This window comes from Bradyrhizobium sp. CB2312 (genome assembly GCF_029714425.1).
In the GTDB taxonomy this organism is placed as follows: Bacteria; Pseudomonadota; Alphaproteobacteria; order Rhizobiales; family Xanthobacteraceae; genus Bradyrhizobium.
In genome coordinates, this window is sequence record NZ_CP121668.1 from 2,719,244 (window position 1) to 2,947,035 (window position 227,792).

Below are 227,792 nucleotides of genomic sequence, written 5' to 3' on the forward strand. Positions count from 1 at the left end.
CGATGGCTTCACGCGACGGCGGGGAAGTCGATCTCGGTGTCGTTGATGCGATTGAAGACGTTGGTGAACACAGTGATCGCGAAGGCGAGACTGATGTCGACGAGCTGTGCGTCGCTGTACCCGGCAGCCTTGATCGCCGCGAAATCCTTGTCGCTGACGGTGCCGCTGGTGCGTGCGAGCTTGTCGACGAAAGCGACCAGCGCATCACGCTGGGCATCGCCGGTCGGCTGGCCGTCGCGAATCCGCCTCAGAACCTCAGGTGTGAGGCCGACGAGCTTTCCGAGATGGCTGTGGGCGGCGACACAATAATCACAGCGGGCGGCCTCGCTGATCACGAGCTTGATGATCTCCCTGTCGGACTTCGTCAGGCCTCCAGAGGCGAGCACGGTGTCCGCGGCGAGGATGGCCTTGAGCGCGGCCGGGCCGTGAGCGGCGAGCGCCGCAAAGGTGTTCGGCACACTGCCGATGGCCTTCTTGATCTGGGCATAGACCTGGCCGGACGAGCCGGCATCAGCTTCGAGGTTCGGGACGTGAAGACGGGACATGGTGGCACTCCTTGGTCGGGGTGGTGAACGATTGCGGAGTGACAGTATGGTCCAGGCATGAGATATTGAATGCTCTAAATGCCTCTTATATATGCTCATTCGTCTCATTTCGGAGGGTGCGATGGATTGGTTGAGCCGGCTGTTCGAGATGATGCGGGTGCGCGGTCGTCTGGACCTGCGCTGCTCTTACGGCGCGCCGTGGCGGATCGAGCAGGGGCCGGGCGAGGCCAACGAAATCCCGTACCACGCGGTGCTCGCGGGTTCGGCGATGCTGGACGATCCGGCGGGAGGCCGGCCGCTGCTACTGGAGGCCGGCGACATTCTGCTGCTGCCGCGCAACCCCCGGCACGTCATGCAGGACGGCAGCGGAGCTGTGCCGCTGAAGGCCCGCAACCGCGCGTCGCTCAATTTCACGATCAGCGAAAATCTCGGCTCGGACGCGCGGCTCGATCTGTTGTGCGGACATTTTTCGATCGCCCCGCCGCACGACCGCCTGCTGCGCAATTATCTGCCGCCAGTCCTGATCGTGCGCACCGGCGCGCAGCAGGCAGGCGAACGGGACAGTGCCGGGCAGCTCGGGAGCCTCGTTGCCCTGATGCGTGGCGAGACGGCAGATGATCATCTCGGTGGCCGAGCGATGCTGAACGCGCTGTCGACGGCGATGTTCGCCCTCGTGCTCCGTCTTGCCAGCGAGAGCGGGGATGCGCCGCGCGGGCTGCTTGCGCTCGCAGGTCACCCGCGCCTCGCGCCAGTGGTCGCGGCCATGTTCAACGAGCCTGCGCGTGCCTGGACGCTGCCCGAGCTCGCGCAACTCGCCAACATGTCGCGTGCGACACTCGCCCGTCAATTTCAGGAGAAGGTCGGACGCTCGCCAAGCGAGCTGTTGACCGACATCCGAATGACGCTGGCAACGAATGAATTGAGAAAAGGGTCGATCTCGACCGGGGCGGTCGCGGAAGCGGTCGGCTATCAGTCGGAGGCGGCGTTCCAGCGGGCGTTCAAGGCCCACATCGGCATCACCCCCGCGCAATGGCGAAAGGCCGCGCAGGCTCCAGCGACGATTGACGGGCTGGAGCTGGCGAGCGCAGAGGCGATATCGGGGGACGAAAATGCATAGGCAGCGCCATATGCCGGTCCGACTCGAGGAGCCCGAACTCTGACCTGCGGGTCGCAGATTCCACCGGCTAGCTACCAGCGTCGGGGGTCACCTCGGCGAGGTCAAGATTACGGTCAGGGCCATGCGGAACCACCGATTGGCCGAGCTCGAGACGCATCAGTGTGCCGTCGAGATGGACGGTTACGATGTCTGGTTCGAAGGACACAAAATTGGAGATGCGACGGACCTCGGGATAGGCGTCGGGGTAGGACCAGGCCGCCTGGCGTGCATCTCCAATGGAATAATAGCTGCAGAGACCCTTGTACGGACAGAAGGTCTGAAGCTTCACCGGAGTGAGGGCAGACTCGTCGATATCGGTACGTGGAACGTACCAGCGGGGTGCAAAGCCGGATTCGTAAAGCACCAGCGGCCGCTTCGTATCGGCGATGACCCGACCCTGAAGGTTGACCACGAGGTGGCGGGAGGTCTGGCGGATGTCGATGCGATGATAGGGATCGGCGGCGTGACCCACGATGCGTTCGTCTTCCTCGTAGAAGGCATCCATGGCCCGCCAGGCGAAGGCGATCAGACCGCGCAAATCGCTCGCATGGGCGGGCAGGTCGGTGTGCTGCCAGGCTCCCCGCGCCGCAATGTGTTGCTCGTCGGCTCGAACGCTGTACCAGGACGTCGGCCCGAGATCGGGATGTTGAGTAATGTGCTCAGTAGGTTCCAGCACATCTGGGGAAACATCGGCCTGCGGGAAATAGGCCACAGGATAACGGCCCGGTTCGAACAACAGGCGCACCTTCTCGCTGTCGGCAATCCACCGGCCCCCGAAGTGCACGCGCATGCGGCGGCGCAACGGTTCGACGTATAATAGTCGCTTGGGCAGCGGCTCGGGGACGAGGAAGCGGCCGATTGCTCCCGTTGAAAGCGGGCCTTGTTGCCAGGACAGTCCCAACTGATCTCTCCCTTTAGCCGTCAGCGGATGCCGACCTGTTCCCGCTCATGCTTGGTTTCGCCGACGCGATCCGAGGCTATATTTCGTCTGCAGTCCGGCTTTGGTTACAGGTCATCCCACCATTTCAGTGCTGTGATGACACCGACCGCAATGGTTCAGTCAGCTGCAAATCCTTCGTCGATCGGGACGGTGAACTGGAAGACCGCCCCCCGCGGTTCGTTTGTGGTCACCCAAAGTCTGCCGCCGTGCGCAACGATGATCGAACGGCATATCGACAGTCCTACACCCAGGCCGCCCGGTTTGGTCGTGTAGAAGGGTTCGAACAGCCGCGCGTGCCCCTCCGCAGACAAGCCCGGGCCCGAATCCGCGATCGATACGAGTATGCTGTCGGCATCTGCTCTCGCGGTCTGGATCAATAGCTCGCGCTTGCCCTCCGTGGTCCCGCTCATCGCTTCGATGGCGTTCAGGATCAGGTTGAGCGTCACCTGCTGCAGTTCAACGCGATCGCCGAGGACCTTCGGCAGGCAATCGGCGAAGTCCGCCCGGATCGAGACATCGTTCCGCGCCGCTTCAGCGTGCGTGAGCTCGATGACGTGACCGATCACGTTGTTGAGTGCCAGGGAGTCCCGCTGAGGCGGTGACTTTTTGATGAGGTCGCGGATACGTCCGATGACCTCACTGGAGCGGATACCGTTCTCGATGGTGCGCGTCAGTGCCCTGCGCGCCTGCTCCAGCGCCGGCGGGCGGTGATTGAGCCAGCTCAATGCCGCTTGCGCGCTGGCGATAATCGCGGTGTTCGGCTGATTGACCTCGTGGGCGATCGACGCCGTCAGCTGGCCCATCACCGCGACGCGGTTGGCGTGGGCGAGTTCCATTTGGGCCTCGCGGTAACGCTGCTCACGCTCCTGAAGCTCCCGGTACAGACGCGCATTGTCGAGCGACGTCGCGGCCTCGGACGCGAGAAATTTGAGAAGAGCGACCTTTGCCGGCGTAAATACGGCCTTGGCAAGATTGTTCTCGAGATACAGCAGAGCGACCAGGCTGCCTTGCTTCGTGAGCGGAATGACCAGAATCGACCGTGCGCTCTTGAGCTGGATGTAGCGGTCCCCTCCGAAGGCTCCACTTTCCGCAGCATCGTCGAGAATAACGCGCTCATGCGTGCGGGCCGCGTACAGGACGAGCGACTCCGGGATTTCCATCTGGGAAATCGGTCGATCGCACAGTTCGACATTGATCAGAACTCCCTCGGTCGCCGCTTCCGCGCGGATTCGCAGCTCAGCGTCCCGCTGCAAAATCAGCAATCCTCGTTCTGCACCGGCGTGCTCGATGGTCGTGCGCATCAGAACGTCGATCAGCTTCTCGAGGACGATCTCTCCGGACACAGCCTCCGAGACTTTCAGAGCCGCAGCGAGGTCCAGATGTTCGATCGGTGCACCGATCGTATGGGCCGGGCTAAGCACGGGTGCGTTCTCAGCAAGGTGCGGATACATGTCGTCGATCTGCCGTACCTTGCCGTCGGCTCCCCACCGGGCATACGCGTCGCGTGCGTTACGACGGTATATATCGGCGATATCGGCGAACGCATCATAATCGCGAGCCGCATAGAAGTTCGCAGCCAGCTCGTAGGCAAGGCCCTCTTCCGCAACAAGTCCGTTTGCGCGGGCCGAGCGAACCGCGTGTTCGTAGAGGCGCATTGCATCGGAGTCGCAGCCCGCCAGCCGAGCGATTTCGGCGCCGACCAGCGCCGCGCAATGCTCGAAATTGTCAGGGCAGTTCTCCGCCCAGGCCCGGAGTTGCCGATAATGCGCGGTTACGGCGTCGATGCGTCGGTGCCCGCCGGAGATCGTTTCCGGCAGTGCAGCGATCGAAAGCGCACTATAAAAGTGATACGAAGCGGCCTCTGCTGGAGTCAGAGGGGTCCATCGCCGGCGCTGTAGCTTCGACAGGATGTCGACCGCTGATGCGTGCTCGCCAGCAAAGAAACGCGCCCGAAGCTTGAGGATCCAGTAAATGCACTCGGCGCGCCACAAATTCGGATTGGCGGCGAAATGCTCTTCGATCTGTTGCTCGTCGAACTGCTCGTCGTCGAAGGAGCCAAATCTCGGGGTCAACCCGCGGAGGGTCCGGAACAAACCGCGTTGCGCGGCGATGATATCCTCGATGAACCCGAACCCCATCTTCCGGACGAAGGCGAGGCCAGTCTCGGCCTCGCTCAGAACTTCGACAAGCGGATCGCCTGCCTGGAAGAGATTGCCATTCAGATTGCTGCAACTGTATGCCGCATAGGTCAGGTCGCCGCTCCTGTGAGCGCTCTCGAAAGCGCGGCGAAGGAGATCGCGCGCGGCCCTGAAGTGCCTGGTCCACGGCACAACGTGTGCGCCAAATATCAGATAGGTCGCGGCCTGGTAGCGGGCCATTCCGCGCTGCTCGACCAATTCATAGCCGAGTTCCCCGAAGCGAAAGCCGGATTTGTAGTCGCCGAATTGCAGCCCGGCCACCATTCCGAGCTGCACATAAGCAACGCACGACCCGTCGCTATGACCCCATTCGAGGCCGAGATTGACGGCGCGGCAGATCGTGAGGGACAGCAGGTTCATATCCGTGAAGAGAGCAGGCGGCAGGAGTTTGGTCAGAACATCCATGGTCGCAAGAGAGGCTGGGTCGCTCATCAAGGGCAGCTTGACGAGGTCTTCGATGCTGCGCTCCCCAATTCCCGACCAGATAAGATCATACTCGCGGCGCGCCTCCGCTTCCGTCGGGTTGGGAGACCAGTGCACGCCTAGCTGCCGCAGGTACCCCAGGCCAACATCGACGGCCCGGCTGGACTGGCCGAGCGTCGTATAGACATCCATGCGCAGGCACGCGACGGCAGCCTGTTCGAGCGAATTGGCCGCGCGCGCCGCCAGTGCAGCCAGACGATCGTTCGCGACGGCTGGTTCGCCGGTCAGGAACTCGCATGTGGCCCGGTTCATTTGCAGCGTGAAGGCAAGGTCGTGCCGCCGCGCCCAGCAATCGGCGCTCAAGAGCCCGGTTCCGATGGAAAGATAGGAAAGTGCCGAGCTATAGGCCGAGGATGCCTTGGCGCGCTGGCCGGCAATCAAGTTGAGCTCGGCGATTTGCTCGCGCTCGCCTGGCGAGCCGACGAGGGGAAGACCACGGTTGAGTTGATTGACGATATCGAAGATCGCCGTCTCGCGCTGCTCGGGTGGCGTGCGTGCCACCAGGAGCCGGCCGATTCGCAAGTGCGACGCAGGCCTCTCGGACTCGGGAATAAGTGCGTAGGCGGCTTCTTGCACCCGGTCGTGCACGAACCTGCAGTGCCGGTCCTGAAGCTCGACCAGCTCGAGCCGCACCGCGCCGATGAGATTCAGCTGGACCTGCTGTTCCGATATGCCCAGCATCAATGACAGAGTCGGGATCTCGGCGCTGTTGCCGAGGCATGCAAGCGTCTGCAAGGCCATCCGCGTTTCGTCGGCCAGGCGGCCTAGCTTGCGGATCATCAAGTCGACGACGTTTTCGGTATAGCCTTTGGCATTGATGCGCTCCAGGTCCCACCGCCATTGGCTCATTTCGTGATCGAAGGCCAACAACTCTTCTTCCGAGAGTGCATGCAGGAACTGAATCAGGAAGAATGGATTACCGCCCGTCTTCTCATGGACCAGCTGCGCCAATGGCGCGGCGCGCGCTGCCTCGGAGCGAAGCGCATCCACGATGAAACGCTCGGCGTCGGTGCCATTGAGGGAGGTCAGGCTGAGTGTCCGGACGAGCGCGCCCGAATCGTGAATTGTGGCGAGCTTGTGCCTCAGCGGATGGTCGGCACCGATCTCATTGCTGCGATAGGCGCCGATCAGCAAGAGATGTCGCAGGTCCGATCGGGTCAGCAGCTCCTCAAGCAGATCGAGTGTCGCAGCGTCCAGCCACTGTAAATCGTCGAGGAAGAGCACAAGTGGCCGGTCCGGTCGGGCGAAGACGCCGATGAAGCGCTGCAAAACGAGATGGAATCGTCGCCGAGCGTCTTGCGGCGAAGCCTCCGGGACCGGCGGTTGATCGCCGATGACCAGTTTCAATTCAGGAACCAGATCGACCATCAGCTGGCCGTTGGGTGTCAATGCTTCGCAGATGGTGTCGCGCCACGCTGCGAGTTCGGTGTCGTCCTTCGCAAGGAGGCGACGGACGATGTTTTGAAAGGCCTGCGCGAGCGTCGCATAGGGGATGTCGCGCTTGTACTGATCGAACTTGCCCGAGGCGAAGAGACCGCCGAGCGGCACCAGGGCTCTGTGCAATTCGTGGACGACGGCGGACTTGCCGATACCGGCATAGCCCGAGATTAAGACGAGCTCGGGCGTTCCACTGCGGGCGACGCGGTCGAACGAGGCGAGCAAGGCCTCGATCTCGTGTTCCCTACCGTATAGACGTTCGGGAATCAGGAGGCGGTCCGGTCGGTCCGCTTCGCCCGGCGTGAAGCCGTCGATCCGCCCTCGCGCCTGCCATTCGGCAAGGCAGTGCGCGAGGTCGCTCTTGAGGCCGGCTGCGGTCTGGTAGCGGTCCTCGGTCGTCTTGGCGAGGAGCTTCATGATGATCGCCGACACGGCATCGGGCACATCATCGAGCCGTTCGGCGGGCGGAATGGCTCGTCTCGCGATGTGGCTGTACACCCATTCCATCGGATTGGCCGCGGTGAACGGCAGTGCGCCCGTGAGCATCCGGTAGAACGTCACGCCGAGCGCGTACAGATCGCTGCGGGAATCGACGGACCGGTTCATGCGGCCGGTTTGCTCGGGGGCCATGTAGGCCAGCGTGCCTGCGATGGTCTCCGGTGGTTCGACTTGCTGTCGCTCGCGCGGCAGGCGAGATGCGAGGCCGAATCCGGTGATCCTGATCTCGTCGGCTCCGGTCACCAGAAGATTTGCCGGTTTCAAGTCCTTGTGAATCAGACCCCGCCGATGAAGCTGGTCGACGGCGGTGGTGATGGCGAGAGCCAATCGCAAAAAGCGATCCAGCTTCATCGGCGTGCCGAGCTGCCGCTCGAGCGGCTCGCTGCAGGGATCTTCCAATATCAGAGCGGCTCGACCGCTATCGCGGATCAGCTCCAGTGGCGGTACGGCCCAGGACCGGTCGAGTTCGTCGCGCAAGGCGTATTCATGGGCGAGCCGGTCGAGGAGTGCCGCCGGCGGATGTTCCGCTGCAGCCCTTACAACGAGGACACTGTCGACGGTTCCATCGGGGCCCCGGCGCAATTCGCGGCAAAAAATGCGCTCGCCGTCGTCCCATAGAAGTTCGAGATCGGCATCTCGCGTGGGGATCGGCGAGGACAAATTCATCTGCCGGACTCCGGAGGCGGCCGGCCGCCTCGTGGAGAAGACCCGCCAAGCGTCCAATCGCCCCCTCATCACCCTACTCTCCGGAAAAGTCCCCGACAACGGCAACCACCAGAGCTAACCTGCCAGCTTCACGCTGGTCGCTTTTCTGGTCTCCAATATTCGAGGATGCTGCCGCAAGCGTTACAGGCAGATTTGAATTTGATCGGGAACTCTGAGTGACGAACAACCTGACTGAAGTTCAGGGCCGTCAGCTCGAACGCGGTGGAGTTGGAAATACGTCGAAAGGTGGTTCGGCGTGGACAGCGTCAATGTCTATAAACCCGCGCCGCAAACCTATGCTCACGTCGAGAATGAGCTAGGAGCCCGTCCGTCGCAGCTCTGCATGATCGCCTGCCACGCGCTACTGCATCGCTTCCTGCCGGACAATCCCGTTCTGAGCCGGGGACACTTCGGCCGCTGCCCGGACGATGTCCTGCTTGAGCAGATAGACCGAAGCCGCAAGCAGCACGACGTCCTTCATGAGGAAGAGGAACGGCAACGTGGCCGCGGGAAAGCCGCCTGCCGGCGCAGCCCAGGCATCGGGGAAAAACGGAATGATCGTGACGGTAGCGACATAGGTCGCGCATGAACCCAGTGATCCCAGGATGGCCAGTTTTCGGTTCCAGAAACCGAGCAGAAGAAGCAATCCAAACAGCAATTCCGCAGAGCCCAGGAAGTAGGCCGCGCCGCGCACGCCAAACACCGGATACAGCCAGAAGATCAGAGGCCCGTGGCTGATGAACGGAATCAACGCATGCGCCTCGTAGTCGAACCATTTCTGGCAACTGAAGACGAAGAAGATCACGATCATCGCCACACGTGTGGCATGGTAGTCAAGATCGCCCCTGACAAGATCTAGCTCGGACAGTTTCTTTATGAGATGGTCCATCTGATGTCGTCTCACATGAGATCGCGGATTGGAGTCAGGGGTGGCGTCGTTGTTGATCGTCACCTGAACGGTAGCCGAACTTCGAAGGGCGCGCTGTGCGCGGGTTATCGCGCGTTTCTCAAAATTGCGCTGTTGGCCGCGAGCAACCGGCATCCGCGTGACCTGACCTCGCTTGCGTTCTGTCGTCTGCGAACGACGTCGTGAGACGAAGGGAAGTTTTGCTGCTGCGTGTCCGTGTCGCCCCGGGCTGCTCGTGTTGCCGCCGCGAACCCATACCAAAGTATGGGTTCGTGCATCACAATCGTGAGATTGTAGGGGGCACTTGCCGAACGCATGCTCCGGGCTCATCTGCGCAACCAATCCTGGCGCAGCTACTGGACTTTCCTCATTGGGGGAGACCAAACATGCGCCTCTCGCGAAAAAGCATGGAGCGTTACGGTCGCTTCGTCGGACGGCGTGCGTCCTGCGCGCCGGTCGACCTCGTTGCAATCGCGTTTCGATGATGGTTGCGCCTTGCGAGGGTAAGTCAGGTGAAGGTCCCTTTCGTAGGAGTCGTCGATGACGACGAGGCCCTGTGCCTGTCTTTGGTGGATCTGATGCGATCGATCGGCTACCGCTCCGAGCCGTTTGACAGGGCCGAAGCGCTGCTGAGCTACGTTGATCGGTTCAGCTTCGACTGCATCATCGCCGACGTTCACATGCCCGGAATGGGTGGGCTCAACCTCGTTCGCAAGCTCCAAGAGCAGAAGGTCGGAGCGCCGGTGATTCTCATTACCGCGCTTCCTCACAAGCAGCTGGATGCGGACGCGGCATCGATCGGCGCATTCTGCCTTCTCAGGAAGCCGTTCGAAACAAGCGCGCTGCTTGAGTGTCTCGACAGGAGCCTTCGGCGATGAAAGCGCTCTCGGGAGACGAGACCACGTCCTCCACGGCAACGCAATCCTTTGGCGGAGACGAACTGCAGCGTCCACCCTCACGGGAGGATGGGGCTCCGTCGCGACCCGATCGCGGGAAAACGGCCCGCTGGGAGAGATGGAACGATTGCTCGGAGCGATGGGGCCGGCTCATGCTTGCTGCGCGAGGAGGGGATGAAGCCGCATATGAGCAGTTGCTTCGGGAACTGGATCTCTGGCTTCGTGCCTACTATGCGCGCCGGCTTCCATATCCGGCCGCCGACGATGCGCGGCAAGAGGTGCTTCTGGCCATTCATGCCAAACGCCACACCTTCGCGCCGTCGAAGCCCTTTGGCGCCTGGGTTACGGCTATTGCCCGCTACAAATGGGTCGATCGCGTTCGCGATGCATCGCGCTACAGTGCACTCTCGCTCGACGACGAAATCGCAGTCGAGGATCACGAAGGTGCCGCCATCAGCGCTGCTGCGCTGGACCAGTTGCTCGGTCGGCTCAAGCCTGCACAAGAGAGCGTGATCCGTCTCGTGAAGCTCAATGGTCTTAGCATCGCGCGAGCGTCCGGCGCGACTGGCCAGTCAGCGGCCTTGGTCAAGATCAATATCCACCGCGGGCTGAAGAAATTGGCGATGTTGGTTTCCTGACGTGATTGCGACCGCGGCCCCGAGGCCGTGCAAGACGTCGTTCCGGAGCGAAGACCCGCGCAAGCGGCACCTTGGGTCGCACCGAAGGCGCAGCCGGAAACATTCCGACAATATCGCCTCAATCGGCGCAATCCACGAACAGCGAGGTGCGCGTAGATCCTGCATACTCAGCGTGTCTTCTCGGCAATCAACTGCGTTGAGGCGCGCCCATGCCACTCCGTTCATCCCTCATCTTGAGCTTCGCCGCCATTCCCCTCACTGCCCTGGCGGATCCTCTCCCCACGCCGTCACCGAAGGCGCCGAGCGCCGCTGAAAGCGTGCAAGTGCAGCCGCGTGGCGATGCATTCATGCCGAATTCGCTTGCCGAGGATGCGTTACAGAAGCGCATTACGGACTTCAACCGTAAGCAGGAAGGCCTGGATGCGGATCTCGACAGGAAGCTGAGAATCTGCCGCGGATGCTGATCGAGTCCGGGTTCAGCAAGCAGCAATGGGTCTGCGCATGAAGCACACTGTCGTCGAACCGTTTCGCGGCGGAAGCGGGCGCGCAGGTCGATCTCGACTTCGCGTCCGATGGTCTTGTCTGCCGACTTCTACTCGATCTCGGCCAGACGCCGACCACGCAGGGGGCTGTTAGTCAAAATCGGAAGGATCTACACAATGAGTACATCGACGGGCGTACCGCGGAAATCGTTCGCAAGCACACTGCCGATATCGGAGTTGCTTGCGGGAGATCTGGATTATCACATTGTCCGGTCGTCGATGGTGATCCTGTTCTTCTTCTTCGGGTATCAGAAATGGTGGGCGTACGAGGCGGATCGTCTGGAGCCCTTCATCAGCAACGGTCCCCTGATCTGGTGGCTCTACCCCGCCTTCGGCCATCAAGGTGCCAGTTGGTTTCTCGGTGTCTCCGAATGGACCTTTGGTGCTTTGATATTCGCGGGTTTCTGGAGCAAGCGCCTCGGTATTCTGGGCGCCCTTGGATCTACCGGGACCTTTATCGCGACAGTCACGATCATTCCGTTCATGCCGGATGGTTGGGACGCGTCAGCCGGAGGCTTTCCGGCGATGACGGGCAACGTTCCGTTCCTGATGAAGGATGTCGTACTGCTTGCGGTCTCGTTGTATCTTCTGAAGCAGGACGCGGCGCGTGTCCTGAAGCGACTTGAGGCTTGAGATACACGGCCGGACAGACGCAGATCATGGCCAGCGCGAACATGGGATGCTACAACGAGACGGCCGCCGCGGCGACGAAGCCGAGCAGGGTGGCCAAGAATCCATGCGCATGCGTATCTTCATGCGCGCCTGGCCGGGGATCTCCTCAATCGCCGGCCGTTCGACGACCTCCCGGCACGGCAACAGATAGGTCGCGTTCACCAGGGCGAAATATGACGGCGTAGACGGTGCCGATGCAGACCTGCGTCGCAGCGGTCTCGACGTTCCGATTGGGGCCGAACAGCCGACGATCCGCAGGGCGCAAAGCCGCCCTTCTGCACTTTCGTGGATATTCGGAGCAACGGTCGGATTGGTTACACCTGCTTCGAAAAAAATGTGGTGCGATGATGTGCGGGGAAGTGTCTGTTGCGGGTTCGTGAACCGTGGCTCCCCGCAGCCAAACTTGGCAACGTTCGCAAGTCCCGTTACATGTTGCGGCGTACTGACGCGCTCTCGTCCCAATCCCTCGACGTATAAGCCGCGGGGTGAGCGTCGAGACGTCTGGATATGATGGTCACGACGAGACTTCTCGGTATGAGGCTTGATAACGGGACGCACGAACTGGATCTGGTCGCCAAGGCCTTTCAGGCCATTTCGAGAGAAATCAGCTATCAGGGATTGGCCAAGGCTCTCCTCACGGAGGCGCTGAGTTATTCCGGCGCTAGTCGGGGGGCGATCTTGCTTAGCGGGCAAAGAGAGTTGCTTGCCAAGGCCGATGCGAGCTTCCCGCGCGAGAGGGCGAACTTTCTTGCCTCCTTCCCGCAGAATGCCGAATTTCGCTTGCCGAGCGACCTTGCCGAGGAGGTGCTCGATCGAAAGCAAACGGTCGTGAGGCAAGCCGACGCAGAAAGCTCGGCACTGATCGACCCCGCGAACCCGCCGTTCGGAAAGATAGCCCAGCTGTGCCTGCCGTTGATTCACCAGAACTGGGCGATTGGTGTTCTCTATCTCGAAGCGGATGGAGACGCGGATGTCTTCACGCCGCGGTGCGTCTGGGTGATATCCATGCTTGCCAATCAGGCCGCCGTCTCATTTGAATCCGTCCGCCTGTTCGAGGCGCTGCGCGAGACCAATATGTGGATGGTCAGAGGTCAGCAGATCGGGGGGATGGGCAGCTATCGTTGGAATACGCGGACCATGCTCTCGCGTGGATCGCGAGAATGTTACCGCATTTTTGACATCGACCTGGACGTAAACCCCGTGCCCTTCGAGGTGTTCAGGAGCCGGGTCCACCCCGAGGATTATCCCGCGCTGGAGCAGGCGCTCGCCGAGGCGATCAGCACGAAGTCGCCATTCACCCATGAGTACCGCGTGGTCCATCGGGACGGCAAGAAGTTACATGTCGTGGCCGTCGGACAATTCGATGAGGGGCCCACGGGAGACCTCGAGTTGGAAGGCATCATCACGGATGTCTCGCAACGGAAGGCGGCGGAGCAGGCTCTCGCCGACGCGCGAAATGAGCTGTCGCGGGCGACGGGTCTGACGTCCCTTGGCGAACTTGCCGGCTCGATCATTCACGAGATCGATCAACCGCTGACGGGGATGATCATGAGCGCTGAAGCTTGCCTCCGGTGGCTCACCAGGAATCCCGTTCAAGCCGCGGAAGCCCGGAAGTCGGTCGCGCGCATCATCAAGCAGGCACGTCGCGCCGCGGAGGTTGTGACCGGGGTCAGGTCTCTGGTACGGGGCACGCAGGTTCATTTTGCCGAGTTCGACATCAACGAGGCGGTTGCGGAGGTTCTGCTTCTGTCGAAAAGGGAAATCGAGCGAGCCGGTGTGATCGTCCGTACCGACTTCGATCGATCATCGCCTCGTGTCGAAGCGGACCGTGTTCAGGTCCAGCAGGTCGCTCTCAACCTTGTGCGCAACGCGATTGAGGCCATGGCCGGGGTCGAGGAGGGGAACCGCATTTTGGCCCTCTCTTCCGAGGTCGCCGATGGTATGATTTCCGTGGCAATTGCGGATACGGGGGGTGGCATTAGCCCGGCTGATAGAGAGCGGGTCTTCGAGACGCTGTATACGACAAAGGGGGCGGGGCTCGGACTGGGACTGTCGATCTGCCGCAAGATAGTGAAACTCCACGGAGGACAGCTATGGGTGGAAGAAAACGGGAGGTGCGGAGCGAGGTTCACCTTCGCTCTCCCGCTTCGCCAGGCGGTTCAGATTTCGGAAAGCCGGTAGACATGCCTCCTTCCGGCGTCGTTCATATTGTCGACGACGATCGCGCGGTCCGCGAGTCCCTGGGCGACCTGCTTGAGTCCTTGCACTACAAAGTCGCGTTGTACGGATCCGCTTCGGATTTCTTGAAGGTTGAACTGTCGGATGCCCCTGCGTGTCTGGTGCTCGACGTCAGATTGCCTGGTACGAGTGGCTTGGAGCTGCAGGAGTACCTGACAAAAATCAATGTCGGAATCCCGGTGATCCTGATGACCGCTTTCGGCGACATTCCCATGTCCGTAAGAGGCATGAAGCTGGGGGCGGTCGATTTTCTCACGAAGCCGATACGAGATCAGGATCTTCTCGATGCGATCACTGCCGCGATACGAAAGGACATCGATCGGCGCGACGACAGCGCACACCTCGCGCGGTTGCAGGAGAAGTTTTCGCTCCTGACCGCGCGCGAGCGGCAAGTGATGACGCTGGTGGCATCCGGTCTGATGAACAAGCAGGTCGCCAGCGAGCTCTCGATCAGCGAAGCGACAGTCAAGATGCATCGCGGCAGCGTGATGCGGAAGCTGGGGGCAAAAACCGCAGCAATGCTCGTTCGAATGGCTGAAGCGCTCCAACTCCAGTGCTGATGCTTTGCCTCCGGCAAAAGGCATATGGTGCTGACTCATCTCGGCGCCGTCCCTGCGCGCCACCCATACCTAAGTATGGGCTGAAACAGCACAAGCGTGAGATTGTCCGCCAGCGCGATGAAAAGCATGTTGTCCGTGTGCAGTGCCGCCAGCCGTGTTGGTAGCGTGCGTTGACCGGAGAGGTAACGCCACTTGCAGCTTGCGGCTTCAACGCCTGTATCCATGCGATCAGGGCATCTCTTCCGTGCAGAAATTCGTTGGCGATTGGGCGCGGCCATCCGGAGCGCAGAACAGGGCGACGACGATGGGGATGTACGTACCAAATTCGAGTGAGAGCTTGGCGCGGATGCCGGTCTGCGCTTCGCCAATCCAGCCGGTGCACGAGACGCTGTCTTCCAGGCCGTCCGAGGCGGCGCTTTATCCGACGGTCAGCATAACGCCTTCCGAGCTGGTGAAGCGCCTTGGGACAGGCTGGCATTGGTGGTTTTCGGAGAGCGTTCACCTTCCGGTCGGCAGCAGGATTGAATTTCGGTTTCAGGGATCGAGACATCTCCTTGCGTTGTATAACGAGGGAGCACGTAAAAGGGGCGAGACCTCCATCGATGGCCTCTGCTCGTTGAAGCTGCCGGGTTCTATGCATAGGCTGACATTTGTCCCGGCGGGACGCGCTTATCAGGAATGGCACGAGACTGCCTCGTCTGCGCACGTGACCTTCCTCTACTTCGATCCCGCGGCGCTTCATAAGCCCGACGACGGCGCGACCGGGCTTGCGCCGAGAATATACTTCGACGATCCGCTGGTCTGGGAGACGGCCTCGAAGCTGAAAAAGGCGATTGAGAGCGCGGAGACGAATTGCGTGCCCTACCTCGAGGCGCTCTGCCGCGTGCTCGCCCACGAGCTTTCCAGGTCTGACCACGATCTCGTCCGCGAGCCGGCTCCAGTCATTCGTGGAGGTCTCGCGGGCTGGCAGAAGCGTGTCGTGGTCGAGTACGTCGAGGAGCATCTGGGAGAACAGGTCTGCCTCCTGAAGCTCGCCGAGCTTGCCAGGCTCAGCGTTCATCACTTCTGCCGTGCATTCAAGAAGTCGTTCGGGATCCCGGCCTACCAGTACCAGGTGCAGCGGCGCATGGAGTTCGCCAAGCTGCGACTGGCGGATCGCGCGGTATCGATTACGGACATCGCACTCAGCCTGGGCTATGCGCAAACGAGCTCCTTCAGCTCAGCCTTTCGCAAAGCAACAGGCTGGACGCCTACGGACTATCGCAGGAAGTTCGAATGAACTGATCCCGAGGGACGATAGATCAGTTAGGGAGGCGACCGGCGATCTCGTACCGGCAGAAGCTCTTCGCGACGCCTGATCAGAACCTCGAGCCGCGCGGCCTGATCGTCGATTCGCTGGCCGACGAGCTCCGCACCCGTTGCGGCGGAATATGAGGCGCCCTGTTCGATCAACTCGCGAAGGTTCGCCTCTGCGGCGGCAATCTGGCGCTCGATTTCAGTGACGTGGACGTCTTCACCGTGCATGGCGGGTCTTTGATTTCGGAGCTTGGCGGGCGATCGGGCGCGGCGTTCAGAAGTACAGGTGCCGGGCACTGTGCATTTCAAGGACACACCCCCTCGAAGTTCGCGTCGCCCGCATCAGATTGCTTCCGCAATCGGCGCACTTGACGAGCGCCTCCAGGTGCCCGCCGTCGACGGCCAGAGCGCCAAGGCAGGACACGGTGTTGCATGCCGCGCACCGGACCTTCGTCAGGGTGATGTCGAAGGCAAAGGCTTCTTGAAGCAAGTGCGTGCTGGGATCACCGCCAAGAATGAGGTCGGCGATGTTGTCTGCCATGGCGATCATGCTCCTATTGGACCGAAACGCTCGGTTCTTATGGCGAGAGGGTCGAAGCCGAGCTTCACGAGCATGCTGGAGATGCTTTCGACAAACCCTGTGGGACCGCAAATGAAGAACGTGGGATTCTGCTCGCGCGTGAAGCTGTTCTCTACGAGCAGAACCTCGTTGACCCGCCCCCGATGTCCGTTCCAGTCGCTCGGATGCTCGCGGGTGAGCGCATAAACCAGGTGCAGGTTGCGATCGCCGCGAGCCATCGTATCGAGTTCATCCCGGTAGACGACGTCGGCAAGGCTGCGAGCCGAATAGATCAATGACGCCGGTATGTATGAGTGCGACCTGTTGCGGTGGCGTAACATGGCCATCAGCGGCGTAATTCCGGTGCCGCCCGCGACTAGGCAAATCGGTCCACCGAGAGTTTGGCTCCAGATGAAATGTCGTCCAATGGGGCCGCGAAATTCGAGAGCGTCGCCAACCCGCAATTCGTCGAGTAGATAAGGGGAAACCTCACCGTCCTCGACCCGTTCCACGGTGAGGGTGAGCAGTTGTTCTTCCGGTGGCGATGCGATCGAGTAACTTCGTTCGGCTTGATAGCCGTCCTCGGCGGTGAGCCGTATGTCGACATGCTGGCCGGGCCAGTGTCCGGACCAGCGCGACGGCCACAGGATGATGCTCTTCACGCGGCTGGTTTCGGCCACAATGGCCTGCACGCGACCGATCTGCCACTCGATTTTGGGCTGCCGCAAAGGCGCGTCAGTCGCCGTCATAACGCTGCTCCCGCCAGGGATCGCCATAGTTGTGATAGCCACGCGATTCCCAGAACCCCGGCTCGTCCTTGGGCATGAAGCGGAGCCTTCGCAACCACTTTGCGCTCTTCCAGAAGTAAAGATGCGGCACCAGAAGTCGCGCGGGGCCGCCGTGCGCCGGAGCCAGCGGCAGACCCTCATAGCGGGTCGCGATCATCGCCTTTCCCGCGACCAGGTCGGTCACGGGAAGGTTCGTCGTGTATCCGCCGTCGCAATGAGCCATGACATAGGCGTCCGGCGGTTCGCTCAGCCCGACCACCTTGAGAAGATCGTCGAAGCTGACGCCTTGCCAGACCGTGCTGAGCTTCGTCCATTTGGTGACGCAGTGAATGTCGACCGTGATCGTAGTCTGGGGCAGTGCCTCGAACTCGTCCCAGGTCCATTTCCCCAGCAACGAGCCGCCGAGTTGAAGCGCAATCTTCCAGTTGGCGACATGGATCTCCGGCGTCGGGCCGGCGGATAGCACCGGAAAGTCGGTCGTCAGGTACTGACCCGGCGGCAGCCGGTCGGCTTCGGATGCATGTCGCTTGGACTTGAAGTCGCGAGAAACGGGAGGTCGATCCATGGAAGCGTGCCCTTGTGCGGTGACGCGCAGGATGCCCCAACGCGCGTCGGCTTAACCTGCAGCCCACGTAAGCGCACATGAACCTTGATCGATCCCTTGTCGATGGCCGTCGTGCTGAATGCATCAATATCGCGAAAGACGAAGCAATCGCGGCTGCGCAGGCAGGAACTATTTCAATATCAGATGCGGTTTCGCCCTGAAGTGGTTCAAGCGCGCTCCCGCCGCATTAGTCTCCTGCGCTTCGCATCTGACCGAGCTTCCAATCGGTCTCCATCATCGGCCAGGCATATTTGAGGGCAATGTCGTCTTCCGGGTGTCGCAAGCGTTCTTCGGTGATACGAATGATCACTGAGAACGGCCGGGCTTTCAGGCCCCACCCGCTGATCTCGCACTCTCCCGCTCGTCTCTCTGGCCAGTCCGCGTTGCCGTCACGACGCCGATTGGGCTGTGCGTCTTGCTTTCGAAGCGTGAACCTCTTCACCGATCGCAAGATCGGCACGGAATGTATCAAGATGGCCAAAGCGGAGGCAATCCCCAGCGCGCAAGATCTTCCGCGACTGGCTAAGTCATCTCTCGACAGGTCAATCGTGCCGGCGCCTCGCGCGTTCGGCCGCAGTCGCGGAGAAGACAATGCGTATGAGAGTCCAGGCAACAGCGGCGGTCATCGTAGGCAGTGCGGTCGCAACAATCCTGTTCTTCGGATCGCTCAAGGATAGCAGCGCCCAGAGCAATGCGCGCTACCTGCCGGAATACACCGCGGATGGGCAGTTGCTCCTGCCGAAGAACTTTCACGAATGGGTCTATGTCGGCTCGCCGCTGACGCCGAATGCCCTCAACGGCGGGCAGGCGAATTTCCCGGAGTTTCACAACGTCTATATCGAGCCGGGCTCGTACGCGATCTACAAGAGGACCGGCGAATTCCCCGAGGGGACGATCCTGTTCAAGGAGCTGCAGCTGACGTTGCCGCAGGAGAATGCCGACGGCTCGCGAACGGAAGCGTCGGGGCGCGGCTACTTCCCGGGCAAGTGGAACGGCGCCGACGTGACCGTCAAGGACTCGAAGCGTTTCGCCGATACCAACGGGTGGGGTTATTTCAACTTCAATCACCACGAACCGAAGGCGGCAATGGCCAAGGTGAAGTCGAAGGACGAGTGCGCCTATTGCCATATCGCCAACGCCAAGAAGGACGAGGTCTGGACCCAGTTCTATCCGCTGCTGGACAACAAGGACGCGCGATGACGGCGTAGTCGGCGGGAGATCGGCATGAAGATCCTCAAAGTCGCCTGTGTCGCCGCGGTCGTCGTGATCCTTGGGATCGGGTCCGCGATCAGGCAGTCAGCGCTGCGCGCGGACGCGGCGGATGGTGTCTCGCGCGGTGTGAGTGTCGCCGATCGCGACGGGCATCTGCATGTGCCCGACGACTATCGTACGACCTATCAGCTCCTGGGAAGCTGGGCGATTGCGGCGGAGGACGGCCGCGGCTCGAAAGAGTTTCACGTCGTCTACGCCTCGCCGGGAGCGATCGATGCCTATCGGAAGGACAAGCGCTTTCCGGGCGGCGCGGTGCTGATCAAGGAGGTGTTCAAGGCGGCAACCTCGGAAATGACGACCGGTTCCGTCAGCCGCGCCGACGCCTTGAAGGGTTGGTTCGTCATGGTGAAGGACACCGCAAACAGTCACCCGGAGAGCGCACTGTGGGGCGACGGCTGGGATGGTCCTGGTTCGACGCGGGCGATCGCTCAAAAACGACGACGACGAATTTCAAGGCCCAATGCCAGGCGTGCCACGTGCCGGCACGGGCGTCCGACTGGGTTTACGTCGATGGATACCCTCCGTTGAAGCAATAGCAATGCTGCAGGTCCGGGTCACCGAAAGTCATTCGATTTAACCAAGGCCAATCATCAAAGGAGCGAGAGATGGCTAAAGAGGCGACGATGAGTGAGATGGGAATGTCGAAAGGGCAGGCTGGCCATCTCTATATCCAGACCAACGAGATCGAGAATGCCATTATTCACTACAACCGACAGGCTGACGGCAAGCTGGTGGAGGTTGAACGGATCAAGACGGGCGGTGCCGGCTCCGGCGAGTTCAAGCCGATCAGCGGTCAGGACAGCGCTCCCAATTCCTTCGAAGGCGCCGGGAGCGTCATCATCACATCCGATCGGCGCTTCATGTTTGCCACCAATGGTGGAGACAACTCCGTTTCGAGCTTCCGCCTGGACGGCAACGGCCGCCCAAACCTGCTCGACGTGAAGTCGACCGGGAACCCCGTCGAGGGAAGGAGCGGCACGGCCAAATCGCTTGCCTTCTCTCCGTCGACCCGCACGCTGTTTGTGCTGCACTCGTTCGGGCCGGATCACCTTCGGCTGATGTCGGTCAACGCCGAAGGCATGCTGAAGCCGCGGCCCGAACGATACACGGTGAACACCTCAAGCAAGCGGAACCGTGTCTCCACCATGGTCGTGGTCTCGCCGAACGAGGAGTTGGTCCTCGTCGGTACCACTTTCGATGAGCCGATTGCGCTGACGGGCTTGTATCCGGACGGCTCACCCATTCTCTGGGTCCAGCGGGCCGGCGGTGCGCTGCACTCGATCGCTTCGAATGCGCCGGATCCGGACGGCCTCGCCGTGTTCGCTCTGCAAAAGGACGGCTCGCTCGGCACGGTCAGGTTCTACGATGCGAAAGCCGGCTCTCCATTCTACATCGCCTTCCTGCATCAGCGCCCGAATACGTTCGTGATCGGCTATGCCGTCGGCGACGGCTGCTCCATTTGCACCATCCAGAAGAACGGCTCAATCGAGATTGGCCCGCTCGTCAAGATCGACACCAGCGCAGGTGTGCCCACCGAGCTGTGCTGGCTGGCCATCGCTCCCGATGATCGCACGATCTACGCGACGAATTTCGGCTACAGCAACATCAGCAGCTACCGCATTAATGGTAGCGGCCTCGAGATTGCGTGCGATCCGGCATGTCCGAAGGTTCCTGGCGACGGCACCGCGCGGGGATTGAACGGAACCGTGACGAGCGGTCCCAGCGACAACTGGATCACGCCGGACGGCGCCTATCTCTATCAGATCTACGGCAACGCCTCGAAGCTGGTCAGCTACAGCACCCAGCCGGACGGCTCGTTGAAGGAGATCGGCAGCGTCAAGATTCCGTACAACAGCCCCCAGGGGCTTGCGGGATTCTGATCCCGGTTTCGCGACACAAGGCCGGGGCGTGGTCGGCATTGCCGCTCCGCGCCCGGCCTCTCTCCCGCCGACATGCGCGACACACAAGATCAATCATGAGCCCCGAAACGGATGTTTGAAGCACTTCACGAGCGCTCTCGCGGTACGTCCGCAGCTCATCCCGGCCATCCGGGAGAAAGGCGGGGCGCCACGGAAAAGTTCGATCTGCAGCGCGCTGTCGGGAAAGCTCATGTTGTGTTCTCCGGCGCCGCGAACGGCACGGAGGTCGTTGACGTCTATCAGAAATTTCCGGTGGCCGTTGCCTTCCCGAATGCCGACGAGGGGCGCTGCAAGGAAGCGGTCCTCATCAACAGCTCGGGCGGTGTTGCGGGCGGCGATGAGATCAGGGTCGAGGTGGTCGCTGAAGGGACTGCCTCGGTCGCGGTGACCACGCAGGCTGCGGAGAAGATTTATCGGGCGCTGGATCGGCCTGCCCGAATCCTGACCCGGTTAAGGGCTGACGGAAATGCTCGGCTGGCGTGGCTTCCCCAGGAGACGATCGTCTTCAATCGGGCGCGCATCGTGCGGCAGACCGAGATCGACGTGAGCTCTGGCGCCGAGCTGATTGCACTCGAGTGGCTGGTTCTTGGCCGCATCGAGAGCGGCGAGGAGGTTCTCGGCGGACTTGTCCAGGACAGTTGGCGCATCAGGGTCGACGGCCGTCTGGTGTGGGCGGACGGTTTCCTCGCGTCGGATTCGACGTTCCCGCAGCTTTCGAGGACGGCCCTTCTCTCGAACTGGCGGGCGATCGCGACAATGATCTATTTCGGTCCGCGTCCCGAGGGCCGGCTCGAGAGATTGCGCGAGATCGGCGCCTCCCTGGAATGCGCGTACGGCGTCACGATCGTCGGCGCGATCATCGTGATCCGGGTCGCCGCGATTGCAAGCGTGGATCTCAGGCGAGGTCTGCGCCGCTTCCTCGATCAACTCGGCCATGAACTCGGATCCGGTCCCTTCGGAGTGCCGAAGATGTGGTCCTGTTAGCAGTCCGGCCAAGTGGAGAAAGCATTTTGAATCTGACGGCACGGGAACGAGACAAACTGATGATAGCCCTCGCCGCGATCGTTGCGCGTGGCCGGCTCGCGCGCGGCGTCAAGCTGAATTATCCCGAGAGCATCGCGCTGATTTCGGATGCCATCATGGAAGGCGCTCGCGACGGGCGGTCGGTCGCGGACCTGATGTCCGAGGGCGGCCGCCTTCTGCGCCGCGACCAGGTCATGGAGGGCATCCCCGAAATGATCCGCGAGATCCAGGTGGAGGCGACGTTTCCGGACGGGACCAAGCTGGTGCCGGTGCACAACCCAATCCGATAGGGAGTTGATGATGCGTATCGTCCCGTTTTGCCCCGCTGTGCTGAGCATACTTGCCTCGCCGGCGTTCGCGCATCCTGTCCTTGGCATGGGCGGCTCGTTCGACGCCGGCCTCGTCCATCCGTTCAGCGGCGCGGATCACCTGATTGCGATCACGCTGGTGGGGACGTGGAGCGCGCTCGTGGGCGGATCTGCGAGAGCCGTATGGCCGCTGACCTTTCTGATCGCGATGCTGGGCGGCTTCGTCGCGGCAAGCGCTGGACTTCAGATGGGCTTTGTGGAGGCGGCGATCAGCCTCTCGGTGGTGGCGCTGGGAGCGTTCGTTGCGTTCGAATTCAGGATGCCCGTCATGCTGGGCGCGGCGGCCGTCGGAATGTTCGCATTCTTCCATGGTCACGCACACGGAACCGAAGCTGTCTCGATGCTCGCTCCTTATTTGATCGGCTTCACAACGGCAACCGCCGTTCTTCTCCTCGTTGGCATGGTCGCTGGCCATTGGGGAAGAAGTGCGGCCAGGAGAGGCCTGCTTCGCGCGGCGGGTGTTTGTGCCGGCCTTGTCGGGCTGCTGCTGCTCGGAGGCGTGGCATGATTCCGGGAGAAGTCATTGCGGCTGACGGCGACATCGTCCTGAACGGGGACAGGACGGGTCTATCGATTGCCGTGGCCAACACCGGTGACCGGCCCATCCAGGTGGGCAGCCACTATCACTTCGCCGAAGTGAACGCTGCTCTCACGTTCGATCGATCCGCTGCTCGTGGATGCCGCCTTGATATTCCGGCCGGAACGGCCGTGCGGTTTGAGCCAGGTCAGTCGCGCGAGGTTGCATTGATCCCGTTCGGCGGAACGCGGCGCATCTACGGGTTCAGCGGCAGCGTGATGGGGCCTCTGGAATCAGGAACCGATGCGTCCGGCTTCAACGAATAGGGCGAGGATGACATGTCCCACACGATGAGCCGCAGAGCCTATGCGCAGATGTTCGGCCCCACGGTCGGCGACAGGGTGCGTCTGGCAGACACTGATCTGTTCATCGAGCCCGAGAAGGACCTAACCATCTACGGCGAAGAGGTGAAATTCGGCGGCGGCAAGGTCATTCGCGACGGCATGGGACAATCGCAGCTCACGCGCGCGCAGGGTGCGGTCGATACGGTCATCACCAACGCGCTGATCCTCGATAACTGGGGAATCATTAAGGCCGACATCGCGATCAAGGACGGGCTCATTGCGGCCATCGGCAAGGCGGGTAACCCCGACATTCAGCCGGGTGTTTCGATCATCATCGGGCCGGGCACGGAAATTATCGCGGGCGAGGGCAAGATTATCACCGCCGGCGGAATGGATACGCACATTCATTTCATCTGCCCCCAGCAGATCGAGGAAGCGCTTTTCTCCGGTGTGACAACCATGATGGGCGGTGGCACCGGACCTGCCGCAGGGACGACGGCGACGACTTGTACGCCGGGACCATGGCATATCCATCGGATGCTCGAGGCATTGGACGCGTTCCCGATGAATTTCGGCGTATTCGGCAAGGGCAATGCGAGCGTGCCCGCGGGTCTGGTCGAACAGATCGAAGCTGGTGCATGTGGCCTGAAGCTGCACGAAGACTGGGGCGCAACGCCCGCGGCGATCGACTGCTGCCTCTCTGTCGCCGACGACATGGACGTGCAGGTCATGATCCATACCGATTCCCTGAACGAAGGCGGATTTGTCGAGCGCACAATAGCGGCGTTCAAGGGCAGGACGATCCATGCGGCCCATACCGAAGGGGCTGGTGGCGGACATGCGCCTGATATCATCAAGGTCTGTGGCGAGAGGAATGTCATACCAGCCTCGACAAATCCCACGCGGCCTTACACAGCGAACACGCTCGACGAAGCGCTCGACATGCTGATGGTGACCCACCATCTGGATCGCCGCATTCCGGAGGATGTCGCGTTCGCGGAGAGTCGCATCCGGAAGGAGACGATCGCCGCAGAGGACATCCTGCACGATCTCGGCGCCTTCTCGATCGTATCGTCGGATAGCCAGGCGATGGGGCGGGTCGGCGAGGTGATCACACGGACCTGGCAGACCGCCGACAAGATGAAGAAGCAGTTCGGGCGGTTGCCGGAGGAGACCGGGCAGAACGACAATTTCAGAGCCCGGCGCTACGTCGCGAAATATACGATCAATCCGGCCATCGTGCAGGGAATGTCACGCCATGTTGGTTCGATCGAGGTCGGAAAGCTCGCAGACATCGTCGTCTGGGATCCGGCGTTCTTCGGGATCAAGCCCGACATGGTCCTGAAATCCGGCATGATCGCTGCCGCGATCATGGGAGATCCCAATGCATCGATACCGACGCCTCAGCCGGAATATTACCGGCCGATGTTCGGTGCCTTTGGCCGTTCTCCCGGCAGGAATTCAGTGACCTTCGTCAGTCAGGCTTCGCTCGAAACGACGAGACAGCTGGGCCTCGCAAAGCAACTCCTGCCAGTATCGAACACGCGATCGATCGGCAAGCATTCCATGATCCTCAACAACGCGCTGCCTCTCATGGAGGTCGATCCCGAAACCTACGAGGTGCGGGCCGATGGCCGGCTTCTCACTTGTCCGCCGGTGAATGTGGTCCCGATGGCGCAGCGCTATTTCATGTACTGACGCGTTGCCGGTATGGCGGGTGCGATGACAGACCAGAGTTATGGACATACGGCGCTGGCATTCCTGAGGCTGCAGAGCTGGCTTTCGCCGTCGTTCCCGAACGGGGCCTACAGCTACTCGCACGGGCTGGAATGGGCTGTGGAGGCCGGCTATGTCTCCGACCGGCGCAGCCTGATCGATTGGCTCGAGGCCGACCTTTGCTATGGCTCCGGCCGAAACGAGGCGATCTTTTTCAGCGAAGCCTACCGATGCGTCGCCGAGGGCGCCGAGGACAAACTTCCGGATCTGGCCGAACTCGCGGCCGCTTCCCGCGGCACATCGGAATTCGTGCTCGAATCCGCGCAACAATCGTCGGCGTGCCTTGCGACCCTTCGCAGTGTTTGGCCGGATCGAATTCTGGATATTTTCTCCGACCCGGGATGTTCGCCCGTGCTGGCCGTCCTGCTCGGCGCGCGAGCCGCGCGCGAACGGATAGCGGTCGACATCGCACTTCCAGCATTCCTGCACAGCCACGTCGCCAATCTGGTGAGCGCGGGCGTCCGTTTGGTGCCTCTCGGTCAGACCGATGGTCAGCTCGCTATTGCGGCGCTCGAGCAGGCGATCCTGTCGCGCAGTGAAATGGCGAGCCGCGAGACGGTCGACGATCTTGGTTCGGCGGCCGTGATGGTCGAGCTCGCCTCCATCGCGCACGAACTCCAGTATACGAGGTTGTTTCGGTCATGAACACGATTGAACGCGAGAGCATGTCGCTTCGCACACCTGGCGTCTCGGCAACCAACGGGCCGTTGCGTGTCGGAATCGGCGGTCCCGTCGGCTCCGGAAAGACGGCGCTGGTCGAGGCGCTGTGCAAGCATCTGCGCGATTTCTACGAGATCTATGTGATCACCAACGACATCTACACCAAGGAGGATCAGCTCATTCTGACCCGCGCGCAGGCATTGGCAGCAGAGCGCATCATGGGGGTGGAAACGGGTGGCTGTCCGCATACGGCGATACGGGAGGACGCATCGATGAACCTGGCGGCGATCCATGACATGAACCTGAAGTTTCCGGACGCGGAGCTCTGCTTTGTCGAGTCGGGCGGTGACAATCTCGCCGCAACCTTCAGCCCGGAGCTTGTGGATTTGACCATCTACGTGATCGACGTTGCCGCCGGAGAGAAGATCCCGCGGAAAGGGGGGCCTGGGATCATGCGATCCGACCTGCTGGTGATCAACAAGATCGACCTCGCCCCCCTGGTGGGCGCGAATCTGGAGATCATGGAAGCGGACGCGCGAAGGATGCGTGGCGCGCGACCGTTCGTCTTCTCCAACCTGAAGAATGGCCATGGTGTCGATGAGATCGCGGGCTTCATTCTGCAAAAGGGCGGGTTGTCCGCCGCGTCGCTCTCGGGGACGGCCCATCGATGACGGATCCTCACCAGGAGTTTGCCGGCGATCTGGCCGAACTGCGCCGCAGCATCGACAATCTGGATGCGGCGATGGTGCACCTGCTTGCCGAACGCTTTCGCTGTACTCATGCGATCGGAGAGCTCAAGGCGCGACATGGACTGGCCTCTCGGGATCCCAGACGTGAGGCGGCGCAATTGAAGCGGCTTCGCACGCTCGCCGCCCAGAGCGGGCTCGATCCGGAGTTTACCCAGAAACTCCATGCTCTGGTCGTTCGAGAAGTCGTCAACAATCATGAGGCGATGAAGTTCGAGTCGGGAGCCGGCTAGGGCGATGAATATCATCGCATGCTCCGGCGAAACGAGATCCAGCTGAGAGCCGTCGTCGCTGGGAGCGGCATTTGTCGAGTTGTCTGCACAACTGCGCCGCCGCTCTGGCGATCGCGTCGAGGTCCCTGGATGCGGACGACCCCGGAAACGTCGACTATGCGACGCTGTACAAGGCGATCGGCGATGGGAAGGAATTTCGCATGCTCGTCAACGTGTTCAGCCTGTCAAGTTCACGGCACGAGTGCGGCGGACCTCGCATCAAAGCGAGCGTGCGGTCTGACGGATACATGATCCAGCCGGACGATCGCTTTTGCGACGGCCCATTTTACGGTGAGATCGGACAGGCGATCAGAGAATTCCTGTCGCTCAGGGTGCATGCAAATGGCAAGACCGAAACGCGCACAATGATCCTGGACGGCGTCAAGCTTGCCCGCGAGGCAATGCTGCCGGCAAAGTTTGCCGGCTGCCCTACTCGAAGTGCGTCGCCGCGCAGGATCGCCGACAATTGGATTTTGGGGACCACAGCTTTGCTGGCGGATGCGCGCAAGCGGGCGTTGGCCAAGGTGACTAAGTCGATCTGTGCTGATGCGCGCGCATAGTAGCACCGAACGCGTGCTGAAGAATAAGGACGTCAGAGGGCAGCGGTTGGCGGATCCCGCTGACCAACTATCTGACCAACAATGGATTTTGTAGCAATATCGCTAGCAGGCCAGAGATCAGATCGTAACCTGCAGCGAATGTCGGTATCGGTGGTTGCGCCTCCGGGATTTGAACCTACTCGCCGACGATTTTAGACTAGCCGGCGACGGATTTCGCACGAACGGCGGTTTTTGGCGGACTGTCGAGGCCCGACGTTCCGAATTGGGCTGCTCGCCGATAAGGAAATAGGGCTTCCAAAATAGTGTGGTTCGCGATGTAGCTGACCCGTGACTCGAACCCCCGACGGTAGTGACGAATCTCAAAATGCGGCCGTGAGCCGAGAGTCCTCGCACAGGCTAGGCGGCCCGCCGGATCCCTCGATTCGCATCGAGATTGACTCGCCTGATCCTATTATCTTTGGTCGCTCGTTGGCTCGCTCCACGCCCCAGCCAATCTTGCAAGGCTCGCACGTCGGTAAGGGACGTCCCTAAAGCGGCGAACACGGCGCTGCTGATCGCTTGCTGCTGGCTCCTTAGATGGTTCTCAAGGAGCTTGTGTCGGGTGATATACCCGGCGTTCACGCCCGGGATGGCGTGATTCATCAGGAGCTTTGCGTCAACCTCAGAGACAGCGGCTGATGTCGCGATGGTTCGGAATGTTTGACGAAGGTCATTACCCCACCTGGAGAGCGTATCTCGATCCTCCTTTGTTTCTGCTACGTGGCCTGACTCGCTGTCGGCGGGGAATACCCATTCCCGTGCCTGAGCCGGATACATCGTCCTGCCAAAGCGAATCGCCCGAACGAGACACAGGATCATTTCCCACGACAGCGGAATATCGAAAGCACGTTTCCTGCCGCCTTTGGGTTTGGCGATGTGCAGCGTTCGCCGCCGAAAATCGATGTGGGTGGGCTTGACCTCCTGCAACGCAGTCGGCCTGGATCCAGAAGGCAGCGTGAACAAGTGAAATTCTCGCCGGACTGGATTGTCGAGGGCGGCCAGTTCTGTGAACCATCCTTTAAGATCGCCGGCGCCCATTCCGGTGTCGCGGCGCTCTTCCTGGTTCCAGTCGACAGCATCTGCGGGGTTGTCGGGCGGCAGTGACCTATTGGTCTTGCGGGCGTGATTGTAGATCGCGCGCAGCGTTCGCATGCTCCCGTTCGCCATGTATGGACCATTCGACTTGGTGATCTCGTCGTGTTTCTTTGCCGCTCGCGCGGGATCCAGTCCCAGTTCGCGCAATGGGACATCCAGCCATTCCATGAAGATCCGTTCGACGTGATCGCGATAGCCGCTTATCGTCTTTTCACTCCGACCTTTTCGAATGAGGTGGGCTTCCAGATATCGCTGCCAAGCTTCGCGAAGCGTGATCTCCGCTGCGAGCGGCCTATTCGGGACCTTTCCAGCGGTGTCGGCAGGCTGATCCTCCTTCGCCGCTTTTGGGTGCTTCCCTTGGCTGATCTGCGCCAGGTATTCCTTCGCTGTGGCGCGCGCAGTCCGGGTCGACATCTCGGAAGTATCCCCGATAGAGACCCTGATAGATGAGGCGCGTTTTCCGTCTCGGCGGAGATCGGCTTGAATTGTGAAGGTACGCTTTCGCTTTCCGATGACGACGAAGAAGCCTTTCAGTTCGGCGTCGCGTGCCAAATACCAGCCATCTTTCGGAGTAGGCAATTGGGCGATCGTCTTGTCAGTCAGCAGAATGCGAACGTCAGCCATGATAGATGTCCTGACACACTAAAACGGTTTTCAAACGGTGTTGGTGAATCGAAGTGTTTGAAGGTTTGAGTGCGAAGGACTGCGACGCTATGCGAGAAGGCCCTACAAACAAAGGGCTTCTTAAATGATCGTGGTAGCGTAGCGAGCATTTAGAAACACCAGCGATTTGATCGTGTTGAACTCTTAATCAGCGGGTCCCTGGTGGGCCCATCAAATAAAAATCAATTGCTTGCAGCGATTGAGCACCAGAACGGGCTCTTCGGTTGGACGTTTTCGGCACCTAACTGCACTCAGGGCTGCTCGATCTTGCCAAGCTTTCGCGCTGACGCAACTCGTCATCACGATCGCGCAGGTTTTCAATTTGCAAACGAAGCCCGACTTCATGCCAGCCGACAAACGGATGAAATCCTCAGCGTCTAGAGCGATCTTCCGATCAACGGCTGCGTGATCTCGCTAGTGCCGCCATAGCGAGATCGGACGAATCCGTGCGGATGATTCTCAGTCGGAGGATGGCGGATGGCGCAGCGCAGTCAGCCGACCGTCCGTCAATCTGATTACTCACCTCTTTCCGTACTCCGTGAATACGTAGTCGCGGTTCTGCACCACCGTGTGGCACGCGAACCCGCACTTCGCGTCGTTTTCCTGCGGCGGTTTGGAGGCTGCGGTAGAGGGCTTAAACATATCGGACGCCGCGTCATAGTCGAACGCGCCCCAGCCCCATCCGCCGCTATCCGCGAATCTCTTGCTGTCCTTCACCATGAAATCAACGTCGTGCTGCGTACCTGGCACGGATGGCTGGCCGGGATACGCCTCTTGTTTTTTCGGCATCCAATGAATTTTCGCCATTTTCGCGCCGTCCGGGAAAGGCTTGCCATTGCCGGGCACGCCTTCCTTGTAGGCGCTGATCATTGCCGGATTCCCCACGATCACAGCAATGAGGCCTTCGTTCTCACTGATCGCGATCACCGGCCAGTCCTCGTATCCCCTGAACTCTGAGAACGCGAGCCCATTCGGGACTTGCACAGTGTACTTGTCCTGCGCAGAAATCGCGACACCAGCTGCCAAGACGGCGAGCGACACCGAAATACTTAGACGGATCAGCGTGCTCTTTTTCATTGTCGCATCTCCCTCATTCGATCTAGCGGGGGATAACTCTTTGTCGAAATCGCCTTGTCGTATTGTCTTCTCCGAGGCTCAAGACTGCGCCGACCGTTGGTCAGGTGTTTCCGGCGGACTCAACGGGTCTCCGCATGGCAGGAACGAAGCTGCGAAAAGGTGGCACCTCGGCTCGGCCGTAACGTCAGGACTTGATGAAGGCCAGTAGATCGACGTTGATGGTGGGCGCTTCCGTCGTCGGCATTCCATGCGGAAAACCCCTGTACGTCTTCAGCGTCCCCTTCTTCAGAAGCTCGGCCGAAAGCGGAGCCGAGTCCGCATACGGGACGATCTGATCGTCGTCCCCGTGCATCACCAGGACGGGGATGGTAATCTTCTTGAGGTCATCGGTGAAATCGGTCTGCGAAAATGCGACGATCCCGTCGTAATGTGCCTTGGCGCCGCCCATCATACCCTGGCGCCACCAATTGTCGACGACGGCCTGCGAAGTCTTGGCGCCGGGTCGATTGTAGCCGTAGAACGGCCCCGCCGCGAAATCGCGATAGAATTGTGAACGGTTGCCGGCGACTTGGGCCTGAAGTCCGTGGAAAACCTCCTTCGGAAGGTCGCCCGGATTGGCATCGGTCCTCACCATGAGAGGCGGCACCGACGAGATCATGACAGCCTTTGCGGCTCGCGCTTCCCCATGCCTTGCCAGATAGTGCGCCACCTCGCCGCCGCCGGTGGAATGTCCGATGTGAATTGCATCTTTCAAGTCGAGATGCGCAGTCAGAGCTGCGAGATCGTCGGCATAATGATCCATGTCGTGGCCGTCAGCCGTCTGGCTGGAGCGGCCGTGACCGCGGCGGTCGAGGGCGACGACGCGATAGCCCTGATTGAGGAAGAACAGCATCTGCGTGTCCCAGTCGTCGGCCGACAGCGGCCAACCGTGGCTGAAGACGATCGGCTGGCCCGAGCCCGATGAGCTTCGGCCTGATCGTGCCGAAGCTGATCATCGACTACTTCGCCGACCAGCGCGCCCCGCCAACGAGGACCGCGCGGAACTCGGTAGGCGCCGCAAAAGGCTGTGGTGACCGACCTGTCTTTGGTCTAAGGTCCGGGCCGTTCAGGCAACGAAGCCATGATCACACCGTCGGCGCAGGACAGCGAGGTTCTTTCGTTCGGGCCTTTAGCAAGCTACTGCGACGCCAGCCGCGATGACGTCGAACCACAGTGGTACCGCCAGCCCGGGCGGGTCGATCGGCAGCGTTTCATTCGTCAGGGTGAGCCCCAGCAGCAGTCCGGTCGAGATGGCCAGCACGACGAGCCCGGCGTACATCAGCCGGGCCGCGCCGAGGTGAATGCGGCCCCTGATGAGGTCGATCGCGCCGTTGAGAATATGCGGCCCCGGAACCAGCACCATGCAAGGGCACACGACGACGAGACGGAACGCGGTGCTCAACTGATAGCGCGCCGCCCATCCTCCGATGAGGCCGGCGAGCAACGTTGCGCAGAACGGCTGAACGAAGATGTTTGTGCTGACGCCGCCGAGGGCGCGGCGCAGCAGGCCGCCGGCGCCGGCGCTCGCGAAGATGACGAGCGCAGCAGGCATGTGCTGTATGCCGAAAATGATGGCCAGCGAGACCGCGCCGGCTGCCGCAGCCAGGGCAAAGAGCCACGCGGGTGCCGGCGGCGCTTTGGCGATGACCTCGATGCGCTTGCGCGCCGCTTCCGGCGACAGCCGGTCGGCCTCGATATCCGCCACCGCCTGCATCGCGGAAGCGACGCGATCCATGTCGACCCCGACAGGGTCGGCTGCCGCGTAGGAAATCGACCTGGTCCCGCCGCTCTCCTCATTCAATTGCAATTGGCCCCAGCGCGGCAAGAGCTCTGCCTTGACGCCGAGCTTCTTGCCGAGCCGCTGGATCGCGGCGACGATCTGGTCTGTCGCCTGGCCGTTCACGTAGAGGACCGTCGCGAACGCGAGGATCAGGTTGGAACGCTCCTCACTGGTCATGGCCCTTCTCTTGTCGCTATGCGGGAGATCGGGGACCGCCCGCGACCGGGACGGTCCCCGCCCGAGTACGTCCGTTCTTTAACCGGCGGCCGATGCCGTCGGCGCGGCCGCCACGTAGGGTTTTACCATCTTGGCGGGATCGACCACGCGGTTGAACTCTTCCTCGTTGACGAACCCGAGCTTGAGCGCCGCATCCTTGAGGGTGAGGTCGTTGTCCATCGCATAATGGGCGATCTTCGAGGCCTTATCGTAGCCGATCACGGGCGACAGCGCCGTCACCAACATCAGGGAGCGGTCGACATACTCCTTGATCTTCTTCACGTTCGGCTTGGTCCCTTCCACGAGGAACTTGCGGAAATTCACGCAACCGTCGCTCAGAATGGTGATCGAGTGCGTGATGTTGAAGATCATCAGCGGCTTATAGACGTTCATCTCAAGATAGCCGCCGGCCCCGCCGAAGCCGACCGCGACGTCGTTCGCCATGGTTTGAACTGCGATCATGGCAAGCGCCTCGCACTGGGTAGGATTGACCTTGCCGGGCATGATCGAGGATCCAGGTTCGTTCTCCGGTATCAACAGCTCGGCAAAGCCCGCCCGCGGCCCACAAGACATCAGACGGATGTCGTTGGCGATCTTGTAGAGCGACACCGCAAGCGTGCGGATCGTGCCGGACAATTGCACCAGCGCGTCATGCGCGCCTTGCACGGTGAATTTGTTCGGCGCGGTCTGGAACGGCAGACCGGTAAGCTTGGCGATTTCGGCGGCGGCCGCTTCGGCAAAGCCGGGAGCCGAATTGATGCCGGTGCCGACGGCCGTGCCGCCGAGCGCCAATCGATAGACCCCTTGCAGGGCCGCTTCGATCCGTTCCAGATCGTCCGAAAGCATGCCGGCGTACCCCGACCATTCCTGGCCCAACGTCAGCGGGGTCGCGTCCTGCATGTGGGTACGACCGATTTTGACGATGTCGTCCCACTCCCTCGACTTGGCGGCGATCGCGTCGCGCAGCGCCGTCACCGACGGAGTCAGGCGTTGTTTAACGTTCACTGCGGCGGCGATATTCATAGTCGAGGGGAAGGAATCGTTCGACGATTGCGCCATATTGACGTGATCGTTGGGATGGACAGGCCTATGGCTGCCTAGCGCCGTGCCCGCAAGCTGGCTGCACCGGTTGGAGATTACCTCGTTGACGTTCATGTTGAATTGAGTGCCGCTGCCTGTCATCCAGACATGAAGCGGGAACATATCGTGGTGCTGACCGGCCAGGATTTCGTCGCAGGTCTGGACGATCAGTTTGTACCTCGTGTCGTCCAGCCGCCCACTGTCACGATTGGCGATGGCGGCGGCCTTTTTCAGGATCGCATAGCCCGTAATCATCTCGCGGGGGATCAGATCGGTGCCGATGCTGAAATGCTCGAGTGACCGCTGGGTTTGCGCTCCCCATAATTTGTCAGCGGGTACCTCGACGACGCCCAAACTGTCGGTCTCTTTTCTGACTTCGGTCATGCGTTGTTCCTTCCCTTCGGTTACCTCGCTGCTCACGATGTTGCGGACACAAAGATCATGCGCTCGCCGCGTTTGACTGCGGCGATGGCGTGCCTGCGTTTCGCCCCGATGATACGCGCCAAATCCGGATGATTGCCCGTTGTGAGTTGTTTGAGAACGTTGACTCTTGCGAGTATTCGCGGACGGCCTGCACTCAGGAGGGTGGACCGTTGCTGCCCAGCTTGCGTGCCGCCGCTTGAAACTCTATTTCTGTTGGCCGCAACGAAGGACTGACGTTCTTTCGTAGTGGCAATTGCGGCGACCGCCGGGAACGACGCATGTTCCGGAAATCCATCAGGCAGAAGATCGCTGGCATCGCCGCTGGATTGATCGTGCTTGCCGTGATCGCTTCACTGTTGTCCATGGTGTTGGCAAGCCGGGTCGGCCATCTGCTCGACGAGCTCACCAACCGCTACATCCCCGCCTATGGGCACCTCGCCCGCGTCAACATTCGCTCGCTAGAGCGCTCGCTTGCGCTCCGGCGCATGGTGATGGCGAAGATGCAGGCGCTGCCGGACGAGGTCGCATACTCGGCTGCGCGCAAGGCCTACGAAGATATCGATCCAGTTCTGATCGGAGAAGCGGACGCCGCGCGAAAGCTGATCGATTCGATCATTCAGGATCCCGACACGCCATCGAACAAAGCCGAACTGGGCCGCATCGACGACCGGATCGACAACGCCATCAGCGACCTGCGCCGGCGCCTCGTCGAGGAGAACGCGACGCTACTGCGACAAATGAACGACGGCGATACAGCCGGCGTGAAGCAAACGATGGCTCGCACAGACCAGCTACGCGACGAGTTCCATGCCAGGATCGAATCCATCCGGACCGACATGCTGGCGCAAGTCGCAGCCGCCGCCAATAACGTGATGACTGCACAAAATCGCGCATTCGTCATCTCCGCAATCGTCACCGCCATCGCCGGCGTGCTCGGCTTCGTGTTCGCGATGCTCGTCGGCAGCGGCATCACGCGCCCGGTCATGCGGCTCCTGGAGGGCGCGCGCGAGGTCGAGGCCGGCCGGCTCGACGGCAGCATCACCATCACGACGCAAGACGAGATCGGCCAGCTCTCGGCCGCATTCAACCGCATGATCGAAACGTTGCAGCATAACCAGAGGATCCGCGAAACCTTCGGTCGCTACATCAATCCGCGGATCGCGGAGGGACTGCTCGAGCAGCCGGCGATCGCCGCGACGGAGGGGCAGCGCCGGCTCATGACGGTGATGTTCTGCGACATGAAGGGATTTACCAGCCTGAGCGAGGGCGTGACGCCGCGCGGCCTCGTCAAGATCATGAACCTCTACCTCGCGACCATGTCCGAGCCGATAAATGCCCAGGGCGGCATCATCGACAAGTATATCGGCGACGCGATCATGGCCTATTGGGGCGCCCCCTTCGTCGAGGAGGCCGAGCAGGCCGATCTCGCCGCGCTTGCCGCGCTCGACATGATCGGATGCGTCGCCGGCTTGCGGAAGGAGCTGCCCGAGCTCTTGGGGGTGCGCACGATTCCGACTGACTGCGACGTCCGCATCGGGATCGCGACAGGGGAGGCGCTGGTCGGCAGCATCGGGTCGCGGCTCATGATGAGCTACACCGTGCTGGGAGACACGGTGAACCTCGCTTCCCGCCTGGAGGGCGCCAACAAATTCTACGGCTGCCGCTGCCTGATCTCGGAGGCCACCGCCTCCGCTTGCGCCCATGCAATCGAGCTGCGCGAGATCGATCGCCTTGTGGCAGTCGGCCAGACGCAGTCTCAAGCGGTCTTCGAGATCATGGCGAGGAAGGGCGAGTTCACCTCGCAGCAGACCCTGCTGCGGCAGCAATACTCGGAAGGACTTGCCGCCTACCGCGAGCGCCGCTGGGATGATGCGACGCGAGCTTTCGCGGCGGCCCTCGATGCCGTGCCTGGTGATGGCCCGTCGATGACATTGATGGAGCGGGTAGACGCATACACGAAGACTCCGCCGGCGGCGGGTTGGGACGGAGCGTGGCAGATGGACCTTAAGTAGCGTCAAAGGGCGACCTGCGGATTCCTTTCGCCGCAACCGGTCCGGTCTATTTTGCACGATTGATGGAAGCGGTGGCCGAGAGTTTCTCTACGTACGGGGTAACATTACCGGGATTGCGCACGCCGGGATCCCGTAGGGTCGAAGATATAGGTGCGTCATGTTCGAAGGATGGGATGTAGTCGCGCTCGCCCGCGCACAATTCGCATTCACGATGTCGTTCCACATCGTTTTTCCCGCGTTCTCGATCGGGCTTGCGAGTTACCTTGCGGTCCTGGAAGCGCGGTGGCTTTTGACCGGACGCGAAGTCTTCCTCAACCTGTTCAACTACTGGCTCAAAATCTTTGCGGTCGCCTTCGGAATGGGCGTCGTGTCGGGTATCGTGATGGCCTACCAGTTCGGGACCAACTGGTCGGCTTTCGCCGAGAAGACCGGCCCTGTGATCGGCGCGCTAGTGGCCTATGAGGTGCTTACCGCGCTCTTCCTTGAGGCCGGCTTCCTCGGCGTGATGCTGTTCGGCCTCAAGCTCGTCGGCCCACGGCTGCATTTCCTGGCGACGCTGATGGTCGCGATCTGTACGCTGATCTCGGCGTTCTGGATTCTCTCCTCCAATTCCTGGATGCAGACCCCAACTGGCTATGCGGTGAACGCCGACGGCCAGTTCATTCCGGCCGATTGGTTCAAGGTGATTTTCCGTCCTTTCCATATCGCCTTGTGCACATGGTGCTGGCGGCCTACCTCACCAGATGCGCCGACACCCAGCAATGAAGCGCTCTCCTGGTGGAGATTTCGCTGTAAGCAATTGATCTGTAATGATCGGATTTTGGCTCAGTTGGGACAATTCTTTTGAGAAATCAATGCCAGCAGCGTGTCTCTTCATCAGCGGGTCCCAGGTTCGAGCCCTGGTGCGCCCACCAAATAAAATCAATCACTTATAGCGATTGGGTATCAGAACGGGATTTTCAGTTGGACGATTTCGACGTCCAACCGACTGAGGTCGGCTCGGTTTTGCCAAGCGCATCCGTCGCTTCCTGGCCCGGCAGGGCACGGTGCAAAAAAAGACCGCGCAGGCCCAGCGAGCGGACCGACCGAACGTCGTAAAGCGACGCCAGAAGTGGCTTAACGACCAGCCCCGCTTGATTCCCAAGCGCCTCGTCTTCATCGATGAGACTTGGGCTTCGAGCAATATGGCCCGCTGCGATCACCAGGGTCGGCTGAGGGAAAAGCAGCAACGCTTCCCTGCTACCGCGGGGCCCGACAACTACGATTTCGAGGGCTTAATGGTAGTAGTTTGAGTGGAAGGTTTGTCTCTGAGAGATGGTGCTCTCTGTCCACTTCGACTGAGCTGAATCACACGAGCCGTCAGCTCACGCCGAAAGTGTCGGACCGCAAAGATGTTCAATGACCTTTGAGAGCTCAGGGGCGACTGCCGGGCATGTCTCCCCTGAACCGGCGGCTGTTAACACAGCAACCTTCAGCTCTTCGGCCAAGCGTCCCTCAGCGCATTCCAAGCAGCCTGGTTGGCCTGATCGAACGCTTTGCGGGATTCCGCTAGTGCAGCGCTCAGCACTGACCAGGAATCGCTGCCGGCCTGCTTCAGCTTCTGCAGACGAGCTTCTGCCTCGGAGGCGTCGGCTTTCATCTGCTTTAGGGCGGCGTCGACGTCGCCCGTATGCGACGCGGCCACCTTGCCCGCCGCCTCACGGAACTTGTCCGCGGCCTCGCGCCAGGCCTTTGCCTGTGCGGCGGCGATGTCCTTAAACGTCACCTGCTGCTGCTCGATCTGTTTGCCGGCGCTTTCGAAGTAGGTCTTCATCTGTGCCTCGAAGCCGTTCCATTGTTTCTCGAGCTCCGTCCTGCTGCGTACCCATGCCGCTTCGCCGACTTCGACTTGCGTCTTGAGCTGCGCCTGAAATTCGTCGCGGCGCTTCTTCAGATCGCCGATAATATGCTCGGCTTTGACCTTGGATTCGGCCTTGGCCTCGCCGGCCTTGACCTCGAACGAGGTGAGGGCGGCATCCATCTCGTCGATGCGCTCCTTGGCCCAATTCAGGTAAAAATGCATGCTGCTCTGCTCTGACATGATCGTCTCCATTGGCTAAATTGAATGATCTCCGAGCTCGGCTTTGCTCGTATTGACTTGGGTCAACTGCCTCATCGCTTGCTGCCGCGTCCTCAGGCCGCGAGATAGGGAAAAAGCGCTGCCCTGTCGGCCTTGGTCGTTGGCCGAGTGCGCGGCGGCCCGGAAACAATCGGCGCATAGAAGTCGCTCGGAGCGATCAACTCGGCATCGTGGGGCAGTACATCTGAACTAAAGGTCTCCTCGCGCACGCGCAGGGCGTTGGCCAGCTCGTTTTCTCCCGTAGGATCGAGCTGGAAAGCGCGCCCGGTCTCGTCTCGGTTGGCATCTTTGAGAGAAGACATGATCCAAAGCTCCGTGAATTGGGCGGCTATGCGGCCGTCCAGCCTCCATCCATCGAGAGGTTGGCTCCCGTGATCTGAGCGGCATCGTGGCTGCACAGGAATAGCGCGAGCGAAGCAACCTGCTCGACGGTGACGAATTCCTTGGTCGGCTGCGCGGCGAGTAGGACATCGCTGATGACCTCGTCCCTCCGCATGCGACGAGCCGCCATCGTATTTGGAATCTGCCTTTCCACGAGGGGCGTCCAGACGTAGCCGGGGCTGATGCAATTGCAGGTGATCTTCGAGCGGGCGAGTTCCAGCGCGACCGCTTTGGTAAGGCCCGCGATGCCGTGCTTGGCCGCGACATAGGCCGATTTGAAGGGCGAGGCGACCAGTGAATGCGCCGAAGCCGTGGTGATGATGCGGCCCCAACCCGCGCTTCTTCATGCCTGGTACCGCTGAGCGGATGGCATGAAAGGCGGCGGACAGGTTGACGGCGATGATCGCATTCCACTTCTCGGCGGGGAATTCCTCAATCGGCGAAACGTGCTGGATGCCGGCATTATTGACCAGGATGTCATCGCTGCCGAGCGTCGCTTCGCCGAGAGCGATGAGCTCGGCAACCTCGTTCGGCTTCGTCATGTCCGCGGGCGAGTAGATGGCCCTAACCGCGAAAGCGCGCTCGATCGCAGCGCGTTCATTCTCGATATCGGCGGGGCGCCTATGCCATTCATCACGACATTGGCGCCCGCCCTGGCGAAGGCCTGGGCGCAGGCGAGGCCGATGCCGCTGGTCGAGCCGGTGACGACAGCCGTCTTACCGTTCAGAATTCCCATCTCGTGCACTTTCCTTGTAACATACCAATCAGCGCGGCGCGCATTTTGACTTAGAAGACCAGAGCTCTCTCGCCGGTTCGTATCGAGCCGCGAGCCGGCTGGTGCAGATAGTCGTGCACCACCGTCCCGAGACCGAGCGTGAGGTCGGCGCGGATGTGGACGGCTGAGACGATCTCCAGGACCGGCAGTTCGGCGACCGGCGCCAAGGCGTGTGGCGTCAGGGCCAGGGCCGCCGGTCCGGTCCATGCACCTTTCAGCACGATGTCTTCGAGATGATATTGAACTAGCTCGCAGATGCGTGGGCTGCCGTCGACGTGCGGGATGATCTTGAGCAGGAAGTTCGGCTCGTTGAGCCCAGCCTTGACCTTCGCCAGATCGGCCTCGCGGTGCTTGTAGCCCATTGTCCCCGTGGCGACCCGGAGCGGGCCGTAATCCAGTGTGCCGATCAGCGTATCGATCTCAGTTCGCAATGTCGGCTGCGCAAGCTTCTTCGGAAAGCCCCACAGCTCGCGTCCGCCCGCGATGGGTCCTTCGTCGTTGAGAAACATGCAATGAGTGTAACTGCCCTTGCGCCCGCGGAGCGAGACGGGGATGACCTGTCCGCTTTCCGTATAGTCGCCAAAGCCGTTGGAATCGGGCATCCGGATGAACTCGTATTTGACGATAGCTTCTCGCTCGTCGACCTCGAGCGGCCCCGGAACCACTGCCCGGAGCTTGGCCGGATCGGTGCGATAGGTGATGATCAGGTACTCGCGATCGACGAACCGATACGGCCCGGGCGGATAGGCCGGGCTGGTCAGCGGCATGGCGAAAGCACGTTGTTTCACATCAGTCTCGCGCATTTGCGTTATCTCCAGGCGAAGAGGTTCGGTTACTCGCGGCCGTCATGTTCGAGATCGAAGGTGAAGACCCCGTCAGGACTCGAAGGCCGAGCGAGCACCTCGGGATGGCGCAAGGTGCGCAATGCGTCGTGGTAGCCGGCGCGCCAATGATCCTGCATCGACAGCCGCGAGAACTCGTAGTCCTTGGAATGCCCCTCGTGATTGCGCGCGCGATAGATCAGATGAACGATGCTGTAGACGTTCCGCGAGACCGCCGTACTGAGCAGCTTCACGTTCTCATGCTGACTGAGATCGTCGGGCAGCCTCCCCAGTAGATCCGTGAGTGCGCGCCGCAGGCGCTGCACATGCTTGAACTGGTCGGTGCTGGCGCGCGTGCGGCTCGAATACTGGATTTCCTTGTGCCGCGTGATTACTTCGGCCATGTTGCGGGGAAGTTGACCGCGCGCGCTCCAGAGGTCGACCTGGAATGCGAGCATGTCCTGCGGGGCATCAGATTCGATCACCCATTGCAGCGGCGTATTGGAGACCAGACCGCCGTCCCAATAGTGCTCGCCCTCGATCTCCACCGCCGGAAAGCCCGGAGGCAGCGCGCCGCTCGCCATGATGTGCTCGGGCCGGATCGTATGGGTCGTATTGTCGAAATAGACGAAATTTCCGGTTCGGACGTTGACCGCGCCGGCACTGAAGCGCGTCAGCCCGGCATTGATACGATCGAAGTCAACCAGGCGCTCCAGTGTCGTCTTGAGCGCACGCGTGTCATAGACGCTGGTCGCATCGCTGGCTCCGCCGGGCTGCAGCCAGGGCAGTACGGGACGGGCGGAGAAGAATCCTGTGGCGCCACAGGTGGCCGCCAGACCGGCGCTCATCTGGTTGATGAGGTTGCGCGTATTGTCGCTCCGCGTCCAATCCAGGAAAGGATTGCCGGACCAATCCCAGGGCGCGGTCGAGGTGACCTGGGTCCAAAAATCGCGCAGGCGGTCAACACGGGACTCGGGTGGATTGCCGGCGATGATGGCGGCATTGATGGCTCCGATCGAGATGCCAGCAACCCAGTCGGGATGAATGCTGGCTTCGGCCAGGGCTTCATAGACGCCGGCCTGATAGGCGCCGAGCGCACCGCCGCCTTGCAACAGCAGCGCGATGCAGTCGAAAGGAAGCTGCCGTTGTGCGGATGAGAGCTGTGATCGAGGCTGGAAGTTCATGGCGTATGTGCTCTTTGAGTGCTGATGAATATGCTCGTGTTAATGCCGACTCGCGTCTTGCTTTCCGACATTTGGAGGCTCGAGCAGCACCTCTTTCAAATGGTCCCCGGAGGCGACGACGATCACGAAGTTGAGTTTGCCATCCTGTCGGATCAGTCCGCCGGCCAGCGCGCTGCCGGCCGCCGCTTTCTCGGCGACCTCTACGGCATCCGACAATTCCGGCTTGATCCATTTCAAGGCGACGATGTTGGCGAGGTCTTCCCGATCGAGCTCCTTCAGCGACGACGCCGTCTCTTTGCCCGTGATACTTCCGGTATTTGCGTCGATGGCGTTCTCCCACACGTGCTCATTCCGGATCGTGCGAACGCGGTAAACGGGCGGGCCATCGATCTCGAAGCTGATGTCGGCCGCCTTCGAGCCGTCATGCAGGCGCTCCGCGATCGTCATCGCCCGGCTGAGCGGGACGCGTATGGTACGGAATTCCGAGAGCACGCGTTGGATAGCGGCCTCTTCGGCCTGGCTTTGTGCGCTCGCGCTTCGGCTGTCTGCATCTGCAGATTTTTGAACGTCAGCGACGGCGGCGGTCGCGGTGAGCGTGGCGGACCACATGATCAGGGCAAACAAATGCTGCTTCGACATTGAATTAATCTCGGTCTGGTTGGTCAATCGCCTGCGACGGGCGTGTGAGCGACGACGATCTCCTTGTCGGAGAGCGTGGGCAGCGACTGATTGGTATCGATCACGACGCGCTCCGGCCGCTTCACGTCGGAGTGGATGCGGATCGGAGGCCGCGCAGGATCCGGTTCAGTGAAGCGGCTTGGCAGTTGGGCCGGGAGCATCCAACCGGTCGCCCAAAGCAAGCAGAGCAGGGCGCCTCCGACCGACAGAAAATAGCCGCGCAAGGGAAGGGCGGTGTCGGTCGATCGGCTCGCGCGCATGAGCATGGCGGATCGTCGGCTCATGGCGTGCGGCTCCTGAAAACGGAATCTGTCCGTGTCATCGTCAGATGCTCCAGAGACGCGGACGCCGGCGCGCACGTTCGGCATCGAGATAGCCGCGCTCGTCGAGCCATTCGGTCGGACAATAGGCTGCGGCGTTGGGATCAATCGTGAATCCGTCACGCTGGAGCGCTGCCCGTGTTCCGGTCATACCAGTCCACACGACCTCGCCGCTGGTCGGGTCCACTTCCATTCCATCAAAGACTTCGATGAAGTTCAGCATCTCGGGTCCCAGTCCTGCTTCACGCCGCGTGCGTGAGGCGGTCGATTTCGTCAGGCGCAACGCCTCTGCGCGCGAGTTCGGACTCGATCACGTCGAACACGCATTCGACCGGCGCGATCCAGATGTTGACCCAGTAGATGATGCAGTCGCGGGCGATCAGCAGAGCCGGTGTCATGCGACTGTCCTCCGATCCAGTCGAACGATGCTGGTCTGGCGTGTGGCGAGCGTATGAGCCCACGCGATCATCGCGATCGTGATGCCGAGCAGCAGGCTCAGAGCCACGAGGCACACGGCGACAATCACGTTCAGCGATGCGGCGGCGAGGCCGGGCAACGGATTTTCGCGCATCAACGCGAACAGCACGGTTGACATTCTCCGTCTCCTTAATAAAATACACCGTATAGTTCATATAAATCACGCGCCATGGCCGAAGTCAAGACGAGTGCGTCACAAGCGCGTGTGATCAAGGCGGCGAGGCTCCGCCAGGTTCAACCAGAAGTCTCGAGCAGAGAAGGGATCTGACATGACGAAATTGATGCCGGCGTTGTTCGCAGCGGCTGTGGTAGCGTTTGGCAGCGCAGCAGCTTTTGCCCAGGAGAACCGGGGTACACCGGAGCAGCGGGCGGCCTGCACGGCCGACGCCTTTCGCCTCTGCAGTGCCTACATTCCCGACCCGTCGGGAGTCGAAGCCTGTCTGCGGCTCAGGAAGTCGGATCTGAGCGAAGGTTGTAAAGCGGTCTTCGAGCAGGCATCCACCGGATCGGTCAGGGGCAGATAACGCGCGACGTTGCGGCGTGATGTGACCGGGCGTTGCCCTGAACCACATCCGCACCGCGACAGGAGACAGGAGCGTTCTTATGAGCACGGTGTACATACCGGCCCTGGCTGCCTTCGGCGGCTCTGCGGTCGGCGCGGTCTCGACCATCGTCAGTGGATGGTTTAACGGACGCCGAAGGCGGCGCGAGCTTCATCATGCCCGCTCGTTCTCGAAGCGCGAACAATTGTACCATAGCTTCATAGAGGAGGCATCGCGGCTCTATGCCTACGCCCTGGTCAATGATCACGCCGAAATCCCGCAACTGGTCAGCCTCTATACGCTGGTCGGACGCATGCGGATCTTGTCGAGCAACGAGGTCGTTCAGGCCGCCGAGAGAGCCGGGCACTTGATCATCGAAACCTATCTCTCGCCAAATCGCACATTCGTCGATCTCCCCAAATTCATCGAGGAGATGGATCCCTTGCGTGATTTCGGAGAGGCCTGTCGCCGCGAGCTAATGAACATTCCGGCGCAGTGAGAGGCGGTATGTGCGAGCAGATTGAAGACCGAACGAGGAGCGCCCGCCGCAAGATCGTGCAGGCCGCCATCCATCTCTATGGCGAGGTGGGACACAACAAGACCACCGTCGCCGACATCGCGCGGAGCTTGTCGATGTCCTCAGCCAACGTCTATCGATTCTTTCCCTCAAAACAGGCGATCGAGGAGGCTGTGGTGGAGGAGGTGCTCGAGGAGACGGTCAGTGCGGCGGCTGAGGCGGCCCGTGGCAGTGGGCCAGCGCTGCGGCGCCTTGGCGCAATCCTGAAGGCCATCGCCGACTGCAATGAAGGTCGACCGGCGAAGCATCGACGACTGCAAGACCTGATAACTCTGGCCGTCCGTCAGAACTGGACGGTCGTCCTCACCTATGACGACAGGATCCGAGGCTTGGTGTGCCCGGTCATCGGCAATGGGCAAGCATGTGGGGAACTGCAGGGCGGCAGTCCGATGGCGCTCACCTGCTGCCTGCTGGGAGCCATGGATGTCCATCTCAACCCATCCCGGGGCGGGGCTGCGACGCTGCGGCCAAGCTTCGACGAGATGTTGAGATTTTGTACGGGCGCTTTGCGTCGCCCTGCTCCTACGACCAGTCCGTCTCGCAAGCTGCCAGGAAAAAGCCGACACGCTCGCGCACGAAGCCGGGAAGTTCCTTCTTTAGGTCCTTCTGAGTTTCACCGACGAGCGACCGAAACAGCATCGGTAGCAGAATCAGGTCGAGAAAGATCTGCGCGGTAGCACGGCTTCGCTTGGCGCTGAAAGGGCCCTTCGGGGTGCGAGCGAGCTTCTGCGTGGCGTCGTCCAGCAACTGGGACACTGCGGCCAGGGAGCGATCGCGCGCAGCGTCGTGAACGTTGCGGCTCAATTCGGGAAAGCGCTGCGATTCCGCGATCGTCGCGCGCACCATGCCGAGCGATTCCTCGACCACTCTCTCGACGATGGCCGTCCCGAGGCTCAGCAACTTGTCCTCGATGGTGCGACCCTCGGGCGAGAAGCCCTCGAAGTCCGTCAACCCATCGATGGTGCGGGCCACCACCGCCGCGAACAGCGCTTCCTTGCCGGGGAAGTGGGCGTAGATCGTCGGCTTGCTCGCGGGAGCGAGCTCGGAGATGTCGTCGATGCTGGCGCTGCGGTAGCCCTTCTCCAAAAACAGCTGCTGAGCCGCATCGAGAATTCGCTCCTGTGCGTCGCCGGCAAGATCCTTGGGCGGTCTGCCTCGCTTCGTCTTCTTCATTCTTGAACCTCCGAAATCACGAGTCTGTGCGCGTCGCTTTCCCACTTGACATGGCTCGCAAAGAAAGGCAACAAAAAGAAAATATACGGTATAGTTTATTATTTCGTCAGGCTGCACGTTCCCGAGCTTGGCGAGCGCCCCCAAACGATCGGGGTCGCAAAGGTGAAGCGTTCTACCCCGATCGTCCGAGCCCAATGAGGAGAATGTCGTGACTGTTTTGAGCCCAGCCCCGTCCGGCTTTCAGGAGGGCGTGCTGTTACGCGAGCTGAATCGCAGGGTCACCAACGGTGTCGCCTTCGCTATCGACCTGGTCTCCGCCGCCGCCATCCGGGTCGACGGGACGGAAGCCAAGAGCGCGCTCAGCGATGTCGTCGAGCTGCTGCATGGCTACGCCGACGTGCATCGTGTGCTGGCCATGCCCGCGGGCGACACGCTGACCCACGCCGCGACCTACATTCGCAAACTGGGCTGTGGCATGCGCCGGGCACTCCTGGACCGGATGAACATTCAGCTGGCATTCGCGACCGGGTCCCTCGCGCTTGAGCCGGAGCGCTGCTGGCATCTGGGGCTGATCGTCCATGAGCTCGTGATGCACGCGGCAAGACACGCTTGTTTCGACGCCCGGGCCGGGCAGATCACGATCAAGCTGACGCGTACCGGTGCGCTGGTGAACTGCGTGATCCTGGACAACGGCTCGCGTCCCGCGCGGGAAGCTTCCGACCGTGAATTGCGAATTGCCAGGGATATCGCGCGGGCGCTCGGCGGCCGGATCGAGCAGGGTTTCGGGACCGAATTCACCTCGATTGTCCTCTCGTTCCCGCTGACCGAGCGCGAACGGGGCGCAAACTGGTCAATCGCAACGCGCCAGATGAGGGCTCCGCGCCGCACGAGAGTCCCCGCTTCGAACGTGGCCGCGCTCGGTTCCCGCCGACCCGCCGATGCGCTTGGCAGGCTGTTGACGCTCTCCCTTCCGGTAAACGCGCCATGATGAACCAGCGCTCCAATCGCAATCATCGAGCGCCGCGTGCGACGAAGGTCCTCGTTACAGCGGCCGCGCTCGTCAGCGTCGCGCTGAGCGGCTGCAATGATCACGCGACGCACACGGCCACGCGCGCCGCGCTGGTCCGGACCATGATCGTGCAGCCGCGCGATCGGCAATCCTCCATCACATTGACAGGAGAGGTCCAGGCGCGCTTCCGTGCCGATCTTTCGTTCCGCGCCAGCGGACGCGTGGTTGCTCGCACCGTGGACGTCGGCGCTCACGTCAACAAGGGCGACGTCCTCGCCCGCCTGGATCCGGCCGAGCAGGCGGCCGACGTGGATGCTGCGACGGCGGCCGTGGCCTCCGCCGACGCCCAGCTGCGCGTGGCGAGGGCCACGTTCGAGCGGCAGAAGGCTCTCATCGCAAGCGGCTTCACCACCCGGACCGTTTACGACCAGGCCCAGGAAGGCCTGCGAACCGCAGAGGGCGTGCTGGAAGCGGCCAAGGCGCAGCTTGGCACTTCGCAGGATGCGCTTGGCTACACCGTCCTGCGCGCCGAAGCCGACGGTGTCGTGACCGCACGAAATCTCGAGGTCGGCCAGGTCGTTCCGGCTGCCCAACCCGTGTTCTCGCTTGCTCAGGACGGGGAGCGGGATGCCGTCTTCGAGGTCTATGAATCCGTCTTCCTTGGCCAGCCCGACAGCCGCCGCGTGACGCTGGCGCTGGTCTCCGATCCCACCGTGGCAGCAGCGGGCGAGGTCAGAGAGATTTCTCCGGCCATCGACGCGAAGAGCTCCACGATCCGCGTCAAAGTGTCCATCGAGAACCCACCGGCTGCGATGACGCTGGGCGGCGCCGTCGCGGGAACGGTGAAGGCGAAAGCTCAGAATGAGATCACCTTGCCCTGGAGCGCGCTGATGGCGGCGGGCAGGAAGCCTGCCGTCTGGACAGTCGACCCGAAAACGCAGACGGCGTCGCTGAAGCCGGTCACTGTCGGCGCCTATGAAGCCGGTCAGGTGCTGATCAAGGCAGGGCTCGAGCCCGGCGAGCGCGTCGTCGTCGATGGCGGCAAGCTTTTGAGTGTCGGTCAGTCCGTCACTGAGGAGGGAGGTCAATCATGAAGCGACAGGTCATGATGATCGCTGGCACGCTCGCGGCGGCCTCGTTGCTTACCGGCTGTCAGCAGGAGACGAACGCGCCGGCCCCCGTGCGCCCCGTGCTCTCAATGGTGGCCAAGCCGAACAGCGGTGACAGCACGGCTGCCGTCGGCGTCGTCGAACCGCGCTACAAGACCAACCTTGGCTTTCGCGTACTCGGACGGCTGACTTCGCGCCCGGTCTACGTTGGCGACATCGTCAGCGAAGGACAAATCATCGGGACGATTGATCCCACCGCACTCGATCTCGCCGTTCGCGCGGCCAAAGCTCAGCTTTCGAAGGCCGAGGCGCAGCTTGCGACAGCCAAGGCCACGGAGGGGCGGCAACGCACGCTCATCACCAGCGATGCGACCACCAGGCAGACGCTTGATAATGCCGAGCAGGCTCGCGCCGGCGCCGAAGCAAACGTCGCGCAGGAGCAGGCGAACCTGACGAAGGCGATCGAGCAACTCGGCTATGCCCAGATCAAGGCCGACTTCGGTGGCGTCGTCACCGCTGTCGGCGCGGAAGTAGGCCAGGTGGTTTCGCCCGGTCAAACCGTGGTGACGGTTGCGCGGCCGGACGTTCGCGAGGCAGTCGTCGATATCGGGGAAGATCTGCCTGTGCCGCTCGAAGTCGGTCTCCCGTTTACCGTCGGCCTGCAGCTCCTCCCCACCGTTCAGGTCGAGGGCAGGATCCGCGAAATCGCGCCGCAAGCAGATGCAGTGACGCGGCTGCGACGTGTCCGGATTGCACTCGACAACCCACCCGAAAGCTTCCGCCTCGGCGCGACCGTCACGGCAAAGCTCGGCAAGGACCAGAGCGTGGACTTGCGCCTGCCCGCATCAGCGGTGCTCGCCAAGGATGGCGCCGATTTCGTCTGGGTGGTCGATCAGTCCGCCGGCACCGTCTCGCTGCAGAAGATCGATGGGGTCGTCGAACGGGCGGGCATCCGCGTCACCGGTGGGCTTGCCGCCGGCACCCGCGTCGTCACCGCCGGAATCCACAGCCTCAAGCCGGGACAGCACGTCCGCTTCGAACAGGATCAAGAGCCATGAAGTCGTTCAACCTTTCCGACTGGGCGCTCGGCCATCGCTCGCTCGTCTGGTATTTCATGATCGCCTTCATGGCGGCCGGCCTGTTTGCCTATCTCCAGCTGGGACGACAGGAGGATCCTGACTTCACTATCAAGACCATGGTGGTCCAGGCGCAGTGGCCGGGCGCCTCGCCCGAGGAGATGACGCGTCAGGTCACAGACCGGATAGAGAAGAAGCTGGAGGAGCTGGAATCGCTCGACTACACCAAGAGCGTGACGGTCGCAGGCCAGACTACCGTCTTCGTTTACTTGCGCGATTCGACCAAGGCGGCGGACGTCAAGCCGACCTGGGTGCGCGTCCGCAACATGATCGCAGACATCAGGGGCGATTTCCCGCAAGGCGTGATCGGACCCGGTTTCAACGACCGCTTCGGTGACGTCTTCGGCAACGTCTATGCGTTCACCAGCGACGGCTTGAGCCAGCGACAGCTTCGCGATGAGGTCGAGGACATCCGCGCCAAGGTGCTGACGGTGCCCGATGTCGGCAAAGTCGACATTCTCGGTGCTCAGGACGAGGTCATCTATCTCGAATTCTCCACCCGCAAGATCGCGGCGCTCGGCCTCGACGTCCACGCCATCATGAATTCGCTCCAGGGCCAGAACGCGGTGGCGCCCTCGGGCGTGTTCCAGGAGGGGCCGGAGCGGATCAGTGTCCGCGTGAATGGCCAGTTCACATCGGAGGCGAGCCTCAAAGCCGTCAATCTCCGCATCAACGATCGCTTCTTCCCGCTGACCGATGTTGCGACCATCACGCGAGGTTACGCCGATCCGCCGTCGACGCTGTTCAGATACAACGGTCAGCCCGCCATTGCGCTCGCGATCGGCATGAAGTCCGGTGCCAACCTGCTCCAGTTCGGGGAGGCTCTGAAGGAGGAGATGAGCAGGATCATCGCCGACCTGCCGATTGGCGTCGGCGTGCACCTCGTTGCCGACCAGCCCGTCGTGGTCGAACATGCCGTTTCCGGCTTCACCGAAGCGCTGTTCGAGGCCGTGATCATCGTGCTCGGCATCAGCTTCCTGAGCCTGGGCTTCCGCGCGGGGCTCGTGGTCGCCATCGCTATTCCGCTCGTGCTCGCGATCACCTTCGTCGTGATGGCCTATTGCGGCATCTCGCTGCAACGCATTTCGCTGGGGGCCCTGATCATCGCGCTTGGCCTGCTGGTCGACGACGCCATGATCGCGGTCGAGATGATGGTGGCGCGGCTCGAGATCGGCGATCCCCTCGAAAAGGCGGCAACCCACGTCTATACCTCGACCGCGTTTCCGATGCTGACGGGAACGCTGGTCACCGTGGCCGGCTTCATCCCGATCGGGCTCAACAGCAGCAACGCCGGCGAGTTCACGTTCACCCTGTTCGTGGTGATCGCGGTGTCGTTGATCGTCTCCTGGATCGTGGCCGTCTTGTTCACGCCGCTGCTCGGCGTCACCATTTTGCCGGCCAGGATGAAGGGACATCACGAGCAGAAGGGCCGCGTGGCGCAGACGTTCGCGCGCCTCCTCCTGTTCTGCATGCATCACCGCTGGAGCACCGTCGCCGTGACGGCCGGCGCCTTTCTTCTTGCATTGTTCGGCTTGCAGTTCGTGCAGCAGCAGTTCTTCCCCTCGTCCGACCGTGCCGAGCTCGTCATCGATTGGAACCTGCCGCAGAACGCGTCGATCACTGACACCAACGCTCAGATGACACGCTTCGAGCGCGAGCAGTTGCAGGGCAATGTTTCGGTTGAGCACTGGTCCACCTATGTCGGCACCGGTGCGCCGCGCTTCGTGCTGTCCTTCGACCTGCAGACCGCCAACACCTGGTTCGGCCAGCAGGTGATCGTGACCAAAGGCGGCATCGCCGCGCGCGACAAGCTCAAGTCGCAGTTCGAGGACTATTTGAGGAAGACGTTCCCGGGCACCGACACCTACGTCAAGCTGCTCGAGGTTGGCCCTCCCGTCGGCCGTCCGGTGCAATACCGCCTGAGCGGCCCCGACATTGCTGAGGTCCGCGACCTCTCGCAGAAGCTTGCAGGCGTCATTCGCAGCAGTCCTGACCTCGGCAACGTGGTGTTCGATTGGATGGAGCCGGCGCGCGTCGTCAAGGTCGATGTGCTCCAGGACAAGGCGCGCCAGCTCGGCGTGACCTCGGAAGACATCGCCACAACCCTGAACTCGGTGCTCCAGGGCTCTCCGATCACGCAGGTGCGCGACAGCATCTATCTCGTCAATGTCACGGGACGTGCGACCGCGCCGGAACGCGCCTCGATAGACACGCTGCGTGACCTGCAGATGACCGGGCTCGGCGGCCAATCGGTGCCGCTCGGGGCCGTCGCCAATCTGCGCTACGAGCTCGAGCAGCCGACGATCTGGCGGCGCGCGCGTATTCCGACGGTCACGCTGAAGGCCGGCGTCGTCAGCGACGTTCAGCCAAAGACGATCGTCGACCAACTCGCGCCGAGGGTGGCGGAATTTGCAAAGCAGCTGCCCGCGGGCTACTCGATCAAGACCGGCGGCTCAGTGGAAGAGAGCGCCAAGAGCCAGGGGCCGATCATCGCGGTCGTGCCGTTGATGCTGTTCGTCATGGCGACCGTGCTGATGGTACAGCTGCAGAGCTTTTCGCGCCTGTTCCTGGTGTTCGCGGTGGCGCCGCTCGCGCTGATCGGCGTCGTCATGGCCATGTTGCCGAGTGGCGCGCCGCTGGGCTTCGTCGCCATCCTCGGCGTGCTGGCCCTCATTGGCATCCTGGTCCGAAACTCCGTGATCCTGATCGTGCAGATTGAGGATCTGAAGAAGGAGGGGGTGCCAGCCTGGGAAGCCGTGGTGGAAGCAACCGAGCACCGTATGCGACCGATCCTTCTGACGGCCGCCGCCGCAAGTCTCGCGCTCATTCCAATCGCGCGCGAGATTTTCTGGGGCCCGATGGCCTATGCCATGATGGGTGGCATCATCGTCGGTACGCTCCTGACGCTGCTGTTCCTGCCGGCGCTCTATGTGGCGTGGTTCCGGATCCATCCGGACTATGGGGATGAATCTCCTTCACAAGAACCCGAAGCCGTTGCGAACGAGGCACTGGCCGAACAGAGGCCCGCTCACCACGCCCCGGCGCCTGTGCTCGAGCCCCAGATCTAGAATGGAGTCGACGATGCTCTCGAAGACGTTATCAACCTTTGCCTGCCGGCCCGCCCCCGGTGGCTCAAGCAGGTCCCCCAGCCCTTGCGGGTCCCCCGCAGCCCGGTCCCTCTGTCGCTGGCCCTGGGCCTCGCTTCGGTCCGAGATCTGGGCCGCGCGCTGATCTCGCCGCGCGAGGTGGGACCCGGGTCAACATCGGCAGTGTCGGGGCTTATCGCTATGGTAGTGCGCACGGATATGGCCGGCTGATACACGGCCGGCTCTTACGCCGGCTCTTGTGGTTGGATTTATCGTTGTAAGCCATTGACCTCTAATGATCGGATTTTGGCTCAGTTGGAAAAATTCTCTCGTAAAATCAATGATACTAGCATGTCTCTTAATCAGCGGGTCCCAGGTTCGAGCCCTGGTGCGCCCACCATCCTTAAGAGATTGGCCCGCAAGGGCTTTTTTCATTCCTTCGACAGAACAAACCGAGTGTCATGCGACGCTTTTGGTGGTCGCACGCCGTGCGACGTCTCAGATGTTTGGGGAATTATTCATCGCACCGAGCTCAGACGGTCCTTGTTTGCGCGGAGAGCGATGAAGCGTACGCCTCGCCTTAGGAAGGCGGGAATCGCGGACGGTGATTGCGCGCTACACCGCTCCACCGGATTAACGAAACTCTGCCGCCGTCCGTCCAGCCCTTCATCCCTTCCTTTCGAACCTGCAATTCAAGCCTGTCGATGCCGGAATCGGCACGCGCCCCATTGCGGGCGCGGTTGTGCTTCACGATGGTCTGTTCGCTTCGGTATGAATGTCCAGTGATGTCGCAGATCGTCAGCAAGTCGCAGCCAGCTCGATCGAGCAGCATGACGCAAGTATCACGCAGGTCCTCGTCGTGCTTTTGGTCAAGTTCGCCGGCGCCGTTTACAAACATCAGCGCGGGACAAGGCTTCAGGCGCCATGCTGTTTCATCTCCATTGCTGTCGCGTCCGGTCTGCGCAGCTCGGCGTCGAGAACCGCTGCGTGGTGCCATTCAACTCCTTCAGCGAATTCAACAACGCCGAAGGTGGCGACATCTGGTTCGCGCTCGACGAGACCCGGCCCCTCGCCTGCTTCGCCGGTATCTGGGTCAACGGGACGTCATTGCGAAAGGTCCAAGGAAGGAGAGACCGCCAACGACCTCTATGCGTTCCTCACGACTGAGCCGAACGCCGAAGTCGGCGCCATTCACCCTAAGGCGATGCCGGTGATCCTGACGACCGCGGAAGAGTACGACGTTTGGATGCGAGCGCCTTGGGATGAAGGCTCAGACGCTACGGCGTCCTCTTCCAGACGGCACACTCAAGACAGTGGCCCGGCGTGAAGGAAGATCCCGCACCGCAACCTAGCCTGACGCATCCGTTTCGAAGCTGCGATTTCGCAGCGTGATCCGACGTGGCGGAGCCACTCCGAGGCTCCGTCCTGAGCGAGGTTATCGCTCGGGAAGACGAGGCAAGCGTCGTTTTCCTCAGGCGTAGCCGCGCTCCTGCGCCTTGGTGAGGTAGCGACGGACTTTGTGCTCGAAGGCGCACCACTCGGCCAGGAGCCTCGATCAGCTCGTGTCCCCACCCCAGACTATCCACCAGCCGGCGCCTCGCCTCGTCGAAAATAGCGACCGGCGCCGCGCCGGGCGAGGTAGGAGGAACGGGTCACGCTGGCGTTACCACCTTTCCCCACACTCCAGTTACGCGGTTGGGGCAAGCGTTTCACCGAGCAGGGTACTTAAACGATCGAACTTCCTCCAAGCGGATTCTTGTCGCCAAAGCGCGATCGCGCGCGAAGCCGCATAATCATCGACATCAATATCATCACGTCACCCACGCCTTGTGTGTGACGACGCGGATCCGTTCGATCCTCCCGCGGCCGCCGCGGCGGCGTTCGCTGGCATGGAGGTCCGGTCTATAGCCTCGATCAACTCCCGCTTGCTCAGCACCCGTCCGGCATGAGTCGCGGGCAGCCAGAGCATGTCGATGGACGTCGGCCTGAGCCTGATCGTGTCGGCATCCGGGCCGAACGGTTCGGCACGTTTCAGATCGCGTCATTGGCTTTCAGGGAGGAATATGCGCTGCCCGCTTTTTTCTTCTGTTGATCCAGACCCTTAAAGGGGGCCGGTAGCTCCCCGCTGCTCCTGGGATTGTCACTCTCCGCCGGACTTCAGAAAAATTTTGGAAGACGTCGGCCCGACTCCATGAGATGCATGAGCGAGCACAATGCCGCGCGCGGGGCGGCGATCGACAGGTTCAGGTTTCGGATCGGAGCCGCCGCGCTGCTCGTTTTTCAAAGTGCGATCGAGAAGGCCGTCACGCGCTGTTGGCGGTCCGTGAACCCGGGGGGGACGCTTGGGATCTTTTGCGATTGACGGTTTCGGACCGTCCGCCGGGTTGTCCCGACGCCGATGGTGATGACTGCCGACGATATCCTGGCGCATCCGGCGTTGGAGAGCTGCGTTCGCGGCCAGGCTCAAGCGTTGCTGGCGATACACGATGCCAGCCCGCGAACTTCGTCGCCGTTCGCGACCCAGCAGCGCTGGCTGATGAGTCAGGCGATGCTGGCGGCTTATTTTCGCAACGAGGCACAGCAGATCGATTCCGGAATTCTGCCCGCACGACTGGTCGATCCGATCGTCGCCCACGGACTCGCAAGCCGCAACACTGCGTCAGCCTTCGTCAACGAGATGCTGAAATACGGCATCGTGCGCCATGTCACGGGGAACGAAGGCCGGCGCTATCGGCCGATCGAGCCGTCGCCAATGGCCCTTGCAGTGTTGTCGCATTGGCTGGGGGCGCATCTGACGGCGCTGGACGGGCTCGATGGCGGCAACAGGTCGGTCGAACTGCGTGAGCGGCCGGCTCTGCTCGGCGCGATTCAGCCGCTCATCGCCGATGGCCTGCTGGCGTCGCGCGCGGTTCGGGAGCCGAACGGAACCTTCTCGCTGTTTACCTGGATCGACGATGGCGGCGTCGTGATGGATCGCCTGATCGTCGGGTGTCAGCAGGATTCGATCGCTCTCTCACGCATTCCGACCGATGTGACGTCGGTTTCGTGGTTGGCGCGGGGACTCAATCTGTCGCGGAGCCAACTCGCCCGCAAATTCGCCACCGCCGAGACGATGGGCAGCCTTGGTTGGTCCGGCGTCCGCGGCAAATCCGCGTTGTGGGTATCGGCCGAATTCTGGCGCGAATATCACGCCGCGCAAGCGGTGAAGCTCGCCATCATCGACGCGGCTCTCGAAGCCTGTCGCCCGTATTGCGAGGGCGATCAGGCGCGCGGCGTAGCGGCTACCTGATGATGCCGGTCGTCGCGAAATTCGCGAGGATCAGCCGTGCCAGAACCGATAGTCAAGACCGAAGCGAATCTGGTCGAACCGCTCGCCGCGCGACCAGCTGAAGGTCTGGGTGCTGCCTCTAAATCCGGCCGTCGATACCGAACTGGTGACGTTGCCGAGATCGACATGAAGCCATTCGGCGCGCGCAAACCAGTTGCCGTCGATATTCCATTCGCCGCCGAGGCCAGCCACCCATCCAGACCGCGTCACCGAACTGCTCGACGTTCCCGCGGTCGCTAAGGGCGATACGCCGCAGCCGCCGACAAGACAGCTCTGCGTGGCCGTTGTATCAACGCGTCCCCAAGCGGCGCCGCCGGTGACGTAGATCAGGAATTTGTCCATGGCGATGGTGCCGAAGCGGCCGCGCACCGTCGAAAGCCAAGCGGTCTTGCTGCTCAGCGAATCCGTGCCGAAGCCGGTATCGCCGCAAACACCCGGCACAATGGTCCCACGGCAGAAGCCGTATTTGGCATTGGTGTAATCGCCATCAGCTTCAATGCCGACAAGCCAGCGCTGGGCGAATTGCCAATTGTAGCCTGCTTGCACGCCACCGAGAAATCCGGTCGCGTCATTCCGATTGGCAGCCGGAAATGCGCGATTAGGGAGTGTATCCGTAAAATTCGACGTTCCCGAATTCGAATTGATGACGCCGCCAATGTTGCCACCGATATAAAAGCCGGTCCAGCTGAGCGCCGGCGGTGCGGCGACCACGGGCGCCTTCACGGCCATGTCAGCCGCAAACGCCGGCGTCGCGACGAGAGCCGCAAGGCCAAGAATACTGAGCGCGATTTTGTTCAATGCCCCCTCCAGAAAAACGTTTCGTCGGCACGGACGAATGAAAGCAATTCGTGGTTGACCCTAGCATCCGAAAATAGCGCACACCACTACTATGTGGAAGCCAAGTGGCGTTCGCGGCATTTCAGGAAGCCGACTCAGACGATTCATCCACGCCCGATTCATCCACACCGCGCGGATTTTGCACGGCGCCGATTATTGCGGAGCGTCATTGTGAACGCGCGTTCAGCGGCGTTGTGAACGTGCATTCACGACAAGGTCATGCATCTGCTCATTTTTGGGGTTCGCCCCGCGCATGAGGGCCGAACTGCCTTGCGCTCGAGACTGGCCTAAACGATACGTGATTCAGCCGATGGTAATCGGGAGAGGTGGCGGTGAAGACGAAGGGTAAACTCACGAGCAAATCGTCGGACGGCACGACAGCCAACTTCCGTCCCCTGAGCGCGGACGATCTCGATGGCATCGTTGGCGGAAATATCACGCCGCCTCCCGGTCAATTCAATTCGATTGCGGGCTTCGATACATCCCACCTCAATCTCGATGCCAACTCGATGCTCGCCGGCGTCTCTTCTCAGGAGATCGCGCAGGCCGTCGTCAATCACCAGACCACCGAAACGCAGGCGATGCATTTGATCGAGGCGGTTGCGGCCTACGATCAGACTCACGTCACTCAGGGGCTTGCTGCCTTTGCCGGCGCGATCACGCAGATTTCGGGCCACAGCAATGATGGCTATGTGGTCGGCGCCGAGATCGGCCACCAGATCGCCGCGGGGCAGGTGAGTGCCACGCAGGCGATATCGGACATCGCCGGATCAGTTACTGCGGGGCAGTCGACCGGCCATGTGGCGGTCACCATGCTCGCGGGCATGAGCGGACCGGTTTCCGCGAGCGTTCAGGCCGCGGCTGGAACGGAAATCGCGGCGCTGGTGACCGCGGGTAGCCTCACCGCAACACAGGCGGTAACCGACATCGTCAACGCAAATGGTGCGGCCGGTGCGCTGACCCTCGATCAAGTTATCAATGTCCTGAACGATGCAGCCGGCACGCCAGCCATGCACGCCGCGGTGGCGAGCGAGTACAACAGCCTGATGGCGAGCGGTCTGACCACGGGCAACCACATTACCGCCGATATCGGTGCCGCAGCGGCGCAGTCCTATTCTGGGATCAGCCACGATACGACCGCCGACATGAACATGATCATGGTCGCGAAAACCCTGACCATGGATGCGGTGATCGCTGGCGATTATGGCGCTCTGGCGGGTTTCCAGCCGTTGTTGGCCACGATGCAGAACGCCGTCGCCAACGGCAACGAGTCCGTTCTCGACGATGCGGTGGCCAATAGCGTGCTGTCGCTGGTGAATGCCGGCGACCTCACGCTGACGACGGCCGTTGCCGATCTGGTGCAACAGATCAACAGCCACGTCATCAGCGGCAGTCAAGGTTTCGCGCTGCTGAATTCGCTGGTGAACCTCGCGCCGAACTACTCCAATCTCGCGAACAACGTCGGTAGTCCGCTCTCGGTCGATGCCGTACTCAACCAATTGGCGCCGGCGAGCGCGCAGACGGGGAGTCTTGCCGAGGTCGTCGCCGAAGTGAATTCCGGTCGATTGGCCGTGGGGCAGGCCATCGCCGCATTTGGCGGCCTTGCCGCCGGCTCCACGGTCGCGCAGATCATGGCAGGTGCCGACATCGCCGGATTCATCCAGTCCGGCTATATCACCACCAATGCGGCCATTGCTGACATCGTCAGCTCCAACTGGTCCACCACGGAGACGTTCAATTTCCTGCTCGGCATGGCGAGCAGCGGCAACACCGCGATCGCGGGCGCCGCGATTGCAGAAATGCCGAGCGTAAGCTCGCCGTCGCAGGCCGTCGCCGCCATCAATTCCGCCATTGGCCTGACCGCGATCACGCCGACGCAGGCGCTTGGTGTCCTGGTCGATCTCGCCGGTTCGACCGGTATGCAAGCGGCCGTCGCCGGTGAAATCGATTCCCTGATCTCGAACCACCAGCTGACCACGTCTCAGGTCATGACCGCCATCGGCAGCGCGGTGACCTCATCGATTCTTACCGCGACGGAAGCCCTGACCTTGCTGGCGGACATCGCGGCGCCGGCTTCGACGGCCGTGCAGACCGCCGTCACCGCGGAAATTGCGTCCTTTGTCACCGCCGGCAATCTGACCGCCGATCAGGTGGTCACGGCGCTGGCCGGTCTTGTTGGGGGCGGCGGGGCTGCGATGCGGTCATTCGTTGCCACGGAGATCAGCGCGCTTGTCGCGGCGAACCAGATCACGACGGTGCAAGCATTCGCCGACGTCGCGGCCGCAGGTGCTTCACATGTTCTGAACGCCGGTCAGACCATTGCCTTGCTGGCGTCTTTGGCTTCCAACTCAACGCCTCTGCAATTCACCCTGGGGTCCGACATCGCCGCGATGATCGGAGCGGGCGCGATCACGGCAAGTGCGGCGGTGACCGACATCGCCGGCCTCAACCTGTCGGCGTCGGAGGCATTCAACATACTGCTTGGCCTTGCAACCAACGGCGACACAACGACCGTAAGTGCCGCCACCGCGGGAATGGCGAGCCTGCTGTCGCCAACGCAGCTGGTCAGCGATATCGACTCCGCCATTGCCACTTTCACGATTACCACTTCGCAGGGCGTGGGCCTGCTGATCCGCCTCGCCAGCAGTGCGAACATGATATCGGCGGTCGCCGGCGAAATCGATGCACTGATCGCAAGCAATCAGGTCTCGACCGGCACGGCAATGGCGAGCATCGGCAGCGCCGTGACGTCGTCCGTCCTCACGGCGGCGCAGGCGGTGACCTTGCTGGCCTATGTGGCGGCGCCGGCGTCGACGCCCGTGCAAACCGCCGTGACGGCGGAGATCGCCGCGCTGGTGACGGGCACGACCGTCACGGCGAATCAGGCGGTCAACGCGCTGACGGCGCTCTTCCCCGGCGGCACCACGGCGATGAAGGCGTTCGTGGTCGCGGAGATCAACGCGCTCGTGGGCGCGAACCAGATCACGGCCGTTCAGGCCGTCAGCGACATCGCGGCCGCCGTGACCGCGCATGTCCTGACCGCCGACCAGGCCGTCTCCTTGCTGAACATGCTGTCCAGCGCCGGATCGACCGCCATGCAGGCCGCGGCCGGTGCCGAGATCGCGGCGCTGATCGGCTCGGCCTCGATTTCCACCACCAATGCGGTCGCCGCCATCACACACTCGATCAACATGAGCAGTGTCGCGTCGATCGAACTCGCGATCGTGCAGCTGATGAACGTCGCGGCGAGCGGCAATGCGTCGGTGCGAGCGGAGATCAACGCCGACATCGCCGGGTTGATTTCGGCGACCTTCCCGGCCGATACCGCGGTGACCTTCCTCGCTAGCCTCGCTGCGAGCAACAACGCCGCGCTCGACAATGCGGTCGCCGGCGCGATTCTGTCTTTGGTCGGAGGCGGCGCGTTGTCGATCACCTCCGCGATCGCTGACGTGACGCAGGCGGTCAGCACCCAGGCCATCAGCGCCGACCAGGCCGTGGCGCTGTTCGCGTCGATGCTTGGCGCCGTCGGGAGCAACGCCACCAATCAGGCCGCGATCATCACGGCGCTCGGACAACTGGTCTCGGGTTCGTTCACCCTGTCGGCGGTCATGGCGGACATCGTCACGGCCGTGGGTGGTGGTCAGTTGACCGCGGCGCAGGCCATCTCGGCGTTTATCAGCCTGATTGCCGGCGGGCCCATCAACGCGCAGGTCGCCGCCGGCACCGAGATTGCCGCGCTGATCCAGACCGGCGCGATCACCGCCAGCGCTGCAATTACGGCGATCGGTGGCCTCGCCTCGGCCGAAACCTTCAACATCCTGATCGGCATGGCGGTCAGCGGCAATGCCGCGACCACGAGTGCGGCTGTCGCGGACATCAGCACGCTGGTGTCGCCGGGGCAGGCGCGCCTCGACATCATCGCGGTGCTGAACGCGTCCGCCATCACGGCGCCGCAGGCGCTGCCGATTCTCGTAGACCTCTCCGTCATCCCGTCGTCACCCGGCGACGGGTTTTCCTGGCAAACGATGATGTCCCAGGAAATCTCGACATTGCTGAGCGCTAGCCAGGTCTCGGCGACGCAGATCACCGCTGCGGTCGACGGCGCCGTTAGGGCCTCAGCTATCACCGCAGCCGCGGCCGTGAACCTGCTGACCAATCTCGGCTCGTTGGGGTCGACGAGCACGCAGACCGCGATGTCGGCAGAGATCGTCGCGCTGGTCACCGGGGGCAAGATCACGGCCGTGCGGGCGATCACGGGGCTGACCAGCGTCTTCACCGGGTCTGGTGGCAGCGAAGGCGGCAGTGTGGCGTCGTTCACGACGAACTTCGTGTCGCATACCATCGGCGCGCTGGTTGCGGCCGGGCAGGTCTCCAACACGGCCGCGATCAACGACATCGTCGGGCTGATCTCGTCGAGATTCACGCCGGCGACGGCGGTGGTCGTGCTGGCCGGATTTGCGTCGAACAACAGCCTGACGCTCGATAATGCGGTGGCAGCTGCCATCGTGTCCTTGCTGAACGCCCAGACATTCAGCATGACTCAGGCCGCCCGTGGCGTCTCCACCGCGGTGAGCAACGGCGCGATTACCGCCGACCAAAGCATCACCTTGCTGGCGGCGATGCTCGGCATCACCGGCAACGTCAATCCGAATTCGCCGCTCGGCCCGACCGGAATCTGTCAGGCGCTCGCGGCGCTGGTTCCCTCGCAGATCACCGCGACGGCGGCCGTGGCGGACATCGTCACGGCGGTCGGCAACGGCCAGCTGACGGCGGTGGAAGCGATCAACGCGTTCGCCTATGTGGCGAGCTCCATCACGGCGCAATTCGCCGCGGGCCAGGACATCGCCGCGATGATCCAGTCCGGGGCCATCACCGCCAGCGCCGCCATTGCGCAGGTCGGCGGCCTCGCCCCGGGCACCATCAGTAGCAACGAAGCATTCTATATCCTCGCCGGCATCGCGCTCAATGGCAGCAGCGCGACCGCAAGCGCCGCCGCCGTCGTCATGGCTGGCCTCGGCGTGCCGGGGCAGGCGACCCAATACATTACCACGGCCGTCAACAGCGCGGCGATCACGGTCCCGCAGGCGGTCAGCATCCTGCTCGAGCTCGCAACCGTCACCGGCATGCAAGCGGCGGTCGGCGCCGAACTCGGCACATTCATCTCGAACAACCAGATCACCACGGCGGTGGTGATGACCGATATCGGCAACGCGGTGGCGTCGTCGATTCTGACAGCGACGCAAGCCGTGAACGTGCTGGCTGATCTCGCGGCGCCGGCCTCATTGGCGGTGCAAAACGCTGCCGCAGCGGAAATCACCGCGCTGGTGAGCGGCGGTTACATCACCGGCAATCAGGCGGCCACGGCGCTGATCGGTCTCCTCACCGGCGGCACAGCGGCGATGCAGGTCTTCGCGCTCACCGCCATCAATGCGCTTATCGCCGCGAACCAGGTCGCCACCACACAGGTGGTGGCCGACGTCGTCGCCGCGGGCGCCGCCAATGCGCTGACCACGGACCAGACGATCTCGTTGCTGGCGTATCTGGCCGAGTCTGGGTCCGCAACGGTGCTGGCCACTGTCGGCGCCGATATCGCCGCGATGGTCACGGCCGGCACCGTGACCGCCACCCAGGCGGTCGCGGACATCTTCGGCACCACCGACACCATCACGCCGGCCAGCATCCTGCCCGCCATCCCGGTGATGATGTTCTCGGCCGCAAGCGGCAATGCGAGCTTGCAGAGTGCTGTCATTGCACAATTGTCGTCGCTGGTCGCGCCGATCACCCAACCCCAGATGGCGACAGCGCTCGGAGCGCTCGCCGCCTACAACAACCCGGCGCTCAATGCGCTTGTCGCCAACACCATCTGGTCCATGGTCAGTGGCGGCGAGTTCGTGTCGTTCAATGTCGCGCTGAGCGCTGCCGTCAACAACAACGCCGCGCTCAACGTCACGCAGCAGGCGGCCCTGTTGCTGGTGCTGGCGGCCGACGTACCCAGCGGCGCGAACAGCACCGTCTACCTCAACACCATTGGCAGCGTCTTCGCCACTCTGACAGCCGCCCACGGGCTCCCGCTCACCCAGGTGACAGCCGATATCACTGCCGCGGTCAATTCCCATCAATTGACCGGCGCTCAGGCGGTTCAGCTATTGGTCGGTGCCGGATCCATCAGCATCGGCGCCCAGATCTTGGTCGGCGGCCAGATCGACGCGCTGATCCAGGCCGGCAGTGTCAGCGCGTCCGATGCCGCCGCGCTCGTCGCCGCGGTCGGCGCTGCGTCCGGCGCTGCCAATGCGTCGTTCGGCGTGCTGATCGGCATGCTGGTCAACGGCAACAGCGCGAACATCGGCGTAGTTGCGCAGGAAATGCTGAGCCTCACTCAGATCCAATTCCCCGCCTCGGCCTTCAACGATATCAACACCGCGATCTACGCCGGCGCCATCACGGCGGATCAGGGCCTTGCGGTGCTGGCGGCGTTCGCCGCTGCCGGCAACGCCTCGACCCAGAGTTCAGTCGGTGCGGAGATTGCCGCGCTGATCGGCAACAACACCATCACGTTCACCGGCGCGATCGCCGACATCAACGCGGCCGTCGCGTCGACGGTGCTGAGTGGCGCCCAGGCGGCCAACATCCTGCTCGGTCTCGCGAGCCAGAGCAGCGTAACGACGCAAGTCGCCATCGGCGCCGAATTCGCCGCGCTGGTCTCGTCGGGCGCTCTGACCGCAAATGCGGCGACGGCCGAAATCGCGGCCGCGGTTCCGTCGATCGTCACGGCCAACCAGTCCTTCAACATCCAGATCGGGATGGCGTCGAGTGGCGACCCGGCGCTGCAGACGACCCTGACGCCCGCGCAGGTCATGACCGACATCAACGGCGCGCTGGGCGCGTCGTCGATCACGGTCACTCAGGCGCTCGCCTTGCTGGCGCAGCTCGCGCGCGGCGGCAGCAGCGCCATGCAGTCGGCGGTGGCGGGCGAGATCAATCTGCTGGTCGGCAACGCGACCATCACGGCGGCGACAGCCGATCAGGCGTTCGCCGTGCTGGCGCAGCTCGCACACGTGGGCAACAGCAGCGTCCAATCGGCCGTGATCAGCGACATCAATCTGATGATCGCGGATTCGGTCATCACCACGTCGCAGGCGATGACTGACATCGCGACGGCGGTGCACGGCGCGTCGCTGACCGGCGATCAGGCGGTGGCGCTGCTGGTGGGCATCGCCGCGCAAAGCTCGCTCAGCGTGCAATTCGCAGCCGGCGGATCGATCGTCGCGCTGATCGCGGCCGGCGCGCTTGCCGCCACCAGTGCAGCGACCGACATCGGCAATGCGGTCGCCGCATCGAGCCTCACGTCCGACCAGGCGGTCGCGATCCTGCTCGGCATGGCGATCGGCACCAATGCGGCCGCGGCCTCGGCGGCGGCGCACGAGCTGGAAATCCTCGTCACGCCCGCGCAGCTCATCACCGACCTCAACAACGCGGTGACGGCGTCCCAGCTCACCGCGACCCAGGCCTTGAGCGTGCTGGCCACGCTGGCGGCGACCGGGCCGACCGCGATGCAGACCGCGGCCATTAGCGAGATAAACACCCTGATCGGCGGGCTCACCGTCACGCAGGCGATGACCGAATTGCTCGCCATCGCCGCCAACGGCCCGATCGTGCAGGGCGCGGTGGCGAACGAAATCAACACGCTGATTTCAGGCAACCTCCTCACCGCCGCGCAGGCGGCCGCCGATATCGGCGCCGCGGTGCCGTCGGTGCTGACGGCGGACCAGGCCGTCACGCTGCTGATCAATCTCGCCACCTCGGCGCCGACCGCCGTGCAGACCGCCGTCAGCGCGGAAATCTCCACGCTGATCAGCGGCGGCCATATCACCGCCGACCGGGCGGTCGTCGACTTGGTGGGCGTTGCGGCGACGGGCTCTGCGGCATTGCAGGCGGCTGCCGTCGCCGAAATCAACGCGATGATCGCGGCCGGCCAGATCACAGCGACGCGGGCAATCAGCGATTTCGGTGCTGCCGTCAGCGCAGGCGGTCTCACTGCGGACCAGGCGATCACGCTGATTGCATATCTGGTGGCGCCGGCGTCCGAAGCGATGCTGCAGCAGGCTGGCGCCGTCATTGCGGCTTTCGTCAACAGCGGTCTCACCACCGCCGCGCAAGCCGTCAGCGACGTTACGAGTACGATGTCGCAGGGGGTGACTGCCGCTCAAGCCGTCGCGGTGCTGATCAATGCCGCTGCAGGCGGCAATGCAGGCCTGTACAGCGCGGCTCTCGCCGAAATCGGCACTCTCGCGAGGCAGCCAGACGATGCGGTGTGGGATCTGCTCCCGCAGATCGCTTTCCTTCACCAGGCTGGCCTCGGTCAGACCCAGCTGACGCAAGCGCTTGACCAGATCGCGCAGCAGATCGGTCAACTCATCAGCGTCAACAACCCGAGCGTGTCCGCGGCGATGGCCTATGCCGATCTGCATTTGGCAATCAACGCCGGCGTCATTTCCGTCGGCGACTACTTCGCGATGGCGGCTTATCTTGATGCCAATTACGGCAGCGTCTGGGATCCCGTGCTGACGGCGGGAATCGCAACGCCGACCCAGGGCGCTGATGCCGTCGCAACGCTTGCCTGGCTACTGCCCAGCGCCAACAGCGCTGTGGTGACGGCAATCACCAATGCCGTTCTTCTGATCGTCAATAATCATCAGGTCACCTTCCAGAGCGCGGTCGCCAACATCGTTTCGCATCCGTCGGATCAGGCCGTCGTGGCTCTGACGGCGATGGCGGCGGGTGGCCAGTTCGGGCCGACGGCATTTGGTCAACCGGCCACCATCGGTGGCGTCACCACCAGCGGAATCTGGTCGATTATCCAGAGCGGCCACGTTTCCGCGGCTAGTGCCATGTCGGATGTTGTCACCAGCATGGTGGCCGGGCTGATCTCGGCAGATCAAGCCGCCTATGTCATGATCTACGTGGCAAAGCAGGCCGATGCCTCGACGCAGGTGGCCGTCGGCGCCGGATTGGCCGCGCTGATCGGACAGGCATCGCAGGTTCTGTCCGACCTGGAGAACGGCACCGTCCAGACGTTTGCGGAACTGACGCCCGACCAGATTGTCGCGGTGTTCTCAGGCGCGATCAGCGCGCCGGGCACCAGCGCAACCGTTCAGGCTTCGCTGGCGACCGAGATGGCAGACTTGACTCCCTTCACGTTGAGCGGGCAGCGAGTCGTGACCGACATCGACAATCTCGTCGCCGGCGGCGCATTGACGGCGGCGCAGGCCGCGATCGTCTTCTATCAGCTCGGCGCCAATATCAACGGTGCGACAAACGGGCAGATTGCGTCGCTGCAGACGGCGCTCAACGGCGCGCTGTCGTCGCTTGGCCCGGCCGCGGCCGGTGGTATCGCCACACTCATCTCCGAACACATTATCACTGCGGATCAGGGCGTCGTCCTGATGCTGAGCCTTGTCGGCAACGGCACCGGCTCAAACGGCCTGGTCGCCGGCGAAATAGCGACCCTGGTGCACAACAACGCCACGACCGCCGCGCAGGTGATGACGGACATCATGGCTGCCGTCAGCTCCGGCGGCGCCACCGTCGATCAGGCGGTCACGCTGCTGGCGGTCCTGTCGGTCCAGGGTAATGCGGCGCTGCAATCCGCCGCCGATGCCGAGATTCTCTCGCTCATCACCGGCAATCAGATCCCGGCCGCGCAGGCGATGACAGATATCGGCAACACCATCGCGGCCGGCACGCTGACCGGCGACCAGGCGGTGGCGCTGCTGGCGAGCCTTGCCGGAAGCGGCAACGCGGTGGTGCAGGCCGCGATCGGCAGCGAAATCGCAAGCCTCATCGGCGCCGGCAAGCTGACGGCGAGCCAGGTCAACACCGATCTCGCTGCTGCGATCACCGCCAACGCACTGACCGTCGATCAGGCCGTTGTCGTGGTCGGCAGCGAAGCGCTTGCGGGCAGTGCTGCGGTGCGCACCGCGGCCATCGGCGAGCTCTCGGCACTGGTCAGCGGCAACCAGATCGCCGCCGCCCAGGTCGGCACCGACATTGGCAGCGCGATCGGCACCGGCTTCACCGCCGATCAGGCGGTCGCGCTCCTGGCCAGCATCGCGGCTCAGGGCAATGCGGCTCTGCAGGGCGCCGCCGCGACGGAAATTCTCGCCTTGATCTCCGGCCATCAGGTCACCGCCGCGCAGGCGATGACCGATATCGGCAACGCCATCACCGCCGGCACGCTGACCGGCGACCAGGCCATCGGTGTGTTCGCCCTGCTGGCGAATTCCGGCACCGCGGCCGAACAGGCCGTCATCGGGGCCGAGCTGGCGACGCTGATCGCCGCCGCCACGATCACCGCCACGCAGGCCACGGCCGATATCAACACCGCCATCACCACCAACGCGCTGACGGCCGATCATGCGATTGCCGTGCTCGCTAATCTCGCGGCCGCCAGCAGCGCCACGGTGGCCGGCGTCGCCATGACCGAAATCGCCGCGCTGGTCGGCGCCAACAGGATTTCGGCCGCCGCTGTGGCGACCGACATCGTCGGCACTATCGGTGCGTCTCTCACGGTTGACCAGGCGGTCGCGCTGCTGGCCGGCGTCGGCGGCCAAAGCGGGGCGGCGCTGCAAGCCGCCGCCATCGGCAGCATTCTCACGCTGGTCCAGAACAGCCAGATCACCATCGCGCAGGCGCTCACCGACATCGGCGGCACCGTCGCGGCCGGCACCCTCACGGGCGATCAGGTGGTCGGCCTGCTGGCGGCTCTCGCCAATGCCGGCAGCGCGGCGCAACAGCAGGCAGTTGGTGCCGAAATTGCGGCGCTGATCGCGGCGAACCGCATCACCGCCTCGCGGGCGATGACCGATCTCGACACTGCGATCGGGACGGGTGCGCTCACTGCCGATCGCGGCGTCACCGTGCTGGCCGGCGTCTGGCTTGCCGGCGGCACCGGCGTGCCCGCCACCGCGGTCAGCGAAATCCTGGCGCTGGTCACCGAGAGCAGGCTCAGCGCCGCTCAGGCTGCGACCGATATCGGCGGCATGGTGGGCGGCGTGCTCACCGCCAATCAGGACGTGACGCTGCTGGCGAGCCTGTGGCTGCAGGGCGGCACGACGGTTCGGGGCGCCGTCGCCCAGGAGCTGGTCACGCTCATCACCAACGGCAACGTCGCGGCCGCGCAGTTCGGCGCTGCGATCACGGCGGGCGCGCTGACGGCGGATCAGGTTATCGCCCTGATGGCCGTGGTCGCCAGCGACGGCACCACGCAGATTCAGACCGCCATTGGCGCCGGCATTGCGGCGCTGATCGCCGGCAACCAGATTACCGTCACGGCGACGATCAGCGACATCAACACAGCCATCACCAACGGTGTGCTCACGCCGGACCAGGGCGTCGCGGTCTTGTCCGGCATGTCGGCGAACGGCAGCACGGCAGTGCAGACCGCGGTCGCCGACGAGATCAAGGTCCTGACGGGTCCCGTCATTTCGGCCAGCCAGGCGATGGCCGACATCGCCAATGCGGTCGGCAACGGCATTTCGATCGACCAGGCCATCGCGATGCTGGCGGTGCTGTGGACCGAGAACGACGCAACGCTGCAAGGCGCCGTCGTCAGCGAAATTCTCGCACTGATTTCCGGCGGCCAGGTCACGGCCACGCAGGCGATGACCGATATCGGCAACACGCTCGCTGCCGGCACGCTGACCAACGCCCAGGTCACGGCGCTGTTCAGCGCGCTGTCGAGCGCGGGATCGTCGACCGTGCAGACCGCGGTGGCCACCGAGATCGCGAACCTGCAGGGCGTCGCCGGCATCGATGCGCAGGTCACCAGTCACGGCATCACCGCTGCAGCCGCTATTCCGGCGCTCCTGAACCTGCTCGCCGGCGATCCGTCGCAGCAGTCGGCGATCACGACCGAACTTCTCAAGCTCGCCGGAGAGACGCCCAGCGTTATTCCGTCGATCGCGTCGGACATCGGCGCGGCGATCGGACAGAATTTCAGCGCCGATCAGGCAGTCAACCTGCTCATCAGCGTCGGCGCGCAGGGCAACGCGGCGCTGCAAGCCAGCTGCGGCGCGGAGATCGCGTCGCTGATCACGGGCAACCAGGCCAGCATCGCTCAAGTGATGACGGATGTGCTGACCGCGGTCGATTCGCAGTGGGCCGCGGGTCTCGACCCGTTGGCGCGCACGGGAGCCGACATTCGGACCATATCGGCGGATCAGGCGATTGCGCTGTTGACCGTGATCTCGTCGCATTCGGGAGCCGCCGTCCAGGTCGCGGCCGGCGACACGATCTTCGTGTTCACGCAGTTGAATTGGATTTCGGCCACGCAGGCGGTCGGCGACATCACCGCCGCGGTCACGTCGGGTACGCTCGGCGCCGGACCTGCGGTGGTCATGCTGGCCGCGGGCGCCGAATTCGCCGCCAATATCCTGCAATCGGGCTACTATACGATCTTCAGCAGTAGTATCCCGGCGAACTACGTTGCTCCGACCCAGTCGGTTTTCCTGGGCGGAATCACCACGCTGATTGCCAACAATGCGTTGAGTGCGGCTGCCGCCATGGCGGATGTCGCAATCATCGCGGGCGTCCCAACGCTCGGCTTTGTCGATCAGGCGACCCAGTACTGGATTTATCGCGGCTTCACGACCACCCAGTATCAAGGGCCTGGTTATCTTTACACCTACACCGTCGATAACGTCGGGGTGAATACCACCACCGCGCCCGCCAGCGCCAACCACGTGTTGTCGCTGCTGGTCGGCCTGGCGGAAATCGGCACAACGGCCGTGCAGTCCGCGGCCGGCACCGAAATCTCCACACTGATCGGGCAAAATCAGATCACCGCGACGCAGGCGGCGACTGCCATCGGCGGCGCGATTGGCAACGGGATGACCGCCGACCAGGTCATGGCGATGCTGGCGGGTATCGCCGCCACCGGCGGTTCAACCGCGACCGCGGTCGGTAACGAAATTCTCGCGCTGGTGACCGCCGGCAAGATCACCACCACGCAGGCAATGACCGACATCGACCACGCCGTTGCCAATTCGGCCATGCCGGCCGGCGCCGGACTCGCGGTGCTGAATGCCGTCGCGGCCGGCGGCAATGCCAGCGAGCAGATCGCCGTAATCGGCGAGGTTGGTGCATTGCTCGTCGAAAGCAAGATCACGTTCTCGCAGGCGCTTTCGATGTTGGCGACCGTCGCGGGCGAAGGCTCGACCGCCGTGCAGTCGGCGGCCGTCAGCGAGATCGTAACGCTGATATCGGGCCACCAGCTCACCGTGGCGCAGGCTGTCAACGGCATCGGCAACGCCGCCGGGGCCAGCCTCAGCGGCACCCAGGCGGTGAACTTGCTGATGTCGCTTGCGGTGCAGGACACTGCGGCCCAGAGCGCAGTCACGGGGGAATTCCTCGTCCTGGTCAACGCCAACCAGACCACGCCCGGCGAGGTGGCGAACACGATCGTCAATTCGGTTCTCGCGGGAACGATCGTGCCGACACAGGCGCTCACGATGCTGATCGGGCTTGCCGAAGGCGGCGATATCGCGCTCGCGCTCGCTGTCGGCGCTGCGATGAACCGGTGGACCGGCAACAATTCCCTCGCCGCGGTCACGTCGGCCGTCAACACCCATGCCATGAGCGCCAATCAGGCCGTCGCGATGCTCGTCGCCATGGAGGGGGGCGGCTCGGCGGCGGTCACCAACGGTCTCGTCGCCACCAACGTCATCACGGCTCAACAGGCTGCCACGGCGCTGTTGCTGGTCTGGACGCAGAACGATCCGTCTCAGCACCTGCAAGCAATCGTGTCCGTAGAGCTGACCGCGCTGATGGCCGGGATCGGCTCGGGTGCCCTGATCTCGCCGGCGGCGCTGATGGCGGATATCACGGCGGCCGTCACGTCGAATACGCTGTCCAGCTCACAGGCCGTCATCCTGCTCGGCGCGCTGCTGTGGCAAGCGCCTTCTAGTCTGCCTGCTATCATCACCGAGGTCGGATCGCTGGCCAATCAATTCGGCGCTGCCCAGATCATCTCGCAAATCCAGGCAACGCTGACCTCGAATCAGGCTCTGGCCGTCTTCTCGAATCTCGAAACGTACCCCTGGCGTTTGAACGCCGACGTGGCGAAGTACATGAGCCAGTTGTTGTGCGGCGTTGCCACCGGCAGCGCCGCCAACACGATGCTGACCGGCGCAGCGCTCGCCTCGATGATCGTGCAGCAGCAGCTCTCGTTCTACACGTTCAACATCACGCCGTTGGTCACGAGCGGTGCCTTGACCCAGGCCCAGGGCGTCAATGTGCTCGCGGCGACCATCGCCAACCTCCCGTCATCCGCCATCGAGGCCTCGGGCATCGCCGGGCAGCCGGGCGTCAACGCGATCAGCAACCTCGCCAACTACATCGTCTCGCTGGCGGGTGTCGCGGCGATCGGCGAGATCGACGCCTTTATCGGCGCGTCGTCGGCGTCGATGACCGCCTGTGGTGCGCTCGCCGGTGCGTTCGCCGATCTTCTCACGCGGTTGAACAGCCAGGGTCAGCCCCTCGCCACCGTCGCGCAGATCGTGACGCAGGTGCATAACGACGTCAGCAGCAACGTGCTCGGGGCCGACCAGGCGATCTGGTTGCTCTCGAGCCTCGCGTCGCACGTGACCAGTCCGCTGATCGGCGCCGAAATCGCCACGCTGGTGGCCAGCGGCCGCGTCACCGCCGCGCAGGCGATCGGCGATCTCGGTGCCGCCGTCACGGGCAATCTGTTGTCCGCCAGCCAGGCGATTGCGGTCCTTGGTGGCATTGCGGCGAACGCGCATGGCAACGCCACGCTGCTGACCGGTGTCGCCAACGAAGTCGCGAGCCTCGAAGGCGCCATCATCGGCACCACGCAATTCCAGGCGGCCATCACTTATACGGCGGGTGAGTTCGTCGCGCTGGCCAGCGGCCAGAAGACCGCGGCGCAGGTGATCTCGGATCTTGAAGCCTACACGCCCGCCAGTGTGCCGGCGGATGTGCTGTTGAGCGTCGCGCTGATCGAAAGTCAGGGCGCTGGCCTGACGACGGCTGCCAACGCGCTTGCGACCGAGATCTACAGCCGCATCAACAGCGATGCCGCCGAGAGCGGCCTCGCCCAGCTGGTCTCGGGAGGCATTGTCTCCCTGGCGACGGCCCAACTGATCATCACCGAGGCCTTGACCGCCGCGTGGCCGAATATTCCGACGCCGGTCCTCAACCTGTCGAGCGTGCCGTCGAGCGGTCCCTATTCGGCCAGCGTCACCGGCGGCATCACCGCGCCGATGACCTTGCAGCAGGCGCTCGTCCCCGCAATGGATCTGCTGAACCAGGATCTCATCGCCTATACGGACGCCCCCGCCGTCATCGCCGGAACGATGACCGCCGCGACGGCGATCGCCAACGTCGAAGCCTACAGCGGCGCCTTCCCCTATGTGGTCGACGTGGCGCTGATGCATCTGTCGACGCTGGTGAACGCCGGCGTCGGCCCGGCGCCGAACCTGACGCTTCTGCAGCAGCTGGGCGGTTACACTCCGGCAGATCTCCAGGCCGTCCAGAGCGCCTACAACGCCCTCACCGCGGCGAACGCCGCAATTCTGGTGGCGCTGGGCCATCGCATCGGTACCGGCACCACCGAAACCGGCCTGGTGGGCGCGATCACCAGCGGATACCTGCCGTACACCCAGGCGATGGCGCTCCTGAACAACGAATTGACGGCCGCGCTGGTGAAGGCCTCGTCGAGCGAAAACAGCACGCTGCACAGCGTGGCGTATGCCTGGGTCGATATCGTCGCCCACAACATCGCCAACGGCACCGCGGGCGGGACCGAGGCCATCCCGTCAGGCAGCGGCGTCCATACCGTCACCGTCCCCGGCATCCTCTCGATCCACAACGCCGCGCTGGCGGTGCAGAGCCAGATCGAAAGCGGCGGCCTTGCGACCATCCAGTCGTTGCTGACCGGCGTTGCGACCATCAACGCTGTCGAGAGGAATGCGGCCAATTACTCGGTCGAGACCGATCTCGGTGTTCACCTCAGCCAGATGTGGACTGTCCTGATATTGCCCGCCAATGCGAGCATCACGGACGTGGCCGAGGCGGCCCACACAGCGACAGCCTGGTACCAGGCCGCGTGGACCGCGGCGTGGACCAACTTCCCGCTGGCGCGCATCATCGGCGGCGAGATCGCCGGCAATCCGACCAGCGCGCAAGGGTACATGGATCTGCTGTCAAATCTGCTGGTGGCCGGCCTACCGGTCGGGCAGGGGCCGCTGATGAACGCCCTGGGGCTCGGCAAAAATGTCCAGTCCATGCAGTCGGCGCTGATCAACCAGATCTTCGGCACCACGGGCGAGATTGTCGATCCCGAGGACATGGCCAACGGCTTCGGCGATGTGCTCAAGGACGCGTGGGAAAAGATCAGCTTCGGCTATGGCAAGGGTCTGACCGGAAGCGGCGCCGGCGAGGCGGGAGAATTCGAGGTGACGCTCGACTCCGGCACGCTCGTCGAGTTCAGCCCGGCCATGACATTCACGATGGTTCAGCTGGCCTCGAACGGCATGGTCGCATTGATGACCATGAATACCGTGGCGAGTGCCCTCAGCTCCAATCCGGTCCTTGCGAATATCTCAGGGCCTCTGGTGGGCGCGCTGAAGCTCGTCGCGAACTCTTGCAACCTGGTTACCAACCTCCTGAACACCACGGCGCTCACCTACATCAATCAGGTCTATTCCATCGGCGCCGACATCGTGAGTATTTTCGGCGACGGCAGCAACACCCAGAAGATCGCATCCGATGGGGCGGCGCTGGGCCAGGCGTTGTTCCAATATTCGGTGGGCTTCCAGTTCCCGGCCGTGCAGAACCTCGCCCAGGATGTCGGCGCCGCGTTCCAGGATCTGTTCACCGGGCATCCGCTCAGCCTCGCCAGCGACGTGCTGTCACTCGGCGGCGACGCGATCCAGCTGATCCTGAGCAATCCCTACCTGCAGGCCGCCGCCACCGTGCTCAACACCTACGCCACACAGGTGGAAGACGATCTTGGCCTGAACAAGGTTGCCGACGCGTTCAAGAGCCTGGGCGATTGGCTGTCCGAGGCCAGTGCCCTGCCTCCGAACACCACCGTGCAGCCGCTGGGCCTCAACTCGGCGACGTTCTATCATGGCCTTCAGTCGCTCTTCAGCTGGTGAGGCAAGCGTCAGTTTGGGATCAGGAGCTCACATGTCCGATCAAACCGAAGTGCCGGTGTCCGGCAAGGCCGCCGATCCCGCAGACCCAAAGGGGGCGGAGGCTTTGGGCACGGCGCTGGGCCTCTCCCTCCAGCAACTGGCCGTCGCCAATGACGCACAGCAGATTGCGATCCTGGCGATGACCGCGGTCCTGGCGCTGTCGCCGGGGACCGCCGCCATCGAGACCGACAAGCTCGGGGCCGTGCTGGCGATCCTGACCAAAGGCCAGCCCAACGGCGACGCCTACCGGGCGCGGATCGCCCAGTATGTTGGCCTGATGGTCAATGTCGCCCGCAAGCTGCCTGCGATGGTGGACGAGGCGAAAAAGGCGGCCGCTCAGGCGCCAGCGGGCGCCACCGAGAGCCCGCGAAAGGATAACTAACGGCGTGGGGTCGGGCAGCCGCCGCGGAATTCACCATCCGCGGCAAAAGGCTGAGGCGCCGCAAGGCCATTGGTGTAAATATGGCAGGCCGCCCGGTCAGGACGGGCGCGGCCAGGCGTAGCGAACGGGCATGGCGAACGAGGGCATTTTTCGCGAAGCAGCACTTGAAAGGTTGTCGGCGCCGGAGCGGCTCGACCAGGGGCTCCGTATTGTCGGACGTCCGACCTGGGTCGCGCTGCTGGCGCTGGCGGGTCTCGTCGTCGGCGGCCTGATCTGGAGCATCGTCCTGACGGTGCCGGTCACGGTGCCGGGCCAGGGCATTTTGCTGTCGCCGGGCGGCCTGCTCGACGTCACCGCCGACAATCCGGGGCGCCTGCTGAGCTTCAGCGTGGCGGTCGGCGACAAGATCAAGGCCGGTACGGCGGTGGCCCGGCTCGATCAGCCGGAGATTCGCGAAGACCTGATCAACGCGGAAGCCGAATACCGCGATGCGGTCGGCGAACGCGACCAGATCGTGAAATTCCAGGAGCGCCGCGGGCCGCCGCTCGCCGCCTCGATCGCGCAGCGCCGGCAGGGCTACAAGGACGATATCGCGTTTCTTGAAAAGCAGCTTGGCTGGCTCGACGAGATCGCCAAGGGCGACGCCGTGCTGATGGACAAGCAGATCCTCACACGCAAGAGCGCGCTCGAGACTCGCGTCGAGATCGGCAAGGCGGAGACGCAGCGCGCGCAGGCCCAGGACGGCATTCGCAACCTCGATTTCGAGGCCACCAAGGCGCAGACCGACGACGAGCGCGAGCGCCTCAATGCCGACCTGAAGGTCGCGGCCGCCGAGCGCAAGATCCGCACGTTGCGCGAGAAGCTCGACCGCCAGAGCGTGGTGCTGAGCCCGTACGACGGCACTGTCATCGAACTCAAGGTCAATCCGGGCGAAATCGTCGATCGCAACGCCGCTTTGTTCTCGCTGATTCCCGACAAGGTCGCCGAGGCGCTGCCGAAGGATGTCAGAGATCCGATCGGGCCGCTCTATGCGGTTGTCTATGTGCCGTCGAATGACGGCAAGAAGGTCCGCCCCGGCATGAACGTGCGCCTGTCGCCCTCGACGGTGCGGCGGGAAGAGTTCGGCTTCATCGAAGGCCGCGTCCGCGCCGTAGCGGAGGTGCCGGCGACTGCGGAAGGCATGTACCGCACGCTGAAGAACCGGCAGCTCGGACAGTCGCTCGCCAAGGACGGCGCCCCTTACGAAGTCGTGGTGGATCTGTTCGCCGCCAGGGACACGCCGAGCGGCTATCGCTGGTCGTCGTCGCGCGGCCCCGATCTCAGCATCAATGCCGGCACGACGGTCGGCAGCGACATCGAGACCATGTCGTTGCCGCTCCTGAGCCTGTTGATCCCGCCGCTGCGGCAGGTCCTGGGAAGCGGTTCGTGAGGGCGTTGCTTGCGCTGAAAACCAAAATCGCCGAGGCGACGTCGCGCGCGGCGTTGCTGTTTGCCGGCACGTGGCCAACACTGCGGGCACGCATCGGCGACACTTCGGCGCACAGGACACCTACGATCCTTCAATACGAGGCAGCCGAATGCGGCGTCGCGTGTCTCGCCATCCTGCTCGGTTATTTCGGCCGGTGGGTCCCGATCGAGGAGTTGCGTGAGGTCGCCGGCGTCAACCGGGACGGGACCAATGCAAAAAATCTGCTGCTGACCGCAGAGCGCTACGGACTCGAGGGTGGCGGCTACACGGTCGGTCCAGACGATCTGACCGACGACGTTCTGCCATGCATCGTGTTTTGGGAATTCAATCATTTCGTCGTGGTGGAGCGCCGCACCGGCGAGAAAGTCTGGATCAACGATCCGGCGACCGGTCCCTGTGTTCTCACGACGCAGGATTTCGATCGGGCGTTCACCGGGGTGATACTCGCCCTGAAGCCGGGTCCCGACTTTGCTCCGGGGGGTGAAGCGCCTGATCTGCTGCGCAGCATCCGCCAGACCCTGCCGGGCTTCAAGGCGCCGATCCTGGCCGCCGTGCTCGCCGGCTTCCTGCTGGTGGTGCCGGGCCTGATCATCCCCGGCCTGCAGCGCGCTTTCGTCGACTACTACATGATCGCCGGATTGTCGCGCTGGCTGTGGTGGCTGGTCGGCGGCATCGCCGCGATCGCGCTGGCGAAGGGATTGCTGACCTTCCTGCAACAGCGCACGCTGGCGCGGTTCCAGGTCAAGCTCGGCGTCGATACCAGTGGTCGGGTGTTGTGGCACATCCTTCGCTTGCCGATGGCTTTCTTCGCCCAGCGCAACAGCGGCGAAATCACCAACCGCCTCATGGTCAGCGACCGCCTGACCGGCCTGCTTTCGGGCAATATCGCGGTGACGTTCATCGGCCTGCTGTCGATCGTGATCTACGCGCTCGTCATGCTGGCCTACAACGTGCCGCTGGCGCTGGTGGTGATCGCATTCGCGGTTCTCAACCTGGCGCTGCTGGTTTGGTTGTCGCGCCGGCTGTCGGACGCCAGCCGGCGGATGCTGCAGGATGAAGCCCGCATGCAATCCACCATGATCCACGGCTTCGCCAATCTTGATACTTACCGGGCGAGCGGCGCCGAAAACCTGTTCTTCCGGCGCTGGGCCGGCGAGCACGCCAAAGTCGTCAGCGCCGAGCAGGCCATGGCGTTCTGGCAGCGGCTGCTGGCCGGCCTCCCGATCCTGCTCGGCACGATCGCAGGTGCCTGCATCGTCTTCATCGGCGGCGTGGGCGTGATGCAAGGGACCATCAGCATCGGCATGCTGGTGGCGTTCCAGGCGCTGATGGCCAATTTCAACGCGCCCGTCACCAGCGTGATGGGACTGACCGCGCAATTGCAGCAGGCGCGGGGTCATATCGACCGGCTCGGCGATGTCGGCCGGCAGCGCGTCGATCCAATTCTCGAGGCCCCTGATGAATCGGGCGTAATCCCGGCGCTGCATGGCGCCCTGGATATCCAGGGCCTGACCTTCGGTTACACGACCGTGACGGCGCCGTTCCTGCGCGACATTTCGCTGAAAGTGCCGGCCGGCGGTCGCGTCGCCATCACGGGCGCCACCGGCAGCGGAAAGTCCACGCTCGCCCGGCTGATGGTTGGATTGATGACACCGCGCGACGGTGTGATCCGGATCGATGGCATCGATCTCGCCCGGCTGTCGGCGCCGGTGTTGCGCTCGGCGGTGGCCTATGTGGACCAGACCACCACGCTGTTCGGCGGTACGGTGCGCGAAAACCTGACCATGTGGGATCTGACCATCAGCGAGGATCGCGTGGTGGCGGCGGCCCGGGACGCGATGGTGCACGAAATGATCGCGTCGCGTCCGATGGCCTACGAGACCCGCGTCGATGACAATGGCCGCAATTTCAGTGCGGGCGAACGTCAGCGCCTTGCCATCGCCCGGGCGCTCGCGGTCGATCCGGTGCTTATCGTGTTCGACGAAGCGATGAGTTCGCTGGATTCCATCGCCGAACAGGGAATCATCGACAACATCCGCCGCCGTGGCTGCACTTGCATCCTGATCTCGCACCGCATTTCGACCCTGCGAGATTGCGACGAAATCATCGTTCTGGACGAGGGCCGCATTGTCGAGCGCGGCCGCCACACCGCCCTGATGGCGGCGCATCGCCATTACCAGAAGCAGGTCGAGGTATGATGGCGCCCCGCCCGCCCGTGCTCACCCTGGCGTCGAGTGACGGAATGCTGGCCGCGCCGTTCGCGGCCGCGCCCAGCATCAATCTCGAGCCCGGTGAGGCTCTGGCGCTCAGCGAAACCCAGCAAGGCCACATCATCGCCGCCGGACGGGTCGAGATCTATCTCGTCGTGAAGAGCGGCGACGAGTTGTCGGGACGCATGTTCCTGTGCGAACTCGGCGGCGGCGAGTACATCGCACCGATCGTGGTGGCAGACGATCTATTGGTGACCGCGGTAGCGGTCGAGACCAGCGCGATCGCCGCCATCCGCACCGACACGCTGGCGGTCCAGGCCAAAGGCTCCGAGCAGCAACACAACGCGGTGGCCGCATCCATCGACGGGTGGCTTAGTCATCTCAGCGCCGCCGTGAGCCGTATGGTCGGCCCGGCGCCGCTCGATATCGTCACGTTCGCGCCCGGTGAACAGGCGAAGGCCGCCGGCGAAGCCGCGCTCATGACCCGTGGCGGCGTGGTCTGGTTGACGGCATTGGGCGCCGACCTGTCATGCTGTGGCGGCGTGCCGGTCGCCGGCATAAATCGCCGGCAGGTGGCGGCGGTGGCCGGCGGCATCTGGATCTCGCCGGCGCGGCCCTGCGAGGTTCATGCGGTCGGCACCGCCGATATCCTTCGCCTGTCGGAATGGCAGCGCCTGCTGGAGTTTACCCACGCCACTTTGTTCTTGCTGGTCCGGCGCGCGCACGACACCCGTCAGGACGCGTTGCGCGAGGCAGTCCAAGGCCGGATGGCGCGTACCACGCGCACGGTGAATCGCGCCTTCACGCGGTTCGACGCGGTGCTGGGCAAGGTCGCGCCGCAAGCCGCCGCCGAGCCTGTCGGCGACGAGCCGTTCGTCGCGCCGTTCGTCACCATTGCGAGCAAGCTCGGGCTCGACTTCACCAACCGGCAGCGCGAACAGCTGTCGCGGGCGAGCAATGTCGACGACGCGGCGCGCGCGGTGCGGTTGCGCAACCGCCAGGTGGTGCTGAGCAGCGACTGGTTGCAGCAGGATCTCGGCCCGCTGATCGGTTTCCTCGATGACGCGCGGCACCCGGTGGCGCTGATCCCGACCGACGCGAAGCGCTGGGTGATGATCGAGGCGGAGCACGCCAGGCCGACGCCGGTCGACGCCACGCTGGCGGCCCGGCTGGCGCCGCAGGCGCACATGCTCTATCCGCCGTTCCCGGATCGGCCGATCGGGTTTCGGCAATTCATCGGTTTCGGCTGGCTGCGCAACCGGTGGGATGCGGCGCTCGCTGTCTCCATGGCGCTGGCCTCCGCGCTGCTCGGCCTCGCGACGCCGATGGCGATGCAACTGGCGTTCGATCGCTTCATTCCGGGCCACCAGACGCTGTCGCTGTTAACTCTCGGCATGGGCCTCGTGCTGGCCGCGTTCATCGCCGCCGGCTTTCGTTTCGTGTTCGACATCGCAAGCCTGCGGCTCGATGGGCGCGGGGCGGGCGCCTTGCAGGCCGCCTTCATGGACCGGCTTTTGCGGCTGCCCGACAGCGCGCTGCGCATGAGCCCCGGCAATATCGCCAGTCGCTTCGTCGCGGCGGATCAATTGCGGCGCGGCGCCTATTCGCTGATGCTCGGCTCGATTTCGGCGCTGCTCTTTTTCGTCAGCAACATCGGCCTGATGTTCTACTACTCGCCTGCGGCGGCGGGGGCGGCGATCGGGCTGTTCGCCCTGATCGCCGCGGTTGCGGCGTTCTGCGGCTATCATCAGCTCGATGCGCTGCAGCGCGGGGAGGAGATCCTCTCCGATATCTACGGCATCGTGTTCCAGCTCGTGCATGGCATCACGACTCTGCGTGCCACCGGATCCGAGCAGCGCGGCTTTGCGCGCTGGGCCATGGACTTCGCCGAGCTGCGCTCCCGCATGTACCGGGCGCGGACCTTCGGCACCCTGTTCGAAACCGCGCTTGTGGCCTTCGAGCTGCTGGCGCTGGCGGTCATCCTGTTGATCCTGTCGCAGCTGTCGCGCGACGAACTCTCGACCGGCGCGTTCGTGTCCTTCATAGCCGCGTATGGCGCCTACATGGGCGCCTCGCTGCAACTGGCGCGCAGCGTCGTTGCCGCCTGGAATTCGCAACCCTCCTGGGGGCGTGTGGCGCCCTTGCTGCGCGCTGCGCCTGATGTCGCCGGATCGAAGCGCGATCCGGGCGTGCTGACCGGGAACATCGATGTCACCAACGTCTATTTCCGTTACGGCCCCGATGCGCCGTTCGCGCTCCAGGGCGTCTCGCTGTCGCTGGCACCGGGCGAGCACGTCGCGCTAGTCGGCCCCTCGGGATCCGGCAAGTCGACCCTGATGCGGCTGCTGCTCGGGTTTGAGATGCCGGCGAGCGGCACCGTGCAATATGACCGGCAGGATCTGCGCTATCTCGACATCGAAATGGTGCGGCGGCAGATTGGCGGCGTGTTGCAGAACACCGCGCTGTTTCCCGGCACGCTCTATGAAAACATCATGGGCACCCACGAGGGCACGCTCGACCAGGCGTGGGAGGCTGCGCGACAGGCCAATATCGACCAGGACATCAACGCCATGCCGATGGGCATGCATACGATCGTGACCGAAGCCGCGGCTGCTTTCTCCGGCGGCCAGATCCAGCGTTTAGCGGTCGCCCGCGCACTGGTCGGCAAGCCGCGGATTTTGTTGCTCGACGAGGCCATGAGCGCGGTCGACAACGTGACGCAGGCCCGCCTAACCGAAAGCCTGCACCGGCTGGCGGTGACACGCCTCGTCATCGCGCATCGTCTCACCACCGTGAAGAGCGCCGACCGCATCATCGTTCTCGACCGCGGTAAAGTGGTGCAAACCGGCCGTTACGACGAGCTGATGGCGGTCAAGGGCTTGTTCGCCGATCTGGTCGCGCGGCAGCTTGTTTGAAATTCAACACGGCTTCCTGCCTGCAGGATATTCGGCGGTCGCACATGCAAATGATGAATCGTTGGCCTGGTTGGTGTGGTGACAAAGGAATGGTGGGCCCGGCAGGACTCGAAGCTGCAACCAGACCGTTATGAGCGACGGGATGTCCAGCAGCCTCGTTGGTGTTTTCGCATGCGCGGGTCACGCGATGTCGCGGACCAGTGACCTGAATCCCCGACTGATCGGACGCATCCGGCAACGTGACGCGTTGCCACGCGCCTACCCATACAACGCCGCTCCAGATCTTCGCAGAGGCTTCGGAAGGTTGGCGATCTCGGCCAGCGGATTTTGGGCGGACGCTGCCGATCGGCCAAGGTGAGGGGCCGGCAAGTCGTGCCAGGCTATGGTAGTGCAATATGCACGGCACCACCGAACGTCACGACATCATCCGTCGCCTGTTTGGCGCCACTTTCAAAAGTGCGTGGGAAACCTGCCCAGCAGGCGTGGCATGTTTTCCTGTTATGAATTTCTCGTCGAGCGTGTGGCAAGTGCGGCGACCGCGAGTTCGATTGGAAGCCGGATCGGCAAATTGACGCGCATGGCTATGTGCGAATCTACTGAGATCAACCTGCCAGCTAGGCGTCACTCCTCAAATTTCTTCAGTAGCTCGATGGCATCCATTCGAAAATTGTAAGCGAGCTAGATCGACAGAAGGCCAATGGCGCCGGTGGTCCCGAGAGCGATTGCGAATTCGAGGATCGGAACCGAGGCAAACGTCGCGGTGAGCGCCGTCAGGGGCACAAAGTATCCGCCGAACATAAAGCCCGCGGCAAGGCTGTTGTAGTAAGAAGCGTGTATCTTGCGAGGCTCGTTTCGTGCCGTCTTGGTCGGCGCAGTTGGGCTCCAGTTCATTTTGCTCATCCTGCCACCCCTTGCTTTCGGATTGGCGGTACCTGCTGTTTTCCAAGCCTTTAGCCTGAGGCGTTCATCGTGCATTGCGCGTTTTAGGCGCAGAGCGATCTCGCTCTTGATCAAGCCCACTCATCCTGCCTTCCTACCGTCGGTCTGTCGATCGTGAGTACCCCGAATGGCGCCGTGCGACGAACGCCGATTTTAGCCCCTATAAGCGCAGTCGTTGCGACGACTAAATCATTGAAACAGCTGACATGACGGCTGACTCTTAATCAGCGGGTCCCAGGTTCGAGCCCTGGTGCGCCCACCATATAAATCAAGACCTTAGCGAGAGAAACCGTTTGAGACGGCCGAACTAAAACGGTTTTTCAAACGGTGTTTTTGGCCGTCTCAAAGGCGAAGTTGATGACGAGCTGCGGGCCGGACTATGCGAACCGGGTAGCTATCTCACGCACTCTTCGGACCTGCAGGCTCACGGCCACAGCACGGTGGTCAGTTCAGCGTGCTGTGGCTCCGGCACCCGCACGTAAGTTCAGCTCAAGCAAACGGCGTGTTGATCTTCTCGATATGGATCCGGCCGTCTTGTACTGGCTCAACCTGGCCGGCGAGCTCGAGAAGCTAGCGCGCGACAGTTTCAGGACGGCGTTTGGGGCGGCCGTCGCCTTGTTTCACAAGGAGAACCTTCCGGCACTTGGTTCATTTCCTCGTAGGCAGTTTTGGTCGCGGAGAAAATGCCATGGAAGGCTTTCTAGCTGCGGTTAGCGTCGCCGCCGTTTTTTAATTGCTGTTCCGATTTCTCAAATTTCGATCACAGCAGGAACAACGCGACGGCCGGTGGCACGCGGACAGAAACAAAATGCGCCGATGGTTCAATGGATCGTGGCAGTATCGCGAGATGAACGCCGAAGATCTTAAAGACCAAAATGAGTGGCAAGATCGCGAGAGCATCTGAGCGGAACATCAATAAGGTGAGCCACTCGCATCTCGGATCCAAAGGCACTGGGGTCCAGGCGCGAGAAGGCGCCGGCGAAAGCGCAGGCGGCCCTGTACGCGGCGGGACAGATGGACACGTTTTGGTACGAGGCTGAGAAGCAGCTTCTTGCCGCAGCTTCCGCATTGGTATCCATCGGCGACGTGATGGCGCGGCAGTCCTTGCCCAAAAAATCAGCGCGACACGGTCGTCCTTCTTAGCGACACTCAAGGTCGCGCCAAGCGGCGAGCGAGGCCGGTATGGCAAAGGTTGTCCTGATAAGTCCAAGGGCCTGCCCATGCTGCGATACCGTGCTTGATGGGATCAGGCCGATCGATAGCATGCCTGACCTTGAGACAGTGTCGATAAACTTCACCGTCTGCGACTGCTGCGGCCATTTCATGATGGTGGACCGCAATCTCACGCTCCGCGAACTGACGACAGAGGAGTTCCGCGAAGTGACCAATCATCCCACCGTCGTCGCCGAATGGCGGCGATGGGTGAACTGAGCGCGGGCCGCGGAATGTCCACCCCGGTTCGACGAGACCAGTTTAAGATTGCGCCCAAGGGTATTGTCCACCTGCCAACGGGGGCTGCGTATACTCCGCATCCAGGCGCGCCATACGTTGGAACCATAAATCCAAATCAACTTGGAAACGTACTCCCGAATGGTGAGGACTATCGGCCACATGAAGTGAAGGCGATGATGGAGCAGTTGTGGGCAGAATACGTCACCGCGAATTCCCGTCTCTTCGAAGTGGACGATTAGAAGGGGCCGCGCCGCAGCATTGAGGGGCGCTCATCGGTGCGCCAGTTAACAATTACAATGCTTCTTCCCGGCTCATCGGCGCCTCTCCTCTTATTCGAGGGCGTCCAAGAACGTCACAAGCGCTCGCTTCCCGGCGTATTCGGCGGCCATCTATGATTGAAAGCCAGTTGCGCCAAACCCGCCCCCATCGGAGCGCTGCGCCTGCGCAATTCCCACCGACAAGGGTGCGGGCGCTCTCCTGTGTCGACGACATCAATGTAAAAATCAGGCGTCGTTGCCATCGAGTTAGAATATATCGTAGCGCGTCAAAGGGGAGCTGCCTGCCTCGAAAACGGGCAACCGTGTGGTGTTCGGCGCGGAGGTATTGCGCTAAGAAGCGTTTATCGGCCCGCGCCGGGCGCGACCCCGGGCTGGTCCGAAAACAAAGCGTTGGCCGGTTGTTATTTTCAGGCGCATAAATGGGACATGTCCGAGTCTCATCACCGAACCTGCCAGTGCGGAGCTGTCTACAGCCGCACCGAGGCGATGGCCCCTTCGCGGGAAATCGCGAGCTTCGACTGCTCGGTTTGCGGCGCGACTATGGAATCGTGGAACACCGCTTGGGTACCTACATATCGGTTGATAGCTGGCCCTGTTCGACTGCCTACAAACAGCAACTAGCAACAACGCGTCCGCGTTAGCCAATGATGGCGGAGTCGTTCGGCAATTCGTTCACCATTGTTGAGGTGGCCTCAGACGACGCGCCACCGACGAAGCAGACATGGCTCGCGTTAGCCAAGCCTCGCCAGGCGCTGACGCTGGTACTCGCCGCCGTCCCCGAAGGCTGGACGGCGCAAGTTGTTCCAGTGGTCCTTACGGAAAGCCAGCAAAGGTCATTCGAGGAACTAGACCTCATTCCGGGCGACGTTTACAGGATCGATCCAGAGTAACTCCGTCATCGCTGGCGCCTTCGACATCCAAGGTCAGGCGATCGTTGACGGCGAGGTCGTCGTTATCGCCGAAGCGTGTCCGATCAGAACCATCGTCATGACGGCCTGCGTGAATATCATGCCGACCTCCGTAGCGCGGCGGCCCAAGGTCGCCGCCGCCGCATCGGCACCCCGCCAGGAGGCGGGTCGTCGTCTTCGCCGTCGACCCGCCGCAGCGCGGCGAGGATGTCGGCGAGCCGGATGGCGTGGCTCATGCCAGGTACCTTGCGCAAGGCGGGAAAGGACTCGACTGCGAACATATCGGACGCCCAGGACGATAGGATGACCGTTTCTCCGGCGCGGCGAGCCCCGGATCGTTCAGGACATCTTCCGGAGACGCATAGTGCGCCGCCGGATGGAAGAGGGAATTGAGATTGCCTGCGTTCGTGCCGGCTTTGGTCATGGATGCCTCCTTTTACGCTCCTTCCTCGGAGGGTCTTCGGTGAGTTCGGGCGGCGGCGACCGCCGCCCGAAATGGTCTTTACTGCGACTTGATCGCGATGCGCTTGACGCCCGCGCGCGGATTTTCGGATTTTGGTACCGAGATCGTTAGGACGCCGTCCTTAAACGAGGCCTCGGCCCTGTCCTCCTCGACGTCCTCGAGGGCTATCTGCCGCTGGAAGGAGCCGTAGTAACGATCTGTGAAGTATCTGCCTTCCTCCTTGCGCTCGCTCTTTTTCTCGCCGCGGATGATCAGCATCCCGTTTGCGATTTCGATCTGAACATCCTTCTCCGTCATACCCGGGAGCTCGGCCGAGATCGTCAGCCCCTTGTCGGTCTCGCCGAGCTCGATCTTGGGCCAACTGAATTGCCCCTCCATGAGCGGCGAGAGGCTTTCGCCCCCGAAGCCGCGGAAGACGTCGTCGAAGAGCCGGTTCATTTCGCGGTGAAGCGTCATGAACGGATCGCGGGTGCCGCGCGGCGGCGCGACCTCCTGGTTTCTGGACCAGGGAATGAGATCACGAACTGCCATGGTTTTTCTCCCTCGTTGCATGAGCCAGGGAGCGCGGCCGGGCTTGCGCGCGCCGCGCTCCGCCGTCGAACCTTGGCCGGCCTCAGGCCGCCTTCTGTTCGATGTGTGAGGCAGGAGAGGCGCCACTTCCGATCTGGATCCGGCGCGGCTTCATGGCTTCCGGCACCTCGCGGACCAGATCGATGATCAGTAGTCCGTCGCGGAAGCAGGCATCCTTCACCTGGACGTAGTCGGCCAGGTTGAACACGCGCCGGAACGGTCGCGCGGCGATGCCCTGGTACAGGTACTCGCCGGCTGCCTTCTCGGGCTTCCTGCCCTCGATGGTGAGCGCGTTCTGCTCGGCGGTCACGGCGATGTCGTCGGCACCAAACCCGGCGACGGCGAGCGAGAGCCGGTAGTGGTCCTCACTGGTGCGCTCGATGTTGTACGGGGGATAGTGGTCTTCGCTCGGGCGGCGCAGCGTGCTGTCGACGAGGTCGGCCAAGTGGTCGAAGCCGATGGTGGAGCGCCACAGGGGCGCGAAGTCGAAGGTGGTCCTCATGTCCAAGTCCTCCAAAGAGCAAGCTGGATACAAGGAGCGCAAGGCAGGGTCAGAGCGGATCTGGTACCCGGCCGGCGCCCGCGCCGGACCCATAAAGGCGCCCGGCACACCGCTCTCGCGGCGAAAAACGACTTAGAAAAACGCAAGGGCGATTCAAGGGGGGCCGCCGAATTTTTTTGAGCTCGCGGATTGGTTAACACGCCAGGGCTCAAGTGTGGCGCACTGCACCACTACAATCTTGACAGGGTTTTCGCGCCGAATATTTTTTCGCCGGGAATTCGCTTTCCCATTTCTCGAACCGCAAAAGGGCTTGGAAGACCGTCAGGAGTGGCGATGATGATCGACGAAGATATTGCCCGCATTCGTGCGCACCGCAACAACATCCACCGCTATCGGAGACTTCTGAAGACACGGCTCTCCGACCTCGAGCGCCAGTTCATCGAACGGCGTCTCTCCGAAGAGAGCTCGGCGCTGGAGGCGTTGACGTCCGAAACCTTCCCTATCGCGCTCACCATGCCTAGCCCGGACTTCCCTGCGAACGCGGGGGCGGCGTCATGACCGACGTCAAGGACCTGCTGATCCGCGGCAGCGAGAAGGTCATCGCCCACTATCGGCTGCTGCTTGCCAGCGCGAAAACCGAGAAGGAGCGCGAACTCTACCTGAGCCGAATCGAGCGCGAGCAGCGGCTCTTGGACCAGCTCCAAGGCAGCTTACCGGGACGGATCGCGGCATGAACACTCGAACCGGCGAAGAGAACTATGCGGGATTCGATGTCGGACGCGGTAGATGGAAGTGGGCCGTCTGCACAGCTGGAGGCGACGTCGTGATGTCCGGCTCGGAGTGCAGCCGCGCTGCCGCGAGGTACCAGGCGGAGCGCGCGCTGTTTCTCCTGCTCGGCGCGAGCGCGTCGCGGGTGCTGTCCGTAGGAGAGGCGCGGACCACAGACTCGGGTTTGCCGCGGCGCTCGTGCTAGGAACCTTCAACGTCGCCGGCCGGTTGTCCGCCTCTCGACCCTTGCCGCGGAGGCTATCTTGGAAAGCACGATTATCGGAGATTTTGCGACCCGCCGTGAAGCCGAACTAGCCGTGGAGCATGTCTTCAGGAATGCGGTGTGGCGCGCGGCGACGTCTTCATTCAGCGGCGCGAACTCGGCCGGAGCACGCGCGGCGGGTGCGGACGCCAAGGTCGCCCCAGAACAGGATGGAAGACAGAAGCTGGAGGGCGTGATTGAGGTGTCGGTTGGTTTTTCATGGCGACGATCCGCAGAAGATCGCCGATGCGCTGACAGGAGCCGGAGCCAACACAGTGCGCACCAAGTAGGGCGATACGGCTGCGCCCGTGAAGCTGCATAGCCGCGGGGTCGTTGCCCTACAGCTAACGACCGTAGTGGCGCGAACACCAGGATGGGAGAGGGCGTCAGCGCCTTGCCTCAACTGAACACAGCATGAGCAAGAATGGCGAAGTAGGCGACGATCAGGAAAAAAGCCATCGTCTGGAGCTCTTTTGCGCGCAGCTCGGCGGCTTGATAACTCAATGGCTTTTGCCGACGCTCAGCAGATACAGTCCGCGACAGGCGTAAGGGCCACACCAGATGCTTATCTCCTTTGCGCACCACCGAGCTCGCCGGAAATCCCTGTCGCGTCATCCTTCCAAGCCAGTCGGCCACGGTTTGAGCACTCGTACACAGAGACCCGGCGACCATCGCGAGAGTCGCGGATAACGGATCTAAGGGCCGTGACGATGTGGCAATCTTCGCAATTGGGAGGCCGATCAAAAAACGTCGCCTCAAAGGTTGCTTGTTGCTCGCGCATGTGATTCGTCTCCGTCCCAGATGGGATCAGATCGCGAGTCCGCTATCAACATCATGGATTATGCCGAGACGGTCGGGTAGCATCTGGTTCGTCAAGATCCCCACTTCAATTTGCGCCGAATCACACCGCAACAGAAGCTGTGGCGCAACGGCAGCGCGCCGGCATATGTTGGGGATGGCTTCTGTCGGCCTCTTTGCGGTCGCGAGCCAGGCGTGCACCGTCAATCGCGTGTCCAACGTTCATAGATGGCGGTAGGGAACAGGCCATGCCCCGGAGCACCAACCGTAACCTGCCGAAGTCCGCGGACCTATTGGTCATTAAAGAAGAGCTGATGAGTAGTCGCAGGATCGTTGTTGCTGCTTCGGCCGGGCCGCGCCTGAGTGGTCGGATCGGTATCGTTGTTGGCCAAGGGGCGACCGCGACTCAGGTCAAGGTGCTCCTCGACGGAACCAAGCGCTTCGTGACATTGCACGCGCGCTACGTTGACTTACTCAAAACACGTTCTTAGTCAGAGCTGCTAAGCTCCGGGCGGGCCGCAGCAGGTGCGAGCCCATGATGAAACAGACGGCAAGGAAAGCGCCGCCGGCCCGATTGCGGTCGCACCGCTGGTGCCAGTGGGCGGTCCAAGCGCATCATTGCAACGTGGTTCTATTAGCCGCGAAGAGCAACGCAGCCTGAAAGACCGGTCCTGACGCTGTTCTGACCTCGATGGCAACATCTGGCCGGAGCGCTTGTCCTGGAGCTTCCTCCGCAAAATCGCGCGCCAATTTCGCCAGGGTGTCTAGAGCCTCTGCCTCAGCATCTGCTTGCGAAGGCAATTCCACGCCTTGCTCATCGGGGCAGAAGTCCCACCCGTTCCTGACGTCGAAGAAATATCGCGCCACCATAGCACTCCAAAAAAGTGAGCGCCGAGAGCCGTCTTCCAGGGCCTGAAGGTATTAACCCCGAAATCTGCCAAAGTAGCGGCGATGACCGCGTCCTGTAAGTGCCTAAAAGAGGTAGAACTGGAATCGATGACGGCCTGTCCGTGTGTGTGTGTCAGAACTTGGCTAGCCTTGCGCGGAGCCGAACCCCGTCAACTCGGAGGCGAGACTGTCGCGGCGCCAATATGCATCGGAAAGCGGACGACGGTCCCGACCAGGCAGGGACATGCTGCTGAAGGAGTAGGCCGGGGCCTCGACTGGAGGTGCTTGGTCGGTTGCACCAAGCGGAGGTGAGGCACTATCAGACCGACGGGTGCTCTGTCCGCTTTCGCACTGTTCCCGCCAGGAACATCTGTTGGGCGCTCGAATGTTGTGGCGATTCACATAGGCAAATGCAGGGATTAGTTGACGACGGCGTATTTGGTAGGTGTCGGTGGCTGAGAGACCGAGAGCGCCGCCACCTGCACAAGCGAAAGGGGCGCCGTCATGGCCGACATCAACGCTACTCGCGAGCAGATACACGGACTGCCTTCCGAGATCGCAGAGGAGTGCGCTCGCATTCGGCAGTTGACGGCGAAAGCGGCCGAAAACCCTCAAGTTACCAAAGCCAAATACCTTCCTGGGCCGCAAGACATATGAGCCGTTCCCTGATGAGCCCAAAGAATAAGGCCGCCTCAATTGGCGGCCTCTTTCATCGTATGAGCTGCTTCGCGCTTGAGCCGCACATAGGTCCCGCTCTCGTGCAGCTCGAGCCAGCCGCGATCGGCGCGGGCCTTTCAACTTTGCCCTGTCTTGTGGGTTACCCTTGCACATGGCCGTGACAGACGCAGAACTCTTCCGCAAGGAAGCCGAGGATTGCCTCCACCTGGCGGAGAAGGCGATCAGCGCCTTAGACAAGGAAGAGTGGCAGCGCTTGGCCGCCGAGTGGCTTAAGCTCGCACAGGAAGCCGAGAGTCGTGGAGGTCGATGGTTTCGCACCTGATATGTACGGCATCACGAAGTGCGACCTCTAGTCGTTGCCGGATCGGCTAATGATTGTTCGACGGTGCCAGCGCACGCAGGCTCGCCAGTTCACGTGGTCGTTCATCCCTATTGCCGGATCTCGTATCGCTCGCAGCGAGGATCGCCGCGTTTCACCAGAGTGATCTCTTGGAGGTTGTATTTTGGTTCACAGTGCAATAGCCCATATTCCGACAAATACGGGTATGGTGCGCGCCAACAAAGATTCACGCCCGCCGGAACCTCTTGTGGATACCCGCGTATCGTGTAGGTGCAGACCTCGCGGAAGCTAGGATCTGCCCTTCCGGACGTCTCGGCTCTGCCTTGAGCTGCCTCTTGTGCATGAGCCTGGAATAGCGAAGCCAATGCGAAGAATACCACCAAAAAGGCGCGCATTTTGTTTCCCCTTGGTTTGCGCCTTCAAATTGCGACCACCAAGTTCATCATACGCTCCCGCCCCGTTTGAGCCGCCAGGGCGCTCCGATACTGCACGCGAGAACGGCCCCGGCGCGCGAGGCTGGCGGACACGCCGGGGCCGTTCGTCCCCGTGCGCTCCGCCGCGCGCAAAGCCACTGTACAGGGAAGGAGCGGCAAAGTGAGTTGCGCTCCGGGAGTAACCCATGAGGCCATCTCAATGGCCTTGACGGCGGACTCGTCGTCGGAGTCTGATCTGCGGCCATGGGGCAGCACCGGAACGACATCGACGAGCTCCCGCCCATGGAGCGGCTCTGCCAGCGGCCGGCCTCGAGAGCGATGTGATGCCCGCAATGGCAATGGACTAGGACGCCGCGCAACCCCATCTCGCGCATCTCACCGAAAGTGATCTTGAGCGGCCGACCATCGGCGTGGGTTGGAGCGTGGCGGCGAACAGGGCGAGGCATTACCTGTCAAAGCGGCATCGTGAGTATCTCGCAAATTATCGATTCCTAGCGGCTCAAGGCTCGCGAGCTACTGCCGGTCGTGGGTGTGGAAAAGCAAACGTGACGCAGAGGGCGCGATCAAGAGCGCCGCTTATATCCAAAGGGATACAGACCCGATTGTCGAATCACCCTAGACCTCGGCATGCCTCGGCGGCGCCCCATTACTGTCGAGGTCTCCAACAGCGGCTCCGGCGGGTTGTGCTGGGGCCGTTTTTTTTGACCTGCAAGCTACCGTCACTGGCTATTTCGCTTGGTGGCAAGCTGCGGGTTGTTTCCAGCGGCTGCTACTGAAGGACTTTGGGCAGCACGACTATGACCTCAATCAGCTGTTTCAAGATCTCCGTAGCTAAGTCAGCAATCACCAAAGCGAAGTCATCCTCAATCTCCGAAGCGGTGCTTTCGTCCTTTGCATAGACGTACAAGAGCGGTCCGTCGACTTCAGCGAATCTGACGCCAGCGAACACGCGATAGAAAACAGTCGCGCCTATTACACCGGCTAGCTTTGCCTGTATCGCGTAATCCTGAGTATTGGTGAGATCCATAGCGCGGAGATAAACTCACTTCGCGCGAAAATAAGTCATAAAAAATATTTCAGCAACCTATTGCAAGCGAGTTAGCGGAGACTCTTGTTGTCTGCAGGCGCGGTTCTCATCCGCTTGCTGTTGGAGCGGACGCCATCGCGGTTGGCGGTCCGAATGCGCAGTTATAGCGCAAGGACCATTTGCGCCTAGAGGAGGGAGCAATGTGCAACGCATATCGGACCGGAGAGCGCCGACCGCGGTCGAGCGTGAAGCTCCAAAGGTGTTTCGAGATTCAGGCGCCAGCGTGCCGGCCTCGCAGTATGAGCGCGACCAACAGACATTCCATGCAAACCGGGAGCGCCTGAAGGCGGAGCGGCTGGCTTGCGAGGCGGCCGTCAAGCACAAGCCCAAGACCGGATCGTTGCGTCCTCAGCGAGGCTAGTAATTTTGTCTCCGCTGCAACGAATGTTCGAGAAAGAAACGCAGCATCTCCCTCGTCGCATCCGGTCCGTTTGGATCGGTGTAGGAGCCGGCGGGACTGCCTCCCGACCATGCGTGTCCGGCTCCGTGGATTTCCCAGTGTTCGAGGATTTCGCGCCCGCGCGCGTCGGTGTGGACCGTGCGGGTGTAGGCATGCCCTCCAGGTACCCGCCCGCGATGCACCTTCGCCTTGGTGCGGGATCCGCCGATCGCCTGTCGGACGATCTGAGCCGCGGAGAGGCGAGCCGATCAGGAGGAGGCGTGGTACGAACAGACGCACCGTCTCCGCCGGACTTCCGATGAACTGTCCCAGTTCCGCAATCTGCGTCCACGATTTTCCGGACTGGACCGCTTTCCGGCCCAGGACTTGCGTGTTTGGCCCGGCCGTTACAAAGTATGCAATCTTGGAATGAGCACAACCTAGTTTGCATCCTAATCAGAGGCAGGACGCAATGGTGAGTGAAAGGCCGAGGGCAGGCAGATTTCTTGTTCGAATGGGCGGAGCCGGCTGGATGGTTTACGATCGAGAGCGCAGAGGTCCAGCACTGATCGGCACCGAGTGGGCAGCCAATTTAACCAGAGAGCAGGCGGAAATAGTGCACCGCACTCTCTCCGGTACTTCGGGAGAAGCTGAAAGGCGTTCGACTTGAACGATCCGGGTCGGAACGGCCCCAAGCCCGTCTCTGGGGCTGGTGAGGGACGAGTCGGGGCCGCCCGCGCACGCTAACCCAACGCATGCGCTGGCAGTAATCTCGGCCCGAGATTTCAATTCGTCTGTACGAAATGAGCCGGATTGCAGATTAAATTCGAGGCGGTCGGCTTATAGATGAAAGACGGCTCCGGTTGACCCGGGGGGGACCCGGAGCCGTCCTGCCAACCCTTCATGCCAGCCCGCGTGAAGGCTAATGTGCAGGGAAATTTTCGACGCCTTGCGTCGTTCCTACTACCTTTGGCGGTGTCTTAGCCTCGATTTTGGAGGAACTGGAGCAGCCCTGCTGTAGCGGGCCGCAATTCAGGGTCTTTATTTTCCCGACATCATTAAAGGCCAAGGCGGCCTTCACTATGTTTTTCTCGGTGATGTAGGTGATCATTGCCCCACCGGGCGAGGGCTGAAGATCGTCCAGGTCGGCAGCCCGGTATTCCTGCAGACGAGCAGCCCAGTAGGCTCGCAGGCCTTCTCGGCCAGTGATAACCACGCCTGCACAATCGCAGAACACCACAGCATCTTCGGCATACATTTCCATTATTGCTTCGATATCGCCCGCCCGGTAGGCATCAAGCCAATCGACGGCAGCGGCCATAGGATCGAAATACATACAAGCACCTCCATGCCAGAATTTGGCCTAGAAGCACCCCGCTAAGTCTTTGGCCAATCGACTGTGAATTTTTGCTGTTTCGGTTCTGCCAAGCCCATATGCCGCATGCCATAGGGCGTTACCTTGTCCACTGACGTTCGGTGTCGCCGTCGAGACAAAGCTAGCAAGCTAGCTCGTCAGCCGGTCTTTAGCTTGCGCCAGCAGACGAACGTCGGTGCCGCTCTCGTGGAGTTCGAGCCAGCCCTGCTCGATCGGGTACTTGATGCCCGCGCCGAACTCCGGTCCACTAGCCTTGAACGTGTAGAGAAACGGCGCATTAATCTTCTCGATGTGAATGCGGCCGTCCTGGACGGCCTCGATGCCGCGAGCGATCTCTATCAGCTTGCGGGCCGCACTTCACCTCAAATAGCGGTAGCCGGCATTGAGGGCGTCACCGAGTGTCGCCGCGAAAACTGAGCATGCGGACATTCCAGGCCTGGCAGGCGAGGATGTCCGCGTCCTTTCGGGCGTCGCGGGCGCGTTCGGCCAGAACGCGGACCGTTGTCCCGAACAGGTATTCGCGCGACTTGGTGGTCATGGTGAATTGATTCCGCCGGAAAGAGCCAGAAGCAAGCCGCTAGCGCTAGATGCGCCGCTCCGCGGACGGCCAACCCTTGGTCAAGCGTATTGTGGCAGGCGAGCGGAAAACTTAAGAAGGCTAGGAACATGCTGCGCGCAGCTAGTTTTGCATTTCCATACCAAGAGAAATTGCAATTGCGCTCTGTTCTCTAGCCGCAGCCTGCTTGGTGGCATTCACTTTGGCTGCAATCGTCTCTCCTCACTAGCCAAACGGGAAAGGCCGCTTCATCGGCGGCCTTTCCCGTTGCGGTTTACCGGCGATCGCAACCCAAGTCTCGTTCGCTCACCGCTGTTTCGGCACCTCCGCGTTAATGCGCAGGACAAGGATCGTATTCTCAAATTCATCCGCCACCTCCAACCGCCATTCACGACCGGGCACGAGATTTCCATCGATGCTCTGCAAGGTCTGGCCGGCCACCACCGTGGCCTCCTTCCAAGCAGCGCGATCATCGGGCAACTCTTCACCGACCTCATCGATGATGGTGCGATGGTAAGTCACGTGGAAAAAGTAGCGGGGCATGCGTCCTAGCTTGGGCGAAGGGAAGTGGTCAGCTTGCTGGTCATTTCGATCTGTCGCGCCTTCCGCAACAGCATCTCCCGTCTCCAACTTTCCGACTGAGACTTGGCTTCCTCCCTTAGCTTTTGCGCAGCCGACTGAAGCCTCTCCTCCAACGTTTGGCTTTGCTTGATGCGACGCCGCATCGCTCATCCTGCCCGTTAGCGGCCCGAAACGGACCGAGCGCGGGCAAAACGAACGATGTTGCCGATCGTTCCGTCTTTTGGAACAGCCCCTAGGACGCCTGTAGAAGTTCCGCGATGCAACGTTCGAGTTGTTCGATGGGGAATGGCTTTCTGAGAAGTGGACGTTCGCGAAAGGCTTCTGGGACGGCCTCGGCGCCAAAGCCGCTCGCAAATGCGAACGGGATGTTTCGGTTTGCAAGAGCCACCGCCACAGGCTCCGCGCTGTCGCGACCAAGTGAAACGTCCAGCAGGGCCATATCAAAATCAGAGTCGCGGGCGTGCCGTAATGCAGACGGCAAGTCGTTCGCTTCTGCCTCGACTATGTGGCCAAGCTCTGTCACCATGTCGGCGACCATCATCCTGATGAGGGCTTCATCCTCGACCAAGAATACCGAAGCCATGAAACGCCGCCGCTCAACTACTGCCACGTGATCTTCGTTGCAGTCGCGAAAGCTTGGAGAGCCCCGCTTCGAAGCTCGCCCAAAGTATTTTGGCCTGCCTCGGCGGCCTGCAAAAGCCTTCGGCAATCAGTCGTCGGCTCTCGTGATCTCCACCGTGCGGAAGCTCTCGGCAAGTCTCTCCCAACACTAATTCCATGTTCGACTTCACGCGGTCGGACAGAGTCATCCAACTTTCTCCGGCTCCGATGTCGGTGGTTTGGTAATATGGGACCGGTCCGAAGCGCTCGTCAAGAAGGCGCGCGCCCGCGCTGCATTTTTTGTGTTTTGCGGCTCCGTTTGTAGCACTTCCGAGAAGTTGGGGCTCCCCGGTTTGAGGTCTGCTCCGCCGGGTCAAGCAGACGCGAATCGCTCGCTTTGAGCATGTCGACCCGGAGCGCCTCACTTCCATCGTCAGATCGTGGAGAGCCGGGGGAGCTTGGAACAATGTTCAGGCGATCTAATTGGAGCGTTGACCATCTCAGCTGAGGATGTGCCGTTCGCTGGGAAGCGTCTTGAGGAGGAAGGAGCTACAATGGACGACGAACGAAAAAAATCAGAAGCGGGGGAACGGGCCGCGGAAGGCTTGCGCAAAGCAGCATCCAACGAGGAAGCAAAAAACGAGAGCAAGATGGGGCACGATCTAGCTAAGGCGGCTGATCGTTTCGAAGAGCGCTCTAAGAGCTCCGATGGAAAGAGCGCAGGCGAGAAACAAAAAACCTAAATCTACCCGCACACCGGTCGCGGCTTTCTGACGTAAGGTCTCCGCGTCGATCGTGCGGCCTTTGCACACAGGGAAGGTCTGCTTTCGCTGGTGGTTCGTGCCCTGGAAACGGGCGGCTTCCCCCGTGGAGCGCGCTAAGACACCTGCGGGAGGATGCCGACAGACCCCCGGACCTCCCCGCACTTGGTGTCGGCTTTTGGCTCATTTGCGACATCTGATGGTCCGGTGTTGGGACCGGACATCAACGTCGTCCTTTCAAGCCGGGCAAATGGGGAACCCGCTGAAGACGACCATGGGCGCCGTCCTCTAAGCTGATGGTTCGTCGGATCGCCCCCTGCCCCCGTTCCGCCTAGCCAGAAGTCCAGGTCACGACCCACTGGGCGGCCGGCGTGCTCCCAGAGCTCCTGCGCTCGCATCTTGATCTCTCTATCTCGCGTGGACGGGAATAGCCTCTGCCTCAGCTCGTCGGCAAACCGTCTCAAGCGGCTGGCGGTGCTCTGGTCACGAATGTAGCCTGCCACCTTTGTGGCTAACTCGATCTGGTGCTCCAGCTTCGCCCGTTCGTCCATCTGAGCCGCTCCCGTCCTCCTTTAGTGAAGACGACTCCAACGGCGCACGGTTGTTTCGCCGCCAGGCTCATTTCTACAATGGTCCGACTTAGGGTTCACTTTTGCACACAACGGGCTCTTAACCCCTGGTGAATTCGCCCGAGTCCAATTGTCGAAGAAATGAAAGTGCTCGTCGCGTTGTGTTAGCGACCCGGAACCCCCCACAACGTATGGGTACTTACGTCGTGGTTCTGATCAGCGCTTTTTTGATTGTGGCGGTAGCGAGCTTCGCCTCGCTGAACTGGCCGACTTCCTGATCGCGGTCGAGACCACTCCACCGTAACAGCTTCCCCCACCATTTCCCCAGCGGCTGATGCAACCGGAGGATCAGCGCAGAAGGTCTTCCCTGGAAAGCGGCTATTGAAATGCGAACCCCGCCAGCACCGCGATCGCTGGGATAACGGCCACTCCAAACAGAACAAGCGGTGAGGGAAGGCTTGCTTCGGCTGTCACTGGTCAACTGCCGATACGGCCAGGCACTCGGGGCAGGTATCGCCGACGGAATCCATCGTCTGCGCGCGTCTGCTAGGGCATTCGCCGGGCGGCGCGACGGATGACCCGGGATGGGGCGACCGCCACGTCGAGGCTTTCGCGGAAGGTCGCGGTGATGCCTCCGATGTCAGGAGGCGCTTGCTCAGATCATGCCGGACCGGGCGAAGATCGCAGCTCCGTCCCTGATGTCTTTGCAAGTGTGCATAGCCATTGCATCGAGCTGGCAGCCGGTCGGGCTGCTGAGCGTATGTTGTTGGGCGATGATGATGCGCGGTCTGGCGTCGATGATCACCGGCAGGCGTGTGACTTGGCCTTGCTGATCTGCAAGAGCGAGGAGGCGATCGAAACATTTCTCGCGCACGGCGAAGTTGCTGCGCGCGATTTGCTGATCCCCTATGGTCACGTTGTGATCGCGTTGTCCGTCGTGTTGCGGATCAAGCGCACTCTAGATGGCGCCGAGATCGATGAGATCAACCTGTGCGATCACTCATGAGACCTCCTTCAAGAAAGCTCCGCTGGCACGCTCGTGCATTGCGATGCGACGGTCCTGCTCAGGTGTTCGGCCAAGTGCGCTCCGGTTCAGGGCAGGCGCGCAACCGGATTTAGATGATGCGACGGCATCGCGCGGAGTGATCCCCGCGGGCGGATCGTGCCTGGCAACATCGAGCGCGCGCTCGCGGGCATGCGGGTAGCCCCGTCCTGCGCCCAGCCGTGCTCCTCGCATTCGCGGATAGCGCCCGCCTCCTGAAGCACGCTAACTGCCCAGCCTCTCAGTGTCCGTATGGCACTCCGTTTTTGCGCAGTCATCAGCATCGCGTTGGCTCCTATCGGGGCGAATCCTTACGACCCCTGCTCGTTCCGGGCGGTTAGCACGGGGCAGGGATTCGCAATCGGCAGGGCTAGGGCTTGTCCACCTGTTCCGCACCGTTTGTGCAGAACGCTACGCTTCCAGCGCAGGGTCTTCCTTTTCGCCAGTTGCAAGGCGCCATCGGGGAGGGGCCGCTGCAGTCCCATGGCCCCCGAATCCAGACATCGTACTCCTCGGTCGTGGTCAGGATCACCGGCATGGCCTTCGGATGCACGCGCTTCACCTCGGCGTTGGGTTCGCAGGTCAGGAACCCGAAGACGTCGATGGTGACCTCGCGTTCCTTCGCCTTGCGCACGCTCATCCAGTTCGTCCAGATGCCGGCGAAGGCGGCGAGAGGACGAGAATCGTCAAGCGCGAACCACACAGGGATCTTTTTGCCGTCGATCGCGTCGTACTCGGAAAACGATGTAAGGGGCACGAGACAGCGATTGTCAGGCCTGAGCCAGCGCTTCCAGTGGCTGCTGCTGGTGTTGCGGATATTCGTGGTGCCGCTGTCCGGCTCCCTCCGAAGCAATTCCTTGAAGTCCACAGTCTTGCCCGTGGCCTCGAGCTTCTCCGCGCGTCTCTTCGTTGCGTCCATCAAGGCCTTGGACGACGAAGGCATTCCCCACCGCGCCATCACGATCTCGCGCCCGTCTGCAGCATTGCGGACGATAGGGGCAGGGTTGTCGGGAAAGATGCCCGGCATGCTCGGCAGATTGCCCACGCGGCTGTTCAGTGCTCCAAATAGTTGACGGATCGCATCAACGTCGCTGCGCTCGCCAAGCAAGGCGGCACAGAACAAGAGGCGCGCGCGATGCTCGACAAGGCCATCGCGGCGGTCAAAGCGGATCAAGTCGTGGCCCTCATCAAGTTCACTAAAGGCGAGGATGGATTCCTCTATCGCGATCTTTATCCGTTCTGTTTCCGGATCTCGGATGCGAAGACGCTCGCGACGCTGAAAGCAGTCAAGGCTGGCATTGATGTTCGCTCGCTCAAAGATAATAAGGGCGAAGCCTACGGCGAAGCGCTTTACGCCGTCGCGCAAAAACCGGAAGGCCAAGTCACCGAAATCAGGCCGTATATGTTTCCCAAGCCCGGCACCACGGAGCCGCTGTTTCCAAAACACAGCTTCGTCACGAAAGTTGGCGAGCTGGATGCGGTGTCGGTTACTACAAGTAAAATATCCGACGACGATCACACGCAGCACGAAGCGTTGGTACGCAACGCCAGCAAAGCGACAGGATTGAGCCTGGATCGTGGTCGAGACCTTGGATGCCAACTATCTATCCCCCCGATCCGGCTCTCGCCGAGAGCGCACTGCGAAAGCTTGAAAGAGAAGCGTGACATTTCCCGACGAGGCCCGACTGCCCCCCAAAGGCACTACGATCACACCGAGAGAAAGGCCCGGGAAATCAGAATAGACGGAGTCTGAGCCCACACCAACGGTGCATGAGTCCGGTTATGGCCCATCCGCGAAGTGACGACACCGCTCATTGAGGTCCGCTTAGCCGGACGGAGCGGACTGGATTTGTTCGCGCTGAGTTTTTCGCATTCTGACCCGAACCCACGAGATGGTACGCGAAGCGTTGCGGACAGGGTGGTGTTCATGGACGCTGGCATGATTGTAGAAGAGGGCCTGCCTCACCAGTTCTTCTCGGATCCCAAGCACGAGCGCACTCGTTGCGTTTCTGAAGCAAATCATGCATTAGGGCATGCGGCAGCTGCAATCGCATCGCAGCAAACTGCTCGCAGTGAATCTCAAACAGGCGAATTGCAGGAAGCTTGACACATTGCGGCGGTACGACTTGATGGACTTCCGGTCACCAGTTTCGACCGACGTCCGGTGGCCCGGCCACCGACGGACTGATTAGCGACTTCGATATTCAGTTCGTAGGAGCCGTCCTTGGCCAATTGATTGCGCTCGGCTTCTCCGATCTTGCTCAGAACGCGACGTTCGTATCCGCGACATTCGTGAGTATACTGTTCGGCGCGATCGGGGCCGCGGATCGGTGCGGCCGCAGATTGATGTTCCAGTTCAACCTCGCGGTGTTCGGTCTGGCAACGCTGGCCCGCGCTGTAAGCTTGGCTCGCCTTGGAAGTCAATGGAGCCACCAAGCGGCGAGGGCGCAACCAGGGCAGTGCAAGGGCCAGCCATGGTTTGGTTTCTAAATGATCTGCATCCGCTATCTGCTGCTTCCCCGCGGGTGTCGTTCTTCCCATCCCTCGGGTTCCGCATAGCGGTGATGACTGAACAACTAAATCTCGAAGATTGGGCCTGGCAACGTTCGACCGAGGTGTACCGTCTCAATCTGTATAGCCACCTTACGAGACAAGCAGAGCCGAATCGATCGTCGGTCACCGAAGAAGAGTTGGCCGGAGCTATCCGCGACAGTTTCACGCAAGTGAATGAGGCCGCCTACCGGGAAATGGTCAAGTTGGCGACGGAAGCGGCACTCGAAACCTACGATCGGGTCGTATCGTCCACCATCAAACGGTCGCGCGTCCGGCTACGCAGCTGAAGTCGCGTCTTGCGGTTCGGAAAAATCCCGACTCAACTCCATGGCGCACGCTACGGTGCTGCGTGCCGCGCCGATGGCTTTGTCGCGGCAAGGAAAATTCGCTTAGGAACCAAGTAGCCGGCCGTCCGTTGGGCGCTATTGGCCAGCGGAGACGACGCGCCTTCGCGTCGAGACCGGCTTGATTTCTCGGCTCGGCCTCCGTCGCAGGGAGCAAGACATGTCCCAAGACACGGCCGACGTCACGCATCAGATTCCCGACCGCATTCCGATCAGTCTCATCGTCAACGGAAACAGGCGCACGCTCGACCTCGTGCCCTGGACCTCGCTGCTGGACGCGTTGCGTGACCATCTCGCGCTGACCGGCACCAAGAAGGGCTGCGATCACGGCCAGTGCGGAGCCTGCACCGTGCTTGTGGACGGCCGGCGCGTCAATTCCTGCCTGATGCTCGCCGTCATGACCGACGGCGCGGAGATCACGACCGTCGAAGGTCTTGCCAGCGATGGCGCGCTACATCCCCTGCAACAAGCCTTCATCGACCACGACGCCTTCCAGTGCGGCTATTGCACGCCGGGACAGATTTGCTCGGCCGCCGGCCTGCTGGCCGAAGGCCACGCGGGAGATGCCGACGAGATCCGCGAGCTGATGAGCGGAAATCTCTGCCGCTGCGGCGCCTACCCGAACATCGTTGCTGCCATCCAGCAGGCAATGGGCCTGCCATGATCAACTTCCAGTATTGCCGCGCCACGGACGTCGCCGATGCGATCCTCTTGCTCACCGACCATCCAGGCGCCAAGCTCATTGCCGGCGGCACCAACCTGATCGACCTGATGAAGGAGAATGTCGAGCAGCCTTCCCGGCTGATCGACATCTCCCGTCTTCCGCTCCGCAAGGTCGCGGAGACGGCCGATGGAGGCTTGCGCATCGGCGCCCTGGTGCCGAACTCGGACCTCGGCTACCATCCGCTGGTCGAACAGCGCTATCCGCTGCTTGCCAGCGCCATCCTGGCCGGTGCCTCCGCGCAATTGCGCAACATGGCCACCGTTGGCGGCAACCTGATGCAACGAACGCGTTGCGCCTATTTTTATGACACGGCCACGCCCTGCAATAAGAGAAGTCCCGGCAGCGGCTGCTCGGCGATCGACGGCCTCAACCGCAACCATGCGATCCTCGGCACCAGCGCCTCCTGCATCGCGACCAATCCGTCCGACATGAGCGTGGCGCTGGCGGCGCTCGGCGCACTCGTGCACATCGCAGGTCCATCCGGCGAGCGCACGATGGCGCTGACCGATTTCCATCGGCTGCCCGACGACACGCCGCATGTTGACACCAATCTCGGCACCGGCGAGATCATCACGGGAATTGAACTTCCGCCGCGCGGCTTTGCCCATAACTACAGCTATCTGAAAGTCCGCGACCGCCTGTCTTATGCCTTCGCCCTAGTCTCGGTCGCTGCCGCGCTCGAATTGGACGGCAATGCGATCAGAGAAGCGCGCGTGGCGCTCGGCGGCGTTGCCCACAAGCCCTGGCGCAGCCTTGAAGCCGAAACGGCCTTGCGCGGCCAGGCGGCAACTGAGGATCATTTTTCCCGCGCTGCGCATCTCCTGCTGGAGGGCGCTAGGACCTGCTCGCATAACGGCTTCAAGATCGAGCTCGCCCGCCGAGCCATCGTGCGAACGCTGACGCAGGCCGCGAGCGCCACACCGCAGTCCCAGGCTCACAAGAAGATCGCATGAGGGGCCGATGAACGCCTATGTCGGAACGCCAACGTCCCGCGTCGATGGTCGCGCCAAGGTCACCGGGGCCGCCAAATATGCCGGCGAATTTTCGGCCGATGGACTCGCCCATGGCTTCGTCGTCACGGCCACCATTCCGCGCGGGCGCATTGCGCGTCTCGACACCAGCAAAGCGCTGAAGGTGAAGGGCGTGCTCGACGTGCTCACGCATGCGCATCGGCCGCTGCTCGCCGACAAGGACGAGTCCTGGAAGGATGAAGTGGCGCCGGACGAAGGCTCGCCATTCCGTCCGCTCTACGACGACAGCATCAAGTTCAACGGCCAGCCGATCGCGCTGGTCGTGGCGGACGACTGTGAAATCGCCAAATTCGCCGCGACGTTGGTGCGTGTCGATTATCAGGAGCAGGCGTTTGCGACCGACCTCGAAGCCGAGCGCCGCAAGGCCGCCGAGGTCAAGCAACCGAGCAAGCCCCGCGGCGATGCCGTCGCAGCGCTTGCCGGAGCACCCGTACAGCACGAGGCGGACTACTTCGTTCCGACCGAGCATCACAACCCGATGGAGCTCTATGCAACCACGGCGGTTTGGGACGGCGGCGGCAGGCTCACGGTCTACGACAAGACGCAAGGCGTCCAGAACGTTCACAAGTTACTCTGCAGCGTGTTCGGCAAGAATCCGGAAGATATCCGCGTGCTCTCGCCCTATGTCGGCGGCGCCTTCGGCTCCGGCCTGCGGCCGCAATACCAGGTGGTGCTGGCAACGCTTGCCGCGCTGGCGCTGAAGCGGTCCGTTCGCGTGGTGCTGACGCGGCAGCAGATGTACGGGCTCGGCTACCGGCCGGCGACGATCGAGCACGTCGGGCTCGGCGCCCGGTCCGACGGCGCGCTCGAGGCGGTCACGCACGAGGCCACGGCCGTCACCTCGCGCTATGAGGATTTCGCGCGCAACGACGCCGGCTGGGCGGAACAGCTCTACAAGAGCCCGAACAGCCGCTATTCCCACAAGCTCGCTCGCCTCGATGTCTCCACCCCCTGCGACATGCGCGCGCCGGGTGCAGCTTCAGGCGTCTGCGCGCTTGAATGCGCCATGGACGAATTGGCCGTCGCACTCAAGCTCGACCCCGTCGAGCTGCGGCTGAAGTGCTACTCGGACCGCGACCAGAGTGAAGACCTCCCCTACACCAGCAAGCAGCTGCGCGAATGCTACGCCCGCGGTGCGCAAGCCTTCGGCTGGAGCAGGCGCAATCCCGCGCCGCGCTCGATGCGCGACGGCAAGGAGCTGGTCGGCTGGGGCATGGCGACAGGCGTGTGGGAGGCGCTGCAGATGCCGGTCGCAGCTCGCATCGTGCTGACCGCGAATGGCCATGCCGAAGTCTCCTGCGCGGCGTCCGACATCGGCACCGGCACCTACACCATCGTGGCACAGGTGGCAGCCGATGCGCTCGGGCTGCCGATCGAGAATATCGACGTCAGGCTCGCCGACTCGACCCTGCCGCAGGCCCCCGTCGAGGGTGGCTCGTGGATGGCCGCATCGAGTGCGCATGCGGTGTTGGGAGCGGCCGAGGACATTCGCCAGGAACTCGCGCGTCTTGCCAAGGCGATACCCGCCTCACCGCTGGCTGATGCGGCCAATATTATCCTTGTCGACGGCACGATCGCCAAGGACGGCGACAGGAGCTTTGCGGTCTCGATCGCGGATGCGATGCGCTACGGCAAGCTTGAGCGGATCGAGAAGCAGAAGCTCAACCAATTCGCGGAGGACAAGTCGCACGCACGCAACACGCATTCGGCCGTCTTTGCCGAGGTAAAGGTGGACGAGCAGCTCGGCGTCATCCGCGTCGCGCGCGTCGTAAGCGCCGTCGCGGCCGGGCGGATCCTCAACACCAAGACCGGTCGCAGCCAGATCATGGGCAGCGTGGTCTGGGGGATCGGGATGGCCCTGCACGAGGAGACCGTGACGGATCACCGCTTCGGCCGGATCATGAACGCGAATATCGCCGAGTACCACATCCCCGTGAATGCCGACATTCACGACATCGAGGTGATCTTCGTCGAAGAGCGCGACGACCGCATCAACAGGCTGGGCGTCAAGGGGCTTGGCGAAATCGGCATTGTCGGCGTCCCCGCCGCGATTGCGAACGCCGTGTATCACGCCACGGGAAGGCGCATCCGCCGCCTCCCGATCACACTGGACAAGCTGCTGGCGTGACGCGCAAGTAGCTTACCCTCACGCAAGCTGTATGGATGTTCATCGAATCGTGAAAAACGCGAGCCTGGGCGCGATTTGATACGCTAGCGGGCGGTGCGAGTGCGTCGTGTGCCCGGCGTTTGCCGGATCCGCGCGGGCGCGGCGTCAGGCGTCTGAACCTCTATTCGCCTGCCGCCGGAGCACGGCGTAGAGGGCGATCGAGCCAGAAAATCGGTGCATAGGACACGCCAAAGCGGTATTTCATACAGTAATGTCGGGGCGCGCGAAATGCATCTTCCTGCCGGATAAGGCCTCCGACTCTTGAATATACCAGGCAGTTGCTTGCGCATAACGTGCAGGAATTTCGGTTGCGCAAATCGTGGTCGCAGTACTACCAGGGCGCCGCTCAAAAGCGAGTCTCTGAGAAGCTTGATTGGTCTCCTCGCGGCGCAGATAGCCCTCATATTGGAGGCGCTCGGCGGCTGTGAGCAGCTTGGGATCGATCGTGGTCGCGCCAATCACGGTGCGTATCGGTCGCATCGATTTGCGGACGGCGTCGAGAAAGGCTCGACTGGCGTTCTCCATCAGATGCCAACGATCTGCCACCTGCACCGCGTGCGGCAAGGCCTTTGCTGCGGCTTCGCCATATCCTCCACCACGGTCACGGGCGACGATCGCGATCGTGGGATGCGCAGCGAGCCACGCTTGGGCGGTTGCGGGCTCCCGATCCGGCAGCAGCGTGACAATCCGACGCTTTTCCAGGTTGCAGATGATGCTGGCGTATCGGTGATTGCGCCGCCAGGCCCAATCATCAATGCCGATAACCCTGAGCGGGTCGGCCGGCGGACGGCTACGGCGTCGGACCACGCGCAGGAGCGTGTCTTTGCTCACCGGCAGCATCAGCCGTTTTGCGAAGCCTGCCGCCGGTCGACCACCAAGCGCCAGACCGAGGTGATGGACAATAGAGTCCAGCCTCGCCGTGCGTCGCGCTGATGGAGCCAGTATCCCCTCGGCGAAGCGCTCAGTGAAGATTTGGCGCCCGCACAGGACGGCATCGCAGCGGAAGCGGCGGGCGATTACCAGGAGCTGGACGATCCGCCCCGCGAGTGGAAGATCGGTCACGCGGCGTCGATAGCGGCTATGGACACGTCGCGAAACCGTTCCGCACGATGGGCACAGACCAACGCTTCCGGACGCCCGGACCACAACAACGGCCTTATCACCCTCGTAGTACGCACTCTCTACAACAAACCCACGCGGCACCAGACTGGAGCGGTGGAGTGCTTGCTGCATCGCGCTGATTCTCCCCCAATCAAAGCGCCAGACATCCCCCAAACTGCATCAAAAGTGAGTCAGAGCCAAAATTGGACGCCGATGAGGGGTCAAATTTGGGCTCTGACGCAAGTTTGGTGCAGCGCCGACTATTCTGCGCCGATCAACCTGGCTTGAAGCAGATCGATTTTCCCACGACCGTACATTTGACGTCGAACGAGCTTGAGGCGCGTAATCTGACCTTCGGTCTGTCCGTTCGACCATGGTGAAGCGATTGCCGCCCGTACCGCAGCCTCATCTTTCGCAACGCCGCTGGCGAACGAGGCGACGAGACTGGCGCGGGCGCGCTCGATCCATGGGATGAGCCCCTCCTCAGTTTTGCGCCGGATCATCAAGTGGAATTCAGCGATGATCTCGCGCGCCTCGACCAGGGTTGGTACGCCAGCTTCGATCGCCGCGACCGTGACGGTCTCCGCTTTCGTGAGTACATCCCGCCCGACTGTCATGAGGCGTGCGATCGTTCTGGCTGACGGAATCCGCTGCAGGTTTTCTACGTCGGCCTTTTCAGCCCGTCGTCTACGGGTCGCCCACTCGCTGATGACGCGGAGCGAGCCTCGGAAGCCACGGGCCGCCAGGCGGCGCCAAAGTTCAGCGCCGTTTCGACAGCCGGCCGCCCACTGGTCGTCGAGCCATGGCAGATGCTGATCGAGTGAGCTCTGCCGGGTCCGGAAGACATCATGGCGTTCACCGCGGATGACCTGCCGCACCAGCTTCCTACTATGGCCAGTTCGGCGCACGATCTGCTTGATCGGTATGCCGTTCTTCGACAGAGCCAGGATGGCTGCATTGGTCTCCTCGCGGCGCAGATAGCCCTCATATTGGAGGCGCTCGGCGGCTGTGAGCAGCTTGGGATCGATCGTGGTCGCGCCAATCACGGTGCGTATCGGTCGCATCGATTTGCGGACGGCGTCGAGAAAGGCTCGACTGGCGTTCTCCATCAGATGCCAACGATCTGCCACCTGCACCGCGTGCGGCAAGGCCTTTGCTGCGGCTTCGCCATATCCTCCACCACGGTCACGGGCGACGATCGCGATCGTGGGATGCGCAGCGAGCCACGCTTGGGCGGTTGCGGGCTCCCGATCCGGCAGCAGCGTGACAATCCGACGCTTTTCCAGGTTGCAGATGATGCTGGCGTATCGGTGATTGCGCCGCCAGGCCCAATCATCAATGCCGATAACCCTGAGCGGGTCGGCCGGCGGACGGCTACGGCGTCGGACCACGCGCAGGAGCGTGTCTTTGCTCACCGGCAGCATCAGCCGTTTTGCGAAGCCTGCCGCCGGTCGACCACCAAGCGCCAGACCGAGGTGATGGACAATAGAGTCCAGCCTCGCCGTGCGTCGCGCTGATGGAGCCAGTATCCCCTCGGCGAAGCGCTCAGTGAAGATTTGGCGCCCGCACAGGACGGCATCGCAGCGGAAGCGGCGGGCGATTACCAGGAGCTGGACGATCCGCCCCGCGAGTGGAAGATCGGTCACGCGGCGTCGATAGCGGCTATGGCCACGTCGCGAAACCGTTCCGCACGATGGGCACAGACCAACGCTTCCGGACGCCCGGACCACAACAACGGCCTTATCACCCTCGTAGTACGCACTCTCTACAACAAACCCACGCGGCACCAGACTGGAGCGGTGGAGTGCTTGCTGCATCGCGCTGATTCTCCCCCAATCAAAGCGCCAGACATCCCCCAAACTGCATCAAAAGTGAGTCAGAGCCGAAAATTGACCCCCTGACGACACGAGGAATTGCCCCCCTCGCAACACGGTCAGAACGGGGGTTTTATGCAGCGACTCAGTTCAGGTCCTCTGCGGTTCAAAGATCCGCGGAGGGAGGCCATGCTGGAGCCGGACGAGGTTTCGGCGATACTCCGGCTCAACGAGCTGGGGTGGGGTAGTAAACGGATTGCCCGGGAGCTCGGGATTAGCCGCAACACGGTGAAGGACTACGTGGCGGCCGGCGGCTGGACGCCGTATCGGCAGCCGCACCGCAAAAAGGCACTCGATGGCCAGGAGATCTGGCTCAAGGAGCGCCTACGGCAGCACCACGGCAATGCCGACGTGATCCGCCAGGAGCTGGCAGCCGAGAAAGGCATCATCGTCAGCCTGCGCACGGTCGAGCGGGCCGTCCAGCGCTATCGCCAGGAGCTTGCGGCCGAGGCGCGTGCGACGGTGCGGTTCGAGACACCGCCCGGCAAACAGCTGCAGATCGATTTTGGCGAGCGGCTGGTCGAGATCGGCGGTAGCAAGGTTCGCGCCTACCTGTTCGTCGCCACGTTGGGCTACTCGCGCCGGCACCATGTCAGGGCATTCCGCAACGAACGGCAAGAGAGCTGGTTCGATGGCTTGGAAAGCTCCTTCGTGAAGTTTGGCGGCGTGCCCGAGGAGGTGCTGTTCGACAATGCGCGTGCGCTGGTCGTGGAACACGATGCCGCGACGCGCACCGTCGTGTTTAATGACAAGCTGACCGCGTTTGCCAAGCACTGGGGCTTCCGGCCACGGGCCTGCGCGCCATATCGAGCCCGCACCAAGGGCAAGACCGAGAATGGCGTCGGCTACGTCAAGCGGAATGCGGTCGCCGGCCGCACCTTCCCGAGCTGGGAGGCCTTTGAGGCGCACCTTGAGGCTTGGACGCGGGAGATCGCCGACCTACGCCAGCATGGCACGACGGGCGAAGTACCGATTGAGCGCTTCAGGCGCGCTGAGGCGCCTGCGCTGAAGCCCATCGCCGGGAGGCCGCCCTTCCAGGTCGCACGTGAACTGATCCGTCGCGTGCAGGCCGACTGCGCGGTCGAGATCGATGGCAATGCCTACTCTGTGCCATGGCGGCTGATCGGCGAGACGGTGAGAGCGACGATCGCCGATGGCGTGGTGTGCATCCACCACGGGATCCATGAGGTGGCCGCTCATCCGATCTGTGTCGGCCGTCGCCGTCGCGTCGTCGACCCTAAACACTTTGAGGGCCTGACTGGCTTTAAACCGAGTCGTGCTGGCGATCTCGCGTTATCGCCTGTCGCGCCGCCGTCGCCGACGCTGCTGCGGCCGCTCGGCGAGTACGAAGCGATTGTGGGAGGGGGCTTCTGATGCGAGCCATTGTCCCCGACCGCCTTAGCGATATGCTGACGCGCCTGAAGCTGACGGCTGTCCGCGACCAGCTGGATGGGCTGTTGGATGAGGCCGGCCGGCAAGAGCTGAGCCTACGCGAGACCCTGGTGCTGCTGTGCGAGCGCGAGATCGCCCGCAAGGATGAGCGGCGCGTCGAGATGACGTTCAAACTTGCTCGCTTCCCGTTCGTTCGCGATCTGTCGGGCTTCGACTTCTCGGCCCAGCCCTCGCTGGACCCCAAGCAGATACGCGAGCTTGCGAGCGCCCGCTGGATTGCCAATGGCGAGAACGTGCTGCTGCTTGGGCCACCTGGCGTTGGCAAGACGCATCTTGCGGTCGCTCTTGGTCGCGAAGCGATCCTGGCTGGGCATTCCGTTCAGTTCGTCGCAGCCACGACTGTCGTTGCGCAGCTTGCTAAAGGTCACGGCGAAGGGCGGCTCGAGGAGCGACTCGCGCAATTTGCCAAGCCAAAGCTCTTGATCATCGACGAGCTCGGGTATCTGCCCTTTGAACCCAATGCCGCGCATCTGTTCTTCCAGCTCGTTAGCCGTCGCTATGAGAGAGGCGCGATCCTGCTGACCAGCAACCGCAGTGTCGGCGAGTGGGGCTCGGTCTTCAGCGACCCCGTGGTTGCCACCGCGATCCTTGATCGTCTGCTGCACCACAGTCACGTCATCACGATCCGCGGCGACAGCTATCGCTTGAAGGAGAAGCGCCGCAGCGGACTGCTGCAGAAGCCCGCTGCACCAGAAGCCAAATCGGAGAAGAAGTCGTGAAGCAAGCCGCTCGCTCGCTACAGCGCTATGACGGGCGCGCTTCGCGAGCGGCTTGCTACAGTCCTGCAAACAACAAGGGGGTCACTTCCTCATGTCGCTGCGGGGTCAAATCCGGACGTCGCTTGACAAACGTAACCTTCGTCTCGTTCGCCATCGATGTTTCGCCGACGGGTGTCCCCTGGGAATGAATGCGTCTCTCGGTGGGAAGAACGCGGGCACTATAGTCTGCGAGTCCATTGACCAAGGCGGCGATAAGCCCCTTTCGTCTTTCTCCAACTCAGAAGGAAAGGTAACGAGCGAGACAGTCGCGAGCGCTGGGAAGTACGAGGTCTGGTTATGAACGCCACGGTATAATCATTAGGGCCGTTCCGATGGGGATCAACTTCGCCGCCGCCTCGATTTACCGGCCAAACTAGGGGCACAACGTTTCCATTTGCCGGGGAACGAGCAGTTAGCCCAGCCGTTTCGGCAAGAAGTGATCCGCGGCTCTCGCTCATACGTTTTAAGTGGGAGAAGCCGCTTGTCGAGCAACTATGGTCGCTGCTATCCGAGCTTTAACTGTGCCAATCCCGGCCAAGGCCAGTGCGCCACGCGGGGGTGTCGCGCGGCTGTCGACCGGTGTGAGCAAAGGGCCGAAGGCGAAGGTGAACTGGGCTGATTTGATCGGACGCGTCGCCTCTTCCGGTGACAGAGAGGCATTCAACCGTCTCTTTGAGCATTTCTCGCCTCGCATCAAGGGATTGATGTTGAAGGCCGGGTGCAGTTCCGACGAGGCCGAGGAGATCGCGCAAAGCACCCTGATCGCCGTTTGGCGCAAGGCGAGCCAGTTCGATCCGTCGACGGTCGGGGCCGCGGCCTGGATATTCACGATTGCACGTAACCTGCGGATTGATTTGTTCCGCAGCAAGGCGCGGGCAGACCGCGTGCGGGGCGTTGCCGAGCTGCCGGACACGCCGGATCCCGCCGAACCGGTCGACGCCGTCATTTCACGCGTTCAAGACGCTGCCCGGATCACGTCAGCTGTCGGGAGGCTGTCGGCGGAGCAATCCAGGGTAGTGACGCTGTCGTTCATCGAGGAGAGGCCGCATCCTGAAATTGCAAGCCTGCTCGGAATTCCGCTCGGAACGGTGAAGTCGCGGATCAGACTGGCGATGAACCGCCTGAGAGAGCTATTGGACGAAGAAGCATGACCATCAACCATCATCCTCCGGAAGATCTTTTGGCCGACTTTGCCGCCGGCAGGTTGGAAGAGGCCTATCACCTGGTCGTGGGGGTGCATGTGGCAGAATGCGCCCGGTGCGCCCGGTTCGTGCGCGCGATAGAGCAGCTCGCGGGCTTGGCACTCGAGGATGTCGAGCCGGTGCCGATGGCAGCCGATGCGTTCGAGCGCGTGTTGGCTCGGATCGACGTCGCGCCTGGACCGAGAGCTGCGCCGTCTTCGGCCGACACGTTCGGGATGGTGCGAGATGTTCCACCGGCGCTGCGAGACTACCGGGTTGGCAAATCCAGGCGCGTTGCGCCAGGTCTCAGCATGCGGCCGATCGAGCTTTCCGGCTCGGGCAAGGCGCGGGCCTTCTTGCTGCGGTCGGCGCCGGGCACGCGCATGCTGGAACACACTCACACCGGCACCGAGTTGACGCTCGTGCTCGAAGGCAGCTTCAGCCACGAAGGCGGTCGTTTTGGCCCCGGCGATTTCGACTATGGTGATGACGAGGTTGATCATCGTCCGATTGTTGGCGACGAAGGCCCATGTCTCTGCCTGGTTGCGATGACCGGTGATCTGCGCATGAATGGTCTGCTTGGTCGGCTGATCGGGCTCTTCGTGCGGCTTTGATCCTCTTCACTGCTCTCCAGGCCGGTGATCCGAACGTGAGCCCGAAGCGTTTCAATGCCAAACGCAAGGGAGACGGGACATGGCCTCCTCACGTCCGGGAAGACAGGGACAGAGCGACAGATTGCCCGAACTGCTCGCGCGTGTGTCAGGCGGCGACGCACGAGCTTTCTCGACGCTGCACACACTGACGCGAGGCAGGTTGCGCAGGACGGCGCTCGCTGTTGGAGCACCGTCTCACGACATCGAAGACATCCTGCAAGAGACCTATCTGAAGATCTGGCGCAACGCCTGCCGGTTCGACGTCGATCGCGCTCCAGCGATGGCATGGATGTCCGCGATCGTCCGCAATACCGCAATCGATCATCTGCGGGTCAAAAGACTGCCGACTGATGAATTCGACGAGGCGCTATCGATTGCGGCAAGTGAAGACCCGATCGATGACCTCGATTATGCCCGCACCGAACCCATTGCCTTTGGCGCATTGGCGCGGTTGCCGGAAGATCGCCGGAAGCTGGTGGCGCTCGCCTATCTTGAGGGCGAGAGCCGAGCGAGTCTGTCACGACGCTTCGGCGTGCCCGTGGGAACGATAAAGACCTGGTTGCACCGGGCTATCCTGACTGTGCGCAAGGACTGCCTCGCTGCATCCGGTGCGGCCTGAACGTGAGGGAGCACCGGCCTTGACCGCGGATATCATCGAATTTCCCATGCGCAGGCACGACGACCGCCTGGTGCTTGCGGTCATCAGGCTCGAAGAGATCGTGCGAGAGGTCGAGCGTATTGCGGTCGAGCAGCCTGCGGATGGTCTGCATCGCCTACTGACTGTGATGGAGCACCTGGGAGACGGGCTGGTCGAATCATCATCGCTGTTGCTGGACGACGATGCAAACGGCCGAGTTCAGTCCGCATTCACGTCATTGTCAGAAAAAATCGCGATAACCAGAGAGGCAATGGGTAAGCTTGGGAACGCACGCATTCCTGACTCGCTCCGTGATGCGCCCATTGCCCACGGCATCTGCAATCGGGCTGCAATGCTAGTTGAGCAAAAGCAACGAGAGATTCAGCGACATCGCAAACGCAACCCAGCCGGCGTAGGGAAGGAAAAGCGCCGCCGCCAGCCGGTCTGCGGGCCATTGCCGCCAGACAAATGCGACGATAGCGACGAATAACGCTACGATCACGCCGAGTGCAATGTCCATGCGATGAAGCGAAAAGAAAATGGGCGACCAGACGAAGTTCAGGACCATCTGAACGGTCCATAACCTAATCGCGGCGCCGCGCGGCTCCGCCTCGAAGGTGCGATATCCAGCTACGGCAATGAGCAGGAACAGCACGGTCCAAACCGGAGCGAACACCGCATCCGGCGGATTGAAGGACGGCTTGTTCAGGGCTGCATACCAAGCCCCTGGCCGGTTGAGCACGCCGATCAGAAGCCCCGCGGCGGGAACGAAACAGAGGAACGCGCCACCGCGATACCATTTCCAGCTCTTGCGGGCTTGGTCCATCGGCCGTTCGGTTCCGCCGCGCATGATCAGGGCGCCATTCGTTGAGCGACGACAAAGCCGGCCCAGGCGCTCACACCGGCGAGAAACGACCCCCAGCCGATGTCTGCCACCGACAACCCGGTCGACCAGTTTCGTAGCGTTGCTTGATTGGTCAGATCGTAAGTCGAATAGGTGAAGCATCCGAGCAGCGCACCCGAGGCAAATGCGCGCAGCGCACCGCCTTCGTGCTGCGCGGGTAGCACCGCGAACCAGATCAACCCGGCGGGATACGCCAGGTAGAACAGCGCGGCGGCGGCTAGATTGGGCTCGGACCGCAACATATCACCCAGCACCGGTCGATAGAGCCTTTCCACCATGCTCTTGAGCCAGATCATGTCGAGCCCAACGAAGGTCACCGTGACAGTGAGATATGGGAAGACGATATTCATGTCCGCTTCCACTTCCACCCGTGGGTCGCCAGCTTCGAGATCTGGACGGAAGCTTAACGAGCTGAAAGCCGTATCGGATCACATCCGCCTACTCATGCGCTTTTGCGGCCCGCGACGCAGCCCAAATCACGGCGCATAGGGAGCCCGATCATTGCAGCGGCTGTTTGGGCGGCCACGGAAAGAATGCGTTGGTTCTCGCCTGATACTCTCGATAGCGTTCACCACGCGATCGCAGCATCTGCTCCTCGAGCGGGGGTATGCCGGTCACCTTCACGAGTATCCAGTACATGATGGCTGGCGCCGAGAGGCTGGCCCAGCCCCATAGGTACTGCGGCGACAACGCGATGACCGGGTAAGCCAACCATGCGAGCCATTCGAAGAAGTAATTCGGGTGGCGCGACCAGCGCCACATTCCCGCATCGCAAACGAGGCTGTGGTTGGAGCGCGAAAGCTTGAACCGCCGCAATTGCTCGTCAGCGATCGCCTCGCCGGTGACTGCCGCAAGCATGACGACAGCGCCGGCATAGTCCTGCAGCCCTAGGCCGGGGTCCGGAGCGTGTGCGGCGAGAAAGACCGAAAACGGCAGCGGGACCGACGCTTGAGCCTGCGACTGCAGGAAAAAGAACATCCGACGGGGAGCGTCGGAGCCCCATTCGCGTGCATAGTTCGCATAACGCGGATCGTCGACACCTGCGGCGGCGCGACGCGCAATGTGCGTTCCAAGTCTTGCCGCCCAGCAAAACACCAGCCCTGCCACAAGGGCCCGGCGAGCCGACGAACTGTCTTCGAGAGGCCATAGGGCGGCAACAGCGCCAACGAACCCAACCGAATAGCACCAGATTGCGTCAACCCAACCGGAATTGCCAGTGCGCTGTTGCACCTCCCAAGCGAGCGCCATCAATGCCGAAAGAGCCAGGGCAATGCCGGTTATGGCCTGCAGATTCAGGAAAAGCATCCATTCACCGGGGCTGTTTTCATCGGTACGTCCGCCGTATGCGCCGGTTTCAGAATCAAAGCTCGCATGCGCGAGGTGATCCAGGCCGCCTCGGCGAGCGTTCCTATGCGCCGCCTGCAAAAGGAATGCGAATTGGTGGCTTCGAGCCGGGCGGAAGGGCTTTGCCCGTAGAATCGGACATTTCTCGCTGTCGGTGGCCGGCAGTATCGCAAAATGGGGCAGTTGAAAGATGCGCTTAGCAGTGATTGGGACGGGGATTGCAGGCAATGCTGCGGCCTGGCTCCTTTCGAAGCGCTACGCTGTGACCGTCTACGAGCGTGAGCTGCGACCTGGCGGGCACAGTCATACCGTTCGGATCGACTATGATGGCGAGGCCATAGACGTTGACGTCGGCTTCATCGTGTTCAATGAGCTGAACTACCCCGAGCTATCATCTCTGTTCACGCATCTGGGGGTGAAGACGGTCGAGACGTGCATGAGCTTTGCGATGTCCGCTGATCAAGGCCGCTTTGAATGGCGCGGGGGCGGCGAGGGGATTCTGCAGACTGCCTGCGGACTGTTCGCTCAACCGAGCAACCTGGCGTCGCCGTCATACTTTCGAATGCTGGCCGACGTCCTGCGATTCAACAAGGAGAGCGTGGCCGACTTGCGCGCTGGCCGGCTGGACAAGATGACGCTCGGCGAGTATCTGCAAAAGGGGTCATTCGGTGCGGGCCTGTTCTCTAATTATCTCGGACCAATGGGGGCAGCCATCTGGTCGTCCTCGGCGGCGGCTATTCTCTCATTTCCTGCGGAGAACTTCATCACCTTCTTCGACAATCATAGACTCCTGCACCTGGATCGCCCACGCTGGCGCACCGTGGAGGGTGGCAGCCGATGCTATGTCGACAAGCTCACCGCTATTTTCAAGGATAGTATTCGCCTCGGCCGTGCAGTGACTTCCATCACCCGAGAGGAGCAGGGCGTGACCATCCGCGACAGTCACGGCGATGTGGAGAGCTATGATGCCGTTGTGATGGCCTGCCACAGCGATCAGGCACTGGCGATGCTATCAGATGCCGACGCGCAAGAGCGGTCAATACTAGGCGCCATAAGATACAGCCCGAACGCAGTCTATCTGCACCGCGATCACAATCTTATGCCCAAACGTCGTCAGGCATGGGCATCATGGAACTTCCTGCAGTGGCGGCGACAAACGCTTGTCGAGAACGACGCGGCCGTGACCTATTGGATGAACCGCCTGCAGGGTATTGACGATCGCAAGCCGCTATTCGTCAGCCTCAACCCGCCGCGCGAGCCAGCCCCCGACCTGACGTTTGCAAAATTCAGCTTCGCTCACCCTCTCTACCATTTAGCCGCATTCGCAGCCCAGCGGCGGCTTCCTGCGATTCAAGGTCGTCGCCGAACATGGTTCTGTGGTGCGTGGACGGGCTACGGCTTCCATGAAGACGGTCTGAGGTCCGGCATCCGAGTGGCTGAGGCTATGGGCTGTGCGCCGCCTTGGCGTCAGTCCACCTCGTTGCTGGCGCAAGCAGCCGAGTAAATGCGATGTTCGGGTCGAGACCGCCCAGAGGGAATGATCAGGTCGCACCGGTCGTGCTCTATCGCGGAAAGGTGATGCACGCGCGATGGCAACCTGTGCAGCACAGATTCACCTACGAGGTGATGAGCCTTCTCATCGACCTGGACCGACTGGACGATGCGGATCGACAGTCGCGCTTGTTCGGAGTCAATCGAGCAGCAATCTTCAGCTTCCACGAACGCGACCATGGAAACCGTGCTGGCGCAAAACTGAGCCAGTACGCGCGGAAATTGGCGGTCGAGCGCGGCATCGACTTGTCGGGTGGCCGGGTTCTTCTTCTGTGTTATCCGCGGCTCCTGGGCTACGTGTTCAACCCGCTCTCGATTTACTTCTGCTATCGCGCCTCCGGCGAGCTCGCGCTGTTGATTTATGAGGTGCGAAACACCTTCGGAGAGATGCATTCCTACGTTCTGCCGGTGCTAAAGGCGGCCGGTGCAAGGGCGATCCGGCAAACTCAGGCCAAGGAGTTCTACGTCTCGCCTTTCATGGAAATGAGGATGCAATACCGCTTCAGCATCTCTCCGCCGGCGCGTCATGTGCGGGTCAGAATCCTTCAGACGAACGAACAGGGTGCGATCTTTGCGGCCGCCTTTATCGGACGACGGCGTCGGCTGACCGGCCCTCGACTTGTTGCGGCATTCTTTGGTCTGCCCCTTGTCACCGTTAAGGTAATGATCGCCATCCATTGGGAGGCGTTATGGCTTTGGATCAAAGGTGTTCCGTACGTGACTAGGATGAAACAGGGCGGAATTTGAGATCATGGAGGTCGTAGCCAATCACCAGACTGCCCGATTCGACGATCTGCCGTTCCTCGCCCGGCTCACGCTGCGGCTTGCATCGCGACTCAGGTTCGGTAGCGTGCACGTGCGCCTTCCGGACCACAGGACCACGGTCTTGCGAGGGGTGGAATCAGGCCCGTCGGCCACGATCCAGATCAACGATTATGCGTTTGCCCGTAGTCTGATCCTGGGCGGCGACATCGGTATGGCTGAAGCCTATGTCAGGGGCGACTGGACGACGCCCGATCTCACCCAGCTTCTTTATGTGTTCTGTCTCAACGACGACCTCATCGACAGCGTCTTTACGGGTAACATGCTTGTCCGGCTCTGCCGCAGGATGCTTCACCGACTACGCCACAACACGCGAGAAGGGTCACGGCAAAATATCCGTGCGCATTATGATCTCGGTAACGAGTTCTTCGCTGCATGGCTGGATCGAAGCATGACCTACTCGTCGGCTCTGTTCTCATGCGGGACCGCCGACCTCGCCGCCGCGCAACGGAACAAATACGAGCAACTAGCAAAAGACATCGATTTGCAGGCCGGCCAGACCGTCCTCGAGATCGGATGCGGTTGGGGCGGCTTCGCCGAGTTTGCCGCGAAAACTTGCGGCGTCAGCATATTGGCACTTACCATCAGCAAAGAGCAGCACGAATTTGCGCGCCGGCGGATTCACGAAGCCGGGCTTGCCGAAAAGGTCGAAGTCCGGCTGCAGGATTATCGCGATCAAACAGGTCAATTCGACCGCATTGCCTCGATCGAAATGTTCGAAGCTGTTGGCGAGCAGTTCTGGCCCGCATACTTTGATCAGCTGCATCAAAGGCTCAAGCCGGGCGGGCTGGCAGGTATCCAGACCATCACCGTCCAGGACGAACTCTTCGACAGCTACCGGCGCCGCGTGGACTTCATACAGCGGTACATTTTTCCAGGTGGCATGCTGCCTTCGGCCGCTATCCTGCGCTCGCTCGGCGAACGTTTCGAGATTCCTATGAGGCATGAGCGCGTCTTTGGACAAGATTATGCGAAGACGATTGCAATCTGGCGAGCAAATTTCGGTCTGGCCTGGGCTGACCTGACCTCGCTCGGGTTCGACGAGCAATTCCGACGACTTTGGGAATACTATTTGTCTTACTGTGAGGCGGGGTTCAGGGCTGGAAAGATCGACGTCCGCCAATTGGTCTATGCGCGTCGAGGCTAGAACCTCACGGGCGGTTGATAGCTGTTCTTAGCGATAGTGTTGGCTCACTTTGCGCGGCAATTCTTATCGCTAGCGGATCATCACTCGAGGGAGAGATGGGTTGATTTGTGGACGGCTCCTCCACCGGGACGAGAGTTCCAAGGTATGGGCGCCGTTCTTGCGGCTCCCACGATTCGGAGGAGCAGCCTATGCAGTCAATTTCGACGGTCGGTCTGGATGTTGCGAAGTCGGTCTTTCAAGTGCACGGCGTCGATGCAGCCGGCCAAGTGGTCATACGCCGTCAGCTCAAACGCCGTTTCGTGCTGTCATTCTTTGAGAAGTTGCCGCCGTGCTTAGTGGGGATCGAGGCTTGCGCGTCATCCCATTATTGGTCCGGTGAGTTGCAGGCATTGGGGCATACAGTTCGATTGATGCCTCCGGCCTATGTGAAGCCGTGCGGTGGATTGTGATTTAAAGCTGGCCATTTTCTGAACCTTGTTCCGCACGACATGGGCGCGCTAAGGGTCATTCGCGTCGATTTGGCAAGATCATCACGGCCTCCGGCCTACCCCATTTAGCCGACATTCTCAGGATGGCCCGAGCATGTCTCGCAAGGGCCAATTCCGAACTCGAACGGGCCTGACCCTCATGAGCGAACTGCGCCGGAGTGTTGTGGTGCATGTTCTGGGCAAATGTAACACAGACGCCTAAGCGCTTCGCAGCCGCAATGGATGTGGCCAGTCTCTTTACCGATCCGAACCGCCACTGGAACTCAACTGTGCACCCGAGAGTTCTATTCGCTTAGGGCGGAAGGAAGCGGAAACCTGTGAGGCAAGCCATAGACAAACTTGGTCCCTACCAGTCACTTGCGCTGTTAGCCGCTGTCTGGTTGAGCCTTTGAAGCTCATCGCTGTAGCGGTGGCGGGCGAGGGCCACTGGATCACCGGCACAGCCATGATCATCTCAGCGTATGCCGCCAGCCTGCTCATTGTGGAACGACTGTTCGCGGCGGTGAAGCCAAAGCTGCTGAAGCTTCACTGGTTTGCGGAGCTGTGGGCTTGGCTCATACGATACAAGCTCGCACGTCCGTTTCGGAGCACGTCTGCTTCGTAACGCCTATGTCATTTTTTACGCGCATGACCACGTCGAGCACTGGTGAGGAAAGAGCCGTTAGCGTCCTCCGTGAATTGCACGCTGCCGAGGACGAGTTGATCGGTAAGACTGTCGTCATGAGTGAAGGCTAAGCTGGAACCATTGATCATGTCTATCTCGACGACGTGCACGGACTTCGCATTTCAATAATCCGGCATGACAGTGAATGGCCGATTTTAACCGTCAAGCTCATCCAGAACTGATGGCTGGAGCACCAACTTCACCGACAACGGCCCACGTTGTTTGCGTCGCTAAGGGGGGCACAAGCAGGCATTATGCGGCCCCGCTTAGAGCCAAGGAGGCGAAAAGAGTCGAAGTGGCGCGTTTCGAAGGGCTGCTCGCGCCTCTTGAGCGCGCCGGAGACAATCCAAGGGAAGCGCCAGAGTCCAGTCGAAGCCGTTGCGGCTGACGATACGGCTGTCTTGCTCACTTACACACGCGGGCGCAGATGCACCTAACGCTTTGCCGGCCTACGGCGGAATGGACGCATGATGTCGGTGGTCGTGAAGCTGGTCTCGAACCCGTTTGGCAGCAACGGCATCTCATTGTCGGGACCGACCTTGTTGCAGACGGGCAGGGCGCAACCGCGCCGCCGCGGCCGCAGGCCTCGGTCCTTCACGGGCGCTCAGGGTGGTTCTCGCAAACCCAGTGCGTGCCGTCGCCGCGACCGATCGCATGGGTGACGACGTGTGATGATGCCGGCGCAATCAACGCCGCGCCGTTGAAATGCGATCGGACGCGTGTGCCGGGTGAGCCTCGAACGTTTTTCATCCTTCATGCCACAGCCATTCCGGAATCTTCATCTGCTGCGTCGTGTGGAGAAAGGCGACGCTTTGCGGCGTTTCCTTTCTACTGCGTCGTCGCTCGCCGAAATTGGCGAACGATTCTGGTGACCCCGCAAAAGTGGTGCGACTTGTTCGCCAGATCGTGTGCCGTTAAGACGGGCCTGGCTTGGAAGCGTCGGCGCTCTTCCTTGCGTGCTGACGAGCCGTCGATTGGACCGGCCCCTTCCGCTGTTGGCACTACGGCGGGGAAAGAAGACTTCCGGAAACAAGCAGACGTTCGGTAACCTCTTCTCTGTGGATTGCGCGCGCAAACTTTTAGATTTGCAGCTTTCAGTCGTGCGCACCCAAATCGAAAGGGCTTCTCTGTATTGGGGAGAGAGGCCGATCGATGACCCAGTTCAATTCTGTTTTGGTCGCGGTTGCTCTGGCGCTTACTGCCTACTTTGGCGTAGCCGCTTGGAAAGCCACTGCAGATGATCGCCGCGATCGGACTTCATAGGATGGAACTACCTGCGGCGCTAACGCAACAGTAGCGGAGTAACGTGCATCGGCCATCATTTGTGAGCAGTCAGGGTATCTCAGCCCGGCTAGGATCACAGCGATAGCTAGACGGAAACCGATCTTACCTATCGATGTTTTGCTGATAGTTGCGATCAACGTTGTCGTCGCGGTTTTGGTCTATTACTTGATCGTACTTTGGGGATTTATGGAGGGCTGAGGCAACAATCGGACAGCCGGGTGAGCCTGCGAACCTCATCGAGACTGGCTCACGTGTAGCGCCTTCGCCTCGTCCCAAGGCGCGCGCATCCAGAAATCGCAAGCCTCGACAGCGCGGTGAGAAAGTATTGAGGGTGCCGTTTGTGGCAGCTCCAAGACACTGTTCCGCTCAGCTCTCGAAAGCGGAAAGCGCGGCGCCAAAAGCGGAAGTCAGCTAAGGGCCAAATGCGAAGAACTCAGAGCGAGCAAATCCAGTCCTCTTAGCCGCAAGCAGCGGGCCTCCGCCAGATGAGGCGCAACTTCGCTGATGGGCCAAAACCCGACATGTTCTATATAAATGGTTAGGTCGAGACCAGATGGACGGCGGGATGCATCAGCCGAGCATTCCGACAATGGCGAGGATCGTCAGTCCGAGCGCGATCTCGATAACGCTGTTGCGCGTGAGTTGCCGGAGTGAGTCCGACTGCACTCTGGTGGCGGCAGGGCGAGCCGCGGCATCAGGTAGAATCGGTTAATCGCGGCAACTGCGAGCATGGCGGCGAATATGCCGAGCTTGAGCATCAACACCCGGCCATATTCGGTTGTAAACAGCCCACGAAACGAGCCGACCAGGATCCAGGCGTTGACAATGCCGGTGACGAAAAGCGTGGCCACGCTGACCATGCCCAAGATCGAAAAGCGTTCGGCCGCATCGCCCGCAACCGGTGCCCAGGCGGTCGCCTGATTCCGGGCTGCAGCGAAGAAAAGGACCAGCGACACGAGACCACCGATCCAGGCCGCGGCGGCGATCAAATGCAGTGCATCTGCAGCGAGATGCACGTCGCCGATTGCCCCAAGGGTCGAGCCGGCATGGCCGGTCCAGGCAAGACTGGCGGCGAGGCCGAGCCCCGCCGCGAGCGCAAGCCACTCCGCGAGTGCCGCGCGATCAAACGCGAGGCAGGCCGCCAGAGCGACTGCCAGGCCAGCGCGGACCTCCATGAGTCGCCCGAACTGGGTTTCGTTCAATACCGTTTGCACTCGCGCGTTAACTGCTTTCCATCGCGCTGCCACTGCGAGGTTAAGGCGGCCACTCGGCGAATGCTCGGGTGCAGGTCTGCTATGGGTCCACTCGCGGACGTTGTCCTGAGCGCCGCAAGAGGTCGGCTATGGGCCAATTACAGACCTTGGCAGCGAACAGATGCGCGGATAACCTTTAGGTTGCAGTCCTCTGGCAGCCGATCCTTTGAACAACAGGAATTTGTCATGACGAATAGTGGAATTACTCGCCGCCGCATGCTTCGCAGCGCAACAGCCGGCGGTCTTGCGGCAGCAACGACCTCCAGCGTGGCCGGTGTCGCCCGCGCGCAACCGGCGCGAAAGACTTTCGTCCTCGTCAGCGGGGCGTTTTGCGGCGGCTGGATATGGCGCCGTGTCACGGACCGGCTCGAACAAGGCGGTCACAAGGTATTTGCTCCGTCACTCACGGGTTTGGCTGATCGCTCGCATTTGCTGAGCAAGGACGTCAATCTGGACACCCACATCGCCGACGTCGTCAACCTGGTCAAATGGGAAAGTCTCGAGAACGTCTGCCTCGTGGCGTGGTCCCTTGCAGGTTATGTAGGTTCCGGCGCGCTCGAAAGCATCGGCGACCGCGTCTCGTCAGCTGTGTGGCTTGATGCCTTCATTCCAGCCGACGGACAAAGGGCCGCAGACACCGCAGCCGAGCCGGTTCGCAAAGGCATACAAGCGGCCATCGAAAAGGGCGAGGCTGGTGTTCGTGGGTCGGCGAAGTATCCGCCTGCTGTCGTTGCCGAACGCGATCGCGCGTTCGCCGAGTCCAAAGTGACTCCGCAGCCAGTCGGCACCTATCTTCAGCCGATCAAGGTTACCGGGGCACTCCAAAAGGTGGCGAAGAAGACATATATCCGTCTCCCCAAATTTTCACTGCCGCCCCTTGATAAGGCGCTGGCAGACTGCAAGAGCGAGAAGTCCTGGGCCACGTTCGAACTGCCTGATGTCGGGCACATGGCCATGCTCGATGCACCAGATCGTCTGAGCGAGTTGATACTGCAAGCCGCTTGAGATCGACCCATAGTGTAAGGTGCTGACACTGCACCGAAGTGCGTTGCCGCGCATGGGAGGGCGGACGCTGGTCCGCTTTGGGTCTTGGCCGTGTAAAAACGATCTCAAAGGGCGTCGGTCCCGGAAGCGGGGAGCCGCGTGTGTCTCAGGCCCCGATCGCAGCGATCAGCGGCTTGATCCCGACGATGTTCATGACCCGTGTCAGATTATAGGCCAGCACCGAGAGTGCCATTTCGGCGGCTACTTTTGGAAGCGTTTTGGTGAGGAAGTGTGTCGCTCCCATGCGGGCCTTCATCGTGCCGAACGGATGCTCGACTGTCTCTCGACGCTGGCGCATGGCTTGTGGGTTTGCATCGAGACGCTGCTGCACAGCCTCGAGCAGATGCTCATGCTCCCATCGTGGAATCCGCCGCTCTGGCCCTGTCGTGCACTGCGATTTAAGCGAACAATTTTGACAGGCCGTGGTCCAGTAGCGCCGTAGCCGCTTCCCGTCTTCCTCGCTCGTGAAGCGATAAGGCAGTTGCTCTCCAGCTGGGCAGCGATAGGCGTCCTCTTCAGGCAAATAGACAAAATCCTGCTTGCCGAAGCGCCCATCTGACTTGGCACCCGACGTCTGTGGCTTGGGCAGAGTTACCGTGATGCCGGCCTCGTGGCACGCGAGGATCTCCACGCTGCTGAAGTAGCCGCGATCGGCAACGGCCTCGAGCGCATCGGTCTGGAGCACTTCTTTCGCCTGCTTTGCCATATTGGCCAGTTGAGCCCGATCTGAGCCGCTGTTCGTTACCTCATGGGTCACAATCAGATGGTGCTCGGTATCCACGGCGACCTGCACATTGTAGCCGACGACGCCGGAGCCGCGGCCGCTCGTCGCCATCGAGCGGCTATCGGGATCAGTCAAGGAGATTTGCTGGTCAGGCGATGCAAGCATCTGCTTCTCGTAAGCGGCAAGCTTGCCCATTTCCTCCTTCAGCTTCGTCAGCTTTTCGGTAAGCCTCGTCACCTTCGTGGCCAGGGCCTCCGTCGGCTCCTGCCGGTCGGCCGTGTCAAGTTGGCCTAGATACCGCGCGACGCTCTCCTCCAGCTGGGAGCGTCGCCGCTCCACCTTCGCCCGGGTGAAGTTCCTGTCCCGGTTGTTCACCGCTTTGAACTTGCTGCCGTCGATGGCAACGCTCGCCGTCGTCAGGAGACCCATCCCACGGCAGAGTTCAACGAAGCGCGCACACACCCTGCGCAGCGCCAGGCCATTGTCCTTGCGGAAGTCGGCAATCGTCTTGTGATCGGGAGTGAGCCGACCCAGCAGCCACATCAGTTCGACATTGCGTCCGGCTTCTCGTTCGAGCCGCCGACTCGACTGCACCCGGTTCAGATAGCCATAGATGTAGAGCTTCAAGAGAACCGAGGGATGGTACGATGGCCGACCGGTCGCCGCCGGCTCAACCTCGAAGCTCATCTCGGCCAAATCGAGCGCATCGACAAACGCATCGATCACACGGACAGGATTACTCTCGTCAATGAAATCATCGAGGCATTCCGGCAACAGCGTGCATTGCCCACGATCCGCCTCCTCAACGAAGCGCCTCATCGATTCCCCCAAAAAGAATCACCGGAGAATCATAGCAGCGGCACAGCGTTTTCACACAGCCAGGGTCAAAGGCTGCCCTCGGCGTGTCCACGATGGCTTTCCGCTCAGCCCCCGGAAGCGGACCGTGCGAGGCCAAGAGAGGAAGTCAGCTTCAATAACGCGGTGGAACGCATGGTCGCCAGTCTGGAAAACGTAACCGGCTGCTCAATCCCAAGGAACGTGAGATCGTCGCTTTTCATGAGATGGGCCACGCGCTAGTCGCGCTTTCCTTGCCCGGTGTCGATCCCGTGCATAAGGTCTCGATGATACCCCGTGAGGGTCGGTGCACTCGGCTACACCATTCAGCGGCCGATCGAGGACCGATTTTTGATGACCAAGGAGGAGCTGGAAAACAATATGGCCGTTCTGCTCGGCGGCCGTGCAGCTGAGCTCATCGTGTTTGGCCATCTATCGACGGGAGCTGCCGACGATCTGCGCCGGGTGACCGACGTCGCACGGAGCATGGTGACACGCTATGGTATGTCGGAGAAACTCGGCAGCGTTGCCTATGACCGCGAGCCCGGCAATTTCCTCCCAGGCCCTGACCAGCCCTATCCAGTTCGCGAGCGTGGCTACGCGGAGGAGACCGCCTCAGCCATCGACCGCGAGGTAAAGGATACTGTAGATCAGGTCTTTGAGCGCACCCAAGGCATACTGAACACGCGGCGTCCGATCCTGGACCGCGCGGCAAAGAAGCTCCTTGAGAAGGAGACGCTGGAGCAGAGCGATATTGACCTGCTGATCCGGGAGATGCCGAAGGAAGGCCTCCGGGCGGTCTAACGGCGCGCTCATTTTCGCGCCCCAGATAGAGCTGGTCCACCACCGCGTTGAGAACGCCGGAGCAGGTGAAGAACTCCTGATGCTGGTTTTTGGCTCCGCCAAATCGCTGGCAAGATCGACAGGTCTCATCAACGAGTTACTTGAACTCGCCCCGGACAGTTCTAATTCACTGTATAGCCGAACCGAGGTTCGGCGAAGTGGACCATGACAAGGAGACAAGTGCGCAGAGCGCGTAGTAACTTGAGGGAAACGACATGAGAAAGCTTGCTCTTGCAGTCGTCGCGGCGGCAACGCTCCTCATCGGATCAGTTGCGCCGGCTTCGGCCCATTGGCGTCATCATGGCTGGGGCGGTCCGGGTATCGGTCCCGGGCTTGCTCTCGGATTGTTCGCTGGAACACTAGCGGCCGCCACCGCACCACCGGTCTATTATGGACCGGTCTATGGCCCGCCCTACTACTATGGCCGTCCGTACCGGGTAGTCCGCTATTATCCTCCGGTTTATCCGTACTGGTACTGGTGATGAAAAGAAGGCCCGGTTCCCGCCGGGCGTTCGTTCAGGGCGCGCGACTTGCTCGCTCGCGCTGTCATCAGTTGTGGGACGGAGAAAATGGAGGTCGAGAGAATCAGAATAGCAGAACATCATGGAGTGATGAGCCGGCGAAAGTCTCGGAGTGGTTGCCGTATTTCGCGGAATCGGTGGGGCTGGGCCGCCGCTCCGGCTTCCATCGTGGCTCGGTCTCTTCGTTGCCAGCAAAGCAGCGGTGCAATGGATGAATGAGGGGCGTGGCGCTTCGAACGCCAACGCAAAACGGGAGCTGGACTTGAAGCTCATTTATCCGACCTGGCGCGAGGGCTTCCGTGCCGGATTGGCATCTCCATCGAGGTGAGTGCCGCCTGCCGCAAAGCGTCGCGCTGGAGAGCAGGGCAGGCAGGGCACACGAGTGGTGAAGCACCCTCGCAGGTTCGGCTGCGCTATCGACCGATCGCTAGGCTCCATTTGACGGCTTCTTGATCCCAGGTGTTTGCGCGATCTGTGCCGAGACAAAGTCGGCCAACAAGCGCACTCGGGCGATGCCCAACCGTTCCGGTACGATCAGCATGTTCAGCGGAACGGACGGTGGCGAAAATTCGGGAAGCACCACTTCGAGCTTGTTAGCGGCGAGGAGATCCTGGACGAGCCAGAGATGTGCAGGCGCTATTCCGCGTCCGGCTACGAGGGCCTCTCTTGCTGCAAGTCCATGATCAACGCGCAAGCGACCGCCGAATGGCACCACATGGCGCCCGCCGCGCTGACCATGCAGTACGAGTAGATCGCTGCCGGCGATATTGGACATCCTGACGCCTTCGTGATCTGCCAAGTCCTGCGGGCGCACCGGCTTGCCGCGTTCGGCTAGATAGCTGGGTGCGGCAACGAGCATTCGCCTTGATTGGCCCAGCGCCTTGAGCTTCATCGAGCTATCACCAAGTGGCCCAAGCCGGAGGGCAATATCGACGCCTTCCTGCACGAGGTCGATGCGCTCGTCCGTGAGGCTGAGATCAACCAGGATGTCCGGGTGGCGGTCCTGAAAGGCGAAGATGAAACGACTGACGTGCAGTACTCCGAAGGCCGCGGTGCACGAGATGCGTACCGTACCCGCTGCCGCGCCGCGTGTGCTGCGCGCTTCCTCGCCGGCCAAATCAACCTGGCGGAGGATCTGGACGCAGTGGCGATAGTAGCGCGCGCCCTCTTCAGTCATTGACACCCTGCGCGTGGTTCTGCTGAGGAGCGGCACTCCGACCGCGTCCTCCAGCTCTCGCAAATGGCGCGTCACCGTTGACTGGCCGACTTCCAGCTCGCGCGCGACCGCGGACAGATTGCCCCGCTCGGCGACCCGGACGAAGCTACGCATGCGCTCAAGCGTGACTTCTGATTTATCCATTTTTTGGCATAATCATATCCATTATTTACATCTACTAGATTGCGGCTTTGCGTGCCACCTGATCAACGTCACTCATCAGGAGGTGCTGTCGTGAAAGTATTGATTGTCTTCGCCCATCCGGAGCCGCGCTCGTTGAACGGCGCGCTGCTAGACGTCGCTGTCAGGGAACTCAAGCGGCTCGGGCACGACGTGCAGGTGTCGGATCTCTATGCCCAGGGCTGGAAGTCGGAGGTCGGCAGAGGGGACTTTCCGTCGCTCGGGCAAGGTGAACGGCTCAAGCCGGCCGCGGCCTCCAAGCAGGCTTTCGAGGCGAGCACGTTGACCAGCGACGTGAAAGCCGAGATCGAAAAGCTGTTATGGGCGGATGTCCTGATTCTGCAGTTTCCGCTGTGGTGGTTTTCGACGCCGGCGATCCTCAAGGGCTGGGTCGACCGGGTGTTCGCCTCCGGGTTCGCGTATGGGGTCGGCGAACACAGCGACAAGCGGTGGGGCGATCGCTATGGCGACGGGACTTTGAAGGGCAAGCGCGCGATGCTGGTCGTGACTGCCGGTGGATGGGAGGAGCACTATTCCGATCGCGGCGTCAACGGGCCGATCGACGACCTGCTGTTCCCCATCAATCACGGCATTCTCTACTATCCCGGCTATGAAGTCCTTCCGCCCTTCGTGGTCTATCGCGTGGACCGGCTGGACGACGCCGGTTTTGCACCTATTGCCGAAGAATTGCGTGAGCGGATGCGCGCGCTCGCGACCACCGCGCCCATTCCGTACCGGCGACAGAATGGTGGCGATTACCTGATCCCGAGCATGCAACTCCGCGCCGGGCTGGAGGCTCCCGGCACAAGCGGATTCGCACTTCACCTCGATCGCGGAGGTCATGGCGAGCAGGAGAGTAGGCCCCAAGCGTCGGGCCCGTCCCTCGCCTCATCGGGCCGCGGCAGCTTGGCTTCCGACGAATTGGCTAGCTGATACGGGGAACAACCCATTGGGTTCGCAGTTCTTTTGGCGCCGCCGGCCTGAGTGCCGTTGGGCGCCTCAGGGCCCAGCTAAGCCAGGCGATACGGCGGCTCGTACCATTTTGCTCCATGGAGGATTTGGATATGAAAGCTACCTGTATCGTCGCTTGGCAGTCGATCAGCCCCACTCACCTCGGTGGGTCCCCGCGGCTGCGTCTTCCCTCTGGCCGCTCGTTAGAGCTCAAGAGCGGCGATGGCTTCTGAAGGAGGGCAGGTCATGTCAATCAAGTCAGCCCTTCCTGCCATCCATTCGGAAGCCGGGTTGTCCCGGTATCTGCAGGAGATCCGTAGCTTCCCGCTGCTCGATGCATCCGAAGAAGTGATGTATGCAAGGCGTCTTCGGGATTCCGGGGATCGCGAAGCTGCCTACCGTCTGGTGACGAGCCATCTACGATTGGCCGCCAAGATCGCGCTGAAATATCGGCGCTATGGATTGCCCATCGCCGACCTCATCTCGGAAGCCAACGTCGGATTGATGCTGGCCGTCAAGCGGTTCGACCCTGAGAAGGGATTTCGCCTGGCGACCTATGCCGCCTGGTGGATCAAGGCGTCCGTGCAGGAGTTCGTCCTGAGATCGTGGTCACTCGTCAAGCTCGGCACAACTGCAGCGCAAAAAAAGCTGTTCTTCAACCTTCGAAAGTTGAAGAGACGCCTTGGTGCGCCGGACGATGGCGAGCTTTCGCCGGAGCAGGTGAAGCAGATCTCTGAACATCTTCAGGTTAGGGAAACCGACGTCGTCGAGATGAACGGCCGGATCCGTGGCGACATGACGCTGAGCGTTCAGCTCAGTGACGAAGAAGGCGAGCAATGGCAAGACAGGCTCGCCGATTCATCTCCTGATCCCGAAACCCAGCTTGTGGAGACCGGAGACCGTGAACGGCAGAAGGCCGCACTCTCGGAGGCGCTGAGTGCGCTCTCTCCGCGAGAACGCACCATCGTCGAAGCCCGTTACATGGCAGAAGAGCAAAGCACGCTTGACGATCTGGCTAATTCCTTCGGGATTTCTCGCGAGCGTATCCGCCAGATCGAGCAGCGTGCGTTGAAGCGCATCAAGAGGATGATGTGCGCACACCTTCCGGATCTTGAGGCTGCTTCAGCAGGCGCATCTAGAAGCTGAACACAGAAACTGCTGGCCGGCTGCTGATCGATGGATCAGCAGCCGGTGCAGATATCAGGCACGATGGCTTCCGCTGAGAAATCACTGTCTTTGCGGCCATCGGACCTTGTTCTTGCGGGCTTGCCGCGCGGCTGGTCGCTTTGATTGCTGACAAACTGCTTAACGGCGGCGTCGGAGCTTCGCACTGGTCGCGACGAATCCGCTTCTTTCGCCTGCAGCGAAACCACCATCCCGAGTAGAGCAGCAAGTACCAATAAAGTCCGCATCTCTGGTTATCCTCCTTTCGAAGATGCTCCAATTTGCTGCGCAGAGTTTGCTCTGCCGCCGAGAAAACATCTCGGTTTGATGATCTCAGTTTTCAACGTGCGGCGAACGATTCTGGACGCTGGGAAAGCTCTGCGGGTGCGAGCTGCGAGCGATAGCGACAGCCGGCGGCCTTCGTCGCAAAAATTTTCTTCCTCCCTCTTGAAAGTAGATCCCTCGCTCCTAGGTGCTTTTTCGCCCGGGGGCCGGTTACGGACCCGGATTTTGGACATCGCTGAACCTACCCAAGGAGGATGTGCATGCATTTCCGTCCCTTGCACGATCGCGTGCTCGTGCGACGTCTCGACGCCGAAGAGAAAACCGCGGGCGGCATCATCATTCCAGACACAGCAAAGGAGAAGCCACAGCAGGGCGAGATTATCGCCACTGGCCCCGGCGCCCGCAACGAACAGGGCCAGCTCGTTCAACTCGACGTCAAGCCCGGTGACCATGTTCTGTTCGGAAAGTGGTCTGGTACAGAGGTCAAGATCGACGGCGAGGAATTTCTGATCATGAAGGAAAGCGACCTTCTGAGTGTCATCGACAAGGCAGGCACCGTCAAGAAGGCAGCGTAGCGCGCTGACAGTCATAAGAGGAAAGGAGAGATCAAAATGGCTGCCAAGGATGTGAAGTTCGCAACCGAGGCCCGAGAGCGTATGCTGCGGGGCGTCGACATACTGGCAAACGCGGTGAAGGTCACACTCGGTCCGAAGGGGCGCAACGTCGTGATCGAGAAATCGTTCGGTGCGCCGCGCATCACCAAAGATGGCGTAACCGTCGCCAAGGAGATCGAACTGGAGGACAAGTTCGAGAACATGGGCGCGCAGATGGTGCGCGAGGTCGCCTCGAAGACGAGCGATGCCGCCGGTGACGGCACCACAACGGCCACCGTGCTTGCCCAGGCCATCTTCAAGGAAGGCAGCAAGTCCGTCGCCGCCGGCATGAATCCGATGGACCTGAAGCGGGGCATCGATCTGGCGGTCGACGCCGTCGTTGCCAACCTGAAATCACACGCCAAGAAAATCACCTCGAACGACGAAATCGCCCAGGTAGGCACAATCTCGGCCAATGGTGATAGCGAGATCGGCCGCTTCCTGGCCGACGCCATGAACAAGGTCGGTAATGAGGGCGTGATTACCGTCGAGGAGGCCAAAAGTCTGCACACCGAGCTCGAAGTGGTCGAGGGTATGCAGTTTGACCGCGGCTACATCTCGCCATACTTCGTCACGAACCCCGAGAAGATGCGCGTCGAACTCGAGGATCCCTACGTTCTGATTCACGAGAAGAAGCTGTCCGGCTTGCAGACCATGCTGCCGCTGTTGGAGCAGGTCGTTCAGTCCGGTAAGCCGCTCCTGATCATCGCAGAGGACATCGAAGGTGAAGCGCTCGCGACATTGGTCGTCAACAGACTGCGCGGCGGATTGAAGGTCGCGGCCGTCAAGGCGCCTGGCTTCGGCGATCGTCGCAAGGCCATGCTGGAGGACATCGCGATCTTGACCGGCGGCAATGTCATCAGCGAGGACCTCGGCATCAAGCTGGAAAAGGTCACAGTGAAGATGCTCGGGCGCGCCAAGAAGGTGGTCATTGACAAGGACAATACCACCATCGTCGGCGGCACGGGCGCCAAGAAGGATATCGAGGCGCGCGCCCAGCAAATCAGGCTTCAGATCGAGGAAACGACCTCCGACTATGATCGCGAAAAGCTGCAGGAGCGCCTCGCCAAGCTCGCCGGAGGCGTCGCGGTGATCCGTGTCGGTGGCGCGACGGAGGTCGAAGTCAAGGAACGCAAAGACCGTGTCGATGATGCGATGCATGCTACGCGCGCGGCGGTGGAGGAAGGCATTCTCCCTGGCGGCGGGGTAGCCCTTCTGCGTGCCCTCAAAGCGCTTGACGGCATCAAGACCGCCGACGCGGACCAGAAGGCCGGCATTGACATTGTTCGCCGCGCCATCCAGGTGCCGGCTCGGCAGATCGTGCAGAACGCCGGCGAGGATGGCTCACTGATTGTCGGCAAGCTTCTGGAGCACCAGAGTTACAATTGGGGCTTCAACGCGGCGACTGGCGAGTACGAAGACTTGGTGAAAGCCGGTGTGATCGATCCCGCCAAGGTCGTCCGCACCGCCTTACAGGACGCCGCGTCGGTCGCATCGCTGCTGATCACGACCGAGGCACTCGTGGCCGAGAAGCCGAAGAAGGCTGAACCAACTCCGGCCGCTCCCGCCATGGACTTCTGAACGAGAGAGCCCGGCCGATCAAGGCCGGGCTCCACCGCTGAGAGGAGAGAAGATCGCTTCCAAAGATGGAGTGTCCCATGAACAAGTCTAATCGTCGTCGGCTCAGGATGAGGCAGGACGCGATCCACTGGTTCATGTTCTACCTGAGTTTTGTCACCATTGCCTGGATCTGTTTTCGAACGATTGGAGGAGTATAGATGCTGAGCCATCACCATACGTTCTCCGCCCGGACGGAGACCAACCGCAATCTGCGGCGACGCCTGCTCGCTCTAGTAATGGGCAGCGCAATGTCCCTGACCGCCTTCGGTGCTTACGGCCTAGAAAGCCCGCGGGGAGCCGAGGCCACACAGCGTGTGTTCACTGGACTGCCACTGCTGCCAATCCCGTATCTCGATACGATGCCGTGGTTGAAGTGGCAGCCTGCGGCGGCAACGATGAAGATCGACATCTTGCTGCCGCCGACATCCGCGCCGACGGGTATTTGGCCGCAGCCGACGCCCCATCCCGCCGGACTGGCGGCAGCAAGCTGAATGTCGGTGAGCGGCCTGCAAAGGCCGCTCGCTACCTTATGCAAGGTCGTCAAGAGCGAGCGACAATCATGTTTGAAGCGAATTCGGCGAGGCATTCCGTGCGCGGGAGCTCCGATGCAGCCTCAAGCACAGCAGTCGAGCTTGGCGTCCGCGACTTCCTCATCCGAGGCTGTCAAAAGGTGATCGGTCACTACGAGCGCCTGCTCTCAACTGCGAGGAGCGAGCAAGAGCAGCAGCTCTATCAAGCCCGGATTGAGCGAGAGCAGCGAGTGATGGATGTCCTACGCGAGGGCGCTCACCCGGATCGCTTGGCCGCGTAGTCGCTGAGCTGCCGGGCGAGGCATCAGAAAAAAACGCACAGCCTCTTGAACTCATGAGTGTCAGTTCTAATTCGTTTCTCGACCGCCAGTGCGGTGTGTCGAGCGCCAGGCGGGGCTCGGCACGAGGCGCTGGACTGGGGTGTTCGACGATAATCGAAACTCCGATCCTGCCTTGCGTCGTATCCATATTGCTCTTTGGAGGACTTGGCTATGAGGACACTTGATTTCGCACCACTTTGGCGCACCACGGTCGGCTTCGATCATCTGGCTGACCTCGTCGACGGCATGTCGCGCCAGCCGACTGAGGACAACTACCCGCCGTACAATATCGAGCGGTCCGGCGAGGACCACTATCGAATCACGCTGGCGGTGGCAGGCCTCGGTGCCAACGATATCTCCGTGACGGCCGAGCAGAATGCTCTCACGATCGAAGGAAGGAAATCCGATGGTGTTGCGCGCGAGTATCTGTATCAAGGTATTTCGGCGCGACCGTTCCGGAGAGTCTTCAGTCTGGCCGACTACGTTCAGGTGAAGCAGGCATCCTTCCAGGACGGCCTCTTGGTCATTGATCTCGTTCGAGAGATTCCGGAAGCGATGAAGCCGCGCAAGATCCAGATCGGAAGTGGAGCAGCTGCTTCGTCGCAGATTGAGCAGAAGAAGGCCGCTTAGTAGCCTCGATCCATGGACGGGCGATTCGCAACGGAAGTTGCTCTCTGTCCTATCTCATCTCAACATGGGTGGCGACGTCGACTACGCCGCCACCTAAATCTCGAGCACCATCCCTTAGAAAGGAGTGTGTAGGGAGGCGAGCCATGACTAACGTAAAAATCGACGGCGGTGGTCTTCACCCATTCCTCCATCCCGCCGCTCACTACGTTTCTCCGGCGGAAGTCCTGAATGACAAGGAGCTCTCGACGCCTGAGAAGCGGATCATCCTGTCCTCGTGGGCGTCGGACATGTACGCCGTGGAATCCTATCCCGACCTGCGGGAGGTCCCCGGGACTGGGCACGCTGTGAAGTTGGCGGACATACTGGCAGCGTTGCGGCAACTCGACGGAGACGGCGATGATGATCCACCCCCTGGCGGTGGCGTCCCCATGCGGCTGCGGCGGCCGTGGGCCGCCGCCGCACAGCGGAGGGCGCTGTGATGGTCACGGAAGCCGTTCTAGCCATCGTGCTGCTTGGCCATGTCGCAGCAGTCTGGGCAATTCCGCTCCTAGCATTGGAAGGAATGGTTCTGCCTGTGATTGACGGTCCGACAAGCATGCAAGGGTGATCGGAATGTTGGATCAGCGAACAATATTGGCATGGCTTCTGGTTGTGGCGCTATTCGCGGCTTCACCGGCTACAGCCCAAGTGCCGGACCTGAAGACGGGTGGTTCTGTGCCAACATTGGCGCCCGTGGTTCGACAGGTGACGCCGGCGGTCGTGAATATTTCCGTGCACGGCCGTGTTCGCGAGGACAATCCACTTTACCGCGATCCGTTCTTTCGTGAGTTCTTCGACATTCCCAAGCAGGTCGAGAAGGAAATCAATTCGACGGGTTCGGGCGTCATCGTCGATGCCAAGCGCGGCTATTTGTTGACCAATAATCACGTTGTCGAAGGCGCTTCAGTCGTTCAGATAACGACCAAGGATGGCCGGCAGCTATCTGCGAAGGTAATCGGGCGCGATGCGCCGACTGACGTCGCAGTGCTGCAGATCCCAAACCCTGCCGACCTTCAGGGGCTTCCTTTCGCCGACAGTGATGCGCTTGAAGTCGGGGATTTCGTGCTTGCGATCGGAAATCCCTTCGGACTCGGCCAGACCGTTACGTCCGGGCTCGTCAGTGCGCTGGGTCGGACTGGCTTGAGCAAGGAAGGCTACGAGGACTTCATCCAGACCGACGCTGCGATCAATCCGGGAAATTCCGGCGGCGCATTGGTGAATCTTCGTGGCGAGTTGGAGGGCATTAACTCTGCGATCATTTCGCCCGGCGGAGGGAATGTCGGGATCGGCTTTGCAATTCCCGCGAATATGGCCCGGCTCGTTATGGAGCAGATCGTAGATAGAGGATACGTTGAGCGTGGCCGCATTGGCGTTTTACTGCGCGAGCTCCAACCGTCGACGAATTCTCGCCGCAACGAAGGGGCAGTGATCGCGGAGGTCGCGCCAGACTCTCCGGCTGAAAAGGCGGGCTTGCGCAAGGACGATATCGTGGTCATGGCAGATGACCGTCCGATCCGCACCGCGTCGCAACTTCGGAACAAAATTGGCCTAGCACGCATCGGTCAGGATGTGAAGCTTACCATCGTGCGGGGCGGCCAAACCAGTTCCGCAGTTGTGAAAGTAGCTCCGCCCGTCCAGGCAAGCAGCACATCCACTCGTCTGTTGCGCTGATGCAAACGGGTTCAAGACAACGGCTTCGCACCGACGGGTATCTGCCGGTCATGCAAGACCATTTGCTATTAAGACTATTCTTCTGCCCCTAGGGAAGCCATCTAACTTGCTCAATCTTGTAACTCTTCTCGCCTCCTGGAGTCTCGACGGCTACGACTGCGCCTTGGGACTTGCTTATCAACGCCCGTGCGAGAGGTGAGCTGACTGAAATTTTGCCTCTGGCCGCATCGGACTCCGGCTCGCCGACGATATGGCAAATTCGCTCCTCGCCCGTATCCTGATCCGTCAGCGTGACCGTCGCGCCGAATTTGACGATTTCGCCGGAGAGCTTCGAGACATCGATGACCTCTGCGCGTGCAAGTTTGGTTTCCAACTCGGCTATGCGAGCCTCGTTGAGGCCTTGCTCGGTCAGCGCGGCCTGATACTCCGAATTCTCAACAAGATTAGGTTCGTCCGCGATCGCGTGCTGAATACGCTCGGCAAGATGGGGCCGCGTAATTCGTATGCGGGTGGCTAATTCGTTCTGAAGAGCCGCATAACCGGACGCGGTCATAGGGAGAGTTGGCATCGTATTCGCTACCGGGTTTCCTAAGAGCGCTGCCGAGAGCCGAGAACGGCCGCGCTGTTATCCGCCGGCCGACGCGAACTCGGTGCTATTCGGTTGGCAACTATGCTGAACATCGCCTGTTCCAAGGAGCGCCTGTGCCAAGGCGATCGTCCCTGCGCTGGACGGATTGCTCCATTGCGATCCCTCTTAGCGTCGGAGGAACTGACCTTCCGGTCGTGAGTTTTGCGCGTGTCCAGAGCGGACTCTGGCACGCTCCCGGCCGAGCGCCTCGGAGTGTCGCCTTCGCTGCATTGCGACAATGAAGATAAGGTGTCGATCAATGTACCAGCATCCCGAACTCACACCTTTGATGACAAGCGTGGCAATGCTCCTGACGCGAAAGCAGCACCTGATCAGCCGCCTAGAAGAAGAGCCAGGTCCAAGGGAGCGCGAGGAGATCGAACGTCTTCTCGAAAAAATAGATGCCGAACTGGACGCGGTTGATAGCCCCGATAAGCTTTGAGAACCGCGGAAGGGAGGAGCGATCTATGCCGATCAAGCCGGATTCCGACTTGGGCGGTGCCACTCAAGATGAGACGGCATATCTCGAATCGCTGATCCGCCAGGATTTCGAGCAATGCCATCCCGGCGAGACTCTTGACGATTTCAAACGGCGAGCCTCCTTTTCCAGGGAGGACAGAGGATTGTTGCGAGATTGGATGGCGATTGCGGCGAGCCGTGCAGCGGCTGAGCGGGCCAAGAGGAGCGACTTCAACTCGGCGGCGTAGTCCCGAGCGCGTCTTCTCGGAGATGAGGGATTGATTTCGATCGCCAGCGTTCTTGGCCAAGACTTGCCCTAATAACAATAAAATGAGGATGGTCCTACCGGCTCACCATGCCAGGCAGTTGGCTCTTGATCCCCCTCATGATGAAATTCACGGCGATTGCCGCGATGATGAGAGCCATTACACGGGTCATAATGTTGATGCCGGTTCGGCCCAAGAAGCGTTCGATCGCAGCAGCCATCCACAAAGTCAAACCGATCAGTGAGGTCGCGAGGACGGCTGCGGCGGCCAAGAAGGCCTTGCCAAGCCATCCTGGGTTATCGTTCGAGAGGGTGATCATGATGCTCAACTCGGCCGGCCCCACCAGCAAGGGAAACGCAAATGGCGTGATGGCCAGGCCATGTATGTCGACCTCGCTATAGTTTGCCTCGTCGGCGCGAGGAATGAACTTTCCATACTGTGCCTGAAACATTTCGAATGCGATCACCAGAACGAGCAGCCCACCGGCGATCCGGAAGTCATCGAGCCCCACATTGAAGAAGGCCAAGATCTCCTTCTCGAACATCGCAGACCCAATGAAGAAAACGGCTACTGCCGCGCAGGCCAAAACGATGATCCGGTGGGTCTTCACCACGCCGGCGCGCCCAGTCATTGGCAGGAAAACCGGGATGGCTCCGACCGGGTTCGTCAGGGCATAAAGAAGCATGATGGTGCCGACAAACTGATTCCAAGCCACAGTCTTCCGAGTCCCTTTGCTCTGGCCTGCCGAGCAGCTGTCGTGCTCAGAGATTTCGTGGGAGCCGGGTAACTCCAACCTCTTATTCGGGTTCCGGCCCGCGGCAGTTTCAGTGGCTTGACAGAACGCCGGAAATTCGTACGAAAATTCCCTCCAGGAAGATGTTTGCAGCCATGGTGCCTGCTCAAGGGCTTTGGCCCTGTCTTCGCGCAAACCACGCCAATCACATCCAGCCATGCCAGCCGGGCAGAACGACGCCTGCTGGCCGGCGCGCGCTTGGACATCCGGAAGACAAATGAACATTCCTGAAGGCAGCACCAAAACGCAGGCAATCTCTACGGGCATCGCCGGCTTCGATGGCATTCTCGATGGCGGATACGCATCGCACCGCGTGCACTTGATCGAGGGCCAGCCGGGAACCGGCAAGACCACCCTGGCCCTGCAGTTTCTTCTCGACGGCGTCTCCAGGGGGGAGCGCTGTCTGTACATCACGCTCTCCGAAAGCAAGGACGAACTGCGGCAAGTAGCCGAAACCCACGGCTGGGATCTCGATGGGATCGAGATTTTTGAGCTCGTCCCGGCGGAACTCAGCCTCGACCCCAAGCAGCAACAGACCGTCGTCTATGCCTCTGACCTTGAGCTTGGCGAAACGACGAAAATGACCTTCGACGAGGTGAGGCGGGTTGCACCTAAGCGGGTCGTTTTCGATAGCCTCTCCGAAATTAGGCTCCTGGCGCAAAATCCGCTGCGATACCGCCGGCAGGTCATTGCTCTGAAGCATTTCCTGGCCCAGGAGGGCTGCACCGGGTTGTTTCTGGACGACCTTACCGATCAGGCCGACGATCTCAATCTGCACAGTCTCGTCCATGGCGTCGTCAGGCTTGAGCATAATGCGCTGCAATATGGTGCGGAGCGCCGCAGGCTGCGCATCTTCAAGATGAGGGGGCGCAGCTTCCGTGGTGGCTTCCATGATTTCGTTATCCGCAAGGGCGGAATAGTTCTGTTTCCCCGGCTGGTTGCGTCCGAGCACCTCGATGGCAAGCCGCCGGCAGAACCGCTCCTGAGTGGTATCAACGAGCTGGATCAATTGCTGGGAAGTGGTCTCGACCGGGGCACGAGTACCCTGCTCATGGGGCCGTCTGGCTCCGGCAAATCATCCATCGCCATGCAGTTCGTGATGGCGGCGCTCGCTCGTGGTGAGCGCGCCCTCTTTGTGACCTTTGATGAGACCAAAGCAATCCTGATGAAACGTGCAGCGGGCATGGGCTGGTACTTGGATCAGCCGATCGCATCGGGGCAGTTGGTGCTTGAGCAAGTCGATCCCGCAGAGCTTTCCCCCGGAGAACTCACAGGGATGGTTCGCCGGCGGGTCGAGACGGACAATGTCCGGGTAGTGGTACTGGACAGCTTAAGCGGATATCAGAACGCCATGCCTGCCGAGCAGTTCATGCTGCTCCTCATGCACGAAATGCTGACCTATCTGAACCACCGCGGTGTCGTGACGATCCTGACCCTTGCGCAGCACGGCCTTGTCGGGTCGATGCAATCAAGCGTCGACCTCACCTATCTGAGCGACGCGGTCTTGCTGTTGCGCTTCTTCGAAGCTGCTGGAAAAATTCGTCGCGCGATCTCGGTCCTAAAGAAACGCACCGGACGCCACGAAGACGAAATTAGAGAGTACCGGCTAGATAATCGCGGAATTCGCGTCGGGCCGCCGCTGGCGGAATTCCAGGGCGTGTTATCAGGCTCGCCGATCTATACCGGCCAGCACGGCGCGCTACTTACGGCAGCTACCAATGGACGGTCGTGAGAAGAGCCAAAGCGGCCCGGTACTTGTCCTAGCGCCGTTTGGCCGTGACGCCAGGGTGGTTTGTTCGGCTCTGCGCGACGTCGGCATTCAGGCGTTAGAGCAGTCGAGTCTTTCCGAACTGGTGTCCAGCTTGAGTGATGCTGCCGCCGCCGTCATTGCAGAGGAAGCGCTCGTTCACGAGTATCGTGGCGCCTTGGCTGATTGGATCGCCAATCAGCCGCCATGGTCGGATTTTCCTTTCGTGCTGCTAACGCTGAGAACCGGCAACAATGGCCCGGCTCTTACCGAACTCATCGATCTGCTTGGACACGTCACGGTCCTCGAGCGACCATTGGCCGCCACCTCTCTCAAGAGTGCGGTGCTCGCAGCAGTGCGCGGTCGCAGGCGGCAGCGACAGGCTGAACAGTATCTGAGGCAATTGAAGCAGCTGGCCGACACGCTCGAGCGGCGCGTGGAAGAGCGAACCGAGCAGCTCTCGGAAGCGAACAAGCGGCTGCGAGACGAGATGGTGGAACGAGAGCGCACCGAAGTCGCGCTGCGTCAGGCACAGAAAATGGAGGCTGTCGGACAGCTGACAGGTGGAATTGCGCACGACTTCAACAATCTCTTGATGGCAATCATCGGCAATCTTGAGCTGATTGCCCGGCGGGTGGAGGACGAACGCGTTCAGCGATATGTCCGGAATGCCATGCATGGAGCGCAGCGCGGGGCCAAGCTCGTCGGGCAGCTGCTGACATTCTCCCGCAAGCAGCGGCTCGCGCCGGAGCCCGTGGACGTCAATCAGCTCGTGGGCACCGTTGCAGAAATGTTGTCCAGAACCTTGGGCGCCTCTATTCGAGTTGACGTCGTCACGCACAAGGACCTTTGGCCTGCACTGGTCGACGCGACCCAACTGGAATTGATGTTGCTCAACCTCGCGATCAACGCGCGAGACGCGATGCCCGAGGGTGGCCTTCTTACGATAGAGACAAACGTTCTCCACGGCGTCCCGGAGGATCTGCAAACCGAGCTCAAGCCAGGTGAGTATGTCTCGATCGCAGTGAAAGACACCGGCACTGGAATGCCTCCGGAAGTCCTAGCCCGAGCCTTCGATCCATTCTTCACGACCAAGGAGCCCGGTAAGGGAACGGGTCTCGGATTGTCGCAGGTCTACGGATTTGCCCGCCAGTCCGGCGGGACAGCGAAAATTGAGAGTCAGGTTGGGCGGGGAACGGTTGTGCGAATACTCTTGCCCCGATCGACCGATGTAGTTGTACGAGGCGAAGATCGCCAATTGAGTCCTCCAAGTGTGGGAGCAAGGGAGCACATCCTTGTTGTGGACGACGATGCCAGCGTGCTCGAAACGACACGGAGCATGCTTGACGATCTCGGGTACCAGGCGATCGCGGCTGACAATCTGGATGCTGCGTTAGCAACCCTTTCTCATCAAGCCATCGATTTGGCGATTATCGACCTCGCGATGCCTGGCGTCTCGGGGCTGGACGTCGGGCTTGAACTTCAACGGCAGCAGCCCGGCCTGCCGGTCGTGTACTGTAGCGGCTATCCAGATCTCATCGAAGAAACCGGCAAACGTATGAACGGCAGTGTGCTCCTCAGCAAGCCGTTTTCCTCGCGGGAACTCTCAGCCAAGATCGAAGCGATGCTACACACAAAAGCCAGCTACTAGTCTGCTTGAGCCAGACGCACGCGAACGCAACCGAAATTGGAGTGGACTCAATCGATACCGGTCCGCACCATCGCGCGAGCCAGCTCGAGTTCGCTGATGGCTTGGCGCAGCGATCGACGGGCAGCGTTCTTGTCTCCGTTCGCACAGGCCGCTTTCAGGTCCTTGATGTGCTGAGCCGCGATCTCCGCGTGCGCAGCGACATCTGCCGCGCCTGCAAAACTGGATTTCCGCTTTGTGTCCATGGTCGGGCACATCCCCCGGGACGGTTGCTCTAGTAGAAGCACGACGGGAGCGGAGGCCGCTCCCGTCGATTCTGTCATTTCGAGTTGATCGCGATACGCTTCACCTTGGATTCTGCTTGCGGCAGCTTTGGCATGGTGACAGTCAGCACTCCGTTCTTGAACGCAGCAGAGATCTTGTCCTGGTCCACGTCTTCGATCGGGATGCGCCGTTCAAATCTGCCGTAGTACCGCTCGCTGAACCGGCGATCCTTGTCTTCCGTCTCAGTCTTCTTCTCTCCCTTGATCGAGAGAACGCCATTGGCGAGTTCGATCTGGACGTCTTTCTCGTCGAGACCTGGCAACTCTGCCGTGACTTTCACGTCCTTCTCGCTCTCGTTGACCTCGATGCTCGGCCAATTCATCGACTGCTCGAGAAAGCTGCCGCCAAATGGCGCGACATCGAAGCCGCGGAAGACATCATCGAATAGCCGGTTCATCTCCCGGTGCAGGGTTAGAACCGGGTTGTAGTTTTCGGAGCGACGGGTGGTCACATCACGACCGCGGCCCCAAGGGATCAGATCAGTGATAGCCATAGTGCTTCTCCTTTTCTTTTGTTCCAAAGCTTCGCGACGCGGCGAAGCTACGCCGCAGAATTCAATTGTGAGCAGGTGGTGTTATGCCGCCTGCTTGTTCTCACCTTGCTGGTGATCATCACCTGTGCTGATCGCAATCTGGCGCGGCTTCATCGCCTCGGGAACCTCCCGAACCAGATCGATCTTGAGCATGCCATTCTCGAACGAGGCGCCCTTCACTTGCACGTACTCGGCCAGATTGAAGGTCCGTCGGAACGGGCGCGAAGAGATGCGTTGATAGAGATATTGATGGCTGCCCTTTTCGGCCTTGCGACCCTCGACAGTCAGCGTGTTCTGCTCGGCCGTGATGGAGACCTCGTCAGGCCTGAAGCCGGCAAGAGCCAGCGAGATTTGGTAGTGGTCCTCACCGAAACGTTCGATGTCGTAGGGCGGGTAATTGTCCCCGCTGGTCCATCGCCCGGAGTCGTCCTCGAGAAGGTCGAACAGACGATCGAACCCGATCGTCGATCGCCACAAGGGGGCAAGATCAAGCGTGGTCATAGCCATATCCTCCTTTGAGCAACATGGATAAGAGCACCCCGGACACCTGCCGGATGCCCGCTGACCGGGCCCTGTACCGGGCGCCCGATCGTGCCGTGCAATTGCTGCGCGGCTATCCATGAAATTAGAAGCGTGTCGTGTCGTTTCAAGGCCTTCCAGGCACCTGCGAGAAATTGCGGTGTCGCCCCCATGTCTTTGTTGGGCCCGGCTCAGGCGAATCTGGAAGGGGTTCCTATCGTCCTGCTGCGCCTCGGCCGGTCCCTCGAAGCTTACCTGAAGTGAGAGTGACCATGGCCCAAGCAGCCCCTGACTCGACGAAGTTCCTCAAGGCATCGGAGATCGCGTGGCCTTCGGCGGCGATGCGACGCTCGAGTTCGCGCGCAATATCCTCTGGCCTCTCGCGACCACCCCTCGATCGGATGAACGCGACGACGCGAAGGACTTGATCGTATTGGTCGGCGAGCAGGCCGCCGATCAGCGTGGAGTAGGTGACAACTTCGCCAGTCTCGCGAAACGCTGCGCCGTCCCGGAACTCCTCCAGGACCAAGTAGAAATCCTTATCGAGCCGGTCGTTCGGAATGATCGAAGGGAAGGCCATACGCAAGAACTCCAGTGGCCGGAGTCCAACATAGGGTGGGCGCGGCGAGAAGGCGAACTCGGACCTCGCATGCGCTAAGGGAAGGCGGAGAGAGGGCCCCGGCCTGCCGAGGCTTGGGGGGTATGGCCGGGGCCGCTCCGCCAGCTCGGTCGGCGAACCGGCGAGTCCACAAGCTCGTACGGCGGCGTTCGTTCCTCGCTCGTCTAGGCGGTTGACCAGCCGTAGCGTCTATTGGAACGAAAGCAACATGCGTTGATTGATCGGCCTAGATTGGGCGGATCAAATGGCGCGCTACTACTTCGATTTGGTTGATCAAGATGGCTTTGTGGTTGATGAGGAAGGCTTGGAGTTCACGGACATGGAGGGAAGCCACCCAAGCCATGGCCGATGCGGCCCGAGAAAGCTTGCAGCGCCCTTTCAAGCCCAGCGAAGCCGCCATTGAGGTGCGCGACGATCTCGGGCCGGTCATGCGGGTGCGCTTCAGGATCGGGATAGAACGCCTGAGGAAGCAGTGAGGCCTCACTCGGCGTCCCGTTCGTCTTGACCCTGGTGCTGTCCTAATTGGGACACCCGCAGATTAGATTTAGGACATTGTATCATTTGAGACTCCGCGAGTGAATCCCGGGCGGGACGCTATCAACCGGCGTCCGGCATGAGCCGGTGCGTCGGGCGGTCTCGGTGCGTCTCGGTCCAGCCCCGGAGATGCCCGGGGCCGTTCGCACCCGCAGAGGGAAATTAGGATACCTACATTGCGGATCGGCCAGCTTACCGAGGCATCGCCTAATTAGGGATATCGCCCGAGCTCCCTCGACACGGTGTCATCCGCCTGGATCAGTTGCCTTCAACCGGCTTCGTGCCGAATGCCCCGTCCGACGTGGTGCAATTGCCGGCACCAGCGTCGGTGCCTCACCCGCGATGCGCAACGCGAAATAGGCAATCGTGGCCTGAAGACCGTCCTGCAGTGCGACGCGAGGGCGCCATCCCAATAAGCGCACGGCGGTATCGATGACCGGCTTGCGGCGTTTTGGATCGTCTTTCGGCAGCGCTTCGAAGCGGAGAGGCGAGACCGATTCCGTATGCGTCAGGACCTCTCGGGCTATGGCCTCTATAGTGACCTCGTGCGGATTGCCAAGATTGCAGGGGCCGGTCACCGAGGCTGGGCTGTCCATGAGCAGCTGGAGGCCGCGCACGAGATCATCGACGAAGCAGAAGCTCCTCGTCTGCGTGCCGCCGCCGTATATCGTGATAGGCTTGCCGCGGAGCGCCTGCACGATGAAATTCGAGACGACACGGCCGTCGTTCTCCAGCATGCGCGGGCCGTAGGTGTTGAAGATACGCGCGACCTTGATCTCAGTCCCGCACGTGCGGTGGTAGTCGAACATCAGCGTCTCGGCGGCGCGCTTGCCCTCGTCGTAGCAGGCCCGCGGTCCGATCGGGTTGACGTTGCCGAGATAGGATTCCGGCTGTGGATGTACCTCCGGATCGCCGTAGACCTCGCTGGTGGAAGCCTGCAAGACGCGGGCGCCCTTCCGGTACGCAAGTTCGAGCAGGTTGATGGTGCCGAGTACGCACGTCTTCATCGTGCCGACCGGATCCTTCTGGTAGTGCCGGGGCGAGGCGGGGCAGGCTAGGCTGTAGATCCGGTCGATCTCGCCACCGATCTCGATCTGCTCGCGCACATCATGCTCGATGAAGCGGAAATTCGGATGGTTTAGCAGCGGCCTGATATTGTCGATGCTACCCGTAAGCAGATTGTCGATGCAGATCACCGCGTTGCCGCGCTGCAGGAGCGAATCGCAGAGATGAGAGCCGATGAACCCGGCGCCGCCGGCGATCAGCACGGTTGGCGAGTGGCGAAGCGTGGGGATACGGGTCTGCAGTGTCATGGCAAGCACCTTCAGAGTTCGGCGACCTGCACAGGCCGGTTGGCCTGACGGGGCGCGGATTTGCGGTGGCGTCGCGCGGCTGCTTCGGCGTAGTAGGCCTCCAGCTGGCGGGCTCTGTGCTCGGACGTGTGAACGGAGAGGACGCGCCGGCGCGCGTTCTCCGCGATTGCGCGCCGGCGCTCTTCGGGCATATCGCGCAGGATCTCGATGACGTCGCGCGGGGTTGACGCAAGAAGAATTTCCCGCGACGGCTCGAAGATCGTCTCGATCCCTGGCCATCGATCGGAAATCACGGGCGTGCCACAGGCGGCCGCTTCAAACAGCCGGACGCTCGGCGAGAAGCCCAGCACGCGCATGTCGGCGCGGGTCGCATTCAAAGTGAACCGCTGCTCCGCGTAGAACATCGGGTGCTGCTTCGGAGCCAGATGCTCGATCCGCAAGACATTTTCGGGCCAGTGGATACCTTCAGGATATTGCGCGCCAGCGACCGCGAATTGCTCCGACGGCAGCGTTCGCGCCGGCGACAACATCAATTGATCAAGGATGGGTTGCCGGTCCTCGCTGTAGGTTCCGAGATAACCGAGCGCCCATTTCGTCTGCGCCTGTTGCGGTGCGTATGTATAGGTGTCGGCGCTACAATAGAGAACCCGTGCCATCGGGCTGCCGTAGCGCTGCTCGATCATCTCCGGCACCGGACCGCCGGCGAAGGATAGATAGAGGTCGAAACGCGGGATCATCGCGGCGGACAAATAGTCGAGGCCCTGGTCGAGCCGGGCCAGCGTCACCGGCGTGTCGATGTCGTAGAAGGCGGTGAGTCCTCGCGCCTGACTCGTGATCCATTCAGAGATGGCGATGCCATCCGGCACATAAGACCCGATGATGATGAGATCGGCGTCTTTGACCAACTTTCCGAAGCGGCGAGGGACATCCTTCAGCGACTGATAGAGCTCGACCGTCCACGACAACGGCTTGGTGAGATCGCGATGCTCGCGATACCAGGCAGTGTCGCGTTCCAGGAACGTAACTTTGTGGCCTCGCCGCGCGAGCGCCTCGATCAGGGCGCGATAGGTCGTGGCATGACCATTGCCCCATGACGATGTGACCGAAAGACCGACGACGACGATGCTGAGGTTCATTCTGCTGCCTCGATTCGCGAGCTGCTTCCGACGAAGATTTGGTTGAACTGGCGGGCGCGATGCCGATAGGTGTGTTGGCTCAGGATGCGAGCGCGGGCACGGCTCGCAATCGCGGCGGCGCGATCGATGCTAAGGGCGCCGAGATGGCCAGCCACTTCGGCTCCATTCGCGGCCACCAGCACTTCGCGATCCGGCTCGAGGAAGTGGTCGATGCCTTTCCATTGATCGGTGATCAGGCAGGCGCCGGCCCCGATCGCTTCGAACACCCGCGTCGGCGGCGAGAAGCCGTAGCGCGCCATGCTGTCGCGATTGATGTTGAGCGTGGCAAGGCCGGAGCCGAAGAATGCATTGTGCTCGCCGGTTCCGACATGTCCGATCTTGCGGATGTTGCTCGCCGTGTCCTTGGTCTCCCAGCCGGAGCCGCCGAGGACGAAGGTCTTGTCCGGCAAGTTGCGTGCGAGGTCGAGAAAGAAATGTTCGACCCGCTGCTCGCGATCGGGCAGGCGATTTGCCAGCAGGCTGAGATCGCAGGCGAAGCTCGGTTTGGGCGGGGACGGAAAATGCGTCTCGGGATCGAGCGCGTTGTAGATCGGCACGCAATCGCGCGCGCCGTTCGTGCGGTAGCCCGATACGACGCCATTGCCGCCGCCGTAGGTAAGGACCATGTCGTAGGACGAAATTGCGCGCCGCAGATGATGCTCGGGGTCGCTTGCCATGGCTTCGAGCGTGGCGGGGGCATCGACATCCCAGTAGACCCGCATGGTTTTGGAGGGCAGGGCCGCGACCGCGAGCTCCAGCTCGCGATCGAAGACACCGACACCGCTGGCCTTGATCATCATCTCGGCCGATCGCGCGGCCGCATCGAGCGCGCTGCGCCAGCCGTCCGCCGTCGCGGGATAGACGACGACCCTGGCCCAGTCGGGATCGGCGATGTCGCGGTGGGCCTGCCGCTCGAAAGCGTCGGGCTCGAAGAAAGTGATCTCGTGTCCGAGCGCGGCAATCTGCTTGAGCATGCCGCGATAATAAGTAGCGGCACCGTTCCAGTAGGACGAGACGAGGCTGGATCCGAAGAAGCAGATCTTCATGGGGAGGCTCCGATGTACCGCAGCGGTCGTGACGATGAGTCTGACGCAAGGATGTCCTCCGCGATCCCGACAAGCTGTTGTGCGCGATGACGACAGGTATGACGCTCGCGGATCGTGCGAAAGCCGGTCTCGATCATGGCGGAAGACAGCTCTCGATCGTCGAGAACGGCACGGAGCGCGCGCTTCATCTCCCTGCCATTCGCGGCCTTGAGATAAGCGCCGTCCGGAAACAGGCCTTCCGTATCGAACCAGGGGGCCGACACCAGGGGAATGCCGCAGGCGAGCGCCTCGAACACGCGGATGGTGGGGATGCCCGGCAGGGACCGAACATAGGGGCCGCGTGGGACGTGAACGGTCGCGCGCGCGCTCGCGAAGGCGACCGGCGCCCAATGCGCCGGCAGCCAGCCACCATGGCGGATGCCGGCGGCTCGGATAGTCCGGACGGCCTCATCTGAATAACGCACGCCATAGATGCTCGCGCGCAGCTTGAGTTCGGCAACCGGTTCGACCAGATACTCGTTGAGCTCGGCGCTGCGTTCGTCGTCGCCCCAATTGCCGATCCAGACGAGATCGTCGGTGCGCTCGACATTGGACAGAGGATGGTACATCACGACATCGGCACCCTCGTGCCATGTGTAGGCCCGATTGCCCCAACCGAGTTTCACGTAGATCTGGCGAAGCACCTCGCCGAAGGCCAGCACGCCGTCGAATGCATCGAGGTCGAACTGCGCAAGTTCCTCCGGCGCAGTAACCGCGCGGTGATGGGTGTCGTGGAACAGCAGTGTGAAGGGAGCGCCGTGCGCGCGCTTGTATCCGATCTTCTCGATCACGTCGGGCGAATTCCACTCATGCACGATGACGAGATCAGCGCCATCCAGTGCTTCGTCGAAATCGAGCGAGGCGTCATAACGGCGAATGGAGACGCCGGGGAAAAGCTGGCCGATGTCTTGCAGCGCCTGACTGCCGGCCTCGCGGATGGCATTCAGCCGGCTCCAGCCGTCGATCGGCTCGAACAGGACGACCTGGTGCCCGAGCGCGTCCAGCTCGCGGGCATAGCCGCGCAGAAAGTGTGCGTTGCCGTTGTTCCAGCAGGAGGTGAAGGCGTGATAGAACAGGACGCATTTCATGCGCGCACCTCGATCTGCCCGGTTTGAGGTGACGCGCGATCGGAGGAGAGCAGCCCTTCGTAGAGCTTCAGATAGGTGCTGGTTGTTCGCGCCAGCGAATAGGTCAGGGAATGTTCGTAGGCGGCACGTTGCAGACGCGTTCTTTCGAGGTCATCGGCGCAGAGAGCAGAGAGAGCTTGGTGTAGCACCTGAGTGTCAGTGGGATCGAAGAACAGCGCGGCTCCGCGCCACAACTCCCGGAAGGTTGGAATGTCCGACAGCACGAGCGCGCAGCCGGCGGCGGCTGCCTCGAGCACGGAAAGGCCGAATGGCTCGTAGAGCGCCGGACTTACAAAGATCCCGGCATGCTGGAGATGTCCGCGCACCGCATTGTGCGGCAATTGTCCAAGCCAGGTGATGCCACTTGACGAATCCGCCCCGGCAGGGCCTGCGACCTGAATCGGCCAGCCCAGCCCTGGTGCCGCCGCCGCCAGCACTCCGATATTCTTGGCGCGATCCCAGAGCCGGCCGGCTGCGAAGATCAGCTCTCGCTTTCGGCACGGAGAGCCGCCGGCAGCAATGCCGTTCCAGATCACGGCTCCGGGTGAGCGGGGCCTATAGATCCCTACGATGTCGTCGTGGAAGGACTGGCTTGGGCAGACCCAGGCCGGCGTGTTGTCGAGTGCCGCAGCTACGTGTTTCGTATAGCGCGTCCATCGTGGCTCGACGAGCCAGGCCGTATCGCGGCATGCTAGCGCCCACGAGTTGACGCAGGAATGTGCCACAAGAACCGTCGGCGCACGCCATGCGAGGGTCGCCTCTCGGAAACTGTTGAGATGGACGATGTCGGGCCGGATTCGGGCTTCCAGCCTGGCGAGGACGCGGGCGGCGTTGTTCAGATCACGGCCTTCTGGGTCCTGCCATTCCAGGGCAAGGTTCGTATCGATCAGGTGAACTCCCGAGCCGCGAAGCATCTCACGTTGATCGGCGCTTGCGGGCGGGCCCATTGTCGCGAGGGTGACGTCGGCACCGGAGGTGACGAGGCTCGACGCAAGACCGCACGAATAGGTCCAAACGCCTCCCACGGCGTCGGTCGTCATCAGGATTCGGATGTGCGACGGGCGGCTCATGACGCCACCGGATGTTCGAGGGCCTCTAGCGGGACGGGACGATCGTTCTGCACGTCGCTGAACTGGTCGAACATTCCGAGATAGTGCCGGTGCGCGCGCTCCCAGGCGAAATCGTCCGCCTCGCCCCAGAGCCTCCGGTAATCCGGCGAGCCGGGATAGGGGTAGAGCGGGACCGGATCATTGGCCCAGATGCCGGCATCCTGCATCTTGTGACGCCAGCGCTGCACCACGGGATCGTCGTCCTCGGGCACCTCGATCAGATTGGCCTGCACGAACGGGACGTGCCGGCGCGCTTCGACCAGGCGGTCGGCGAGCTGGTCGGTCGTCATCTTGCAGTTCTTGGCGAGCGCGGCGCGTCCCTCAACGGTGAGACTCTCAATTCCTGCCTCGATCGATACGCAGCCGGCACGGCCGAGCAAAGCGAGCATATCGGGCTTCCAGAGATCGATGCGGGTCTGCACGCCGAACTTGAGACCCCGCGTGCTCAGCCCGTCCAGGAGCTCGGGGCTCGGAAGGAAAATTTCGTCGATGAAGTAGACATATTCGACACCTTGCCCGCGCAGGCGATCGATCTCGTCAAGAATGATGGGGGGCGGCCGCTTGCGATAGGTATTGCGAAAATTCTCCTTAGCGCAGAACGTGCAATTGTAGGGGCATCCCCGCGACGCCTCGACCTCCGCTCCGGGCCCCAACGGCTCGGCCTCGAAACGGTGATGGTGGTGCTGGTGACGCCGGATCATCTCGTCCGGCCAGTCGAGCGCCGGCTGATCCCTGAAGTCGACGGCCTGCGGGCCGCCATTGACCCGGACCGAGTCGCCGTCCGCAAAGCACAGGCCGGAAAAATCGCGCTCGCCATTTGCCAGGCGCAGCAAGGATGCCTCGCACTCGCCCATCACGATGATGTCGACGGCGAGCTTCTTGAGAGCCGCCCGCGGCGTCGTCGAGCCGTGCGGGCCGACCGCGATCAGGGTCGGTGCAAGATCCCGCACCGCCAGTGCAAGCTCCTGCGGAACGCGCAATTCCGGCGGTGCGCAGCGCCAGAACAGGTAGGTCGGAGCTGTCGTGATGACGATCAGGTCGGGGCTGAACGCGCGTAGCTCTGCTTCGATATCCTGGAATGACAGATCGTACATGTGTGCATCGAGCAGCAGCGTCCGGTGCCCGGCCACCTTCAGGTAATGCTCGGAGATCCCGAGCTCGAGCGGAAGGTGGGGGGACCGGCAGCCGAAATAGATGCTGCCGCCAAAATCCCAATTCGGGTTGATCAGGGCGACGCGCGTCATGCGAGAGCCTCGCGGCTGCCGTGAGCTGCTCCGAAGCGAGTGTCCAGCCAAGCGTGGAGCGAGCGAAGGCCCTCGGTGACGGGGACCTGCGGCGACCATCCGAGTGCGGTCGACAGCGCACGCGTGTCGCTTACGTACCAGGGTTGATCGCCCGGACGCCAATCGGCAAAGCGGTAAGTGGCCTCGCGGCCGGTCAATTCCGCAATGTGGTCGATGAGCTCGCGAAGGCTGACCGCATTGGCGGGGCCGCCACCGAGATTGAACACGCGGCCGCGCGCGAGCGCGATCCGGTCAAGCACTGCGAGCCACGCCGCCGTCGCATCCGACACATGCAGGGCGTCGCGAACTTGATGGCCGTCGCCGTAGATCGTCAGCGGCCTGCCGCGGATTGCGCTCAGCAGGAAATGCGCGATCCAGCCCTGATCCTCGGTGCCGAACTGACGCGGTCCGTAGATGCAGCTCATGCGCATCACTACGGTCTGAAGGCCATAGACCCGTGCATAGTCGTGGACGTACTGGTCCGCAGTTCCCTTGGAGCAGCCATACGGACTGTAGAAATCCAGCGGCGCGTTTTCGGAGATGCCAACCGCCAGCAGGGGGCTCGTGGGCGTATAACGGCGGCCCATGAGTGCGATCTCGCTGTCCTCGATAAGGCGGCCGTAGACCTTGTTGGTGGACGCGAAGATGAAGGGGGCGCTGCTGTTGTGCAGCCGAACCGCTTCTAGCACGTTCAGGGTACCGCGTGCGTTGATTTCGAAATCGGCGGCCGGGTCGCTCACGCTGTCGGTGACGGCGACCTGGGCCGCCAGATGCAGCACGGCGCGGGCCTCACACACGGCATCGATCACTGGAATAGGCTCGCGAATGTCCGCCACCGTAATGGTGACGAGATCGCCATATCTGGACTTCAACCATTGGGCGTTCTCGCGCACGCCGGCACGGGCCAGATTGTCCAACACCAGGACACGCTCGCCGCGGTTTGCCAGCCGGTCGGCGAGATTGCAGCCGATGAAGCCGCAACCACCGGTGATCAGGACGGGTCTCTTGTCTCGCTCGTTCATCACGCAACCAATCCTCGTTGCAGCAGTTCCCGGGTGGCACGCTCGGCCTGGTCATCGGCGATCTGGTCTGCGAGATAGTCGGCGAGCTCCTCGAGGCCGTCCTTGAAGGCCACGTGCGGCTCGAAGCCGAGGAGATCGCGCGATTTGCCGATATCGGCGAAGCAGTGCCTGATGTCCCCAGCGCGGTACTTTCGCGTGATCTCGGGCGCGATATCGCCGCGTCCCATGACCTCGGCAAGGTTCTCCGCGACCGACAGAATGGTCCGGCTTTGACCCGAGCCGACGTTGAAGACGTCCTGCGCATGCTCCGCTTCCAGTGCGATGCGACAGGCGCGGGCGACGTCGTGCACGTGGACGAAGTCGCGCCGTTGCTCGCCGTCCTCGAACACGAGCGGCGGCCGTCCGTTGAGCAGCCGTGCGGCAAAGATCGCGAGTACGCCTGTGTATGGATTCGACAGGGCCTGGCGCGGACCGAACACGTTGAAGAAGCGCAGCGCTACTGTCGGGATTCCGTAGGCCTTGCCGGTGATCAGGCACATGCGCTCCTGTGCAAACTTGTTCAGGGCATATACAGAGCTGAGCGAGGGCAGTTTGCTCTCCGGGGTGGCCACAGGATTGAGTGGATGGCCTGCCGTGTCATGCAAGTCCCATTCACCTCTACGGAGCTGCTCGATCGACCGTTCGTCGCCGGCGACGACGCTTTGATCCGGTCTGCGATAGAGGCCCTCGCCGTAGATGCTCATGGAGGAGGCGACCACCAGCCGCTCGACCGGGCGCCTGGACAACGCCTGGAGGAGGACGGCGGTGCCGAGCTCGTTCGTCCGCACGTAAGGCGCGATGTCGTACATGCTCTGGCCGACGCCGACGGCGGAAGCAAGATGCAGGACCATGTCGGCGCCGCGCAGGGCGTGCTCGACGGCGACGCTGTCAGTGACGTCACCGACGATGAGCTCGGCCTCGTCGGCGAGATAGGAGGGGCGCTGGCGGCTGGCGCTGTGGACCTGCGGCGAGAGATTGTCGAGCAGACGGACTACGTAGCCGGCGGCGAGCAGCACATCCGTTGCATGAGAGCCGATGAAGCCCGCGCCCCCTGTGATCAATACCCGCGTCATTCACCGCTCCGTACAAGCGTAAGACCGACCCGTTCTGGGTCAATCTGTGATGTGAGGTGAAGCGCACTTACTGAGTGGTCGGACGACCCGCGCGCCGGTCACGTTTGGAGTCAGAAGCGATGCAAGGAATGTTCGTTCCTCGAAATTGTACAAACGAATATTTCTCTAACCTGGATCAATAACCAGTGTGAATCGGCGCGCTGCAATCGGCTAGAAGTGTGCGCCGTGCAGGGCGGCGGGCAGGCCGAGGTGCCTTGCCGCGGTCGCGCCGATATCGGCAAAGCCGGTACGCCGGCCGATTGGCGAAGATGATTGCGTCGACCAGGCCAGGATGGGTACCTGCTCGCGGGTGTGATCGGTGCCGCTCCAGGTCGGATCGCAGCCGTGATCCGCGGTGATGATCAGAAGATCACTGCTTCGCAGGCGGGACAGCAACTCAGGGAGACGATCATCCAAGGCTTCGAGTGCCGCGGCATAGCCGGCCACGTCGCGGCGATGGCCGTAGAGTGTGTCGAAATCGATGAAGTTGGCGAACAGCAATCCTCCGTCCGCCAGGCTCGCCAGCCCTTTCAGGGTGGCATCGAACAACGCCATGTTGCCGTCGCCGCGCATGTTTCGCCCGGTCGCGCGATGCGCGAAGATGTCGTCGATCTTGCCGATTGTCACGATGTCACGGCCCTCGCTTGCGGCGAGGTCAAGCATGGTCGACCCGGGCGGCGGTACCGAAAAGTCGCGACGGTGCGCGGTCCGCTTGAAGTCCCTCGCGCCTGTGCCGATGAACGGCCGGGCGATCACGCGGCCGATGTTGAGGGAATCGATCAGCCGCCTTGCAATCGCGCAGATCTCGTAGAGACGTTCGAGGCCGAAAGTCTGCTCATGCGCGGCGATCTGGAACACGCTATCGGCGGAGGTGTAGCAGATCGGCTTCCCCGTCTGCATGTGACGCTCGCCGAACTCGGCGATGATTTCCGTGCCGGAGGCGTGGCAATTCCCGAGGATGCCGGACAGTCCGGCTTGCGCGCAGAAGTGCTCCGTCAATTCAGCGGGAAAGCACGGCGTCTTGCGCGGAAAATAGCCCCAGTCGAACGGGACGGGTACTCCGGCAATCTCCCAATGACCCGACGGCGTATCCTTGCCCTTCGAGATCTCGCTGGCGCATCCGAATTGCCGGTCCTGCGACTGACCGTCCAGCCCCGGCGGTACGCGCCCCGTGGCGAGGCGGCAGGCCTCCCCGAGGCCCAGCGCCACGAGGTTGGGAAGCCGGAGCGGCCCCTTGCGTGCGGTACTGTCCGCGCGTCCGGCCATGCAGGCTTCTGCGATATGACCGACAGTGTCGGCGCCGTCGTCGCCGTAGCGGGCAGCATCTGGCGCGCCGCCGATGCCGACGGAGTCCATCACCAGGATCAGGGCACGCATGTCGGCTCTCTGATGGGAGGATCAGCTGCCGCTGGGGAGGATGCAAGGCCGGTTCTCGTACAGTAGCGATCGACCATCGACGCGCAGAAATCGGCAAATTCGTTAACATCGAGCGGCGGGCTGGTGTGATGGGGCTCGATGCCCCGATGCTCGGGCGTGAAGCAGAACGTGACCGTAACCTGAAACTCCGCCAACGCCTCCATCTGGCGATCGAACCAGTCGAGCGCATTGGGACGGAAGCTGTCAGCCCATGACAGACCGGTCCGCAAGTGGGTCACGCCGAGACGACGGATCCAGTGCACCGCGTCGTGCAGGCGGTGATCCTCGAAGTGGAACCACTGGCACAATCCCATGGCGGGCACATAGGCGCCGAACAGATCAGCGGCTGCCTTCGGCGTGCCGTCCTCGCGCAGCAGGCCCATGTGGAAATGCCTGTAGTAGGAGGAGCCTTCGGCCTCTTTGTGGCGAGTCGTTGCTTCCCAGGCGGAGGGAAGGTCATAAAGGCTATACCAATGGATGCGCGGGGCACGGCCAATCAGAAGCTCGGCGGTGCGCGACAGGCCCCAGGCTTGCACCTCTTCGGCGCCGAACGAGGAGACGCCGACCTCCGTCACCCAGACGGGTAGGGTGGTGACCGACTTGATTTCCTCGATCTTGGCGGGCCACTCGCCGATCTGCCACAGGTTCCAGTCGAGTGGAAAGCCGTGCACGGCGACCGCGTCGAAATGGTCGAGCACGCCGCGGCTTTGCATGTTGCGCATGAAAGACGGATCAATCGGCGAGATGCCGCCGAGCACGACTGGTAGCGTATGCCGTGCATTGCGGATCGCCTGGGCGGCTGCGGTCGCAAGGTCCGCGAACATGGCCCAATCGGGATCGATCTGAAGATCCCAATGCGACTTGTTGTTCGGCTCGTTCCAAATCTTGGCCGCCTCGATCATCAGCTTGTGCTCCGGGATGGATAGACGGGACCATCGATTTGAGGCCGTTCAGTGCGCTTGCAGAGATAGACTTCCTCTTCCGGATGCGCGGTGATGGCAAAGCCGGCGCTGCGCAGCATGGCCTCGACGCAGGCCCTGTTAGGCACCCACCAGTTGGTGGGATCGTCGGCATATTTGTGCTCGATGAAGTGCAGCCTGGGATAACCGGCGGAATCGAACTGGTCGGTGGTCCAGAAATCGTAGTTCTTGTCGATCGCGTCGACATGGCTGGCGCCCCGCTGCATCGACTGGAACAGCAGGAGATCCCTGGCAACGTGCTCGTGAATGAGATCCAGCGCCAGCAGCGGATGACGCAAGTGATAGAGCACGCCCATGAAGATCACGAGATCGAATTTTTCGCGGAGCTGTCCCACATCATAGGCCGACATCTTGCGAAATTCGATCCTGAGACCGGTCACGTCGGCGGCGAAGCGCGCCTGGGCCAGGTACTCCTCGTCGGTGTCGACCCCAAGCACGCGCTCGGCGCCGCGCCGCTTCATCTCCATGGCGTAGAAACCGGCATTGCAGCCGATATCGAGCACGGTCTTGCCTTCGAGGCGGTCCGGAATGATTCCCGAGAAGCGCCGCCATTTCACATTGGGATAGTCGCCAAGGAAGTGGGTCGGTGCGGTCGGCACGCCGTTGAGATCGAGGTTGTGAAACCACGGGCCGAGCGCGTCGACGCGCCTGCGGATTTCCTCACGTGTGAGCAGCGCTCCAGTCATGCAGTCGCTCCATTGTCCATTGCAGGGGCCGGTCGAGCCCCATCGGACGAGGCGCCGGCCCGCAACCGCGACCGGCCTTCGGTGCCGGTGCTCTCGGCCAGAAGAGCCATCGCGGTGCGATAGCCGTCGACGGTCCCGACATCGACATAGGATTCGCCTGCCTTGATCCCGATGCCGAGCCCGCCTGCCTGGAGATAGGCGTTAACCAGCGTCCCAAAATACTCGTCGCGTCGGTCTTGTTGGTTCCAGAGCGCGTGCAATTGGCGAAAGCCGGTGGCCGACATTCGGAATGCACCCCAGATCCACCGCGATGTCGGATTCGGCTGCTTGACCTGGATCTCCCGCACGCTGTCGCCATCGAGCACGACAGCGTCGAAAAATTCCGGGCGCTCGACGGGAAAGAGCAGGAAGGAGAGGTCGGCATCGGGCAAGGCCTGCAAAGCGGCTTTTGGAAACCAGACGGTATCGGGCAGGCCGACGACGACGTCTTCATCATGGCCAACGACGGTGCCGGCCCTGAAGACGGCGTCGCACAGGCCGGAGGCGTCGGGCTGGACGACATAGGCGAGTTGGGCGCTGCCGTAGTGATCGCCGAAATATTCGAGAATGTCGGACTTGCCCGGCGAGATCACGAAGCAGATCTTGTCCGCGCCGCCGAGGATCAGGCGCTCCAGCAGATACTCGGAGACCGCGCAGGGACGCTCGGTGCCATCGTCACGCCGACTGCCGACGGGCAGCAGCTCCTTGGAGAAAGCCAGCGGCTGGATACGACTGCCGCGGCCCGCGGCCGGGACGATGCCCCACATGTCAGGCCTCCTCGGATTGCGGGTGACGCGTGCCGCTGGATGCCGCCTGCTCGAGCAGCGCCACCAGTTCGCGCGCCCGTTTATCGGATGTGTGCTGATCCATCGTCCGCTCATAGGCGCGCCTGGCGATGGACTGGAGGTCGGGGCTCGACATCGCCAACGCAGCCAAAGTGTCCTGTGCGTCGTGGGCGATCAGGATCTCCCTGCCGGGCGTGAAGAACTCTTCGATGCCTGGCCAGTCGTCGCTCAGGAGCGGGACGCCACAGGCCGCCGCCTCGAATAGACGGCCGGAGGGGCACCAGCCCATCTCCGCCATGGCTTTGCGGGTCACGTTGAGGGTCAGGCGTGAGGACGCAAAGAAAGGCGCGTGCTCTGATGGCGGCAGATGCCGCACGAAGTAGATGTTGGGCGACCACGGAAAGCCGTCAGGATATTGCGCCCCACCGATCAGGAAACGCAGGTCTTGTCGCACTCGAGCCGGTTCGACGAATAGCGCCTCGAGCCCGCGCTGGCGGTCTTCCGAGTATGTGCCGAGATAGGACAGGTCCGCGCGATAGTGCGGCTCGGGCGGCACCGGACGGTGAATATCGCTATCGACGTGGCCGTACAGGGGGCGGATATCGCGGGCGCCGAGCCGGTAGCGAAATTCCTGGACTACGCGCGGTCCGCCGGTGAAGCTGAGGACGAGCGCGAAATCGCGCAGACCTCGTGTGTCGATATAAGGAACGGATTCTTCCGCCATGAGCCGTGCCAGCGTGATCGGGGTATCGAGATCATAGAAGACGGGAACGGCGCGCCTTTCGGACATGATCAGGTCGGTCGCCGCAATTGCGTCGGGACAGTAGGACGTCACGATCGCAACATCGGCATCCGCGATGTCATTGCGGGCGAGGGAGCGGGTCTCCTCCCAATTCGAAAAAAGCCGCAGCTGCCCACCGGGCAGCTCATTGAAGTCCCGGGCACCGGCATAATAGGGCACGTCGCGCTCGTAGAAGACGACGATGTGGCCGAGACGCATAAGATGCTTGCAGAGGCCGCGCCACAGGGTCGCGTGGCCGTTGCCCCAGGAGGAGGAGATGGTTAGGCCGAAAATGACGATCTTCACGCCGGCACCCGCTGGTTGATCCCAGTGATCCTGAATCCGCGTCGATCGGCACTGAGCGTGCTGACACTAGAGGGATCGATCTTGATCGAAAGAAAGTCATCGAGCCGCATACGTGCGTAATGCAATAGCGCGGCGCGAATGGGCTCGGCGTGGCTGATTGCGATCATCGAGTCCGCAAGAGGATCAGAGCGCAGTTGCTCCAGATGATGGACAACGCGATTCTGCAGCGAGCGCATGCTCTCGCCCCCCGGTGGACGAGTGCTGCCCCGGCGGCTGTTCCAGCGTGACCATTGCGGATCCTTGCTGAGTTCCTTGAAAGACCGGCCGGTCCATTCGCCATAGTCGAGCTCGTCGAGAGCGGGAACGATCTCGATCGGCAATCCGAAGCGCGCGGCCAGAATGCTGGCCGATTGCATACAGCGCCTCTGCGGGCTCGACTGGATCAGCGACGGCCGGGGGCTGACGTTGGCCGCACAACGGGCAATCTCCTCGCAGCCGATGTCATCGAGCGTGACGCCGCTCATTCGGCCGCACAGCGTGCGGCCGAGCAGGGCATGGTGACCGTGACGCACGAGATGGATGATCCTCGCCATCAGGTGCATACCTTGTCTTCGATGAAGGCGCGCGTCCGCCGTCCGGCCTCCTCATCGGTGAACTGCTGCGGCGGCGATTTCATGAAATAGCTGGAGGGACCGGTCAGGGCGCCGCCCTGACCGCGATCCATCGCAAGTTTCGCGCAGCGGACTGCGTCGATCACGACGCCCGCCGAGTTCGGGGAGTCCCAGACCTCGAGCTTGACCTCGGCGCTCAAGGGCACGCCGCCGAAGGTCGTGCCTTCGAGCCGGATGAAGGCGAGCTTGCGGTCCGTCAGCCATGGGACGTGGTCGCTTGGGCCGACGTGAATGTTATCGGGGTCCATCGGGACGTCGAACTGGCTGGTGACGGCCTGAGTCTTGGAGATCTTCTTGGAGGTCAATCGCTCGCGTTCGAGCATATTCTTGAAATCGGTGTTGCCGCCGACATTGAGCTGATAAGTGCGGTCCAGCCGCACGCCGCGATCGCGAAACAGATTGGCGAGCACGCGGTGCAGGATGGTGGCGCCGACCTGGCTCTTGATGTCGTCGCCGACGATCGGAAGGCCCGCATCCTCGAACCGCTGCCGCCAGTCCGGATTGGAGGCGATGAAGACGGGAATGCAATTGACATAGCCGCAGCCGGCTTCGATCGCGCGCGCCGCATACCATTCGCTTGCGCGCTGCGAGCCGACGGGCAGGTAAGACACCAGCACGTCGGTTCGAGACATGGCCAGCACTTCCGAAACGTCGGCCTCCGCGACGTCGGCGACCGGAACGTCATCCTCGAGATAGTGCCCAATACCGTCCATGACCGGGCCGCGCTGTACCATCACGCCGGTCCGGTCCACATCTGCGAAGCGATGCGTGTTGTTTGGCTTGGCAAAGATGGCATCGGCGACGTCGCGCCCGACCTTGGTGGCATTGACGTCGAAGGCCGACGCGATCTGGATATCGCTGATGTGGTACCCGCCGAGATCGACGTTCATCAGCCCGGGCACGGGCTCGTTCGACTTCGCATTTCGGTAGTAGGTGAGACCTTGGACGAAGGAGCTTGCGCAATTGCCGACGCCGACGATGCCGACGCGCACGCGGCGCCTGTCCTGAAGACGGGAGTGCATGGATGAAACCTCCGGGAAGACGCAGGGCGTCGGCGTAAGTAGGTCGGCGAACGTGCCGGAAGGTATGTTCGTTCCTGTGCTGGAGACACCGCGCCGGCGGCGCGGTTCGATTCCGCGCAAAAAATGCGGCAGGCTTAACCTGCGATAGAATCCGCCATCGCACGAAGGGAACGAAGATCATCCAGGATGAAGATGAAGAAGATGATGCTGGTCGTCTCGCATGAGCCGCGTCGTGCCGTGAAGAACTAATCTTGCCGACCCGCGTTTCACCGCAGATGGTCCGATGCGATGCCGTGGGCATTGCCGGGCCTGCCAGCAAGCGAGGTGCCACATGACGTCCAAAACCCAGAATAGCGAAGCTGAGCAAACCACCGATCACACCGCGATTCGCAAATGGGTGGAGGAGCGCGGCGGGCAACCGGCGACAGTCAAGGCGGAGGACGGACATGCCGGCATCCTGCGCATCGATTTCGATCCGCCGGATGAAGCGCTCGACCGCATCGGTTGAGACGAGTTCTTCGACAAGTTCGACGAAGCCGGCATCGCGTTCCTCCACCAGGACCGGACCAAGGACGGCAAGCTCAGCCGGTTCCACAAGTTCGTCCGCCGCTAGCCGGATCGCCGGCGGTGGCGAACGATTGGGTGGAGGCGATGCGCGCGGGCGATTTCGCGCGCGCCTGGGCCATCAACGACCGCGATCTCGCGGCGACGTCGCATCCGCCCAAGCACACCGGTCCGCGGCATCTCCAGCGGATCTGGCGCGGGGAGCCTCTCGCGGACAAGCATGTGCTCGTCCGGTGCTATCACGGGCTCGGCGACACCCTCCAGTTCATGCGCTTCATGCAGCCTCTCCGTGGCGTCGCGCGGAGCGTCACGGTCTGGTGCCAGGCCGGACTCTTGCCGCTGGTGGAGCGCACGGCAGGTGTCGATCGCGTGCTTGCGCTCCATGAGGGGACGCCCGGAGCGGACTTCGAGGTGGATATCGAGATCATGGAGGTGCCGCAGGCGTTGAGGGTCGGGCGAGAGCGGATCGAGATGGGCGCGCCTTATTTGACGCTACCCCCGAGACGCGTGACTGCCTCGATCGACTGCGAAGGCCTGGCCGTCGGCCTGGTCTGGGAGGTCGGTCAATGGGACAAGCGGCGTGCGATTCCGCCCGCCTTGTTGCGACATCTCGCTGTTGCAGGCATTGCGCTTCACTCGCTTCAGGCAAATGCAACCACCGAAGAGCTCGCGCAGATCGGCGCGCGGGACATCAGCACGCCCGACATTGCAACCCTCGGCCATCTGCTCCGCCGGCTCGACCTCGTCATTTGCGTCGATACCATGACCGCACATCTGTCAGGCGCACTCGGATGCGAAGCCTGGGTGCTGTTGCACGCCGATTGCGACTGGCGATGGCCTTCATCCGGGTGCCGGTCGCTCTGGTATCCCAGCCTGCGGCTGTTCCATCAAAAGCCGGCCGGCGACTGGGGCGCTGTGATCTCGGAAGTGCGCCAAGCCTTGGAGATCCGCGCAAAGAGTCGCGTGAACATCGTCAGGCCAGCGCAACGGCGCTTTTAGCCGGTCCCGATGGTCGCACGCCTTGGTCCCGCGGCCGGATGCCGAGATAGGCGGGATTGAAGCGCGCCAGCCTGACCAGTCCCGGCCAGTCGGAGATCGTCAATGTCTTGCCATGCCATTGCAGCAGGTTGCAGCGGCGCAGCTCCTGGATGGTGCGGTTGGCATGCACCGGGGAGATGCTGCAGGCCGCGGCGAGGTCGGATTGGGTGAACGGCGAAGCCAGTCTGAAATCCTTGGCGAGCCCGACATTTTGCAGGCGCGTGGTGATCTCGCACAGCAGGTGTGCCACCCGCGTCAGGGCGTCCCGACTGCCGAGGTTTATCGTCCAGTTGCGCTGGATGGCGTGGTCGCCAAGCAGCATCAGCAGCAGGGTGCGCGACATCGCGGACGAGCGCGCCGATAATTCGCGAAAGAAGCGGTGCGGGACCACCGCGACCACGGCGGGGCCGAGCGCGATGAGGTTGCCGTTGATGCGGGGCCGGTACAGTGTCTGGAGGTCGGGAATGTCGCCGGGGACCGAGATCGACGTGATCTGCCCGTCCATTCCTTCGGCGTCCTGCCAGGACAGATAGCCCTGGAGCAGCAGGCAGCATTGATGGTTATCGTCGCCGTGGCGCAGGATAGCCTGATGTGAACTGAAGTGCGCAATCGTGCTCGGCATCTCTGCCAAAAGATCAAGATCGGCAACAGTTACGTCACCAAGGCTCGCCAGATGATCGGCGAGCTTGGAGAAGGTAAATCCAGTCTGCATTGGTCGTCCGATCGCACGTCACCCACGTGCACTTTGTGTCAAGTTGCAGAAGGCAGGCATTAATCTTTGATCCCTCCGTGTGGATTGTGAGGATGGACCGTTGGATGCGGGTCGACGTCTGTCCGTGTTCAATGTTCCTCCCATCGGGCCAAGCCCGGTGGCGAGGAGCTAAGTTAGCTGATTGAGCTTTTTCAGTGGATTGATCTCTCTCGGTTTGTCCTGCTCATCGCGACCATGCGCCGCCTGGGCCTTGCCATCCTCGTGCTGCGATTGGTCGCCGATGACCTCGCCGAGGGTCTGCTTGGCCTTACCGACAATCCTTTCCTTGATGTTTTTTGCTCTGCCCATTGCGATCTCCGAAGTCGCCGCTGCCCCGGCGCCGGAAGGGGAAAACGCCGGGGCGCGGTTTCGTCCAAAATGCTTCCGGTGATGGGGCGTGCCGGAAGCTTGGGTGAGACTCTCCGTGGGGTAAATGGTTCCTGAGCTCACCGGGGCTCCAGTTTGATGATCACGCCTTCATTGCCACGAAGCAGGATCGAGGCGTCGGGCAGCGATCTCGAAGCTTGGTCAAGATAGGTCGACAGCAGCAGGTGGCCGCTCCCTTGCCAGTGCCACTTGCGTGGCTCCGCGGCGATGTTGAGAGCGACCAACATCTCCTGTCCGTCCGCGACGCGCCTGAAGGCAAGCACGTCGCTCTGCGATCGCAGTGGTTCGTAGCGACCTCGGAGAAGGCACGCATGTTCGCGCCGCACTGCCATCAGTCCGCGAAACAGTACCAACATCGACCGCTCGTCGCCTTGCTGGCCCGAGACATTGGCCGAACCTTCCGGATCAAGCGGTAGCCAGGGGCGGCCGCTCGTGAACCCGCCATTGGCGCTGGCGTCCCACCGCATCGGCGCGCGCTCGGGATCGCGGCACAGGCCGAAGCCTGGCACGAGCTTTTCGAAGGGATCGCGGATGCGATCGGGCGGGATCGAGACGCGCTTGCGGCCGATCTCGTCACCCATGTAGAGGAACGGCGTTCCCTTCAAGGTCATCAGGAGCATCGCCAGCACGCGCATCTGTACTTCGCCGATCTTGCTCGCGACTCGCGGCTTGTCGTGACCACCGATCACCCAAACCGGCCATGCTTGCTCAGGCAGGGCGTTGAAATAGGCATCAATCGCCGCCTGCAGCGACAACGCGTCCCATGGAGTGTCGAGCAAGGCAAAGTTGAGAGGCAGGTGCAAGCGCGGCTGCTCGGTGCCGTAGAAATGCCCGATGCGATCGGTCTTGCCCTGGACTTCACCGCACAGCAACCGGCCGCGATATTCGTCGATGATGCCACGAATGAACTCGATGCAGTGCATCGTCTCGGGCCGGTCGTCGGTGAAGACTGGAGTATGGCGTTGCGGTGGCGGCTTGCCCTCGGCTTCGGGATTCGGGGGATTGTCGCGCAGATGTGCGTCCTTGATCAGGACGGCGCTGGCATCGACACGAAAGCCGTCGACGCCGCGATCCAGCCAGAAGCGCATGACGTCGGCCATGGCCGCGCGTACCTCGGCATTGCGCCAGTTGAGGTCGGGCTGCTCGACCAGAAATGAATGGTAGTAGTATTGCCGCCGAGCTTCGCACCATTCCCATGCGCTGCCGCCGAAGCGGCTCAGCCAATTGTTTGGCGGGCCACCGTTCTCGGCGGCTTCGGCCCAGATGTACCAGTCGGCTTTCGCGCTGTTGCGTGAACTACGGCTCCCGACAAACCATTCATGATCATCGGCGGTGTGATTTGGCACGAGATCAAGGACGAGCCGGATGTCGGCCTCGTGCAGGGCGGTGAGGAGCGCATCAAAGGTGCCGAGATTGCCGAAGGCTGGATCGATCGCGCAATAGTCGGAAATATCGTAGCCGAGATCGCGGAACGAGCTCTTGTAGATCGGCGTGAGCCAGACTGCATCGACGCCCAGCCATTTTAGGTAGCCGATGCGCGATATCAGGCCGGCAAGGTCTCCCTTGCCATCGCCATCGGAATCCTGAAACGAGATCAGCGCGACTTCGTAGATGACCGCGGATTGCCACCACGGGCTTTCGTCGTTCGACCCGGCAGTCATTGCGTCGTTCACCTCGTGCGGCGGCGGCATGTCATGCCGCCCTCAGCCTCGCGTTGCGGGACATCCAAGTCCAGGCGGGAACAATGGTTGCTATGGCTGTCGCAAATCTCCGCCGCGGCGATCCGGTCACTCTTTGGTCCAAGCGTACAAATCTGGTTTTCTTAACAAGTTGAAGTGCCGGAACCGGAGTCCGGCGCGAACCTATGGACAATGCCTGTCCGGGCCGCCCCGATCCGGCGCGTATCGGCCCCGGCGCCATACCTCCCGCCGGGGCCATTTTCCCTCGGACGAGCACCTCCGATCATTCGAATGACTGCCAAACGTGACCGCAGGAAACAGACGCAACTACTACAGCGACGCTTGACGTCATTCGCCGAGGCCGCCCGGGAGCGGGCGCGCCGCATGCCTCCGGGCAAGGAACGCGAGATGCTATTGCGACGTGCCAAGCAAAACGAGGTGACCTCGGACCTGACCGACTGGTTGAGCGCTCCCGCCTATCGACGACAAGGAGGATGACGTTGCCCGCCATCAAGCATTACCGCGCGTTCCAGATTGATCCCGATGGTCAAGTCTTAGGCCGCATCAACCTCGTGTGTGGCGACGACGAGCAGGCCAGACGCGAAGCGGCTGCGCTCGTGCAGATCCATCGCATCGAGTTGTGGCGGCTGGACAAGCGGATTGCGCAGTTCGAGCTGCCTCCGGCGACCACGCATCAAGCGGCGGCCGGCCATTAGGGGCGCGGGAGAGCAGGCACGGGCGTCGACAAAGATCGCTGTGTATGCGGCGTTGATCGGCAACATCCTCGTTGCCGTCACCAAGATCGGTGCAGCGCTTTGGACCGGGAGCTCGTCGATGACGAGCGGGGCCGTTCATTCTGTCGGACACGTCCAACGAGGCCCTGCTGCTCTATGGATATCGGCGGGCGACCCAGCCGCCGAACGAGGCGCATCCGCTCGGTCACGGCCGCGGAGATATTCGACAAGCGGAGCCGCACATTGATCCTGACGGATCTCGTGCAGAACCTCGATTCCCGTGATCTTCCCGCGTCAAATCAGGCTGCTGTAAGCCTGCTTGGCAACGCCAATCCTGACGGCAAGGCGCCGATCTATCTGCGCCTGTTGTTGCGGCTCGGCGGCCGGTCGGTCCGGGCCGCAGCCCAGCAGCTTGTGAGCCTTGAGCCCGAACGGGTCATTTTCGCGCATTCGGCGGGATCGATGTTTGGATCAACAATGCCGGCACGGGTGTGTTCGGTGCCTATCAGGACGCCGATCTCGCGCTGCATCGCCGGACCCTCGAGGTCAATCTGCTCGGAGCCATGAACGGTGCGTTCGCGGTGCTTCCGATCTTCTTGCGCCAGAACCGGGGCATCCTGATCAATAACATCTCGATCGGCGGCTGGGCCCAGACGCCGTTTGCGGCCGCGTATACCGCAAGCAAGTTCGGCCTGCGTGGGTTCACGGCGAGCCTGCGCCAGGAGCTTGGCGCACATCCCAATATCCACGTCTGCGGCGTCTTCCCGGCGATGGTGGATACGCCGGGGTTCGTCCACGGTGCCAACATGTCGGGGAAGCTTGACCCGGGCCCGCTGCTCTACCAGTCCGAGGACGTCGCTTCAGGCGTTCCTGAATCTGGTCCGTACGCCCCGTGATGAGGTCGCCGTCGGGTGGCCCGCACGCGCCCGTCAGATGGCCTATGCCATTGCGCCGAAATTGACCGAGGATCTGCTGGGAAGCGCATTCCGGTTTCTGCCGTCGCGCGCGCGGCGCGCACCGATCAGCGAAGGAACTATGATTGAATCGTATCGGCCGGGAAGGTTTGTTGACGGCGGCTGGCTTGCGCGGAAGCAGCTTCCACCGGCCGGGGTCATCAGCCAGGGGCTTGCGGTGCTGGCACTAGCCGCGGGCGTCGCTCTGCTGGCCTCAGCAGTTACGCGTCGCGCCGGCAGATCGGGACAAAGCGTCGCCAGGCATGGACGAGCCGTGCCGACGCACATCACGGCAGCGCGTAGGCTCGCACGTAATCGCCGAGTTTAGTTCCGAATGACCCGTGGCCGCCGGCGACCGTCACGACATATTGCTTGCCGCCCGCCTCATAGGTCATGGGCGTCGATTGGCCTCCGGCTGGAAGGCGATCCTGCCAGAGCTGCTTGCCGTCGCGTACGTCGAAGGCCCTGATGTAGTCATCCATCGTCCCCGTGATGAAGATGACCCCGCCTGCAGTCACGATCGGTCCGCCCAGCATGGGAACACCGAGCTTGAACGGCAGCGGGAGCGGGGCCTGATCGCGGATCGTGCCGATGCGGTGTTGCCAAACAACCCTGTGCGTCCCGAGATCGATGGCCGCGATGTTGCCCCAGGGCGGGGCAAGACAGGGGATGCCGAGCGGCGACAGGAAGATGCCGAGGTCGACGCCATAGGGAGCTCCGTACATCGGCTGCACGCCGAACTCGGTGCCGGGTGGATGCGCCGCATTCGGCGTTGCTGGATTGTCCTTTCCGCGCGGCACGAGGCGGGAAACGAAGGGGACGGATTGCGGGTTCGCGATCGCGACCTGGCGCCGTGGGTCGACGGCAATGCCCCCCCATTCGAACATGCCGAAATCGCCCGGGAAGACCAACGTTCCTTGCTCCGAGGGCGGCGTGAACGGCCCTTCGTAGCGCAGACGCTTGAATTTGACGCGGCAGGCGAGCTGGTCGAACATCGTGCTGCCCCACATCTGCGCATCCGTCAGCATGCCGGGTGGCCGGAAACTCAATTCCGAGAAGGGCTGCGTTGGCGACAGCCGGTCGCCGGATGCGGCGCCCTGCGGCACCGGTTTCTCGGGCGCGGGGACCAACTGATGCCCGTCGCGGCGGTCGAGCACGAAGATGTCACCGGTCTTGGCAGGAATGTAGATCGCCGGCGTTACGCCGCCGTTCGAACGCAAATCAACAAGGCTCGGCTGCGAGGGCATGTCCATGTCCCAGAGATCGTGGTGCACGTTCTGGAACGACCAGCGCAGTTTTCCGCTGTTGATATCGAGCGCGACCAACGCCGAATCGTAGCGCTCCTTCTCCTGCGACCGGCCGCCTCCCCAGATATCGGGTGAGCTCGAGCCGAACGGCACGTAGACGAGCCCGAGATTTTCGTCGACCGCGGAAATGCTCCACGAGTTGGGCGAGCCGGCCGTGAAATGGTGCGCGGCGGAGGGCATCTCGTTCGGATCGAGGTTGCCTGCATCGAACGCCCAGATGAGCCGCCCCGAATAGATGTCGAAGCCGCGTATCACGCCCGACGGCACGCGGTCTGAATAATTGTCGATGACGGCACCACCGACAATCAGGACTTTGTCGGTCACCACGGGCGGTGAGGTGCCCTCGTAGAAGCCGAGCGTCTGGATCTCACTGTCTTGCTTGAGGTCGATCTGGCCGTGGTTGCCAAAGCTGGCGCAGGGCGTGCCGGTTTGGGCATCCAGCGCGAACATCCGGCCGTCATTGGTCGGCACGAAAATGCGTTCCGGACAATCGCCAGGCGCCGGAGCGCCGTCGGCCGTGATCGCACCCGGCTTCCTCGCGTGATAGGACACGCCGCGGCAGGTCATGTGCTGAAAGGCTTTATTATGCTGGACCTGCGGGTCGAACTTCCAGCGCAAACGGCCGGTCGTCGCGTCGAGGGCGAACACGATCTGGTGCGGCGAGCAGGTGTAGAGGATGTCGCCGATCTTGAGCGGCGTCGCCTGGTTTGTGATCTCGTCGGGATCATCAGGTCCTTTGTGATCGCCGGTGCGGTATTCCCAGGCGAGCTTGAGGTCCTTCGCATTGTCTTTGGTGATCTGGCCGAGAGAGGAATAGCGCGTGCCGAGGCCAGTGCCGCCATAGGCTGTCCAGTTCTCGCCGGCGCCGGGCGGGGCCGGCGCGGACGAGGCTACGGCGCCTGTCGCTTGGATCTCCGGTATCGTGCCGGCGATATCATGCCGGTCCCTCGCCAGGGAAACGCCGAGCACGACGACGGCCGCGATTAGTACGAGGCCGAGCGCCCAACGTGCGGTCTGCATGCGCGGTGCCAGTCGGCGCGCAATGAAGGGCAACAGCAGCCAGACGCCGAGCGGTGCCAAGACATCGCCCCGTGGTGCGAGCGACCAGAAATCGAATCCGGATTCCCAGATCGCCCACGCCATCGTGCCGAGCAGCAGCGCGGCATAGACGCAGAGCGCCTCGGCGCGGCGGCGCGAGAGCAGCCAGCTCGTGAGCAGAAGCATGATACCGGCGACGAGATAGTAGATGGAGCCGCCAAGCACCGCGAGCCAGACGCCACCGGCGGTAAGGCGCAATCCCATGATGGCGACGACCAAAACGGTGACGACCAGCCATGGTGCGTCTCGGAATAGGTTTGCCGGGCGATGTATGGAGTTCATTTGACCTACTTCAGCGTATAAAGAAACGCCGCGATGTCGCGCGCGTCCCTTTGCGGGATGCCCATTCTCGGCATGGCGTTGCCTGGCAGCGCCCGCTGCGGATTCTCAATCCAGTCGGCCATGTTGTCCGGGGAGTTCTGGATGTAGCCGGCGATGTAGGTGCGCGTGCCGATCCTGTGCAGGGGCGGGCCGACATTGCCGTCGGCACCGGCGATGCCGGGAATTTCATGACAGCTGCCGCACTGGTATTGCTTGATGAGATCGGGGCCACGCCGCGCATCGCCGATGAAATTGCCGGGGCCGGCAGCCTTGCCCGGCTCGCAAGCCCCAGCCGTCACGGCCAGCAGCGAAGCGATGAGCAAGCGTGTCGTCGGACACATCATCGGCTGCTCCCTTTCCGATCAGGGCTTCTGGCCGAAATTGAAGGACTTGGTGGCGGACCACGGATCGGTGGTCGAGACCTGCTCGCTCGGGACTTGCTCGATCTCAGGTGACAGCGGATTTGCCGAGAAGGTGCGGCCCCATTGCCGGTTCGGCTCATTGCTGATCTTGCCGATATAGGTGACGAGGTCCCAGATCACGCTGTCGGGCAACACGCCGCCCCAGGCCGGCATGCCATTGGGCCGTCCCTGGTAGATGGAGAGGTAGATGTTCTCGGGCTGCGAGCCGTAGGTGAAGAGGTTGTTGCTCAGTGCCGGCCCCATGCCGCCGCCGCCGTTCGACGCGTGGCAGCCGACGCAATTGAAGTTGACGAAATAGGTCATCCCCCGCTGCTCCGCATTCGGATCGCCCTGGACCGGATTCTTGATTTGCGGCGGATCGGGCTGCGCACCTGGGAAGAGGGTGGTCACGGGAACCTGCATGAACACGCCTGGTTTGCCATTACCGACGCTGCCGCCGAAATTTGGCCGCGGTCCCACGGTCGGCATCTGCGCCTCCTGGGATTGCGGCAGGGTCTGCTGGGCAAGCACGGCATCGTCCGGCAGAGCCAGCGAGAGAAGCGACAATGCACTCGCGCGCAGCGCCATGGCAGACATCATTCATGGCCTCCCGATGCCGTCACCGGTGCGTCGATTAGAGGCACGCCGTAGCTTCGCAGCAGAGAGGTGACCTCGGATCGATGCTCGTCGATGAACGCGTTGAGCTGATCCCGTAGAGCGTGATCTCCCTTGCGCACGCCCATCGAGATCGCGAACTGGAATTGCTGAGGTGCAAAGCGTTCGCCATCCTGGATCGGCGTGACCGTCAGCGGTACCCTGGAGAGCCCGGCAAAGTATCCGGCAAGCGGCCCCCAGGCGGCGGCGACATCAATCTCGCCGGATTCGACAGCCTCGATCAGGCGGGCCGGCGGATCGGCCTGGCGGTAGTCGCCATAGATCGAGTAGCCGCGGACATTGTCGACGATGCCGAGCTCTCCGAGCGCCTGCGCCGGCGGCGGATTGTTGCCGTCGTCACCGACGAGGTGCACGCCGATCGCCAGGCGATGCAGACGGGCATCGAGCAGGGAGGAAAGATCGAGATGCGCATCCTGACGGCTGACGAAAACGTAGGTCGAGCGATAATAGGGGCTCGTGGTCTCCACGAGTTCGTAGCCGGACGGCACGCCCATCACGACGTCGCATTTTTCGGCCTTCAGCGTGTTGCGGATGAAGCCGCGACGCTGCGCCCTCCAGGTATAGGACAGGGATCGTTCCAGGGCACCTGCCACCAACGACGCCAGCCTGTTCTCGAAGCCTGCTTCGGCGCTGTTGGAAAATGGCAGATTGTTGGGATCGGCACAGACACGCAGCTCGCCATTCGGCGCCGCCGCTGCGGGTGACGCGATCCCGATCAGGCCGGCAAGCGCAAGAGCGCCACAATCACTGCGGAGGCGCATGGCTGTTGTCCTGACCATCGGCTCCCCCGAGCTTGAACACCAGCAGCTCGCTGCCGGCGGCGGTGTAGAACGGCAGATCCTGCATTGCACCGGTGAAGCCGAGTGCGCCATTGCGCACCCGCTGATCGAGCTCCGCATTGGCCACCGCGCCGGGCCAGCCGCCGACGCCGGAGAGGATCGCGATGTACTGCTGGCCGTCCGAACCACGATAGGAGATCGGCTGGCCGATGAACCCCGAACCCGCACGAAACTGCCAGAGCACGTTTCCGGTCTTTGCGTCGACCGCCTTGAACAGGCGGTCCATCGTTCCGTAGAACGCGACGTCGCCAGCCGTCACCAGCGCGCCGCTCCAGACCGGCAGCTTCTCGTGGATCTCCCAGACCTTCCTGCGTGCGACCGGATCCCACGCCATGAACTCGCCGCGGTGTCCGCCGGGACCTGCGTACATATCGACATCGGCCCCGACATAGGGCGTGCCGGCGATATAGCCGACCTGCGACGCCTTGAAGTTCATGCAGAGATGCTGATGCGGGACGTAGAGCAATTTTGTGCGAGGTGACCACGCGGAGGGCTGCCAATCCTTGGCGCCCGGCGCGCTCGGGCAGATGTTCTCGACCGTCTTGCCGACCAGCGGGGTCTTCTCCTCGTTGGGGATGATCCTGCCGGTCTTGAGGTCGACGCCCTTATAGGCGTTCACGAACTCAAACGCGTCCGCCGAGATCACTTCGCCGGTGGTACGCTCCATGACGTACATGTAGCCGTTGCGACCGGGATGGATCAGCACCTTGCGCGGCTGACCGTTCAGCTCGAGGTCGACCAATACGTTCTCGTTGATCTCATCATGGTCGAACAGATCGTGCGGGTTGACCTGATAGGCCCACTTCGCATGTCCGTTATCGGCATCGCGGGCGAAGATGGTCGTACTCCAGAGATTGTCGCCGCTGCGCTGGTTCGCATTCCATGGACTCGGATTGGCGGTGCCGTAGTAGATCAGGTTGAGGTCGGGATCATAGGAGATCCATCCCCACATGGTGCCGCCGCCGACCTGCCAGCGGTCGGCAGGCCAGCTCTTGACGCCGAGATCCTTGCCCTTGAGGTTGTCGTAGAACGGCTTGAAGTCGTCTCCGATCAGCACGTCCTTATCGGGGCCCGTGGCGTAGGCGCGCCAGGCGATGGCACCGGTGTTCTCGTCGAGTGCGGTGACCCAGCCGCGCACGCCCATCTCGCCGCCGCTGTTGCCGATGAGCACCTTGCCCTTCACGACGACGGGGGCCATCGTCACGGTCTCGCCCTTGTTGATCTCGCCGAGCTTGGTGTGCCAGAGCTCCTTGCCGGTCTTGGCGTCGATTGCGACCGAGTGATTGTCGAGCGTGTTGAGGAACACCTTGCCGTTGTCGAAAGCGAGCCCGCGATTGACGACGTCGCAACAGGCAACGCCCGCCGCGGCAGGCTCCGGCTTCGGCGCATACGACCATTTCAACTCGCCCGTGGTGGCGTCGAGCGCGAACACGCGGTTGGGGTAGGGGCCGGCATAGGGGCCGACCACGTACATGGTCCCGTCGACCACGAGGGGCGCCGCCTCCTGACCGCGATCGGCGCCAACCGAGAACGTCCAGGCGAGTTGCAGGCGCGATGCGTTGCCGACGTTGATCTGGTCGAGATCGCTATAGCGCGTGTTGGCGTAATCGCGCGCCGCCATCGGCCATTGGCCGGGATCCTTCATGCGGCTGGCAAGATCGGTCTGCGCAAAACCAGGCGAAAGTGATGCAGAGCACGCGCACAGCGTACTCAGCGTTCCCCACAGCAATCGCCTGAGGCTGGGCATTAACATAAGTGAGATCTCCACGGCATTGATGAGGCCCTGCCGCGTTGCAGGCCGGCTTGCGAACGTACAAACGTCGCGCTCCCGCTTGGTTCCTAAGCTCTGTCGCGTCGCTATCTCACGACATTTCCCGAGACGCCGGCGCCGAGATCGACGGCGATCTGATCTTCCTTGCCATCGCATTTGGGATGGCCAAAGCCCGACGGGCTTTTGCCGTCCGGCCCGATATCGTAGATGATCGCATCCTTCATGTTCGGGTTGACGCCGGCCGGCACGTGGTCGAGGCCGAGGAAGTGACGCACGCGCCAGGCGACATTGTGATCCGCGCAGGAGCTGTCGCCGCTGACGCCGAGCGCACCGGCGATGCCGTTGCCGTCATACAACGCGAGCCCGCCGCCGAAGACGATGACGCCGCCGACGGGCTTGCCGACCATCGGATCGCGTGCGGTTCCGAATTCGTCCGGCGTGCCCGCGTAAAGAACTTCCGGGGAGGGCGGATTGCTGAGCGCCGCGCCGAACAGGAGGCCGCCGGGCTGGGCGCCCGCATAGAGATTGGCGGTGGCCATCGCCTTGTTCTTCAGGCTGAACGCATTCGCGGTGTTCGCTTTCTCGGCGGCGATCGCGCGACTGCCGAGCCATTGGTCGTCGACCTTGCTGCCGCTATAGGCGATCGCGCAGACGACGCCCTGCCGGTTTACGACAGCGGCCCATTCATTGTTGTCGAGGCCGCCATTGCTCGGGCCGCCGCCGGGTTTGACGCTCTTCTTGAGAATGTCGGCGAGCTGGTCATGATCGACCGGGCACGACATGCCCGGCCGCGGTTGGTCCTGCGCGATCGAACCTTCCGGCGCCGCAAAAGTCGTGGCGAGAATGACAGCCGTCATGGCGGTGCGCTTGCTCATCTGACCTCCACGAAGATTTCCGAGACAGCAGGGCGAACGTTGCACCGCACCTGCAGTTCCTATGTTCCTCGCGAGCCGACATGCCGCACCGCAGGCAGGCGTACATCGAACTCGGTCAGCCACCGATAAGCGAAGAACAGGGCTGCACCGGTATAGAGCACGCCCATCGGCACCCACATCAAGATGCCGGCGAGCTGCTGATCTTCGAGTCGCGATAGCCCGAATTCCCCGGCGAGGGCGCCCTGACCGGGAATCCATGCGCGCGTTGACAGTGACAACAACGCTCCGAGTACACCGGAATGAAGAACCGTGACGAACAGGCAGGCAATTGCGATGCCGTCCCGAAGCCGCATGCTGCGTCCAATGCCGCGGCCATGGAGAAGCACCCACCAGAACAGCAATGCGGTGCCGAAGAAGCTGATGTGCTGGAGGCGATGGATGGCGGTGTTTTCGAGCGCCCACGCATAAAGCGGCGGCGCATGCCAGGCCCAGAGCGCCAAGCCGTGCAGGGCCGTCGAACTGACAGGATGGCTGATGACTGCCCACGGCCGCGCCACGATCGGCCAATTGAGACATCGGCCCGCAGCAGGACGAAGCGAGGCCGGAAGGCTCCACATCAGCGGCCCGTTGATCCGGGCGAAGGCCATCAGCGGCGCGCCAACCACCATGAGCAGCTCGTGCTCGATCATGTGCGCAGTGAACAGACGCTCGCCGAGCCAATGCAGCGGTGAGGTGAGGGCGAGCGCGACGATCAGCCATCCCGTCCAGAATGCGCCGACCTGGCGGAAGCTGACGCCTCGGCCGCCGCCGGCATGGTGCCAGAGCCGCTGCGTGCCGACGTAGAAGCCGATCCCGACGATATAAAGCGGTGCCAGAAGCCAGGGGTCGAAGCTCCAGAGCGAGCCCGGATCGACATCCGAGATTCCATGCGCCTTTGCCGGCGCAGCAATCAGGCCAAGCAGAAGGGCCAGCAAGCTCAGCGCAGGCATGGGCTGATTATCAGCGATGCCGCGAGCTGGTTCGCGATGACAAGCGCAAACAGAACGCCGGAGCCGACGCCGAGCCAGGCCATGAACGTCCGGGGACCGCCGCCTTGCGCATCGGCCCATTCCGCGCCGGCGCCGCGCCGAACCGCACGGGCCGATATCGCCGTGCCCGCGAGGGCGACGATGGCCAATACGGCGCTCATGATCGTCCCGCTCAGCCTCGTTGTCTCGCACGAAAAATGAGCGAGCGCATAGACCCCTTGCAGGTTGATTCCCCACGCCAATGGTCCGAGCGCGACACCGGCCCAGTAGAGCAGTTTCCCATGTCCTTCGGTAGCGGTCATAGGCGTGACATCCAGTCGAGCAGGACATAAAGCGGCAGCCAGGCCAGCACGACAAAGTTCCAGTAGAACACGTTGTCGGTAACGTCACTGAACCGGCGCGGCCTGGCGTGGCGCGTGAACATCAGCACCGTCAGCACGACGGTGTCGCCGACGTCGGTGGCAAGATGGGTCGTGTGCAGTCCCAGGATCAGCCAGACGATCGATCCGTAGGCCGAGTTGTCCCAGCGCGTGTTGAGATGGGCGAACTCGAAGCCGCGCAGGATCAATAGTCCGATTCCGATCAGCGACATCACGATGAGGCCCATGCGTACTTTCGCAAGGTCCTGCCGATGGGCTACGCGATTGGTCATCTGGTTCGGAATGATGCTCAGGAGATAGATGATGGTCTCGGCCGTGCCGGGCCAGAGATCGGGAGGCGCAGCTCCAATCGGCCAGCTCGGGTTGACGGCATAGAGATAGAGGTAGGCCCCGATTGCGATGGCAAATCCCATGCCTTCCAGCGCCATGAACCCCATGGCGCCCCACCAGGGGCCGCTGCGCGGGCCATAGCCATAGGTCGGCAGTTCCGCGACGTTGCGGACGATGGTTTGCCTCATTCCTCGTCCTCCTTGCTCCCACCCGGCCAGAACCAGCCGATCAAGGTGACGGCCATCGGCGGCGTGCCCCACAGCACCGCCCAGGGCGTGAAGATCGAGCCGATGAAGAACACCGTCGTCGCAATGGCCGTCAGCAGCGGCCAGATGCTCGGCTCAGGCGACGCCTCACGGATCTGCGGCTCTGCTTCGGCCAGCGAAGTTAGAAGCACTTCGCGTCGCTCCACACTCAAGCCCGCAACGACAGGCAGGGTTCCATTGTCGAACCAGAGCGGATCGCGGTGCTTGACCACGGGAATGCGGTCGAAATTCTGCGGGGGCGGGGGTGAGGCCGTCGCCCATTCCAGTGTCGAAGCATCCCAGGGATTATCGCCTGCGAGCGCGCCGGCGCGAAGACTGATGATCACGTTGACGAGCAGCAGCGCGAAGCTGAGCGCAAAAACGACGGCCCCGCCGCTCGATAGGAGGTTAAGGTGGGCCCAGTCCATGTCGGCGGTGTAGGTGTAGATGCGGCGCGGCATCCCGATCAGCCCGAGGATGTGCATCGGGAAAAACGCGAGATTGAAGCCGACAAAGGCCAGCCAGAAGTTCCAACGGCCGAGCCGCTCGCTCAACATCCGGCCGGTAATCTTGGGAAACCAGTAATAGACGGCACCGATGAGCGGGAAGACCGCGCCGCCGATCAGGACGTAATGGAAGTGGGCGACCACGAAATAGGTGTCATGCACCTGTGTATCGATCGGTACCGAGGCGACCATTACGCCGGAGAGTCCGCCAAGCACGAAGATCGCGATGAAGCCGATCACGAACAGGAGGGGGGTGCGATAGACCGGGCGGCCGTCCCAGAGCGTCGCCAGCCAGCAGAAGATCTGCAACCCGCTCGGCACCGCGATCAGCATGCTGGAGGCCGTAAACAGCCCGGCGCCGAGTTGGGGCAGGCCCGTCACGAACATGTGGTGGACCCACAGGCCGAACGACAAAAAGCCCGTCGCGATCAGCGAGAGAATGACGATCGGATAGCCGATCACCGGCCGGCGCGCGAATGTTGCCAGGATCGCCGAGACCATTCCCGTACCGGGAATGAAGATGATGTAGACCTCGGGATGGCCGAAGAACCAGAACAGATGCTGCCAGAGCAGGGGATGTCCGCCCGACGAGGAATCGTAGAAGCGCGTGTTGACGAGACGGTCGAGGATCAGCGAGGTCGATGCGACCATGATCGCGGGCATCGCGAACATCACCAGGAACGCCGTGACCAGCATCGCCCAGACGAAGAGGGGGATTCGGTCGAGCGTCATGCCGGGCGCGCGCAGCTTGAACACGGTGACGACGATCTCAACTGAGACCGCGAGTGCCGCGACTTCGGTGAAGGTGATCATCTGCGCCCAGACGTCAGGCCGCTTCGTCGGCGTGTACTGCAATAAAGACAGCGGAACATAGGCGAACCAACCGACATCCGGACCGACGTTGAGCGCGAAGGAGATCCAGAGGAAGCAGCCTCCGAACAGAAACATCCAGTAGCTGAACGCGTTTAGGCGCGGGAAGGCGATGTTCCGCGTTCCGACCATCAGCGGCACGAGATAGACGGCGAATGCCTCCATCACCGGCACGGCGAACAGGAACATCATCGTCGAGCCGTGCATCGTGAAGATCTGGTTGTACTTGTCGGCCGACAGGAACGTCTTCTCTGGTCCGGCGAGCTGAATGCGCATCAGGATTGCAAGGATGCCGCCAAGAAGCAGGAACGCGAATGCGGTGACGATGTAGCGTCGGCCGACGACCTTGTGGTCGACCGACATCAGCGCGCCGAGCAGGCCGGACGGCGTACGCCAGATGCTGTCGAGGCGCGCGGACAGCTCCAGGCCGCTCAACCCGTCGTCTCGCAACTCGCGTTGTTCAGCCACCACGGTCACTTGAGCTGCTCCAGATAGTGAAGGATCGCGATGAGCTCATCCGATTGCAGCGGCATCTTCGGCATATAGTTGCCGGGCTTGATGTGCTGGGGGTCGGCGATCCAGCCGCCGAGCGTGGCCGGTGTCATCGGCAGCGTTCCGGCTGCGATTGTCGTCCGGCTGCCGACGTGGGTTAGATCGGGACCGAGCTGCCCGCCGGCGAGCGTGCCGCGGATGGTGTGGCAGAGCGCACAGCCTCTTGCGCGGAACAGCTGCTCACCCTGCTTGCCGAGCGGGTCGGTCGGGCTGCTCGCACTCTGGTTCTCGTGGTCGCGCCAGCGGCCGAATTCGTCCGCCGACAGCGCCAGCACGGCGAACGCCATATGGGCATGCTGAAGGCCGCAGAATTCGGCGCACTGCCCGCGATAGACGCCGGCATTCTTCGCCGTGAATTGCAGCTCGTTCTTCTGCCCGGTGATGAGATCCATCTTCCCGGTCAAGCTGGGGACCCAAAAGCTGTGGATCACATCGGCAGACTCCAGCTCGACCTTTACGGGCTGGCCGGTCGGAATGCGGATCTCGTTTGCGGTGACGAAGCTCTTGTCGGGGCTGTCGTCTTCGTAGCGGACTTCCCACCACCATTGATGGCCGATGATCTTGAGGGTGAGGGCGTTCTCGTCCTTGGCGAAGACGGTGCGCTGACCGGCATAACTGACGATTGAGAGCCCAAGCACGATGACAAGGGTAGCGACGCCCAAGGCAAAGACGACACGACCGGTCGTCTGTTCAAACGAATGATGCAGCGCGAGCGGTTGGTCGGCCGCACGCTTTCGGCGCAGCATGCCCACACAAAGCACGATCAGGACGGCGATCCAGACGACGGCCCCGACGATCAGGAAGATTAAGAAATTCCGGAGGATCTGGTCGGACTGAAGCCCCTGCGGATCGAGCGCGGACTGCCGGCCAGCGCAAGCGGCCAGCGGCAACGTCGCAAATGGCACCAGAGCCGTTCGCATCCGGACGGGCATCGATGTTCGCCGTGCTCCCCTGTTGCAGGGCGAACCGGTCAAGCCTATGAAGGTTCCTATCGCACCGATCGGGCTGGTTCATTGCCGCCTCAGAACGGCCATCCCCTGGTCGCGATGAAGATTGCCGCATCGGCTGCGCCCATCAGCAGCAAGACGAGGAGGACGGCGATCGTCGCTCCCGGTTGAGCGAGCACGCGAATATTTTCTAGCATGTATCATCCTCGATCGCGCGATCACCGTGCCGCGGGCTTTTGCGGATCGTCGCGGCGCTGGGCGGCTTCCGTGTTCCGGTCCAGTTGCGCGCGCTCACTTCGGCGCAAATGGCCGGATCGTCTGACGCCATACCAGATAGCGGCGCCAAGGATAAAGGCGCCGATGAACCACAGCCACAATGCCGTGGCCGAGACGTCTCCCAAAAGCATGCCGACGCCGCTATTGCCCATTTGTGCGCTCCGATTAGATATGCGGGCAATGCGAGCCTGGTGCGGTGGTTCCTAAGCGCAGCAGGGCCGTCGGCAGGATGTCAGGAGGGCTGCGATCAGAATTGGCGCGATTTCGGACACGCACGGGCTGCTGCGGCCCGGAGTCGTGCACATCATCGACGCGGCGCGTTCCCTAATCGTCAGTTGAGATCGGCAGACTCTTGCCGCGCGACATCGCCATTGGAGCGAGAGAGTCTGATCGCCCCGAGGAACGCTTGTGATCGCCTTTGGTTACCCGAGCAAATTCCGGAGCGGCTCCATGATCGAATATCCCAAACCTCCATTTCCGGCCCAGCAACAACCGATGCCCGGTTCGACCCGTGCGATGAGACCGCGGCCGGATCATGGCGAAGAGAGTTACCGAGGCGCAGGGCGCCTCGCCGGCAAGAAGGCCATCATCACGGGTGGCGATAGCGGCATCGGCCGTGCCGTCGCCATTGCCTATGCTCGCGAGGGCGCGGACATCGTCATCGCATATCTTAACGAAGATGCGGACGCGGCCGAGGTCAAGGCGCTGGTCGAGCGGGAAGGGCGCAAGGCTGTCCTGATTTCCGGCGACATCAGCAATCCCGATCATTGCCGCTCCATCGTCCATCGCGCGGTCGAGGAACTCGGGGGAATCGACATCCTCGTCAACAACGCGGCCCATCAGGCGACGTTCAAGGACATCCAGGACATCAGCGATAGGGAATGGCAACGAACCTTCGAAGTGAACATCCACGCCATGTTCTATTTGGCCAAGGCCGCTGTCCCGCACATGCGGCCTGGCGGGACTATCGTGAATACCGCTTCCGTAAACTCGGACATGCCGAACCCGAGCCTGCTCGCCTATGCCACGACCAAAGGGGCCATTCAGAACTTTACCGGCGGGCTCGCACAGATGCTGGCAAGCAAGGGCATCCGGGTCAACGCGGTCGCTCCCGGGCCGATCTGGACGCCGCTCATTCCGTCGACCATGCCCGAGGATTCCGTCGAGAATTTCGGCAAGCAGGTGCCGATGCAGCGCGCCGGACAGCCGGCCGAGCTTGCGACAGCCTATGTGATGCTGGCCGATCCCCTCTCGAGCTACACCTCGGGAGCCACTCTCGCTGTTACCGGCGGGAAGCCGTTCATTTGAGCCGATACGCAGCCGGCGCTGCGTTCAGCCGTCAGGGCTGCCGCCGTCACGGTGTGTCTTCGGTCGGTGGACCGTCGCACTGCGGCATAGCAGGCCGCGTTAGGAACGTCTCTTCCGGCTACAGGTTTTCGAGGCAGTCACGGGAGAACAGCATGGATCAAAACGACCACGCCACTGTCCGATCAGGGCAGAGCAGCGCAGTCGGCTGGATGGTCGGCGCAATCTTCGTCGTAGCGGTCGTTGCGGCCGTCTTCTTCTACAATGGAGGCGATGTCGGTCATCAGACCACCACCACGACTCCGACCAACGCCCCGAGCGTCACGACGGGTTCGGGCCCATCCAACAAGTAAGCCTGCGCTTGCATTAGCGGTCGCCCGAAAGGGACAGCCCGTTCATTTGTCGAGTAGTAGATGCGCAGCTCCTTTATCCTGGCACATGGGCGCACATTCATAGCTGGTTATGCAACGCCCACATGCGATGGAAGTGCAGGGTCAGGTGAAGCTCCGGGCGGCTGCCGGAGCGTCCAACAGCATCTTGACAGGAATGGCCGCTGACGGGACCTTTGCTTGGAGGCAGATCCCGCCAGCCAGAAGACAGGTGTAGCGTCTATTCCGTCTGCTCGACGGCGGCCGGCATTTTCGCAACCGACATCAGCGAACGAGCGACCTGGTTCAAGAGCTGATCAGTGTTCTCTTCCTCAGCGAGGGACTTCGACAGCAGACTGACGATCGCGCTGTGGCGCAATTGCTGAGCAAGATTTCTTGCCGTGGTGTAGCCGGCAATCTCATAGTGCTCGACCCGCTGCGCTGCGGCGATCAATGCGAGGTCGGCAGCAGCATCTTCCTTCTCTTCGCCTTCGGTCATGATTTCCTGACCTTCCTCGACTAGGCCCATCATGCCCTTGCAAGGCTTGGCGCGTGCGGACTTTCCGAGCATCTCGAAGCACTCGTTGATCCGCTCGATCTGTGCCTCGGTCTCGGCGAGATGCTGCTCGAACAGCTCTCGCAGCTGATCGAAGCGCGCGGCTTCCGCCATCTTGGGCAGCGCTTTCGTCAGTTGTTTTTCTGCGTGAAGGATGTCGCGGAGCTCGTCGATCAGGAGTTCGCCAAGACCGGCTTCGTCGACGGACGGAGAGCTCTCGGTAACGATCGCGTTTGCCGGGCCGGGCTCACCGGCCTGGATGGCAGGCGAGTCGGTGAAGACCCATTCGCCTCCTTCATTCCACGGCCCGCGCGTGTCGATCTCGCCGTGATCGCCGGTTCCCGTCGAATCGTTGAAGAACTGATCGACGAGGCCGGGTGTCGGCGCGATCCGGCCGATGCTGAATGCCGGCTTTGCCATGCTTTCGAGTGCCAACGAGAACGCCTTCATGTGCGTGATCTCGCGGGTCATCAGGAACTGAAGCGCATCCTTGGTGCCGGCGTCATCGGTGAAATTGATCAACCGTTCGTAGACGATTTTGGCTCTCGCCTCCGCGGCAATGTTGCTCCGAAGGTCGACATCCAGCTCGCCGGTGATCTTGAGGTAATCGGCAGTCCAGGCATTGCCCTGCGAGTTGAACAGGTTCACGCCACCGCCTCCCGCGATCGCGATGAGCGGATCGGCTTCGGCAGCCTGGCGATCGAATTTCGAGGGCTTGAGATGCATGCGGGCGAGTGTGCCGACGACTTCGAGATGGCTCAATTCCTCGGTGCCGATGTCCATCAGGAGATCCTTGCGATCCGGATCCTCGCAATTGAGTCCCTGTATGGAGTACTGCATGGCGGCGGCAAGCTCGCCATTGGCGCCGCCGAACTGCTCGAGCAGCATATTGCCGAACCGGGGATCAGGTTCGTCGACACGAACGGTGAACATCAGTTTCTTGACGTGGTGGTACATGGATTTCCCTTTAGGGTGCGAGGAACATCCGTTCTCGAACCGGCGTGTATTGTCGTTGTTCCTATGTAGCTGCTGCGCAGTAGCGACGACGAATGCCCGGGAACGGAACGGGCTTTCCTTTGTCGTGGCGAGGCCGAGGCGAAGGGGCAGCTCGGTCGCTGCAATCGTCTTAGTGAGAGGAACGATCGCTGTGCTCCACGCATTCCAAGGGCGTCAAGGCAAAAAGGTGATGAGATGTCCCGACGACTACTGGCCAGGCCTTGGACACCGGCCGATGATAAGCAACTGAGGGAGATGGTTGAGGCTGGCTTGAAGACGTCGGCGATCGCTCGGAAGCTGAGAAGGCCGGTGGGATCGGTCCACTCCAGAAGATCCAAATATCAACACCATCACGTCTCGTGGGTAGGACAGTTCCTGGACACCGACGGCGACCGCTAGGGATCAGGTGGGACAGTTTGGCGTCGCGGTCAGCTATTGCCGCAAGCCCTGAACATGCGAGCGCTCGTTCTCGACTTCTTCGGCGTCTTGCTCATCAATTCTCATGAGCGAGTTGTCCGCTGCGCCATGCACCTTCAGGAGTTCGTCGAGCTTGGCGTGCAGGGCCTGGGTGTCGCGATGCTCGGCTCGCTGGATGAGAAGCGTCATTCCCCAGGTCGCGAGCGTCGCCAATGAATGCCACTCGAGCCCATTTCCCATGGTAACCCAGCAGACCGCATATACCAGATAGAGGATGAACGCCGCTGGTCGCGCCGTGGCAACGCCGATCTCCGTAAGCCAACCTTTGGGATCGGAAAGGGACATGCGGGCAAACAGCACGAGAACGGCGGTGTTCCTATTGAGGTCGGCCAGCCTGGGGCCGCGATCGCTTCGTCATGAATTTAGATCAATTGACGTTGTCACCCAGCATGTTCCGGGTTGCGGTCACGACTGCGGCAAGGCCGCTCTCGCCGTGCATCAACGCGATCGCGCCCTGCTGCTCATGACGAATGGCATGGGCCATGACTCGCAGGCGGGGATCACCGCGGCTATGCCACATCTGATCCGCCATTTTGACCGCTCCCCTGTGATGTCGGATCATCATCTCCACGAAGACCGCGTCGAATTGATCGGGCGGCGCAAGTTTAACCAGCTTGATCTCGGTCAGTGTAAGGAAGCCCGGCATGACAGCGCGCTCGTCGGAGCTGCAATCAGGCATCGCAGTATCGAACCAACTCAGCCACCAATTTGCAAGGAGTCTGTTCTCGCCGGTCTGGCTTGCCACCATGAGCAGCGCGAATTTTTGCAGGTGTCGAGCTTGCGCACGCCGGGCGGCAATGCGCGCGAGCTCGATACCTGGGCATGATGCGTCGTCATATGACGCATGTAGGTCTGGTCTGCATCCTTGTTGCGTCCGATCCACGGCGGTTCATATCCATGGCTACCGAACACGGCGACAATTCCGAGCATTACCATTAGGGCCAGTGCACCTGCGAGCCACGCTTCGGTAAACCGCAGATCTCGCGCGGCTGCCGCGTCGCGTGCCCACCGCAGCCGAGCGAAGAAGGGATACATCAGGGCCGATGAAGCGTGGACTAGAAGCCCGATCCAGTATGGCTGCAGGAGCGTGAACAGCGGCTGCCAAAACGGGAAGAGCGGCACCAGCACAAACCATTCCATGCCGGACGAGAAGATCGCCCAAGGTAGCGCCAGAAGCAGAATCACCGGAGGCCGCAGATGATCGGTCCAGCGTCCGAGGACACCAAAGAAGAATACCGCCCAGGAAAAGTCCGCCCATTGACGGAAGGGAATGCCGACAAAGGACAGCGCTCCACGACGGCTCCGAGCTGAGCGCCCAGTCGCGAGCCGGAATGGTCGCCACCGTCATCCAATCCACCGCCGCATCGCGGCCGATCCGCGCTGCGAACAACTGGCTGACGATGGTGGAGAAAGTACTGCTGATCAGCCCGAGCTCGACGGCGGCAATTCAGTGCGAGCGTCGACGTCTCTCGTCTGCAATCCCGGCCTGGTCAAGAGGTGACACCGGCCGTCGCGTGCTGGATCATCTCTTTCGCTCGACCTTTCGCGGCCTGAAGCCCCTTGGGGAAACCGCTGCGGTTGGGATACAGCTTGCGCCGCGCATGCGGCGGGGCCGCTGCGGCTTGGTATCTTGAGCGGCCCGGTAGTCGAGCATGGCAATGCCGCCCACCATGAGGAGCGCCAGCGCGATGTTGCCTTTCTTGGGATTATCGGATGTCAGGCCCGAAAGGAGCGCAGCCGCGTCCAGGCCATCGCCACCGACGCGGGCCCACAGCCCCGCGTTCTTATCGACCGAGAGTGACATGACGCCGGCGAGGAGTTCTCGCACGCCGAAAGCACGGACCATCGTCTCGTGTCCCTCCATCCCGAGCGTTTCCGTGACGCGTCGGGGCGCGAAGAATTCCGTGATGCCGAGGCCAATGCTGAACCAGCCAAGCGCGCGTGCAAGCTGGTCTGTCGGTTGCTTCAGGCTCGGTCCGCCTTCAACGATCTTGGGGTCGCCCTTGGAGCGCACGACATTGGAGAAATGAAACATGGTTGCTCCTTCAGGGCTTCAGCACGACTTTGACGCACGAGTCTCGCTTGTCGCGGAACATTTGGTACATTTCGGGACCTTGCTCGAGCGGCACGGTGTGGGTGATGACGAATGACGGATCGATCTCGCCTTCCTCGATGCGGCGAAGCAGATCGTCAGTCCAGCGGTTGACGTGGGTCTGCCCGGTGCGCATCGTCAGACCCTTGTTCATGAACGCGCCCATCGGAAGCTTGTCGGAAAAGCCGCTGTAAACGCCGGGCACCGAGATGATGCCGCCGGGCCGGCAGACATAGATCATCTCTCGCAGGACATGGGGCCGGTCGCTCTCCAGCATCACCATCTGCTTGGCGCGGTCGAGCAGGGTGTCGGGCCAGGACGCCATCACATGCGATTCCATCCCGACGCAATCGATGCACTTTTCCGGACCTTTGCCGTCGGTCAGTTCCTTCAGCCGATCCAGAACGCTCTCGTTCTCGAAATTGATCGTGGCCGCGCCGGCGGCTTCCGCCATGGACAGCCGCTCGGGCAGGCAGTCGATCGCGACCACTTGGTTGGCCCCGAGCAGGATTGCGCTGCGGATCGCCATTTGTCCGACCGGACCACACCCCCAGATCGCGACCGTATCTGTCGGTACGATGTCGCATTGTACGGCGGCCTGCCAGCCGGTCGGGAAGATGTCGCTGAGAAACAGCAGCTGTTCATCTGGGATGCCTGCGGGAACGTTGATATGCGTGGCATCGGCGAAGGGTACGCGCAGATATTCTGCCTGTCCGCCGGGATAGCCACCGGTCAAATGAGTGTAGCCGAACAGACCTGCGGTCGAATGTCCGAACACCTTATCGGCCAGGTGCTTCTTGCGATTGGTGGTCTCGCACACGGAGAAATTGCCGCGTTTGCATTGATCGCATTCGCCGCAAATGATCGTGAAGGGGACAACGATGCGGTCGCCCTTCTTCAATTTGCCGTCGACGCCGTGGCCGACTTCGACGACCTCGCCCATGGTCTCGTGGCCCATGATATCGCCGGGCATCATGCCTGGAATGAAATTGTGGAAGAGGTGCAGGTCTGAGCCGCAGATCGCGCAACTCGTGACCTTGATGATCGCGTCGCGCGGGTCCTGGATCTCCGGATCGGTAACGGTATCGCACCGGATGTCTTCCTTGCCGTGCCAAACCAGCGCCTTCATTTTCGTTCTCCGCCTGAATTACGAGGCATCTAAGTCCAGAATAGAACGATGGTTGCTATTGCAGCCGCAAATCTTCGCGCCTGATTGCGGACGTTCGGATAGGAACGAGCCGGACGCCGAGCGATTGGCCGTCATCAAGGTCAGCCGCGAGGATACGCCCATGTCCGCCGATCGATTGCCCGCCAGCAAGTTCGCCGTCGTGACCGGAGCTTCCACCGGAATCGGTCTGGAACTCGCAAGGTGCTGTGTCGAGAACGGCTTTGATCTTGTCATCGTTGCGAACGAGCCCGCAATTGAGACGGCTGCGACCGAGCTGCGCAGGCTTGGCGGAAGTGTAGAAGCCGTCCAGACCGATCTCGCCACCACAGAGGGCGTTGACGACCGTGGCTAACGTCACGCCGAAGGAGGTGTTGGCCAAGCAACATCGCAAGATGGCGGAGCCGGGCACGGCGAAGTCTTGACGAGATCGCGCCGCAGTCGCTCCAGGACCACCGCGATCCAATCAGCGAATTGTTGAACATCGACGATTGCGAGCGGCCGTCCATGCCGATCATTCGATACTTCGTTTTCGTCGGCGGGCTACTGCTGGCGCTGCTCTTCGCGGCGGATCGGCACCTGCCGGCTCCCAAGAACAAGCTCGAACCGAGCGTTGATGGCGACAAGATCCAGCTTGTCGGCGAAGTAGACGAAGTCAGGACGGCGCCAGCAGCCCGTTGGACTGCCGGCTCACGGGTGCGCTAAGGCCCCCTCGAAAACGGTTCCCACACGGAACAGAGTTCGGCGGTTCTATTCGTCCCGCGATTCACCTATGCAAGCGAGAAGGGAGCGCGGCCTATTGCCGAACGAGCAGTGGTGATCAGGAGGGCGGGGGTGACTGAACGAGGGGTGGGGGCTGGCCGGTTTCTCGTCCGGATGGGAGGCGTCGGCTGGATGGTTTACGATCGGGATCGCAAGGGGCCGGCGCTGATCGGCACCGAACTCGCAGCTAATTTGACGAGAGAGCAAGCTGAACGAGCATACCATACGCTCGTCCGCTCAGAGCCGGGCCAAGGCGGTCCAGGGGGCTCTTCATAGCGACTCCGGAGGTATATTTGGCGGACGCCAGAACTTCGCCTTATCCTTTGACCTGGAGCGCAGCTTTCCTCGCTTCCATCTCGGCCACGGCGATGGCCAGAGCTTCGTTCATTAAGCGCGCAGCAATTTTCTTTAACCGCGCAATCTTCTCGTCCAGTTCGACACACTGGTCACATATTACGGTCCGTTCGAAGTATCAGGTCCAAATAAGAACGAGCTTTTGGTTCCGGCGATAGGCGGCTGTTCGGCGGCGTCTTCCACCGTCCTGATCTGCTCGGCGCGGCGGGCAAGATCGTCGGAAGTTTTTGCCACGCGGCGAAGAGCCTCTTTCGTTTGCTGATGCTGTGCGTTGTCAGCTTTGGTTCGAAACTCCTCGGCCCGAGTACGAAAATACTTCGGCGAATGTGTACGCTCGAGACCCATGACTCACTCCGCAATCCAGGTTTTCGCGTGTAACTGGCGATGGGCGATTTGGTTCAAGACGGGCTCATTGCACCGGCCGTGAAGAGCCCCCTTTTCCTTGCTGAAGGGACCACTGAGGGAAGGTCGGTTCAGGCTTGTGGAACAATTGTCCACTTTGGTACTTTATGTCGTCAAAGAGCGGGGCGATTCGAATGCTGACAATGCTGCTCATCATGACGCTTGGCGGTGGTGCCGTTGTCGCCATCATCGTCGCGGTGTTTGAAGGTCGCGCCGCGATCGATCGCAGGCGCGTCGAGAGTCACTAGCCGTCTCGGTTCATTTCGTCCTTTGGCAATTGGCTCTCCGTTTTAAGCCGCACATAGGTCCGCTTTCGTGCAACTCCATCCGGCCTCGCTCGACGGGTGGGATGCCGGCGCCAAATTCCGCACCAGTGCCTTTCGGCGTATAAAGAAAGGGCGCGTTGATTTTCTCGATATGAATGTGGCCATCCTGGACCGGTGCAATGCTGGCGGCGAACTCAACCAGCTTTGCGGCGGCCGCCTCCGGCGTCGCAAAGGGACGTTCACCGGTCAATTTCAACTTCAGCGCTCCCCAAGGCCATCAGACGGACGGCGGGTCTAGGGGCCGAGATTCTTGTGGTCGCACGGCCGCCAAATGGCTGTTCTCGTACGGACCTCGTCGGCGCTCGGAGCATCGGCGATTGCTGACGCGCCCCGACGACGAAGGCCGCAGCGAAGTCAATCGCTGCGGCCCGCGCACGGTCAAATGAACCGGGTGAAACGATCTACGTGAACTATTCAACCAGCCCCGGTCTGACGATTATCTCCCCCGGCTTTCCGGATCGCATTGCTCTATGTGAATCGGGTCGGGAAAAATAGGCAACGGAACTGTGCGAAAGCGAACAGAGCAGGCTTTCGAGCAGTCAGTAGGCTCATGTCTGCTTGGTGCAACCGAGACCAAGCCCAGCGGCCCCGGCCTACACACCCCAAATTCTCCGCCGGGCCGGGGCCGTCTGGCGAGACGCGCGCTGACAATGCCGCTCAGGACGTTTGGTGGCGGCTACGTGGGTGGCTGCTTTTTCCGTGCCTAATTTGCCGTTGCGTATCGTTTGGTACTTCGCGATCCAAAGGGCCCTGCTACTGTTTCCCGAGCAGAGGGGGCTCGCCATGGATCGGCTGAAGAATGCGCAGGGGGATATCGAAGCCCCCGAGTGTGAAAATTGCCGGATCACCATGAGATGGTTTCGCTCGGAGTTGCTGCGAGATACTCCGGATTCGATAATCGCCCACCTTCTTGTCTGCCCGAACTGCAAACGCGCTCAGCGGATGGATACAAAGTTCACGCCGGTTCGGGTCCCGCCTGACAAGCTGTCTGCTCCTCGCTTTCGTGTGATCGCAGGCGGAAGGTTGGGGCGCAGAGCTCATGACTCAGCTTCGCGCGATTGAAGCGACATTCCCACAAGATCATGCTTAACCAGCGCTACTTCGGCATCTCTCCGCAAATGCGCAGGACAAAGAGCGTATTTCGAAATTCGTCGGTCACCTCCATCCGCCATTCGCGGCCGGGCACTAGATCGCCATCAATGCCCTGCAAAATTTGACCGGCCATCGATGTGGCCTCTTTCCAGGCGGCGTTTCTGTCAGGCAATTCCTCACCGACTCGATCGGTGGTTATGCGACCGTAAAAAACGTTGAAGAAGTAGCGGGGCATCTTCGGCGTCCGAAAAAGAAAATGGCAATGCGGCAGTAACGCCGCAAAGTCTGGATCGGTTCCGCGTCAAGCCTTGCCGAGCAACCGCAATGCGGCGTTCGAGCTGGTCGATAGGCTTGTTGAGAAGGGGGCGGTCGCGGAAGGCTCTCGCAAGAGCCTGCGCCACCGCTTCAGCGCCGTGGCGATCAAGTGAAACGTTCAGCAGGGCGATGAAACTCAGAGGCGCGGGCGTGCTTCAATGCAGACGCCAGATCGTTAGCCTCTGCCGCAACCATATGGCCCAGCTCGGTCGGCGTGTTGGCCGAAGAAGACGCCGAAGGACGTCGACTCTGGACATCCGGCATGAACGCAATGGACGCGGTCGATCCCGATATGCCGTGTCACGCAGTGGAACATCGATTGGAGCCCTCAATGGTCTTTACCGGGGCGGCTTTTATGGTGGCAGGCTGATGAAGCGGATGCGAAGAAGGCGCTGCAGATGCCGTCTCCGTTGCAACGGCCGCCTTCTCAGCTTGCATAGCGCTGTTCGGGAAGATCCCTGCGGCCCAGCAGGACTAACTTAGGCGGACCTCCGGTGGCCTCTACGAGGCACGTCGCGCACTTCGTTGTTCGAATCCAAGCGCCAAGGAACGTTGATCACAGTCAGATCGGCTTGTCCAAGAGCTATCAACTGGTTACGTAGCCGGAGCGCGCGATGGGTATGCAGGAAATGCTGATACCAGCGCCGCTTGACGAGCTCGGGAATGAGCACTGCGACGCGCCTGCTCGGGAATTGAGTCCTGATTTCGTCAATCGCTTTCAATATGGGTAACTGAATGGTGCGGTATTGGGCATGGAGTACAATGAGACGGGGAGGGAAAAGCCCAACTTTCTGTGCGGGGACTTCGACATCTGCCCGCCATTGCTCCCGCATCATGCGCTGCTCTTCCGTGGTATCCGGGCCTGATAACTGCATCAGGTGAACGCCAACCACGTTTGGTGAGATGCTCAGCGCAAATTGCAGTGCATTGTCACTCAGCTTATTCCAGGTCTCAAACGCAACGATTACGATGGGCGGAGCCAATCCGCTGAGATCTAGCGGGGTTGGATCGCGGAGCTGAGTGGCTAATTCGTCGTAGTAGGCCCTTATCACCTTAAGCAGGATGACGACCATTGGCAGCACCAACATCGTTATCCAGGCTCCCTCGGTGAACTTCGCGGCAACAATAACGGTCAGAGCAATGCCCGTCGTTACTGCGCCTGCCGTATTGACCAGAAGATGGGCTCTTAGCTGCGCTTTCGACTCTGCTGCTTGATCGATCGCGCGACGCCAATGCCAGACCATCCCGGTTTGGGAGATCGTGAACGTGAAGAATGCACCGATGGCAAATAGCGGGATCAGCCGATCCGTTATGCCGCCAAAGAGGATCAAGAGAAGCCCTGATGTGAACCCGAGGTAGAGGATGCCGATGTCAAACACCAAGCGACGGCCTGCGACCGCGAAGGATTTTGGCAAAAAGCCGTCCTCGGCTACCACATGGCAAAGACGGGGAAAATCGACAAAGCTGGTGTTCGCGGAAAGGGCCAGCACGCACAGGAGGGAGCCGATTGCGACGTAGTACAGGATGCCGTCGCCCACGACGGCGGCGGCAAGCTGCGACAGCACGCTTCGATAACCTTCTTGTTCCTGATCCATGGCACCGATTCCGTAGGCGCGGGCTAGGAGAGCTATCCCGATCAGCAGGATACCGAGGATCACGACGATGGCGGTTAAGGTCCGATGGCCATATTTCACCGTAGGCTCGCGAAACGCGGTCATGCCGTTGGATACGGCCTCAACGCCCGTCATCGCCGTGCAGCCGCTGGCGAACGCGCGCAACAGCAACCAGAGGCTGGCACCCTCGATCGCTTTCCCGATCGGCGGCGGCGGCACCACCGGCTGCGGCGATCCGCCGGAAATAACCATCTTGTACATGCCAACCGCTAAAATGACCCCGAAACTTGCGACAAAGACATAGGTCGGCAAGGCAAACAATCGGCCGGCATCGAGTGTGCCGCGAAGGTTCACGATCGTTACCAAAGCCAGAATCGCGAGGCACAACGGAAGAATGTAAGGATGCAGGATCGGCACAGCCGAAACCAGCGCGCCCACGCCAGCTGCGATGCCCACCGCGACATTCAGAACGTAGTCGACCATCAGCGCAGCAGCCGCGAGCAAGCTGGCATTGGTGCCGAGATTGTCTTTTGCGACGATGTAGGCGCCGCCATTGTTGGGGTACGCCCGAATGGTCTGCCAATAGGAGGCGAACAATATCCCGAGAAGCGCCACGATCGGCGCCATGACCCATCCAATGTAGGATGTCGCTGCAGCGCCGAGCGGGATGAGAATTGTGAGGGCCGCTTCGGGCCCATAAGCGGACGAGCCGAGTCCGTCGAGCCCCATTGCGGGAAGCCCTTCGAACGCTCCGATTTTGCGTTCGCTGAACTCCCTATTGGCCAAGCGCCGGCCGAGAACAAGATCGAGCAGGCTCACGACTGAATCGGTCCGGCTGAGGGGATCTCCACTTTGAACAAAGGGACCTGAACTGCAAAAGTTCCTGGCGCGCATAGCAAGGGCAGATGTAGCCAGTCGATGTGGGCGTGAATCACGTCGAACTGGGTTAGCGCAAATACCACTTCCAACTGGACTCCAAAGCCGCATTCGGATCTGAGCGTGGTCGCCAAGGCGAAGGGCTTTGGGCCAGACGGGAAAAAAAGTGCAGCGCGGGTCCTGGAATCGCCGCTCGCGAACAAGGTGACCTCATGCCCAAGCTCGACGAGTGCGTCCACCAGCCAGGCAACAACTCTTTCAGTACCGCCATGCCGCTTCGAACGTTACAGCTATCGGACGATCCGAGGTGATCTCGCTATGGACAGTGTAGAGCGCTTTTTCGTCGGCGTGGCCGTTGCGGGCGGATATCCCTTTGCGCGGCAGTGTTGATGCTTGGTTCTTAGCGCTACCGCCCGCGAGGAATTGATAAGGTTGCCAGCTGCTTCTCGCGGCGCCTTCTTCAATCCGCAGAGTCGATGCCGTGTTTCTCCGTATTTCCATGTGCTCGACGGCGCGGTGGAGTTGCGGGACACGGACCAGACGCTCTTACCGTTGGTGACCGAAGGAAGACCCAATAGGGTAACCTCATTCTTACTTCGGCGATTGCAGGCCCTGCGAGGCCAGCCACCCTCTCAGGTGAGAAGCAGCCTTAGCTCGTCGAGCTTGGCGAACAACTCGCTCCCTGCCGGGCGGAATGCTTTGGGCCTCTTCCCGCAGGTCCTGTGCCGCCTCCACGAGCAGCTCTTCCAAAGTGGTATTCTTGAAACGAAGTCTTCTCAGCATTGTGTTGCTCCCTCGAATGCAGGCGGGAGCGCGATCGCTCTCTCTGCCACCGGGCACCTGCAGAGGTCAGTCTTTGGCCGGTGATGTTGGGCAACTGTCCACACGGACGAAGGTTGCTAAACTGGATCGCCAAGCTCAAAGCCCCGCTGCTTGGGCGCGTGGTCCCCACTGTGTTACCGCAATTCGATCTCTTTGATCGCGAGAGCCGATATCTCCGCCGGGTCATGCACAACGCTTTGCGCGACCTTGATGATCTTCTTTGCGACCATTTCCGCAAGAGGATCGTCGCGATCCTTGACGCAAGGGAAGCTGTGCTCATCGAGAAACGGTGGCAGCGATGGTGGACCTCGCCCCGAACCGCGCCCATGGTCCGTCTCCCTATTTGGAGCCGGAGCACCGCCGGGCGATCTGCAAAGAGATTGGGGAGCGACTTCGCGGTACCCTCGCGGACGATGCGGCGCCGCTACCGCCACAACTGGAGGGTCTGGTAGAGCGGCTTACCGAGTCGGACGGCGGAGCGTCCCCAACCGCCTCTGCGCGCGAAGACGACGCCGCATCCCTGCCGCTCTGGAAGCGTGTCACGAGGCGTTGGCGGGTCTTCTGAGAGGGCCACTCAGGATCGGCCGGCGCGACCTTGGTGCAGCCCAATAGCGGGAGCAATAGATCATGACTGATGATCAGATCAATCTCGTCGTTCAGCAGCTGTGCGAGCAATTGGGCGCTCCGATTGAAGGGCAGCGAGGCACATCCACCAAACGCCAAGGATATCGGATTCGATCCTGCCTCTGTAAGAACTGTATTGCTGAGCGGCTTGCGTTCGGCGGGTGTCACGATCCATCACGAGGCAGTCGGAGCGAGCGAAGAGCCGCCATGGTCCTAAACGCGAAGCGCGGGACCGCGGCACGCGCCTGTGTCTCGGTCGGGTCAAGGTCGGACATTGATCAATGGGGTTGAGACGTGTGCTTTGGCACAAGGGTGTCACGGGCGGCGGAGCGCGAATTATCAAACGATCGGCTGGAAGTTTGACAGTAAGCTCTCGCGGGCGCGAAACGAACAATCAAGCAAACTGCCACAATACGCATTTTGGCATTATTGGTGACGTAGGTGGCCGACAGGTTAATAGGGACCGGAAGATCGGCCGACAGACACGCTGCCTTAAGAGTTCGTCATTGAATTGACGGCGTCCGCAATGGCAGCGGGGTCTGCGTGCGTGACCATATGTCCGGCATTCGGAACCAGGTGAAGATCGGACCGAGGCAGCGCTTGATGTAAATCTCGAGCTTATTTCTGTTCGATCACCTGGTCCTCTGCTCCGTGGAATATTTTTACCCGGCTGTCCATAGTCGAATAATGAGCTTGGAATTGTGCTGCAGTTGGACTGAGGAGTGCGCTTTCCTGCGCAGCCGCCCTCAATTGTGTCGGCCTGAGAACCAGAGACGCTGGAAATTCATTTTTGAACGTCCGCGGGATAGGCCGGGGCGCGAAAATCTTGCGCAGGGCTCCCGGCAACATGGCCCACGAGATGATAGGCGCGACAGTGTAGCTGACCAGGTCGCCCAAAACCGGTATCGCCGGACCTGACATCAACCACACGTCCAATCGGACGGTTGGGAAGTAGTACCCGGACGCAAGCACAAGACCCCGAATCGGGTAATCCTTCCGCACGCCGAGAGCGATAGCGACCAAGGCGCCCCAAGAATGGCCCAGCACCACAGGATCGCGGATCCCGAGTTGCTCGAGCGCCTTCACCAGCAGAGCTGCTTGAGCCGCTGCGCTCCATATTCGGAGCCGTGGCCGCTGACTATGGCCAAAGCCCGGGCGGTCGAAGCACACCACGCGATTGCGACGGGCAAGAAGATCGACCAGCCCACTGCTCATGAAGTCCTGGATCATGGATCCGTTGCCATGGAGCAGCACGACGCAAGGAGCCGCGGGATCGCCCCGATCGATATAGTGGAGTACCACGCCGTCGCACTCGAGAAACTTGCCAATAGGCGGATTCCTTCGCTCGGCCAGTTTGGAGAAGCCGATGTTACCGATGACGAGAAGTGCCAATAACAAGGCTGCGATGAGCAGTACGGTTTCAGCGGTGGTCATGACTGAGCCTTGAGCTATACGGCCAAGAACATTAGGCAGCGCGGAGCAGACGAGCCAACCAGGGAATAATTGGAAGTTGAAGTGCTCGTTCCTGGGCGCAATCGCGGAGGATTGATTAAAAGAGCGCCCGTGCCGAGCGGTCCGCGCTTTGCGAACTCGACGGTAAGGGCGTCGCGCAGCGCCTTGCTGTGAACAAAGAAGTAACAGCCTAGCAGATAATTATTGAGCGTGTGGGAGGAGTGATCGCGCTGCTTCTCGTACTAGATCATGCCCGTGATTTCGCGGCGAAGCACCGCGTCGCGAAACTGATTGGCGTCCTCGAGGCCGATCATGTTCAGGACGCTCTGAACCACGGTCGGATGTTGTCAGACGAACTTCGTCCATCGTCGCGGTCAGGAACCGCTCAAGGTGGCCTTGAACTCGGCGCCGCAAGGGCGATGGGCCTTCCTGAAGCCAAGTTTCGACGCCAGGCCTCGAAAGGGCACGGTACCGCGCGAAGCGCCGTGCCTATGCCCGAAGATTTTTGCCTGATCGAGAATTAAGGAGGTCTCGCAGTTTCTGGCGCAGCTAGAGGCCCAACGGGGCCACAGCTAAAGCAAATCAAAGCCGAGCGGCGTTGGCGCGCTCAATGTGTGCTTCCCAGCGCTCCTTAGTGGCGCTGGTGAGCTGCAATATTTGTTGCCGGACATTGTCCTGAAGCTCGCTGAATGGGCTTCGGTAGCGAGGGTTTCTTATCGCAAGCAGCGCGACGAGGTTTAGGATTGAATCAAAATCCTCTTTGGTTGCATCGATGTTGCCGTTGACCACCGATTGGAGGATCGGAGCCAGTTCACCTTCAAATTGGCCATGTGCCATCTCGAGGGCGTCCGGAGCCAGATCGTCGGTTTCGATCCGGTTGAAGTCGCGCTCCTGAGCAACGTTCTCCGGGTTCGTCGTGAACTCATCACCGGTGTCGAGATCAACGAGCGTAATCTTCTTATTGGTCGTGAAATTCTTGAGGGAACAGCGAGGAACGAAATGATGCGCGCGAGCTGTCATGCTTTGCTTTCTCATCGCCGGCGCCTTCGACATCGAAGGTCAGGCCATCGTTGACGGTGAGGTCGTCGTTATCCACGAGGGGCGACCCAACTTCTCCGAGCTGCAGGCCCACCTCGCCAGAGGGATCAGGATCGCCTAGTGTACTTCGCCTTCGATCTCCTGTGGCTTGATGGCCAAGATCTCCGGAAACATTCCCAGCTTGCGCGTAAGGAGCTGCTCAAGGAGCTAATCGATAGCACCAAACTGAAGGAGCCCATCCTCTACAGCGAGCGAGCATCATGAAGGCGACGGGCAGGTGCTCTTCGCGGCAGCCAGCAAGCTGAATTACGAGGGCATCATCTCCAAGCGAGTGGATCTCCTTACCGGTCGGAGCGGGTTGAAGCTTGGCAGAAGATCAAGGCAGTCCAGAAGGGCAAATTCCCCGTGGTCGGCTCCATAAAAGATCCCACCGGTGTTGCCGCTCTCTATCTCGGCAAACAGGAAGGGAAGGAGCTGCGCTATATGGGCAAGGTCGGCACGGGATGGCGCCGGACCACCTCGCGCAAGATCAGGGATGCACTCGACAGTGTAGTCAGCCCGAAGAGTAGATTGAGTAAGCAACTCAAAAGACCCAAGGCCACTTGGGTCGAGCCGAAGTTTGTTGCCGAAATCGAGTATCGCGACGTAACTTCCGAAGGACTGCTCCGCGCCAGCTCATTCAAAGGTCTAAGCCGGAAATAAACTTATGTTCCTGCGGTAATTTGCACCCTCACGTACAATCGGTACTCGTCAGCAGAAGGAACATGCGATGGGATTGAAGCGCAGGCGAATCAAGCAGACGGATTCTCTGGAAACTCGGCTTGAGCAATTTGCACAGGAAATGCGTGAGCGGGCCGATGGAAAGCCTCTGGGCGACGAACGCAACTCCTTGCTCAAGCGAGCACGCAATGCAGATCAAGCAATCGACATTGAGCGACAACTTCGTCAGGATCACTAGGAACGCCAAGAGAGAAGCGGTTTAGCTTGGCTCCTCCCTCTGAAAAATCCTGTCCTCGCTGCTCCCGTGGCGAGGGCCTTTTCGGCGGTCGCCGCTTGACCCCAACTCGGATTCGAAGTGACCAGAGGCCTGCACGGTTGCCACAGAGCCTATTTCCCTGCCGGCGAGTAAACATTCCGAGCCGCGCTTCTTCCGGGCGTGACTGCGTCCTTAGCCTTGGGGCCGTCGCCGGGGCGCTCGATCCGCCACCATTGTTATCGGCCGGCGTATCCAAGCTTGATGCGCCGGCGCCTGTCGCAACGCGGGTGCCGGATGAATTGATGCTCAATCTCGCGCGGGATGTCCCCGATCCGCTTTGCGCGCTGGCAGTGGATGTCGTGATGAGGGCTGCGCCAACGGCGACCGCGTTGAGAATCTTTATGTCCGATTTCTCCGATTGACGGGGCAGGGATGAGCCGCGCGCTGCCTCATCGCTGAAGCCGACTTCGGTGCGGCCATTCTTCGAAATGCAACTGCCGCGGTCGAAAGTGCCTAATTGAACGCTCCAAAGGGAACTGCCGCTTGTGCTTCGGTTGCCCCGCGAAGGAGCCGCCCATGCGCAGCACCAAGCTCGGTTAGATTCTTCTCAACGCAGCGCTGCTTGTCAGGTTCGGGCTTGCCGCTTTCGACATTGCGTGGACAGGCCGATCCATTGCGCAGTCGGGCCAGAAGAAACGAGGATGGAGAGCCGGAGCGTGACAGAGCCGCCGCCCAGGTGCCATCGAGCAGCAGCGGCTCGAACTCCTAAAACTCGGCCTCGATGGCGCGGCGATGATGCGGCTCATCGAGCGAGGAACGTTCACCCGGAGACCGAGTTTCAAGCGAACTTCAACAGGAGACTGCAACAATGAAGATTGCAAAGATTGCCTTGGCTGCGGCACTGGTGTTCGGCTCGATCGCGGCAGCGTCCGCTCAAGGCGCAGGCGGCGGCGCGGGTGGTGGCGCTGGCGGCGGAGCGGGTGCGGGAGCTGGGGCGGGCGGGGGCTCCGGTTCCGGCGGAGGTGGCGGCGATTCTCCGGCGGCTACCACCGGCCAGGGCGCCTCGAGCAGCCCAACGTCTGCGAACCCCTCGGCGACGATGAACGACACCAAGTCGAAGGGGCACGACACCAAGAAGTAAGAACAGCCCGCCGGCGCAGGTTTCGCGGGCGGGCTTTTGCCGGAGATGGCATATGCATCGTGACCAAGGATGACCCCATCAGACTGACGAAGAAAAGCTCAAAACGCGCGACGGCCGGCCGATCGCCTCGACGGAGTCGAAGGAGCTACTGAACAAGTCGCGGAGCGGACGCTGGCGGCCTTGAGCCCAAACTTTCTCTTCGCCACTCGCATGACTCACAAACGTTACCGCGGATCAGCGCGTCGCTACGCCCTACAGCGACGGAATAGCTGACATACTGCGGCTTGGGGCCAAGACGGGCATGGAGCGGGACGCCGAACGGCTATCAGATAAAGCCTTCGATGTACGCTCGCACGGCCATTGTGTCGCCAGCCGTCGCTGCAGCGATGCCGAATGCGTGGATTTCACGAGGTAGTCCGCCGCTCGGGCTCTCGTGCATGTCCACCATCATATTCGGCCAACGCTCAGAACGCGAGCGCGTTTTCCTTGCACCGTTTGAGATGTGCTTCTCGCGTCAATGGGGTCGTAGTCGTCATTGATCCTGGGTTCAGTTTTGAATCGGAGTTCGGTCCTAGCTTATTGCCACGGTTTCGTCTCGAACGCGCATTTTCGAATTCGAGTGGCCATCACCAGCGGATAAGTATCCGCCCTATGGCATTCGGCATATGGGCTTGTCCGAGTGAAGACGAAAAATTTCGTGTCGAGTCGCGAAGAGACTGAGCTGGGTACCCCGGCCAATTTCTGTTTCTGGCGCAGGAGGTGCTTGCATGTCTTTTGACCCGATGGCGGCTGCCGTCGACTGGTTCGACGCCTACCGCGCCGGCGATATCGAAACGCTACTCGAAATGTACGCCGAAGATGCCGTGGTCTACTGCGATTGTGACCAATTGGCGATCTCCGGCAGAGAAAACCTGCGAGGCTACTGGGCTAGCCGTCTGCAGGAACACCCAGCGACCGAGCTGGACAATCTTCAGCCCTTGCACGGTGGCGCAATGATCTCGTACGTCAGCGGGGAAAACATAGTGCAGGCGGTCTTGAACTTTAATGATGCCGGGAAAATCAGGACACTGAGCTGCAGGCCGACACATCAGGCCAAGTCCAGCTCCCGCCAAGGCGGAGTCTGTTAAGGGTCTTGGTTGTGTGCAAACGGATAGGTCGGACGCGGCGTGGTCGCCAATCATTGCAGGCGGCCGGTGCTGACGCATCGGATCGTCCAATGACCGGCCAAAGTGGGTATCGCGACGGGGTATTGCGGTTTTGGACGCGCTTTCCGGCCTTCAGGCGGCGCGGATGGCTGCAATCAGGCGCGGTTTGCCGACGATGTTCATCACCCGTGTGAGGTTATAGGCGAGAACATGCAGCGCCATCTCAGCGGCGACATTCCGTAGGCGCTTCATCAGGAAGTGGGTCGCACCCATACGGGCTTTGATCGTGCCGAAGGGATGCTCGACTGTCTCACGTCGCGTCCGCATGGCGTCAGGATTGGAATCGAGCCGTCGCTGGACCTCCTCGACCACATGCTCATGCTCCCAGCGCGTGATCCGGCGCTCCTTGGACGGCGTACATTGGCTCTTGATCGCGCAGCCTTGGCATGCCGCCGTCGACCAGTAACGGCGCAGCGTCATTCCATGCTCGATGTTGGTGAAGTGATAGGGCAGCAGCTGGCCCGATGGGCAGCGGTAGACATCCTCATCAGGCAGGTAGGCGAAGTCCTGTTTGCCGAACCGGCCCTCCGCCTTGGCGTTCGACGTCATGGGCTTGGGCAAGGTGACTGCAACGCCAGCCTCTTCGCAGGCCAATATCTCCTCTCCGTCGAAGTAGCCACGATCGGCGACCGCATCGAGTTTGTCCACTGCGAGCACTTCTTTGGCCTGCTTCGACATCCGAGCAAGCTGCCCACGGTCGTTGCCGACGTTTATGACCTCGTGCGTCACAATCAGATGGTGTTCGGTGTCCACCGCGACCTGGACGTTGTAGCCGACGACACCCGATCCGCGTCCGCTGGTGGCCATCGAACGGGCATCCGGATCGGTCAGCGATATCTGTTGATCCGGCGTGTTGCGCATCTGCGCATCAAGCACTTCCAGGCGGCTCATCTCCTGCTTCAGCCGAGCGATCTTTTCCTTGATCCTCGTCGTCTTGATGCTGATCGCTTCCGATGGCTCCTGCCGATCGGCGCTATCGAGTTGACGCAGATATCGACCGACGCTTTCCTCGATCTGCGCCATCCGCCTTGCCATCTTGGCATGCGTGAAGTTGCGGTCGCGGTTGTTCACCGCCTTGAACTTGCTGCCGTCGATTGCGACGCTTGCGGTCTGCAACAGGCCCATTTGCCGGCATAGTGCAACGAACTTCGCGCAAACCTTCCGGATCGCCGCGCCGTTATCCTTCCGGAAATCGGCGATCGTCTTGTGATCGGGAGCCAGGCGCCCAATCAGCCACATTACCTCGACATTGCGGCACGTCTCACGTTCCAGGCGGCGACTGGATTGCAGCCGATTGAGATAACCGTAGATGTAAAGCTTCAGAAGGACTGCCGGATGATAGGAGGGCCGGCCCGTCTCCTTGGCGATCACACGCTCAAACCCCATTCCATGCAGGTCGAGCGCCTCGACGAACACATCGATCACGTGGACCGCGTTGTCCTCGCCTACCCAATCCTCCAGACATTCCGGCAAGAGCGTCAGCTGGGATCTGTCCGCGCCTTCAACGAAGCGTCCCATCCGTATCCCCCATCAGGAAACGGAAGAATCCTAGCCGACTCGTGACTTTTCACACAGCCAGGGTCAAAGGCTGTCGCGATGCGGCGCGGGACCGCGGCCTCCGTGTGTATCGGGTGAGTTTCGGCTTTGCTTGGAACCATCCTCTTGGGCGGCTCAATACTCCGTTCGCAGGCTTAACGTGTCGCGGCCCATCGAGCGGGTCGGCTCGCGTGGCCCATAGCCTCGTAGGCCCGCGACAGAACCTCCGCACTCTGCTGCGCCTTAAAAGCCTCCCACGCCACCTTGAAACGGCCCTTGGCCTCATCGAGGCTGTGCGCGTCTCCATATGGCGGGCCAGGCAGCGGCACGGTCACGTGCCAGAGCCAAATTGCGGGCGCGCGTTCGTGAGCCAGCCTGACGCGGCCGATCGGCCGTCCGTCTTCGCGGACAGAGTAGTCAGTGGGCGCGATCAGGCGAACAGTGAGCATCACAAACATGCTGGTCAAAGTTTCTCCAGCAACCTTTCGCGCAAGGGTTTGTTTCTATAACCATCAACGGCCAAGACTTTAGTAGGCGTCGGTGGCTGAGAGACCGATCGCGCTCCCCGCCTGCAACGTCCCTCGCGGTAGGCGCGGTCGACCTGCTTCGAGACCATGCCTTCCAATCCCATGATGCAAGCGTGCCGGAAGAGGTCGGTGCCGATCTCGCCTTGCTCGAATGGGGCGGCTTGAATGCGCTCGCTGCGATTGCGCAACAGCCGCGCGAGGTTCGGCTTGCGCAGCTTCAGCGGCAAGCGGCGATAGTCGTCACCGTCGGCGGCCAAGATGTCGAAGGCGTAGAACTGGACCTCGTGGTCGTGCTTGCGGGAATGCAGGGCATCGAAATCGGATGTGCCATTGCTTGGTTCGGATCTTAAGCGCGGTCTCGATGATCCACGGGTAGCGCTTGGTTCAGTCGTGGCCGCCTTTGGTGATCAGGCGCACCCGGTCGTTCTCCCGCATTAGCCTCATGCGGTAGCCGTCATGCTTGATCTCGTGGAGCCAATCGGGACCGGATGGAACCTTGCTGCCCTTAACCGGAATGGCGAACTCAAAACCGGAGCCATAACAGCGATTATGTGCCGGGCGGAACATCGCAAGTCGGGCAAGCGTGGTCGATCGGCCCCGGCCGGGCGCGGTTGAGGTGTGAGGGGCCGGGGCCGCCGGCTTGGCGCATTGCCGATGCCAAGTATCCAGGAGCCTACCGGACCCTCACGCCGTGCCTCCGTTCGCTTGAGCACCTCGGCTGCGAAAATCACCAGCCGATCCGCGACCAGAGACTCACGAGCAGCACGAACAAGGCGAGCCAAAGCAAGATGACGACCATGCGGCGGGGCTCGGCCCAGAAAGGCGAGCCGCTCCGCTGGCGATACGAGCGCTGCGGCGAACAAGACACCGATGACCGCAACAAGCAGCAGGCCAAACGAGGTCATCGTCGCTTGTGGGGAGGCACCCTCGGGCGGCCGACATGGATGAAATGAATCAGCTCGGCGCGCTCGTCAAACTCAACTCCGTCCAGTGCGGTCTTGGCTGCAAGCACTCCGTTGCGCGCCTCGATGACGGTGGTGACGTCCCTCGATGTGTCTTCGTGCCATGTTTGGCCGGGAGTGCAGAAGCAGATGCTGACCTCGAACAGCGGCATTTCTCGTTCTCCCATCGGACATTCGCGTTCCAGTGTGAGATCGAGAAATTTACAACATGAGCGAGCGGGAGTGAAGTTGCGGCAGGGCGCCGTGGAACGAAGAAGACCCCGCCATCAGGCGGTATCTTTTTTGCGCGGTCCGGAACGCCCCCACCCAGTCAGTGCAGTTGGCAGACTGACTGACCGAGGTCGCGACTGGAGGTGCTTGGTCGGTTGCACCAAGCGTAGGTAAGGCTACTCCTAGATCTAAGGGCGCGCTGTTCGCTTTTCGCACTGTTCCCATCCTTGGGGAGCTTTAATTGAATATCCGCCTGCCGTCCGTGGGTTTGAAGAAATTCCTGGAGGGTCGGCGGAACTTCGGTCCCGTCGGCGCGGCGCTGTTGCAGTTCTTCCGCGATGTCGTCGGAGGCATCCCTCGACCATCCCTCGCCAGTGTTGAAACAGACGATGCGGACCGGATTGCTGTACTTCCCCTCCATGAGGTGCCGCAGCAGGGTCTTGCGGTCGGTGTGCTCCTCGTCCGTCTCGGTCCATGCTCGGCCAAGGTGTCCACGGAAATCATCGAGCACGAGATAGATGTCCCGATCGGAACCGGACACGATCGACGGCGAGATACGCATGACGCTTGCTCCGATAGATCCTTATTCCAAAGGGGTTGGGCCGGGGGCGTCAAGGTCGAGAGGCGGCTATCGTTTCGTTGGCTTGCGAAGGAATGGACGCATGATGTCGGTGGTCGTGAAGCTTGTCTCGAACCCGTCTGACAGCAATGGCATCTCGTTGTCGGCGCCAACCCTGTTGCAGACGGGGCAGGGCGCACCGGCGCCGCCGCAGCCGCAGGCCTTCGAACCTTCCCACGTGCGCTCGGGGTGGTTCTCGCAAACCCAGTGCGTGCCGGCGCAGCGCGCGCAAGCCATTTCGGACCTCCCTTCAATGCTGTGTCGGCTCTTCCTCGATTTGCTGCACCTCGCTGAGGTCGCGCATGTCTAGCAACTCGCCGCGGATCGTGCAGCGGATGAAGTGATTGCTCTCGCGTTGCGGGCGCCAGTTGCCGTGCGGTTTGCCTTCACGTGGCATAGCTCGCCATCCGCAGTGGGAGCGCCAACTGGATGCCGATCGCGCGGCCGAGCTGGCTCTGGACGAAGTGTCTCAAGGCGTCGGAGATCTCGTGGCCTTCGGCGGCAATGCGGCGCTCGAGTTCGCGCGCAATATCCTCTGAGGCGTCCCACGACCACCCCTCGACCGGATTGAAGACGACGCGAAGAACCTGATCGTATGGACCGGTGAGCATGTCCCCGATCAGCGTGGCCTAGGTGACGCCTTCGTCGGTCTCACGAAACGCTGCGCCATCCCGGAACTCCTCCAGGACCAAATAGAAATCCTTATCGAGCCGGTCATTCGGAATGATCGACGGCGAGCCATACGCGAAGACGCCAGTGACCTGGAAGCAGAATTGGAGGCACGAATCGACAAATGCGAATGAATTGATCTGCTTTGAAAGAGGCGCCTGCGGCCTTTGGGTCTCGCCAACTCACGTCGCTCTGGGCTCACCTGGAACTCTGGTTCCGGTCCGAGTGCGTCGGAGGGTTAATGAACCTGACATGATTCACCTAGACGAAGCATGGGAAGGAGAGCGGCCTACTCGCTTAACGTGCACAGTGAAGGAGGGGTTAGGGCAAGCCGGTTTCTCGTCCGGATGGGCGGCGTCGGTTGGATGGTTTACGGTCGAGATCGCAAGGGGCCCGCGCTAATCGGCACAGAGTGGGCAGCCTATCTGACTAGGGAGCAGGCAGAACGGACGTATCACACTCTGTCTTGCTCGGACAAAGGCCGAGCCGCCGGTGGTTCGGGGGTAGTGATCGTGAGGGTGCTTCATCGGGAAGATTTGGCAGAAATCGCATAGCACGCCTGCTTAACTTAGGTTAAGGTGAGGCATGGGCGAAGAACTACTAGTGCGTGTGATTGCCATCGGCGCCGGAGTTTTCACTTTGGCTGCCGCAACCGCGCTCATCTTCAGCCTTTGATTTATCTCAAATAGCGCACGCAATCGGTCCGCATCCTCCATTGCCGACGGGAGGCGACAATGCGGCCATGGATGTTGCATGCGCTGGCGTGGGAATAGCCGCCGTTGGTTTGGCAGCCCTCATTTCTATGAGCATGTAGAGCCGACTCAGCGGCCAATGATGCTCGTACTAGATTTGCTTCTCCAATGACCGAGTGGCATGTCAATGTGGGGCCGCGTGCAGCGCGCAGCAATTTGTTCGGTTGGGATGGCGGGCACTGTGGGGCTCGCGCTGCTCGCCATCTTCGGCCAACTGGACGATGCGATAGAAAAGCGATTGTACAGAAACTGTGTAAAGGCCTACCAGGACTCGCCGATTTGCCTGACCGAGCCACAGGGGAAATGATCGGAGATGATCCAAAGTTGGTTTGCGCTCTTCACGGGTGGCGCTGGCGTCTTGTTTCGGCGCCGCCCGGGGATCAGGATCACATACATGCAGAGTCAGTGAGGGGCGACATGCCGACGTCAACGAACATCAGTCGCCAACCGTCGCCGAAATGCCCGAGATGGAATCGGAGGAGCAAGCGATGATCCGATGGGCCGTCGAACAGAGCCTTCCCGCGAACGATGCGCATCGAGCTAAGGCTTGGCTCGATTGAGCTTTCGCTGCCTTCACCGCTCTGATCGAACTTGGCGTCGAAGTATAAGGCCCGCCGGTTCGCTGGCGGGCCCGATCAGCCCCGTCATAAGATAACATCTAGGGGAATGGTGCACACGGCTCTGCCATCATCGTCACTGACGAAGATCGAATAGCGAAGGCCGACCAGCTCCGGGCGAGTTTCGCGCAGTGACCGAGCAAGCCTGATTGCATCTATCTGTGCGTCCGCTTCGCTCGGCAGGTCATGCACTCCAAAATCCGAGACAAAGTGGGAATTGATGAGCTTGAACGAAAACAGCGGCATGGAACATGATGTCCAACGGATGCCAAAGCGAAGCCCCCGCTCCCTAACGGTGGGCGGGGGCTCGCGGATGGATGGCGCGAGGCTCGCGCGAACGAGGTGTCGCACCAAGGACCCGCACAAACTATGAACCCCCCTGCGCGCCGATCCTTGAGCACAAATGTTGTGCAGAGTGCGCAAAAAGGAGCCCGTCCGAGCGACCTATTCCAGAACGTCATACTCAAAGGCAACGCCCTCGGGGTCGTTCTCCTCGAACCACTTTTCCGCGGCCTCGACCGTAGCGAAGACCTTGACGTGGTTGGCATCACCGACCTGCTTGGCGGTGTTCACGTACACGAAGACGGTCATTGATCCCTCTTTAGCTTGGGCCGGCGCCAATGCGGTTCTTTTCCCTTGGGGTTGAACGCTGGAACGTAATGTCGGTTCAAAGCCCGCATGACGCCGATGCGGGCCTTGATGACCGGGCCGCCGTTCTCAGCGACCAGGATCAGCGCTTCCATCGCCGCCTGCCACTCTGGCGCGTCATGCTCCTTCTTTGGCAGCGCCGCGATGCACTCCCCGGCATCGCGCAGCGTCACTAGCTTGCGGCCGTTGACCTCGATCGGATCTTCGAATTCGTGAGACCAGCCAGTAGGGCGGGGCGCGCTTGAACCGCCCTTAGGCGGCGGCGTCGATCGTCGCAATCAGGGCCCGCATATCGGCCGCCTGGGCGCGATAACGCTCGCTCAAGCGGAGGTACAGTTCACGATCGCCACCACCTACCGCCCGGTGCGCGATCATTTCGCGTTCGGTAGCGAGGCTCTCAAATCGTTCCAACTTGGCTTGGAAACCGGTCATAAAATACGCCCCTAACGCTTACTGAGGGACGCAGACCATACACTTCTGATTAGGTCGAGGCGAAAATTGTTCTGGCCTATAACGATTTGGCCACCCTTCAGGTCGTGTTTCGCGTGCCCATGATCGCGAGCCGCGGGTTGAATAGGCGAGTGACGTCGAACAGGGCAAGGCATGCCGTACTCAGAATAACGTGCCGTGAAACATGCTGATAATCGCGAGCACACCAAGAGGCACATCCCGAACCCGATCCATGCGGCAGCGGCTTGTCGCAATTCGATCCGGCCTGTCGCATCGCGGCGGTAGCCAGCCATCGCAATGGCTCCGGCGTTGCGCTGAACACCTCGACATAAACGCGCCCCAACCACAGGAATGGCAGGACGGTACGTGCCACCAGGTACCCGATCAGTTCGACGAGCATTCCGAACCTGGACATGGCCGAACTCAGACGCGCCAGAAGTATGCACCATATAGAACGCAAAGAATGTAGTCAACCACAGGTTGGTAACGATGCATGATGCCCGCCCGCTTACGCTGGACGCTCTTCGTCGACGAAGGAAGGCGCCGCTGCGATCGCTGTTCGCGGCGTTCCTGGTCGGCCTCTGGGTCGCGCGCCGGGGCTAGTTTCGCGAGTCTTGCTGCGCATGGCGGAAGCTCAAGACGTTCGGAGCGGGAGTGGCGCGAGAAGGCGACGACGAAAGCGCAGGCGCCCCTCGACGCCGCCGAGCGGCAGCACGCAGCCAGGCTGCGCGCGGCGCTCAGGAAGGTCAGGAATAGGCCGCCTAAGTCCGCGTTAACCATTGCGATTCCTTGCGTAAAAATTTTGTCCGGGGGTCTTGAAACTTTTCTCTGACTTCCAAATTTTTTTGGCGTCGTCGTACGACGATCGGGATGCCGTTCGGGTCCCGCCATTGAGACGGGCACCGGTCGTGTCCGGTGTCGCTCGTAACCATTTTGCTCCCAGGAGGATCTGGCTATGCGCACTGTTGATTTTTCGCCCTTCTTCCGCTCGGCCATCGGCTTTGACCGTCTTTTTGACCTCGCCGAAGCCGCCCAGCGCGCGGGCGAGGAGACCTATCCCCCCTACAACATCGAGCGTCTCGACGAGAACCGCTTCCAGATCTCGGTAGCGCTCGCCGGTTTCACGCCGGATGAGGTCGCGCTGACGGTCGAGCAGAACGTCCTTACGTTGGAAGGTCACAAGGGCGAGAAGGACGACAAGACCTTCCTGCATCGCGGCATCTCGGCCCGCAACTTCAAGCGGCAGTTCACGCTCGCCGACCACGTTGAGGTCAAAGGCGCCAGCTTCGAGAACGGCTTGCTTGTCATCGACCTGCAACGGGAGATTCCGGAGGCGATGAAGCCGCGTCGCATTGCGATCAACGGCGCCGCGCCGAGCAACGTGACACAGATCGAATCCAAGGTTGCCTAAGGCCATCCCGCAGAACAGCCACCAAGCCGCGCGGGACGACCCGCGCGGCTATCTCCTCAACTCGTCTTGGAAATGGAGGAAGCCATGCGGCCGACGACCGCCCTTCACGACAACGTTGTTGATCTCAGCGCCATCATTCATCCCGGTACAGTCTTTGAGCATCCCCGGGACGTGGTCTCCCATCCTTCTCTCAGCCTGTCCGAGAAACGTGCCATCCTGGCTTCGTGGGCATCGGACGCTTCTGCGATCGCATCGTGCCCGTCACTGCGGGCCCCCGAGGGGCTGAAGGCGCCGGTCACGATCGACGAGATTTTGGAGGCGCTTTGCGCGCTGGACGAAGGCGCCCGGAATTCTCCCGGGGGCAAGCCGATGCGCTTGCGGTCGGTCGAGCGTGCAGCGGCTTAGGAGAGGGTGAGGAGTGATGAAGATGCTCGATCAGAACCTTGCCCGCATCCGTGCGCACCGCAACAACGTCCACCGCTATCGAAGACTTCTAAAGACGCGGCTCTCCGACCTCGAGCGCCAGTTCATCGAACGGCGTCTCTCCGAGGAGGGCTCGGCGCTGGAGGCGTTGACGTCCGAAACCTTCCCGATCGCCTTGCTCAGGACCCCGACGCCGTGCTCGCCTGCGACCGCGGGGGCGGCATCATGACCGACGTCAGGGACCTTTTGATCCGCGGCAGCGAGAAGGTCATAGCTCACTACCGGCTGCTGCTCGCCCGCGCCAAGACCGAGAAGGAACGAGAACTTTACCTGAGCCGGATCGAACGCGAGCAGCGGCTCCTGGACCAGCTCCAGGGCGGCTTGCGGGGACGGGTCGCGGCATGAACACTCGAAACGACGAAGAGAACTACGCGGGCTTCGATGTCATGTTGAAGCGACGCGGCCGCGGCCGATGGAAGTGGGCTGTCTGCGCAGCTGGAGGCGAGGTCGTGATGTCCGGCTCGGAGTGCAGCCGCGCTGCCGCGAGGTACAAGGCGGAGCGCGCGCTGTTTCTCCTGCTCTGCGCAAGCGCGTCGCGGGTGCTGTCCGTCGGAGGAGGGCGGACCGCAGGCTCGGGCTTGCCGCGGCCCTAGTGCCAGGAATCGTCAATATCGCTGGCACGTATCCGCTAAGCGCTTTTGCCACGGAAGCCACCCTTGAAATTAGCGACTGAGCACTTGCGGATTGGTAGCAAGTACCGCCCGACATAAAACCCCCGCCGGCCCAAGTCGGCGGGGTCTTCGCTAGAACTCTGCCCCCTCCCATCGCCCATGGCCGACGCGGCCCGAGAAAGCTTGCACCGTCCTATTAAACCCGGCGAGGCCGCCATTGAGGTTCGCGACGAAACCGGGCCGGTCATGCGGGTGCGATTCACGATTGAGACAGACCGCCTGAGTCAGTCTTCCTTCCCATAGCTCCATGGGATTAGCTTCAGCTAGCCGCTTAGCAAGTGCTCGGACGTTTTCCTCAGTCCCACAGACCAAATCAACCGAGTGGATCATCTGCCCCTCAAACGTGACAACGAAGCCGATAAGTCTTCATCGGACTCCTACCAGTTGTTCCCGCAAGAATAAGGCGGCCTCAATCGGGCAGCTCCTGTAACCGCGCATATTTCCAAAGACGACGTTGCCGAATCGTCCTAGACCGTAAGAGGCCTCGGCGGCCCCCCGTTACCCTCGAGGCCTCCAGCGGCTCCGGCGATTAGGGCCGTTTTTTGCGAGCCACTTACTATCGTGGGTGTGGATAGGTGCGGCGCGCCAAGATCCTGAAGCCCCGATGATGTCGGGCCCGCCGGTTCACGCTGGCGGGCCTTTGTTCTCGTTTCCGCGGAACGTTCCTATGTGGCGGCTGGGTCCTGTCCGTATTTGACCTCTAGTGTCCTAGTTTGTTCTGCGCGGCGTCCTAATTCGCTGGAGCGTCGATTTGGCTCAACGGACGCCCGACCATCGGGCAATAGTCGAGCCCGAGAAACAGAGTGAGGCGAAAAAGCCAAAGCCGTCACGGCTGGAGGAGGCGCGGCGGATCATTGAACAGTACGCTGCCGAGTGCGCGAGATCGTCCAGAAGCTACGCCGCAAGATGAACTAGGCTGCTTTGGAACAAGTGTTCACTTTGGTACTTAAGCCATCTCCAGATGCGAAAGGCGGCTGATGGTGACGGGAAGCAAGTTGGATAGGCTGGGTACGCTGGCGCTCGCCACAATGGTAACGGGCCTCGGCACCCTCATTGCAAGCATCGCTATGCTCATGATCCGATAAGACCGCCTCAGTTGGTGGCCCGCTATCGCTATCGCTTCAAATGGAGTCCTGGCCCGTCTTGAGTCGCACGTAAGTTCCGCTTTCGTGCAGCTCCAGCCAGCCCTTTTCGATGGCGAACTTGATGGCGGCGCCGAACTCGGGCCCGCTAGCCTTTAGTGTGTAGGGAAACGGCGCATTGATCTTTTTAATGTGGATGCGGCCGTCCTGGACGGCTCGATGCCCTTGGCGATCTCTATCAGCTTGCGCACGGCGGTTTCCGGGTTGGTGAAGGCACGTTCATCGATCGTTTTCAAGTCCGCGCTCCTCTCCGCACTGATCGAGCAGCAGAAGTTGGCCGGTAGAACCTATTCAGAGTCGTCTGCCGAGCCAATAAGGATTTCATACGCTCGCTCGGCCTGCTCCCGCGTCAAACTCGCGGCCCAGTCGCTGCCGATCAGTGCCGGCCCCCGGCGCTCTCGATCGTAAACCATCCAACCAACGCCGCCCATGCGAATGAGAAATCTGTTCGGGGGCACACTTTCAGTCACCATAACCTCTCTAATCACTTGGAGACTTGGTGAGTGGGCGCCCCTCGTTCCCGGATTGCAATTGACCCATGTGAGTCAATTCGGGAAAAATAGGCAATCGGACTGTGCGATAGCGAGCAGAGCCGCCTTCGGTCTCTGCCTAGGCTCGCCTCTGCTTGGTGCAACCGAGCCCGAGCGCAGCGGCCCCGGCCTACACTCCCCAAATGCCATGCCGGCCGGGGCCGTCTGGCGAGTCGAGTGCCGGCAAGCCCTGACATGACGCCTGCGGCTGCGTTAGCTGCTATCTCCGTGCTTAATTTGGCGTTCCGTATCCTTTGATACGCTGCGATCGAAATGGCCCTGCTAGTATTTCCCGATAAAGGGGGCCATGGATCGGCTGAAGAATGGGGCCATGGATCGCTGAAGAATGCACTGGGGCATCTCGAGGCCCCGGACTGTCCGAATTGCCGGATCTCGCAGGCGGATGGCTGCGCCTATGTGAGGGGGAACACCGCTACACGCGCCGATCATGTGCCGGTCGGGTTTGCCTGCATTGATCCGGAGACCAGCAGTTTCAATGCTCGAAATGTCAGGTGCCAATACCGTGACGTTGCTCCTGCTAATGAGGACAAGCCGGCCATGACTATTCTTCGCGAATTGTCCATTGCGGAGGAGGGTTTCGTCGGGATGGCCATCGCGCTGACCGGCGGTGACGGGGCATGTCACATCGTGCTTCGCAAAGCGGGGCCAAACGTCGAGAACCTTATCCGATAACGGCGGCGGCCTGACCGAGGAGATCGAGGACGAACTGCTGACGCACTTGGCCCAACGCCAGACCAGGATCGTCGGATCGCAATTTACGAGGCGGGGCATGCCATTTGCGCGCCTCTGCTCGGGCACGATGTAGGCCGGATCACCGTGAATCCATTCGACGCGCGGTTACGAGGGATGTGCTGGGGTGTCGGGCATACCGAGGCGTATGCGGAAGGTCGCGGATATTCTTGCTCGGCCGATGCCGCAGGCTGGCGAAGATCGTCACCCTGTGGCGGATGTGTTTGCCAGCGTCTACGCAAAGTGCATCGACCTTCTAGCGGCGGAGCGTATTGTGCTCGACGGTGAACCCGTTGTGCCTATTGGCGATCTTCGGCAGGCGCGCGAGCTTGCCTTGCTGATCTGTAAGAGCGAAGAGGCGGTCGAAACGAATATCGCACACTGCGATGTTACTGCGCACGATCTGTTGATGCCGTATGGCGACGTGGTGAATGCGCTGGCCACCATCTTGCGGATCAAGCGGACGCTGGATGGTGTACAGATTGACGAGATAATTCGGGGTCTGGAAGGTCAGAAGGCGTTAACCGCAGAACAGCGGCGGCGTGCCGAGTGGGCGCGGTGCGTACTGGCTGCTGACTGGTTTTGTGCGCAATGTGATCACATCGAGGTTGTTCGGGTGACACGTTTTGCGCTTAATCGAGTCAGTAATCGAGAAAGATCGGGCGGCGCGGCGGATGCACCCGGCCGGAGTGATCTTGAATGGCTCCGACGAGTAATGCCGTCGGGGCCATAGTGGAGCGTTTAATGATCGGTGTCGGCTCTCGGACCCGGAGCCGACATTTTATGCTCGGGTCGAGCCTTTCTGGTCTTGACCTTAAGCGGTCCTGACCCACTCGCGTTGCAGCGTTCGCACCTGTGCAACTACCGACGACCCTCAGTTTTTGATGAGGATCGAATGAACCGGCGGGATTTCATCGCGGGTAGTGCGGCGCTGCTTGTCTCGCCGCGCGTTCGTGGGCGGAGGGGCCGACTCGCCGGGTTGGCTATGATGATCGTGCGACCCTGTAGTTGCCACTCTTCAAAGGTGTGGCAGGAAAGCTTGCGCGATCATGGCCGGATTGAAGGGAAGAACCTGATCATTGACTACAGATCGCCTGTCGCGATTAGACATACTCTCCGAGCTTCAGTGCAAGACGCGGGAAAGGCTCGCCAATGCACACTACCTGTTAGACCTGTCCTGACGCTCTTCGATGGCGAGTTCCACCTTGGTGGCGAGCCCCAATAGGTTCGAGGAGAGATCAGCAAACAACTCCTTCTTTGATTGGTCGGCTGCATGGCGTCTGCTGATAAGGGCGCACTCCTCCGCTTCGGTGAGGAGTTTTTCTAGGTGGGTTTGCATGTCGTGCATGGCTGTACCCTTGCGGCACTAACGTGCTGGCACGCCAGCGTGTCGCGGAACTGACGTCGCTCATCTGCAATCGGCCGCCGGGTTGGTCGTTCCTAAAGCGAATTAGGAAACACTGCGATATGACACCAATGCCGCGTAGTCCGCACGCTTGAAGGACAGCTTATGACCCGTCGCTTCCTTTGGGGCGTAGCGGCAAGTTGCCCGAAGTCGGGAGTAAACCGGAAGTTCCCCACGGCTGGTCAAAACGGCACTTTTGACCCATAGCGGCTTCCGGCCGTCGGGCAGTCACGTTCCCGAAACAGCCCAAATTCACGATTTGCTCCCAGGGAGCGGGGTGCGGTCTGTATTTGATCCCCAGTGTCCTAAGTTGAATTTGGAGGTGTCTAGTTTCATGTACGATGTTCCCTACGGGAAACATCATGCAGGACATGATCGAACACCTCGCGGTCTTGCGCGAAAAATCGCAAAGTGCGAGCAACTGAGAGACGCCGCGAAGACACAGGTAAAGCGCGCCATTTTCGATAGGATCGTCGTTCGTTACAGGGCCCTCGCATCCGAATTAGAAAGCGCTATCGCGCAAGCCAAGGCTGAGAATGAGTAAGGCGCCTATTGCCCTTAGCGGTCCTCAGTCTTCGACGCCGTGATGTCTGCTTTCGGAGGTGGAAGAGACCGGCGCTGGGATTATGAGTACACGCCCTTCTGTAATGGGCCCGATGATGTCAAGCCTCCCGAGTGAACGCCACGCCGCCGAGCTCATGCTTCTGTTCGTGGTCGACGCCTGGCCGCCACATCATGCTGTCAGAGGGAGCGGTGAGCCTATCTAGATACGCGTGGTTCGTCGGACGACGCCACTGGGCGTGTAACGGCTTCACCGCATCCACCGTCCCGGCGACGGGACTTCGGGCACCGGGCTTCAGTTCATCCCGGTTGCGTTCTTGATCTCCTCCACGTCTTCTATGCTGCGATTGAGCCCGCTTCGGCCCATCGGTAAGTCGTGCCATCGACCCAGATCCGATGCAGGATCACTGCGAGCTTGCGTGCCAAGGCGACCTTTGCGCGCTTCGAGCCTCTCCGCTTGGCGACGTCCATCCCCCAGCGTTTGAGTTTTGAGAACCGCGTGATGCGCGATAGCAGAACGTTGGCGGCTTCATACAAGGCCGTCCGCACCGTCTCATCGCCGGCCAGCGTGATTCCGCCCGTGACGTCCTTTTCTCCCGATTGATATTTCTTTGGCGTGAGCCCGAACAGCGCGCCTGCTGCCTTTGACTTTACAATGCGATGAGGATCATCAATCGCCGATTTGTAGGTGATGGCCACCAGGGGACCAACGCCTGGTACTGTCATAAGCCGGCGGCAGACTGCATCATCACGCACAATTGCCAGCACAGCCTTGTGTAGTCTTCCGTATTCTGCCTTCAGGGCCGATCGTGCCGAAAGCATCGCACCAGCAATGCGCTCCAATGTCGCCTGGCCTGCAACCAACTCTCGAATCCGCGCTTCGAAATTCCTTCGCGTCACCGGGCCAACCTTCAGACCGAAGCCGCGCAAAATCCCTCGGATACTTAATTCTACATCGATCAGCCGCCCGAGAAGCTGTTTGCGTGCGATCAGGAGTGCCCGGATCTCTTGCGCATCAACCGACTTTGCGTGTACCTGCCGAAACCATCCCATCCGGATCAACTGGGCGATCCCGCGGGCATCCTTGCGATCCGTCTTGACCGTCATTGCAGATAATGCGGCCTTCACGTGCCGCGTTTCCAGCAGAACTGTTTCAAATCCTGCACCTTTCAGGCCTGCATGCAGCCATTGCGACAGCGGCCCAGCCTCCAGCCCGATCCGCTTCACTGCAAAGCCGAGCGTCTCAAAAAACTCAACTAAGGCGTCGGGTTCGCTTGCGACCTTCGCTTCCTTCAGGATCTTACCCTGGGCGTCCACAACACACACGCTCGACAGTTCCAATGACACGTCGATTCCGGCATAATTCTCCACGGCTGTCCTCCGTCTCCAGATGCTTGGGGCCGACTCAAGTCGTGACCCCGTTTCATCATCTATCGGGGGACAGCCACCATCATGACCCCTTGCTCCGGAGCCGGGCCCATTACCGCATCTAGCGCTACTTTGGCAGAATTGGTTTGCGCCACTGTTTTTCAAGGATTTGCTTTCGGCAATATGGGCACTGCTGAGACGGGGGCCGAAGGATGAGATCGACGATGGCGTGACGTACGGCGGGCATGGTTGGCTGGGGCGGAGGCCCGTTGTTTCTTTTTTTCCGCCCCGCGTGTGCGAGGCGACGGTGTTGCAGGAGGGCGTAGGCAATTATTGTCATTAGGGCGTGGCGATGAAGCCCCTGCCAAGATCGCCCTTCGAAGTGATCAAGTCCGAGCTCCTCCTTCAACCGCTGATGCGCCTGCTCACAAACGGGAGCCGACACGGTCGTCTGCGAGTTGCCGTGCGTCTCCACGCGAACGGGCGGCGGCGCCGGCGGAGGAGGCGGCGCGATCGGGTGTTCGAGCGCACGTTCAAACTGCGAGCGCGGCTGCATCGGCAGCGGCTGGGGCTTGAATTCGGGCGGGATGCCCCGGCACGCGCCGGCGACACCGGAGCGGGGCGCGTCACAGGTGGCGGAGCTGACGGCTTCATGTAAGCCGGGTTCGGCCGCAGGTTAGTGTCTACGCCAAGCATGCCCGGACGGTAAGCGAGCCTCTCGGTACAGCGAGATCGCCTTCCGCCTACGCTTCAGAGATCGAGTTTGCGGTGAAGGTCTGACTGCAGACCCTGGCTTTCAACGGGTCCTACGAGGTGGATGCTGGGAGGCAGGCTTGGAGCTGATGGTCGCAAGCGGTCCATCTCTGCTTTTGAGATTGGAACTGACCACGCCTTAAGCAAGGCGAGCCCGATCAGAGCAAACAGGACTTCGGCAATTTCGTCGCTGCCGATTGTCTCCTTGGCGGCATTGCGTGTGACCTGGGGGAGGCGACAATTTTCGGCGGCGCGCACGAACAGCTCGGTACAGCGCTGAACGAACATGTCGAGGAATGCGGTCAGCGAATGGGAGCGGCGCTTGTGCGCAAGCAGGCGTCAACGAGGGACAGATGGTTCAGCAACAGGTGCGACATGAGCCGCCAGAGCAGGCCACTGCCGGCTAGCAAGCGCATTGTGTCGCTTGATCGCATCCGCTTCGCCAAGTTCGACGAGCTTGCCCGAAGCATAGGAGCGGATGGCATTGAGCAATCTATAATTTGTGGTGTCCCCGAAGGGAGTCACCGCAACAAGCGACTTATTGACCAGGTTCGCGAGCCCGTCGATGACTTCCGTATCGTCAACGCCTTTATCCGCCGCGACCGCGAGGGCGTCCTCTAGTGTGAAGGCGCTTGAAAAGGTCGAGAGCCGGCAGAGGGTCAGTCGCTCAGACTCGGATAGCAGATCGTAACTCCAGTCCAGCATTGCGCTTAGAGTTTTATGTCTGGGTGGTGCCGTGCGTCGGCCGGTTCGAAGCAGGTTGAACCGATCGGCAGGGATTTCTAGGGTTTTTTTCAGACCCCAAGCGTTGACGCATCCCGCGGCAAGCTCAATCGCAAGAGCAATTCCGTCGAGCCGGCGGCATATTTCGCCAACAACGGGGGCATCCGCATCACTTAACTCGAAGCCGGTCCCGCTGGCGGCCACGCGCTCAACGAATAGCTGAACTGCCGGGAAGTCCAGCGCGCGCTTCGCTGAGAGCCTCGCTTCAGCAGGGGGCCCGCCGAGCAGGGGCAACCGATACACAAATTCGCCCCTGACGCGCAATGGTTCCCTGCTCGTCGCCAAAAGATGAACCCGCGGCGCTTCGATAAAGAGACGCTCGGCCAATGCCGCTACGGTCTCGATTACATGCTCGCAGTTATCGAGAATCAGCAACACCCGCCGGTCCTGCAGGAAGTTGATCAGGTCGGGAGTTGGGTCGTCGGGTTTGATGCAAAAACCGAGGGCCGACGCGACCGCGCTCGGTACGAGAAGTGAATCGTTGACGGATCCCAGATCGACGAAGCAAACGGCGCCCGCAAAATCTTCCATCTGCCTGTGACCCACGGAAAGAGCGATGGTCGTCTTGCCGATGCCGCCGGTTCCAACGACGGAGACAAAACGCCCAGCGACCAACTGCGCCAATGATTGTTGAATCGCTTCATCACGTCCTACCGTTCCAGCCGGGCAATTCGGCAGCTTGCATGATCCATCGTCCACTCGCCGTTCGCCATTTGTCAGGACTGTTGCGCTAGAACGGGAGACGGGTGCCACGAAGCAATAGCCCCGCCCGGAGTGCGTGGTCACATATCTCGCTCCCGCCCCACAATCCCCGAGTGCCTTGCGAAGCGAAACGACGTGAACTCTAAGGCATCCTTCGTCGACCGTAACATCCGGCCAGACACGCTCCATCAGATCACTCTTACTGACAATTGTTCCGGCGCGTTCGACCAGATGGGCCAGAATATCGAAAGCGCGACTGCCGAGACGGAGCGGAGTGTCGCCTTTATCGAGTCGCCTCTGCTTCAGGTCCAGCCTGAATGGACCGAACGAGGTGATGTTGTTCACCTGAGGCTCTGTCTGGTTGCTCGTCTGCATACTCTGATCCCTTCTCGAGTAGGCAACGGCGGATAGTTCGGGCCTGGAAACCACACCGATAGCTCGGGTCATGAATGGTTGTGCCGGCTGCGAACTATTCCCTTTGCATGTCAATAGGGAGCGACGAGTCTCCCGAGGTGTCGGCGATACTAGCGCCACGGGATATCGCGCCCAACTGAACTTGTGACGGCAAGGTGGACCGAAGGGTGTAGCAGCAGTCCACCTCTGGTCCAGAGGACCTAGACCAAAGGATAGTGAAGTATGGGGAAGTCCGCTCTTCGGCCGGTTGAATTGGATCGGGCCGGAATGGCGCCCGTTCGTGCCATCTTCGCGTGACAGCGAGACCGGAATTGCGACCGTGACCGTTGGCGGGTTGGGGAGGCCCGCGATTCTCTACGGCTTTGAGAGACCTATCCTGTCGACCATTCTAACCAGTTCAGCCAACGATACCGCCTGCATTTTTTGCATCACGTGGCCGCGATGGAGTTTGACCGTCGCCATGCTGATTCCGATGTCCGCGGCGATCTGCTTGTTCAGGCGACCAGCCACCACGTGCTCCAGCACCTCACGTTCGCGCTGCGTCAAAGTAGCGAGGTTCGCCCGGATCTTCGCAACCGAACTCTCCGTCTCGCGGTGTTCGCGGTCCTTATCGATGGCCAGGTGGATTGCATCCAGCAAATCCTGATGACGAACCGGCTTGGTCAGGAATTCGACCGCGCCTGCTTTCATGGCCCGGACCGACATTGGGATATCGGCATGGCCGCTGATAAAGACGACCGGCAGAAATATGTCTTCCGCCACGAGACTATCGTAGAAATCCAACCCGCTTCGCCCTGGCAACCTGATATCAAGGACGAGACATCTGAGGCCGCTCGGAGGATCACTGTCGAGAAACTCCTGAACCGAAGCGAACAGTTTTGTTCGCAAGCCTACTGACTTCAGAAGGCCTTCGAGCGCGTCGCGAATATCCTGATCGTCATCAATAACGATTACGGTCGGCTGAGCATCGTCACGCGAGGTCGTCAATCGACGTTCCTTTCTTCAGCACTGGTAACGTAAATTGAAAACTGGAACCAACAGGAAAGCGCGGCGACGCCCAGAGCCGGCCACCATGGGCCTCCACAATCGAGCGCGAGATCGACAAGCCCATGCCCAGACCCTCGTGCTTGGTTGTGAATAGGGGATCGAAAATGCGATCTCCATTTGCTGGATCAAGCCCGATGCCTTCGTCTTCCACCGCAACGAGAACGTCATCCTCGCCGCCGAGCCGCGTTTTGATCCTTAATACTCGCCGCTGGTGCTGGAGGCCGCTCATTGCCTCGATGCCGTTCATGACCAGGTTAGCGACAACCTGCTGCAACTGAACCCGGTCGCCCATGATCGGCTCGAGTCCGCTGAACAGATCAGTTTCGACGAAGACTTCATGTCTGGCAAGTTCAGCCTGAATCAATTCGAGAATGCTCTCGATCAAGCCATTCACGTCAAGATTAGCCATTTGTGACGGCGATTTGCTGGCCAGCGCGCGAATACTCCTGATGATTTCTCCGGCCCGGTGGCCATTTCTGACGATGCGTTCTGCGGCATTTCGCGCTTCGGCAAGATCAGGTTCGGGCCTGGCAAGCCAGCTTAAACACGTTTCGGCGTTGGTCACGATTGCCATCAGCGGTTGGTTTACCTCGTGTGCGATCGATGCGACGAGTTCACCCATCGTTGTCAGCCGGGCAACATGCACGAGGTCCGCCTGGGCATCGCGTAATGCGTCTTCGTTGCGTTTGCGCTCTGTGACATCGATTGTCGTGCCGATATATTCCCGCACCTCTCCGGATTGCCCTACAATTGGCCGGCCTGCGCCGTGTACATATTTGACCGATCCGTCCGGAAGCAAAATCCGGAAATCAAACGCGAAACCGGTGCCGTTGCGGACCGCCGCGTCGAGCCTTTGCTGAAGATAGGGGCGATCTTCCGGGTGCACTCTCTGCTCGAACAGCTGGAAAGTCAGCCCATTCTCCGCCGTCGGATTGTAGCCGAAGATTCGACTATGTTCCTCCGACCAAACAAGCTGTCCGGTCGCAATATTCCAGCTCCAGCTGCCGGTGTGGCTCATTCTTTGCCCTTCCGCGAGAAAGGCTTCGCTCCGTGACAGGTTAGCATAGAGGTATGCGTTCTCGAGAGAGATCGCGGCCTGCGACGCCAGGAATTCCAGCACTGCGACGTGGTTCGGCGAAAACGCATTCGCCGCCAGGTTGTTTTCGAGGTAGAGTGCGCCGACGAGCTTGGCCTGCTTGATGATAGGTAGACACAGAACAGACTTGGGACGGCGCTCCTTCACATAATCATCGCCCGATAGCAACTCGCTTGCCGTGGCATCGTCCAGAATCAGGCCCTCTCGCGTCCTAACCACATATTTAAGTGCGGAATGAGGGAAGCTGCCTGACGAAATTGACTTCCTCTGAAGCGTGACCTCGATCGTGCCGTGAATAGTGGAGGCTTCCGCTGCAATCTGCGGCTCGTTGTTCTGCAGAAGGATGAGCATGCCCCGCTCAGCTCCCGCATTCTGAACGGCGATTCGCATCAGTGTCTCAATCAAGGAGTCCAGCACGATCTCGCTGGAAAGAGCTTGCGAGGCCTTGAACATCGTTCCGATATCCAGTTGTTCGACGGGCGCGTCGAAGGTTCTGGTCGGAATCGGCGAGGTCGGATAGCTCCGGACATTCGGGTAGTCGCGATCAAGCAGATGAACCTTGGCCTCCGCACCCCAACGGAGATAACAATTTCGCGCGTCACGGAGATATGTGTCGGAGATTTTGTTGAATCCGCGCACCATGTAAAATCGTGCGGCGAGTTCATTGGCGATCGCCTCGTTCTGGACGAAGCCATGTTCGCGGGCCAACAGAATGGCCTCCTCGTATAGGTGCTCTGCGTCGAGGGCGCGACCTTCCAGGCGCGCGATTTCGGCTCCGAGCACGGCAGCGCGGTCTGCGAAATTCTCGGGGCAGTTCCTTGCCCAACCCACAATCCGTCCGTGATGTGCGGACAGTGCTTCCAGATGTTGCTGCCGTTGACCAGGGATCGCCGAGTCACAGACCGCCGCCCGCGTGAGCGCGCTGTAGAAATGATATTCAGCCAGTTCGAAGTCCCCGAAGAACGACCAAAGCAAAGGCGCCGCTTTCGACGCCGTCGCGAGCGCGGATGGGTAGTCACCCAAAAGGAAGTGCGCTTGCAGCTTGCGTATCCAATAACAACCCATCGGCTTTGCCAGCTGGGGATCACTCTCCAAACGCTGTTCGAATTGCTTCTCCACAAGCACCGCGTCATTGACGGAGACAAGATGCGAAGTAGGAACTCTAAGATTCCGGATCAGCATGAGTTGCCCAGTTATGACATCCATGACGAGACCGAACTTGGCCTTTCGTGCAGATGCCAGGGCATTCTCCGCCTCCAACTCGACTTCGCTGAGCGGTTCTCCAGCAGCGAGGAGGTTGGTAACCAGGTCGGCAGAGCTACAGGCTGCAAAAAAAAGGTCGCCGGCCTCTTGCGCCGCTTCGAAAGCGCGCCGCACAAGGGAACGGCAGGTCGGAAGGTGTTGCATCCATGGAGCGATGTGATTGCTGAAAGTCTGGTACACGCGAGCCCGGAAACGATCATACGTCTCCGTTAATTCCAGGCCAACTTTGCTCAAACGGTAACCCGACTGAAAGTCGTCGAAGACATGGCCCAAATATATGCCCAAAGCCACGTAGGCATAGGCCGACGCATCGCTGTTGCCATGTTCAAGACTAAGCGCCGCCATCCGGATGGAGATGATCACCCCGAGGTTATTGCTCTTGCCGCTGAAGGTGGCTGGTACCACAAGTACCGACAGGACGTTCATGACTGCGTATTGATCGGCGTCAAGCATTGGCGGCAAGTCAATGAGGGACTCGATCGGGCGGGCCCCAAGTCGCTGCCACAATTCCTCATAGTCCAGGCGGACATCCTCTGCCGTCGGGCGCAGCTGCAGGCGGATGCCAACCCGCCGCAGATATTCCAAGCCTATCTCGAGCGCCCTGTCGCTTTGATCCAAATTGGTGTGCAACATCACACGCAGGCATGTGACGGCGGCCTCATCGACCGGGTTCGCCGCGCGACCCGAAAGCAGCCTGAGCCGTTCTTCCGACGACGCCAGGTCCCCCGTCAGGTACTCGCATTCGCCTCTGAAGAGTTCGAGCGCGAAAGCGAGCCGATAAGTCCTTTGCCATTTGTCCGCCGCCAGTAGCTCGCTTCCGGCGGTCAGAAAGGCCAGCGCCGATGCGTAAGCCGAAGTTTCTCTAGCATGCTTTCCAGCCATGAGATTGAGTTCAGCAACGAGTTCGCGCTCTTCCTGGTTCGTGATTAGTCCGACGCCGCGATCGAATTGGCCGACGATCTCGAAAATGCTCTCCTCAAGTTCTTCCGGCCCCGTCGATGGTGAAGCGAGTGCTCTGCCGATCGTTAGATGGGCCGCCGCCCGCTCACCCTCGCGGATAAGAGCGTAAGCAGCCTCCTGGACGCGGTCATGGAGAAACGTATAACCGCTGCCCTGGTGGAGGACGAGGCCGGCGCGAACTGCTTCCCAGAAAGCCGCGTGAATCTGCGCCTCGGTTGCGCCGGATATCTTGCTCAGCGTGACGGTCTTGCAACTGTTACCCAGGCACGCCAGCTGCTTCAGAATGTCCTGGGTGACCTTGGGCAGCCGTTGCAGCTTTCCGATCATGAGAGACACGACGTTGTCAGTGAACCCCTTGGCGCGGATCCGCTCCATGTCCCAACGCCAGGCGAGCGTCTCCGGATCGAACGCGATCAGTCTTTCCTCTGCCAATGCAGTGAGAAATTGGATCGTAAAAAACGGATTGCCGGCAGTTTTCTCATGCACCAAATCGGCCAGAGGCTGAACAGCATTCTTTTCGCAGCGAAGCGCGTCTGCAACCAGGCTGCAGATGTCGTCGCTGTCCAGGGGCGCCAGCACAATTTGTGTGACCCGCGCCTCGGCCTGGCGGACTGACGCCAACATGCGCGTCAACGGGTGCGCAGAATCTACTTCGTTGTCCCGATAAGCGCCGATCAGCAGGAGGTGCTTCACATCGGGATGTGTGACGAGGTGTCCAAGCAAATCGAGGCTGGCGGCGTCCAGCCACTGCAGATCATCGAGAAACAAGGCAAGCGGATGCTCCGGCCTGGCGAAGACGCCGAGGAAGCGGCGAAACACGGCCTGGAACCGATTTTGTCCATCCTGGGGCGGGAGCTCCGGAACCGGTTGCTGCGCTCCGATGACGAGAGCAAGCTCCGGTATCAAATTGACCATCAGTTGCCCGTAGGTACCAAGCGCCTCGAGCAACGCCGACCGCCACTGGCTGACCTCCGTTTCGCTCTTGGCAAGGATCTGCCTGACGAGAGACTGGAAAGCCTGCGCCAACGTGGCGTACGGGATGCCGCGCTTGTACTGGTCGAACTTGCCAAGCGCGAAAAGACCGCGCGCCGGCGTCAACGATCTATGAAGTTCGTTCACGACCGAGGATTTGCCGACACCTGAATAGCCGGACACGGCCACGAATTCGATCGTGCCCTGCGTCACAACATGATCGAAAGCCGAGAGAAGCGCGCCGATTGCGGCCTCGCGTCCGTAGAGTTTCTCGGGGATGAACAGTCGATCCGAACCGTCGTGCTCGGCTAGTGAAAACGGATCGATACGGCGGTGTGCTTCCCATGCCTTCAGGCAACGCCGCAGATCCGCCTCCAGACCCGCTGCGGATTGGTATCTATCTTCGGCGTTCTTCGCCAGCAGCTTCATCACAATGGATGAGAGTTGAATCGGAACCGCAGTTGATCGATTGCATGGTGGAACGGGAAGGCGGGCAATGTGGCAATGGACCCATTCCATCGGATCAGAGGCAGCAAACGGCAATGTGCCGGTGAGTACTTCGTAAAGGGAGATCCCGAGCGAATAGAGATCACTGCGAGCGTCGATTGAGCGGTTCATCCGCCCGGTCTGCTCGGGAGCGATGTAGGCAAGCGTGCCAGCAATATCCTCGGGCGGCCCGGCAGCCTGCCACTCGTGCAACAATCGCGACGCGATACCGAATCCAGTGAGCCGGACGTTGCCCGCGGCATCGACCAGCACGTTCGCCGGCTTGATGTCCTTGTGAACGAAACCGCTCTGATGGACTTGACCGACAGCTGCCGTGAGCCTAATGGCCAGGCGCAAAAACTGCGCTGGCTCCAGCCTCCGATTGAGTAGGCGACTGAGAGGTTCGGCGCCGTTGTCCTCGAGTACGAGGGTGGCAGACCCATCGTCGCGGATTAGCGCCAGAGGCCGCGCCGCCCAGCTGGGATCGAGGTCGTCTGCGAGCGCGTACTGGCGTTCGAGCCGCTTAATGAGCGTTGGCCGACGGGTGGTAAGCACTAACACTGAAACCGGATTGTTGCGCTCGCGGGCCCGGTGTAGCGCAAACTCCCCGTCGTCTCGCAGCATCTCAAGCTGGTAGTCGCTGAGGTTCATTCACCTTCCCCGATGATCGCGCCAGACCGTCGTGATCGATTCCGGAAGCAGCCTTCGACGGTAATTCTTAGGTTTACCCGTCTGTCTTATCAACCGAGGAGCGGCAACTGCTTCGCCTTGGCCGGTGCTGTAATTTCGCGCTAATCGCGTGCCAGGAGGCCATCTATTCTTGTTGGTCCCAAGTAAAACAGCATATTTTCTTGATAGCCAAAGTAGAACAGCATATTTGCGCAAGGGCAAAAAATAGGCCAAAATTCGCACTTGGCCCCCTCGGCTTCAGCGGCATCATGCGCGTACAGTGGGACCGGCGGCAATGAAGTTCAACCGAACGTTGCTACTGCTCGTCATTCTCTTGATCGGCCGTCTTCAGCCGACGGGCAGTGCATGGGCCGAAGACCTTGTAGCGCCAGATCGCATCGGCCGCTCCGATGCACCCAAGAGTTTCACTTTCCGTGTTCTAACGGCGCATTCGAACAACAACGCACAACCGAAGTATGCAAGGGGAATGGCGGAGCTTTACGAAAAGTATGCCCGCAACCATCCTGACTGGCGCGTTCGAATTCAGTTAATGTCTCTTCAAATCCCGCAGGAACATGCGCGGCTGCTGGAGCAGGCCAGGAATGGCATCGCACCCGATTGTACTTCAATGGATTCATTCGCGGTCCCTCTATTCATTCAACAGGGCCTTCTGAAACCGATCGAACAATATTTCACGAAGGAGGAGGTCGAGGAACTCTTTGCTTTCGTCAGGCCCATCGTGACCGATGCCGAGGGCCATATCTATGCTTGGTGGTGGACGACCGATCTGCGACTGCTATTCCGCAATACGGCGTACGTGCCCAACCCACCCGACACCTGGCAGCAAACGAAAGAAGCGGCACTGGCGGCCAAGCGGACGACCCCAGGCCTCGATGGCCTGCTGTTCAATGGTGGCCGCAACGAGACCACGATGGTCGATTTCCTGCCAAACTTCTGGGCGCAAGGCGGCAAGCTCGTCGACGAAAAGGGGACACCTGTATTTGGAAGGGAGCCGAACAGGGCCTATCTGCTGAACGCGATTGCTTATTATCAGGACCTGATTAAGTCAGGCGCCGCACCGGCCCGTGTCGCGAGCATCAGCGACTACAGCGACCTCACTGCATCGGCTATCGCAGGGAGCACCGCCATGATGATCAATGGCGACTGGGTGATCGGACAGATGCAGGCATCGATGACGCCTGATGCTTTCGCAAAATGGGAAATTTCGATGTTGCCCGGGCCGACGGCGGAGCAACGTTCGACGGCCAGCGGCGGCTGGACGTTTGTGTCCTTTTCGAAGGATCCGGAGAAGGTCAAGGCGTGCATGGACCTGGTTCGTGAAGTCTACATGGTGCCGGCGGTCGAAGTTCTTCAATTGTTGCCGACACGGCAAAGCGCGTTCGATTCCATGCCAATGTTTCGCTCCGAGGTCTATCAGCGAATTAGGCAATACCTGAACAAGAGCCAGGCGCGACCGGGCTTTCCGATCTACACCGCAATCTCAAACAGATTGCAAATCGCAATCAGCAGCGCGCTTTCGGGCTCCCGCACTGCGGAGGCCGCGGTGGATGAGGCGATGGAGCACGTCGCCAAAGTCGCTCCCACGCCATAAATGAAAATGGGACTGCAGCGTCGGCACTCGGGCGAAGACCGAAAGACGAACTCCCCGGGCGCGGCGCGCAGCGCTTTACGGTTCAATCAGGGTGATCATCCCTTCTGGTGGCTTTGTCCTGTCGCCATCCTGCTGGCGGTCTTTTACGTCTATCCGGTTCTTGAGGTCCTGCGCACAAGCTTTACAGACGCAACGCTGTTGGACACGTCCTACCGCTACACTCTGGGTAGCTATCGATCCATCTTGGCAGATCCCGCTCTGTTGCAGATCCTGGAGGCGACCTTCGTTTTCGTCGCCGGCAGCGTGATTGGCCAAACCGCACTTGGATTGTTGATCGCGTTGGCTCTTCAGGCTGGACTCAAACGGCACCTGTTCGGGGTGAGAGTGGTTCGGGTCACCGTGCTGGCGACGTGGGTCGTTCCCAGCGTTGCTTCCGCTATCGCGTGGCAGTTGCTTTTGAGCGAAGCGGACTTCGGCCTCTTCAACGCCATGCTGAGGTTCACCTCGCTGCCGCCCGTGCCATGGTTATCGGAACCCTGGATGGCGGTCCAGTCTGCGACTGTAGCAAACATCTGGTATGGCACTGCGCTCAGCGTGATTTTGCTCTATGCCGGCTTACAGACCATCTCCCCGACCTTGTACGAAGCGGCGGCGGTCGACGGCGCGACCACCAGTCAAACTTTCTGGCACATTACGCTGCCGGGACTGAGACCGACGCTTCTGATCAACATCATCATTGTCAGCGTCCTCTCTCTAAACACCTTTGAAATCGTGATGCCGCTGACCGGCGGAGGGCCCGGGCGTTCAACCGAGGTCCTCGCATTGGCGGCGTACAATATGGTTTTTCATGATTTCAATCTGGCACAAGGCAGCGTGCTGGCGGTCCTGATGCTGCTCATCAACCTTGCGGTCGCGACAACCGTTTGGCTGTTATTCAGGGGATCGCGTTGAATTATCGCAACAAGCGGGGGATCACAATCTACATCGCGCTTGCGCTGATCATGTTGTTTTTTGCGCTTCCTTTGCTTTGGTTGCTGTCATTATCCATTCGGACGCCGGCGGAAATCCTTGTGAGGAATCTGCATGTCATTCCGCATTCGCCTACGCTGCAAAACTTCGCCCAGGTTCTGAACAATCATCAGTTCCTTGGCTACCTATGGAATGCTCTCAAACTCTCGATCGCCGGGGCTGCCGGCGCCTGCGTTGTCGCCGCTCCCGCGTCCTATGCGTTCTCCCGACTGCAATTCCGAGGCAAAGCTCAGTTGCTCTTTTTGGTCCTGGGATTTCAAATGGTTTCGCCGCTGGTGATGATGGTGCCGCTCTATCGCTCCATGCAGGCGTTGGGCCTGACCGAGTCTCATTTTGGTGCCACTCTCGTCTATATCGCGATGTACTCGCCGATCGCCACATGGGCGATGAAAGGGAGCATCGATGCCGTTCCCAGAGAGCTCGATGAGGCGGCGATGATTGACGGTTGCAGTCGTTTACAGGCATTCTTGTGTATCATACTTCCGGTCAGCCTGCCGGGGCTGGCGTCGACTTTCATTCTAACGGCGATGCTTGGATGGTCGCAGTTCATCGTCCCCTTCATTTTGCTCAGTCAGCCCGATATGTTGCCGATCTCGGTCGGTATCTTTTACTTCTTCGGCGCTTACGCCGGTTCGGCGATGCAACTCGTCGCCGCGGCGAGCGTGTTGTCGCTACTCCCGATCATCGTGATCGTCTTCCTCCTTCAAAACTTCGTCGTGGGCGGTTTGACGGCCGGCGCCGTGAAGGAATAGAGGGTTGCTTGCGCCATCAAAATTTCTCCGATCGCTCCAGAGCCGACCTGATGCAGGCGAGCAGATCGTCTTTGGCGACGGGCTTGTCCAGAACGCAAATCACTCCGGCTCTCAGTGCCTGTGCGCGAACGTGTTCGCCGGAGAACGCGGTGATGACGATCGTCGGAACTCGGCTGCCGGAGCTCGCCAGCTGGTTTAGCAGTTGAAGTCCGGACATCCCGGGCAGTTTGATGTCGGTAATCAGACACGATGTCTGCTCAAGCAGATTGGATTGCAAGAACTCCTCAGCCGAAGAAAACATTGCAGCCCTGAAGCCAAGCGCCTTGAGAAATCCGGCTATTGCGTCACAGACAGCCTTGCTATCGTCGATACAGGCAATAAGAGGATCTGATGTCAAAGCGGCATCCTCGCGACGAGATCAATCATATCGCCCAAACAGGCAATAGCTCAAGCCATGTCGAAGCGTCGAGGGTTGGCTGATAGTCGCGTCTGGCTAGACCATGGTCTATGTCGCGACGTGTCCCTGTCGGAAACCTAATCCGGCTGGCACATGAGGCATCGCGCAATGCTTCTGTCTTATGAGAGAAGCTCACAGCCTGGTCTGGTCGGCGCTGGGCATATTGTTCCGGTCGCGGGTCTCGCTGGAAGCTGAGATCCTGATCCCTCGTCATCAACTTAATAGCCGGCGCCCGCATCTGCCGAAGAGACCGGCATTCAGTACGACGGATCGCCCGATCCTTGTTGGGCTGTATCGTTGGCGCCAAACGCCACCAACGCGCTGACGATTGTGAAGCCGGGAGCGCCGAGAACCCATCGAGAGCTTCTCAATCTCGGGATCGAGATCGGCCCAACTAGCGTCGTCAAGTACATGGCGCGGAGGAGGGGCCTTCCTTCGCCGGGATGGAAGACGTTCCTTCGCGACGGTGCGGACGGCATCGTTTCAATGGACGTCTTCGTCGTGCCGACAAGTTGGTTCCGGCGCTCTATGGGCTGCTGATCATGGGGATTCGGCTGCGATCCACCATGATGCGCGTCGTGAGTTCTTTTGGCGTTGGATCTGGCCGCGCGCCTTACACATCGCTGAGGCTTGTCCACATGCTCTGATTGTTACTCGATCGGACTGCGGCGGCGATGAATTCCATTCCTTCAATTCCGTCAGCGAGCGACGGCAGGTCGGGACAGGCAGTGTCTCCGGAGCGGATCAGCTGAGCAAACTCACTATAAAGTGTTGCGAACGCCTCAAGATAACCTTCGGGGTGCCCGCTCGGCAGTCGTACCTGAATCGGAGGAGCGTCACCGGAGATGGCGCCGCCTCGCGTCAGAAGTTGCTTGGGCCTGCCAAATTCCGTGAACCACATCTGGTTTGGATTGTCCTGGCGCCACTCAAGCCCGGCCTTTTCGCCGTAAACGCGCAGCTGTAGACCGTTTTCGCAGCCCACGGCAACTTGGCTGGCCCACAGCATCCCGCGTGCATTGCCTTCAAAACGTAGCAGCACGTGCACGTTGTCGTCGAGCCGTCTGCCCTCTACGAAAGTCGACAGGTCCGCACTTACGGCCACCGTTTTTAGACCCGTCACAAATCTCGCAAGGTTATAAGCGTGCGTACCGATATCTCCGATCGCACCGCCAGGTCCTGAACGAGCAGGATCCGTGCGCCAATCCGCCTGTTTGCTTGAAAGGGGGCGAGTTAGCCAATCTTGCGGATACTCGACTTGAACGACTCGAATCTTGCCCAGGTCACCATTCGCCACCATGGCACGCGCTTGTCGTACCAGAGGATAACCCGTGTAATTGTGCGTCAATAGAAACTTCGCGCCGTTCTTTGGCTCGATTTTGGCGAGCGCACGGGCCTCATCGAGCGTTGACGTAAGCGGCTTATCGCAAATCACGTGAATTCCAGCCTCAAGAAATGCCTTGGCCGGCGCAAAGTGCAGGTGATTGGGTGTAACGATTGAGACGGCCTGAATGCCGTCTTCGCGGGCTGCCTCTTTCGCCGCCATCTCGGCAAAGCTGGCATATATTCGATCTTCGGCCAGCCCGATCCTTCTACCAGATTCTTGCGCTCGATCAGGATCGGAAGACAGAGCTCCCGCAACCAGTTCATAATCGTCGTCAATTCGCGATGCAATTCGGTGCACGTAGCCGATGAAGGCTCCGATCCCACCACCGACCATTCCCAATCGGATGCGCGACGTCTCGCTGCTTCTCATGACATGCCCTCATCTGGCCGCAGACCAAGCATTTTCAGATTTGCTTCCCTGTTCGTGCCGGAGCTTGCAAAGTCATCAAAAGCTCGCTCGGTGACCCGTATGATGTAATCGGAGATCAGCCGGGCTCCTTCCCGCGCGCCATCTTCCGGATGCTTCAGCGCGCATTCCCACTCCAGCACGGCCCACCCCGCGTAATCGTAGGCCGTGAGCTTCGAAAAGATCGATCGAAAGTCAACCTGACCGTCTCCAATCGATCGGAAACGTCCGGCGCGGTTAACCCACGACTGAAATCCTCCGTAGACACCTTGCCTGCCGGTTGGATTGAATTCGGCATCCTTGACGTGGAACGCCTTGATGCGCTGGTGATAGATATCGATGAAATCGACATACTTCAGTTGTTGCAGCACAAAATGGCTTGGGTCGTAAAGAATATTGGCGCGGACGTGGTTCTTCACTTGATCGAGGAACATTTCGAAAGTCACCCCCGTCATGTAGATCCTCGCCCGGGTGTAATTCATAGCAAACGTCGACGCCGTTGCGATCGAACTCATCGAGAATTGGTAGCCATCGGCGGCCAAGTTCACCAAAGGCATCGTCGATCAGGCCATGGGGGCGTTGGGGCCAAGGGTAGATGAAAGGCCACGCAAACGCGCCCGAAAAAGTTGCGTGGGCATTCAGACCAAGATTGCTCGAAGCCCTTGCGGCCCATTTCAATTGTTGAATGGCCCACGCGGTCCGAGCGGAGGAATTCCCATGGACTGCGGCCGGCGCGAAACCATCAAAAGCACTGGAGTAGGCCGGATGCACGGCGACCAGTTGTCCCTGAAGGTGCGTCGACAATTCAGAAATCTCGAGTCCATGGCGATGGACTGTGCCACGCAGTTCCTCCGCATATGTTTTCGACGTCGCAGCCTTTTCTAGGTCAATAAAGCTGGAAACCCAGCTAGGTATCTGCACGCCCCTGTATCCGAGATCCGCTGCCCAGGCGCATATGCTGTCCAACGTATTAAAAGGAGGAGCTTCGGCGGCGAACTGAGCCAGGAATATTGCCGGTCCCTTGATGGTGCGCACAATTAATCTCCTCTGTCTTGTTATTCGAAGGGCCTGAGCCTGACGGCTTTCTGGACCCCACCGCAGTTCTGCTTCCTACCCCCCCGGCGCGATATGATCACGGTTGAAGGGATCGCGTCGCACCTGTCCTCCTTCTACATCGCAACGGCGAGATATTTCGCCTCCATGAACTCGGCGATGCCATGCCTTTGCCCGCCTTCGCGTCCGATGCCGCTCTGCTTGGCGCCGCCGAACGGGGGCGGCCGGATCGGACATGAGCCCGCGATTGAGCGCGATCATACCCGTTTCAATCTTCCCGGCTACACGCATGCCGCGGGCGAGATCACGGGTGTAGATGTAGGCGGCGAGCCCGTATTCCGTGTCGTTCGCCCGCTCGATCGCTTCGCTCTCCCGTTCGAAGCGCGAGATCGGCGCCACAGGTCCGAAGATTTCCTCGTGCGCCATCGCGGCGTCGGCCGGCACGTCGCAGAGGACTGTCGGAGGATAGTAAAAACCTGTTCCGCTCCCGACCGAGCCCCCGCACAGAACGCGGGCGCCACGCGCGACGGCGTTCTGGACCAGCCGATCGATCTTATCGACCGCCTTTTTCGTGATCGTCGGACCGCATTCGGTGGCGGCTTCGATGCCTGCACTTTGAGCGCCGTCATGCGCTTTCGAAGGCCTTCGGCGAAGGCGTCGTGGATGCCAGATTGTACATAGATGCGATTTGCGGCGGTGCAGGCTTCGCCGGCGCTGCGCATTTTCGCTACCATCGCGCCGTCGAGCGCAGCCTCGAGATCGGCGTCGTCGAAGACGATGAACGGCGCGTTGCCGCCGAGTTCCATCGAGCAGGAGATGACGTGCTTGGCGGCTTCGGCGAGGAGGAGGCGGCCAACTCCGGTCGAACCGGTGAACGACAGTTTCCGCACCCGTGGATCCGCCAGCATGGCGGCGGTGGCCGGAGCAGGATTAGAAACCGTAAGGACGTTGACGACGCCCGGGGGAACGCCGGCTTCTTCATATAGCGCAGCGAGCTCGCAGGCCGTGAGAGGCGTCTCGCTCGCGGGCTTGAGAACAACCGTGCAGCCCGCTGCCAGGGCGGGAGCGATCTTGCGCGTCGCCATGGCTGCCGGGAAGTGCCAGGGCGTGATCAAAGCGCAGACGCCGATCGGCTGATAGTCGACGATGATGCGGTTCGCGCCCGAAGGAGCGAGGCCGAATTCGCCGGTGATTCGTACGGCTTCCTCGGCATTCCAGCGAAAGAACTCGGCGGCATAGCGACCTGGCCGCGCGCATCGTTCAAAGCCTTGCCGTTCTCGATCGATATCAGCGCGGCAAGAGTTTCGGAACGCTGCGTCGTCAATTCGAAGCAGCGCCTTATAATTTCGGATCGTTTGCGCGGAGGTGTCTGGCTTCAGCCGGCCGCCGCCCGGGCGGCGGCCTCCACCGCTGCCTCGACGTCGACCATGGCCGCATCGGGAACCTCGGCGATCATGCGCTCG

207 protein-coding genes and 21 pseudogenes (1 of these 228 cut by a window edge) are annotated in these 227,792 nt (G+C 61.4%); 103 read left to right on the forward strand and 125 right to left on the reverse strand.

Annotated features, from left to right (window positions below):
* Nucleotides 1-8 precede the first annotated feature (8 nt).
* A complete protein-coding gene (locus QA642_RS12910) occupies nt 9-545 on the reverse strand; it encodes a peroxidase-related enzyme (protein WP_283085002.1) in 537 nt (178 codons plus the stop codon).
* A gap of 106 nt (nt 546-651) precedes the next feature.
* On the opposite strand from QA642_RS12910, the gene QA642_RS12915 reads away from it, so the two are divergent.
* Nucleotides 652-1,662: an AraC family transcriptional regulator gene (locus tag QA642_RS12915; RefSeq protein WP_283086871.1), complete on the forward strand. Its 1,011-nt coding sequence runs from the start codon at nt 652-654 to the stop codon at nt 1,660-1,662.
* Nucleotides 1,663-1,729: 67 nt separating this feature from the next.
* On the opposite strand, the gene QA642_RS12920 is transcribed toward QA642_RS12915, so the two are convergent.
* The 3 genes from QA642_RS12920 to QA642_RS12930 form a co-directional block, all read right to left on the reverse strand.
* Nucleotides 1,730-2,602 (reverse strand): DUF427 domain-containing protein, encoded by an 873-nt coding sequence (locus QA642_RS12920; protein WP_283085003.1) that lies wholly within the window; start codon nt 2,600-2,602, stop codon nt 1,730-1,732.
* A 155-nt stretch (nt 2,603-2,757) separates the two neighbouring features.
* Nucleotides 2,758-7,923 carry an AAA family ATPase gene (locus QA642_RS12925; protein WP_283085004.1) on the reverse strand — a complete coding sequence of 1,722 codons (5,166 nt, stop codon included), beginning with the start codon at nt 7,921-7,923 and terminating at the stop codon, nt 2,758-2,760.
* Between the two features lie 400 nt (nt 7,924-8,323).
* Nucleotides 8,324-8,851, reverse strand: coding sequence for a DUF417 family protein (locus QA642_RS12930; protein WP_283085005.1), 528 nt, complete (start codon nt 8,849-8,851; stop codon nt 8,324-8,326).
* A gap of 530 nt (nt 8,852-9,381) precedes the next feature.
* Between QA642_RS12930 and QA642_RS12935 the strand changes: the two genes are divergently transcribed.
* The 7 genes from QA642_RS12935 to QA642_RS12965 all read left to right on the forward strand — a co-directional run bounded on the left by QA642_RS12935 (nt 9,382) and on the right by QA642_RS12965 (nt 15,694).
* Nucleotides 9,382-9,747, forward strand: a complete 366-nt coding sequence (locus tag QA642_RS12935) for a response regulator (RefSeq protein ID WP_283085006.1) — start codon at nt 9,382-9,384, stop codon at nt 9,745-9,747.
* Nucleotides 9,748-9,917: 170 nt separating this feature from the next.
* Nucleotides 9,918-10,403 (forward strand): sigma-70 family RNA polymerase sigma factor, encoded by a 486-nt coding sequence (locus QA642_RS12940; protein WP_283085007.1) that lies wholly within the window; start codon nt 9,918-9,920, stop codon nt 10,401-10,403.
* A 209-nt stretch (nt 10,404-10,612) separates the two neighbouring features.
* On the forward strand, nt 10,613-10,867 hold the full coding sequence (locus QA642_RS12945; RefSeq protein WP_283085008.1) for a hypothetical protein: 255 nt from the start codon (nt 10,613-10,615) through the stop codon (nt 10,865-10,867).
* Nucleotides 10,868-11,062: 195 nt separating this feature from the next.
* Complete coding sequence (locus QA642_RS12950) at nt 11,063-11,578, forward strand: DUF417 family protein (RefSeq protein ID WP_283085009.1); 516 nt, start codon at nt 11,063-11,065, stop codon at nt 11,576-11,578.
* 546 nt (nt 11,579-12,124) lie between these two features.
* Nucleotides 12,125-13,798 (forward strand): ATP-binding protein, encoded by a 1,674-nt coding sequence (locus QA642_RS12955; RefSeq protein WP_283085010.1) that lies wholly within the window; start codon nt 12,125-12,127, stop codon nt 13,796-13,798.
* 2 nt (nt 13,799-13,800) lie between these two features.
* Complete coding sequence (locus tag QA642_RS12960; RefSeq protein ID WP_283085011.1) at nt 13,801-14,415, forward strand: response regulator; 615 nt, start codon at nt 13,801-13,803, stop codon at nt 14,413-14,415.
* 346 nt (nt 14,416-14,761) lie between these two features.
* Nucleotides 14,762-15,694 carry an AraC family transcriptional regulator gene (locus QA642_RS12965; RefSeq protein ID WP_283086872.1) on the forward strand — a complete coding sequence of 311 codons (933 nt, stop codon included), beginning with the start codon at nt 14,762-14,764 and terminating at the stop codon, nt 15,692-15,694.
* Between the two features lie 26 nt (nt 15,695-15,720).
* On the opposite strand, the gene QA642_RS12970 is transcribed toward QA642_RS12965, so the two are convergent.
* From QA642_RS12970 to QA642_RS12985, 4 genes are read right to left on the reverse strand one after another with little or no spacing between them, the layout of a single operon-like run.
* Nucleotides 15,721-15,939: a hypothetical protein gene (locus tag QA642_RS12970; protein WP_283085012.1), complete on the reverse strand. Its 219-nt coding sequence runs from the start codon at nt 15,937-15,939 to the stop codon at nt 15,721-15,723.
* A gap of 46 nt (nt 15,940-15,985) precedes the next feature.
* Nucleotides 15,986-16,252, reverse strand: coding sequence for a DUF6510 family protein (locus QA642_RS12975; RefSeq protein WP_283085013.1), 267 nt, complete (start codon nt 16,250-16,252; stop codon nt 15,986-15,988).
* A 5-nt stretch (nt 16,253-16,257) separates the two neighbouring features.
* Nucleotides 16,258-17,019: a ferredoxin reductase gene (locus tag QA642_RS12980; protein WP_283085014.1), complete on the reverse strand. Its 762-nt coding sequence runs from the start codon at nt 17,017-17,019 to the stop codon at nt 16,258-16,260.
* Nucleotides 17,006-17,623, reverse strand: a complete 618-nt coding sequence (locus QA642_RS12985) for a sulfite oxidase-like oxidoreductase (protein WP_283085015.1) — start codon at nt 17,621-17,623, stop codon at nt 17,006-17,008. The genes QA642_RS12980 and QA642_RS12985 overlap by 14 nt, the downstream gene beginning before the upstream one ends.
* A gap of 630 nt (nt 17,624-18,253) precedes the next feature.
* Between QA642_RS12985 and QA642_RS12990 the strand changes: the two genes are divergently transcribed.
* The 13 genes and pseudogenes from QA642_RS12990 (at nt 18,254) to QA642_RS13050 (ending at nt 27,119) form a co-directional block, all read left to right on the forward strand.
* Nucleotides 18,254-18,862 carry a cytochrome P460 family protein gene (locus QA642_RS12990; RefSeq protein WP_283085016.1) on the forward strand — a complete coding sequence of 203 codons (609 nt, stop codon included), beginning with the start codon at nt 18,254-18,256 and terminating at the stop codon, nt 18,860-18,862.
* Nucleotides 18,863-18,886: 24 nt separating this feature from the next.
* A pseudogene (locus tag QA642_RS12995) lies at nt 18,887-19,261 on the forward strand (cytochrome P460 family protein); the annotation flags it as partial.
* Between the two features lie 56 nt (nt 19,262-19,317).
* Nucleotides 19,318-19,470: a cytochrome P460 family protein gene (locus QA642_RS13000; protein ID WP_283085017.1), complete on the forward strand. Its 153-nt coding sequence runs from the start codon at nt 19,318-19,320 to the stop codon at nt 19,468-19,470.
* A 69-nt stretch (nt 19,471-19,539) separates the two neighbouring features.
* A complete protein-coding gene (locus QA642_RS13005; protein ID WP_283085018.1) occupies nt 19,540-20,814 on the forward strand; it encodes a beta-propeller fold lactonase family protein in 1,275 nt (424 codons plus the stop codon).
* A 234-nt stretch (nt 20,815-21,048) separates the two neighbouring features.
* Nucleotides 21,049-21,837, forward strand: a complete 789-nt coding sequence (locus QA642_RS13010; RefSeq protein WP_283085019.1) for an urease accessory protein UreD — start codon at nt 21,049-21,051, stop codon at nt 21,835-21,837.
* A 26-nt stretch (nt 21,838-21,863) separates the two neighbouring features.
* Nucleotides 21,864-22,166: an urease subunit gamma gene (locus QA642_RS13015; RefSeq protein WP_283085020.1), complete on the forward strand. Its 303-nt coding sequence runs from the start codon at nt 21,864-21,866 to the stop codon at nt 22,164-22,166.
* 10 nt (nt 22,167-22,176) lie between these two features.
* On the forward strand, nt 22,177-22,752 hold the full coding sequence (locus QA642_RS13020) for a HupE/UreJ family protein (RefSeq protein ID WP_283085021.1): 576 nt from the start codon (nt 22,177-22,179) through the stop codon (nt 22,750-22,752).
* Entirely contained in the window at nt 22,749-23,087 is a 339-nt protein-coding gene (locus QA642_RS13025; protein ID WP_283085022.1) for an urease subunit beta, read from the forward strand. Before QA642_RS13020 ends, QA642_RS13025 begins: the two co-directional genes overlap by 4 nt.
* 12 nt (nt 23,088-23,099) lie before the next feature.
* Complete coding sequence (gene ureC / locus QA642_RS13030; protein ID WP_283085023.1) at nt 23,100-24,803, forward strand: urease subunit alpha; 1,704 nt, start codon at nt 23,100-23,102, stop codon at nt 24,801-24,803.
* A gap of 24 nt (nt 24,804-24,827) precedes the next feature.
* Complete coding sequence (locus QA642_RS13035) at nt 24,828-25,526, forward strand: urease accessory protein UreF (protein ID WP_283085024.1); 699 nt, start codon at nt 24,828-24,830, stop codon at nt 25,524-25,526.
* Nucleotides 25,523-26,212 carry an urease accessory protein UreG gene (gene ureG, locus QA642_RS13040; protein WP_283085025.1) on the forward strand — a complete coding sequence of 230 codons (690 nt, stop codon included), beginning with the start codon at nt 25,523-25,525 and terminating at the stop codon, nt 26,210-26,212. The genes QA642_RS13035 and ureG overlap by 4 nt, the downstream gene beginning before the upstream one ends.
* Entirely contained in the window at nt 26,209-26,520 is a 312-nt protein-coding gene (locus QA642_RS13045; protein ID WP_283085026.1) for a chorismate mutase, read from the forward strand. The genes ureG and QA642_RS13045 overlap by 4 nt, the downstream gene beginning before the upstream one ends.
* A gap of 71 nt (nt 26,521-26,591) precedes the next feature.
* Nucleotides 26,592-27,119, forward strand: coding sequence for a VirK family protein (locus QA642_RS13050; RefSeq protein WP_283085027.1), 528 nt, complete (start codon nt 26,592-26,594; stop codon nt 27,117-27,119).
* A 396-nt stretch (nt 27,120-27,515) separates the two neighbouring features.
* On the opposite strand, the gene QA642_RS13055 is transcribed toward QA642_RS13050, so the two are convergent.
* The 5 genes and pseudogenes from QA642_RS13055 to fumC all read right to left on the reverse strand — a co-directional run bounded on the left by QA642_RS13055 (nt 27,516) and on the right by fumC (nt 33,492).
* Nucleotides 27,516-28,877 carry an integrase family protein gene (locus QA642_RS13055; protein WP_283085028.1) on the reverse strand — a complete coding sequence of 454 codons (1,362 nt, stop codon included), beginning with the start codon at nt 28,875-28,877 and terminating at the stop codon, nt 27,516-27,518.
* A gap of 558 nt (nt 28,878-29,435) precedes the next feature.
* Nucleotides 29,436-29,993 (reverse strand): cytochrome P460 family protein, encoded by a 558-nt coding sequence (locus tag QA642_RS13060; protein ID WP_283085029.1) that lies wholly within the window; start codon nt 29,991-29,993, stop codon nt 29,436-29,438.
* Between the two features lie 184 nt (nt 29,994-30,177).
* A pseudogene (locus tag QA642_RS13065) lies at nt 30,178-30,951 on the reverse strand (alpha/beta hydrolase); the annotation flags it as partial.
* A gap of 210 nt (nt 30,952-31,161) precedes the next feature.
* On the reverse strand, nt 31,162-31,989 hold the full coding sequence (locus QA642_RS13070; protein WP_283085031.1) for a threonine/serine exporter family protein: 828 nt from the start codon (nt 31,987-31,989) through the stop codon (nt 31,162-31,164).
* A gap of 78 nt (nt 31,990-32,067) precedes the next feature.
* Nucleotides 32,068-33,492, reverse strand: coding sequence for a class II fumarate hydratase (gene fumC / locus QA642_RS13075; protein WP_283085032.1), 1,425 nt, complete (start codon nt 33,490-33,492; stop codon nt 32,068-32,070).
* 317 nt (nt 33,493-33,809) lie between these two features.
* Here fumC and QA642_RS13080 point away from each other — a divergent pair, with 317 nt between their 5' ends.
* Both QA642_RS13080 and QA642_RS13085 read left to right on the forward strand, forming a co-directional pair.
* A complete protein-coding gene (locus tag QA642_RS13080; protein ID WP_283085033.1) occupies nt 33,810-35,543 on the forward strand; it encodes an adenylate/guanylate cyclase domain-containing protein in 1,734 nt (577 codons plus the stop codon).
* 157 nt (nt 35,544-35,700) lie between these two features.
* Nucleotides 35,701-36,284, forward strand: a pseudogene (locus tag QA642_RS13085) (cytochrome ubiquinol oxidase subunit I); the annotation flags it as partial.
* Between the two features lie 218 nt (nt 36,285-36,502).
* On the opposite strand, the gene QA642_RS13090 reads toward QA642_RS13085, so the two are convergent.
* From QA642_RS13090 to QA642_RS13140, 11 genes and pseudogenes are all read right to left on the reverse strand, one after another.
* Nucleotides 36,503-36,772 carry a hypothetical protein gene (locus tag QA642_RS13090; protein ID WP_283085034.1) on the reverse strand — a complete coding sequence of 90 codons (270 nt, stop codon included), beginning with the start codon at nt 36,770-36,772 and terminating at the stop codon, nt 36,503-36,505.
* 242 nt (nt 36,773-37,014) lie between these two features.
* Nucleotides 37,015-37,623, reverse strand: a complete 609-nt coding sequence (locus tag QA642_RS13095; RefSeq protein WP_283086873.1) for a hypothetical protein — start codon at nt 37,621-37,623, stop codon at nt 37,015-37,017.
* A 92-nt stretch (nt 37,624-37,715) separates the two neighbouring features.
* Nucleotides 37,716-37,964, reverse strand: coding sequence for a hypothetical protein (locus QA642_RS13100; RefSeq protein ID WP_283085035.1), 249 nt, complete (start codon nt 37,962-37,964; stop codon nt 37,716-37,718).
* 26 nt (nt 37,965-37,990) lie between these two features.
* Nucleotides 37,991-38,779: pseudogene (locus tag QA642_RS13105) on the reverse strand (3-hydroxybutyrate dehydrogenase).
* 50 nt (nt 38,780-38,829) lie between these two features.
* The gene (locus QA642_RS13110; protein ID WP_283085036.1) at nt 38,830-39,621 is read right to left on the reverse strand and encodes an acetoacetate decarboxylase; all 792 of its coding nucleotides are present in this window, start codon (nt 39,619-39,621) and stop codon (nt 38,830-38,832) included.
* Nucleotides 39,622-39,650: 29 nt separating this feature from the next.
* Nucleotides 39,651-40,823: a DUF3734 domain-containing protein gene (locus QA642_RS13115; RefSeq protein ID WP_283085037.1), complete on the reverse strand. Its 1,173-nt coding sequence runs from the start codon at nt 40,821-40,823 to the stop codon at nt 39,651-39,653.
* 39 nt (nt 40,824-40,862) lie between these two features.
* Nucleotides 40,863-41,462, reverse strand: coding sequence for a PepSY domain-containing protein (locus QA642_RS13120; protein WP_283085038.1), 600 nt, complete (start codon nt 41,460-41,462; stop codon nt 40,863-40,865).
* Nucleotides 41,463-41,485: 23 nt separating this feature from the next.
* Nucleotides 41,486-41,785, reverse strand: a complete 300-nt coding sequence (locus tag QA642_RS13125) for a hypothetical protein (protein ID WP_283085039.1) — start codon at nt 41,783-41,785, stop codon at nt 41,486-41,488.
* 40 nt (nt 41,786-41,825) lie between these two features.
* Complete coding sequence (locus QA642_RS13130; RefSeq protein WP_283085040.1) at nt 41,826-42,044, reverse strand: hypothetical protein; 219 nt, start codon at nt 42,042-42,044, stop codon at nt 41,826-41,828.
* A 19-nt stretch (nt 42,045-42,063) separates the two neighbouring features.
* A complete protein-coding gene (locus tag QA642_RS13135) occupies nt 42,064-42,219 on the reverse strand; it encodes a hypothetical protein (RefSeq protein WP_283085041.1) in 156 nt (51 codons plus the stop codon).
* Nucleotides 42,216-42,416, reverse strand: coding sequence for a hypothetical protein (locus tag QA642_RS13140; RefSeq protein ID WP_283085042.1), 201 nt, complete (start codon nt 42,414-42,416; stop codon nt 42,216-42,218). The genes QA642_RS13135 and QA642_RS13140 overlap by 4 nt, the downstream gene beginning before the upstream one ends.
* A 151-nt stretch (nt 42,417-42,567) precedes the next feature.
* On the opposite strand from QA642_RS13140, the gene QA642_RS13145 reads away from it, so the two are divergent.
* The 3 genes and pseudogenes from QA642_RS13145 to QA642_RS13155 all read left to right on the forward strand — a co-directional run.
* Nucleotides 42,568-42,822, forward strand: a complete 255-nt coding sequence (locus QA642_RS13145) for a hypothetical protein (RefSeq protein WP_283085043.1) — start codon at nt 42,568-42,570, stop codon at nt 42,820-42,822.
* Between the two features lie 79 nt (nt 42,823-42,901).
* Nucleotides 42,902-43,339, forward strand: coding sequence for a hypothetical protein (locus QA642_RS13150; RefSeq protein ID WP_283085044.1), 438 nt, complete (start codon nt 42,902-42,904; stop codon nt 43,337-43,339).
* 8 nt (nt 43,340-43,347) lie between these two features.
* A pseudogene (locus tag QA642_RS13155) lies at nt 43,348-43,470 on the forward strand (TetR/AcrR family transcriptional regulator); the annotation flags it as partial.
* A 36-nt stretch (nt 43,471-43,506) separates the two neighbouring features.
* Here QA642_RS13155 and QA642_RS13160 read toward each other — a convergent pair.
* Both QA642_RS13160 and QA642_RS13165 read right to left on the reverse strand, forming a co-directional pair.
* The gene (locus QA642_RS13160) at nt 43,507-43,848 is read right to left on the reverse strand and encodes a hypothetical protein (protein ID WP_283087165.1); all 342 of its coding nucleotides are present in this window, start codon (nt 43,846-43,848) and stop codon (nt 43,507-43,509) included.
* Nucleotides 43,849-43,939: 91 nt separating this feature from the next.
* Nucleotides 43,940-44,590 (reverse strand): TetR/AcrR family transcriptional regulator, encoded by a 651-nt coding sequence (locus tag QA642_RS13165; RefSeq protein WP_283086874.1) that lies wholly within the window; start codon nt 44,588-44,590, stop codon nt 43,940-43,942.
* 208 nt (nt 44,591-44,798) lie between these two features.
* Between QA642_RS13165 and QA642_RS13170 the strand changes: the two genes are divergently transcribed.
* The 4 genes from QA642_RS13170 to QA642_RS13185 all read left to right on the forward strand — a co-directional run bounded on the left by QA642_RS13170 (nt 44,799) and on the right by QA642_RS13185 (nt 50,912).
* A complete protein-coding gene (locus QA642_RS13170) occupies nt 44,799-45,578 on the forward strand; it encodes a sensor histidine kinase (RefSeq protein ID WP_283085045.1) in 780 nt (259 codons plus the stop codon).
* A 143-nt stretch (nt 45,579-45,721) separates the two neighbouring features.
* Entirely contained in the window at nt 45,722-46,693 is a 972-nt protein-coding gene (locus QA642_RS13175; protein ID WP_283085046.1) for an efflux RND transporter periplasmic adaptor subunit, read from the forward strand.
* A complete protein-coding gene (locus tag QA642_RS13180) occupies nt 46,690-47,766 on the forward strand; it encodes an efflux RND transporter periplasmic adaptor subunit (protein ID WP_283085047.1) in 1,077 nt (358 codons plus the stop codon). Before QA642_RS13175 ends, QA642_RS13180 begins: the two co-directional genes overlap by 4 nt.
* Entirely contained in the window at nt 47,763-50,912 is a 3,150-nt protein-coding gene (locus tag QA642_RS13185) for an efflux RND transporter permease subunit (protein ID WP_283085048.1), read from the forward strand. Before QA642_RS13180 ends, QA642_RS13185 begins: the two co-directional genes overlap by 4 nt.
* 598 nt (nt 50,913-51,510) lie before the next feature.
* Here QA642_RS13185 and QA642_RS13190 read toward each other — a convergent pair.
* A complete protein-coding gene (locus QA642_RS13190) occupies nt 51,511-51,927 on the reverse strand; it encodes a hypothetical protein (RefSeq protein ID WP_283087166.1) in 417 nt (138 codons plus the stop codon).
* Here QA642_RS13190 and QA642_RS13195 point away from each other — a divergent pair.
* Nucleotides 51,897-52,282 (forward strand): annotated as a pseudogene (locus tag QA642_RS13195) (SOS response-associated peptidase family protein); the annotation flags it as partial. The gene QA642_RS13190 and the pseudogene QA642_RS13195 overlap by 31 nt on opposite strands.
* Nucleotides 52,283-53,334: 1,052 nt before the next feature.
* Nucleotides 53,335-54,219, forward strand: coding sequence for a hypothetical protein (locus QA642_RS13200; protein WP_283085049.1), 885 nt, complete (start codon nt 53,335-53,337; stop codon nt 54,217-54,219).
* Between the two features lie 30 nt (nt 54,220-54,249).
* Here the strand turns inward: QA642_RS13200 and QA642_RS13205 are convergent, their stop codons facing one another.
* Nucleotides 54,250-54,969, reverse strand: a complete 720-nt coding sequence (locus QA642_RS13205; protein WP_283085050.1) for an outer membrane beta-barrel protein — start codon at nt 54,967-54,969, stop codon at nt 54,250-54,252.
* A gap of 458 nt (nt 54,970-55,427) precedes the next feature.
* On the opposite strand from QA642_RS13205, the gene QA642_RS13210 reads away from it, so the two are divergent.
* The 5 genes from QA642_RS13210 (at nt 55,428) to QA642_RS13230 (ending at nt 79,289) form a co-directional block, all read left to right on the forward strand.
* Nucleotides 55,428-72,275 (forward strand): hypothetical protein, encoded by a 16,848-nt coding sequence (locus tag QA642_RS13210; RefSeq protein ID WP_283085051.1) that lies wholly within the window; start codon nt 55,428-55,430, stop codon nt 72,273-72,275.
* A gap of 31 nt (nt 72,276-72,306) precedes the next feature.
* Nucleotides 72,307-72,696, forward strand: a complete 390-nt coding sequence (locus tag QA642_RS13215; RefSeq protein WP_283085052.1) for a hypothetical protein — start codon at nt 72,307-72,309, stop codon at nt 72,694-72,696.
* A 130-nt stretch (nt 72,697-72,826) separates the two neighbouring features.
* On the forward strand, nt 72,827-74,125 hold the full coding sequence (locus QA642_RS13220) for an NHLP bacteriocin system secretion protein (protein ID WP_283085053.1): 1,299 nt from the start codon (nt 72,827-72,829) through the stop codon (nt 74,123-74,125).
* A complete protein-coding gene (locus QA642_RS13225; protein ID WP_283085054.1) occupies nt 74,122-76,362 on the forward strand; it encodes an NHLP family bacteriocin export ABC transporter peptidase/permease/ATPase subunit in 2,241 nt (746 codons plus the stop codon). The genes QA642_RS13220 and QA642_RS13225 overlap by 4 nt, the downstream gene beginning before the upstream one ends.
* Entirely contained in the window at nt 76,359-79,289 is a 2,931-nt protein-coding gene (locus tag QA642_RS13230; protein ID WP_283085055.1) for an NHLP bacteriocin export ABC transporter permease/ATPase subunit, read from the forward strand. Before QA642_RS13225 ends, QA642_RS13230 begins: the two co-directional genes overlap by 4 nt.
* Before the next feature lie 678 nt (nt 79,290-79,967).
* Here QA642_RS13230 and QA642_RS13235 read toward each other — a convergent pair.
* Complete coding sequence (locus QA642_RS13235; protein WP_283085056.1) at nt 79,968-80,303, reverse strand: hypothetical protein; 336 nt, start codon at nt 80,301-80,303, stop codon at nt 79,968-79,970.
* 1,188 nt (nt 80,304-81,491) lie between these two features.
* On the opposite strand from QA642_RS13235, the gene QA642_RS13240 reads away from it, so the two are divergent.
* Together QA642_RS13240 and QA642_RS13245 are read left to right on the forward strand one after the other, a co-directional pair.
* Nucleotides 81,492-81,659, forward strand: coding sequence for a hypothetical protein (locus QA642_RS13240; RefSeq protein ID WP_283085057.1), 168 nt, complete (start codon nt 81,492-81,494; stop codon nt 81,657-81,659).
* A gap of 943 nt (nt 81,660-82,602) precedes the next feature.
* Nucleotides 82,603-82,848, forward strand: coding sequence for a hypothetical protein (locus QA642_RS13245; protein ID WP_283079823.1), 246 nt, complete (start codon nt 82,603-82,605; stop codon nt 82,846-82,848).
* A gap of 116 nt (nt 82,849-82,964) precedes the next feature.
* Here the strand turns inward: QA642_RS13245 and QA642_RS13250 are convergent, their stop codons facing one another.
* The 3 genes from QA642_RS13250 to QA642_RS13260 all read right to left on the reverse strand — a co-directional run bounded on the left by QA642_RS13250 (nt 82,965) and on the right by QA642_RS13260 (nt 84,401).
* Nucleotides 82,965-83,147 carry a hypothetical protein gene (locus tag QA642_RS13250; RefSeq protein ID WP_283085058.1) on the reverse strand — a complete coding sequence of 61 codons (183 nt, stop codon included), beginning with the start codon at nt 83,145-83,147 and terminating at the stop codon, nt 82,965-82,967.
* A 221-nt stretch (nt 83,148-83,368) separates the two neighbouring features.
* Nucleotides 83,369-83,860, reverse strand: a complete 492-nt coding sequence (locus tag QA642_RS13255; protein WP_283085059.1) for an Hsp20/alpha crystallin family protein — start codon at nt 83,858-83,860, stop codon at nt 83,369-83,371.
* An 82-nt stretch (nt 83,861-83,942) separates the two neighbouring features.
* Nucleotides 83,943-84,401 carry an Hsp20 family protein gene (locus QA642_RS13260; RefSeq protein WP_283085060.1) on the reverse strand — a complete coding sequence of 153 codons (459 nt, stop codon included), beginning with the start codon at nt 84,399-84,401 and terminating at the stop codon, nt 83,943-83,945.
* A 336-nt stretch (nt 84,402-84,737) separates the two neighbouring features.
* On the opposite strand from QA642_RS13260, the gene QA642_RS13265 reads away from it, so the two are divergent.
* Together QA642_RS13265 and QA642_RS13270 are read left to right on the forward strand one after the other, a co-directional pair.
* Nucleotides 84,738-84,959 (forward strand): hypothetical protein, encoded by a 222-nt coding sequence (locus tag QA642_RS13265; protein ID WP_283086875.1) that lies wholly within the window; start codon nt 84,738-84,740, stop codon nt 84,957-84,959.
* Nucleotides 84,956-85,135 (forward strand): hypothetical protein, encoded by a 180-nt coding sequence (locus QA642_RS13270; protein WP_080134694.1) that lies wholly within the window; start codon nt 84,956-84,958, stop codon nt 85,133-85,135. Before QA642_RS13265 ends, QA642_RS13270 begins: the two co-directional genes overlap by 4 nt.
* Before the next feature lie 695 nt (nt 85,136-85,830).
* On the opposite strand, the gene QA642_RS13275 is transcribed toward QA642_RS13270, so the two are convergent.
* The gene (locus QA642_RS13275) at nt 85,831-86,067 is read right to left on the reverse strand and encodes a hypothetical protein (protein WP_283085061.1); all 237 of its coding nucleotides are present in this window, start codon (nt 86,065-86,067) and stop codon (nt 85,831-85,833) included.
* 410 nt (nt 86,068-86,477) lie between these two features.
* Here QA642_RS13275 and QA642_RS13280 point away from each other — a divergent pair, with 410 nt between their 5' ends.
* Nucleotides 86,478-86,720: a hypothetical protein gene (locus tag QA642_RS13280; RefSeq protein ID WP_283085062.1), complete on the forward strand. Its 243-nt coding sequence runs from the start codon at nt 86,478-86,480 to the stop codon at nt 86,718-86,720.
* Between the two features lie 1,226 nt (nt 86,721-87,946).
* Nucleotides 87,947-88,117, forward strand: a complete 171-nt coding sequence (locus tag QA642_RS13290; protein WP_283085064.1) for a hypothetical protein — start codon at nt 87,947-87,949, stop codon at nt 88,115-88,117.
* Nucleotides 88,118-89,338: 1,221 nt separating this feature from the next.
* Here QA642_RS13290 and QA642_RS13295 read toward each other — a convergent pair.
* From QA642_RS13295 to QA642_RS13310, 3 genes and pseudogenes are all read right to left on the reverse strand, one after another.
* On the reverse strand, nt 89,339-89,596 hold the full coding sequence (locus QA642_RS13295) for a hypothetical protein (RefSeq protein WP_283085065.1): 258 nt from the start codon (nt 89,594-89,596) through the stop codon (nt 89,339-89,341).
* A gap of 417 nt (nt 89,597-90,013) precedes the next feature.
* Nucleotides 90,014-90,238, reverse strand: a pseudogene (locus QA642_RS13305) (esterase); the annotation flags it as partial.
* Nucleotides 90,239-90,957: 719 nt separating this feature from the next.
* Nucleotides 90,958-91,371, reverse strand: coding sequence for a nuclear transport factor 2 family protein (locus tag QA642_RS13310; protein ID WP_283085066.1), 414 nt, complete (start codon nt 91,369-91,371; stop codon nt 90,958-90,960).
* Between the two features lie 192 nt (nt 91,372-91,563).
* Here QA642_RS13310 and QA642_RS46495 point away from each other — a divergent pair, with 192 nt between their 5' ends.
* The gene (locus QA642_RS46495; RefSeq protein ID WP_349253888.1) at nt 91,564-91,827 is read left to right on the forward strand and encodes a hypothetical protein; all 264 of its coding nucleotides are present in this window, start codon (nt 91,564-91,566) and stop codon (nt 91,825-91,827) included.
* Here the strand turns inward: QA642_RS46495 and QA642_RS13320 are convergent.
* The 3 genes from QA642_RS13320 to QA642_RS13330 all read right to left on the reverse strand — a co-directional run bounded on the left by QA642_RS13320 (nt 91,802) and on the right by QA642_RS13330 (nt 93,131).
* Nucleotides 91,802-91,948 carry a hypothetical protein gene (locus QA642_RS13320; protein WP_283087167.1) on the reverse strand — a complete coding sequence of 49 codons (147 nt, stop codon included), beginning with the start codon at nt 91,946-91,948 and terminating at the stop codon, nt 91,802-91,804. The two genes, QA642_RS46495 and QA642_RS13320, sit on opposite strands and share 26 nt — an antisense overlap.
* Before the next feature lie 324 nt (nt 91,949-92,272).
* A complete protein-coding gene (locus QA642_RS13325; protein ID WP_283085067.1) occupies nt 92,273-92,509 on the reverse strand; it encodes a hypothetical protein in 237 nt (78 codons plus the stop codon).
* A gap of 271 nt (nt 92,510-92,780) precedes the next feature.
* Nucleotides 92,781-93,131: a response regulator gene (locus QA642_RS13330; RefSeq protein ID WP_283085068.1), complete on the reverse strand. Its 351-nt coding sequence runs from the start codon at nt 93,129-93,131 to the stop codon at nt 92,781-92,783.
* Between the two features lie 571 nt (nt 93,132-93,702).
* Between QA642_RS13330 and QA642_RS13335 the strand changes: the two genes are divergently transcribed.
* Nucleotides 93,703-93,891, forward strand: coding sequence for a hypothetical protein (locus tag QA642_RS13335; protein ID WP_283085069.1), 189 nt, complete (start codon nt 93,703-93,705; stop codon nt 93,889-93,891).
* A gap of 134 nt (nt 93,892-94,025) precedes the next feature.
* Here the strand turns inward: QA642_RS13335 and QA642_RS46500 are convergent, their stop codons facing one another.
* Nucleotides 94,026-94,460 (reverse strand): DUF2934 domain-containing protein, encoded by a 435-nt coding sequence (locus tag QA642_RS46500; RefSeq protein ID WP_349253837.1) that lies wholly within the window; start codon nt 94,458-94,460, stop codon nt 94,026-94,028.
* A 655-nt stretch (nt 94,461-95,115) separates the two neighbouring features.
* On the opposite strand from QA642_RS46500, the gene QA642_RS13345 reads away from it, so the two are divergent.
* Nucleotides 95,116-95,484, forward strand: a complete 369-nt coding sequence (locus tag QA642_RS13345; RefSeq protein WP_283085070.1) for a hypothetical protein — start codon at nt 95,116-95,118, stop codon at nt 95,482-95,484.
* Here the strand turns inward: QA642_RS13345 and QA642_RS13350 are convergent.
* Nucleotides 95,479-95,804, reverse strand: a pseudogene (locus QA642_RS13350) (hypothetical protein). The gene QA642_RS13345 and the pseudogene QA642_RS13350 sit on opposite strands and share 6 nt — an antisense overlap.
* Nucleotides 95,805-95,963: 159 nt before the next feature.
* A pseudogene (locus tag QA642_RS13355) lies at nt 95,964-96,628 on the reverse strand (SOS response-associated peptidase family protein); the annotation flags it as partial.
* A 27-nt stretch (nt 96,629-96,655) separates the two neighbouring features.
* Here QA642_RS13355 and QA642_RS13360 point away from each other — a divergent pair.
* A complete protein-coding gene (locus tag QA642_RS13360) occupies nt 96,656-97,273 on the forward strand; it encodes a hypothetical protein (RefSeq protein WP_283085071.1) in 618 nt (205 codons plus the stop codon).
* Nucleotides 97,274-97,420: 147 nt separating this feature from the next.
* Nucleotides 97,421-97,522: pseudogene (gene glnQ, locus QA642_RS13365) on the forward strand (glutamine ABC transporter ATP-binding protein GlnQ); the annotation flags it as partial.
* Nucleotides 97,523-97,599: 77 nt separating this feature from the next.
* Here the strand turns inward: glnQ and QA642_RS13370 are convergent.
* Nucleotides 97,600-98,061: a hypothetical protein gene (locus QA642_RS13370; protein WP_283085072.1), complete on the reverse strand. Its 462-nt coding sequence runs from the start codon at nt 98,059-98,061 to the stop codon at nt 97,600-97,602.
* Nucleotides 98,062-98,084: 23 nt separating this feature from the next.
* Between QA642_RS13370 and QA642_RS13375 the strand changes: the two genes are divergently transcribed.
* The 4 genes from QA642_RS13375 (at nt 98,085) to QA642_RS13390 (ending at nt 102,300) form a co-directional block, all read left to right on the forward strand.
* Nucleotides 98,085-98,360: a hypothetical protein gene (locus QA642_RS13375; RefSeq protein WP_283085073.1), complete on the forward strand. Its 276-nt coding sequence runs from the start codon at nt 98,085-98,087 to the stop codon at nt 98,358-98,360.
* 217 nt (nt 98,361-98,577) lie between these two features.
* Entirely contained in the window at nt 98,578-99,081 is a 504-nt protein-coding gene (locus QA642_RS13380) for a (2Fe-2S)-binding protein (RefSeq protein WP_283085074.1), read from the forward strand.
* The gene (locus tag QA642_RS13385) at nt 99,078-100,094 is read left to right on the forward strand and encodes a xanthine dehydrogenase family protein subunit M (RefSeq protein WP_283085075.1); all 1,017 of its coding nucleotides are present in this window, start codon (nt 99,078-99,080) and stop codon (nt 100,092-100,094) included. Before QA642_RS13380 ends, QA642_RS13385 begins: the two co-directional genes overlap by 4 nt.
* 7 nt (nt 100,095-100,101) lie before the next feature.
* A complete protein-coding gene (locus QA642_RS13390) occupies nt 100,102-102,300 on the forward strand; it encodes a xanthine dehydrogenase family protein molybdopterin-binding subunit (protein ID WP_283085076.1) in 2,199 nt (732 codons plus the stop codon).
* A gap of 390 nt (nt 102,301-102,690) precedes the next feature.
* Here QA642_RS13390 and QA642_RS13395 read toward each other — a convergent pair.
* Together QA642_RS13395 and QA642_RS13400 are read right to left on the reverse strand one after the other, a co-directional pair.
* Nucleotides 102,691-103,572 (reverse strand): annotated as a pseudogene (locus QA642_RS13395) (ISL3 family transposase); the annotation flags it as partial.
* A gap of 128 nt (nt 103,573-103,700) precedes the next feature.
* A complete protein-coding gene (locus QA642_RS13400; RefSeq protein ID WP_283085077.1) occupies nt 103,701-105,257 on the reverse strand; it encodes an ISL3 family transposase in 1,557 nt (518 codons plus the stop codon).
* A 132-nt stretch (nt 105,258-105,389) separates the two neighbouring features.
* Here QA642_RS13400 and istA point away from each other — a divergent pair, with 132 nt between their 5' ends.
* The 5 genes from istA (at nt 105,390) to QA642_RS13425 (ending at nt 109,977) form a co-directional block, all read left to right on the forward strand.
* Nucleotides 105,390-106,688 (forward strand): IS21 family transposase, encoded by a 1,299-nt coding sequence (gene istA / locus QA642_RS13405; RefSeq protein ID WP_283085078.1) that lies wholly within the window; start codon nt 105,390-105,392, stop codon nt 106,686-106,688.
* Nucleotides 106,688-107,485: an IS21-like element helper ATPase IstB gene (gene istB, locus QA642_RS13410; RefSeq protein WP_283085079.1), complete on the forward strand. Its 798-nt coding sequence runs from the start codon at nt 106,688-106,690 to the stop codon at nt 107,483-107,485. The genes istA and istB overlap by 1 nt, the downstream gene beginning before the upstream one ends.
* Nucleotides 107,486-108,129: 644 nt before the next feature.
* The gene (locus QA642_RS13415) at nt 108,130-108,675 is read left to right on the forward strand and encodes a sigma-70 family RNA polymerase sigma factor (RefSeq protein ID WP_283085080.1); all 546 of its coding nucleotides are present in this window, start codon (nt 108,130-108,132) and stop codon (nt 108,673-108,675) included.
* A complete protein-coding gene (locus tag QA642_RS13420; protein ID WP_283085081.1) occupies nt 108,672-109,319 on the forward strand; it encodes a ChrR family anti-sigma-E factor in 648 nt (215 codons plus the stop codon). The genes QA642_RS13415 and QA642_RS13420 overlap by 4 nt, the downstream gene beginning before the upstream one ends.
* Before the next feature lie 79 nt (nt 109,320-109,398).
* The gene (locus QA642_RS13425; protein ID WP_283085082.1) at nt 109,399-109,977 is read left to right on the forward strand and encodes a sigma-70 family RNA polymerase sigma factor; all 579 of its coding nucleotides are present in this window, start codon (nt 109,399-109,401) and stop codon (nt 109,975-109,977) included.
* A gap of 373 nt (nt 109,978-110,350) precedes the next feature.
* On the opposite strand, the gene QA642_RS13430 is transcribed toward QA642_RS13425, so the two are convergent.
* From QA642_RS13430 to QA642_RS13440, 3 genes are all read right to left on the reverse strand, one after another.
* A complete protein-coding gene (locus tag QA642_RS13430) occupies nt 110,351-110,821 on the reverse strand; it encodes a TspO/MBR family protein (protein WP_283085083.1) in 471 nt (156 codons plus the stop codon).
* A 26-nt stretch (nt 110,822-110,847) separates the two neighbouring features.
* Nucleotides 110,848-111,249, reverse strand: coding sequence for a DUF2177 family protein (locus QA642_RS13435; protein ID WP_283085084.1), 402 nt, complete (start codon nt 111,247-111,249; stop codon nt 110,848-110,850).
* Between the two features lie 148 nt (nt 111,250-111,397).
* Complete coding sequence (locus QA642_RS13440; RefSeq protein ID WP_283085085.1) at nt 111,398-112,204, reverse strand: DUF1295 domain-containing protein; 807 nt, start codon at nt 112,202-112,204, stop codon at nt 111,398-111,400.
* A 229-nt stretch (nt 112,205-112,433) separates the two neighbouring features.
* On the opposite strand from QA642_RS13440, the gene QA642_RS13445 reads away from it, so the two are divergent.
* The 5 genes and pseudogenes from QA642_RS13445 to QA642_RS13465 all read left to right on the forward strand — a co-directional run bounded on the left by QA642_RS13445 (nt 112,434) and on the right by QA642_RS13465 (nt 116,855).
* The gene (locus QA642_RS13445; protein WP_283085086.1) at nt 112,434-113,747 is read left to right on the forward strand and encodes an FAD-dependent oxidoreductase; all 1,314 of its coding nucleotides are present in this window, start codon (nt 112,434-112,436) and stop codon (nt 113,745-113,747) included.
* A gap of 5 nt (nt 113,748-113,752) precedes the next feature.
* Nucleotides 113,753-114,541: a DUF1365 domain-containing protein gene (locus tag QA642_RS13450; RefSeq protein ID WP_283085087.1), complete on the forward strand. Its 789-nt coding sequence runs from the start codon at nt 113,753-113,755 to the stop codon at nt 114,539-114,541.
* 4 nt (nt 114,542-114,545) lie between these two features.
* Complete coding sequence (locus QA642_RS13455; RefSeq protein WP_283085088.1) at nt 114,546-115,763, forward strand: cyclopropane-fatty-acyl-phospholipid synthase family protein; 1,218 nt, start codon at nt 114,546-114,548, stop codon at nt 115,761-115,763.
* Nucleotides 115,764-115,951: 188 nt separating this feature from the next.
* Nucleotides 115,952-116,197, forward strand: a pseudogene (locus QA642_RS13460) (IS110 family transposase); the annotation flags it as partial.
* A 442-nt stretch (nt 116,198-116,639) separates the two neighbouring features.
* Nucleotides 116,640-116,855, forward strand: a complete 216-nt coding sequence (locus QA642_RS13465) for a hypothetical protein (RefSeq protein WP_283085089.1) — start codon at nt 116,640-116,642, stop codon at nt 116,853-116,855.
* Nucleotides 116,856-118,801: 1,946 nt separating this feature from the next.
* On the opposite strand, the gene QA642_RS13475 is transcribed toward QA642_RS13465, so the two are convergent.
* A complete protein-coding gene (locus tag QA642_RS13475) occupies nt 118,802-119,401 on the reverse strand; it encodes a CopD family protein (protein ID WP_283085090.1) in 600 nt (199 codons plus the stop codon).
* Nucleotides 119,402-119,638: 237 nt separating this feature from the next.
* Here QA642_RS13475 and QA642_RS13480 point away from each other — a divergent pair, with 237 nt between their 5' ends.
* On the forward strand, nt 119,639-120,457 hold the full coding sequence (locus QA642_RS13480) for an alpha/beta fold hydrolase (RefSeq protein WP_283085091.1): 819 nt from the start codon (nt 119,639-119,641) through the stop codon (nt 120,455-120,457).
* A gap of 145 nt (nt 120,458-120,602) precedes the next feature.
* Here QA642_RS13480 and QA642_RS13485 read toward each other — a convergent pair whose 3' ends face one another.
* Complete coding sequence (locus tag QA642_RS13485) at nt 120,603-122,039, reverse strand: IS1182 family transposase (RefSeq protein ID WP_283079740.1); 1,437 nt, start codon at nt 122,037-122,039, stop codon at nt 120,603-120,605.
* A gap of 150 nt (nt 122,040-122,189) precedes the next feature.
* Between QA642_RS13485 and QA642_RS13490 the strand changes: the two are divergent.
* Nucleotides 122,190-122,858 (forward strand): annotated as a pseudogene (locus tag QA642_RS13490) (cell division protein FtsH); the annotation flags it as partial.
* A 254-nt stretch (nt 122,859-123,112) separates the two neighbouring features.
* On the forward strand, nt 123,113-123,379 hold the full coding sequence (locus QA642_RS13495; protein WP_084334648.1) for a hypothetical protein: 267 nt from the start codon (nt 123,113-123,115) through the stop codon (nt 123,377-123,379).
* Nucleotides 123,380-123,845: 466 nt separating this feature from the next.
* On the opposite strand, the gene QA642_RS13500 is transcribed toward QA642_RS13495, so the two are convergent.
* Nucleotides 123,846-124,778, reverse strand: a complete 933-nt coding sequence (locus QA642_RS13500; RefSeq protein ID WP_283085092.1) for a LysR family transcriptional regulator — start codon at nt 124,776-124,778, stop codon at nt 123,846-123,848.
* 90 nt (nt 124,779-124,868) lie between these two features.
* Here QA642_RS13500 and QA642_RS13505 point away from each other — a divergent pair, with 90 nt between their 5' ends.
* Both QA642_RS13505 and rpoH read left to right on the forward strand, forming a co-directional pair.
* On the forward strand, nt 124,869-125,747 hold the full coding sequence (locus QA642_RS13505; protein ID WP_283086879.1) for an NAD(P)H-dependent oxidoreductase: 879 nt from the start codon (nt 124,869-124,871) through the stop codon (nt 125,745-125,747).
* 264 nt (nt 125,748-126,011) lie between these two features.
* Nucleotides 126,012-126,911: an RNA polymerase sigma factor RpoH gene (gene rpoH, locus QA642_RS13510; RefSeq protein WP_283085093.1), complete on the forward strand. Its 900-nt coding sequence runs from the start codon at nt 126,012-126,014 to the stop codon at nt 126,909-126,911.
* A gap of 35 nt (nt 126,912-126,946) precedes the next feature.
* On the opposite strand, the gene QA642_RS13515 is transcribed toward rpoH, so the two are convergent.
* Nucleotides 126,947-127,177 (reverse strand): hypothetical protein, encoded by a 231-nt coding sequence (locus QA642_RS13515; RefSeq protein ID WP_283085094.1) that lies wholly within the window; start codon nt 127,175-127,177, stop codon nt 126,947-126,949.
* Nucleotides 127,178-127,474: 297 nt separating this feature from the next.
* Between QA642_RS13515 and groES the strand changes: the two genes are divergently transcribed.
* The 6 genes from groES to QA642_RS13545 all read left to right on the forward strand — a co-directional run bounded on the left by groES (nt 127,475) and on the right by QA642_RS13545 (nt 132,677).
* Complete coding sequence (groES, locus tag QA642_RS13520; protein WP_283085095.1) at nt 127,475-127,789, forward strand: co-chaperone GroES; 315 nt, start codon at nt 127,475-127,477, stop codon at nt 127,787-127,789.
* Nucleotides 127,790-127,825: 36 nt separating this feature from the next.
* A complete protein-coding gene (groL, locus tag QA642_RS13525) occupies nt 127,826-129,448 on the forward strand; it encodes a chaperonin GroEL (protein ID WP_283085096.1) in 1,623 nt (540 codons plus the stop codon).
* Nucleotides 129,449-129,645: 197 nt separating this feature from the next.
* A complete protein-coding gene (locus tag QA642_RS13530; RefSeq protein WP_283085097.1) occupies nt 129,646-129,978 on the forward strand; it encodes a hypothetical protein in 333 nt (110 codons plus the stop codon).
* A 530-nt stretch (nt 129,979-130,508) separates the two neighbouring features.
* Nucleotides 130,509-130,967, forward strand: coding sequence for an Hsp20 family protein (locus QA642_RS13535; protein ID WP_283086880.1), 459 nt, complete (start codon nt 130,509-130,511; stop codon nt 130,965-130,967).
* Between the two features lie 143 nt (nt 130,968-131,110).
* The gene (locus QA642_RS13540; protein WP_283085098.1) at nt 131,111-131,446 is read left to right on the forward strand and encodes a hypothetical protein; all 336 of its coding nucleotides are present in this window, start codon (nt 131,111-131,113) and stop codon (nt 131,444-131,446) included.
* A gap of 133 nt (nt 131,447-131,579) precedes the next feature.
* Complete coding sequence (locus QA642_RS13545; protein ID WP_283085099.1) at nt 131,580-132,677, forward strand: trypsin-like peptidase domain-containing protein; 1,098 nt, start codon at nt 131,580-131,582, stop codon at nt 132,675-132,677.
* An 88-nt stretch (nt 132,678-132,765) separates the two neighbouring features.
* On the opposite strand, the gene greA is transcribed toward QA642_RS13545, so the two are convergent.
* The gene (gene greA / locus QA642_RS13550; protein WP_283085100.1) at nt 132,766-133,245 is read right to left on the reverse strand and encodes a transcription elongation factor GreA; all 480 of its coding nucleotides are present in this window, start codon (nt 133,243-133,245) and stop codon (nt 132,766-132,768) included.
* Between the two features lie 319 nt (nt 133,246-133,564).
* Between greA and QA642_RS13555 the strand changes: the two genes are divergently transcribed.
* Together QA642_RS13555 and QA642_RS13560 are read left to right on the forward strand one after the other, a co-directional pair.
* Nucleotides 133,565-133,747: a hypothetical protein gene (locus QA642_RS13555; protein ID WP_035730668.1), complete on the forward strand. Its 183-nt coding sequence runs from the start codon at nt 133,565-133,567 to the stop codon at nt 133,745-133,747.
* 25 nt (nt 133,748-133,772) lie between these two features.
* On the forward strand, nt 133,773-134,012 hold the full coding sequence (locus QA642_RS13560) for a hypothetical protein (RefSeq protein ID WP_283085101.1): 240 nt from the start codon (nt 133,773-133,775) through the stop codon (nt 134,010-134,012).
* Between the two features lie 94 nt (nt 134,013-134,106).
* Here the strand turns inward: QA642_RS13560 and QA642_RS13565 are convergent, their stop codons facing one another.
* Nucleotides 134,107-135,090: a MarC family protein gene (locus QA642_RS13565; RefSeq protein ID WP_283085102.1), complete on the reverse strand. Its 984-nt coding sequence runs from the start codon at nt 135,088-135,090 to the stop codon at nt 134,107-134,109.
* Between QA642_RS13565 and QA642_RS13570 the strand changes: the two genes are divergently transcribed.
* Complete coding sequence (locus QA642_RS13570; RefSeq protein ID WP_283085103.1) at nt 135,041-136,555, forward strand: ATPase domain-containing protein; 1,515 nt, start codon at nt 135,041-135,043, stop codon at nt 136,553-136,555. The two genes, QA642_RS13565 and QA642_RS13570, sit on opposite strands and share 50 nt — an antisense overlap.
* The gene (locus QA642_RS13575) at nt 136,542-138,221 is read left to right on the forward strand and encodes an ATP-binding protein (protein ID WP_283085104.1); all 1,680 of its coding nucleotides are present in this window, start codon (nt 136,542-136,544) and stop codon (nt 138,219-138,221) included. Before QA642_RS13570 ends, QA642_RS13575 begins: the two co-directional genes overlap by 14 nt.
* A 47-nt stretch (nt 138,222-138,268) precedes the next feature.
* Here QA642_RS13575 and QA642_RS13580 read toward each other — a convergent pair whose 3' ends face one another.
* The 4 genes from QA642_RS13580 to QA642_RS13595 all read right to left on the reverse strand — a co-directional run bounded on the left by QA642_RS13580 (nt 138,269) and on the right by QA642_RS13595 (nt 140,173).
* The gene (locus QA642_RS13580) at nt 138,269-138,463 is read right to left on the reverse strand and encodes a hypothetical protein (protein WP_283085105.1); all 195 of its coding nucleotides are present in this window, start codon (nt 138,461-138,463) and stop codon (nt 138,269-138,271) included.
* A gap of 74 nt (nt 138,464-138,537) precedes the next feature.
* Nucleotides 138,538-139,035 (reverse strand): Hsp20/alpha crystallin family protein, encoded by a 498-nt coding sequence (locus QA642_RS13585; protein ID WP_283085106.1) that lies wholly within the window; start codon nt 139,033-139,035, stop codon nt 138,538-138,540.
* 81 nt (nt 139,036-139,116) lie between these two features.
* The gene (locus tag QA642_RS13590) at nt 139,117-139,575 is read right to left on the reverse strand and encodes an Hsp20 family protein (RefSeq protein ID WP_283085107.1); all 459 of its coding nucleotides are present in this window, start codon (nt 139,573-139,575) and stop codon (nt 139,117-139,119) included.
* Between the two features lie 232 nt (nt 139,576-139,807).
* Nucleotides 139,808-140,173 carry a hypothetical protein gene (locus QA642_RS13595; RefSeq protein ID WP_283085108.1) on the reverse strand — a complete coding sequence of 122 codons (366 nt, stop codon included), beginning with the start codon at nt 140,171-140,173 and terminating at the stop codon, nt 139,808-139,810.
* 380 nt (nt 140,174-140,553) lie between these two features.
* On the opposite strand from QA642_RS13595, the gene QA642_RS13600 reads away from it, so the two are divergent.
* Nucleotides 140,554-140,688 carry a hypothetical protein gene (locus QA642_RS13600; RefSeq protein ID WP_283085109.1) on the forward strand — a complete coding sequence of 45 codons (135 nt, stop codon included), beginning with the start codon at nt 140,554-140,556 and terminating at the stop codon, nt 140,686-140,688.
* A gap of 303 nt (nt 140,689-140,991) precedes the next feature.
* On the opposite strand, the gene QA642_RS13605 is transcribed toward QA642_RS13600, so the two are convergent.
* The 15 genes from QA642_RS13605 to QA642_RS13675 form a co-directional block, all read right to left on the reverse strand.
* The gene (locus tag QA642_RS13605) at nt 140,992-142,059 is read right to left on the reverse strand and encodes a UDP-glucuronic acid decarboxylase family protein (protein WP_283085110.1); all 1,068 of its coding nucleotides are present in this window, start codon (nt 142,057-142,059) and stop codon (nt 140,992-140,994) included.
* A gap of 11 nt (nt 142,060-142,070) precedes the next feature.
* A complete protein-coding gene (locus QA642_RS13610; RefSeq protein ID WP_283085111.1) occupies nt 142,071-143,195 on the reverse strand; it encodes a glycosyltransferase in 1,125 nt (374 codons plus the stop codon).
* Nucleotides 143,192-144,280, reverse strand: coding sequence for a glycosyltransferase (locus QA642_RS13615; protein ID WP_283085112.1), 1,089 nt, complete (start codon nt 144,278-144,280; stop codon nt 143,192-143,194). Before QA642_RS13615 ends, QA642_RS13610 begins: the two co-directional genes overlap by 4 nt.
* Nucleotides 144,277-145,407, reverse strand: coding sequence for a glycosyltransferase (locus tag QA642_RS13620; RefSeq protein WP_283085113.1), 1,131 nt, complete (start codon nt 145,405-145,407; stop codon nt 144,277-144,279). Before QA642_RS13620 ends, QA642_RS13615 begins: the two co-directional genes overlap by 4 nt.
* The gene (locus QA642_RS13625) at nt 145,404-146,486 is read right to left on the reverse strand and encodes a glycosyltransferase family 4 protein (protein WP_283085114.1); all 1,083 of its coding nucleotides are present in this window, start codon (nt 146,484-146,486) and stop codon (nt 145,404-145,406) included. The genes QA642_RS13620 and QA642_RS13625 overlap by 4 nt, the downstream gene beginning before the upstream one ends.
* A 26-nt stretch (nt 146,487-146,512) precedes the next feature.
* Complete coding sequence (locus QA642_RS13630) at nt 146,513-147,799, reverse strand: TIGR04295 family B12-binding domain-containing radical SAM protein (RefSeq protein ID WP_283085115.1); 1,287 nt, start codon at nt 147,797-147,799, stop codon at nt 146,513-146,515.
* Entirely contained in the window at nt 147,796-148,860 is a 1,065-nt protein-coding gene (locus QA642_RS13635; RefSeq protein ID WP_283085116.1) for an NAD-dependent epimerase/dehydratase family protein, read from the reverse strand. Before QA642_RS13635 ends, QA642_RS13630 begins: the two co-directional genes overlap by 4 nt.
* Nucleotides 148,860-149,972 (reverse strand): NAD-dependent epimerase/dehydratase family protein, encoded by a 1,113-nt coding sequence (locus QA642_RS13640; RefSeq protein ID WP_283085117.1) that lies wholly within the window; start codon nt 149,970-149,972, stop codon nt 148,860-148,862. Before QA642_RS13640 ends, QA642_RS13635 begins: the two co-directional genes overlap by 1 nt.
* Nucleotides 149,973-150,182: 210 nt before the next feature.
* A complete protein-coding gene (locus QA642_RS13645; protein WP_283085118.1) occupies nt 150,183-151,388 on the reverse strand; it encodes a phosphopentomutase in 1,206 nt (401 codons plus the stop codon).
* Nucleotides 151,376-152,329, reverse strand: coding sequence for a glycosyl hydrolase (locus QA642_RS13650; RefSeq protein WP_283085119.1), 954 nt, complete (start codon nt 152,327-152,329; stop codon nt 151,376-151,378). The genes QA642_RS13645 and QA642_RS13650 overlap by 13 nt, the downstream gene beginning before the upstream one ends.
* Entirely contained in the window at nt 152,329-153,093 is a 765-nt protein-coding gene (locus QA642_RS13655) for a TIGR04290 family methyltransferase (protein WP_283085120.1), read from the reverse strand. Before QA642_RS13655 ends, QA642_RS13650 begins: the two co-directional genes overlap by 1 nt.
* Nucleotides 153,090-153,899 carry a sugar phosphate nucleotidyltransferase gene (locus QA642_RS13660; protein ID WP_283085121.1) on the reverse strand — a complete coding sequence of 270 codons (810 nt, stop codon included), beginning with the start codon at nt 153,897-153,899 and terminating at the stop codon, nt 153,090-153,092. The genes QA642_RS13655 and QA642_RS13660 overlap by 4 nt, the downstream gene beginning before the upstream one ends.
* Before the next feature lies 1 nt (nt 153,900).
* Entirely contained in the window at nt 153,901-155,004 is a 1,104-nt protein-coding gene (locus QA642_RS13665; protein WP_283085122.1) for a glycosyltransferase, read from the reverse strand.
* Entirely contained in the window at nt 155,001-155,597 is a 597-nt protein-coding gene (locus tag QA642_RS13670; protein WP_283086881.1) for a histidine phosphatase family protein, read from the reverse strand. Before QA642_RS13670 ends, QA642_RS13665 begins: the two co-directional genes overlap by 4 nt.
* Nucleotides 155,597-156,697 carry an inositol-3-phosphate synthase gene (locus QA642_RS13675; protein WP_283085123.1) on the reverse strand — a complete coding sequence of 367 codons (1,101 nt, stop codon included), beginning with the start codon at nt 156,695-156,697 and terminating at the stop codon, nt 155,597-155,599. The genes QA642_RS13670 and QA642_RS13675 overlap by 1 nt, the downstream gene beginning before the upstream one ends.
* A gap of 331 nt (nt 156,698-157,028) precedes the next feature.
* Here QA642_RS13675 and QA642_RS13680 point away from each other — a divergent pair.
* Nucleotides 157,029-157,310, forward strand: a pseudogene (locus QA642_RS13680) (hypothetical protein).
* A gap of 14 nt (nt 157,311-157,324) precedes the next feature.
* A complete protein-coding gene (locus QA642_RS13685; RefSeq protein ID WP_283085124.1) occupies nt 157,325-158,260 on the forward strand; it encodes a hypothetical protein in 936 nt (311 codons plus the stop codon).
* Here QA642_RS13685 and QA642_RS13690 read toward each other — a convergent pair.
* The 3 genes from QA642_RS13690 to QA642_RS13700 form a co-directional block, all read right to left on the reverse strand.
* The gene (locus tag QA642_RS13690; protein ID WP_283085125.1) at nt 158,235-159,011 is read right to left on the reverse strand and encodes a Crp/Fnr family transcriptional regulator; all 777 of its coding nucleotides are present in this window, start codon (nt 159,009-159,011) and stop codon (nt 158,235-158,237) included. The two genes, QA642_RS13685 and QA642_RS13690, sit on opposite strands and share 26 nt — an antisense overlap.
* 168 nt (nt 159,012-159,179) lie before the next feature.
* The gene (locus QA642_RS13695; protein WP_283085126.1) at nt 159,180-159,359 is read right to left on the reverse strand and encodes a CsbD family protein; all 180 of its coding nucleotides are present in this window, start codon (nt 159,357-159,359) and stop codon (nt 159,180-159,182) included.
* 137 nt (nt 159,360-159,496) lie between these two features.
* On the reverse strand, nt 159,497-161,098 hold the full coding sequence (locus QA642_RS13700) for an alpha-amylase family glycosyl hydrolase (protein WP_283086882.1): 1,602 nt from the start codon (nt 161,096-161,098) through the stop codon (nt 159,497-159,499).
* Between the two features lie 512 nt (nt 161,099-161,610).
* On the opposite strand from QA642_RS13700, the gene QA642_RS13705 reads away from it, so the two are divergent.
* The 3 genes and pseudogenes from QA642_RS13705 to QA642_RS13715 all read left to right on the forward strand — a co-directional run.
* Nucleotides 161,611-161,832 carry a hypothetical protein gene (locus QA642_RS13705; protein WP_283085127.1) on the forward strand — a complete coding sequence of 74 codons (222 nt, stop codon included), beginning with the start codon at nt 161,611-161,613 and terminating at the stop codon, nt 161,830-161,832.
* Nucleotides 161,828-162,065 (forward strand): annotated as a pseudogene (locus QA642_RS13710) (cation transporter); the annotation flags it as partial. The gene QA642_RS13705 and the pseudogene QA642_RS13710, both read left to right, overlap by 5 nt.
* A gap of 1 nt (nt 162,066) precedes the next feature.
* Nucleotides 162,067-163,131 (forward strand): annotated as a pseudogene (locus tag QA642_RS13715) (SDR family NAD(P)-dependent oxidoreductase); the annotation flags it as partial.
* On the opposite strand, the gene QA642_RS13720 reads toward QA642_RS13715, so the two are convergent.
* The 13 genes from QA642_RS13720 to QA642_RS13780 all read right to left on the reverse strand — a co-directional run bounded on the left by QA642_RS13720 (nt 163,091) and on the right by QA642_RS13780 (nt 175,376).
* Nucleotides 163,091-165,490 (reverse strand): glucose/quinate/shikimate family membrane-bound PQQ-dependent dehydrogenase, encoded by a 2,400-nt coding sequence (locus tag QA642_RS13720; protein WP_283085128.1) that lies wholly within the window; start codon nt 165,488-165,490, stop codon nt 163,091-163,093. The pseudogene QA642_RS13715 and the gene QA642_RS13720 sit on opposite strands and share 41 nt — an antisense overlap.
* A gap of 5 nt (nt 165,491-165,495) precedes the next feature.
* A complete protein-coding gene (locus QA642_RS13725; protein WP_283085129.1) occupies nt 165,496-165,873 on the reverse strand; it encodes a c-type cytochrome in 378 nt (125 codons plus the stop codon).
* Between the two features lie 18 nt (nt 165,874-165,891).
* A complete protein-coding gene (locus QA642_RS13730) occupies nt 165,892-166,527 on the reverse strand; it encodes a c-type cytochrome (RefSeq protein WP_283086883.1) in 636 nt (211 codons plus the stop codon).
* A complete protein-coding gene (locus tag QA642_RS13735; RefSeq protein ID WP_283085130.1) occupies nt 166,527-167,366 on the reverse strand; it encodes a substrate-binding domain-containing protein in 840 nt (279 codons plus the stop codon). Before QA642_RS13735 ends, QA642_RS13730 begins: the two co-directional genes overlap by 1 nt.
* Nucleotides 167,350-169,089, reverse strand: a complete 1,740-nt coding sequence (locus tag QA642_RS13740) for a methanol/ethanol family PQQ-dependent dehydrogenase (protein WP_283085131.1) — start codon at nt 169,087-169,089, stop codon at nt 167,350-167,352. The genes QA642_RS13735 and QA642_RS13740 overlap by 17 nt, the downstream gene beginning before the upstream one ends.
* Before the next feature lie 212 nt (nt 169,090-169,301).
* Entirely contained in the window at nt 169,302-170,090 is a 789-nt protein-coding gene (locus tag QA642_RS13745) for a heme-binding protein (protein WP_283085132.1), read from the reverse strand.
* Nucleotides 170,091-170,149: 59 nt separating this feature from the next.
* The gene (locus QA642_RS13750; protein ID WP_283085133.1) at nt 170,150-171,079 is read right to left on the reverse strand and encodes a cytochrome c oxidase assembly protein; all 930 of its coding nucleotides are present in this window, start codon (nt 171,077-171,079) and stop codon (nt 170,150-170,152) included.
* Entirely contained in the window at nt 171,067-171,420 is a 354-nt protein-coding gene (locus QA642_RS13755) for a hypothetical protein (protein WP_283085134.1), read from the reverse strand. The genes QA642_RS13750 and QA642_RS13755 overlap by 13 nt, the downstream gene beginning before the upstream one ends.
* Nucleotides 171,417-172,016 carry a cytochrome c oxidase subunit 3 gene (locus tag QA642_RS13760; protein WP_283085135.1) on the reverse strand — a complete coding sequence of 200 codons (600 nt, stop codon included), beginning with the start codon at nt 172,014-172,016 and terminating at the stop codon, nt 171,417-171,419. Before QA642_RS13760 ends, QA642_RS13755 begins: the two co-directional genes overlap by 4 nt.
* Nucleotides 172,013-173,926, reverse strand: coding sequence for a cytochrome c oxidase subunit I (gene ctaD / locus QA642_RS13765; RefSeq protein ID WP_283085136.1), 1,914 nt, complete (start codon nt 173,924-173,926; stop codon nt 172,013-172,015). The genes QA642_RS13760 and ctaD overlap by 4 nt, the downstream gene beginning before the upstream one ends.
* Nucleotides 173,923-174,933 carry a cytochrome c oxidase subunit II gene (coxB, locus tag QA642_RS13770; RefSeq protein WP_283085137.1) on the reverse strand — a complete coding sequence of 337 codons (1,011 nt, stop codon included), beginning with the start codon at nt 174,931-174,933 and terminating at the stop codon, nt 173,923-173,925. The genes ctaD and coxB overlap by 4 nt, the downstream gene beginning before the upstream one ends.
* Before the next feature lie 89 nt (nt 174,934-175,022).
* Entirely contained in the window at nt 175,023-175,145 is a 123-nt protein-coding gene (locus QA642_RS13775) for a hypothetical protein (RefSeq protein ID WP_283085138.1), read from the reverse strand.
* Between the two features lie 21 nt (nt 175,146-175,166).
* On the reverse strand, nt 175,167-175,376 hold the full coding sequence (locus QA642_RS13780; RefSeq protein WP_283085139.1) for a hypothetical protein: 210 nt from the start codon (nt 175,374-175,376) through the stop codon (nt 175,167-175,169).
* A gap of 298 nt (nt 175,377-175,674) precedes the next feature.
* On the opposite strand from QA642_RS13780, the gene QA642_RS13785 reads away from it, so the two are divergent.
* The gene (locus tag QA642_RS13785) at nt 175,675-176,532 is read left to right on the forward strand and encodes an SDR family oxidoreductase (RefSeq protein ID WP_283085140.1); all 858 of its coding nucleotides are present in this window, start codon (nt 175,675-175,677) and stop codon (nt 176,530-176,532) included.
* A 152-nt stretch (nt 176,533-176,684) separates the two neighbouring features.
* On the forward strand, nt 176,685-176,882 hold the full coding sequence (locus QA642_RS13790; protein ID WP_283085141.1) for a hypothetical protein: 198 nt from the start codon (nt 176,685-176,687) through the stop codon (nt 176,880-176,882).
* Nucleotides 176,883-177,138: 256 nt separating this feature from the next.
* On the opposite strand, the gene QA642_RS13795 is transcribed toward QA642_RS13790, so the two are convergent.
* From QA642_RS13795 to QA642_RS13820, 6 genes and pseudogenes are all read right to left on the reverse strand, one after another.
* Nucleotides 177,139-178,410 carry a DUF892 family protein gene (locus tag QA642_RS13795; RefSeq protein WP_283085142.1) on the reverse strand — a complete coding sequence of 424 codons (1,272 nt, stop codon included), beginning with the start codon at nt 178,408-178,410 and terminating at the stop codon, nt 177,139-177,141.
* A 471-nt stretch (nt 178,411-178,881) separates the two neighbouring features.
* Entirely contained in the window at nt 178,882-179,226 is a 345-nt protein-coding gene (locus tag QA642_RS13800) for a low affinity iron permease family protein (protein ID WP_283085143.1), read from the reverse strand.
* Nucleotides 179,227-179,293: 67 nt separating this feature from the next.
* On the reverse strand, nt 179,294-179,740 hold the full coding sequence (locus QA642_RS13805) for a DUF305 domain-containing protein (protein WP_283086884.1): 447 nt from the start codon (nt 179,738-179,740) through the stop codon (nt 179,294-179,296).
* Nucleotides 179,623-180,111: a hypothetical protein gene (locus QA642_RS13810; RefSeq protein ID WP_283087168.1), complete on the reverse strand. Its 489-nt coding sequence runs from the start codon at nt 180,109-180,111 to the stop codon at nt 179,623-179,625. Before QA642_RS13810 ends, QA642_RS13805 begins: the two co-directional genes overlap by 118 nt.
* 305 nt (nt 180,112-180,416) lie before the next feature.
* A pseudogene (locus QA642_RS13815) lies at nt 180,417-180,961 on the reverse strand (hypothetical protein).
* 10 nt (nt 180,962-180,971) lie between these two features.
* Nucleotides 180,972-182,147 (reverse strand): zinc-dependent alcohol dehydrogenase, encoded by a 1,176-nt coding sequence (locus QA642_RS13820; protein ID WP_283085144.1) that lies wholly within the window; start codon nt 182,145-182,147, stop codon nt 180,972-180,974.
* Nucleotides 182,148-182,307: 160 nt separating this feature from the next.
* On the opposite strand from QA642_RS13820, the pseudogene QA642_RS13825 reads away from it, so the two are divergent.
* Together QA642_RS13825 and QA642_RS13830 are read left to right on the forward strand one after the other, a co-directional pair.
* A pseudogene (locus QA642_RS13825) lies at nt 182,308-182,526 on the forward strand (SDR family NAD(P)-dependent oxidoreductase); the annotation flags it as partial.
* A gap of 134 nt (nt 182,527-182,660) precedes the next feature.
* On the forward strand, nt 182,661-182,888 hold the full coding sequence (locus QA642_RS13830) for a hypothetical protein (protein WP_283085145.1): 228 nt from the start codon (nt 182,661-182,663) through the stop codon (nt 182,886-182,888).
* A gap of 510 nt (nt 182,889-183,398) precedes the next feature.
* On the opposite strand, the gene QA642_RS13835 is transcribed toward QA642_RS13830, so the two are convergent.
* The 6 genes from QA642_RS13835 to QA642_RS13865 form a co-directional block, all read right to left on the reverse strand.
* Nucleotides 183,399-183,644: a hypothetical protein gene (locus tag QA642_RS13835; RefSeq protein ID WP_283085146.1), complete on the reverse strand. Its 246-nt coding sequence runs from the start codon at nt 183,642-183,644 to the stop codon at nt 183,399-183,401.
* Nucleotides 183,645-183,959: 315 nt separating this feature from the next.
* On the reverse strand, nt 183,960-184,223 hold the full coding sequence (locus tag QA642_RS13840; RefSeq protein ID WP_283085147.1) for a hypothetical protein: 264 nt from the start codon (nt 184,221-184,223) through the stop codon (nt 183,960-183,962).
* A 900-nt stretch (nt 184,224-185,123) separates the two neighbouring features.
* Nucleotides 185,124-185,354 carry a hypothetical protein gene (locus QA642_RS13845; RefSeq protein WP_283085148.1) on the reverse strand — a complete coding sequence of 77 codons (231 nt, stop codon included), beginning with the start codon at nt 185,352-185,354 and terminating at the stop codon, nt 185,124-185,126.
* A gap of 559 nt (nt 185,355-185,913) precedes the next feature.
* Nucleotides 185,914-187,866, reverse strand: coding sequence for an APC family permease (locus QA642_RS13850; protein ID WP_283085149.1), 1,953 nt, complete (start codon nt 187,864-187,866; stop codon nt 185,914-185,916).
* Nucleotides 187,863-188,162 (reverse strand): hypothetical protein, encoded by a 300-nt coding sequence (locus QA642_RS13855; RefSeq protein ID WP_283085150.1) that lies wholly within the window; start codon nt 188,160-188,162, stop codon nt 187,863-187,865. The genes QA642_RS13850 and QA642_RS13855 overlap by 4 nt, the downstream gene beginning before the upstream one ends.
* A gap of 1,825 nt (nt 188,163-189,987) precedes the next feature.
* Nucleotides 189,988-190,803: an alpha/beta hydrolase gene (locus tag QA642_RS13865; RefSeq protein WP_283085152.1), complete on the reverse strand. Its 816-nt coding sequence runs from the start codon at nt 190,801-190,803 to the stop codon at nt 189,988-189,990.
* Nucleotides 190,804-191,042: 239 nt separating this feature from the next.
* On the opposite strand from QA642_RS13865, the gene QA642_RS13870 reads away from it, so the two are divergent.
* Nucleotides 191,043-191,345 (forward strand): hypothetical protein, encoded by a 303-nt coding sequence (locus QA642_RS13870; RefSeq protein ID WP_283085153.1) that lies wholly within the window; start codon nt 191,043-191,045, stop codon nt 191,343-191,345.
* A gap of 58 nt (nt 191,346-191,403) precedes the next feature.
* On the opposite strand, the gene QA642_RS13875 is transcribed toward QA642_RS13870, so the two are convergent.
* Nucleotides 191,404-191,841, reverse strand: coding sequence for a DUF4238 domain-containing protein (locus tag QA642_RS13875; RefSeq protein ID WP_283085154.1), 438 nt, complete (start codon nt 191,839-191,841; stop codon nt 191,404-191,406).
* Between QA642_RS13875 and QA642_RS13880 the strand changes: the two genes are divergently transcribed.
* The 5 genes from QA642_RS13880 to QA642_RS13900 all read left to right on the forward strand — a co-directional run bounded on the left by QA642_RS13880 (nt 191,840) and on the right by QA642_RS13900 (nt 195,103).
* The gene (locus tag QA642_RS13880) at nt 191,840-191,980 is read left to right on the forward strand and encodes a hypothetical protein (RefSeq protein ID WP_283085155.1); all 141 of its coding nucleotides are present in this window, start codon (nt 191,840-191,842) and stop codon (nt 191,978-191,980) included. The genes QA642_RS13875 and QA642_RS13880 overlap by 2 nt on opposite strands.
* A 284-nt stretch (nt 191,981-192,264) precedes the next feature.
* Entirely contained in the window at nt 192,265-192,561 is a 297-nt protein-coding gene (locus tag QA642_RS13885) for a hypothetical protein (protein WP_283085156.1), read from the forward strand.
* Nucleotides 192,562-192,628: 67 nt separating this feature from the next.
* Nucleotides 192,629-192,817, forward strand: coding sequence for a hypothetical protein (locus tag QA642_RS13890; RefSeq protein WP_283085157.1), 189 nt, complete (start codon nt 192,629-192,631; stop codon nt 192,815-192,817).
* Nucleotides 192,818-193,703: 886 nt separating this feature from the next.
* Complete coding sequence (locus tag QA642_RS13895; protein ID WP_283085158.1) at nt 193,704-193,976, forward strand: hypothetical protein; 273 nt, start codon at nt 193,704-193,706, stop codon at nt 193,974-193,976.
* 767 nt (nt 193,977-194,743) lie between these two features.
* Entirely contained in the window at nt 194,744-195,103 is a 360-nt protein-coding gene (locus QA642_RS13900; protein ID WP_283085159.1) for a nuclear transport factor 2 family protein, read from the forward strand.
* Between the two features lie 150 nt (nt 195,104-195,253).
* Here the strand turns inward: QA642_RS13900 and QA642_RS13905 are convergent, their stop codons facing one another.
* The 5 genes from QA642_RS13905 to QA642_RS46515 form a co-directional block, all read right to left on the reverse strand.
* Complete coding sequence (locus QA642_RS13905) at nt 195,254-196,699, reverse strand: IS1182 family transposase (protein ID WP_283079231.1); 1,446 nt, start codon at nt 196,697-196,699, stop codon at nt 195,254-195,256.
* Nucleotides 196,700-197,180: 481 nt separating this feature from the next.
* On the reverse strand, nt 197,181-197,501 hold the full coding sequence (locus QA642_RS46505; RefSeq protein ID WP_342739547.1) for a hypothetical protein: 321 nt from the start codon (nt 197,499-197,501) through the stop codon (nt 197,181-197,183).
* A 127-nt stretch (nt 197,502-197,628) separates the two neighbouring features.
* Nucleotides 197,629-197,811, reverse strand: coding sequence for a hypothetical protein (locus QA642_RS46510; protein WP_349253838.1), 183 nt, complete (start codon nt 197,809-197,811; stop codon nt 197,629-197,631).
* A gap of 334 nt (nt 197,812-198,145) precedes the next feature.
* Nucleotides 198,146-198,358 carry a hypothetical protein gene (locus tag QA642_RS13915; protein ID WP_283085160.1) on the reverse strand — a complete coding sequence of 71 codons (213 nt, stop codon included), beginning with the start codon at nt 198,356-198,358 and terminating at the stop codon, nt 198,146-198,148.
* Between the two features lie 158 nt (nt 198,359-198,516).
* Complete coding sequence (locus QA642_RS46515) at nt 198,517-198,978, reverse strand: hypothetical protein (RefSeq protein WP_349253839.1); 462 nt, start codon at nt 198,976-198,978, stop codon at nt 198,517-198,519.
* Nucleotides 198,979-199,078: 100 nt separating this feature from the next.
* Here QA642_RS46515 and QA642_RS13925 point away from each other — a divergent pair, with 100 nt between their 5' ends.
* Nucleotides 199,079-199,345 (forward strand): hypothetical protein, encoded by a 267-nt coding sequence (locus tag QA642_RS13925; protein WP_283085161.1) that lies wholly within the window; start codon nt 199,079-199,081, stop codon nt 199,343-199,345.
* 76 nt (nt 199,346-199,421) lie between these two features.
* Here the strand turns inward: QA642_RS13925 and QA642_RS13930 are convergent, their stop codons facing one another.
* The 6 genes from QA642_RS13930 to QA642_RS13955 all read right to left on the reverse strand — a co-directional run bounded on the left by QA642_RS13930 (nt 199,422) and on the right by QA642_RS13955 (nt 202,586).
* Nucleotides 199,422-199,646, reverse strand: a complete 225-nt coding sequence (locus tag QA642_RS13930) for a hypothetical protein (RefSeq protein ID WP_283085162.1) — start codon at nt 199,644-199,646, stop codon at nt 199,422-199,424.
* Between the two features lie 1,454 nt (nt 199,647-201,100).
* Nucleotides 201,101-201,319 carry a hypothetical protein gene (locus QA642_RS13935; protein WP_283085163.1) on the reverse strand — a complete coding sequence of 73 codons (219 nt, stop codon included), beginning with the start codon at nt 201,317-201,319 and terminating at the stop codon, nt 201,101-201,103.
* A 198-nt stretch (nt 201,320-201,517) separates the two neighbouring features.
* Nucleotides 201,518-201,664 carry a hypothetical protein gene (locus tag QA642_RS13940; RefSeq protein WP_283085164.1) on the reverse strand — a complete coding sequence of 49 codons (147 nt, stop codon included), beginning with the start codon at nt 201,662-201,664 and terminating at the stop codon, nt 201,518-201,520.
* Nucleotides 201,661-201,999, reverse strand: coding sequence for a hypothetical protein (locus QA642_RS13945; RefSeq protein WP_283085165.1), 339 nt, complete (start codon nt 201,997-201,999; stop codon nt 201,661-201,663). Before QA642_RS13945 ends, QA642_RS13940 begins: the two co-directional genes overlap by 4 nt.
* Nucleotides 201,974-202,153 carry a hypothetical protein gene (locus QA642_RS13950; RefSeq protein ID WP_283085166.1) on the reverse strand — a complete coding sequence of 60 codons (180 nt, stop codon included), beginning with the start codon at nt 202,151-202,153 and terminating at the stop codon, nt 201,974-201,976. Before QA642_RS13950 ends, QA642_RS13945 begins: the two co-directional genes overlap by 26 nt.
* Before the next feature lie 97 nt (nt 202,154-202,250).
* Complete coding sequence (locus tag QA642_RS13955; protein ID WP_283085167.1) at nt 202,251-202,586, reverse strand: hypothetical protein; 336 nt, start codon at nt 202,584-202,586, stop codon at nt 202,251-202,253.
* A gap of 540 nt (nt 202,587-203,126) precedes the next feature.
* Here QA642_RS13955 and QA642_RS13960 point away from each other — a divergent pair.
* From QA642_RS13960 to QA642_RS13975, 4 genes are all read left to right on the forward strand, one after another.
* Nucleotides 203,127-203,582, forward strand: coding sequence for an Hsp20 family protein (locus QA642_RS13960; protein ID WP_283085168.1), 456 nt, complete (start codon nt 203,127-203,129; stop codon nt 203,580-203,582).
* A gap of 84 nt (nt 203,583-203,666) precedes the next feature.
* Nucleotides 203,667-203,987, forward strand: a complete 321-nt coding sequence (locus tag QA642_RS13965) for a hypothetical protein (RefSeq protein WP_283085169.1) — start codon at nt 203,667-203,669, stop codon at nt 203,985-203,987.
* Nucleotides 203,988-204,009: 22 nt separating this feature from the next.
* Nucleotides 204,010-204,234: a hypothetical protein gene (locus QA642_RS13970; protein WP_283085170.1), complete on the forward strand. Its 225-nt coding sequence runs from the start codon at nt 204,010-204,012 to the stop codon at nt 204,232-204,234.
* On the forward strand, nt 204,231-204,410 hold the full coding sequence (locus QA642_RS13975; protein WP_283085171.1) for a hypothetical protein: 180 nt from the start codon (nt 204,231-204,233) through the stop codon (nt 204,408-204,410). The genes QA642_RS13970 and QA642_RS13975 overlap by 4 nt, the downstream gene beginning before the upstream one ends.
* A 1,563-nt stretch (nt 204,411-205,973) precedes the next feature.
* Here QA642_RS13975 and QA642_RS46520 read toward each other — a convergent pair.
* Entirely contained in the window at nt 205,974-206,114 is a 141-nt protein-coding gene (locus QA642_RS46520) for a hypothetical protein (RefSeq protein WP_342739556.1), read from the reverse strand.
* Between the two features lie 567 nt (nt 206,115-206,681).
* On the opposite strand from QA642_RS46520, the gene QA642_RS13985 reads away from it, so the two are divergent.
* Both QA642_RS13985 and QA642_RS13990 read left to right on the forward strand, forming a co-directional pair.
* Nucleotides 206,682-207,101 (forward strand): hypothetical protein, encoded by a 420-nt coding sequence (locus QA642_RS13985; protein ID WP_283085172.1) that lies wholly within the window; start codon nt 206,682-206,684, stop codon nt 207,099-207,101.
* A gap of 205 nt (nt 207,102-207,306) precedes the next feature.
* On the forward strand, nt 207,307-207,891 hold the full coding sequence (locus QA642_RS13990; RefSeq protein ID WP_283085173.1) for a hypothetical protein: 585 nt from the start codon (nt 207,307-207,309) through the stop codon (nt 207,889-207,891).
* 426 nt (nt 207,892-208,317) lie between these two features.
* Here QA642_RS13990 and QA642_RS13995 read toward each other — a convergent pair whose 3' ends face one another.
* The 7 genes and pseudogenes from QA642_RS13995 to QA642_RS14025 form a co-directional block, all read right to left on the reverse strand.
* Nucleotides 208,318-208,506, reverse strand: coding sequence for a hypothetical protein (locus tag QA642_RS13995; protein ID WP_283085174.1), 189 nt, complete (start codon nt 208,504-208,506; stop codon nt 208,318-208,320).
* 954 nt (nt 208,507-209,460) lie between these two features.
* Complete coding sequence (locus tag QA642_RS14000; protein WP_283080660.1) at nt 209,461-210,495, reverse strand: IS110 family transposase; 1,035 nt, start codon at nt 210,493-210,495, stop codon at nt 209,461-209,463.
* A 158-nt stretch (nt 210,496-210,653) separates the two neighbouring features.
* Nucleotides 210,654-210,925: pseudogene (locus QA642_RS14005) on the reverse strand (IS701 family transposase); the annotation flags it as partial.
* A gap of 317 nt (nt 210,926-211,242) precedes the next feature.
* A complete protein-coding gene (locus QA642_RS14010) occupies nt 211,243-211,533 on the reverse strand; it encodes a hypothetical protein (RefSeq protein ID WP_283085175.1) in 291 nt (96 codons plus the stop codon).
* Nucleotides 211,534-211,584: 51 nt separating this feature from the next.
* Nucleotides 211,585-213,105 (reverse strand): winged helix-turn-helix domain-containing protein, encoded by a 1,521-nt coding sequence (locus QA642_RS14015; protein ID WP_283085176.1) that lies wholly within the window; start codon nt 213,103-213,105, stop codon nt 211,585-211,587.
* A gap of 393 nt (nt 213,106-213,498) precedes the next feature.
* Complete coding sequence (locus QA642_RS14020; RefSeq protein ID WP_283085177.1) at nt 213,499-214,131, reverse strand: response regulator; 633 nt, start codon at nt 214,129-214,131, stop codon at nt 213,499-213,501.
* Nucleotides 214,115-219,619, reverse strand: coding sequence for an AAA family ATPase (locus QA642_RS14025; protein WP_283085178.1), 5,505 nt, complete (start codon nt 219,617-219,619; stop codon nt 214,115-214,117). The genes QA642_RS14020 and QA642_RS14025 overlap by 17 nt, the downstream gene beginning before the upstream one ends.
* A gap of 313 nt (nt 219,620-219,932) precedes the next feature.
* Between QA642_RS14025 and QA642_RS14030 the strand changes: the two genes are divergently transcribed.
* Genes QA642_RS14030 through QA642_RS14040 form a run of 3 tightly spaced genes read left to right on the forward strand, consistent with a single transcriptional unit; the run spans nt 219,933 to nt 223,030 of the window.
* Nucleotides 219,933-221,249 (forward strand): extracellular solute-binding protein, encoded by a 1,317-nt coding sequence (locus QA642_RS14030; RefSeq protein ID WP_283085179.1) that lies wholly within the window; start codon nt 219,933-219,935, stop codon nt 221,247-221,249.
* Nucleotides 221,250-221,255: 6 nt separating this feature from the next.
* Nucleotides 221,256-222,200 (forward strand): sugar ABC transporter permease, encoded by a 945-nt coding sequence (locus QA642_RS14035; protein WP_283085180.1) that lies wholly within the window; start codon nt 221,256-221,258, stop codon nt 222,198-222,200.
* Nucleotides 222,201-222,250: 50 nt separating this feature from the next.
* Nucleotides 222,251-223,030, forward strand: a complete 780-nt coding sequence (locus QA642_RS14040; RefSeq protein ID WP_283086885.1) for a carbohydrate ABC transporter permease — start codon at nt 222,251-222,253, stop codon at nt 223,028-223,030.
* A gap of 16 nt (nt 223,031-223,046) precedes the next feature.
* On the opposite strand, the gene QA642_RS14045 is transcribed toward QA642_RS14040, so the two are convergent.
* From QA642_RS14045 to QA642_RS14060, 4 genes and pseudogenes are all read right to left on the reverse strand, one after another.
* Nucleotides 223,047-223,427, reverse strand: coding sequence for a response regulator (locus tag QA642_RS14045; RefSeq protein WP_283085181.1), 381 nt, complete (start codon nt 223,425-223,427; stop codon nt 223,047-223,049).
* Between the two features lie 673 nt (nt 223,428-224,100).
* Entirely contained in the window at nt 224,101-225,240 is a 1,140-nt protein-coding gene (locus QA642_RS14050) for a Gfo/Idh/MocA family oxidoreductase (RefSeq protein WP_283085182.1), read from the reverse strand.
* Nucleotides 225,237-226,311: pseudogene (locus tag QA642_RS14055) on the reverse strand (sugar phosphate isomerase/epimerase). Before QA642_RS14055 ends, QA642_RS14050 begins: the two are co-directional and overlap by 4 nt.
* A 134-nt stretch (nt 226,312-226,445) precedes the next feature.
* Nucleotides 226,446-227,792, reverse strand: a pseudogene (locus QA642_RS14060) (NAD-dependent succinate-semialdehyde dehydrogenase) (it continues 137 nt past the right edge of the window).

What these genes read in the sequence shown, in the direction of transcription:
- QA642_RS12910 (WP_283085002.1), bottom strand. Translation starts at nt 545, where the DNA reads ATGTCCCGTCTTCACGTCCCGAACCTCGAAGCTGATGCCGGCTCGTCC.
- QA642_RS12925 (WP_283085004.1), bottom strand. Translation starts at nt 7,923, where the DNA reads ATGAATTTGTCCTCGCCGATCCCCACGCGAGATGCCGATCTCGAACTT.
- QA642_RS12930 (WP_283085005.1), bottom strand. Translation starts at nt 8,851, where the DNA reads ATGGACCATCTCATAAAGAAACTGTCCGAGCTAGATCTTGTCAGGGGC.
- QA642_RS12940 (WP_283085007.1), top strand. Translation starts at nt 9,918, where the DNA reads ATGCTTGCTGCGCGAGGAGGGGATGAAGCCGCATATGAGCAGTTGCTT.
- QA642_RS12945 (WP_283085008.1), top strand. Translation starts at nt 10,613, where the DNA reads ATGCCACTCCGTTCATCCCTCATCTTGAGCTTCGCCGCCATTCCCCTC.
- QA642_RS12950 (WP_283085009.1), top strand. Translation starts at nt 11,063, where the DNA reads ATGAGTACATCGACGGGCGTACCGCGGAAATCGTTCGCAAGCACACTG.
- QA642_RS12955 (WP_283085010.1), top strand. Translation starts at nt 12,125, where the DNA reads ATGATGGTCACGACGAGACTTCTCGGTATGAGGCTTGATAACGGGACG.
- QA642_RS12960 (WP_283085011.1), top strand. Translation starts at nt 13,801, where the DNA reads ATGCCTCCTTCCGGCGTCGTTCATATTGTCGACGACGATCGCGCGGTC.
- QA642_RS12965 (WP_283086872.1), top strand. Translation starts at nt 14,762, where the DNA reads ATGCCGGTCTGCGCTTCGCCAATCCAGCCGGTGCACGAGACGCTGTCT.
- QA642_RS12970 (WP_283085012.1), bottom strand. Translation starts at nt 15,939, where the DNA reads ATGCACGGTGAAGACGTCCACGTCACTGAAATCGAGCGCCAGATTGCC.
- QA642_RS12975 (WP_283085013.1), bottom strand. Translation starts at nt 16,252, where the DNA reads ATGGCAGACAACATCGCCGACCTCATTCTTGGCGGTGATCCCAGCACG.
- QA642_RS12980 (WP_283085014.1), bottom strand. Translation starts at nt 17,019, where the DNA reads ATGACGGCGACTGACGCGCCTTTGCGGCAGCCCAAAATCGAGTGGCAG.
- QA642_RS12985 (WP_283085015.1), bottom strand. Translation starts at nt 17,623, where the DNA reads ATGGATCGACCTCCCGTTTCTCGCGACTTCAAGTCCAAGCGACATGCA.
- QA642_RS12990 (WP_283085016.1), top strand. Translation starts at nt 18,254, where the DNA reads ATGCGTATGAGAGTCCAGGCAACAGCGGCGGTCATCGTAGGCAGTGCG.
- QA642_RS13005 (WP_283085018.1), top strand. Translation starts at nt 19,540, where the DNA reads ATGGCTAAAGAGGCGACGATGAGTGAGATGGGAATGTCGAAAGGGCAG.
- QA642_RS13020 (WP_283085021.1), top strand. Translation starts at nt 22,177, where the DNA reads ATGCGTATCGTCCCGTTTTGCCCCGCTGTGCTGAGCATACTTGCCTCG.
- QA642_RS13025 (WP_283085022.1), top strand. Translation starts at nt 22,749, where the DNA reads ATGATTCCGGGAGAAGTCATTGCGGCTGACGGCGACATCGTCCTGAAC.
- ureC (WP_283085023.1), top strand. Translation starts at nt 23,100, where the DNA reads ATGTCCCACACGATGAGCCGCAGAGCCTATGCGCAGATGTTCGGCCCC.
- QA642_RS13035 (WP_283085024.1), top strand. Translation starts at nt 24,828, where the DNA reads ATGACAGACCAGAGTTATGGACATACGGCGCTGGCATTCCTGAGGCTG.
- ureG (WP_283085025.1), top strand. Translation starts at nt 25,523, where the DNA reads ATGAACACGATTGAACGCGAGAGCATGTCGCTTCGCACACCTGGCGTC.
- QA642_RS13045 (WP_283085026.1), top strand. Translation starts at nt 26,209, where the DNA reads ATGACGGATCCTCACCAGGAGTTTGCCGGCGATCTGGCCGAACTGCGC.
- QA642_RS13055 (WP_283085028.1), bottom strand. Translation starts at nt 28,877, where the DNA reads ATGGCTGACGTTCGCATTCTGCTGACTGACAAGACGATCGCCCAATTG.
- QA642_RS13060 (WP_283085029.1), bottom strand. Translation starts at nt 29,993, where the DNA reads ATGAAAAAGAGCACGCTGATCCGTCTAAGTATTTCGGTGTCGCTCGCC.
- QA642_RS13070 (WP_283085031.1), bottom strand. Translation starts at nt 31,989, where the DNA reads ATGACCAGTGAGGAGCGTTCCAACCTGATCCTCGCGTTCGCGACGGTC.
- fumC (WP_283085032.1), bottom strand. Translation starts at nt 33,492, where the DNA reads ATGACCGAAGTCAGAAAAGAGACCGACAGTTTGGGCGTCGTCGAGGTA.
- QA642_RS13080 (WP_283085033.1), top strand. Translation starts at nt 33,810, where the DNA reads ATGTTCCGGAAATCCATCAGGCAGAAGATCGCTGGCATCGCCGCTGGA.
- QA642_RS13095 (WP_283086873.1), bottom strand. Translation starts at nt 37,623, where the DNA reads ATGTCAGAGCAGAGCAGCATGCATTTTTACCTGAATTGGGCCAAGGAG.
- QA642_RS13100 (WP_283085035.1), bottom strand. Translation starts at nt 37,964, where the DNA reads ATGTCTTCTCTCAAAGATGCCAACCGAGACGAGACCGGGCGCGCTTTC.
- QA642_RS13110 (WP_283085036.1), bottom strand. Translation starts at nt 39,621, where the DNA reads ATGCGCGAGACTGATGTGAAACAACGTGCTTTCGCCATGCCGCTGACC.
- QA642_RS13115 (WP_283085037.1), bottom strand. Translation starts at nt 40,823, where the DNA reads ATGAACTTCCAGCCTCGATCACAGCTCTCATCCGCACAACGGCAGCTT.
- QA642_RS13120 (WP_283085038.1), bottom strand. Translation starts at nt 41,462, where the DNA reads ATGTCGAAGCAGCATTTGTTTGCCCTGATCATGTGGTCCGCCACGCTC.
- QA642_RS13125 (WP_283085039.1), bottom strand. Translation starts at nt 41,785, where the DNA reads ATGAGCCGACGATCCGCCATGCTCATGCGCGCGAGCCGATCGACCGAC.
- QA642_RS13130 (WP_283085040.1), bottom strand. Translation starts at nt 42,044, where the DNA reads ATGCTGAACTTCATCGAAGTCTTTGATGGAATGGAAGTGGACCCGACC.
- QA642_RS13135 (WP_283085041.1), bottom strand. Translation starts at nt 42,219, where the DNA reads ATGACACCGGCTCTGCTGATCGCCCGCGACTGCATCATCTACTGGGTC.
- QA642_RS13140 (WP_283085042.1), bottom strand. Translation starts at nt 42,416, where the DNA reads ATGTCAACCGTGCTGTTCGCGTTGATGCGCGAAAATCCGTTGCCCGGC.
- QA642_RS13145 (WP_283085043.1), top strand. Translation starts at nt 42,568, where the DNA reads ATGACGAAATTGATGCCGGCGTTGTTCGCAGCGGCTGTGGTAGCGTTT.
- QA642_RS13150 (WP_283085044.1), top strand. Translation starts at nt 42,902, where the DNA reads ATGAGCACGGTGTACATACCGGCCCTGGCTGCCTTCGGCGGCTCTGCG.
- QA642_RS13160 (WP_283087165.1), bottom strand. Translation starts at nt 43,848, where the DNA reads ATGGACATCCATGGCTCCCAGCAGGCAGCAGGTGAGCGCCATCGGACT.
- QA642_RS13165 (WP_283086874.1), bottom strand. Translation starts at nt 44,590, where the DNA reads ATGAAGAAGACGAAGCGAGGCAGACCGCCCAAGGATCTTGCCGGCGAC.
- QA642_RS13175 (WP_283085046.1), top strand. Translation starts at nt 45,722, where the DNA reads ATGATCGTGCAGCCGCGCGATCGGCAATCCTCCATCACATTGACAGGA.
- QA642_RS13180 (WP_283085047.1), top strand. Translation starts at nt 46,690, where the DNA reads ATGAAGCGACAGGTCATGATGATCGCTGGCACGCTCGCGGCGGCCTCG.
- QA642_RS13185 (WP_283085048.1), top strand. Translation starts at nt 47,763, where the DNA reads ATGAAGTCGTTCAACCTTTCCGACTGGGCGCTCGGCCATCGCTCGCTC.
- QA642_RS13190 (WP_283087166.1), bottom strand. Translation starts at nt 51,927, where the DNA reads ATGGCACCACGCAGCGGTTCTCGACGCCGAGCTGCGCAGACCGGACGC.
- QA642_RS13200 (WP_283085049.1), top strand. Translation starts at nt 53,335, where the DNA reads ATGACTGCCGACGATATCCTGGCGCATCCGGCGTTGGAGAGCTGCGTT.
- QA642_RS13215 (WP_283085052.1), top strand. Translation starts at nt 72,307, where the DNA reads ATGTCCGATCAAACCGAAGTGCCGGTGTCCGGCAAGGCCGCCGATCCC.
- QA642_RS13220 (WP_283085053.1), top strand. Translation starts at nt 72,827, where the DNA reads ATGGCGAACGAGGGCATTTTTCGCGAAGCAGCACTTGAAAGGTTGTCG.
- QA642_RS13230 (WP_283085055.1), top strand. Translation starts at nt 76,359, where the DNA reads ATGATGGCGCCCCGCCCGCCCGTGCTCACCCTGGCGTCGAGTGACGGA.
- QA642_RS13240 (WP_283085057.1), top strand. Translation starts at nt 81,492, where the DNA reads ATGCCTGACCTTGAGACAGTGTCGATAAACTTCACCGTCTGCGACTGC.
- QA642_RS13245 (WP_283079823.1), top strand. Translation starts at nt 82,603, where the DNA reads ATGATGGCGGAGTCGTTCGGCAATTCGTTCACCATTGTTGAGGTGGCC.
- QA642_RS13250 (WP_283085058.1), bottom strand. Translation starts at nt 83,147, where the DNA reads ATGTTCGCAGTCGAGTCCTTTCCCGCCTTGCGCAAGGTACCTGGCATG.
- QA642_RS13255 (WP_283085059.1), bottom strand. Translation starts at nt 83,860, where the DNA reads ATGGCAGTTCGTGATCTCATTCCCTGGTCCAGAAACCAGGAGGTCGCG.
- QA642_RS13260 (WP_283085060.1), bottom strand. Translation starts at nt 84,401, where the DNA reads ATGAGGACCACCTTCGACTTCGCGCCCCTGTGGCGCTCCACCATCGGC.
- QA642_RS13265 (WP_283086875.1), top strand. Translation starts at nt 84,738, where the DNA reads ATGATCGACGAAGATATTGCCCGCATTCGTGCGCACCGCAACAACATC.
- QA642_RS13270 (WP_080134694.1), top strand. Translation starts at nt 84,956, where the DNA reads ATGACCGACGTCAAGGACCTGCTGATCCGCGGCAGCGAGAAGGTCATC.
- QA642_RS13280 (WP_283085062.1), top strand. Translation starts at nt 86,478, where the DNA reads ATGCCCCGGAGCACCAACCGTAACCTGCCGAAGTCCGCGGACCTATTG.
- QA642_RS13290 (WP_283085064.1), top strand. Translation starts at nt 87,947, where the DNA reads ATGGCCGTGACAGACGCAGAACTCTTCCGCAAGGAAGCCGAGGATTGC.
- QA642_RS13295 (WP_283085065.1), bottom strand. Translation starts at nt 89,596, where the DNA reads ATGGATCTCACCAATACTCAGGATTACGCGATACAGGCAAAGCTAGCC.
- QA642_RS13310 (WP_283085066.1), bottom strand. Translation starts at nt 91,371, where the DNA reads ATGTATTTCGATCCTATGGCCGCTGCCGTCGATTGGCTTGATGCCTAC.
- QA642_RS13320 (WP_283087167.1), bottom strand. Translation starts at nt 91,948, where the DNA reads ATGACCACCAAGTCGCGCGAATACCTGTTCGGGACAACGGTCCGCGTT.
- QA642_RS13325 (WP_283085067.1), bottom strand. Translation starts at nt 92,509, where the DNA reads ATGCCCCGCTACTTTTTCCACGTGACTTACCATCGCACCATCATCGAT.
- QA642_RS13330 (WP_283085068.1), bottom strand. Translation starts at nt 93,131, where the DNA reads ATGGCTTCGGTATTCTTGGTCGAGGATGAAGCCCTCATCAGGATGATG.
- QA642_RS13335 (WP_283085069.1), top strand. Translation starts at nt 93,703, where the DNA reads ATGGACGACGAACGAAAAAAATCAGAAGCGGGGGAACGGGCCGCGGAA.
- QA642_RS46500 (WP_349253837.1), bottom strand. Translation starts at nt 94,460, where the DNA reads ATGGACGAACGGGCGAAGCTGGAGCACCAGATCGAGTTAGCCACAAAG.
- QA642_RS13345 (WP_283085070.1), top strand. Translation starts at nt 95,116, where the DNA reads ATGTCAGGAGGCGCTTGCTCAGATCATGCCGGACCGGGCGAAGATCGC.
- QA642_RS13360 (WP_283085071.1), top strand. Translation starts at nt 96,656, where the DNA reads ATGCTCGACAAGGCCATCGCGGCGGTCAAAGCGGATCAAGTCGTGGCC.
- QA642_RS13370 (WP_283085072.1), bottom strand. Translation starts at nt 98,061, where the DNA reads ATGGGAAGAACGACACCCGCGGGGAAGCAGCAGATAGCGGATGCAGAT.
- QA642_RS13375 (WP_283085073.1), top strand. Translation starts at nt 98,085, where the DNA reads ATGACTGAACAACTAAATCTCGAAGATTGGGCCTGGCAACGTTCGACC.
- QA642_RS13380 (WP_283085074.1), top strand. Translation starts at nt 98,578, where the DNA reads ATGTCCCAAGACACGGCCGACGTCACGCATCAGATTCCCGACCGCATT.
- QA642_RS13385 (WP_283085075.1), top strand. Translation starts at nt 99,078, where the DNA reads ATGATCAACTTCCAGTATTGCCGCGCCACGGACGTCGCCGATGCGATC.
- QA642_RS13390 (WP_283085076.1), top strand. Translation starts at nt 100,102, where the DNA reads ATGAACGCCTATGTCGGAACGCCAACGTCCCGCGTCGATGGTCGCGCC.
- QA642_RS13400 (WP_283085077.1), bottom strand. Translation starts at nt 105,257, where the DNA reads ATGCAGCAAGCACTCCACCGCTCCAGTCTGGTGCCGCGTGGGTTTGTT.
- istA (WP_283085078.1), top strand. Translation starts at nt 105,390, where the DNA reads ATGCAGCGACTCAGTTCAGGTCCTCTGCGGTTCAAAGATCCGCGGAGG.
- istB (WP_283085079.1), top strand. Translation starts at nt 106,688, where the DNA reads ATGCGAGCCATTGTCCCCGACCGCCTTAGCGATATGCTGACGCGCCTG.
- QA642_RS13420 (WP_283085081.1), top strand. Translation starts at nt 108,672, where the DNA reads ATGACCATCAACCATCATCCTCCGGAAGATCTTTTGGCCGACTTTGCC.
- QA642_RS13425 (WP_283085082.1), top strand. Translation starts at nt 109,399, where the DNA reads ATGGCCTCCTCACGTCCGGGAAGACAGGGACAGAGCGACAGATTGCCC.
- QA642_RS13430 (WP_283085083.1), bottom strand. Translation starts at nt 110,821, where the DNA reads ATGGACCAAGCCCGCAAGAGCTGGAAATGGTATCGCGGTGGCGCGTTC.
- QA642_RS13435 (WP_283085084.1), bottom strand. Translation starts at nt 111,249, where the DNA reads ATGAATATCGTCTTCCCATATCTCACTGTCACGGTGACCTTCGTTGGG.
- QA642_RS13440 (WP_283085085.1), bottom strand. Translation starts at nt 112,204, where the DNA reads ATGCTTTTCCTGAATCTGCAGGCCATAACCGGCATTGCCCTGGCTCTT.
- QA642_RS13445 (WP_283085086.1), top strand. Translation starts at nt 112,434, where the DNA reads ATGCGCTTAGCAGTGATTGGGACGGGGATTGCAGGCAATGCTGCGGCC.
- QA642_RS13450 (WP_283085087.1), top strand. Translation starts at nt 113,753, where the DNA reads ATGTTCGGGTCGAGACCGCCCAGAGGGAATGATCAGGTCGCACCGGTC.
- QA642_RS13455 (WP_283085088.1), top strand. Translation starts at nt 114,546, where the DNA reads ATGGAGGTCGTAGCCAATCACCAGACTGCCCGATTCGACGATCTGCCG.
- QA642_RS13480 (WP_283085091.1), top strand. Translation starts at nt 119,639, where the DNA reads ATGACGAATAGTGGAATTACTCGCCGCCGCATGCTTCGCAGCGCAACA.
- QA642_RS13485 (WP_283079740.1), bottom strand. Translation starts at nt 122,039, where the DNA reads ATGAGGCGCTTCGTTGAGGAGGCGGATCGTGGGCAATGCACGCTGTTG.
- QA642_RS13495 (WP_084334648.1), top strand. Translation starts at nt 123,113, where the DNA reads ATGAGAAAGCTTGCTCTTGCAGTCGTCGCGGCGGCAACGCTCCTCATC.
- QA642_RS13500 (WP_283085092.1), bottom strand. Translation starts at nt 124,778, where the DNA reads ATGGATAAATCAGAAGTCACGCTTGAGCGCATGCGTAGCTTCGTCCGG.
- rpoH (WP_283085093.1), top strand. Translation starts at nt 126,012, where the DNA reads ATGTCAATCAAGTCAGCCCTTCCTGCCATCCATTCGGAAGCCGGGTTG.
- QA642_RS13515 (WP_283085094.1), bottom strand. Translation starts at nt 127,177, where the DNA reads ATGCGGACTTTATTGGTACTTGCTGCTCTACTCGGGATGGTGGTTTCG.
- groES (WP_283085095.1), top strand. Translation starts at nt 127,475, where the DNA reads ATGCATTTCCGTCCCTTGCACGATCGCGTGCTCGTGCGACGTCTCGAC.
- groL (WP_283085096.1), top strand. Translation starts at nt 127,826, where the DNA reads ATGGCTGCCAAGGATGTGAAGTTCGCAACCGAGGCCCGAGAGCGTATG.
- QA642_RS13530 (WP_283085097.1), top strand. Translation starts at nt 129,646, where the DNA reads ATGCTGAGCCATCACCATACGTTCTCCGCCCGGACGGAGACCAACCGC.
- QA642_RS13535 (WP_283086880.1), top strand. Translation starts at nt 130,509, where the DNA reads ATGAGGACACTTGATTTCGCACCACTTTGGCGCACCACGGTCGGCTTC.
- QA642_RS13540 (WP_283085098.1), top strand. Translation starts at nt 131,111, where the DNA reads ATGACTAACGTAAAAATCGACGGCGGTGGTCTTCACCCATTCCTCCAT.
- QA642_RS13545 (WP_283085099.1), top strand. Translation starts at nt 131,580, where the DNA reads ATGTTGGATCAGCGAACAATATTGGCATGGCTTCTGGTTGTGGCGCTA.
- greA (WP_283085100.1), bottom strand. Translation starts at nt 133,245, where the DNA reads ATGCCAACTCTCCCTATGACCGCGTCCGGTTATGCGGCTCTTCAGAAC.
- QA642_RS13555 (WP_035730668.1), top strand. Translation starts at nt 133,565, where the DNA reads ATGTACCAGCATCCCGAACTCACACCTTTGATGACAAGCGTGGCAATG.
- QA642_RS13560 (WP_283085101.1), top strand. Translation starts at nt 133,773, where the DNA reads ATGCCGATCAAGCCGGATTCCGACTTGGGCGGTGCCACTCAAGATGAG.
- QA642_RS13570 (WP_283085103.1), top strand. Translation starts at nt 135,041, where the DNA reads ATGAACATTCCTGAAGGCAGCACCAAAACGCAGGCAATCTCTACGGGC.
- QA642_RS13565 (WP_283085102.1), bottom strand. Translation starts at nt 135,090, where the DNA reads ATGCCCGTAGAGATTGCCTGCGTTTTGGTGCTGCCTTCAGGAATGTTC.
- QA642_RS13575 (WP_283085104.1), top strand. Translation starts at nt 136,542, where the DNA reads ATGGACGGTCGTGAGAAGAGCCAAAGCGGCCCGGTACTTGTCCTAGCG.
- QA642_RS13580 (WP_283085105.1), bottom strand. Translation starts at nt 138,463, where the DNA reads ATGGACACAAAGCGGAAATCCAGTTTTGCAGGCGCGGCAGATGTCGCT.
- QA642_RS13585 (WP_283085106.1), bottom strand. Translation starts at nt 139,035, where the DNA reads ATGGCTATCACTGATCTGATCCCTTGGGGCCGCGGTCGTGATGTGACC.
- QA642_RS13590 (WP_283085107.1), bottom strand. Translation starts at nt 139,575, where the DNA reads ATGACCACGCTTGATCTTGCCCCCTTGTGGCGATCGACGATCGGGTTC.
- QA642_RS13595 (WP_283085108.1), bottom strand. Translation starts at nt 140,173, where the DNA reads ATGGCCTTCCCTTCGATCATTCCGAACGACCGGCTCGATAAGGATTTC.
- QA642_RS13600 (WP_283085109.1), top strand. Translation starts at nt 140,554, where the DNA reads ATGGCCGATGCGGCCCGAGAAAGCTTGCAGCGCCCTTTCAAGCCCAGC.
- QA642_RS13605 (WP_283085110.1), bottom strand. Translation starts at nt 142,059, where the DNA reads ATGACACTGCAGACCCGTATCCCCACGCTTCGCCACTCGCCAACCGTG.
- QA642_RS13610 (WP_283085111.1), bottom strand. Translation starts at nt 143,195, where the DNA reads ATGAACCTCAGCATCGTCGTCGTCGGTCTTTCGGTCACATCGTCATGG.
- QA642_RS13615 (WP_283085112.1), bottom strand. Translation starts at nt 144,280, where the DNA reads ATGAAGATCTGCTTCTTCGGATCCAGCCTCGTCTCGTCCTACTGGAAC.
- QA642_RS13620 (WP_283085113.1), bottom strand. Translation starts at nt 145,407, where the DNA reads ATGAAATGCGTCCTGTTCTATCACGCCTTCACCTCCTGCTGGAACAAC.
- QA642_RS13625 (WP_283085114.1), bottom strand. Translation starts at nt 146,486, where the DNA reads ATGACGACCGACGCCGTGGGAGGCGTTTGGACCTATTCGTGCGGTCTT.
- QA642_RS13630 (WP_283085115.1), bottom strand. Translation starts at nt 147,799, where the DNA reads ATGACGCGCGTCGCCCTGATCAACCCGAATTGGGATTTTGGCGGCAGC.
- QA642_RS13635 (WP_283085116.1), bottom strand. Translation starts at nt 148,860, where the DNA reads ATGAACGAGCGAGACAAGAGACCCGTCCTGATCACCGGTGGTTGCGGC.
- QA642_RS13640 (WP_283085117.1), bottom strand. Translation starts at nt 149,972, where the DNA reads ATGACGCGGGTATTGATCACAGGGGGCGCGGGCTTCATCGGCTCTCAT.
- QA642_RS13645 (WP_283085118.1), bottom strand. Translation starts at nt 151,388, where the DNA reads ATGCGTGCCCTGATCCTGGTGATGGACTCCGTCGGCATCGGCGGCGCG.
- QA642_RS13650 (WP_283085119.1), bottom strand. Translation starts at nt 152,329, where the DNA reads ATGATCGAGGCGGCCAAGATTTGGAACGAGCCGAACAACAAGTCGCAT.
- QA642_RS13655 (WP_283085120.1), bottom strand. Translation starts at nt 153,093, where the DNA reads ATGACTGGAGCGCTGCTCACACGTGAGGAAATCCGCAGGCGCGTCGAC.
- QA642_RS13660 (WP_283085121.1), bottom strand. Translation starts at nt 153,899, where the DNA reads ATGTGGGGCATCGTCCCGGCCGCGGGCCGCGGCAGTCGTATCCAGCCG.
- QA642_RS13670 (WP_283086881.1), bottom strand. Translation starts at nt 155,597, where the DNA reads ATGGCGAGGATCATCCATCTCGTGCGTCACGGTCACCATGCCCTGCTC.
- QA642_RS13675 (WP_283085123.1), bottom strand. Translation starts at nt 156,697, where the DNA reads ATGCACTCCCGTCTTCAGGACAGGCGCCGCGTGCGCGTCGGCATCGTC.
- QA642_RS13690 (WP_283085125.1), bottom strand. Translation starts at nt 159,011, where the DNA reads ATGCAGACTGGATTTACCTTCTCCAAGCTCGCCGATCATCTGGCGAGC.
- QA642_RS13695 (WP_283085126.1), bottom strand. Translation starts at nt 159,359, where the DNA reads ATGGGCAGAGCAAAAAACATCAAGGAAAGGATTGTCGGTAAGGCCAAG.
- QA642_RS13700 (WP_283086882.1), bottom strand. Translation starts at nt 161,098, where the DNA reads ATGACTGCCGGGTCGAACGACGAAAGCCCGTGGTGGCAATCCGCGGTC.
- QA642_RS13705 (WP_283085127.1), top strand. Translation starts at nt 161,611, where the DNA reads ATGACGTTGCCCGCCATCAAGCATTACCGCGCGTTCCAGATTGATCCC.
- QA642_RS13720 (WP_283085128.1), bottom strand. Translation starts at nt 165,490, where the DNA reads ATGAACTCCATACATCGCCCGGCAAACCTATTCCGAGACGCACCATGG.
- QA642_RS13725 (WP_283085129.1), bottom strand. Translation starts at nt 165,873, where the DNA reads ATGATGTGTCCGACGACACGCTTGCTCATCGCTTCGCTGCTGGCCGTG.
- QA642_RS13730 (WP_283086883.1), bottom strand. Translation starts at nt 166,527, where the DNA reads ATGTCTGCCATGGCGCTGCGCGCGAGTGCATTGTCGCTTCTCTCGCTG.
- QA642_RS13735 (WP_283085130.1), bottom strand. Translation starts at nt 167,366, where the DNA reads ATGCGCCTCCGCAGTGATTGTGGCGCTCTTGCGCTTGCCGGCCTGATC.
- QA642_RS13740 (WP_283085131.1), bottom strand. Translation starts at nt 169,089, where the DNA reads ATGAAGGATCCCGGCCAATGGCCGATGGCGGCGCGCGATTACGCCAAC.
- QA642_RS13745 (WP_283085132.1), bottom strand. Translation starts at nt 170,090, where the DNA reads ATGAGCAAGCGCACCGCCATGACGGCTGTCATTCTCGCCACGACTTTT.
- QA642_RS13750 (WP_283085133.1), bottom strand. Translation starts at nt 171,079, where the DNA reads ATGCCTGCGCTGAGCTTGCTGGCCCTTCTGCTTGGCCTGATTGCTGCG.
- QA642_RS13755 (WP_283085134.1), bottom strand. Translation starts at nt 171,420, where the DNA reads ATGACCGCTACCGAAGGACATGGGAAACTGCTCTACTGGGCCGGTGTC.
- QA642_RS13760 (WP_283085135.1), bottom strand. Translation starts at nt 172,016, where the DNA reads ATGAGGCAAACCATCGTCCGCAACGTCGCGGAACTGCCGACCTATGGC.
- coxB (WP_283085137.1), bottom strand. Translation starts at nt 174,933, where the DNA reads ATGCCCGTCCGGATGCGAACGGCTCTGGTGCCATTTGCGACGTTGCCG.
- QA642_RS13775 (WP_283085138.1), bottom strand. Translation starts at nt 175,145, where the DNA reads ATGCTAGAAAATATTCGCGTGCTCGCTCAACCGGGAGCGACGATCGCC.
- QA642_RS13780 (WP_283085139.1), bottom strand. Translation starts at nt 175,376, where the DNA reads ATGGGCAATAGCGGCGTCGGCATGCTTTTGGGAGACGTCTCGGCCACG.
- QA642_RS13785 (WP_283085140.1), top strand. Translation starts at nt 175,675, where the DNA reads ATGATCGAATATCCCAAACCTCCATTTCCGGCCCAGCAACAACCGATG.
- QA642_RS13790 (WP_283085141.1), top strand. Translation starts at nt 176,685, where the DNA reads ATGGATCAAAACGACCACGCCACTGTCCGATCAGGGCAGAGCAGCGCA.
- QA642_RS13795 (WP_283085142.1), bottom strand. Translation starts at nt 178,410, where the DNA reads ATGTACCACCACGTCAAGAAACTGATGTTCACCGTTCGTGTCGACGAA.
- QA642_RS13820 (WP_283085144.1), bottom strand. Translation starts at nt 182,147, where the DNA reads ATGAAGGCGCTGGTTTGGCACGGCAAGGAAGACATCCGGTGCGATACC.
- QA642_RS13835 (WP_283085146.1), bottom strand. Translation starts at nt 183,644, where the DNA reads ATGGGTCTCGAGCGTACACATTCGCCGAAGTATTTTCGTACTCGGGCC.
- QA642_RS13845 (WP_283085148.1), bottom strand. Translation starts at nt 185,354, where the DNA reads ATGCCCCGCTACTTCTTCAACGTTTTTTACGGTCGCATAACCACCGAT.
- QA642_RS13865 (WP_283085152.1), bottom strand. Translation starts at nt 190,803, where the DNA reads ATGACCACCGCTGAAACCGTACTGCTCATCGCAGCCTTGTTATTGGCA.
- QA642_RS13880 (WP_283085155.1), top strand. Translation starts at nt 191,840, where the DNA reads ATGCTTTGCTTTCTCATCGCCGGCGCCTTCGACATCGAAGGTCAGGCC.
- QA642_RS13875 (WP_283085154.1), bottom strand. Translation starts at nt 191,841, where the DNA reads ATGACAGCTCGCGCGCATCATTTCGTTCCTCGCTGTTCCCTCAAGAAT.
- QA642_RS13890 (WP_283085157.1), top strand. Translation starts at nt 192,629, where the DNA reads ATGGGATTGAAGCGCAGGCGAATCAAGCAGACGGATTCTCTGGAAACT.
- QA642_RS13895 (WP_283085158.1), top strand. Translation starts at nt 193,704, where the DNA reads ATGAAGATTGCAAAGATTGCCTTGGCTGCGGCACTGGTGTTCGGCTCG.
- QA642_RS13900 (WP_283085159.1), top strand. Translation starts at nt 194,744, where the DNA reads ATGTCTTTTGACCCGATGGCGGCTGCCGTCGACTGGTTCGACGCCTAC.
- QA642_RS13905 (WP_283079231.1), bottom strand. Translation starts at nt 196,699, where the DNA reads ATGGGACGCTTCGTTGAAGGCGCGGACAGATCCCAGCTGACGCTCTTG.
- QA642_RS46510 (WP_349253838.1), bottom strand. Translation starts at nt 197,811, where the DNA reads ATGTTCCGCCCGGCACATAATCGCTGTTATGGCTCCGGTTTTGAGTTC.
- QA642_RS13915 (WP_283085160.1), bottom strand. Translation starts at nt 198,358, where the DNA reads ATGCCGCTGTTCGAGGTCAGCATCTGCTTCTGCACTCCCGGCCAAACA.
- QA642_RS46515 (WP_349253839.1), bottom strand. Translation starts at nt 198,978, where the DNA reads ATGCGTATCTCGCCGTCGATCGTGTCCGGTTCCGATCGGGACATCTAT.
- QA642_RS13925 (WP_283085161.1), top strand. Translation starts at nt 199,079, where the DNA reads ATGATGTCGGTGGTCGTGAAGCTTGTCTCGAACCCGTCTGACAGCAAT.
- QA642_RS13930 (WP_283085162.1), bottom strand. Translation starts at nt 199,646, where the DNA reads ATGCTCACCGGTCCATACGATCAGGTTCTTCGCGTCGTCTTCAATCCG.
- QA642_RS13935 (WP_283085163.1), bottom strand. Translation starts at nt 201,319, where the DNA reads ATGCCGCTGTTTTCGTTCAAGCTCATCAATTCCCACTTTGTCTCGGAT.
- QA642_RS13940 (WP_283085164.1), bottom strand. Translation starts at nt 201,664, where the DNA reads ATGACCGTCTTCGTGTACGTGAACACCGCCAAGCAGGTCGGTGATGCC.
- QA642_RS13950 (WP_283085166.1), bottom strand. Translation starts at nt 202,153, where the DNA reads ATGACCGGTTTCCAAGCCAAGTTGGAACGATTTGAGAGCCTCGCTACC.
- QA642_RS13955 (WP_283085167.1), bottom strand. Translation starts at nt 202,586, where the DNA reads ATGTCCAGGTTCGGAATGCTCGTCGAACTGATCGGGTACCTGGTGGCA.
- QA642_RS13960 (WP_283085168.1), top strand. Translation starts at nt 203,127, where the DNA reads ATGCGCACTGTTGATTTTTCGCCCTTCTTCCGCTCGGCCATCGGCTTT.
- QA642_RS13965 (WP_283085169.1), top strand. Translation starts at nt 203,667, where the DNA reads ATGCGGCCGACGACCGCCCTTCACGACAACGTTGTTGATCTCAGCGCC.
- QA642_RS13970 (WP_283085170.1), top strand. Translation starts at nt 204,010, where the DNA reads ATGCTCGATCAGAACCTTGCCCGCATCCGTGCGCACCGCAACAACGTC.
- QA642_RS13975 (WP_283085171.1), top strand. Translation starts at nt 204,231, where the DNA reads ATGACCGACGTCAGGGACCTTTTGATCCGCGGCAGCGAGAAGGTCATA.
- QA642_RS13985 (WP_283085172.1), top strand. Translation starts at nt 206,682, where the DNA reads ATGGCCCTGCTAGTATTTCCCGATAAAGGGGGCCATGGATCGGCTGAA.
- QA642_RS13990 (WP_283085173.1), top strand. Translation starts at nt 207,307, where the DNA reads ATGCGGAAGGTCGCGGATATTCTTGCTCGGCCGATGCCGCAGGCTGGC.
- QA642_RS13995 (WP_283085174.1), bottom strand. Translation starts at nt 208,506, where the DNA reads ATGCACGACATGCAAACCCACCTAGAAAAACTCCTCACCGAAGCGGAG.
- QA642_RS14010 (WP_283085175.1), bottom strand. Translation starts at nt 211,533, where the DNA reads ATGTTCGTTCAGCGCTGTACCGAGCTGTTCGTGCGCGCCGCCGAAAAT.
- QA642_RS14015 (WP_283085176.1), bottom strand. Translation starts at nt 213,105, where the DNA reads ATGCAGACGAGCAACCAGACAGAGCCTCAGGTGAACAACATCACCTCG.
- QA642_RS14025 (WP_283085178.1), bottom strand. Translation starts at nt 219,619, where the DNA reads ATGAACCTCAGCGACTACCAGCTTGAGATGCTGCGAGACGACGGGGAG.
- QA642_RS14030 (WP_283085179.1), top strand. Translation starts at nt 219,933, where the DNA reads ATGAAGTTCAACCGAACGTTGCTACTGCTCGTCATTCTCTTGATCGGC.
- QA642_RS14035 (WP_283085180.1), top strand. Translation starts at nt 221,256, where the DNA reads ATGGGACTGCAGCGTCGGCACTCGGGCGAAGACCGAAAGACGAACTCC.
- QA642_RS14040 (WP_283086885.1), top strand. Translation starts at nt 222,251, where the DNA reads ATGTTGTTTTTTGCGCTTCCTTTGCTTTGGTTGCTGTCATTATCCATT.
- QA642_RS14050 (WP_283085182.1), bottom strand. Translation starts at nt 225,240, where the DNA reads ATGAGAAGCAGCGAGACGTCGCGCATCCGATTGGGAATGGTCGGTGGT.